Genomic DNA, 189,233 nt, shown 5'->3' with positions numbered 1-189,233 from the left:
GGGGGGCGCCTCCTGGTGGGCGCCCAGGGCCTTAACCCCACGGGGGTGGACCCCACCGGCCTGACCTCCCAGCGGCCGAGCCGGAGCACACCTCCGGCTCGGCCGCTGGGAGGTCAGGCAGCAACCGGCAACTGGGCCCCGGTCTGGCACTCCTGGAATGTGCCGGCAGTGGGGTGCCAGCCGGGCCGCTAGCCGGGCGCGCCTGATCCGGAGGGCGAGCGGATGACCGGCGCACTGCTCGAGAATCATGGACACGGCCCCCGGCTCCGCGGCCATCCTGGCCTCGCCGACGATCCGGCCCAGCAGCTGACGCGACTCGCCGTCCGACAACTCGTCCAGATCGAGGGAGCGAATGCCTTCCACCGCGGCCAGCCGGCCGCGACCGGTGATCAGCACACCGCAGCCGGAGGTGCCCGGAAGCAGCGGCCGGACCTGCTCCTCGGCGGTCGCGTTGTCGACGACGAGGAGGAGCCTGCGGTCCGCCACCCGGCTGCGGTAGAACCGGGCCAGACCTGGCTGTCCGGCATGACAGCGTTGCCAACCCTCAGCGTCTGGAGCAGGTCGCGCAGCACCTGCGCGGGTTTGGCCGCGGCCCCGCCCTGCGTCAGATCGATGTGGATCTGACCGTCCGGATACTGTCCGCGCAGCCGGTGTGCCACGTACAGCGCCAGCGCCGTCTTGCCAATCCCCGGCATGCCTTGGATCACGCACGCCGGCGGGGCTCCCTCGGACAGACCAGGGGCGGTCATCCAATCGCACAGCGCCTCGACTTCGGCCGCACGCCCCGTGAAGTCCACCGGTGGCGGGGGCAGTTCAGCCGGCCGGACGGACGGGGGCACCGAGGGGACGGCAGGCTCCGTGACGCGGGTGCCGGGTTGCGCCATCGATGTGCCGCCCGCAGCGGTACGAGCCGGTTGGGGCGCGCCCGGGTCCTCATCGCACCGCCGGGCTGCGGCAAGACGGAACTGCTCGCCCGACGCGCGGTTCACCTGCTCGGTGGGCTACAGCCCCACCAGCGCATCCTCGCGCTGACGTTCTCCAATCGCGCGAAGCAGAACCTGCGAGAGCGCCTTCTGCGCACTTTGGGAGCGCAGCGCTTTTCGCGCCACGTCCGAGTTACCAACTTCCACGGGCATGCTGCTGACATCATCCGCGCCCACGGCCGGACTCTCGGGCTTGATCCGAACACTCCAATGCCTGGTCGCTCAACCCTCGCCAACGAAATCTCCTTGTTCACCGACGGCCTAGACATCGGCCCTGCCATCAACCGCAGGAAGGCCATCGAAGCGGCCCTGGCCGCCGCAAAGCAGGGCCCATACGATGACCATGAGGTGCGCGAAGCCCTCGCCGCCAGCGGTAACACTTTCGCCCAGCAGATCGAGGCCAAGCGTCTCGCGGAAGGGATCTTCCACTACGAGGATCTGCTCCGGCACGCCCAACGGCTGCTCAGGGTTGAGGAGATCGCCCGCCTGTACCAGCTGCACTACGGTGCGGTTCTCGTCGACGAGTTCCAAGACATGTCACCGCAGCAGCTGGAGATCGCCCTCGGGAGCAGCTCGGCTAGCCGGACCTTCGTCGGCGACCCCCTTCAGGGGATCTTCAGCTGGGCCAGCGCGAGGCCCGCTGAGGTGGAACGGGAGTTGAGGGGTATCTGCGGCGAGCCACGCCGTCTCACTCTCTCCTATCGGTCCTCCCCTGCCGTGCTCGAAGTCGTGAACTATGTCGCAGCCCGGCTCGACGATGTCGCGGCTCTCCGGCCAGTCCGGCCTGATGCCTGGCCCCAGGGCGGGGCCGCAGCCACCGCGGGCTTCAACAGCGGGGCCGAGGAGGCAGGGTGGATTGTGGACCGGGCAACCGAAATCCTGTCTGCCTTTCCCAAGGCGACCATCGGCGTCATCACCCGGTCTGGATGGCGCCGCAAGTACGTGGATGCGGCGTTCTCGGACGCGGTCCACCTCCGGTGCCAGCGCTGGGACCTCGCGATCGAGGACAACATCATGGTTCAGCGGCTGGTGGCCACGGTTGCCCAGCTGCCGCGCCAAGCCGATATGGAGAGGCTGCGAAGCGCGGTGATCGGAGGCATCGACCCGAGCGATGTCGACACGATGGAACAGGCGACAAACGCCCTATCAGAGTTCGAGAGCCTGGCCATCCAGGCGGGTTCTCTCGCCGCGGCGGCAGCCCAACTCCGCATCGTGGAGGAGGGCTCGGCAATCGAGCCAGGCGTCCACTTACTCAACGCCCACACAGGAAAAGGCCAGCAGTTCGACTGGGTGTTCGTGCCCGGCTTCGAGGACTGGCACATCCCAGATGGTCGGGCCGACACCGCCGAGCAACTGGCAGAAGAGCTCCGGGTCGTCCTCGTCATGGTCTCCAGGGCACGCCATGGCATCGTCATCACCCGCGCGCGGTCCCTGATCTCCAAGGCAGGCAACCCCTACGCCACGCGCGAGAGCCAGTGGTGGCCCATGATCGTCGAGGCATGCCCAATGAACACCAACACCCTCGCCCAGCACATCTCCGAACTGATATCCCAAGCCACCCCTCGGGATGAGTCCGTGTCCGCACCGCCACAAGCGTCACCCCGGGCGCTCGGCGAAGTCCCGGCCAACGCCGGGGCAGCAAAGAGCTTGGCACGCGGGGCCGACGGAACCGGGTAACGTAATTGTCATGTTCTTCCAGACGCCGATTTACGAGTGAGAGCGTGACGGGCCCCGCTGACGTCCTTCGACGTCGCCGCCCGTCCCCCACCGATGAATCCGCAGATCACTTCACATCACCACCGGGAGAACCCGTGACCGACAGCAAGAACATCAACAACCCCGTGGGCCAGGGCGGCGGCCAGCGCAAGAGACTTTCCCGCGCCGAACGGCAGAACAACGGTCCGCACCGCAACCTCGACCGCCAGGGTGCCGCCGACCAGAAGGCGGAACTGGTGCGCAAAATGCGCGAGAAGGTACGCACAGCTGAGAGCGCCGGACAGGCGAGCGACGACACCGCACAGAGGTGACGCACCGCCGCCGCCGGGCGGCACCGCACGGGGTAGGGCCCGGACCGCGACGCGCAGTCCGGGCCCTGGTGCCGTATCGGGGCTCTGCTGCCGTACTGGCTGCCGTGCCTAGTGCCGCATCAGGCAACGTTCGCCCTGGGCGGTCTGCGACCATGGCTCCATGGACGAGGAAGTCATTCCCATTCTTCGAGTCGAGGACGCTGCGGCGGCGGTCACCTGGTACGAGCGGCTGGGCTTCGCCAAGCAGTGGGAACACCGCTTCGAACCGGGGTTTCCCGCGTTCGTCGAGGTCGCCCGGGGCGGGGTGCGGTTGTTCTTGTCGGAGCACAAGGGCGATGCCCGCCCCGACACGTTGGTCTACCTCCGCATTCGTGATGTCGAGGCCATCGCTTCCGATTTCGGTGTGCAGGCGAAAGACGCTCCGTGGGCGCGTGAGATTGAGCTGCGCGACCCTGACGGCAACCGGCTACGGATCGGCACGCCGACGGAATGAGACTCGCCAGCAGCGCGCGGCAGGGAAGCTGTGCTGGTGGCTGAGCGAGTACGCGTCCGCGAGATCGATGACGACGAGGGGAAGCGCCTGCTGCGGATCATCCGCAGAGGTAGCGGGTCGGTGGTGACCTGGCGGCGGGCCCAGATGGTGCTGCTGTCCGCGCAGGGCATGCCTGTGGCGAAGATCGCCGAAGTGACGTTCACCAGCGCGGACCGGGTCCGGGACGTGATCCACAATTGCAACGCCGATGGCTTCGGCTCGCTCTACCCGAAGTACAAGGGCGGCCGACCCAAGACCTTCACCCTCCCAGAACGCCGCGAGATCAAGAAGATCGCCAAGTCCAGGCCGGCCGAGCACGGCCTGCCGTTTTCGACCTGGAGCCTGGCCAAGCTGGCCGACTTCCTGGTTGCCGAGGGGGTGGTCGACGACATCAGCCATGAGGGCCTTCGGGTCCTGCTCCGCGAGGAGGGCGTGTCCTTTCAACGCGTAAAGACCTGGAAGACCTCCCGCGACCCGGACTATGCCGCCAAGAAGGCCCGCGTCGAGCACCTCTACGCGATCGCCGACGGCGAGGTCATACCCGAGGAAGGCGAGCCCGAAGTCGTCTTATGCCTGGACGAGTTCGGCCCGCTCGACCTCCAGCCCCATCCTGGGCGGCAGTGGGCCGATCGCAGCGGACGGCACAAGGACCCCGGCAGGAAGCCGAGGCCTCGCCGACGGGCGACCTACACCCGCCCGCATGGGGTCCGGCACCTGTTCGCCGCCTACGACCTGTCCAAGGACAAGCTCTACGGCCACATCAAACCAAGGAAGAACCGGACGAGGTTCCTGGAGTTCTGCCGCTACCTGCGCAGCCTCTACCCGCCCGAGATCCGCATCGCGATCGTGCTCGACAACTTCTCCCCGCACCTGACCACGAAGAAGGACACCCGAGTCGGCGAGTGGGCCGCAGTCAACAACGTCGAATTCGCCTTCACCCCGACCAACAGCTCCTGGCTGAACCGCATCGAGGCGCGGTTCACTGCACTGCGCTACTTCGCTCTGGACGGCACCGACCATGCCAGTCACAAGGAGCAGGGAAGCATGATCCGCCGCTACATCATCTGGAGGAACAAGCACGCCGCAGACGAACGCCTCCACGAGGTCGTGAACAGGGCGAACGTTGCCTGATGCGGCACTAGTAGTGCCGATCACTCTGCCAGAGGCAGCAGCCAGCGTCCCATGGTTCAGCTATGGGACCTCCTCGACGTGCTCTTGCCGATCGGCCCCGAAGCCCGCGCGTGCTGCAGGAACGGAACTTCCCTAGGCGTTGGAAGATGTCAAAACGAACCAGGCTCGGCGGACTTCCACTACGGCGAGATGAAGATGCGCCGGCACGGCACCGAAGCACCTCTGGGCAAGCAACTGCTCCTGAGCGGGCACTGGACAGTGTCCGGATAGGAGCTGCGGGTCGTTCGTGCCCTCACCTCCCGCAGGAGGACTCCGGCCCACCGTCACCGCAGGAAATGCCAACTGACTCCCCATCAGGACGAGCGTCAAATGAGCGTCAAGATACCGCCCGTAACGCCCGCGCCGCACATAATGCGCACCCATAAACTCGCAGGTCAGGAGCCCTTCGCGGCCGGTTCAAGGATGGCCACGCACTCCACGTGATGCGTCATCGGGAACAGGTGGACGACGCGGAAAGAAGTTTCCTCTGTGCCCGAGGTGGAGCGAACCTCAGTAACCTGCGGACCGACGGGCGACCGTGCGCACCACTCAGTTGGTACGGCCGGACTTCCCCTCTGCACTGCCACCGAAGCGGCTTACTAACCGAAGAAGCTCAACCGGACGTTACGGTCAGTGTTGTCCCTGTTCGTGTCGACCAACCTCCGTTAAGACAACCGTCAAGGTACTCGATCGCCCCTTCCACGTGATGCGTCATCGAAAGATGTCGCGCAGAGCGGGAGCGAACATAGTTGCAGGTCAGCGCAGGTATACGGCCGCGCCGTAGCAGCGAGGTCTTCCAACAGCACATCGGCCACCAGCTCCTCGACCATGGCGATGCCGTGCTCCGCCATTACTTCAGCCAGCTCGGGATCCCACGGCGCTTCGGTAATGCGCCCGGGGTGAGGGCCGCGCGCGTTGCAGGCGACCGCGGCTCGGTAGTCCCCTGCCGTCATACGCCAGGGATGCGCCCCCGCCTTGTCCAAGACGTATGCAGCGATGCGGATGCCCTCGCCATCGAAGTCACCGTGGTAACGAAGAGCGGCACCCCGGTCGACGAGTAGGCGCAGGAGCTGGATCGCGGCGCTGTTGGGCCAGCCGGACGTGCAGACGAGCGGCGGACAGTCGGGGCCGAAGCGGCGAAGGGCGAGGGCCAAGATGCTGGGGTTCTCCACCACGTGGACGACGTGTGGGGCAAGGGCGGCGGGCAAGGTGAGCTCACCCGGGTTCCGAACGTGGGCGAGGGGCAGGCTGGCTGCCTGACCTGCCTCGGTGCACAGGCGGGCCACACGGGCAAGCAGGCCGTCGCCGACGAGGCGCAGTCCGCCGACGACGACGGTGGCGGACAGCTCGTCATCTGCGACGCCCGCTTGGGTCCACAGGGCGCGCCGTTCCGCTGCGGACTGCGGTGGAGCAGCGTCGTACAGGGTCGCCAGGGCGCGCAGGACGAGCGTTGAGAGAGGTGTGCCGTCGTCGAGAGCGTGCGCGTGGCCGTTCAGAACCCGGGCGGCGAAGACGGGCAAGGGTTCGGCCTGACCGGGGAGTTCGGCGAGCACCCTGAGCGCATCGGTGAGCAGCGTACGGGTACGTTCCGCCGAGCCGCCGACCAGGCCAGCGGCCCGACAGGAAGCGGCCCAATCGGCGAACACCGGCTGCGCCCGTAGCGTGTCATGACCGGCCAGCCAGGCCCACAGCCCTGAGCGTTCGTCGTCCTGGCGGCGCCGCTCGCCGGCTCTGTCGCCGAGCGGTCCGACGAGTGCGGTGACAACCTCTGGGACGGTACGGCCGGAGAGTTCGGTGACGGCTTCCTCCAAGCGGGCCAGAGCAACGGAGGGGCGGGGGTCTGGCAGGCGGTCGAGGCCGAGGAGATCGGCGAGGGCCTCCCGCTGGGGCTCGTCCAGCGGCCCGAGGCGTACACGCGCGACGGGGCGGCCAGAGGAGAGACGGTCGTGGACCGTCTGCCAGAGGGGGCGGAGTTCGGGGCGGCGCAGGGTGGCTTCGCCTGGTGCCGGTTCTGTGGCGGTCGTGGCATCCGCGGCCGTCATTCCGCCTCCATGCCGGTGCCGTTCCAGACGAAGCGCGCGCTGGTGACGGCTTCGTCGTTGCCATCGGTGAGGAGTTGGTGGACGGCGATACCGGGCAGCTCGCGGTAGGTGCCCCACTCGTGGTCGGAGGTGATCATGAGGTCCAGGTCGAGTGCGGCGAGCAGGGCGAAGACTTGTCCTCGGTTGACGGTGTCGACGCCGACGAAGACCTCGTCGAGCAGGATCAGACGGGGCCCCAGGGGCACGTCCTCGTAGTGGGCGGCGACGGCGGCGAACAGCGGCAGGTGCAGGGCGATGGCCTTCTCCCCTCCCGAGAGAGCACCGTGCAGGCGCTTGGTCAGCGGCTGCCAGCCGTTTCCGTCCGCCCGGTCGAGACGGACGGTGAAGCTGTGCCAGGCGGTGTAGTCGAGCACCTCACCGAGGTGCTCCTCCCAGCTCGCGGCCGTGTCGCTGTTCTTGGCCTCCTCGATGCGGCCGCGGAAGAAGGCGTGCAGGGCCTCCCGGTCGGACTCGGTGACCCGGCCGGGGTCCTTCAGGAGCAGCTGGCGGGCGGTGCGGGTGCTGTCGGGGAGGTCTGGGCGGACGTCCCAGACGAGCTGGACCGCGACGTTGGAGGCGGTACGGACCCGCTCCAAGTGCCCGTTCATGTGCGCGACGAGTTCGCCGGCCCGGCGGATTCGGGCGGCGAGGTGACGACGGATGTCACCGGTAAGGATCTGGTCGAAGAGACGCCGCTCTGCGGTGCTGATGTCGCCACGGCTGCGGTCGCGTTCCTGGGTGAGCGTGGTGAGCAGGCCGGTCGCTCCGACGCGTACGCCATCCAGGGTGGCGGTGAAGAGCTGGACGTCATCGTCGGGCTCCAGAGCCAGGTCGGCACGGACACCAAGGTGTCCACGGGCCTCGTGGACGGCTTCGGAGAGGCGGGTCGCGGCGTCGCCGAGGTTCCGTAGCGCGTGCGGGAGCCCGGGCCACTGGGCCGCGGTGGCGCGGGCGGCTTCCAGAGTGGCCTTGGTGCCGTCCCCGAAGTCGAGTTCCGGTGCGATTCCGGCGTCCTCGGCCAGGCCGACGAGGCACAGGTGCCGGAACCGGTGCGCCGCGCCGTCCCGGGCCGCGACGGCCTTCTCCCGTCGCTCGGCGTCCTGGCTACTCGTGGCTTTCAGTTCTCCGATGTGCCCTTCCAGGTCCACGAGGAGACGGTTCGCCCGCCGGGCGTCGTCCCGGCAGCAGTCCCGTTCGGCGCGCGCCTCCGCGACGCGAGCGACGATCTGTCGGTAGTCCTCTCCGACGGTCGCCTCCACCGCTTGCAGGCGCGCCGTCATCCCGACAGCCTTCGCCTCGGCGACGGCCGCGTCCCCGGCACTCTCGTCCGCGATGCGGCGGGACCGGTCTGCCTGCGCGGCCGTCTGCCGAGCCCGCTCGGCGGCGGTAGCCGCTGTAAGACGGGCATCGACCCAGCTGTCGGCGAGGTCGCGGAACCTCTCGATGTCGCCCGAGAGGCTCCGCAACCGGTCGCGGTCAGTGGGCAGTCCGTGTTCTGCCGCCCGGCGGCTCAGCATGCGCAGCGCGTCCGCCACCTCTGTCTCGCGCCGGGCGAGGTGCATGGTCGCGTCGCGTACGACCTCGTCCCTGGCGGCCACCACCTCCTCGGCCCGGTCCCAGTCCCGTCGGCGCGCGTCGAGTTCTCGGCTGTCGGGCCGGGCGGCCTGGTCAGCATCCAGCCGGGCGGCTCGGGCGTCGAGCTCGTGCAGCTGGTCGTCGAGGGCAGCGAGGGCGGCGTCCGTCTCCTCGATACGCCCGGTCAGTTCGGCGATCCTGCGTTGCCGGGTCCGCTGCCGGGCGAGAGCACCGATGAAGGCGGGTTCCGGCTTGCTCCAGGTCCCGGTGGCCGGCCCCAGGCGCCAGGCTCCTCCGGCGGAAACGGCAGCCTGGTGGCCGCTGGGAAGGGTGGTGCCGTAAGCAACGCCGACAAGGATTCGGGTCACGGTGTCGGCCGGTACGGGGATGTTCGCCTCTGGCCGCAGCACGTCGAGCAGGCTGGGCCCCGGGGCGGCTGCGGCCAGGGCGGCCTCGACACGGGTGTCGTGACCCGGCAGTGTGATCCCTTCCGAAGGGCTGACCCACGCATCAAGGAGACCCGAGGCCTCCAGTGCGGCTTCTACCGCTGCCTGGACGGCGACCGGAACGCCTTCGTGGAAGGCCACCAGCCGCCACAATGGTGCTCCCGCCGCCGTTGTGCGGACGGTGGTGCGAGTGAGCGGAGCCGGCGGCGGAAGGTCGCTCTCGCCGCTGAGCCGACGCACCTCCTCGTCAAGCCTGTCCCGCTCCTCCCCCAGACCTCGGTGTGCGGCTCGTACACCGACTCGCGCCGTGGTGATCTCCTGGTCCAGCGGTCGCGCGGCGGCATCGACCAACGCGCGCACATCTGCTTCGACCGCCGCCTTGGCCGCCAGTTCGCCGGGATCGGCGATGCTCAGCTCCGTGCAGTCCGCAGCCCAGGCCAGCAGCCGTTCCGCCTGCCCGGCGACGGCGTCGTCCCAGGCTCCCGCGGTCTCGTCCCTGTGAACGATCGCCTCCCCGAGCCTGGTGCGTGCCTCGTCCAGCAGGCCCTCAGCAGTGCCCCGGTCGCGCACCGCGCGGTCGTGCTCCTCGATCGCCTCGGTGATGTGGGTGACCTGCTCGCGTCGGGCGGTGACCGCGCCCCGGAGCAGTAGGCGGGCCCGGCGGGCTGCGTCCTCTCCCGGCGTACGAGCGATGGCACCGAAATTCTCGGGTCGTCGGCCGCCTGTCCCGTTCCCCAGGCCGTCGCTGAGAGGCGCCGCCGGGTTCACGTCGAGAATCGCCTCCACTTCGTGGTGGACGGATTCCATGCCCGAGGCCCGGGCCGACCGGTGTGCTTCGTCCGCGGCTTCACGCGCGTGCTCGTCGAAGGTGCGGGCGTGCCCCGCTGTCTCGTCGGCGAGCTTCCGGTCCTCCTCCGCTCCGGTCCTGGCGGACCGAGCGGTCATATGCCGCTCCTTGGCGGCTGCGACCAGGTCTGCGGTGTCGCGGCGGAGTCGGTCGAGCTCCTCCCCCTTCTGGTACGCGTCGCTCTCACGCAGTCCCTCGACGGTCTCGTCCAGGACGTGTGCCCGCAGCTCCTGTTCGTCGCGCAGGATCTGGGTCGACTCGCGTTCCGCGAGCGCCTCGTCGAGTTCCTCATCGCTCTGGCGGGCGGCGCGGGTGAGGTCGTCCATGTCGGTCGTCGCGGAGATCAGTCCGGCCGCACCGGCGCGCAGTACCCGGCGGGCGTAGGCGCGCTGCCGGGATGCGACGGTCTCGGCCGCTGCTACTTCGGCGTCGAGCCGGTCGAGGTGGTCGCGTTGCCGGTCCAGACGCTCGAAGCCCTCGGCGAGCTCGGTGATCTCTCCCTCACCGAGCGGGGGCAGGGCGCGGGACAGCAGGGTGGACAGCAGGGAAGGGTCGAGTCGTTCGGACAGCTTGGGCTGGCGCAGCTGGAGCAGCGCGGAGAGCAGCGATTCGTACCGCTGCTCCGCCATGCCTGCGAAGAGCGCGCGCCGGACAGCGGTGCGGTAGTCGGTGGCTGAGGGGTACACCTCGCCCTGGTCGCGAAGAGCTTCGGCGAGAGCGGCCTTGGTCAGGGGCTGCCCCGCCTCGTTGACGAGTGGTACGCCGTCGGGGTGGGCGATCCGGGAGCCGGTGGTGAAGTACTCAGCGTGTGCCGTACTGGTGTGCACGCTCGCATGCAGGCGAGCACCGCAGCCGAACCACTGTTCGGCGCCGTCGTCACCGACGCGGCGGAACTCCATCCACACGTACCCCACGCGCGTCTTGCCGGAGGCTCCCGCACCCAGCATGTTCCAGTGCATGGTTCGTTCGGAACCGCCGAACGTGGACAGGCGGTTGGGACGGAGGCTGGCGTCGAAGAGGAAGGGAAGCAGCAGTTCCAGGGCTTTGGACTTGCCGGAGCCGTTCTGACCACGCAGCAGCAGACGCCCCTGGTGGAAGGTGAAGCTCTCGTCGTAGTAGCGCCAGACGTTGAGGATGCCCGCGCGGTGGGGCTGCCAGCGGCTGCGGGCGGCGTCCGGCTCTCGAGCGGGCGGCAGCTCGGTGCCCTCCTCGGGTCGCCGCTGGAGGGGAAGCTCTGTCACGTTCACTGCGTGTCTCCTTCCGCGGCGACGCCGCTGGAAGCGGTAGTGCCTTCCGGGTCGCTCTTCGGGCCCGGGCTCGTGGTCTCCGTCAGGCGGTAGCGGTATGCGGCCGGTCGTGCGACGACGCGGCCCCAAGCTCTGTCGGCCAGGCCGACGTCGAGCAGGACGCGTACGGCGTCATCGGCCAGCCGTGCCGGACCATCCTCGGACTGGTACGCCTTGGCCCAGCCCGGGTAGCGACGCAGCTGATCGGCCCCGGCCTCGGCCAGTTGCTCGGACAGCAACCCTGCGGGAGTTGCGCAGAGTGGTTCGAGGAGAAGCAATGCGGCAACACGGGCGGTGGAAGTGTCGTCGGGGAAGCGGACGTCGGTGGCGATACCGTCCGGATCGACGAGGAGGAAGCCCTCGGCCCGTTCTTCCAAGAGGAAGCCGGCTTGTTCGACCGAGCGGCGCAGGATCTGGCGGCCGGTCAGGGAGGTGACGTACGCGAGCTCGTCCTCGGCAAGGTCGGCCCGGTACAGCACGGGGTCGTCGAAGAGGCGGCGGAGCACCGAGTGGCGCAGTTTCAGGTTGCGTTGGGCGTCCGTGGTGGCGCTCTCGCCGGGCGACTCGTCGGCCGTCCCGTCGACGGCCGTGCCGCCGTAGCGGCGCTCCCGCACCAGGCCGGTGAGGAGGTCCTCGAACCGTGCGGGCACCTGGTCCGGGGGCACTGCGAGCCGGGAGGCGCCGACGGGCGCGGTCGGCAGCCGCATCAGCAGCGTGTTGTCCACCCGGTAGAGCACCTTCGCCTCCGCGGAGTCGGCGTACGCCTCGGTCGACCCGTCCACGGCGCGCAGCACGTCGTACGACTCCAGCAGCTTCAGGACGTCGACGAAAGCCATCCGCTCCGGCCGGTGCACCGGGTCGAATGCCGGGAGTGCTCGGTCGGCCGCCGTTGCCTGGACGACGCGGTCGGCGAGCATGCCGATGGTCGTCATCGGCATCGAGAGCAGCTCGGCCGCTGTGACGCAGAGCAGGACGTAGCGCCGACGGTCGAAGGGGGCCCGACCGGACCGTGCTCTGCGCGCCGGGCGGGAGCCGTCGGGATTCGCGCGGATCTTGGTGAGGCGGGCATACCCGCGACGGGGCTCCACGACCAGGCTCCATCCGCATGTGTAGTCGAACCAACGGGCCAGCGGGTCACGACGACGACGTACCAGTTCGAAACCGGTCGGGTCGGCGGCCTCGGTGAGCAGTGGACGGGCCAGGAGGAGGCGGATGGCACGGGCGACCTCCTCCCGTTCCGCGGAAGCCAGTTGGTTGGCGAGCGTGCTCATCCGGCCGTCTCCTGTCCCATGGCGGCGCGGACCGCCGGAAAAGCGGTCGCTCCGCCCGCGGTCATGATGTGGACGACGTAGTCCGGGCCCGCCAGAGTCCCCTTCGCGGTGTGCAATACGGCAGTACGCGCGTCGGGGGGCGGCGACAGCACGACCTCCACCCTGCCGTCCCCGGTCGTGGCCCGGCGCAGACCGCCCGCGTCCGACGGGGCGGCCAGGGCCCGGCCCAACAGGTCCAGCAGGTGGTCGAAGACCGCCGGGTCCAGGGCGCCGAAGGAGGAGAGCCGCACAGGTCCGTCCGTCTCCAGCGCCTGCCAGGCGCGCGCGAGTTCCACCCGCTCCGCACGAGCCCGCTCGGCACGCTCGGCCCTCACGGCCGCCACGTCCCTCACCTTGCCGGTGCGCGTGAAGCGCTCCGTCCGTCCACTGGTCCGCAGCAGCGCCGACACCTCCACCGGCGGCGCCTCGGACCAGGAACGGGACGAGGAGATCAGCTCCGGGTCGGAGTGGGCGAGGTGGGCGTGGCGCGCCGATCCAAGACCGAAGGCCGTCGACCACAGCCGGTGCAGGTCGTCCTCCTCGGGAGCCGCCGCGAACCAGCGCGCCAGCTCCCGGAAGTCCTGTACCGCGCTGGAGGAGCGGCGCCGGGACTCGTTGATCCGCTCCAGTACCTGCAGGAGGGAGACGATGGCGCGCCGGGCGATGTCGTGCAGCTGCTCGATCCGGGGGCGCGTCCCGTCGTCCGGCAGGAACCAGGCCCGCAGGCCCGACCAGCGCGCCCGCCGGCTCTCCAGCCAGCCGGCCCCCGGGTCCTCCCCCGGCACCGGTGGTAGCTCTGCCCCCCGCAGGGCCCGCTGGCGCAGCACCGCGATGCCCTGCTCCTCCACGCGGGCCACGGCTGCAGCGACCGTCTCGCCGCGCCGGTCGAGATTGACCAGGAACTCTTGGAGGTACGCGACAGTGGCGGCCTTGACCTCACGGAACACGTCCAGGTCCACGCCCTCGGCGCGCAGGAGCCGCTGCAGCTGACCGTTGAAGGCCTTGGTGTTCTCCACCAGGGCCTCCAGATGGCCCTCCAGCTCCCGAACGGTGCTGAAGATCCGGCGGTCGGCCGCGGCGGGTTCACCGGACAGCACGGTCAGCTCGTCGAGCCGATCGGCGATCGCCTCGAGCACTGCGGTCTGCAGCGCCCCCGTCGAGGCCAGCACCTCCAGGGCGTGTCGCAGCCCTGCCAGCGCGGCCTCGCCCCGGCGGGTCAGCGAGTAGTGCAGGTTGCGCCGCTCATACTCCTCGGCCGTGCGGTAGTTCTCGGCGTGGTTGTGGACCACATCGAGGAGTTCCCACCCCACCAGCCGTTTCAGCGTGTCATGCAGTTCCTCGTCCTCGAGGTCCGCGATCCAGCCCACCGCACGCAGCCGCTCGCGTACGCCGTCGAGCGCGAGCGTGGTCTCCAGGTGTTCGCCTGCCACGCCGAAGGCCTCGAGGACGGCCCCGTTCAGATCGGACTTCTCCCCCGTGGTGAACCGGAACATCTCCGGCGGGACCCTGCGCATGCTTGTACGCCCCCTTCCACTGCCGCCACCCCTGCGGCACTTCAGTCCCTACCGTAGGGGGCAGCTCCGAATCCCGGTCTCGTGTCGTTGTCGTCACTGTGAAGGCTGTCATGGCAGTCATGGCCGGGGGCTACTCCGTGCTCTCGAACGGGCAGACAAGGCTCTGCGCGCCCCGGATGCCGGAGACCAGCACGTTGCCGCTCGGCCGGTAGGGCAGGTGCTTCAGCGGCTCCAGGATGATCTGTACGGTGACCGGCGCCGTTCCCGCCTCCAGGCCGGAGACGACCACGAGGAAGAAGGCGTCGCTCTCGATCGCCCGCTGGAACTCCGCGGGAGTGAGTTGGATCGTGTCCGGCTTGGCATCGCTGTACGTCTTGAGTTCGTAGAACCGGGCCAGCTCGTCCACCGCGTCCGCGCCCGGGCCGTGCTGGGCCCTCAGGTCGCGCAGCTCGGTCTCGTCCAGCGCCAGAGCCGTACGCACGAGGTCCAGCGCCGCCTTCTCCTACTCAACGGTCGTGTAGGGACGTGCGGAGGTGCGCTGTTGAGGGGCGGCCGAGCCGGACCGGAGCTGTGGCAGGCCCGAAGTACCCTTCTTCGGGACGGTGCCGGTCGCGGGCCCGGCCTCGGACTGTGGTGCCGTGAGGTTCCCTTGAGGCCCTCGGGCCCACCGCCCCGGTGGGCCATCAACGTATCGGCATTCACACAGGTCAAAGCGCCGGTGACGCTGGTTACCAAGCGTTGCAGCATTGTTGGCCGGTGTTAAGACTTTGCCGGAGCCCTGGTGCGCGGGGTGGCGGCCGGGCAGGCTAATTTGTTCGGATGAGTCTCCTTGATGATGTGGCCGAGCGCGACGGCTGGCGGTGCTGGGTGTGTGACGAAGCAGTCGACCCCGACGAGTCGGTGAACGACCCACGGGGGCCCAGCGTCGACAGCCGGACTGCCGACCGGAAGGCCAAGGTCGCCGAGCGGCTCGCGCACCGCGGATGCAACACCCGCAAGGGCGCGGTCAAGGTGGTCATCGCCTGGCCGGACCGCCTGTACGTGGTCGAACCCGCGCCGCTGATCACCGTTGCCGGGAGGCTGGAGCGCAAGGGGGGCCGCGAGATGGTGGGCCGTTGTCCGACCAGGCGGGACGCCCAGGAGGCGGCGGATTGGCTGGTGGACCGGTTCTCCCGACTGGTACCGGGACTGCCGGTGACCGCCGACATCGAGGCGGGCGGCGGCCAGTTCCTCGTCATCCTGGCCACCGGCCGCCGCTGACCAGGGATCACCAGCGCACACTCGCGTCGAGCCGAACCGTCGGCCCACACCGACCTGCCCTGGCACGAGTTGACCCACATTGCTCGCCTGTGCCCAGCTATGGGTCGATGTCGCCGATTGCCGCAGCCATGACTGAGGCCGAACCGGAAACAGCGCGTGCTCCCCAAGGCCCTCGCCCTGTACGACAAGGGCGTCGGCATCGCCCGTATCGCCGGCCAACTTCCCGTCGGGGCGTTTGTGCAGCCAGCCGCAGTCAGCCACTTTCCTCAGCTTCCCGCGCAGCGGCTGATCCCCCTCACCGCGCTGCCTCACCCTGACTGGAGCCGCAAGAGCGTCGGGCCGGGTGCCCTCTGGGAAGTTCTGGGACTTCCGGCCGCGTCAACGAGCACGAGCGCGAAACAGCCGAAAGGCCATCTGCGCAGGTCAGCGGCGCGAATCCGTTCAGCGTCCCAGGTCACAGGGCCGCCCGGTCCCTTCCGCGACATCTACCCCCGAAGCCAGGAGCGCTGCGTTCAGCGTCACCTGCCTTCGAGGCTTCGGAATTTCCTCCGGGCAGCGATACGCAAGGATCTGAACTCGTTGTAGAGTCGGTCGGCGGCCGATTCCGCCTTCATGGCGTTGTAGCGCCGAGCGGTGTTGTTCCGAAGGGCTCCAGCGGACGCGTTGTCGATCAGCTCGCCCCATTCCCAGTCCACCGTGAACTCGCCGGGAGATCGCTCGTACCAGGCCGTGAGAACACGCAGTGTCGCCCTGAAAGCCGATGCCTCCCAAAGGCGCGCTGGGGCGCGGAAGGAGTGTGTCCTCCAGCCACACCTCGGCCAGGTCCACCGTCAGGTCTCCTGATTCACGTGGAAAGCCTCGCTGGGCGTCTTCGACGAACGCGTGGGCGCCGATGTCATCCATGATGTGTGCACGGATGGCGTGTTCGCGCCGACTGTGGAAGTGCGGCCAGAGCAATTCTCGATCTGGATCGCGAGCCGAGGTAGAGGTGCCCGGGGGTTCTCTGTTCTGGATCTCCTTCAACTCGGCCCGAAGCCCGCGCATGGCGCTGGGGTATATCCGACCGTCGCGGAGAGCCGGTTTGTCGGGGAGGTTGTGGCCAGATGCCAGGTCTTCGACGGTGACCCCCCATGTGCCGCTGTCGGCCGGCTGATCGCCGGGAGCGGACGCATCTGCTGGCAGTATTGTCTCGGGATCCCCCATCCAGGCCGAGCGTATGCCCGAGCACCTCGACCAGGCCAACGCTAGTCCGCCTGCTGGTCTCCATGTGCCGGAATCCGGGACCGGGCACACCCTTGGCAGGCCGTCACCTCACGCGCCATGGGTTGAGGAGGTGTCTGTCGATGAGTGCATCTGTCCTTACGTGGGAGCGACAGGGCCCCCAGCCCCTCAGGAGCGCCAGGTTCAGGCCGAGCCGGTCAAGCCGGGCCTCGCTCCGGCGGGCCCGCCCACCACCGTGAGCAGGTCCACGACGAAGATCAGCGTCGAGCCCGCCGGGATCAACGGAGAGGGTGACTGCCTGCCGTAACCGAGACGCGGGGGAACAATGATCTCGCGCCGGCCGCCGACCTTCATTCCCCTTACCCCCCGGTCCCAGCCCTTGATGACCTTGCCACCGCCCACCGCGAACTTGAACGGCCGGTCCCGCTCCCAGGAGGAGTCGAACTCCCTTCCGGACGCAAACGTGACCCCTACATAGTGAACCTGGACGACCCTGCCCGGCTGCGCCTCGGGTCCATCCCCAACCACGAGGTCCCGGATCGTCAACTCGGTGGGCGCGACACCCTCCGGAACCACGATTCTGGGCTTCGTCAGTTCGCTCATCACGGTCCCATCGCTCGCCACCGGAATCCCTCGCACGGGCCGACCGGACACATGGACATTCCATGCGGCAGGCGATCACGCTACGGCAATGCCCGTGCTTCAAGGTGCACCCCGGGCCCCGGAGGCAGGTCAAGGACCGATCGATGCGCGCCCCGGAGTGACCGCGTAGGCACCTGCCCGCCGGACGCAATCCGGGCGGATATCGCCCACCTGCGGCGGAGTGCAGGCGGTGTCCACTACAGGGAAGTGGCCACAGCAAGGCTGGCTCATCAGCTGACTGTCAGGAAGAACTTCCCGACCTCAAGGAGTTCCATGTCGTCAGTGGACCGCACTCCGTTCGATCTTGAGGCATATGAGACCAGGGCGCTTCTCGGGCCGTGTTTCGTCTGCGCGTTGCTCAAGGGAGACTCTGACTGCAGAAATGAGTCGGTCTACGAAAACGCTGACCACGGCACGCTTGTGCATCGGTGGCGCCGGGCTCGCTCTCGGAGGCTGTGCACCGGTCCTGCGGCTGCTGTCGTTGATCCTCGCGGACCGCTCCGGGGCCGCCGCGCACTCCACGTGGTGCGTCATCGGGAACAGGCGGACGACACGGAAGGGAGTTTCCCCTGCGCACGAGGTGGAGCGAAGCTCAGTAACCTGCGGACCGACGGGCAACCGTGCGCACCACTCAGTTGGCGCGGCCGGGCTTCCCTTCTACAGTGCCACCGAAGCGACTCGCTAGCCGAAGAAGCTCAACCGGACGTTACGGTCAGTGTTGTCCCTGTTCGTGTCGACCAGGCACACCGACTGCCACGTCCCCAGTTCCAGTCGGCCCCCGATCACCGGCAGTGTTGCGTGCGGTGCGACCAGGGCCGGGATCACGTGGTCACGGCCGTGGCCGGGACTGCCGTGGCGGTGTTGCCAGCGTTCGTCGGCGGGGAGCAGGACGTGGAGGGCGGCCAGGAGGTCGTCGTCGCTGCCTGACCCGGTTTCCAGGATGGCGATGCCGGCGGTCGCATGCGGTACGAAGATGTTGAGCAGGCCGTCCCTGGCGGCGGCCGCCCGGTCGAGGAACTCCTCGCAGTCGTGCGTCAGGTCGGTGACGGTCTCCGACGCTCCGGTGGTGATGTGCAGGACGCTGGTGGTGAAGGCATGGGGCATGCCTTGATTCTCTCGCCCGCGCTGTGAGATTGCGCGTCCACGTGCCGAGGCACCATTGACCGTCTCAGTCATGGATCGCTACGTTCAGCGCCATGTTCCGTTCAGCTCTGCTTACTTCGCGCGGTCACATCGACCTGCTGCGGGTGGCTTCGGCCGCGTGTCGCACCGGCTGCTGACGTCCTTTCAGCACATGTCCCACCGGTGACGGAGCACTCCGGTCACCCGCCCACGCCGCCGTACGTGCCTGATCACCTGCGCCCCGGCGTGCCCCGCCCCGTCGACCGCGTGTCGTAGCCCCTGTACCGCAGCACCGACAGCGGTTCGCACACGCGTGCGGCCGTGGCGGTCTCCCTTACCCCTTGTCCGTGGACTGCTCGTGGAGCCCTCATGACCATCGACCATGCTCTCGCCCCACCGGATACATCACCGAGGTCCGGTACACCTTCCGCTTCGTCCGCTCGCCGACCGCTCGACCTTGAGCCGGTGGTTCCGGCTTCCGCCCGGGGTGTGCGCCTGCGGGCGGCGCCCTGTTGGATACGGCGTACGGCCGGGCCGCTGCTGCTCCTCCTGCTGTGGCGGGTGCTCAGCGTCACCGGCGTCCTGCACCCCGAGGTGCTCGCATCGCCCGGCACCATCGCCCGCGCCGGATCGGATCTGATCGCGGACGGGACACTGCTGTCGTCGATGCGGGCGTACGCGGAGTCGATTCCCAACTCGTAGAAGCAGGCCATTCGCTGGGGCTCCGGCGATGGGGCCTGATTCGGCATGTGGTGCCGCCGGGCGCGCTGCCCGGAGCGATGACGGGGCTGCGCTACTCCCTCGCCACAAGTGGCTGGCGCTGGTCTTCGGCGAGTCCGTCAATGCCGATGCCGGAATCGGCTTCCTGATGAATCAGGCCCGGGAGTTCTTCCGTACCGACGTCATCATCGTCTGCCTCGTCGTCTGTGCCTTCCTCGGCCTCGCCGCCGATGCCATCGTCCGCGTACTCGAAAGGCTGCTGCTGCAATGGCGACCGACCTTCACGGGACAGTGAGCTCCTCCGCTCCGACCGGCCGGTCGGAGCCCGCCGTGCGGGTCGAGGGACTGACCCGTTCCTTCGACGGCAGGGCCGTCGTCGACGGGCTGGATCTCCCCCTGGACGCCGGGGAGTTCACCGTGCTGCTCGGCCGGAGCGGCTGCGGGAAGTCGGCCCTGCTGCGGGTGCTGGCCGGGCTGGACCGCGAGATCGAGGGCACCGTGCTCGTACCGAAGCGGCGGGCTGTCGCCTTTCAGGCGCCCCGGCTGATGCCCTGGAAGCGGGTCTGGCGCAATATATTGCTGGGGCTACCCGGAAAGCCCGAACGGGCAGTCGCCGAGCGTGCGTTGGAGGAGGTCGGGCTCGGAGCCCGGTCGGGGGCATGGCCCACGACGCTCTCCGGGGGCGGGGCACAACGCGCCTCGCTGGCCCGAGCACTGGTGCGTGAGCCCGATCTGCTGCTGCTCGACGAACCGTTCGGCGCGCTCGACGCGTTGACCCGGATCAGGGCTCGGCACCTGGTGGCCGAGCTCTGGCAGCGGCGCGGCTGCGCGGTGCTGCTGATCACGCACAATGTGGTCGAGGCGTTGCTGCTGGCCGACCGTGCGCTGGTGATGCGGGACGGAACGATCGCGTACGAGACACCCGTCGCCGTGGACCGGCCGCGCGCCGTCAGCGGCCCCGAATCCGCCGCGCTGCGCTCCCGGCTGCTGACCGAGTTGGGTGTCGAGAGCACTGCCGCACCCGCGAAAGCCGTGTGACCACCTCGTCGCGTGCCACCCGGCGCGGTCGGCGGTCGGGCCGTCGCGCCATCTCGCCGCCCTGCCCGCCCTCGTCGCCCTCGTCGCCCTCGTCGCCTGAGTATCCGCCCGTTGGCCGACAACCTCCGGTGATAGCAAGCCCGTTGAAAGAGAGACCGATGGGAAGCCCTACCCACCTGACCTGGGGCGAGCCGCCGACGGCCGTGAAGGAGAAGATCGACCGGATTCGCGGGCTGGCGGAGGAGCAGGGCCGTACGGTCCGCTTCGGCATCCGGCTGCACACGATTTCCCGCGACTCCTCGCGGCAGGCATGGGCGACGGCCGAGCGCCTGCTGGGCGATCTCGATGCCGAGACGGTGGCCGCCGCGCAGCAGGTGCTGGGGCGGAGCGAGTCGGTCGGGCAGCAGCGGATGCCGGCGCTGCCCGGCGGCTCCCGCGACAAGCTGGAGATCACGCCGAATCTGTGGGCGGGTGTGGGCCTGGTACGGGGCGGTTGTGCGGGCACCGCGCTGGTCGGGAGTCATGCGGAGGTCGCGGATCGGATCGGGGAGTATCACGAGCTGGGTGTGGAGCACTTCGTGTTGTCCGGATATCCGCATCTGGAGGAGGCGTACTGGTTCGGCGAGGGCATGACTCCCGAGCTGGCGGCACGTGGTCTGCTGCCGACCGTACCGGCGTCTCCGCTCCTCGGGATGCCCAGCGCGAACGGCCGGCCGGCGTCCGCGCCGGGCGGGGCTCCGCTGCTCGTCGCGGGCGGCCGCTGAGCCTCAGACAGGGCGGCAAGCGGGACAGTGGACCGGCGCGCCGGCGCGCTGATCCGCAAAGCCCGTGGACCTGCGCGCACACGCCGAGCCCCGCGGGTCCGTACGCCTGTACGCCTGTACGTCTGTACGTCTGTACGTCTGTACGTCTGTACGCCAGCATCGCGGCTGATCGCAGCGGATCGCGGGAAGATCCTCACCCTCGGAGAAGTTAGTAGAAGCGTGAACAACTTCGGGGCGGTCGCTACGGGCACAGTCGATGTCGTCGTGGTAGGCGCCGGACAGGCAGGGCTGTCCGGCGCCTACCACCTGCGACGCGCCGGTCTGGAGCCGGACCGCGACTTCGTCGTGCTCGACCATGCTCCGCACCCTGGCGGCGCCTGGCAGTTCCGATGGCCCTCGCTGACGTACGGCAAGGTGCACGGCATGCACGCGCTGCCGGGCATGGAACTCGCCGGAGCCGACGACAACCGCCCCTCCTCCGAGGTGATCGGTACGTACTTCGACACGTACGAGCGCACCTTCGACCTGCGGGTTCACCGGCCGGTCGACGTGAAGGCCGTGCGTGAGGGCGATGGCGGACGGCTGCTCGTCGAAACGTCCGAGGGCACGTATGCCACCCGTGCCCTGATCAACGCGACCGGTACGTGGGACAAGCCGTTCTGGCCGCGCTACCCGGGCCAGGAGAGCTTCCGCGGGCGGCAGTTGCACACCGCGGACTACCCGGGGCCTGCGGAGTTCACCGGGAAGCGCGTGGTGGTGGTCGGCGGCGGCGCCTCCGGCACGCAGCATCTGATGGAGATCGCCGAGGTGGCGGCCGAGACGTACTGGGTGACGCGTCGGCCGCCGGTCTTCCGGGAGGGGCCGTTCGACGCGGACCAGGGGCGGGCAGCCGTGGCGAGGGTGGAGGAACGAGTACGGCATGGACTGCCGCCGCAGAGCGTCGTGAGCGTGACCGGGCTTCCGCTCACCGACGCGGTCCGGCGTGCCCGCGCGGAGGGGGTGCTCGACCGGCTGCCGATGTTCGACCGGATCACGCCGGTCGGAGTCGCCTGGGGCGACGGCCGTACCGTCGAGGCGGACGTCATCCTCTGGGCGACCGGGTTCCGGGCGGCCATCGATCACCTCTCGCCACTGAAACTCCGCGAGCCGGGCGGTGGCATCCGGGTCGAGGGCACTCAGGCGGTGCGGGACGCGCGCATCCATCTCGTCGGGTACGGGCCGTCCGCCAGCACGATCGGCGCCAACCGGGCCGGGCGGGCCGCGGTGCGCGCGATCACCCATCTGCTGCACGAGACCGGTTCCGAAGCGGAGGCCGAATCCGAAGCGGAGGCGGCGGCGGGGGCGGAGGCTGAGGCAGAGGCAGAGGCGAGAACGGAGACAGCGACCGAGACGGTTACTGATACGGGTACAGGTGCACGTAGACGTACGGGTATGGGTACGGGTACACGGACGGCGACGGACGGGGATCTCGTGTCCGCCGCGGTGTGACGGTGCGGGCGCTCAGCCGCCCGACGCGCTGCGACGGTTGCGGTTGAACTCCTCCACGTTTCTCTGCTGTTCCGTATAGCTACTGGTGAAGCGGGTGTCTCCCGGCGCCACCGTGACGAAGTAGAGCCACGATCCGGGCGTGGGGGTGATTGCCGCCACCATCGCCTGCTCCCCCGGGTTCCCGATGGGGGTGGGTGGCAGACCCTTGCGTTCGTAGCTGTTGTAGGGACTGTCGATCTTCGTGTCGCCGGTGGTGGTGTGCAGGGTGCTGCGGTTCAGGGCGTAGTTGAGCGTGGAGTCCATCTGGAGCGGCATGCCCCGGTCGAGCCGGTTGTAGATGACTCTGGCGACTCTGCCCATGTCGCGCTCGGTGTCCGCCTCGGCCTGCACGATGCTCGCGATCGTCACCGTCTGATACACCGAGACGCCATTGCGCCGTGCACCCGCGGTGATGTGGTCCGCCCCGAATCGCTCGACCGCCGTGTCGACCATGTACCTGAGCAGGCTCTGCGGGGTGGTGTCGGAGGTGATGGGGTACGTCGCCGGGAAGAGGTAGCCCTCGGGATTGCCCTTCGCCTCGGCCGGGAGCGGCAGCTCCGCCGTGCCGACTGCCTTCTCGGTGGTGCCGGATGCGACGGCCAGGCTCTTGTCGACTGCGGCGTACACCTGGGAGGCCCGCCGGCCCTCGGGGATCACGAGCGGGCGGACCCGTTCGACCTCGGGCCCCCGCATCAGCAGTGGTACGAGGACGGCGGCTGCGACGGCGAGAACGAAAACGATGCCGATGACCAGCACCAGACGGCCGCGCCGGGGCGGGCGGAGAGTGGGGCGGGGCGGGGTGTCCGGAGGCTGGTTCACCATGCGCGCACGCTATCCCGCCGTCCGGAACCCCCACCTGGACGACAGGCCCACGCCTCACGGACAGAACACACGAACAAGGGATCGGATGTTCGCTAGAACGCGTGATCGTTGCGCTATTCGTTGCTCAGCTCCCCCGCGACAGATGATGATTACAGGGCGCAAGCGACGGGCTGCAGACCGCGACTGCGCTGTCCCGAAGATGCACCATGTACAAGGAGAAACACCGGATGAACCTCATCACCAACCTGCTCGCCGGCATCGTCCACTTCGTGGGTTGGCTCATCTGACCCTTGCTTCCCCCGGCGCCGTCGCTCCCCGTCCCACGGGAGCGGCGGCGTCGTCGTCTGTGGAACCTCGGCGGACAACACCCGGCCCCGCCGATCAGCCTGTCACCGGCGCGAGTTGGGTGTCGCGCCGGACCAGGGCGGCGTAGCGGCCGTCCTGTCGGAGGAGTTCGTCGTGGCTGCCGCGCTCTGCGGTTCGGCCACCGTCCAGAACGACGATCTGGTCGGCGTCGCGGACGGTGGAGAGCCGGTGCGCGATGGTGATCGTGGTGCGCCCCGCGGAGAGCGCGTCGATCGCTTCCTGGACGGCGAATTCCGTACGGGTGTCGAGGGCACTCGTCGCCTCGTCGAGCACCAGGACGGGCGGATCGCGCAGGATCGTACGCGCGATGGCGAGGCGCTGTTTCTCGCCTCCCGAGAAGCGGTAGCCGCGCTCGCCGACCATGGTGTCGTACCCGTCGGGGAGTGAGGCGATGTGATCGTGGATCTGCGCCGCACGGGAAGCCGCCTCGATTTCGGCGTCGGTCGCGTCCGGCTTGGCGAAGCGCAGGTTGTCGGCGACCGAGGCGTGGAAGAGGTAGGTCTCCTGGGAGACCACGCCCACGGCCCGCGCCAGGGTGTCGAAGTCCAGATCGCGTACGTCGACACCGTCGAGCGTGACCCGGCCGCCGGTGACGTCGTAGAGCCTGGGCACCAGATAGCTGAGTGTGGACTTGCCGGACCCGGTGGGGCCGACGACCGCCAGGCTGCCGCCGGCCGGCACGGTCACATCGATGCCGCTGAGGGTCGGGCCGCTCTTCTCGTCGTAGCTGAAGTCGACGCCCTCGAAGCGGATCTCACCGCGGATCTTCTCCAGCCGGACGGGATTCTCGGGCTCGGTGATGTCCACTTCGAGGTCGAGATACTCGAAGATCCGCTGGAAGAGTGCGAGGGACGTCTGCATCTGCACGCCGGTGGAGAGCAGGCTCACGGCGGGCCGGAAGAGGCCCTGCTGGAGGGAGACGAAGGCGACGAGCGTGCCGATGGAGACGGCGGGGCCGCCGGACTGCAGGGCGAGGCCCGCCGCCCAGTAGATGACGGCGGGCATGGCGGCCATGACGATGCCGATCGTCGACATCCGCCACCGCCCGGCCATGCTGGAGCGCACTTCGAGGTCGACCAGTCTCTCGGACTCCTCCGCGAAGCCCTTGGTGAGGGAGTCCGCCCGGCCCATCGTCCGGCCGAGCAGGATGCCGCTGACGGAGAGCGACTCGGTGACCGTGGCCGCCATGGCCGCCATCTGCTTCTGGCGCCGGGTGGTGATCTTCTTCCGCTCACGGCCGACCCGGCGGCTGATCCAGACGAAGACCGGCAGCAGGAGGAGCGAGACGAGGGTGAGCCTCCAGTCGAGCGCCAGCATGGCGACGACCGTGGCGATGACGGCGGTGAGATTGGAGACCAGCGACGTCGCGGTGGAGGTGACGGTCGCCTGCATGCCGCCGATGTCGTTGGCGATGCGGGACTGCACCTCGCCGGTGCGGGTCCTGGTGAAGAACGCGAGCGGCATCCGCTGCAACTGGGCGTAGACGGCGGTGCGCAGATCGTGCATGACGCGCTGGCCGACCGTGGTGGAGATGAGGGTCTGCAGGACGCCGAAGACGCTGTTCATCACGGCGGTGAGGATCATGCCGAGGGCGAGCAGCGAGAGCAGCCCCGTACGCCCCTGCGGGATGGCCGTGTCCAGGATTTCGCGCAGCAGGAACGGGGAGGCGACCGACACCAGCGACGAGGCGCCGACCAGCAGTCCGACCAGGGCGAGCCGGCCTCGGTAGGGATGGAAGAGGCGCAGGACGCGGCGCAGCTCGGCGGGCGGGCTGCTCCCGTCCCGGGGCGGGGGTGTCCAGGTGATTTCGTCGGGTTTCATGGGCTCCTTCGTCGGGCGTGCGGCGACTCGGTCTCGAATCCGGTCCGGGGACTCGAATTTTGAGAGCATAGCTCATTGTTACCTATACTCACAATGCACAAGGTCCTGATATTGTTCCGCCATGGACTCCTCCGACGCCGACGGCGTGCTCGCCGAGCAGTTGCTGCGGGTGACCCGCAGGCTCCAGCGGATTCAGAGCCGCCAGCTGGAACCGATCGGTATCACCCCCGCGCAGTTCCGGCTGCTCCGCACCGTCGCGCATTACGACGGACCGCCCCGGATGGCCGACCTCGCTCAGCGGCTGGACGTCGTCCCGCGCGCCGTGACCAGCCTGGTCGACGGTCTGGAGGCGAGCGGCCGGGTGCGCCGCGCGCCCGATCCGGACAGCCGCCGGGTGGTCCGCATCGAGATCACCGAGGAGGGTCTCGCCACCCTCCGCTCGCTGCGCGACGCGCGCCGGGCCGCCGCAGAGGAGATCCTGGCTCCGTTGACCGCCGATCAGCGCGAGGTGCTCGGCGGACTGTTGTCCGCCCTGGTCAATGGAATGCCCGAGCGTCACTGCTAAACCTGTAGGCACACACGTTCACCCGGTGGGTGCCGCGTGCGCGCCGTCTCCGTACCGAACAAGAACCAAGCACCAAGCACCAAGCACCTAGCACCAAGCGCAGACAAGTACAGAACCGCCGAGGAGAGCTCGACATGCCACTGCTGGAGCCGAAGCCGGAAGCACTCCGCCCTGGTGCGGTGCGCACCCCGTCCCTGGACCGGGTCCCCGACCGGCAGGCTCCGGGGACGCCCGAACCGCTGCGCCGCGAGCTGATCGACCTGCTGGGCCGGGAGAAGGTGCTGTGGAAAGTCTCCGACCTCGTGAAGTACGCCTCCGACGCCAGTCCTTACCGGTTCGTCCCCCAGGTCGTCGTGGTCCCGGAGGACATCGCCGACATCTCGGCGATCCTCTCGTACGCGCACGACAAAGGCCGCGAGGTCGTCTTCCGGGCGGCCGGCACCAGCCTGAACGGCCAGGCGCAGGGCGAGGACATCCTCGTCGACGTACGCCACCACTGGGCGGGCATCGAGGTCCTGGACGGGGGCGCGCGGGCCCGCATCCGGCCGGGGACGACGGTCCTGCGGGCCAACGCCGCCCTCGCCCGGCACGGCCGGCTGCTGGGGCCCGACCCGGCCAGCGCCATCGCGTGCACCATCGGCGGAGTCGTCGCCAACAACGCCTCCGGAATGACCGCGGGGACGACCCGCAATTCCTACCGCACCGTCTCCTCCCTCACCTTCGTGCTGCCGAGCGGCACGGTCGTCGACACCGGTGCCCCCACGGCGGACGAGGACCTGGCCCGTGCCGAGCCGCGGCTGTGCGAGGGGCTGCTGGCGCTGAAGGCGGAGATCGAGGCGGATGCCGGGCTCACCGCCCGGATCCGCGCCAAGTACGAGATCAAGAACACCAACGGCTACCGGCTCGACGCCTTCCTGGACGGCTCGACGCCCGTGCAGATCCTGCGCGGCCTGATGGTCGGCTCCGAGGGCACCTTCGGCTTCATCTCCGAGGTCGTCTTCGACACCCTGCCGCTGGACCGGCACATCACCACCGCCCTGCTGTTCTTCCCCTCCCTGACCGCGGCGGCGGCCGCCGTGCCCCGCTTCAACGATGCGGGGGCGATCGCCGTCGAATTGATGGACGGCAATACGCTGCGCGCGTCGGTGAGCGTCCAGGGCGTGCCCGCGGACTGGGCCGAGCTGCCCAAGGAGACCGCGGCGCTGCTGGTGGAGTTCCGGGCTCCGGACGAGGCCGGCCAGGAGGCGTACGAGCGGGTGGCGGCGTCCGTCGTCGAGGGGCTCGGCCTTGTCGCCCCCGTGGCGTCGGTGACCAATGAGTTCACCCGCGACGCCAAGGTCATCTCCGGCTACTGGAAGGCGCGCAAGGCGTTCGTCACCGCGGTCGGCGGCTCCCGGCCCTCGGGCACGACGCTGATCACCGAGGACTTCGCGGTGCCGCCCTCCCGACTGGCCGACGCCTGCGAGGCCCTGCTCGGGCTCCAGGCGGAGCACGGCTTCGACGCCGCCGTCGCCGGTCACGCGGCGCACGGCAATCTGCACTTCCTGCTCGCCTTCGACTCGGCGAAGCCGTCCGACGTCGACCGGTACGCCGCTTTCATGGACGACTTCTGCCGGCTGACGGTGGACCGCTTCGACGGCTCCTTGAAGGCGGAGCACGCCACCGGCCGCAATATCGCCCCCTTCCTGGAGCTGGAGTGGGGTCCGAAGGCGACCGAGCTGATGTGGCGCACGAAGCAGACCATCGATCCCGACGGGGTCCTGGCGCCCCGCGTCGTCCTCGACCGCGACCCGAAGGCCCATCTGCGCGGGCTGAAGACCATTCCCAAGGTCGAGCTCGTCGCCGACCCCTGCATCGAGTGCGGTTTCTGCGAACCCACCTGCCCCAGCCATGACCTGACCACCTCGCCGCGCCAACGGATCGTGCTCCGCCGGGAGATGATGCGGCAGGCCGGCGGCTCCCCGGTGGAGGCGCGGTTGCTCGACGCCTACGGCTACGACGCCGTCGACACCTGCGCGGGCGACTCGACCTGCAAGCTCGCCTGCCCGGTCGGGATCGACACCGGCGCCATGATGAAGGACTTCCGCCACCAGCGGCACTCGCCCCGCGAGGAACGGATCGCAGCGCTCACCGCGAAGAACTTCAAAGCAGTGGAGGCGGCGGCCCGGCTCGCGGTCGCCGCGGCCGACCGGATCGGCGACCGGATCGGCGACGGGCCGCTGGAGACCATCACCGGGCTCGCCCGCAAGGCCATACGCCCCGATCTGGTGCCCGAATGGCTCCCCGAGATCCCCGGCGCCGCCGCCCGCAAGCTGCCTCGCACCTCGCGTGCCGGGGCGAGCGCCGTCTACTACCCGGCGTGTGTGAACCGCATCTTCGGCGGGCCCGAGGGCCACCGCGGCCCGTCGCTGCCACAGGCGGTCGTCGCCGTCTCCGCCCGCGCCGGAAAGCCGGTATGGATCCCGGACGACGTCGCGGGCACCTGCTGCGCGACGATCTGGCACTCCAAGGGTTACGACGCGGGCAATACCGTGATGGCCAACCGCATCGTGGAGGCGGCCTGGGGCTGGACGGCGGGCGGAAAGCTGCCGCTGGTCGTCGACGCCTCGTCGTGCACCCTGGGCATCGCCCATGAGGTGGTGCCGTATCTCACCGACGAAAACCGGGAGTTGCACCGGGAGCTGACCGTTGTCGACTCCCTGGTCTGGGCGGCCGACGAACTGCTGCCCGAGCTGACGGTCCTCCGGAAGATCGGTTCGGCGGTCCTGCATCCGACGTGCTCCATGCAGCATCTGGACGATGTGGAGCAGCTGCGCGCGGTCGCGGAGGCCTGCGCGGACGAGGTCGTGATCCCCGACGACGCCGGGTGCTGCGCCTTCGCGGGTGACCGCGGCATGCTGCACAAGGAGCTGACGGCCTCCGCGACGGCGAAGGAGGCCGCCGAGGTGAACGCGCGGGAGTACGACGCACATCTCTCGGCCAACCGGATGTGCGAGATCGGAATGGACCGGGCCACGGGGCGCTCGTACTACTCGGTGCTGATGGAGCTGGAGCGGGCGACGCGGCCGGGGGCCGTCGTGCGCTGATCTCCGGGGCCGTCAGGGGGCTGGTCCGTCCTCGGCCGCCCGACGGCGCCGATCGTCCTGCCCCGGACCGTCGGCCGCTGCACTCGACCGCCGGGCGGGCTCGGAATCCGAGCCCGCCCGGCTTTTGCGTGGCCACAAAAGTCCATGGTTTCGAAGCAGGAGTCCAATCACTCCCCTTGCGCAACAACAGCACCGGCTACCAAGGTCCTTGACGAGCTTCATTCACCAGCCGCGCACGTCAGACCCCCCTTCTGGAGGATCGATGAACGACGCAGCACAGCAGAACGACGGTACGCGGGACGGCGACGAAGGATCGGTGAGCCGCCGCTCGGTCCTGTGGACGACCGCCTCGGTAGCCGGTGCCGGACTCGCGCTCGGCGGGCTCGGCAGCGGCACCGCGGCCGCCGCCCCCGCCCCGGATCCGCAGGCCACCGCCACGGAACAGATGGATCAGGCGGCCGCCCCGAAGCGTCAGGGACGCACCATGGTGGGGGTGCCGTTCGACCGGCGTTCCACCGTGCGGGTCGGCATGGTCGGCCTCGGCAACCGCGGTGGCAGCATGATCGATCTCTTCCTCGCCGTCAGCGGCGTACAGGTCGTCGCCGTCTGCGACCCGGTCAGGACCAAGGCGGAGCAGGCAGCCGCGAAGGTGACCGCCGCGGGCCAACCGTCGCCCGCCGTCTACACCAACGGCGAGGACGACTACGAGAATCTCTGCAAGCGCGGGGACATCGACTTCGTCTATGTGGCAACGCCCTGGGACTTCCACTTCGAGATGGCGAAGACCGCCCTGCTGAACGGCAAGCACGTCGGCGTGGAGTGTCCCCTCGCGCTCCGGCTCGACCAGCTCTGGGAGTTGGTCGATCTCTCCGAGCGCACCAGACGCCACTGCATGCAGCTGGAGAACTGCTGCTACGGACAGAACGAGTTGCGGGTGCTGCGCATGGCGCATGCCGGGCTGTTCGGTGATCTCCTGCACGGCGCGGGCGCGTACAACCACGATCTGCGTGGCCTGATGTTCGATCCGGGGTACTACGAAGGGCCTTGGCGCAGGCTGTGGCACACCAGGCTGCGTGGCGATCTCTACCCCAACCACGGCTTCGGCCCGGTCGCCAACTACATGGACATCAACCGCGGCGACCGTGCGGTGAGCATCACCAGTGTGGGTTCCCCGTCGCTCGGGCTCGCCGAATACCGCGAGAAGCACAGGCCGGCCGGTGATCCGAGCTGGAAGGAAACCTACGTCGAGAGCGATCGGACGATCAGTCTCGTCCAGACCGCCAAGGGACGGGTGATCCGGCTGGAGCACGATGTGTCTACGCCGCATCCGTACTCGCGCGTCAACAGCCTCGGCGGTACGAAGGGGGTCTTCGAGGACTATCCGGCCCGCATCTACATCGAGCCCGATCACACCGACGACAACTGGGGTGATTTCTCGAAGTACACGCAGTGGGACCACTGGTTGTGGAAGGAACATGCCAACCCGCCCGGCGGTCACGGCGGCATGGACTACATGCTGGTGTTCCGGCTGATGCAGTGCATGCGGCTCGGCCTCGTCCCCGACTTCGACGTGTACGACGCGGCGACCTGGACGTCGCCCGTGCCGCTCAGCCATCTGTCCATCAAGGCGAAGGGCGCGCCGCAGCAGATCCCGGACTTCACGCGCGGCGAGTGGAAGAAGGCCCGCTCCGGCATGGACTCAGAGGATCCGGAGGGGCCGGGGAAGGCCTGACCCGGCCGACGCTGCGGAGCCCTGGGCCCGGCCCCGGACAGGCTCGGTCGAGCCGGGCCGGGGCCGGGCCCCGCAGCGCTTCCCCCTCCCGCCCGCATCGCGCCCTTGGCGCGATGCGGGCCGTTCGAGGAGAAATCGTTCGAGGAGAAAATCGATTGCTCCGGCGGGCCTTCCGGGGTGAACCTTGCACGGTTTGAGGCATTCACCGAACAAACCGGCACACCGAACCATGGGACGTCATGCAGATTCGCGATCTTCCGTACCCGGATCCTGGCGATCCCGATGTCCGGTCGGGCCCACGCTTCCTGATCTGGCTCGGCCGCAATCAACTCCGCGGCCAGCTCAAGTCCATGTCCTGGGGCCTGTTGCACCAGTGCTCCCTGGCCGGGCTGCCACCCACCGTCGGCCTCGCCGTGCAGGCCGTCGTCGACCGTTCCGGCAGCCGGCTCGCCTGGTCGGGCGGGCTGATCGCGGTCCTGGGTGTGCTGATCGCGCTGGGCGACACCATGCTGCACCGGACCGCCGTCACCAACTGGATCACCGCCGCCGCGCGCGTTCAGCAGCTGCTGGCCCGCAAGACCGCGGAGCTCGGCTCGGCGCTGACCCGCCGGGTCGCCGCGGGTGAGGTCGTCGCGGTCTCCACCGGCGACGTCGAGAAGATCGGCTGGTTCGTCGAGGCACTCTCCCGCTTCGCCGCGGCCGCTGCCGCCCTGGTGCTGATCTGCGTGGGGCTCATCCTCTATCTGCCGTCGCTCGGCATCCTGGTGACACTCGCCATGCCGTTGCTGGCCCTGGCGGTGCTGCCACTGCTCCCCCGGGCCACCCGGCGGGCCGACCTCCAGCGCGAGAAGGCGGGCAAGGCCACCGAGCTGGCTTCGGACACCGTGGCCGGGCTGCGGGTACTGCGCGGGATCGGCGGCGAGGAACTGTTCCTCGACCGCTACCGGCGCGCCTCCCAGGAGGTCCGCAAGGCCGCGGTGCACAGTGCGCGGATGTGGTCGCTGATCTCGGCGATCCAGGTGCTCCTGCCGGGCGTGCTGCTCATCTCACTGGTCGTGTACGGGGCGACGCTGGCACGGGACGGCCGGATCGGGGTCGGTCAGCTGGTCACGGTGTACAGCGCGGCGACGCTGCTGCTGTTCCCGCTGCGCCACTTCGAAGAGATCGCCATGGCGTACTCCTTCTCCCGGCCCTCCGCCAAGCGCGCGGTCCGGGTGCTCTCACTGCACCGCACGGCCCAGCCCTCGACCGTCGACGCCACACCGACCGGCGATCTGTACGACCCGGTCACCGGGCTGCTGGCCCCGGCGGGCCTGTTCACCGCGGTGGTCTGCGGCGATCCGGACGAGGCGGGACGGCTGGCCGAACGGCTGGGCGGACACGCCCACGAGGAAGCGGACGCGAACGCGAACGCGGGTACGGACGAGAACGCGTCGAAGGACTCGACGGGCGGGGCGGAGAACAACGGGCGCGACTCCACGGGCGCCGTCGACGCGGAACCGGAGCTCCCGTCCGTCCTGCTCGGTGGCGTACCGCTGGACGAACTCCCGCTGGACTCCGCCCGGACGGCGGTGCTGGTCCAGGACAAGGACCCGGTCCTGCTCTCCGGCACGCTGCGGGAACTGCTCGACGTTCCGTCGTCGGGACGGGTGTCCGCCGAGGACGCGCTGTCCGCCGCTCAGTGCGGCGATGTGCTGGACTCGCTGGCGCAGGCGTCCGTCGCCACGGACGGCGACCCGATGACGACACGCATCACCGAACGCGGGCGTTCGCTCTCGGGTGGCCAGCGCCAGCGGCTCGCCCTGGCCCGCTCCCTGGTGACCGACCCGGAGGCGCTGATTCTCGACGAACCGACCTCCGCCGTCGACTCGCACACGGAGGCCCGGGTCGCCGCCGGAGTCAAGGCGCTGCGCCAGGGCCGCACCACCGTGGCGTTCGCTTCGTCGCCGCTGCTGCTCGACCTGGCCGACCGGGTGGTGCTGGTGCACCGGGGCACGGTCGTCGCCGTCGGCGCACACCGTGAACTGCTGCAATCGGACCCCCGCTACCGGGCGGTCGTGACGCGCGAGACGGACGACGAGATCACTGTCCCGGCCGCTCAGGGCGCCGTCAGGACGATCGAGGAAATCGAGGAACGGGCATGATCGGCGTCGCAGAACCGGCCTACGACCCGGCCGCACCGGAGTCGGCGACCACCCTGCCGGTCGGCACCCCCACCACCGTACGCAGCTATGTGCGGGAGCTGCTGGGGCGCCACCGCAGGCCGTTCGCCGTGCTGGTCTCGTTCAACGCCGTCGCGGTGATCGCCTCGATCGTCGGCCCGTATCTGCTGGGCGGGCTGGTCGAGGACCTCTCCGACGGCGTCTCCGACCTCCATCTGGAGCGCACCGCCGGGGTGTTCGCGCTCGCTCTGATCGTGCAGACCGTGTTCACCCGGATGATGCGTCTGCGCAGCGCGATGCTCGGCGAGGAGATGCTGGCCGATCTGCGCGAGGACTTCCTCGTACGGTCGGTGGGGCTGCCGCCGGGCGTGCTGGAGCGGGCCGGGACGGGTGATCTGCTCTCCAGGATCACCACGGACGTCGACCGGCTGGCCAACGCGATGCGCGAGGCCGTGCCGCAACTGGCGATCGGCGTGGTGTGGGCGGTGCTGTTGCTGGCCGCTCTCACCGCGACGGCCCCGCCGCTGGCGCTCTCGGTGCTGATCGCCCTGCCCATCCTGATCATCGGCTGCCGCTGGTACTTCAAACGGGCTCCGTCCGCGTACCGTTCGGAGGCCGCCGGATACGCCGCGGTCGCGGCGATGCTCGCGGAGACCGTGGACGCCGGGCGGACCGTGGAGGCGCATCGACTGGGTGCGCGCCGGGTGGCGTTGTCGGACACGCGCATCCGGCAATGGACCGCGTGGGAACGGTACACACTCTTCCTCCGCTCCGTGCTCTTCCCCGTCATCAACACCACCTACGTGACGATTCTCGGTGCGGTGCTGATGCTCGGCGGCTGGTTCGTCATCGAGGGCTGGCTGACCGTGGGGCAGTTGACGACGGGGGCGCTGCTGTCGCAGATGATGGTCGATCCGATCAACCTGATCCTGCGCTGGTACGACGAGTTGCAGGTCGCTCAGGTGTCGCTGGCCCGGCTGGTCGGCGTACGGGACATCGAACCGGACGCGGGCGACGCGGAGGTGGTGCCGGACGGCCGGGACGTACGGGCCGACGAGGTGCGCTTCGGCTACCGCGCCGGAGTGGACGTTCTGCACCGGGTGTCGTTGGACGTGGCACCGGGTACGCGCCTGGCGCTGGTCGGCCCGTCCGGGGCCGGCAAGTCCACGCTGGGCCGGCTGCTGGCCGGGATCTACGCGCCGCGCACGGGTGAAGTGACGCTCGGTGGTGCGGAGTTGTCGCAGATGAAGGCGGAGCACGTACGTATGCATGTGGCGCTGGTCAACCAGGAGCACCATGTGTTCGTGGGGTCGCTGCGGGACAACCTCCTGCTGGCCCGGTCCGGTGCCGAGGACGTGGAGCTGTGGGCGTCGCTCGCGGCGGTCGACGCGGACGGCTGGGCGAGGGCGCTGGAGGAGGGGCTGGACTCCGAGGTCGGCTCCGGCGGTCTGGCGCTGACACCGGCGCAGGCCCAGCAGATCGCACTGGCCCGGCTGGTCCTGGCCGATCCGCACACGTTGGTGCTGGACGAGGCGACGTCGCTGCTGGATCCGCGGGCCGCCCGGCACCTGGAGCGGTCGCTGGCCAGGGTGCTGGACGGCCGTACGGTCGTGGCGATCGCCCACCGGCTGCACACCGCCCACGACGCGGATGTGATCGCGGTCGTCGAGAACGGCCGGATCAGTGAGCTGGGCAGCCATGACGAGCTGGTGGCGGCCGGCGGCGCCTATGCGGCGCTGTGGCGGTCCTGGCACGGCTGAGAAGCGGTCATGTCCGCTGTGCCGTACGGCGCCCCACCGGCCGAACCGGCACCGGCGCACCGCACCGTCCCCGGTGCGCCGACCGGGCCTGCCGGCCGGCGCACCGTCGACCGGCCATGACCGCGCCGGTGCCGGTTCCGCCGCGCCCGGCGGCTCCTCAGCCGTGGCGCGAGGCCCGGACGATCCGCGCGACGATCTCCTCCGCGACGGCTTCCATGTCCGCGTCCACGACGAGGTCCACATGGCCGTCCGGGTCGGCCGTGAAGACGGTCAGCCCTTCGTCGGTGACCTCGACCGTGCCGCGTTCGGTGGTGTAGAGGTCCGGGCGCAGCAGGGAGAGCGCGGTGATCGGGTCGTGCGGGACGCTCCACGGTTCGCCGGTGAAGCCGGTCCAGGCGTCGATCTCGCGGGCGAGCGCGGCACCGTACTCACCGGCTTCGCGGATCGCTTCGATGCCGGGCTGTTCGATCCGCAGTCGCGTGGTGATGTCCAGGCCGGTGACGACGGTGCGGATGCCGGCGCCGAAGACGGCACGGGCGGCCGTGATGTCGCTGACGATGTTGTGCTCGGCCGTGGCCCCGGGCCCGAAGCTGCCGCCCATCATGTACAGGGTGCGTATGCCCGCGGCGAAACGGTCGTCGAGGCGGATCGCGCGGGCGATGTTGGCGAGCGGGGCGATCGCGATGACATCGGTCGCGCCGGGCCGGGCAAGGACGGAGTCGACGAGGAAGCGGTCGGCTGCGACGGTGTCGTGCACCGGCTCGGTCGCCAGGTCGGTGAAGGCCTTGCCCTCGTGCCCGGCCCACCAGACCTCCTTGCCGGAGAGGGTGTCGGTGGCTCCGGGGACGACGGTGAGGTCGTGTCCGGCGAGGGCGCCGAGCCGGTGCGCGAGCCGGGCCCGGAGCAGGGTGTCGCCGTAGACGGTGGTGATGCCGGTGATCCGGGCCTCGGGCGAGCCGAGCAGCACGCCGAGGGCGAGCGCGTCGTCGACGTCGCTGCCGATGTCGGTGTCCAGGAGGATGTCGGCGAGGGGGTGAGTCACGGTGTTCCTCGGGTCGTTGGGAGGGGCTTCGTCGGTCGGTGAGGTCGGTGAGGATGCCGCGCGCGGTGAGCGCCGGCACCCGGGGCTGGTCGACGGCGTACACGTCGATCGCGTCGTCCTTCGCGGAGAGCCGCAGCCGGAGGACGTCTCCGAGCCGGTCCGGCGGGACGGGGGTGGAGGCGGTCCGCAGGCCGGGATCGGCCCGCCCGAAGCCGCGGACGACCGCCCGGAACGTCCCGGGAGTCTCCGGGCCGAGGAACCGGACGGCAGAACAGCGCGGCACCGAGCACGGTTCTGCGGCTTCGAGAGCTCCTCATACGGCTCTCCTGTCTGCGATGGACATCAAAGTCTCCAAATCGTTTTGCACCACCGGTTCGGCCCAGGTGCGGCGCGATCGCAAGCACCATACAAAACGTTTTGCACATTGGATAGAGTGACCTCGAACACCAGGACAACTTCCTGGACGGCAACGGGAGGCCGATGGTGCAGGGCGGGAGCCGGGTCAAGATCACGGATGTCGCGTCCGAGGCGGGCGTCAGCGTCACCACGGTCTCCCATGTCCTGAGCGGTCGCCGGCCCGTCTCGGCCGCCACCCGCGCCCGGGTCGAGGACGTCATACAGCGCCTCGGCTACCAGGCCGACCCGTCGGCGCGCGGCCTGCGCACCCAGCGCACCCGCACCCTGGGCCTGGTCGTCCCGGACATCACCAACCCGTTCAACACCTCGATCGCCGCGGGCATGCAGGAGGTCGCCCTGGCCCATGAGTACCTGACGGTGGTCTGCGAGGCCCCCATGGACGGCCCGCACCTGCCCTCGGTGATCCGGCAGCTGGTGGCGCGCCACATCGACGGCATCGTGATCGGCCGGTACGGCGTCACCCGGCTCGATCTGGAGCGCGTCGTGGCGTCCGGATCGAAGCTGGTGCGGCTCGGCGGGCGGCTGGAGCCGGCGCTCGGCGATGTGGTCAGGGCCGCCGAGACCGAGGGAATGCACGACCTGGTCAGCCATCTGGTGGGCCGCGGCTACCGGCGGATCGCGTTCATCGGCGGTACACCGGGGGTGGAGCCGGGCGAGGAGCGGTTCGCGGGCTACCGCAAGGCCCTGGAGTCGGCGGGGCTGCCGGTCCCGGACGAGCTGGTCGTCTGGACCGGCTTCACCCGCGAGGGCGGGCGGGCCGGGGCCGCGGCCGTGCTGGGCGCGGCGGAGCGCCCGGACGCCGTGGTGTGCGCCAACGACCTGATCGCGATCGGCGCACTGGACACGGCACGGGCCGCCGGACTGCGGGTGCCGCACGACGTGGCGATCACCGGGTACGACGACATCGAGGCCGCCTCACTGGTCTCCCCCGCGCTCACCACCGTGCTCAACCCGGCCCGGGAGATCGGGCGTTCGGCCGCACAGTTGCTGGTCGGCCGGCTCGACGGGGACGGATCGGGGGCGGCCAGGGAGATCGTCCTGGCCCACCGCCTGGTACCGCGCGAGTCCGCCTGAGCGCACCGGCCGCCGGATGCGGCGGTCAGATGAAGTTCAGCGCCGCCGCCCCGCCCAGTCCCCCGAGCACCATGAAGACCGGCATCAGCACCTTCAGCTCCACCCAGCTGCCGGCCCGGAACCGCATGCCCTTCGGCGGCCCTATCGGATACCAGCGCTTGCGGCCCAGCGGGATGGGCCACAGGATCGGGCAGCCGGAGACGGTCAGCGCGTCACCGATGTCGTGCACGAGGGCGCCGAGCACGATCGGCAGGCCGAGCCACAGGTACTCCTGGCCGGGGGCGCTGAACAGCCAGTCCGAGCCGTTCCCCGGCTTGTCCAGGACGTCGGCCAGTATCCAGGCGCTGGTCGCGCCGAGCAGCCACACCAGGACGTCGCTGGACATCCGTGCGGCCCGCCACAGCAGTCCTTCGACGGCGAGCACCAGGTGGACGAAGAGGATCGCCAGGACCGCCCACCGGCCGCCGGTGATCGCCGCGGCGGAGGCCCCGCCGCCGATCAGGACCGCCCAGAGCCAGGTGTGCGTCAGGGTCCGGTGGCCGCCGTTGCGGTGCGAGTCGCCGCGCATCCTGGTCGCCTTGTAGACGGCGTGCGAGAGCTTGTCGACGATCTCGCAGAGCCCCCGGGAGACCGGCCCGAAGGCGCGCGAGATGGTCGCGGACTTGTGGTCGAGGTCCGGGGCGAGCGCGGCTCCGGCGGTGATCAGGGCGCCGACGACCAGGACGGGCCACGGCATCGCGTGGCCGGCGGCGGCCGCCGCCGCGCCCACCCCCAGCCAGGCCGCTGCCCCTGACAGAGAGTGTGCCGGTCCCATCATGATTCTTCCCGCCCCCAAAATCGTCCTGCTGCCATTGCCGCCCAGGCACGGCCGAGTTGAGTGGGAAGCGTATCGTCCGTGATCTTCATACGGTCGTCCGGTTCCCTCATCCGGGCGGAAGGCAGGCAAGATGGGGGCGTGACCCTTATCGATCAGCTGCCCCCGACCGACGACCCCGACGCCCTCTTCGAGGCTTTCTCGTCATGGACCGAGACGCAGGGCATCACCCTCTACCCCGCTCAGGAAGAGGCGCTGATCGAGGTGGTCTCCGGCGCGAATGTGATCCTCTCCACCCCGACCGGCTCCGGGAAGAGCCTGGTCGCGGCGGCTGCGCACTTCACCGCGCTGGCCCAGGACAAGGTCACCTTCTACACCGCGCCGATCAAGGCACTGGTCTCGGAGAAGTTCTTCGACCTGTGCAAGCTGTTCGGTACGGAGAACGTCGGCATGCTCACCGGCGATGCCTCCGTCAACGCCGACGCCCCGGTGATCTGCTGCACGGCCGAGGTGCTGGCCTCGATCGCGCTGCGCGACGGGAAGTACGCCGACATCGGCCAGGTCGTGATGGACGAGTTCCATTTCTACGCCGAGCCGGACCGCGGCTGGGCCTGGCAGATCCCGCTCCTGGAACTGCCGCAGGCCCAGTTCGTCCTGATGTCGGCCACACTCGGCGACGTCAGGATGTTCGAGGAGGACCTGACCCGCCGCACCGGCCGCCCCACTTCCGTGGTGCGCTCCGCGACCCGGCCGGTGCCGCTCAGCTACGAGTACCGGCTGACCCCGATCACCGAGACCCTCACCGAGCTCCTGGAGACCAGGCAGTCGCCGGTGTACATCGTGCACTTCACCCAGGCCGCGGCCGTCGAGCGGGCGCAGTCGCTGATGAGCATCAACATGTGCACCAAGGAGGAGAAGGAGAAGATCGCCGATCTGATCGGCAACTTCCGCTTCACCACCAAGTTCGGCCAGAACCTCTCCCGCTACGTGCGGCACGGCATCGGGGTGCACCACGCGGGCATGCTGCCGAAGTACCGGCGCCTGGTGGAGAAGCTCGCCCAGGCCGGTCTGCTGAAGGTCATCTGCGGTACGGACACTCTCGGCGTCGGCGTCAACGTACCCATCCGCACCGTGCTGTTCACGGCGCTCACCAAGTACGACGGCACGCGCGTGCGTACGCTGCGCGCCCGTGAGTTCCATCAGATCGCGGGCCGCGCGGGCCGGGCCGGGTTCGACACGGCGGGCTTCGTCGTGGCGCAGGCGCCCGAGCACGTCATCGAGAACGAGAAGGCCGTCAAGAAGGCGGGCGACGACCCGAAGAAGAAGCGCAAGGTGGTCCGCAAGAAGGCCCCCGAGGGCTTCGTCGCCTGGTCGGAGACAACCTTCGACAAGCTGATCCAGTCCGATCCGGAGCCGCTGACCTCCCGCTTCCGGGTCACGCACACGATGCTGCTGTCCGTGATCGCGCGTCCCGGCAACGCCTTCGAGGCGATGCGGCGGCTGCTGGAGGACAACCACGAGCCGCGCAGGGCGCAGCTGCGTCACATCCGCCGGGCCGTCGCGATCTACCGCTCGCTGCTGGACGGCGGCGTCGTGGAGCGCCTCGACCAGCCGGACGCGGAGGGCCGTATCGTCCGGCTCACCGTCGATCTCCAGCAGGACTTCGCGCTCAACCAGCCGCTGTCCACCTTCGCGTTGGCCGCGTTCGACCTGCTGGACCCCGACTCCCCGTCGTACGCGCTGGACATGGTCTCCGTCGTCGAGTCGACGCTCGACGACCCCCGGCAGATCCTCGCCGCCCAGCAGAACAAGGCGCGCGGCGAAGCGGTCGGGCAGATGAAGGCGGACGGTGTCGAGTACGAGGAGCGGATGGAGCTGCTCCAGGACGTCACGTACCCGAAGCCGCTGAGCGAGCTGCTGTGGCACGCGTACGACGTGTACCGCAGGAGCCACCCGTGGGTCGGCGACCATCCGGTCTCGCCGAAGTCGGTGATCCGTGACATGTACGAACGCGCCATGACGTTCACGGAGTTCACCTCCCACTACGAACTGGCCCGTACCGAGGGCATCGTGCTGCGGTATCTGGCGAGCGCGTACAAGGCGCTTGAGCACACCATCCCGGACGACATCAAGTCCGACGACCTGGAGGACCTGATCGCCTGGCTCGGCGAGATGGTCCGCCAGGTCGACTCCAGCCTCCTGGACGAGTGGGAGCAGCTGGCCAACCCGGAGGTGGAGACCGCCGAGGAGGCGCAGGAGCGGGCCGACGAGGTCAAGCCGGTCACGGCCAACGCCCGCGCCTTCCGGGTGCTGGTGCGCAACGCGATGTTCCGCCGGGTGGAGCTGGCCGCGCTGGACAAGGTGGGCGAGCTCGGCGGGCTGGACGGCGACGCGGGCTGGGACGAGGACGCGTGGGGCGAGGCGATGGACGCCTACTGGGACGAGTACGACGACCTGGGCACCGGTCCGGACGCCCGCGGGCCGAAGCTGCTGAAGATCGACGAGGACGCCGCGCACGGTCTGTGGCGGGTGCGGCAGACCTTCGCCGACCCGAACGGCGACCACGACTGGGGCGTCAGCGCGGAGATCGACCTGGCCGCCTCCGACGAGGAGGGCAAGGCCGTCGTCCGGGTCACCTCGGTGGGGCAGCTGTGAGGGCGTACGCCGTGGGGACGGCGTCGCTGCGAGAGTGGAGGCGAACGGCATGACGAACCCCGCCGAGCGCCTGGTCGATCTGCTCGATCTGGAGCGGATCGAGGTCAACATCTTCCGTGGGCGCAGCCCCCAGGAGTCCCTCCAGCGGGTCTTCGGCGGGCAGGTGGCCGGGCAGGCGCTGGTCGCGGCCGGCCGTACCACCGACGGGGACCGGCCGGTCCATTCGCTGCACGCCTACTTCCTGCGTCCGGGGCGTCCGGGGGTGCCGATCGTCTACGAGGTGGAGCGCGTCCGGGACGGCCGGTCGTTCACCACCCGCCGGGTCACGGCGGTCCAGCAGGGCCGGACGATCTTCAATCTGACGGCGTCGTTCCACCGGCCGGAGGAGTCGGGGTTCGAGCACCAGTTGCCGCCGGCCCGCGAGGTCCCCGACCCCGAGGAGCTGCCCACCGTCGCCGAGGAGGTGCGTGAGCACCTCGGGGCTCTTCCGGAGGCGTTGGAGCGGATGGCGCGCCGGCAGCCGTTCGACATCCGGTACGTGGACCGGCTGCGCTGGACGCGGGAGGAGGTCAAGGGCGCGGACCCGCGCAGCGCGGTCTGGATGCGCGCGGTCGGCCCGCTGGGCGACGACCCGCTGGTGCACACCTGCGCGCTGACGTACGCCAGCGACATGACGCTGCTCGACGCGGTCCGCATTCCGGTGGAGCCGCTGTGGGGGCCGCGTGGATTCGACATGGCGTCGCTGGATCACGCGATGTGGTTTCACCGTCCCTTCCGGGCGGACGAGTGGTTCCTCTACGACCAGGAGTCGCCGATCGCCACCGGCGGACGGGGGCTGGCGCGCGGCCGGATCTACGACCGCGGGGGCAATCTGCTGGTGTCCGTGGTGCAGGAGGGGCTGTTCCGCAGCCTGGGCGCGTAGCCGGGTGCCGGCTCAAATGCCGGGGAGCGGGTCCTGTTCGACCTCGTGACGGCGGGTGCGGATCTCCGGGGGTGCGGGGTGCAGTTTGGCGTCGCAGGCGGGTCCGAGGCCGGTACGGCGTGACTCCGTACCAGTGAGCGGGCGACCGCACATGCGGCAGCGCACCACCGGCCGGCGGGCGGACGGGTCGGCCGGACCGTCCTCGGGGAGGGGCTCGGCGCCGGCCCCGGGGAAGGGTCCGGGCCGGGGCTCGGGGAGGGGTTCGGCGGAGTCCACGAACCGATCTTCTCAGGGCGCCCGTCTGCTCTGCGACCTCCGAGTGGCGCACGACGGAGGAGTTCGCGGTGAGCAGCGTGCCGGCATTGAAGCCGGTCCCCCGGCCGGCGAGGGGCAAAAAGGCTGAACCGGACACCGCCCCGGGAGCGGTCGCGCCCGTCGGCCATGTCGTCGAGTTCGCCGACGGACCCGGCGGCGATTCCCGTGGTACGTGTGGTGGCTGCTGCTGCCCGTCCAGGTGGCCATCGGCGTCGGCAGCCTCCTGAGTGGCGGGGGCGACGCGGCGCGCGGGCCCCGGCGCATCGTCTGGCGGGCCGGCCAGGAGGTCCCGCTGGAGTTCCGGTCGGACGACGACGAGATCCATGTCCACGCCGCGTGGGCCGACTGGCGGCTCGCTGCCGCGCTGTCGGCGCTGATCCGCACCTCCGACAGTTGGATGGGCACTCCCTGGGACGACAAGCGCCGGTGAACCGGGCGCGGCCGGCACATGGCCCCGGGCGGGGCCCCGAGCGCGCCTTTCGACCGCTCAGGAGGCGAGGATTCTGGCCTTCTGCGCCTCGAATTCGCTGTCGCTCAGCGCTCCTCGGGCCTTGAGGTCACCGAGCTCCTTGAGCTGAGCGATCTTGTTGCTCATCTCTTCCTCCGGCGCGAGGGAGGTGGGAGCGGGAGGTGGCGGGGTGGACCGGTCCTGGGCCTGCGCTGCGTCCTGCCGGGCCCAGCGGCCCGCCTGCCGCCGGGAGACCCGGTTGGAGACCGAGGTGGCGGTTCCGGCGATCACCGCTGTACGGGCGACGCCGCGAAGAAGGCCTGGCATGGTGCATCTCCTTTGACTGGCTCTGCGGGGCCGGGGGCCGGCAGGCCCGGCGGAACTCCTCCGGGACGCCCGGCCCGGCGGTTCCGTGCCCGGTTCGGACCCGAACGGTTCAGACCCTGGACTCGGCCGCGTCGAGCGAGGCCAGGACCTCCTGGACCGGGATCCGCCCGTTGGCGACGAGGCGTCCGCCGGAACGGCGCAGGGCGGCCGCGAACGGTGCCGCCCACACGTTCTCGTAGATGAGGATTGCGGCAGCGCTGCCGGGTTCGAGGACCGCGCTCGCCTCGTCGATGTCGTCACGGCCGATCAGGCCCGAGGACACCCCTTCGAACACGGTGAGTTCACCACCGCCGTCGCCGGTCAGCTCGGAGAGTTCCACGCCCTCGACCGAACCGTCCCGGTTCTTCCTGACGAACGTCAGATCCAGGATCCGGATGATGCCCCGGTCGACCAGGCCGACCAGCAGGGGCATTCCTTCACCCGTCACCCGGCTCCCCGCCGGGAATTCGACCACCAGGTAGTCGATCGGTCCCGTCTCGTCGCTCTCGCCGCTCACGTCAGCTCCTCAGACATCTCGACTGCCCCGGTTCCGCCGGAGGCCACGGCCTCCGCCATTGCAGCAGCGGGTGGAGCGGAACGCATCTCGGCGGCGGCCCCGGGGGGACGCTGCCCCCGTTGCGCCGTTGGACTGAGGGCGGGTCACTGCCCCGGCCGAGCGGCTGCCGGCCCGACTGCCCGCAGGGACCCCTCCCGCTGCCCGCCGCCGTTCGCTGCCGTTCATCAGGCACCTTCCTCCTGCTGCGGCGCCGCGCACAGCGCCCAGAGGATGAAGACGTTGATGGCGATGAGCACGAGGGACCAGAGTGGGTAGAAGGGCAGCCACAGGAAGTTGGCGAGTGCGCCCAGGCCCGCCAGGACGATGCCGACGACACGCGCCCAGGTCGCGCCGGTGAGCAGCGCACAGCCGGCGAGGACGATGACGATGCCCAGGGCGAGATGGATCCAGCCCCAGCCCGTGAGGCTGAACCGGAACACGTAGTTGTGCGTGGCGACGAAGATGTTGCTCCTGGCGATGGCCGCGATCCCTTCGAAGATCGCCATCGCCCCGCCGAAGATCATCAGAAACGCGGCGAAGACGGTCCAGCCGTACCGGAAGGGATGATGCGAACGCGGGCCGGCGCCGGGCGCCGCACTCGGCCCGCTGGTGGCACTGGCCATGTCGGCCTCCTCGGGTAGCAGAGCAACCCCGGTGGACCCGAGTGGGCCCGCCGGGCCTCCCGAACCAGCGTGGCACGAGCACGTCCTGTCAGCACAGCAACCGTGTCCCGGCCGTCACTCCAGGCAATTTCTCTGATCAGAGATATCATCCCTGTTGTGAGAGACATCGAAGAGGCGGAGCCCGGCTCCGTCGACGCCCGGCTCGCCGTGCGGCTGGGCGAACTGCGGACCGGACGCGGCTGGTCGCTGGACGAACTGTCCCGGCGCAGCGGGGTGAGCCGCTCCACGCTGTCCCGACTGGAGCGGGGCGAGCTGAGCCCGACCGCCGCCCTGCTCGGCACGTTGTGCACGGTCTACGGCCGGACGATGTCCCGGCTGCTGATGGAGGTCGAGGCGGAGCCACCGCAACTGGTCCCCGCCGCGCGGCAGCCGGTGTGGCGGGACGAGGCGTCGGGCTTCGTACGCCGCTCGGTCTCGCCGCCCCACACCGGCCTGCGCGCGGAGGTCGTCGAGGGCACCCTCGACGCGGGAGCCGCCGTCGCGTACGAGAGCGCACCCGTGTCCGGCGTGGAGCAGCATGTCTGGGTGCTGGAGGGGACGGTCGAGATCACCGTCGACGACACCGTGCACACCGTGCGCAGCGGCGACTGCCTGCGCTTCCTGCTGCGCGGCCCCTCGCGTTTCCACTGCCCCGGGCCGGATCGGGTCCGCTACGCGCTGATGATCGTCCTGCCGTGACATCCGTGCCATTCCTGAAGGCCGCGAAAGCCGCGAGATCCCTGAGAGGACCTGCCTCATGACCGAGATCGTTCCGGTTTCCGGACCCGGACTGGTCACCTACGCCGATGAGTTGGCCGCCCTCCTGGTGGAGACCGTGGGCGGCGGATCGTCGGTGGGTTTCCTCGCGCCCCTGGACCGCGGCGCGGCGGCCGCCTGGTGGCGGGAGAGGGCCGGAGCCGTCGACGCCGGAGACCTCCGGGTCTGGATCGCCCGGGACGCGGAACGGGTGGCGGGGACCATCGGCCTGGTCCGGGCTCCGCTGCCGAACGCCCGTCACCGGGCGGAGATCGCCAAGCTGATGGTCCGTCCGTCGGCCCGCGGCCAGGGGCTCGGCCGGTCGCTGCTGGCTGCTGCCGAGCGGTCGGCCGCCGAGGAGGGGATCACACTGCTGGTGCTGGACACCGAGAGCGGCAGCCCCGCCGAACGCCTCTACCGTTCGGCGGGCTGGACGGAGTGCGGATCGATTCCGGACTACGCCGCCGACCCGGCCGGGGCCCTGCGACCGACGACGCTCTACTACAAGGCGGCCGGCGCCGCGCAGGGGTCGGCGAAACGGGCCGCGGGGCCGTCCACGGCCTCGTAGGCAGAATCGTCGGGCGCACCTACGGGTCGCCGACGGACCGTTGCCCCACACCTGGGGCAGCCGCGGCCCGGCTGCTGGATCCGAACAGCCGGGCGTTCGGGAGTTCGGGTTCACGGTGATCAACCAGTGGGCACGACAATGGCTGTGGAAGCCACCCTCACAAGGAGAGCCTCATGACGCTGTACGACATCCCCCTGCGCACGCTCACCGGCGAGCCCGCCTCCCTGGCCGACTACCGCGGCCGGGCGGTCCTGTTGGTGAACGTCGCGTCGAAGTGCGGGCTCACCCCGCAGTACGCGGGCCTGGAACGGCTTCAGAAGGCGTACGGGGACCGCGGCTTCACCGTGCTCGGTGTGCCGTGCAACCAGTTCGCCGGCCAGGAGCCGGGAAGCGCGGAGGAGATCCAGACCTTCTGCTCGACGACGTACGGTGTCAGCTTCCCGCTGCTGGAGAAGACCGACGTGAACGGCGCGGAACGCCACCCGCTCTACGCCGAGCTGACCGCCCTCGCGGACGAGGACGGCGAGGCCGGTGACGTCCAGTGGAACTTCGAGAAGTTCCTCATCTCGCCGGCGGGCGAGCCGGTCGCGCGCCTTCGCCCGCGCACGGAGCCGGAGGCACCGGAGCTCGTCGCCGCCATCGAGTCCCAGCTGCCCGCCTGAGCGGTTCCGTCCTCACCACCGGACGGCCGCTCTCCCCCTCGGTGGCCGGACGGGCCTCGATTCCGGCCCGGACGGCCACCGAGGACGGCGGGGTGGAGGGCTCAGCGAGCTTGAGCCGTGCACACCACCGCCGCGCACCCCGTCAGCGGATCGGCATGCCCGAGAGGGTGCGGGCGATCACCAGGCGCTGGATCTCGCTCGTACCCTCGAAGATCGTGTAGATCGCCGCGTCCCGGTGCATCCGCTCCACCGGGTACTCACGGGTGAAGCCGTTGCCGCCGAGGATCTGGACGGCCTGCGCGGTGACCTTCTTCGCCGTCTCGCTCGCGTACAGCTTGGACATGGAGCCCTCGGCCGAGGTGAACGGCTTGCCGGTGGTGGCCATCCAGGAGGCGCGCCAGACCAGCAGCCGGGCCGCGTCGATCTGCGTGCGCATGTCGGCGAGCTGGAAGGCGATGCCCTGGTTGTCGATGATCGGCCGGCCGAACTGGGTGCGGGTCTTCGCGTAGTCCAGCGCGACCTCGTACGCCGCACGGGCGGTACCGACCGCCATGGCCCCGACCGCGGGGCGGGATGCCTCGAAGGTCGCCATCGCCGCGTTCTTCACCCGCTCGCCACCGGACGCGGCGCGCTCGCGGGCCCGGGCCAGGCGCTGGTCGAGCTTCTCCTTGCCGCCGAGCAGGCAGTGGCCGGGGACGCGGACGTCCTCCAGGACGACCTCGGCGGTGTGCGAGGCGCGGATGCCGTGCTTCTTGAACTTCTGGCCCTGGGAGAGGCCGGGGGTGCCCGGCGGCACGATGAACGAGGCGTGCCCCTTGGAGCCGAGCTCCGGGTCGACCACGGCGACGACGACATGGACGTTGGCGATCCCGCCGTTGGTCGCCCAGGTCTTGGTGCCGTTCAGCACCCACTCGTCCTTGGCCCGGTCGTACACCGCACGGGTGCGCATCGAGGCGACGTCGGAACCCGCGTCCGGCTCGGAGGAGCAGAAGGCCGCGACCTTGACGTCGTCGGCGTCGCCGTACATCTGCGGGATCCAGGTGCCGATCTGCTCCTCGGTGCCGTTGGCGAGGACCCCCACGGCCGCCAGGCCCGTACCGACGATCGACAGGGCGATGCCCGCGTCCCCCCAGAAGAGCTCCTCCATCGCCATCGGGATGCCGAGACCCGTCGGGTCGAAGAACTGCTGGGCGTAGAAGTCGAGGGAGTAGATGCCGACCTTGGCCGCCTCCTGGATGACGGGCCAGGGCGTCTCCTCACGCTCGTCCCACTCCGAAGCCGCGGGGCGGATCACATCCGCGGCGAAGCCGTGAAGCCAGTCACGGACCTGCTTCTGGTCGTCGTTGAGTTCGAGCGTGAACTCCGCCATGTTCCCCTCCACGTACTACCCTGAAAAACCACTCGTTACTTGCGGTAACCGCAGTCTGTTACCGACAAGTAGCCTCTGTCAACCGCCCGGGTTCCCATCCGCAGGCCGCCGGGCAGGGTGTTACGTTGCGCAGGCAGGACGCAATGTGCGTGGCCAGGGGCGGGGAGAGACGACATGGAGAGCACACGACAGGCCGAGCGGCAGCGGACAGCGGCCGAGAGCCGCCGCCGCGAGCTGCTCGAAGCCGCCGACCGCGTGGTGCTCAGGGACGGACCGGGCGCCTCGATGAACGCCATCGCGGCGGAGGCCGGAATCACCAAGCCCATCCTCTACCGGCATTTCGGCGACAAGGGCGGCCTCTACCGGGCCCTCGCCAAGCGCCACACCGACGCCCTGCTGATCGCTCTGCGGGCGGCGCTGGACGCACCCGCCGAGCGCCGCCGGCGCGTGGAGTCGACGCTCGACACCTACCTGGCGGCGATCGAGGCCCGCCCGCAGGTCTACCGCTTCCTGATGCACCCGTCCGACGACTCGGCGCCCTCGACCGAGCAGGGTTTCGACGTCGGACGGCACTCCGCGCCACTGCTGCGCAGACTCGGCGAGGAACTGGCCCTGGTGATAGCCGAGCGGGTGGACCTGGGCCCCGACAACGAGGCCATGGCCCGTATCTGGGGCCACGGCATCGTCGGCATGATGCACGCCGCAGGCGACTGGTGGCTCGGTGAACGCCCTTGCTCCCGCGAGCAGTTGGTGCGCAGCCTGGCGGATCTGCTGTGGGGCAGACTGGCCGACGCGCGCGACCGGCCCGGCGGCCCGGGATTCTGAGGCGCCGTGCGGTCAGCCGCCCTTCGCCCAGGGCGCCCGGCGGGCCGCGCGCAGCGCCCTCGACCGGCGCAGCCCGGTCAGCCGGTCCGTGTAGACCGTGCCGTCGAGATGGTCGCACTCGTGCTGGAGGCAACGGGCGAAGAAGCCGGTCCCGGTGACCCGTACCGGCTCGCCCCCGACGGTTGTGCCCTCGACGACGGCACGGTCGAAGCGCGGGGTGCCGGCCTCGATCCCGGGCAGCGACAGGCAGCCCTCCGGACCGCGTACGGTGATGCCGTCCGCCTCGACCAGCTTCGGGTTGACGAGATGTCCGAGGTGCCGGACGTCGTCGTCGTCCGGGCAGTCGTAGACGAACACCCGCAGCGGAACGCCGACCTGATTGGCCGCGAGCCCGACGCCCTGGGCTGCGTACATGGTCGCGTACATGTCCTCGACGAGGCGGGCGAGCGAGGGACCGAAGTCCGTGACGGGTTCGCAGGCTCCGTGCAGCACCGGATCACCGAGCAGACTCATGGCACGAATCAGTCCGGAACTGCCGGGGATCGGGCGGTTTCGCATGGCAGCAATCGTACGTTCCACGTGACCTCCACCTCCCCGGCGGTGCCGCGGTGCGGTCGCCGCGCCGGACATCGATAGGCTGGGCATGGACCGATGCAAGGAGGATCTAGGACGATGGCAGGCAACACGGAGCCGTTGTCGCCGCGGGCCAAGCTGGCCGTGACGGCGGGTAAGGCCGCGGCGGCGGTGTCCCGCGCCGCGGGGCGCGGCAGCGGATCGGTGATCGGCGGCCGGGTGGCGCTCAAGCTCGACCCCGACCTGCTGGGGCGGCTGGCGCAGCACCTGGACGTGATCCTCGTGTCGGCGACGAACGGCAAGACGACGACGACCCGGCTGATCGCGGAGGCACTGCGGGCCGCGGGCCCGGTCGTGTCGAACGCGCTCGGCGCGAACATGCCGGCGGGCATCACCTCGGCACTGGCGGGCGGCTCGGACGCGAAGTACGGCGTCATAGAGGTCGACGAGAAGTACCTCGCCGGGGTCGCGCGCGACACGACGCCCAAGGTGATCGCGCTGCTCAATCTCTCCCGCGACCAGCTCGACCGCGCCGCGGAGACCCGGATGCTCGCGGAGAAGTGGCGTGAGGGGCTGTCCGGCTCGAAGGCCGTGATCGTCGCGAACGCCGACGACCCGCTGATCGTCTGGGCGGCGTCCTCCTCTCCCAATGTGGTGTGGGTCGCGGCCGGCCAGGCGTGGAAGGACGACGCCTGGTCCTGCCCCTCCTGCGGCGGTGTGATGCAGCGCCCCGGCGACGACTGGTTCTGCGGCGAGTGCGGATTCCGCCGCCCCGCCCCGAGCTGGGTGCTGCACGGCGACTACGTCCTGGACCCGCACGGATCGGCGTGGCCGATCCACCTCCAGCTGCCCGGCCGCGCCAACAAGGCCAATGCCACCAGCTCCGCCGCCGTGGCCGCCGTCTTCGGTGTGCCGCCGCAGGTGGCGCTGGAGCGCATGTACCAGGTGCAGGCCGTCGCGGGCCGCTACGACGTGGTCAGCTTCCTCGGCCGTGAGCTGCGCCTGCTGCTGGCGAAGAACCCGGCGGGCTGGCTCGAAACGTTCTCGCTGATCGACCCGCCGCCCACCCCGGTGATCCTCTCCGTCAACGCCCGCGGCGCGGACGGTACGGACACCTCCTGGCTGTGGGACGTGGACTACACCCAGCTCGCCGGTCACCCGATCTTCGTGCTCGGCGACCGCAAGCTGGACCTCGCGGTCCGCCTCGAAGTGGCCGGTCTCGACTTCCGGGTCTGCGAGAGCCTCGACGAGGCCGTGCAGCAGGCCCCGCCCGGCCGTATCGAGGTCATCGCCAACTACACCGCCTTCCAGGAACTGCGCCGTCGTGTCGGCAACTGACCCCGGCCGCGGCCACCTCCGGAGAGGACGAAGCATGAGCAACAACGGTCTGCGTCTGGTCTGGGTCTACCCCGACCTCCTCAGCACCTACGGTGACCAGGGCAACGCGCTCGTGGTGGAGCGCCGGGCCCGGCAGCGCGGTCTCGACGTGCAGCGCGTCGACGTCCGCAGCGACCAGCCGGTCCCGACGTCCGGTGACATCTACCTGATCGGCGGCGGCGAGGACCGTCCGCAGCGGCTGGCCGCGGAGCGGCTGCGCCGCGACGGCGGGCTCAGCCGGGCCGCGTCCAACGGCGCGATCATCTTCTCGGTCTGCGCCGGGTACCAGATCCTCGGCCATGAGTTCATCAACGACCTCGGCGAGCGCGAGGCCGGTCTCGGTCTGCTCGACGTGGTCTCCACGCGAGGCGAGGGAGCCCGGTGCGTCGGTGACGTACTGGCCGACATCGACCCGCACCTCAACCTGCCGCCGCTGACCGGTTTCGAGAACCACCAGGGCGTCACCCACCTCGGCCCGACGGCACGCCCGTTCGCCCGGGTGCAGTTCGGCCGGGGCAACGGCACCGGCGACGGCACCGAGGGCGCGTACAACGACACCGTCTTCGGTACGTACATGCACGGTCCCGTGATGGCGCGGAACCCTCTGATCGCGGATCTGCTGCTGAAGCTGGCGCTCGATGTCAACGCCCTGCCGCCGACGGACGACCGTTGGTACGAGGCGCTGCGTGCCGAGCGCATCGCGTCGGCGACCCAGCCCGCCTGATGAGGCCCATTTCGCTCAGCTGAGCGGCGTCCAGCAGGCGGACGCCCGGTTCGGCCCCGCCACCCTGCGCCGGTAGGGTGGCGGGGATCCAACCGGACGACGTGGTCCGGTCGTCGGCCCACGTTGCAAAGGTTTCCCGGGCAATGCGAATTGGTGTGCTCACCTCCGGCGGCGACTGCCCCGGCCTGAATGCCGTCATCCGCTCCGTCGTGCATCGCGCGGTGGTCGACCACGGCGACGAGGTCATCGGCTTCCACGACGGGTGGAAGGGTCTCCTCGAGTGCGACTACCGCAAGCTCGACCTCGACGCGGTCGGCGGCATTCTCGCCCGCGGCGGTACGATCCTCGGCTCCTCCCGGGTCCAGCCCGCCCATCTGCGGGGCGGCGTCGAACAGGCCAGGGGCCATGTCGCCGATCTCGGTCTCGACGCGATCATCCCGATCGGCGGCGAGGGCACGCTGAAGGCGGCCAACCTGCTCTCCGAGGCGGGCCTGCCGATCGTCGGCGTGCCGAAGACGATCGACAACGACATCGCCTCCACCGATGTCACGTTCGGCTTCGACACCGCCGTCGGTGTCGCCACCGAAGCCCTCGACCGGCTGAAGACGACCGCCGAATCGCACCAGCGGGTGCTCATCGTCGAGGTCATGGGCCGCCACACCGGCTGGATCGCCCTGCACTCGGGCATGGCCGCCGGCGCGCATGCCATCGTCGTGCCCGAGCGGCCCTTCGACATCGACGAGCTGACCGAACTGGTCGGCAAGCGCTTCTCGGCCGGCAAGAAGTTCGCGATCGTGGTCGTCGCCGAGGGCGCCAAGCCGCGCCAGGGCTCCTCCATGGAGATCGAGCGGGGCACCACGGACATCTACGGCCACGAGCGGTTCGCCGGGGTCGCGACGCAGCTCTCCACCGAGCTGGAGCAGCGCCTCGGCAAGGAGGCCCGCCCGGTGATCCTCGGCCATGTGCAGCGCGGCGGCACCCCGACCGCGTACGACCGGGTGCTCGCCACCCGTTTCGGCTGGCACGCGGTGGAGGCCGCGCACCGCGGCGAGTTCGGCATGATGACGGCGCTGCGCGGCACGGACATCGTGATGGTGCCGCTGGGCGAGGCCGTGGAGACCCTGAAGACGGTCCCGGCCGAGCGGTACGCCGAGGCGGAGTGCGTGCTCTGAGAGACACCCGGTCCCACGAACTGCCCCCGGCCGCACGTGCGGCCGGGGGCAGTTCTACTCTGGTCGGGACAACCGGCACGAAACGGGGACGTCCCCAGCGGGAGTGAACAGATGGATCACAGCGGGCACGGCATGAACATGGATCTACCGCCGTTCACGCTGGGCCGCGGGCTCCAATTCTCCGCGGACCCGTTCTTCCTCATCGGCTGCGTTCTCGCGATCGGCCTGTACGGGTACGCCGTGCTGCGGCTGCGCGGGCGCGGGGACAGCTGGCCGATCGGCCGGATCGTCTTCTTCGTCGTCGGTGTGCTGTCCATCGCCCTGGTGATGTGCACCAAGCTGAACGACTACGGCATGGTCATGTTTAGCGTGCACATGGTGCAGCACATGGTGATCAGCATGCTGTCGCCGATCCTGCTGCTGCTGGGTGCTCCGGTGACCCTGGCGCTGCGGGCGCTCCCGGTCGCGGGGCGTGGCCGCACCGGCCCGCGTGAGCTGCTGCTCATGCTGCTGCACAGCCGGTACATGAGGGTCATCACGCATCCGGTCTTCACGATTCCGCTCTTCATCGCCAGCCTGTACGCGCTGTACTTCACCCCGCTCTTCGATTTCCTGATGGGTTCGAAGACCGGACACATCGCGATGATGGTGCACTTCCTCGCGGTCGGCCTGGTGTTCTTCTGGCCGATCATGGGCGTCGACCCGGGGCCGCACCGACCCGGCTATGTGATGCGGATGCTGGAGCTGTTCGCGGGGATGCCGTTCCACGCGTTCTTCGGCATCGCGCTGATGATGGCGACGACGCCGATGGTGGACACGTACAGGCATCCGCCGGCCTCACTCGGCATCGACGCGCTGAGCGATCAGAACTGGGCGGGCGGCATCGCCTGGGCGTTCAGCGAGATCCCGTCGGTACTGGTGCTGATCGCGCTGGTCTTCCAGTGGTACCGCTCCGAGCAGCGGACGGCCAAGCGTTCCGACCGTGCGGCCGACCGCAACGGCGACCAGGAGCTTCAGGCGTACAACGCCTATCTCGCCTCGTTGCAGGCGCGCGGGCAGTAGCGGTGCGCATGCCTCCGGGGTGACGATGGCATCCACGGCCATATGGCCGATGAGGAGGGTGCGGGCATGTCCGGATCCACGAAGACCATGGGCGTGATCACCGTGGCGGCCCTGGTGGCGGTCACCGCCTACACGGTGGCGCTGGGGAGCAGTGGCTGGCTCTGGTTCGGGTGGGTGGTGCTCGGGCTGATCACGCTGGGGATGGCCGCGACGCGCGAATCCTGAGCCGGTCGGCTCGTCCGGCTCAGGACGGCCGGGCCGAACGACCGGCTTCAGAAGCGGAAGACCGGTCCGGTGGCCACGTCCAGCTCGCAGGCGTTGGGGAACGTCTTCCGCCAGGCGACGGGCCGTCCGTCCCACTTGCCGGTGGCGGTGGCCGTCACCGGGTCGTACACCTTGGTGCACAGGTGCGGGTCGCGGGGCAGGTCGTCCAGGTCGCCTGCGGCCTCGTCGATCGCCGCGCAGGCGGCGGCCGCCTCGGGGTGCCGGGCGTCCGGGGCGGGCGGACAGATCAGCTCGACGCCGCGGATCCAGGTGTTCGCGCTGCCCGAGACGGTGAGGAAGAGTCTGCGCTCCGGCAACGGGGCGCCGGACCGGGCGGCCGCGGCGGGCCCCGCGGCGGTGAGGGTGAGCAGGGCGGCGACGGCGAGAGCGGCACGCGGGCGCATCGGAGAACTCCTGTGACTCGGGGGTACTGGGGACACGGGGCTGCGGGGCGTCCCGGCAATGGACCGGGGGATCTCGGCAATGGACCGGGGGATCTCAGCAACGGACCCGGGGATTTCCCGCATGTCCAGGACGCCCGGTCTGCGGGAACCCGGCAAGATGATCTTGGAAGTCGGCACCGGGCAAGGCGCCGCGCCGCGGCCCCACCCTCCGGGGGCCGCCGCCGGGTCCGGGTGGAGTACCGGCGGACAGCGGCCCCGCAGCCCCGGATGGATGGGACCGGCAGGTCCTCCCGGGTGCCTGCCTCCTCGTAGGTCGGGCGCCCCCTGGCGTTCGGGCCGGAGGGCCGCCGCAGCGGCGGCCCGGTCGGAGGAGCTCCTGTGCGGGGGGGGGAGCCATCCGCGGACAGCTGCCGCGATCGCGACGGGACCGTTCGCCGTCACCGTCGCCGGCTGTTCGAACAGTGGCGGTACGAAGTCGACGGCGCCGGAATCCGCCGGAGCGAACACCCCGGCGGCATCGGGAGGAGCTGTGACGGCTCCACCACCCGCAGGCTGATCTTGTCCGGGAGTCCCAGGGCCAGAGCCACCCGGTCCTCGCGGCTGCGCACCTGCTGGGCATCGGCCTGATTCCCAGGATCCGCAACTGGAAGGACTTGCTGTTCTTCCGTCCCAGCGGGGCACGGTGGCGGCGGACAACCCGGTCGAGCAGGAGAAGGGCGTGAAATTCACCTCGCTGCCGGCCAACCCGGCGACCTTCCGCAACGCCCTGGACATCGCCGACGTCGTCCGCGAGCTGCAGGCCGGGGGCCAGGTCGTCGACTCGCTGGGCCTGGCCCAGATCTCCCCCTGCCTGACCGAGCACATCAAACGGTTCGGCGAGTACTCCACCCACGAGCTCGGCATCACCCCGGACGACTACGATGCCCGCCCGGACATGGACTTCAGCGTGCTCGGCGAGGACGGGGCGGCCGCCGCACGAGGGGGAAACGCCCCGTCGTTCTCAGCTGAACGTGACCCCCCGCCCGGTCGCATCAGGTGCGACGAAGGCGAGAAGTCGCTCGGCCTCGTCCAGTACTGCCTGTGTGCCCGCTTGCGACAGCGGCCGGAAGGGGGAGATGAGCAGTACGGAGCCCTTCACCGACCATGTGCCGTGGACGAAGCCGTCAACGAGGAAGGTGGGCCGCACCATGGCCTGACCCGGCATCACCAGCTTGCGGTCTGCCTCGCTGATCACTCGCGCGCGGTCCGTGTGCCCGAGGAGGAGGTTGTCGAAGGCGGGCAGAAATCGCACGGGGACGGGCAGGTCCGGGTCGGCGAGCGGCGCGTCGGGCAGGTCGAAGAGCTCAGTGCCCCGCTCGTCGTGGAAGACGCGCTAGGAGGTCGACGAGCAGCGGTGCCGGGTACGGATGACCTCGCAGACCCTGGACTGGCCGACTCAGGCACTGGGCAATGTGGGTGCGGAGTTCGAGGTGCTCGGCCCTCCCGAGTTCGTCGACTTCGTCCGGGAGTGGGCTGCCCGCTTCACCCGTGCCGCCGGCTCGTGATGTCCGGTGCCGGAGGTCTGTCGTCGCAGGCCAATCGATCAGGATCTTCGATCAACCAACCGGGCTCGACCGGTGGCCGCCACCGACGGGAAGACGTTCGACACCGGTGATACCGCGTCCGGGAAGACGGCCGCCTTCACCGCCCCGGCCGAGCCCGGCACCCACCCGTACATCTGCACCATTCATCCGTCCATGAAGGGGTCGCTCACCGTTCGGTGACGCGCACGGTCCCGCGCCGACGGACCACGCGATTCCGGCCCGGGGCGCACCGTCTGTCACCAGCGGCCGTGCGCCACGGGCTGGGCCCGCGCCGGGGTGTCAAGTCGGCGAAGCCGTAAAGCAGTTGTGATTAGAGTCTTGACAGGTGCGCATCACCACGCCACCTTGGGAGCGCTCCCACAATCAAGACTTGCACACAACGGCCGCCGTGCGCCCCCGCGGTGATCCCGCCCGGGGCATCGGGCCCGTACGCCGCCCGGACCCGTTCCGCACCACCGCGCCGCCACCGCCCCCACCCCTCCACCTCTCCCCCACGACACCCGCCACTGGAGGATTTGTGTCGATATCCCGTAGAACGTTCAGCGGTGCGCTGGGCGGCGGCCTGCTCGCCATGGGCCTGGCCCAGGGCGCCGTCGCAGCCACTCCCGCCGCACCGGCGGCCCGCGGTGCCGCCCGGGGCGCCGCGGGCGACGACCCGTACACCCAGGCGTTCCTCACCCAGTACGGCAAGATCAAGGCGGCGGCCAACGGCTACTTCAGCCCGGCGGGCCTGCCGTACCACTCCGTCGAGACCCTGATGGTCGAGGCTCCGGACCACGGTCACGAGACCACCCCGGAGGCCGTCAGCTTCTGGATGTGGCTGGAGGCGGCGTACGGGCGGGTGACCGGTGACTGGGCCCCGTTCAACCAGGCCTGGGCGGTGGCGGAGAAGACGATCGTCCCGCAACACGCCGACCAGCCGACCAGCGACGCGTACAACCCCGGGGCCCCCGCGACGTACGCCCCGGAGTGGCCGCTGCCGGACAACTACCCCTCGCCCCTGGATCCTTCGGTCCCCGTCGGCACGGACCCGCTCGCCACCGAGCTGGCCGCGTCCTACGGCACGATGGACGTATACGGCATGCACTGGCTGATGGACCTGGACAACACCTACGGCTACGGCAACAAACCGGGCACCGGCGGCGAGTCGGGCCCGGGCGCCGGTCCTTCGTTCATCAACTCCTACCAGCGCGGCTCGCAGGAGTCGGTGTGGGAGACCATCCCGCAGCCCACCACCGACCTCTTCGCGTACGGCGGCCCGAACGGCTATCTCGATCTGTTCGTCGGCGACCAGAACTACGCCAAGCAGTGGAAGTACACCAACGCCCCCGACGCCGACGCCCGCGCGGTCCAGGCCGCCTACTGGGCCTACCGCTGGGCCTCGGCGCAGGGCAAGGAGAGCGAGGTCGCGGCTTCGGTGGCGAAGGCCGCCAGAATGGGCGACTACCTCCGCTACGCCATGTTCGACAAGTACTTCAAGCGCGTCGGCGACTGCACCGACCCCGCCTCCTGCCCCGCCGCCTCCGGCCGTGACTCGCAGCACTACCTGCTGTCCTGGTACTACGCCTGGGGCGGCGCTGCGGCCGGCAGCGGCGGCGGCTGGGCCTGGCGCATCGGTGACGGCGCCTCCCACCAGGGGTACCAGAACCCGCTCTCCGCCTGGGCGCTGTCCAACGTACCCGCGCTCACTCCGAAGTCGGCCACGGCCAGGACGGACTGGGCGAAGAGCCTGACCCGGCAACTGGAGTTCCTGACCTGGCTGCAGTCCAGCGAGGGCGCGTTCGCGGGCGGGTGCACCAACAGCTGGGAGGGGCGGTACGGCACGCCGCCGGCCGGCACCCCCACCTTCTACGGCATGGCCTACGACTGGCAGCCGGTGTACCACGACCCGCCGAGCAACAACTGGTTCGGCTTCCAGGCGTGGGGCATGGAGCGGGTCGCCGCGTACTACTACGTCACCGGCAACGCGACCGCCGGGGCCGTGCTGGACAAGTGGGTCGCGTGGGCCTCCGGCGAGACGGCGGTCGGCGCGGACGGCAGCTACCGCTTCCCCTCCACGCTGAGCTGGACGGGGAAGCCGGACACCTGGAACCCGGCGTCCCCCGGGAAGAACGCTGGGCTGCACGTGTCGGTGGCCGACTACTCCAACGACGTCGGCGTGGGCGCCGCGTACGTCAAGACGCTCACCTACTACGCCGCGAAGTCGGGCGACCGGGCCGCGGGCTCACTGGCCAAGGCCCTCCTCGACGCGATGGCGCTGAACGCCGACGCCAAGGGCATCGCGGTGCCGGAGACCAGGGCCGACTACAAGCGGTTCAAGGACGAGGTGTACGTCCCGTCGGGGTGGTCGGGCACCATGCCGAACGGCGACACCGTCGAGCCGGGCGTCACCTTCACCGGCATCCGGACCTGGTACCGGGACGACCCGGACTGGCCGAAGGTCCAGGCCTATCTGGACGGCGGTGCGGCGCCCACCTTCACCTATCACCGCTTCTGGGCCCAGGCGGCGCTCGCGCTGGCCTTCGCGATCTACGCCGAGCTGCTGGTGGAAGGGGGCGGGAGCGGCGGGGACACCGAGGCGCCGACCGTGCCCGGTGGGCTCACCGTGACCGCCACGACGAGCAACAGCGTGTCGCTCGCCTGGTCGGCCGCCACCGACAACGTCGGGGTGACGGGCTACGACGTCTACCGCAACGGGGTGCTCGCGGGGAACGCGACGACGCCGGCGTTCACCGACGCGGGCCTCGCCGCGGCCACCGAGTACAGCTATGCGGTGGCCGCGCGGGACGCGGGCGGCAACACCTCGGCGCTCTCCGCCGCCGTGTCCGCGACCACGAAGGCGGGCAGCGGTGGCAGCGGCGCGGTGAAGGTCCGGTACAAGAACACCGACTCCTCGGCCACCGACAACCAGATCCGGCTCGGTCTGCAACTCCTGAACGCCGGCAACGCCCCCGTGGACCTGTCCACGGTGACCGTCCGGTACTGGTTCACCTCCGAGGGCGGCGCGAGCACGTTCAGCACCAACTGCGACTACGCGGCGCTCGGTTCGTCCAACGTCACTCACAAGGTGGCCGCCGTCGCCGCCCCGAAGGCGGGCGCCGAGCGCTGCCTGGAGGTCGGCTTCACCGCAGGCGCGGGCACGCCGGCGGCGGACGCCACCACCGGCGAGATCCGACTGCGCCTGAACAAGGCCGCCTGGTCGGCCTTCGACGAGACCGACGACTACAGCCGCACCACCGGCGCCTCGTTCACCGACGCACCGAAGGTCACCGTCCATGCCGACGGGGCCCTGGTGTGGGGCACCGCGCCCTGACCGGGCCGCCGCCCCTGCTCGACACCCCCGCGAACCCGCCTGCGGGTACCTCCGCAGGCGTATGAGAGGAGCACGGAGCCGCAATGAGAACCAGAGGCACCACCCCGCACGGAGTACGCCGAAAGCTGGCCGCGCTCTCCGCCCTGGCGATGGGCGCGGCGCTGGCGGTGGCCATACCCTCGACGGCGCAGGCCGCAGCCCGGGTCGACAACCCCTACGTGGGCGCCACCGCGTATGTGAACCCCGACTGGTCCGCCAAGGCGGCGGCAGAACCGGGCGGCGGCGCCGTCTCCGACGAACCCTCCTTCGTCTGGATGGACCGCATCGCGGCCATCGAGGGCTCGGGCGACGCGATGGGTCTGCGCGAGCACCTCGACACCGCGCTGGACCAGGGCGCGAACCTCTTCCAGGTGGTCATCTACGACCTGCCCGGACGGGACTGCGCCGCACTGGCCTCCAACGGCGAGCTCGGCCCCACCGAGATCGACCGGTACAAGACCGAGTACATCGATCCCATCGCCGCCATCCTCGCCGACCCGGCCTACGCGAGTCTGCGCATCGTCACCATCATCGAGCCGGACTCGTTGCCGAACCTGGTCACCAACGCCGGCGGCACGGACGGGTCCACCGACGCCTGCGCGACGATGAAGGCGAACGGCAACTACGAGAAGGGTGTCGGCTACGCCCTGCACACCCTCGGTGCCATGTCCAACGTCTACAACTACGTCGATGCCGCCCACCACGGCTGGCTGGGCTGGGACTCCAACTTCGTCCCGGCGGCGCAGGAGTTCAAGAAGGCCGCGACATCGGAGGGCGCCACGGTCGCCGACGTCCAGGGTTTCATCGTCAACACGGCCAACTACTCGGCCCTGAAGGAGCCGAACTTCAAGGTCACCGACACGGTGAACGGCACCACGGTCCGCCAGTCCAAGTGGGTGGACTGGAACTACTACGTCGATGAGCTGTCGTTCGCGCAGGCGCTGCGCACCGAGCTGGTCAGCCAGGGCTTCGCCTCGGACATCGGGATGCTGATCGACACGGCCCGCAACGGCTGGGGCGGTTCCGCCCGGCCCACCGCCGCGGGACCGCTGACCCATGTGGACGACTATGTCGACGGAGGCCGTGTCGACCGGCGCATCCACGCGGGCAACTGGTGCAACCAGAGCGGCGCGGGTATCGGTGAGCGGCCCACCAGCGCCCCCGAGCCCGGCATCGACGCCTACGTATGGGCAAAGCCCCCGGGCGAGTCGGACGGCAACAGCCGGCCCATCGACAACGACGAGGGCAAGGGCTTCGACCGGATGTGCGACCCCACGTACACGGGCAACGGCCGCAACGGGAACAACCTGACCGGCGCCCTGCCGAACTCCCCGCTCGCGGGCCACTGGTTCTCCGCGCAGTTCCAGGAGCTGGTACGCAACGCCTACCCGCCGCTGGGCGGCAGTGGCGGCGGCGACACCCAGGCGCCCACCGTGCCCACGGGTCTGAAGGTCACGGGGAAGACCAGTGGCAGCGTGTCGCTGTCCTGGACGGCGTCGACCGACGACACGGGGGTGACCGCGTACGACGTCTACCGCGCGGGAGCGAAGGTGGGTTCGTCCGCGTCGACGTCCTACACGGACACGGGCCTGACGGCCTCGACCGCGTACAGCTACACGGTCAGGGCGCGGGATGCGGCCGGCCATGTCTCGGCGGCCTCCGCGGCGGTCTCGGCCACGACCGACCAGGGCGGCGGCACCGGGACCGGGACGCTCAAGGTCCAGTACAAGAACACCGATTCCTCGGCCACCGACAACCAGATCCGGATGGGTCTGCACCTGGTCAACACCGGTTCCGCCGCGGTGGACCTGTCCACGGTGAAGGTGCGGTACTGGTTCACGCCGGAGGCCGGGGCGAGCACCTTCTCCACCGCGTGCGACTACGCGGTCGTCGGCTGCTCCCACGTGACCCACGGTGTGTCCTCGACGGGTGGTTCCGCCGCGGGGGCCAGCCACTACCTGGAGGTCGGGTTCGGCAGCGGCAGTCTCGCGGCGGGTGCCTCCACCGGGGAGATCCAGCTGCGGCTGAACAAGACCGACTGGTCGAACTTCGACGAGGCCGACGACTACAGCCACGCCACCAACACGGCCTACGCCGACGCCTCGAAGATCGCCGTCTACGTCGGCGGCACCCTCTCCTGGGGCACCGCTCCCTGACCGGGCTCCCCGTCGCCGTCCGCGCGGGCGGCGACGGGGCCGAGTGCCGGGCGAGGGACGCGCCCGGCGCGATCCGCCCCCTGCCGCTCTCCCGGCAGGGGGCGGCCGGTGCTTCTCAGGCGGGCTGGATCCCGGGGCGGCCCGCCTCGGTCACGAGCGAGGTGCGGGTCGAGACGGGGGCGCCGGGGGTGGTGACGTAGGGGAGGACCCGGAAGTCGGCGCGGCAGCTCTCCCGGGTGAGCGCGCAGCGTACGTAGCCGCGCTGGAAGTTGGTGAACTTGATGTGTTCGTTGGCCGCGAGGAGCCGGGCCCCGGAAGGGTCCAGGTCCGTCCCGTCCTTCGTGGTGGAGATGGACGAACCGACGAACTCGACGCCGATCGTGGGTGATTCCGGGTGGTCGAAGTCCTGCTTGAGATCGGCGGCGAGGTGACGGTGCATGTCGCCGGTGAGGACGACGGGGTTGCTGACGCCGCGGGCGGTGATCTCCTTGAACAGCCGTCGGCGCGCGTCCACGTAACCGTCCCAGAAGTCCATCACGAACGACTGGCCGGGGCCGGGGTCGGTGTCGACCTGGGCCACGGGAACCTGCTGGGAGATCATGTTCCACGTCGTGTCGGAACGTCCGAGGCCGCGGTGGAGCCACTGCTCCTGTTCCGGTCCGAGGATCGTGCGGCCGGGTGCCAGCCGCTCGTCGCAGCCGCTCCTGGTCCCGTCGCCGCAGGGCTGGTCGTCGCGGAAGAGCCTGGTGTCGAGGATATGGAAGGTGGCCATCCGGCCGTAGCGCAGGCTGCGGTACATCCGGGCCTCGAAGCCGTTCGGCTTGTTCGGCAGCCGCAGCGGCAGATGTTCGTAGTACGCCTGGAAGGCCGCCGCCGCGCGCTGCCGGAAGACGGCGGGGTCCTGATCGGGTTCGGTGTCGGCCTTGGACCTGTCGCGGGCCCAGTTGTCCTCGACCTCGTGGTCGTCCCAGACGACGGCGAAGGGGTGGACCCGGTGGGCGGCGATGAGGTCGGGGTCGAAGCGGTGGAGGGCGTGGCGGTTGCGGTACTGGACGAGGTCCATCGGCTCGGGACGCAGTTCGGCCGCGACCGGGACGTTGCGTACGCCGCCCATGGCGTCGATGGTGTTCTCGTAGATGTAGTCGCCGAGGTGCAGGACCAGGTCGACGTCCTCCTCGGCGAGGTGCCGGTAGGCGGTGTAGAAGCCTTCGAACCAGGCCTGGCAGGAGACGAAGGCGAAATCGAGTTCCTTGGGACGGCTGTGCGGCGGGGGCGCGGTGCGGGTGCGGCCGACGGGGCTGTGCACGCCCCCGGCGCGGAAGCGGTAGTAATAGTGCCGGCCCGGCTGGAGTCCGGAGACCTCGATGTGGACGGAGTGGGCGAGCTCGGGCACCGCCCGGGTCCGTCCCCGGCGTACGACGGACCGGAAGCGTTCGTCGCGGGCGACCTCCCACTGGACGTCGACGGAGTACGGCGGCATGCCGCCGGCCCCGTCCGGAGCCAGGGGGTGGGGCGCGAGACGGGTCCACAGCACGAATCCGTCCGGCCAGGGATCGCCGGAGGCGACTCCCAGCGTGAACGGGTCGTCATGGAAGGGCGCGTCGCCCCAGGCGCTGCCCGCCGACAGGCCGGCCGCGGCGAGGGCCATGCCGACCGTCCCGCCGAGCATCGCTCGCCTGCCGAACCCTCCGGTGCCGCCTGCCCCACTGTTCATTCGCATGAAGCTCGTCCCTTCGTCGGGCGGGATCCCGTGCGGTACGAGATGGGATCGGCGCGTGATTTCACGTCCGCCCATGTGGTAATCACAGGCTGAATATCACAGGGGAATCACACGCCACAAGACCACGCGCCGATGGCCGCAATACCGTTCACAAGGGGTCAGTTGGGGAGGCATCGGCGATTCTCCCGGCGGTCGGGCGCCGGGTCGGCAGCACCCTTGACACCCCCCGGGGCGGCTCATAGTCTCCACGCCACAGAATTAACGTTAGATTTCACATCGGGAAATTCGGTGCGACGGAAGGACATGCTCGTGTCCGGTTCCCCGGCAGCGGATGTGCCCGCCTCCCGTCCCGCCGAAGGAGCAGCGGCCGGCCGTCGTCCCGAGGGCCGGCCGCTGCGGCCGTACGGCCTGCGGTGCGAGCACCGCACGGCCCCGCTGGGAATCGACGAACCCGCGCCCCGGCTCTCCTGGCGGCTGGCGTCCGACCGCCGTGGGGACGACCCCGTGGCCTATCGGGTCCGCGTCGCCGAACGCCCCGAGGACCTGGACAGCTGCCGTCAACTCCTCTGGGACACGGGCCGGGTGGCGGACTCCTGTGCGACCGCCGCCGTATACGCCGGGCCCGCCCTCCGGGGCCGCACGCGCTATCACTGGCGGGTCTCCGTCTGGCCGGCCGGAACGGCGGCGCCCGCCGAGGCCACGTCCTGGTTCGAGACGGCCTTCACCGGACCCGCGGCCTGGCAGGCGTCGTGGATCACCCACGACCCGCGTCCGGTCGAGGTCATGGACGCGCCCACCGAGGGCGAGTCGGCCCTCGACCACCACGGGCTCGCCCCGTGCCCCGTACTGCGCCGCACCTTCACCGCCTCGCCGGGCGGGCGCGCCCGGCTCCATGTCAGCGCGCGCGGCCTGTACGAGGTCCGGCTCAACGGCGTACGGGTCGGTGACGCCGAACTCGCGCCCGGCTGGACCGATTACCACCACCGCGTCCAGTACCAGACGTACGACGTGGGCGACTTGCTGCGTGAGGGCGAGAACGTGCTCGCCGCGACCGTCGCCGACGGCTGGTGGAGCGGGTTCGTCGGCTTCGAACCGCGCCGGGCCGGGGCGCACTACGGCTCGTTCCCGCAGTTCCTGGCGGAACTCCACCTCACGTATCCGGACGGCCGGAGCGCCGCGATCGTCACCGACGGCGCATGGCGGACGAGCACGGGAGTCATCCGCCACGCGGATCTGCTGATGGGCGAGTGCCACGATCTGCGGCACGCCCGCGACGGCTGGGAGCTGCCCGGCTTCGACGACGGCGGCTGGTCCCCGGCCCTGGTCACGGACACCGATCGCCGTCGGCTCGTGGCGTCCGTCGACGAGCCCGTGCGGGCGACCGCCGAGCTGCGCCCGTCCTCGATCAGACGTGTCTCCCCGGACACCCATGTCGTCGACTTCGGCCAGAACCTCGCCGGGCGGGTGCGGCTGCGGATCGGTGAACTCGCCGCCGGGGCACGGGTGGTGATCCGCCACGCCGAGGTGCTGGACGCGTCGCACCGGCTGTACACGGCCAATTTACGGACCGCCGCCGCGACCGATGTGCTCATCGGGGACGGGCGGCGGCACTTCGTGTTCGAGCCGCGCTTCACGTACCACGGGTTCCGGTACGCGGAGATCAGCGGGATCCCGGAGCTGTCCGAGTCCGATGCCGTCGCCGTGGTGCTGCACAGCGACACCCCGTGGGCCGGCGAGTTCGACTGCTCGGACGCCGAGCTCCGCCGGCTCCACGACTGTGTCGTATGGGGGCAGCGCTCGAACTTCGTCAGTGTTCCCACGGACTGTCCGCAGCGCGACGAGCGGCTCGGCTGGCTGGCCGACGCGCAGGTCTTCCTGCCCACGGCCGCGCTCAACGCGGATGTCGCCGCGTTCTTCACCAAGTGGCTGCGCGACATCGACGACGCCCGCAGCCCCGACGGCGGCTTCAGCAACGTCGCCCCGCGTCTCGTGGGCGTCTGCGACGAAGGCGCGCCGGGCTGGGGCGACGCGGGTGTGATCATCCCGTGGCACCTCTACCGCACCTACGACGATCCGCGCTTCCTCGGCCGGGCGCTGGAGGGCATGCGCGCCTGGGTCGATCTGATCCACCGTCACAATCCGGATCTGGTCTGGCGCAGACGGGTGGGTCCGCACTTCTCCGACTGGCTCGCCCCCGGTACCCCCACCCCGCGCGACGTCGTCGCCACGGCCTGTTTCGCGCACAGTGCCCGGCTCACGGCGAAGGCGGCCGACGTCCTGGGCCACACGGACGTCGGGGACCACTACCACCGGCTGGCCGACGGCATCCGCCGCGCGTTCGCCGCGCGCTTCGTCACCGTCGAGCGCGCCGCCGCCGGGCCCGACGCCGTACGCATCACAGGGGACACCCAGACCGGCTACCTCCTCGCGCTGGCCCATGAGTTGCTGCCCGACGGCCTCGTCGGAGGCGCCGCACACCGTCTCGCCGAACTCGTCGAGTCGGCCGGGCCCGCCCTCGCGACCGGCTTCCTCGGGGTGGCGCTCGCGGCCCCCGTCCTCGACGCCCACGGGCGGGCCGACCTCGCTCACGCACTGCTGGCCCGCGACGAAGTGCCGTCGTGGCGGTTTCCGCTGCGGCACGGCGCCACCACGATCTGGGAACGCTGGGACGGATGGACCCCCGAAACGGGGTTCCGCGCACCCGCGATGAACTCCTTCAACCACTACGCGCTCGGCTCGATCGGCGAATGGCTCTACCGCGGTGTCGCCGGGCTCGACCAGGCTCCGGACTCCACCGGATACCGGCATCTGCGGATACGGCCCCGCCCCGGTGCCCTGCGCCGCGCGAGCGCCCGTCACGAATCGGTCCGCGGCACCGTCGAGGTGAGCTGGGAGAGGCGCGGCGGCCGGCTCGCCCTGTGCGTACGGGTGCCGCCCGGCGCCACGGCCGATGTGTACGTGCCCACCACGGACCCGCGCTCGGTCCGCGAATCGGGTGTGGTCCCGGGAGTCGGCGACCGTCACATCACACTGCTCGCGACCGCCTCCGACCATGTTCTCCACCGCGTGTCCTCGGGCACCTACCGCTTCACCTCGGCCTGTCCGCCGGCCGTTGGCGGCGCCGGCACGCCTCCGGCGGCCCGGCCGTCGCCCACCTCGGGCCGCCGCATGCCGGGACCGGCGGCGAAACCATCGTCCGCACGTTCGCACGAGGAGGACACACCATGACGACGGGTTCTCACAGCCGGCCGGGCCGGGGCGCGATCGGCCGCCGGGGGTTTCTCCGTATCGGCGGCGGCGCCGCGGCGCTCGCCGCCCTTCCGCCCGCCCTGACGGCCTGCTCGGATTCGGGTGGCGGCTCCGGCAGGCTGCGCGTCGTCGGTGTCGCCGACCAGCAGAAGCCGGTCGAGGAGCTCGTCGCGCTGTACCGCGAGTCCCACCCGGACGACGAGTTCGCCACCTCCTTCGCACCCACGGACCAGGTGCAGACGGTGGTGCGTACCCAGCTCGCGGGGGGCAACGCCCCCGATGTCCATGTGCTGTATCCCGGCAGCGGCAGTGCCATGTCCATGGTCGAGCTCGCCAAGGCCGGTCTGCTCGCCGACCTCAGCGGCCAGGCATGGACGAAGGAGGTCCCGGCGAGTTTCCACCCGGCGTACCGCTACGAGGGCAAGACGTATCTGTATGCGGCGGGAAGCAGCGTCATCGGCGCCATCTACAACAAGAACGCCTTCGCGAGGGCCGGAGTCGAGCCGCCCGGGACATGGAGCGAACTGCTCGACGTCTGTGCCGCGTTGAAGGCCAGGGGCGTGATTCCGATCGCGCTCGGCGCCCAGACCCCCTGGGTCACCCAACTGATCACGTACGCGCTGGTCCCCAACGCCGTCTACGCGAAGAATCCCGGCTTCGACGCCGAGATGGCCGCCGGAAAGGCACACTTCCGCGGCTCCGGGTGGGCCGACGCGATGGGCAGGTACCAGGAGTTGCAGCGCCGGGGCTTCTTCAACGACAACCCCAACGGAACGACGTACGAACAGCAGACCTCGTTGGTCGCGAGCGGCAAGGCCGCGATGGCCGTCCAGGTCTCCGCCGTACTCGCCAACTTCCGCCAGGCCACGGGGAAACCGGACGATCTCGGCATGTTCCCGTTCCCCGGCGGTGACGACGCGGCGGACCTGTGGATTCCGGCGGGCGTCGTCGTCGGCCTCGGGGTCTCCGCACGGTCCTCCGAGGGAGCCGCGGCGAAGGGGTTCATCGAATTCCTCGGCAGGCAGGAGAACGTGGACCGCTGGGCGCGGTCCGTCGCCGCGATCCCGTTCAGGCGCGGCCCGTCCACCGCGATCGATCCCGTCCTCAAGGGCTTCCTGCCCCTCATCGACGACAACCGCGCCGTTCCGTTCATGGACCAGAGCTGGCCCAACGCCGAGGTGCAGCCGGCCCATTTCGCCGCCGTACAGAACCTGCTGGCCGGCAGGACGGACGTCGACGGCGCCCTGGGACAGATGGACGAGGCCTACGGGAAGAAATCGTGACGAGCACCTCCGAGAAGGCCGTCCCGGGCACCGTCGGCAAGGCCGGGGACGGGCCGCGGACCGGCTCCGGCCGCCCGGTCCGCCGCCGCGACCACACCGCCCCGCCGTGGATCTTCGTGGTCCCGGCGCTCGGCGTGTACGCCCTCGTCGTCCTGTACCCGAGCCTTGCGGGGGTGATGTACGCCTTCACCGACTGGTCCGGCATCGGCGGCTTCTCCTTCACCGGCCTGGACAACTTCCGCACCCTGCTCGACGACAGCCGGGCCCTGGAGTCCGTCGGCAACACACTGCTGCTCACCTCGGCCGTGGTCGTCGTCCAGAACGGTGCCGGTCTGCTGCTCGCGCTCGGCGTCCACACCGAGATCAAGTCCCGTGCGCTGCTGCGGCTGATCTTCTTCGCGCCCGCCGTCGTCAGCCCGGTCATGGTCGCGATCCTGTGGAAGTACGTCTACAACCCCGACAACGGCGCCGGACTCAACGGCGTCCTCGGCGCGATCGGGCTCGGCGGTCTGCGGCAGGACTGGCTGGGCGATCCCTCGCTCGCCCTGTGGTCGGTGGCGGCGATGGTCGTGTGGCAGTACGCCGGCTACTCGATGGTCGTCTTCCTCGCCGGCCTCCAGGGGGTGCCCGCCGAACTCCACGAGGCCGCGAAGATCGACGGCGCGGGCTCCTGGCAGCGATTCCGCCATGTCACCTGGCCGCTGCTGGCCCCGGCCCTGACGATCAACCTCCTGCTGTCGACCATCGGCGGTCTCAAACTCTTCGACCAGGTCTACGCCGCCACCAACGGCGGCCCCGGCACCTCCAGCGAGACGCTGTCGACCGTGCTGTACAAGGAAGCGTTCGTCTACGGGAAGTTCGGCTACAGCACCGCTGTCGCCCTCGTACTCGCGCTGTTCGTCGCCGCGGTCTCCCTGGTCCAGCTCCACTGCCTGCGCGCGAGGGAGGTCCCCGCGTGAGCACCGCAACGACTCGCGGGCCCGCACGGCGGAAACCCGGACGCGGGGCGCGCAGGGGCCGCAGACCGCGGTACGGGCGGTACGTCCTCGAACTGGTCCTGATCGCGGTCGCCGTCGTGTTCCTCTTCCCGGTGTACGCCCTGGTCACCCTGGCGCTGAAGGACCCCCGGCAGATCTCCGACTCGCCCCTCTCACCGCCCTCCCCGCCCACCTTCGCCAATTTCGGCGATGCCTGGTCCTCCGCATCGCTGGGGCCCGCCCTGCTCAACAGCACCGTCATCACCGCGGCGAGTCTGCTGCTCCTCGTCGTGCTGGGCTCCACGGGGGCCTACTGCCTCGCGCGCCGCGCCCGCGGCCTCGGCCACGGGCTGTACATCCTGTTCCTGCTGGGCATCGTGCTGCCGTTCCAGCTCGGCATGATCCCGCTGTACAAACTCGTCGACGACCTGGGCTGGCTGGGCACGTACCAGGGCATGGTGCTCTTCCACACGGGCATCCAACTGCCGTTCACCGTCTTCCTCTACACCGGATTCATCCGGGCCCTTCCGCAGGACTACGCACAGGCCGCGCTCATCGACGGCTGCGACCACCGGCAGGCGTTCACCCGGATCGTCTTCCCCCTGCTGCGTCCCATCACCGGCACCGTGATCATCCTGAACGCCGTGTTCGTCTGGAACGACTTCTTCACCCCGCTGCTGTACCTGGGCGGGTCCGGCAAGGAGACCGTGCCCGTCGGCGTCTTCGCCTTCGTCGGCCAGTACGTCTCCGACTACGGGCTCGTCTTCGCCGGACTGGTGCTGGCCGCACTGCCGGTCCTGGCGGTGTTCGTGCTCCTCCAGCGCTATGTGATCAAGGGCTTCGCGGGCGGACTCAAGGGCTGAGGACATCTCATGGCACACCCGGTACCCCCACCGCTCCCCCCGGGCATCGCGGCGGTCCTCGCGCAGCCGCCGCGCGCCTTCTCCCCCGCCGCCATCTGGTGGTGGAGCGGGGAACGGCTCGACCGCGCACGGCTGCGGGCACAGCTGGAACGGTTCACGGAGGGCGGTGTGCACAACCTCGTCCTCCTCAACCTGGCACCCTCGGGCCCTCTGTTCGGCTCCGACGCCGACGACCCTCCCTTTCTGTCCGCCGCGTGGTGGGCCCTGCTCGACGGCGTGTGCGAAGACGCCGTCGAACTCGGTGCGAGCCTGTGGTTCTACGACCAGCTCGGCTTCTCCGGTGCCGACCTCCAGGCACGCCTCGTCGACGAACGGCCCGCGCACGCGGGGCGCCGGCTCGACCGCCTGCGCGGCGTCGTCGACTCCACGGCCCCGCGGACCGGAGAGCTGCGGTGTCCCCCGGACGGCAGGCCGCTCGCGGGCCGCGCCGAACCGGTGGACGCCGCCGGCCGGACGGTCGGCCCGGCGGTCCCGGTGGCGGTGGACGACGGAGTCGTGCGGGCGCCGGGTCCGGGCCGGTGGCTTCTGACGCTCCATCACCACGTGCCACTGGGCTTCGACTACCTCGGTGCGGAGGCGTGCGCGGCGCTGCTGGACCGGGTGCACGGAGAGTTCGAGCGCCGGCTCGGCGACCGGCTCGGGACTGTGGTCGTCGGCTCGTTCCAGGACGAACTCCCGTCCCTGCCCACCTGGTCCACCGGATTCGCCGACGCCTTCGCGCGCCTTCGCGGGTACGACATCACGGCACGGCTCGACGCCCTGTACGACGACAGTACGGATCCGGACACCCACCGGATCCGCCGCGACTACCAGGTGACCCGCGCCGAGCTGGCCGAGGAGGCGTTCTTCCGGCCGCTGGCCGCCTGGCACGACCGGCACGGTCTGCGCATCGGCTGCGACCAGCAGGACCCCGCCCGCGCCGGACACCCCCTGGCGGGCGTGGAGTTGTACGCCGACTACGCCCGCACCCACCGCTGGTTCTCGGCACCGGGCTCGGACCATCACGGGGACGCCCGTATCCACTCCTCGCTCGCCCATCTCTACGGCCACCCCCGCACCTGGATCGAGGCCTTCCACTCCACCGGCTGGGGCGGCACGCTGGAGGAGACGTTCGACTGGCTGCTGCCGTGGCTGCGCGCCGGTGCGACCCTCTACAACCCGCACGCGGTCTACTACACGACGAAGGGCGGCTGGTGGGAGTGGGCGCCGCCCGCGACCGACTGGCGTCAGCCGTACTGGCGCCACCACCGCGTCTTCGCCGACGCCGTGACCCGGCTGTGCGCGATCCTGAGCCTCGGCCGCCATCTGTGCGACGTCGCGATCCTGCTGCCCACCACGACGGCCCAGGCCGGCACCGCCCTGGACGGGGTCACGGAAGCGGCGGCGCGAGCCCAGTCGACGTATCTCCGGCTCGTCGGCGACATGGCCTGGTTCCGTACCCGGCCGGGTGTCATCGACCGGCTCGGTCTCGACGCCGACGTCATCGACGACGCGTCCGTCGTGCGCGCCCGCGTCGCGGCGTCCGACGACGGAGTGCGGCTGCGGGTCGCGGACGAGGCGTACGCCGCGCTCGTGCTGCCCGCGTGCACGGTCCTCGAACACGGCACGGCGCGGCGGCTCGTCGAATTCGCGTCTGCCGGGGGGACGCTGATCGCGCTCGGCGCCCTCCCCGAGCACGTCGTCGGCCCCGGAGCGGCCGGTGTGCAGGCCGGGCTGCGCGCGTGCTTCGCGGACGGGCGGGCCGTTTTCGTCCCCGGGACGGACGATCCCGCCGACGCGCTCGCCGCTGCGCTCGCGGGGGTGCACCCGGTGGTCCGGGCACCGGTTCCCGCACTCGCACGGCGTGCGGACGGCGCGACGGTGGTGTTCCTGACCGCGGCCGCCCCGCGGGCGACCCGGGCCGCCGTCGCGGCCCCCGACGAGCGGGGTGCCGCGCTGGGCTGGCTGGACGCCCGGTACGACTTCGACCCGGACCGCTACGCGCGCGCCGTACGGGTGCGGGTGCGGGACGCGGCGGGGCCGGCCGTCCTGGTGGACCCGTTCGGCGCCGCGCCCCGCACACTGCCGGTGCGTCCCGCCGGTGACGACGCACGGGCCGTCGAGGTCGATGTCCCCTTCGACACGGGTCCCGCGGCGGTGCTGGTCCTTCCGGCCCGGGACCCCGAAGCGGCCACGGCCGAAGCGCCCGCGGCACCGGATGCCGTGCCGGTCGTCACCACCGTCGAGATCCCTCCGGACGCGGATTGGGACATGGCGCTCGTGCCGACCCTGGACAACACCTGGGGCGACTTCGCCCGCCCCGCGACCGGTCCGCCCGCCGGCCCGCCCGTCACCGAGTGCCGGACCTTCCGGCACCGGGTGGAGGCGCCCGGCGAGGACGGGGTACGGGACGGATGGGCCATGGGGCCGGAGCGCCCCGGCGCCCCGGCCGGGGACAGGGTCCACGCGACGTTCGGCCCGCACGCGGTCGTGCTCCGTGAGGGCCGGGGCGACCGGGGCGCGCGGTCGGTCCTGGAGTGGTCCGACACCCTGGGCGTGTACAAGGACCCGGTCCACCGCGCCGTTCTGGGGCCCAAGGGCCATGTGCCGGAGGAGTTCGTGCTCATCGGTCCCACGCCCGCCGGAGAGGTGGCGCGGCTGCGCGTGGAGCTGCTCCTCGACGCGGCCTTCGACGGGCACCTCGCGGTCGGGGCGGCGGCGGCGAAGCGGGCCCGGCTCGACGGCGTCCCCGTCTGCCTGGAGGACGGAGGCCACCTCGCGTTGGGCCCGGTGCGGGTGGCGGCGGGCCGCCGTCTGCTCGAACTTGACCTGACGCCTGATCAGGACTGTGATCTGCGGGCGCATGTCGCGCTCGTCCGCGATCCGGGGCGATACCGGCGCCCGGAGTGGATTCTCGCCTCCGGGACGGCGGGCACGACGGTGCGTCTCCCGGCGCCTCCCGTCCGGGCCGTCGTCCAAGTGGCCGCGCGCGTGCCCTGCGTACTGCGCGTCAACGGACGGCTGATGGGCAGACAGGGCGGATTCGACCCCTACGCCGAGCACGCGGTCCCGCGGGTACGGCGGCACGACGTGGCGGCGGCCCTGCGCACCGGCGACAACGACATCACGGTCGAGACGTCCGGCGGCGGCGACGGGGCGGTCCTCGTGGACGCGGTCTTCGAGGACGGCGACGGCAACCGTGTCGCGGCCCTGCACAGTGACGCCCGGTGGTGGGCCGGGAGCGCACGGGGGCGTGTGGCGGCCGCGGTGCGCCGCGAGCCGGTGGGCGACCCGGCCGCCCTGCATCTGCGCCGCCGCCCCCACCCGCTGCCGGGCGCCGCCTGGCTGGATCCGGGCACGGACGACGGCACGGTGGTGCCGGTCCGGTTCGCCGTCCCGGGGCACCTGGGCGCGGTGGAGTGGCTGTGGTGTCAACTGCCGCCCGGGACCGTCCGGTTGACGGCTCGCGTGCACGGCGGGGCGACTGTCTTCGTGGACGGCCGCGAGTGCACCGCGTCCGTCGATGCCGTCGACGCCGGGGGCGTTCGGACCGTGGCGGTCGATCTTCCGGCGAGCCGCCCCTCCGGTCCACGGACCGCGGCCCTGCGCGTCCGGACCCGCCCCGGGTACGAGGGGGGCGCCGCGCTGGCCGGTCCGGTGCGCTGCGAGGTCGGTCCCGGACGGATCCGCGCCGGCGACTGGGAGGCGCACGGCCTGGCCGAGTACAGCGGCGGTGTGCGGTACCGCCGCGAGGTGACCCTGCCCGCCGGGGCCACCACCGGGCGCGTGTCGCTCGACCTCGGACGGGTTCGCGGGACGGCGGAGGTGCGGGTCGACGGCACTGCCGCGGGGGTGCGGGTGTGTTCCCCGTACGTGTTCGATCTGACGGGTCTGGCAGGCCCGGGGGCCCACACCCTCGACATCACCGTGTTCGGGACGCTGGCACCCCATATGGACGCGACGAGCCCGACCCACTTCGTCTTCCCGGGCCAGCGGGTCAGCGGCCTGCTGGGTCCGGTGCGGCTGCGGGTCGGTGGTTCCTGACCCGCCCGGCACCGACGTCCTGGCCGCCCCGCCAGGAAGACGCGAGGGAACCGGCGTTCGGCGCCGGGAGGGCGCCTCGGGCGGCCGCCGCCGGCCGGCGGCGGGAACGCCCTGAGCGGACCCGGCCGGGGCGCCCCGCGCGGCGAACGGCCTTCGCCCGCCTCCTACCTGTCTCTCGTCAGCATCGGCAGCAGCAGCGCCGCGGACCAGCTGAAGTTGGGCGCGTTGAGCGGTGCCCCGGTGGTCGGGTCGTAGTTCTCCATGATCGGCCCGTTGCCCGCGAGGCCCGACGCGTGGGTGAGGAGCCGGTCGGTCAGGGCGTCCGCGTCCGTGCCGTAGCCGTAGCGGCGCAGGCCGCCGAGGGCGAAGTATGCCTGGTCGAGCCAGACGGGGCCGCGCCAGTACGCGGTCGGCGAGAAGTAGGGGGAGCTCTTGGCCACGGTCGGGAAGGGCACGGTGGTGGCGAACTCCGCCGGATCCGTCAGCTTGTCGCGCACGGAGCGGGCCTGTCCGGCGGACGCCGTGCCGGTCCACAGCGGGACGGCACCCTCGATGCCGCGGCCCCGGGACGTGAGCGGTGCGCCGGTGCCGAGCGCGGTGTCGTGGAACCAGCCGTCCGTGGCGTCGTACATCGTCGTGCGGACGGCGGTGGCGGTGGCGTCGGAGCGCTGCTGCCAGTGCCGGGCGTCGGCGCCGCGGCCGAGCGCGCCCGCGATCCGCGCCAAGTAGCCCTGGTCGGCGGCGAGATAGGAGTTCAGATCGACGGACTCCTGGTCGAGGGAGTAGCCGAGGAGCGTTCCGCCGGCGGCCCTGTTGGCGACGATGCCGGTGCCGAGAGTGGCGTCGAAGCGGGGCGCGTTGTCCATGCCGCTCTCCCAGGCGGCGGCGAGGCGCCGCTCCTCGGGGGAGTCGTTGGCCGGGTCGGCGGTGGCTCCGTACTCCGCGAGACCGTTGTGGTCGTGGTCCCGGTTGCGGTACCACCACGCCTGGTAGGCGGCGAGCTTCGGGTACATCTCACGCAGGAAGGCCCTGTCCCCGGTCCTCGCGTACACCTCCCACACCGCCCAGGCCGCCAGCGGGGGCTTGGAGTTGCGCTCGTTCCAGTTGCCGCCACCGTGTGCGGGGTCGTTGTAGAAGATGACGTCGGGGATCATCCCGGCGTCCTGGGGGCGGGTCGTGGAGTCGGGCCGGATCTGCCAGTCGAACATGGAGCGGATCTGCGACTCGGCCAGCTCGGGCGCGAAGCGTGCGGTGCCCACGGCCTGCTTCCAGGTGTCCCAGGCCCAGATGCCGCCGGTGAACCACTTGTAGGAGATCGACGGCGTGATCCCGTCGTGCTTGATCTGCCCCGCCGCGCCGCGCCAGTTGGTGACGAGGGTCTCCAGGGACTTCACGGCCGTACGCCGCCGGTCCGCCGGCACGCCCTCGGTCACCCCGGCGACATAGCCCCGCCAGCGCGCGTCGGACGCGGACACGACGGGTGCCGGGCGGGCCAGCACCTCGCGGACCTTCGCCTGCTCCTTCCTGCGCTCGGCGGTGGTGAAGGTGTAGGACTCGGTCCAGTCGAAGCTGTGCGAGCGGCCGGGAGCGAGGGTCACCGGGTCCGCCGCCTCGGTGCGGTAGCTGTCGCCGTCCACCGTCGTGCGGACGCGGTCCCTGTGGGTGACCTCGAAGCGCTCCGTGCCGCCGGTGAGGTAGTCCCAGGTCTCACGGACCTTCGCGAAGCCGACGCCGACACCGGAGCCGGTGGCGGTCAGCGACGGCGCGTCGCGCATCGGCTTGTCGGCGGGCCGCAGCAGGCTGCCCGTCCAGTCGGCGTCCAGCGTGCGGGGCGCCGGGCCGGTGTTGCGGACCTCGGCCCTGACCAGGGCGCTGCGCGCGGTGGCGAAGCGGAGGTCGAGGGTGAGGCGCAGGCCGCGGCCGAGGTCGTACGACTGGAGGAGCCGGCCCGGGAGCGAGGTGAAACGTGGCGCGCCTCCCCCGGCCAGGTCCAGGGTGCGGCCGTGTTCGGTGAGGCGGATGCGGCTGAAGGACTTGCTGAGCCACCAGGGATACTCCTGGGCGATGTAGAGGGGCCCGGAGAAGCCGCCGTAGGCGTCGCTGTCGCCGCCCTCGGGCAGGGCGTAGGCGTGCCAGGCTCCCCGGTCGGCGAAGACGTCGACGGGGTTGTTGTCCTCGTCGTCGCCGGGCTGGGCGGCGGTGGGCGTGCCGTGCAGGTCGAGGACGTCGGCGTACGAGGGGGGTGGTGGCTTCGGGTGCGGGTGGGCGGAGGCCGTCTGCGGTACGGCGAGGGCACCGCCGGTGAGGAGGAGCGCGGCCAGGGCGCTCAGGAGCCGGTGTCCGGTCACTTGTGGGTCTCTCCAGGGGAGTCGGTGGCGATGCGCAGGACGGCGGCGCCGAGCGGGCCGAGGTCGATGTGGTCGCGGACGGCGGCTCCGGTGAGCAGGTCGGTGCCGCCGGCCGCGTAGGGGCCGGTGAGTCGTGTCCGCGTGTCGTGGTCGCCGTGGTTGAGGACGAAGAGGTACGTGCCCTGCGTGCCGGAGCGTACGGTCGCCTCGACCCCCTCGGGGACTTCGAGCACGGGGCGCACGCCCGCTGCCCGCAGCACGTCGTCGAGCACGGCCGCGATGCCGTCGCCGAGGTGGGCGCTCACGTACCACGCGGTGCCGGCGCCGTAGGGACGGCGGGTGACGGCGGGGCGGCCGGTCAGTTCTCCGGACGCGTACGAGTCGACGACCTCGGTGTCCGGGGCGTCGGGTTCGATCCACTCGCTCCACCGGGTGGCTTCGGCGCCGGAGTCGAGCCGTACCGCCTCGGCGTCCGGGATCGGCCACCACTCGTCGACGGACACGCCGAGTACGTCCCGCAGCGGTCCCGGTGCGCCGCCGTCGTGGATGTGGTCGTGGCCGTCGACGACGCCGCTGAAGGGGCCGCACACGAGGTGGCCGCCGCCGTGCACGTAGGCGGCGATGCGTGCGGCGTTCTCGGGCCGCACGAGGTGGAGGTTGGGCGCGAGCACCGCCCGGTAGCCGTCGAGGCCCGCGTGCGGGGGCACGAAGTCGGCGGTGACGGCGCGGGCGTGGAGCGCCGCGTACCAGGGGCGCAGGAGATCGGGCCAGCGCATGCGGGAGGAGGGGTGGTCGTCGGCCTCCAGGGCCCACCAGGAGTCCCAGTCGAGGACGATCGCCACGTCGGCCCGGGAGGTGGCGCCGGTGACTTCGCCGAGCCGGGCGAGTTCGGCGCCGAAGCGCACGGTCTCGCGCCAGCCGCGGGAGGCGGTGCCGCGGTGCGGGAGCAGGGCGCTGTGGTACTTCTCGGCGCCGGCGCGGGAGGCGCGCCACTGGAAGTACATGATGCCGTCGGCGCCGCGGGCCAGGGCCTGGAGGGACCAGAGGCGTTGCAGACCCGGCTTCTTGGGGACGTTGACCGGCCGCCAGCTGACGGCGGAGGGCGCCTGTTCGAGGAGCAGCCAGGGCCGGCCGCCCTTGAGGGAGCGCATCAGGTCGTAGGTGAGGGAGGCGTTGACGTGGGCGCGGGGGTCGGCGGGATCGGGGTAGGCGTCGTCGGAGACGAGGTCCTCGTGCTCGGCCCACTTCCAGTAGTCGAGTGCCTTGAACATCGACATGAAGTTGGTGGTGGCCGGGGTGTCCGGGCTGAGTTCCCCGAGTGCCTCGCGCTCAGCGCGGTGGCAGGCGAGCAGGGCGTCGGAGCAGAAGCGCCGCCAGTCCAACAGCTGCGTCGGGTTGACCGGCCCCGGGGCGGTGCGGGGCGGTTCGATCTCGTCGTACGTGCCGTAGCGCTGCGACCAGAAAGCTGTGCCCCAGGCGTGGTTGAGGCCGTCGATCGTGCCGTACCGGTCGGTGAGCCAGGCGCGGAAGTGGTCGGCGGAGCGGGGGCAGAAGCACTCGGTGACATGGTCGCCGTACTCGTTGTGGATGTGCCAGAGAGCGAGGGCCGGATGGTGTGCGTAGCGTTCGGCGAGGGCTCGGGTGAGGCGGAGGGCGGCGGCGCGGTACTCGGGCGAGGACGGGCAGTAGTGCTGGCGCGAGCCGAATTCGAGGCGTACGCCGTCGGCCGTGACCGGCAGGATCCCGGGATGGGCGCGCACCAGCCACGCGGGCGGTGACGCGGTCGCGGTGGCCAGGTCGACGGCGATGCCGTGGGCGTGCAGCAGGTCGAGGAGCCGGTCGAACCAGGCGAAGTCCCAGGAATCCGGGCCGGGTTGGAGCCGTGCCCAGGAGAAGACACCGACGGTCACCATCGTGACGCCTGCCTCGCGCATCAGCTCGGCGTCCTCGGCCCAGACGTCCTCGGGCCACTGTTCGGGGTTGTAGTCACCGCCGTAGAGGATGCCCGGGACACGGGTCAGGCGGCTCATCCCTTCACCGCCCCGCCGAGGAGTCCGGCCACGAACTGCCGCTGGAAGAGGAGGAAGAGCGCCATCAGCGGCAGGGTGGCGAGGAGCGAGCCGAGCATCAGTCCCGAGTAGTCGACGTGGGAGAGCCCCGTGAGGGTGTTGAGCGCGACGGGCACGGTGTATTTCTCCTCGGAGTTGAGCATGAGCAGCGGCCAGATGAAGCTGTTCCACTGCGCCATGAACGTGAAGATGACCAGGGCGCCGAGCTGCGGGCGCACGCACGGCAGCACGACCTGGTAGAAGGTGCGCAGCTCGCCGGAGCCGTCGATACGGGCAGATTCGAGGAGTTCGTCGGGGAAGTCGACGAAGCCCTGCCGCATCAGCAGGATGCCGAAGGAGTTCGCCAGGAAGGGAAGGACGACCGCTTGGTAGGAGTCGATCCAGCCGACGCTCGCCATCATCTGGAACAGCGGCACGAGCAGCACCTGGAACGGGATCATCATCGTGGCGAGCACGGCGCCGAGCAGCAGCCCCCGGCCGCGGAAGCGGTACTTGGCGAGCCCGTAGCCGCACATGGCGGAGATCAGCGAGCTGAGCACGGTGTGCACGACGGCGACGCCGACGCTGTTGAGGAGGACCCTCCCGAAGCCGATGGTGTCCTGGAGCCGCGCGAGGTTGTCGAGGAGGCGTCCGCCGGGCAGGAACGGCGGCGGCGAGCGGAACAGGTCCGACGTGGAGTGCGTCGCGGCGATCGCCATCCAGAGGAACGGCACCAGGCTGACGACGGCGCCGGCCGCGAGGAGGAGGCGCAGGGCGCAGCGGCCGGCGCGCCGGGCCGGGTGGACGCGTGCGGGGGCCTGCGGGAGGACGGTCACCGGCGGCGCTCCCTTCCGAAGGCGGCGTACTGGAGGGCGGAGATCGCGGCGATGAGGGCCACGACGACCCAGGCGATGGCGGCGGCGTAGCCGAAGTCGAGCTGCTGGAAGCCGACCTTGTAGAGGTAGACGACCGGGGTGAGGGTCGCGTCGTCGGGGCCACCGCGGGTGAGGACGTAGTTCTCGTCGAAGAGCTGGAGTGTCCCGATGGTGGAGGTGATCACGCAGAACAGGGCGACCGGGCGCAACTGCGGCAGGATCACGCGGGTGTACGTGGCGAAGGTGGCGGCGCCGTCGATGGCGGCGGCCTCGTACTGCTCCTTGCCGATGGCCTGGAGTCCGGCGAGCAGGATGACGGCGTTGTATCCGGTCCAGCGCCAGGTCAGGGAGGCGATCAGGGAGACGCGGGCCCAGGTGGGGTTGTTGAGCCAGTCGACCTGGCCGATGCCGACGGCGCCGAGTATCTGGTTGACGAGGCCGCCGTCGGTCTTGAGGAGGACCTGGAAGACGACGGCGTACGCGACGAGTGTGGTGACGGCGGGCAGGAAGTAGACCGCTCGCCAGGTGCCGCGGAAGCGCAACCAGGACTGGTTGAGCAGGACGGCGAGGACGAGTGCCAGGCCGATCATCACGGGGACCTGCACGACGAGGATGATCCCGGTGTTGAAGAGGGACTCCAGGAACGCGGGGTCGTGGATCATGCGCCGGTACTGGTCGAGCCCGACCCAGTGGACGGCGCCGGCGTCCTCGGTGGTGAAGCTCTGCAGGAGGCTCGCGCCCAGCGGGTAGGCGAAGAAGAGCGCGAAGAGGGCGGCCGCGGGTCCGGCGAAGATCCAGGCGGTGGGGCGCCGGCGCCTGCGGCGTGCCGGCGCCGGGGCACGGGCAGGGGCGACCGGCCGGTCGTAGGTGGTGTGGAGGGCCATCGGGCTACTTCACCCTTTCGCGGCCGGTGGCCGCGGCGAGCTGCCGCGCGGCCGAGTCGAGGGCGGCGCGCGGGTCCTTGCCGCGCAGCATCACGCCGGTGACGGCGGAGACCATGATGTCGGTGGCCTTCGCGTCGTCCTTGTTGTACTCGACCGGCGGGATGTTGCGGGCGAGCCGGGCGAACACGTCGAGGGCCGCCTGCCCGCCGAAGTACTCCTGCTTCTCGCTCAGGTACGGGTCGTCGAGCGCGGGCAGATAGGCGGGGAAGAGGCCCTCGCGCTTGAGCATGGAGACCTGGTTGGCCTTTCCGGTGAGCAGGAACTCGATGAACGCCCAGGCCAGTTGGGGGTTCCGGCTCTGCCCCGGGACGCAGAGCGTGGAGCCGCCGATGTTCGAGGTGCGGATGCCGTCGGCGGTGAATCCGGGCAGTGGTACCACCCCGAACTTTCCCGTCAGCTCGGGCGTCTCCTCGGTGAGCGTGCCCGTCCACCAGGCGGCGGTGGGCGTGGTGGCGGCCTTGCCCTCCTTGGTGCCGGTGACAAGTCCGTCCCAGCCCTTCTCGTAGTCGACGAGCCCCTGGTCGTGCAGGGTCTTCATCAGAGTGAGGGCCCGCACGGCCTCCGGGGTGTCGACCGCGACCCGGCCACCCTTGAAGTAGTACTGGCCCTGCTGCTGGAGCAGCATCGGCAGGATCCCGGCGTCCGTGGAATCCATGATGAGCAGCTTGCGGCCGGTGGCCCTCTTGATGCGGACGCCCGCCGCCACGTAGTCGTCCCAGGTCACCAGCGACTTGGGGTCGACTCCGGCGGCGCGGAAATGGTCCGTGCGGTAGTAGAGCGCGCAGGGGCCGATGTCCCAGGGCAGGGCGAAGACCGCGCTGTTCCTGCCGGTGACGGTGCGCCAGGCGGCGCGGTCGAAGTCGCCTCCGTAGCGGCCGCCGAGGCTCGTCAGGTCGTAGAAGCCGCTGGGGAAGTTGCCCATGTAGCGCGGCATGTGGCTGCCTTCGACCGTGAGGACGTCCGCGAGGCCCGAGCCGCCGCGCAGGCCCACGGTGATCTTGTCGTAGGCGTTGTCGTAGCCGATGTCGACGATGTCGACGGTGGTACCGGGGTGGCGTTCCTCGAAGATGCGGGCGAAGCGCTTCATGGCCTTGGCGGCCACGTCCCACGACCAGACGGTGATCCTGCCGCCGACCTTGCCCCCGCCGTCCTCGCCGCCGCCGATGCCGCGGGCGACCCCGCCGCCCGCGCCGCCCATGGCACATCCGCTGACCAGTGACGATGCCGCGGTCGCGAGACCCGTGGCCAGAACTACCCGTCGGGTGGGCCTTGTTGACACTCTTGCCTCCTGGAGCCTGAATGCCTAATGCTGTATTCAGAACACTGAATGACGGAGCCCGCCGTCAAGAGGTGTACACCCAAAGACTTTTGCTGCTGTGGTTCATGACTGACCTGACCGAGTCGGCTCACGCGAAAGGCGCGGCATGACGTCACCCCAGGACTCCGTCCACCCCTGCACCCATCCCTACATCCCGAACGCGGTCCCGGCCGTGCGGCAGGCGATGCTCGACGAGATCGGCGCGTCGAGCGTCGAGGACTTCTACGCCGACATCCCGGACGGCATCCGGCTGCACCGCCCCCTCGACCTGCCGGCCCCACTGCACTCGGAGGCCGAACTCACCCGCCACATGGAGGAGTTCCTCGGCCGCAACACCTCGACGCGGCAGGCGCTCAGCTTTCTCGGCTCCGGCTGCTACCAGCACCACGTCCCGGCGGTCGTGGACGAGGTGGTCAACCGCAGCGAGTTCCTCACGGCGTACGCGGGCGAGCCCTACGAGGACCACGGCCGCTTCCAGGCGCTGTGGGAGTACCAGTCGATGATGGCCGAACTGCTCGACGTCGAGATCGTCAACGTCCCGGTGTACGACGGCTTCCAGGCCTCGGGTACCGCCCTGCGCATGGCCGGCCGGATCACGGGCCGCCACCGCGTGCTCGTCGCCACCGCGATCGACAACGACAAACTCTCCCGCATCCGCGACTACGTGCGGCCCGATCACGACGTGACGGTGGTCCCGGTCGACCCGGACACCGGCTGCGCCGACCTCGACGCGGTGCGTGAAGCACTCGCCGCCGGCGACACGGCGGCGGTGTACGCGGACACGCCCTCCGCACTCGGCATCGTCGACGAGGCACTGCCCCGACTCGCCGAACTGGCCCATGAAGCGGGGGCGTTGTACGTCGTGGGCTGCAATCCGCTGACGCTCGGCGTGCTCGCACCACCCTCCGCGTACGGCGCCGACATCGCGTGCGGCGACATCCAGCCGCTCGGCCTCCACCAGAGCTTCGGCGGCGGCAACGCGGGCTTCATCGCCACGCGCGACGAGGAGGAGCTGGTCGCCGAGTACCCGTCACGCCTGTTCGGCCTGGTGCCGACGACCGTCGAGGGCGAGTACGGCTTCGGCGACGTCGCCTACGAGCGGACATCGTTCGCACTGCGCGAGGAGGGCAAGGAGTGGGTCGGCACCGCCGCCGCACTGCACGGCATCGGTGCCGGGGTCTATCTCGCGCTGATGGGACCGCAGGGCATGCGGGAGATCGGCGACACGATCCTCGCGCTCACCGCGTATGCCCGCCGGCGCCTCGCCGAAGTACCCGGCATCGAGGTCCCGTACGGCGGCGCCCTGCACTTCGCCGACTTCACCGTCCGCTACACGGGCGGCCGGACCTCCGCCGAGATCCGCGCCGGCCTGAAGGAGCGGGGCATCTTCGGCGGCGTCCCGACCGGCGAGCACGAGGCCGCGTACTGCGTCACCGAAGTCCACACCAAGGCCGACATCGACCGGCTCGCCGCGACCCTGGAGGAGATCGTCAAGTGACCGCCCCGCACACACCCGTGTCCGTCTCCCCCGAGGAGGCGCGTATCGCCGGCAAGCCGCGCCTGCGCCGGTTCCAGCAGGCGTCCTGGGACGAGAAGCTGATCTTCGAGCTCGGTTCACCGGGCGAGCGGGGCGTCCTCGTACCGGTCGCCGACCCGTCCGTCGGGAAGGCCGAGATTCCCGCCGCCCTGCGCCGCGCAGAACCGCCCGCACTGCCGGAGCTGTCCCAACAGCAGGTCCTGCGCCACTACTTGCGCCTCTCGCAGGAGAATCTGGGCGCCGATCTCAACATCGACGTCGGCCAGGGCACCTGCACCATGAAGTACAGCCCCAAGGTCAACGACCAGTTCGTCCGCGACCCGCGCATCGCGGCGCTGCACCCGCTCCAGGACGAGGACACGGTCCAGGGCGTCCTCGGGATCATCCACGGCCTGGAGCAGCTCCTGAAGGAGATCTCCGGCATGGACCGGGTCTCGCTCCAGCCGGGCGCCGGATCCGCCGCGATCTACACGAACGTGGCGATGATCCGCGCCTACTTCGCCGCGCGCGGCGAGCTGGAGGAGCGCGACGAGGTCATCACGACGATCTTCTCCCACCCGTCGAACGCGGCCTGCGCGAAGACGGCCGGCTTCAAGGTCATCACGCTCCACCCGGACGCGGACGGCTACCCGGACATCGAGGCCCTCAAGGCGGCGGTCGGCCCCCGCACAGCGGCGCTCCTCATCACGAACCCCGAGGACACGGGCATCTACAACCCGCGCATCGAGGAGTTCGTCCGGATCGTGCACGAGGCGGGCGGCCTGTGCTCGTACGACCAGGCCAACGCGAACGGCATCCTCGGCATCACGCGCGCCCGGGACGCGGGCTTCGACCTGTGCCACTTCAATCTGCACAAGACGTTCTCGACGCCGCACGCCTGCGGCGGCCCGGCGGCCGGCGCGTGCGCGGTCTCCGAGGACCTCGCCCCCTATCTTCCGCGCCCCACCGTCGAGTTCGACGGTTCGACCTACCGCCTGGACGACGACCGGCCCGAGTCGGTCGGCAAGATGCGGCCGTTCTACGGCGTCGTGCCGAACCTGGTCCGCGCCTACGCCTGGATCATGTCGCTGGGCGCACAGGGCCTGCGCGCCGCCGCCGAGACGGCCGTCCTCAACAACAACTACCTGCTCCACAAGGTCCGGCAGATCCCGGGCGTCTCCATTCCCTACGCGGCGGGGCGCCCGCGCGTCGAACAGGTCCGCTACAGCTGGGAGAAGCTGCACGAGGACACCGGCCTGCACTCGGAGGACATCGGACTGCGCGCCGCGGACTTCGGTACGCACTACTGGACCAGCCACCACCCGTACATCGTGCCGGAACCCATGACACTGGAGCCGACCGAGTCCTACACGCGCGCCGACCTCGACGAGTACGCGGCGATCCTCGCGGAGATCGCCCGTGAGGCGTACGAGGACCCGGAGACCGTGCGCACGGCGCCGCACCGCTCGACCGTCCACCGGGTCCGCCCGGAAGCCCTGGACTCCCCAGCGACCTGGGCGGTCTCCTGGCGCGCCTACCGCCGCAAGGTGCTCGGTGAGGCCGGCCGGTGAGGAGGATCGGCCTGGTGGTCAACCCGGTCGCCGGTCTCGGCGGCCGGGTGGGCCTGGGCGGCACCGACGGCCCGGACCGGCCCCGCAGGGCACTCGCGCTGGGCGCACATCCCTCGGCGGGAGTGCGCGCCGCTACGGCTCTGGGTGAACTGGCGACTCGTGCGGGGCAGTCGGCGGAGAACGGGTGTCCTGCGTGGGGCGGTCGGGGCGGCGGGTCCCACGCGGCGGCGCACCCCGCGCCCGGTCGGCGCGCACAGGCGGCCGGCGCTTCGACGGCCTCCGCGCCGGACGGGCGTCCCGAGGCGTCGAAGGGCACGGCGCACGTCCCCGCAGCCGCGCGGGGGCGCCCGCCGCACGCCGCGCCCGGCCGCCGGGCCGACGCCACCGGGGATCCCGCGCCGAACGGGTTCAGCGGTACGCGGGCCGCGGCGGCGGCCGAGGCCCCGGCCGGTCACCCGCCGGGCTCCGGGCTCCTCGTCGTCACCGCCGCCGGTCCCCTGGGCGCCGACTCCGTCGCCGCCGCGGGGCTTGCGGGGCGGGTCGTGTACACCGCGGAAGCCGGGCGGGACACCTCGGCCGCGGACACGGCCGCCGCGGTGCGGGCCGTCGTCGCCGAGGGCGTCGACCTCCTGCTCTTCGCCGGCGGCGACGGCACCGCGCGCGATGTGCTCGGCGCCCTGGGCGACGCGCCCTGCCCGGTCCTCGGCGTACCGACCGGTGTGAAGATGCACTCGGCGGTCTTCGCCGTCGGTCCGCGCGCCGCGGGTGAGGTCGCGGCTGCGTGGCTGGCCCGCAGGAGCACCGTCCGGCTGCGGGACGCCGAGGTGATGGACCGGGACGAGGACGCCCTGAGCGGGGGCCGCGTCGCCTCCCGGCTCTTCGGTTGGCTGCCTGTCCCCGACGTGCCGGTCCGCGTGCAGCAGCGCAAGACCGGCAGCACCGCCGCCGCGCCCGAGGCGGTCGGCGGCATCGCGGCCGACGTCGCCGAGCGCGTCGGGGACGGGCTGCTCGTGCTCGGGCCGGGCAGCACCACCCGGGCGGTCGCGGCGGCGCTCGGCGCGGACGTCTCCCTCACGGGGGTCGACGTGCTCCGCTTGCGGCCCGGCCATCTGCCGCGCATCGTGGCCCGCGACGCGGGCGAGGACGCCCTCCTCTCCATCGGCCCGGCCTGGATCGCCCTCTCCCCCATCGGCGGCCAGGGCTTCCTCCTCGGCCGCGGCAACCAGCAGATCTCGCCGCGCGTCCTGCGCGCGGCGGGCGGCCGCGAGCGCCTGCTCGTGCTGTGCACCGAACAGAAACTGGCCGCGCTCGGCGGCCGCCCTCTTCTCCTCGACACCGGGGACGAAGCGCTCGACGCGGAGCTGTCCGGCCACCTCCCCGTCATCACCGGCAGGCGGCGCACATCGCTGTACCGCCTGGCCGGATGACCCCTCATACCTCCCCCTACCCCCAGAAGGAGCCCCAGATGATCTCCCTTGACGGCAAGCGCGCCATCGTGACCGGAGGCGGAGCCGGAATCGGCCGCGCCACCGCCCAGCTCCTCGCGGAGCTCGGCGCCCGCGTGGTGATCGCCGACATCGACACGGACGGCGGCGAACGCACCGCGAAGGACACCGGAGGGGCCTTCGTCCGCTGCGACGTGTCACGGCGCGAGGACTGCGAGGCCGTCGTGCGCACGGCGCAGGAGCAGTTCGGCGGCGTGGACGTCCTCTTCAACAACGCGGGCATCATCCGCCGCTCCACGGTCTGCGAGATCACCGAGGACGACTGGGATCTGGTGATGGCCGTGAACATCCGCTCGGTGATGCTGATGAGCCGCCTCGTGATCCCGGGGATGGCTGCCGGGGGCGGCGGCTCCGTCATCAACACCGGCTCCGGATGGGGCATCCGCGGCGGCGGGCGGGCCGTCTCGTACTGCGCGTCGAAGGGCGCCGTCGTCAACATGACCCGCGCCATGGCCATCGACCACGGCCCCGACCGCATCCGCGTCAACTGTGTCTGCCCCGGTGACACGGCGACCGGGATGCTCGCCGAGGAGGCCCGCCAACTCGGCGAGAGCTCCGACGCGTTCTACGCCGACGCCGCCGACCGGCCGCTCGGCCGGATCGGGCAGCCCCGCGACATCGCCCAGACCGTGGCGTTCCTCGCCTCCGACGCCTCGGCATTCCTGAGCGGGGCGATCATCCCGGTCGACGGCGCCGGTACCGCGTGACCCGCCGGTAGCGGATAATCGACCGGACCGAAGGGGAGGGCAGCCTCAGATGCCAATCGAAAACCGCCCGCTGCGCGAACAGGTCAAGGAGGAACTGATCAAGCGCCTCGGGCGCGGCACGATCGCGACCAGCGAGCCGATCAACGAGGGGCAGCTCGCCACCGAACTCGGTGTCAGCCGTACGCCGCTGCGCGAGGCACTGATCACGCTGGAGCGCGAGGGTGTCATCACCAGCGAGCGCGGCAAGGGCTTCCGCTTCGCACCGCTCAGTGCGCAGGAGTTCCGTGACCTGTCCGCGATCGTCGCGACGCTGGAGGCGCTCGCCCTGGAGTCCAGCGACCCCGAGCACCTGGCGGCGACGGCCCCCCGCCTCCTTGAGGAGGCGCGCGCGTTCTCGGCCCCGCAGGCCCCGCACGACGTCATAGAGCGTTACGACGACGCGTGGCACGACCTGCTCCTGTCCGGCTGCACGAACAACCGCCTGATGAAGCTGATCACCTCCCTGAAGGTGACGATGCACCGCTACGAGCGGGTGGCCCTGGGCGACCAGGACATCCTGGAGCGTTCGGCGGTGGAGCACGAGCGGATCGCCGAGTGCCTGCAGCGCGGCGACCTCGACGCGGCCGTCGCGGCACTCAGGGAGAACTGGAACAGCGGGATGCACCGGATCCTGGAGCATCTGAAGGACTGACCACGGGCGGCGGGACCCCGACGGGGACGGCGGAGTGGCGTGGGTCGAGATGCCCGGCCGTGCCCCGCACGGCCGCGGGCGGTGAGAGAGCCGAGGCGGGCGCGCTCGAAGGGGGATCCGCCGCACTCGGGCAGGCGCCGGCGACGGACGTCCCTGCCGCGGCAGGCGCCCGGGGACCCGCCGCCTCCGGGGCCGGCGAAGTCGCTCCGTACCGCTCCCGGTCGCTCTCGGCCCGCACCCGCGAGGTGATCGCGCCGGAGCCGACCGGGGGTGACGGTCCCGGTGGCCGTCGCGCCCGTCGACGGCGCCGCGGGCCGACTCCGGCGGCGAGCTCACCGAGCGGTGCCCTTCGGCCCCCGTCGGGATCGCGGGAGCGCTCGACGCCCACGCGATGCCGGGGCCCACAACGTCGTCAAGACGTCCGCATCGACCCGCCCGAAGACGGTTACACAGGACGACGGCGGCGCATAGGCTGCCCTCCCGCGAGTTGTGTGCTGACCTCGCAGAACGCAGCACTGGAACCGATCCGACAGGGCTAGGAGCCGCCCCGTGTTCTATTACGTGCTCAAATACGTCGTTCTCGGGCCGCTTCTCCGGCTGTTCTTCCGCCCCAGGATCGAGGGTCTGGAGCACGTCCCGGAGGACGGCGCGGCCATCGTCGCCGGCAACCATCTGTCGTTCTCCGACCATTTCCTGATGCCCGCGATCCTCAGACGGCGCATCACGTTTCTCGCCAAGGCGGAGTACTTCACCGGATCGGGCGTAAAGGGGCGGTTGACAGCGGCCTTCTTCCGCAGCATCGGGCAGATTCCGGTGGACCGGTCCGGCAAGGACGCGGGACAGGCGGCGATCCGCGAAGGGCTCGGGGTGCTGGGCAGGGGCGAGCTGCTGGGGATCTATCCGGAGGGCACCCGTTCGCACGACGGCCGGCTCTACAAGGGCAAGGTCGGCGTGGCCGTCATGGCGATCACGGCTCGGGTACCGGTGGTGCCGTGCGCGATGGTCGGCACCTTCGAGATCCAGCCCCCGGGACAGGCCGTGCCGCGCATCAAACGGGTCACCATCCGCTTCGGTGAGCCGCTGGACTTCTCCCGCTACGCCGGCCTGGAGAACCAGAGGGCGGCGATCCGGGCCGTCACCGACGAGATCATGTACGCGATCCTCACCCTCTCCGGGCAGGAGTACGTCGACGAGTACGCGGCCAAGGTGAAGGCGGCGCAGGCGGAACAGGCCGGGCAGTCGCGGAAGTTCCCGAAACTGCGACGCTGAGGGCTGATCCGCGCAGGGTGAACTCCGCTGTTCCCGGCCGCGGTCCCGGCTCTAGCGTGCCTGTCATGACCAAGGGAAACGCATGGGTTCTGGGAGCGACGGGACAGATCGGGCGAGCGGCCGTGCGGGCGCTCGTCGAGGACGGCTGGGAGGTGACGGCCGCCTCCCGCGGCGGCGGCCGGGACGTCCGGTGGGACGGTGCGGTGCGCACGACGGCTCTCGACCGGGACGAGGACGGGGCGCTCGCCGCCGCACTGGGCGACGGTTGTGACGTACTCGTCGACATGGTGGCGTACGGCGCCGACCACGCCCGGCAGTTGACCGGCCTGGCGGACCGGATCGGTTCGGCGGTGGTCGTCTCCAGCGGTGCGGTGTACGAGGACGATCAGGGGCACAGCTTCGACACGCAGGGCGAGCCCGGCGGAGCTCCGCGCTACCCCGTGCCGATCCCGGAGACGCAGCGCACCGTTTCGGCGGGCGATGCCACGTACGGGACGCGGAAGATACAGCTGGAGCGGGATCTGCTGGCGGCGGGGGACGCGCTGCCGGTGACGCTGCTGCGCGCGGGGGCGATTCACGGCACGTACTGCCGCTCTCCCCGCGAGCTGTGGTTCGTGAAGCGGCTCCTGGACGGCCGGGGGCGACGGGTGCTTTCGTACGGCGGTGCGTCCCGATTCCATCCTGTTCACTCCTCCAACCTGGCCGAGTTGATCCGGCTCGCCGCCGGGCGGCCCGGTTCACGGGTGCTCAACGCCGGGGATCCGCAGGCACCGACGGTCGCGGAGATCGGCGAGGCCGTCGACGCGGTGCTCGGCCGGAGCACCGAGACCGTGCTGATGGCGGGCGCGCCCGGGGAGGACGGTGTCGGCTCGACGCCGTGGAGCGCCCCCCACTCCATCGTGTACGACATGACGGCAGCCGAGCGGGAGCTCGGCTACCGGCCGGTGACGGGCTACGCGGAGTCGCTTGCGAAGACGGTCGAGTGGATCGGGGCGCAGCTGAAGGGCAGGGACTGGAGGGAGGCGTTCCCCGTCATGCTGCGGGCGTACGGGGAGAAGCTCTTCGACTACGCGGCGGAGGACGCCTGGCTGGAGGCGTACGACCGCCGGGCGTGAGACACAGGCCCGTACGCGAGAACGGGCGGCCGGTGGCGCGAAGCCGCCGGCCGCCCGTGCCCGTGGAGTGCGACCGCTACGGCTTCGGTGTGGCGTGCGGAGCGCACGTCACGTCGCTGCGGTCGGTCCTGCCCGTGAGCAGGTAGGTGTCCACCCGCTCGTTGATGCAGGGGTTGACCAGACCGGTGACACCGTGCGAACCGGCGTCCCGCTCCGTGATGAGGCGCGAGCCCTTGAAACGCTTGTGCAGTTCGACGGCGCCCTTGTACGGGGTGGCCGCGTCACGCGTGGACTGCACGATCAGCACCGGCGGCAGGCCCTTGCCGGTCTTGACGTTCAGCGGGGTCTGCTGCTTGGTGGACCAGGTCGCGCAGGGCAGGTTCATCCAGGCGTTCGCCCATGTCATGAACGGGTGGTCCCTGTGCAGCCGGGTGTTGTCGCGGTCCCACTTCTGCCAGCTGGTGGGCCACTTGGCGTCCGCGCACTCGACCGCGGTGTACACGGCGTTGCCGTTCTCCGAGGAGATGTTCCCCGCGGTGTCGGACATGTCCGGGCCCGCCGCGTCGACCAGGGCCTGGGTGTCGCCGCCCCGGTAGTCGCTCCAGGTCTGGGCGACGAGCGCCCAGGTGGAGTCGTAGTACGGCGCGTTCTGGAAGAAGCCGATGAGCTCGGCGGGGCCGACGACGCCACCGATCGGGTTCTTCTTGGCGGCGGCGCGCAGTGTCAGCCACGCCTGCTCGACCTTCTCCGGGGTGTCGCCGATGTGGAAGGCGGAGTCGTTCTTGGCGACCCATGCCTTCCAGTCGTCCCAGCGCCCCTGGAAGGCGATGTCCTGGTTGAGGTTGCTCTGGTACCAGATGTTGTCCTTCGACGGGTCGACGACGCTGTCGACGACCATGCGGCGGACGTGGTCCGGGAAGAGCGTGCCGTAGACCGCGCCGAGATAGGTGCCGTAGGAGACGCCCAGGTAGTTGAGCTTCTCCTCGCCGAGGGCGGCGCGGATGACATCCAGGTCGCGTGCGGTGTTGGGCGTGGTCATGTGCGGCAGCATGTCGCCGCTGCGCTCGGCGCAGCCGTCCGCGTACGCGGCGGCGAGCTTGCGCTGGGCCCGCTTGTCGGCCTCGGAGTCGGGCACGGGGTCGGCCTTCGGGGCCTTGACGTACTCCTGGGGGTCGACGCAGGAGATCGGCGCGGAGTGGCCGACGCCCCGCGGGTCGAAGCCCACGAAGTCGTAGGCCTTCGCCGCGTTCGCCCAGACCACGTTCTTGTTGATGATGCGCTTCGGGAACGCCATGCCCGAACCGCCGGGGCCGCCCGGGTTGTAGAGCAGCGCGCCCTGTCGCTCGCCCTTCGTGCCGGTGCTGACGTGCCGGTCGACGGCGAGCTTGATCTGCTTGCCGTCGGGCCTGGCGTAGTCGAGCGGCACGGTCACCCAGCCGCACTGGATCGGCTTGGCTATGGCCCAGTCGGCCGGACAGTCCTTCCAGTCGATGCCGGACCTGGCCGCCCGTGCCGCGGCGACCTGAACGCCGCGCGCCTCGGAACCGTGGTGGTGACGGCTTTCGGCAGTGGCCGCCGGTGCGGTTACCGCGCCCGCTATGAGCGTGCCCGCGATCAGAGCGCCGGCCGAGCCGAGCACTGCTGTGCGTCTCAAGTGGAACCTCCCCCAATATCTGAAGCGCCACCGGTGGTGGCGCGATTCATTCGGGACCTCTTGCGGATCCTGTCGTCTGTGAGGTTCCTGAGAACAGGCCACGCACCCACTTCTTTACCGAATCGATAACCGGACATCCGTGTCCCGCTGAGCGGTGTTCAGCCCGTCCGGGTGTCGAGTACGTCGTTCAGCGCCTCGTCCAGGACCCTGCGCAGCAGGCGCGCGTCGGGGGCGACCGCTGTCACCAGCACGGCCGGGCCGGCGAGCGGAGTGAGGACGGCGGTCGGTCCCAGCAGCCGCGCTTCGGGACATTTCCCGGCGAACGACGGGTCGACGACGAGGAGTTGGCCGACGGCCCGGTGGCCGCCCAGGACGGCAGCGCCGTCCCAGCCGCCGGGTGCTCCCGGCCCGTACGCCACCTGCTGGTCGATGAGCGGACGGCCGGCGCGATGCACCGTGAGGCGGCTGCCGAGCGTGCCGGTGCTCTCGCCGTGGCGGCCGAGGATCTGCTCCTCGCGCAGCACCAGCCGTGCGGTGGGGGCGAGTTCGACCCGTGTGGTCATGCGCAGGGCGCTGCCGTGCGCCGAGACGAGCTGCTCCGGCAGCCAGCGGAGCTCGGCCCCCTCCCCCGCGCTCAACTCGATGTCGTACGTGGCGGGTCCGGCGGCCGGCCCCGGTCCCGGCAGGGCGACGGTCGCGGCCGCCGAGTCGACGGTGAGCCGGGCGCCGTCGCCGGCCCGCACCTCGATGGCGAGCCGGTCGCCGCCGAGCGGTGCGCTCATGGCGCCGACGACGGTGACACGGGCGTACGGGCCGTTCACGGCCCGGGTCCGGCGCAGTGCGAGCGGTCCGTCGCTCTCCAGCACGGGAAGCGCGGTGACGCCCCGGCTGTCGAGGACCGCGGTGATCCGGGCGGTGGCCTGGACGCTCATGCGGTCCAGGCGGCGAGCTGCCCCCGCACCCAGTCGGCGACCGGCCCGACGCCTTCCTCGGAGGTGAGCGAGGTGAAGGCGACGGGGAGCGGGCCGCGCTGCCGTGCGGCGTCGTGGGCCATCCGTCCGAGGTCGGAGCCGACGTAGGGGGCGAGGTCGGTCTTGTTGATGACGAGCAGGTCGGAGGTGGTGACGCCGGGCCCTCCCTTGCGCGGGATGTCGTCGCCGCCCGCCACGTCGATGACGAAGATCTGGGCGTCGACCAGCCCCTTGGAGAAGGTGGCGGTGAGGTTGTCACCACCGGATTCGATCAGGATCAGATCGAGCGGCCCGACGGTGTCCTCCAGGTCCTCCACGGCTTCGAGGTTGGCGGAGATGTCGTCCCGGATCGCGGTGTGGGGGCAGGCGCCGGTCTCCACGGCCTGGATGCGCTCGGGCGGCAGGACGGCGTGGCGCAGCAGGAAGGCGGCGTCCTCCCGGGTGTAGATGTCGTTGGTGACCACGGCGAGGGAGAGCTGGTCGCGCAGGACCCGGCAGAGGGCGGCGACGGTCGCGGTCTTGCCGGAGCCGACCGGCCCGCCGAGCCCGATGCGCAGGGCGCGGCGGGTGCCGTCGGGGCGGGCGGCGTCGGCGCTCACGGCGGCGGCGCCGTGCTGGCCGTGGTCGAGGTGCATGGGATTCGACTCCTGGTTCTTGCGGGTTTACGAGGCGAACAGGCGAACCGGCCAGGCCGCGTGTGCCTCTGCGGTGATGTCGAGGAGAGGGGCGGAGGCGGCGGGCAGCGCGTCGATGGTGCCGTGCGCGGCGACGGCGGCCTGTTCGGCGACCCGGTCGAGTTCGGATGCGAGGCGGGCGAGGACGGCGGTGGCCTCGAAGGGGTCGAGCGAGAGCAGCCGGACGACTGCGGTGGCCGGTCCGCTGACGGTTTCGTACGCGACGCAGTGCGCGGCGTCCACGGGCCCGAGTCCCGCCGCGCGGGCGGTGAGGCCGAGGACGACGGGCTGGTGCGCGCCGCGCGGCCGGGCTCGGGCCAGCGCGGCCAGTTCCGGGCTGGGCCAGGTGGCACGGGCGGCCCGCATCAGCTGCCGGCCGAGCCTGCGCGCGACGGCCCGCAGGGCCGGTGACGGGGTACGGGCGTCGGCCGCCTCGTCGAGCGCGAGCGGGTCGTGTCCGTGGGCGGCCGCCGCGGCAAGCGCAGCGGCCGTGAGTCCGGTGGTGTGCAGACGGCCCCGGCAGAATGCGGCGAGGTCCTCGGCATTGCGGATGCGCCCTTCCTTCACGGCCGGTTCGGCGCCGCCGGAGTGTGCGTGGCCACCAGCGGGGAACCGGCCGTCGGCGAGGACGAGCAGAGCCGCGCGGCTCATCGCCGGGTCCGCATCAGAAGAGGAAGTAACGTTGGGCCATGGGGAGTTCGACGGCCGGTGCCGGTTCGACCGGTTCGCCGTCGATCGTCACGGCGAAGCTGTCCGGGTCGACATGGACCTGCGGCAGTGCGTCGTTCTCCCGCATGTCGGCCTTGGTGACCCCGCGCGTGCTGGTGATCGGCACGAACGGCTTCCCGAGGCCGAGGCGTTCGGGCAGCCCGTCCTGGATGGCCGCGCTCGCCACGAAGTTGAGCGAGTTGGCCGCGGGGGAACGTCCGACCGCGCCGAACATCGGGCGGGGCAGGATCGGTTGCGGGGTCGGTATGGAGGCGTTGGCATCGCCCATCTGCGCGTACGCGATCTGGCCGCCCTTGATGACGGTCTGCGGCTTGACTCCGAAGAATGCCGGTTCCCACAGCACCAGATCGGCGAGTTTGCCTCGCTCCACCGAACCGATCTCCCGGTCGAGCCCTTGGGCGACCGCCGGATTGATCGTGTATTTGGCGACGTAGCGACGCACTCGGTGGTTGTCGGCCCGCCCGTCTCCGGGCAGTGCGCCGCGGCGCTTCTTCATCACATGGGCGGTCTGCCAGGTGCGCAGGACGACCTCGCCGATGCGGCCCATCGCCTGGGAGTCGGACGAGATGATCGAGATGGCGCCGAGGTCGTGGAGGATGTCCTCGGCCGCGATGGTGGACGGCCGGATCCGCGACTCGGCGAAGGCGAGATCCTCCGGCACGGCGGGGTTGAGATGGTGGCAGACCATCAGCATGTCGAGGTGTTCCTCGATGGTGTTGACGGTGTGCGGTCGCGTCGGATTGGTCGAACTCGGCAACACGTAAGGCTCCGAGACGACGCCGATGATGTCCGGGGCGTGCCCGCCACCCGCGCCCTCGGTGTGGTACGCGTGGAGGGAGCGCCCGGCGATGGCGGCCAGGGTGTCGGCGACGAATCCGGCCTCGTTGAGGGTGTCGGTGTGGATGGCCAGTTGGGCGCCCGTCTCCTCGCAGACGCTCAGGCAGGCGTCGATGACGGCGGGGGTGGCACCCCAGTCCTCATGGATCTTGAACCCGAGCGCACCGGCGCGGAGTTGGGAGTGCATGGCCTCGCGCGACATCGTGTTGCCCTTGCCGAGCAGGCCGATGTTGACGGGATACGCCTCCAGCGCCTCGAACATCCGGGCAAGGTGCCACGGCCCCGGGGTGATGGTGGTGGCCTTGGTGCCCTCGGCCGGTCCGGTGCCGCCGCCGACCAGGGTGGTGATCCCGGAGGAGAGCGCCTGGTCGATCAGGGTCGGCGAGATGAAGTGGACATGGGCGTCGATGGCGCCCGCGGTGAGGAACTTGCCGTTGCCCGCGATGATCTCGGTCTCGGGGCCGACGACCAGATCGGGGTGGACGCCGTCCATGGTGTCCGGGTTTCCGGCCTTGCCGATCCCGGTGATCCGGCCGTCACGGATGCCGATGTCCGCCTTGACTATGCCCCAGTGGTCGATGATCACGGCGCCGGTGACGACGGTGTCCGGGGCGCCCTCGGCGCGCGTGGTGCGGGCCTGGCCCATCGATTCGCGGAGGACCTTGCCACCGCCGAACACCGCCTCGTCGCCTGCGAGTCCGGGGCCGCCCGAGCGGTCCTCCTCGATCTCGACGAGCAGATCCGTGTCGGCGAGCCGGATACGGTCGCCGGTCGTGGGGCCGAACAGATCGGCGTGGACGGCGCGGTCGAGTTCAGCCATCGAGGGCACCTCCGGTCTCGCCGCGCAGGCCGGGGACGATGCGCCGTCCGGCGAGGGGGACGAGTTCGACGTCGACGGGTATGCCGGGTTCGAAGCGGACGGCGGTCCCGGCGGCGATGTTCAACCGCAGGCCGTGGGCGGCCGAACGGTCGAATTCCAGACCGGGGTTGGCCTCGGCGAAGTGGTAGTGCGAACCGACCTGAACGGGCCGGTCGGCGGCGTTGAGAACGGTGAGGCGGGTGACGGGCCGGCCCTCGTTGAACGGCACGGGCCCGTCCGCGTAGAGGATCTCTCCGGGAATCATCGGTGACGCCTCCCGTCGGACGATCGGCTCATGGACGGTGACGAGCTTGGTGCCGTCCGGGAAGGTGGCCTCGACCTGGACGTCGTGGATCATCTCCGACACCCCGTCCATGACGTCGTCACGGGAGAGCACCTTGCGGCCCGATGCCATCAGTTCGGAGACCGTACGGCCGTCACGGGCACCCTCCAGCAGATGCGCGGTGATCAGGGCGACCGCCTCGGGGTGGTTGAGCCGCAGTCCGCGTGCCCGGCGCTTCTGGGCCACATCGGCAGCAACATGGATGAGCAAACGTTCCTGCTCATGCGGGGTCAGTTGCATGCTTCCACCTCACAGTCGCGTGCCCAGTACCGGTCCTGGACGCAGCGAGACATTAGCCCTCCTCAACAGACTGTTGAACTCCGAACCGGTGCCCCGCGGCAAGGTATTGCACGTTGGAGCCGAAGTTTTTCCGGCGCGTTAACTGACCTTTTGCAGATTCGTGGACATCGGGCGGGCCGAGGCGGGGGCGCTCGGGCTCACCACGCCGGCCGGCGGCGGCACAGCGGCAGGGCTCGCCGCACCGATCGGGCCGCTCGGTGCCGGCTTCGGCGCCCTGGCGCTGCCCGGAAACCCGTTCTCCGGCGTCACCGGCGCGCCCGAACCGCCGATCGGCACGATCGGGCAGCCGATGCCGCCGGGCGCAGGCGGCTCACCACTGCGATCACCACTGCGGTCACCACTGTGGCCGGTCGCCTTCTGGGACGGCGACGGCAGCGGGGTGCTCGGCGCGCTGCCCACGCTCACGCCGCGGGGCGCCCGGACCGTCGGCGGTTCTCATCGGCGGCCGACGCCGGGCCCGCCCTCCGGCCGCACCCGCGCCCGGCACACCGGAGCCGCCCCCGGTGGCCCGGCGGCCGGGGCACTTCGTACACGCAGGCCGTGCCCCCGTCCGCGGCGGACGCGGGGCACGGCATTTCCGCGTTGCGGACCGTCGGGGGCGCTCAGCTGCCCGGCTCGCGATGCCCGCGGTGTTCCGCCGCGATGCCGAAGCGCCGCCGTTCGCCGGGAGCGGACACCGAGGAGCCGATCGAGGAGACCGAGCTGATCACCTGCTCCTCGGCAGCCGCGTCGTCGTTTTCGAGTCGCTCCAGGTCAGCGGCCGAAACGAGCGCCACGAGCGGCTTGCCGTGCCGCGTCACGACCACGCGCTCGCCGCCGTAGACGACACGGTTGATCAGTTCGGCGAGCTCAGCTCGGGCTTGCGTCACCGGAATCTCGTAGGCCATGCTCCCTAGCCTATGTAATGTCCGCCCGGTCTGCCGTGGTCCGTGGCGACAGCGATCATCCAGGTCAGAGGCGATCGCGTGCTCCCGTGCGCTCTCGTTTGCGAGAGATGTGGTCTCCGATCGAGACACGACCCTCACCGCGGCTGGAACTTCGAACCCCGCAACTACCTGGCCTTCTCGGCCTCGCCGCCACCCTCTGCTGCTACAACCGACTCACTCGCCTCACCACACAGGACACGGTCTTGATCAACGCTCGCTGTTCGTGGGTGGAGGCGGCCTGTCACTGAAAGCAGGGCTGCCCTCAGCTGCGCGAGGTGGCACGCAGGCGCAGGCCGACAGGTGCGAGACCTTCCAAGGTGGTGACCCGGTAGCCGGGTTCCGATCCGGGCGGCTCGCTCAAGTGGTAGCAGCGGGCGGTCTGCGCGGTCAGGAGCGTCAGCATCGCCATGGCCAGAGCGGCTCCCTCGCAGCCGTGCGGGCCGGTACCGAAGGAGAGGAATGCCCCGGGTTTCGTCGGCGAGCCCGAATCATCGAGCCAGCGCTCGGGCTGGAACCGGTCCGGATCGGAGTGTTCCCGTGCGTCGCGGTGGGCGGTGTAGGGGCAGATGAGCACGGTGGACCCGGCGTCGATGGTGAAGTCGGCGAGCTGAGTCTGTCGCCCGACGCGCCGGGTCAGTAGCCAGCTCGGGGGGTACAGGCGGAGCACCTCGCGTACCAGTGCCTGGGTGTATTGCAGGCTGTCGAGGTGGGTGCTGGTCGTCGCGGCCGGGTCCGCGGGCAGCAAGGCGGCTTCGGCCGCGACGCGGCCCGCTGCCTGGGGGTATCGGGCCAGGTGGAGCAGAATCCATCCGGCTGCCCGGGAGGGTGTCTCGAAGGTGGCGACGGTGATTCCGGGGAGAGGGTCGAGTATGGCCTCTTCCGGCAGCAGGCCATAGCGGGAGGACGGCCGGAGCATCTGTCCCAGCACGTCGTCACCGAGCCGGCCCGATGAACGGCGCCGGCGGACGATGGGCCGCAAAGCGTCGACGAAGGCGACTTGCTGCCGTGTGCGGAACCGCCGTGCCGGTGTGGGGACCCAGCGCGGCCATACCCAGCGCGAGGGACATACGAGCACCTCCCGGGCCAGGAAGAGCTGTGCGGCAAAGGGCAGCAGGGTGGGAGCGTCTTCGGAGAAGAGGTAGCGCACACCGATCTCTGCCAGGGCGTGCCGGACCGGGGGCAGAATCTCGACGTCCCGGCCCGTGGGCCACTGGTCAGCAAATTGAGCGGTCCTGGGCGCCATCTCACCGATACGGGCTGCAACCGCCTGCGGGCGTAGTCCGCGCATGCGGGCGGCGTGAGTGCGCGCACGCTCCTCAGGCGTCGGTGCTCGCCGATTCAGCGGCGGGAAGAGCGGCGAGGGCGGCTTGGGGAAGTCCTGCGCGCGGTGCAGAACTGCTTCACACGGCCCGGCCGTAGCGGCTACATAGACACCCGGCTCCAATTGCCAGACGTCCCCGCACTCGGCAGCGCCACGGCGCGCCAGTGCCAGCCGGTCGCGGCTCCAGGCCGCGAAGCTGCCTCCATGCAACCGCGGCGGCTCATTCATTCGGCCCATGGGATCGCCCCTGCCTCTCGTACCTGTCCAGGCCGAAATCGTCGGCAGCACAGCCAGGAGCCGACGGGCGCTTGGGGGCTCCCGCCGGCAATGCGGTCAGACCCGGACGTCACCGCCTTACGCACCCCAGTCGTGTTCCCCGTACGCACCGTAGTGGCGGGTGAAGGACAGCTTGCCGAGCAGCTTGACGATCATGACGCACTCCTCTCACCTGTCTTCAGCATCAAACTCCATGCATTCCATTTTGCCATATATGCCATATTCAGAGCATCAGTTGTATGCATTGACATAGGTCCTGTTTCCGCATAACTACGGCCACGTGGCGAGTAGCCCTGTGCAACGTTGCGGGCTGCGGTCTCGGCGGCCCATCCGCGCCGAGCGTCGAAGCCCGCCGCGGTCTCGCCTACGTCCTGCGCGGGGGCGGCGTCGCCGTATGCCTAGCTTCCGAATACTTGCTGGTCACCAGCTTCCGGGACGCCGTTACGGTCGGAGAGGTCGCCCGTTTTGGCGAGTGGGCGATGCCGTGGCCGTCGTCGGTGACGGTGACGGTGAGCACGGCGTCGGTGCCGTCGGCACGTAGTTCCACGGTGACGGTCGAGGTGGTGTGGCGTTGGGCGTTGTCGACGAGGTTGCCCAGGACTCGAGCCAACTGGCCGCGGCTTCCCTGAACTTCGACCGGATGGTCGGGGGCGCGTACGTTCAGGATGATGCCGACACCTGCGAACCGAGGCGGAGCGCCGACTTGCCCGCCGAGCCGCCGGGACGTACCCGCTCGTGTTCGGGAAGTGCGGCTCACGCGCCGAATTGCCTCCCGCCTCGGTCGGGACGGCTTCAGTGAGGACATCCGCGGCTGGATCGCTGCCGGCCGTCGTGCGCGAACATCGCGCGCACCGACCACCACGCCGCCGGACTCCATGCACACGCCGAGACGCTGGAGAAAGCAGTCCGCCTCCGAGACGCTGCCCGGGCCGCTCGCCGACCGACCGCCCGGGACACGGCAGGGTCTGCTGCATGGTGCCTATGAGCGCGTTGGACACGCAGCACCGCGACGCTGCCGGGAGGCAGCCGGATCACAGAGAACCAACTGGGCTCTCGCACCCGGTCAAGCCGTCGGCCGCTTTTACATGGAATTGCGTGACGTCGGCTTGTCATTCCCAGCATTGTTCCTTCCCCAGCCGCTATCGACCCTGGAACGGGGGATGGTGCGTGGTACCGGCAGATGCAAGGAGGAGCGGCCGCCTCCGGTGCGGAGCAGCAGGTGCTGCATGGCTGGCTGGACCAGGCGCGGCCCGCCTGCGGTCGGCCCCGGATGCGCGGGGGCTGGACCTTTCCGAGGCGTGCCGGGTCTGTGTAAAGTGGGCGGCTGCGAAGGGGAGTAGCCCCGCAAACCGGTCGTCGACATGCTGGAGTCCTTGTGGCTCCCGGTGACCGGGCCCGTGCAGAATCTGTCGGGTGGGCGAGACCTTCGGCTCTTTGTCGACGATGTACGTACGTCGCGGGGCCGAGGTCGTACGCCGGGACTCCTACCGCGTACCCCCGATCCCGCAGTGCGGGAAAGCCGGGCGGTCAGTGTGATCCATTTCGTTTTGCTCATCGTGTGTGCGGTGGCGATCTATCTCTCGTGCGAGTGGTTCGTCAACGCGGTCGAGTGGCTGGGCCAGCGCCTCAATGTGGGGAAGATGGCGGTCGGCACGATCCTGGCCGCGTTCGGCACGGCGCTGCCCGAGTCGGTGGTGACGCTGGTCGCGGTCACCACGGGCGCCACCGAAGAGGCCAAGAACATCGGCGTCGGTGCGGCGATGGGCGGTCCGCTGGCGCTGGCCACGGTCGCTTACGGCGTGACCGGCGTGATGCTGCTCCTCAAGCGTCGCAAGGAACGCAGCCTGGTCCTGGCCACCACTGGCATGCCGGCCAGCTGCCCCGACGGGGCCGAGGCGCTGGGTGATGAGAAGGACATGAAACGGCTCGCGAAGGACCAGAAGTGGTTCCTGCCGATCTTCATCGTCAAGGTCGCACTCGGCCTGGTCGCCTTCGCCTTCAAGCCCGCCCTCGGCCTGTTGTTCTTCGGCGCCTACGCCGTCTACTTCTGGCGTGAAATCCGCAGCGGTGACGACGGCGAGGAGGACGAGGAACTGGAGCCGCTGAAGCTCCAGCCCAAGGCCGCCACCCCCGCCACCTGGGCGGTCGTGGTACAGACCCTGGCCACGTTGGCCGTGATCTTCTTCGCGTCCCAGCTGTTCGTGAAGCAGCTCGACGCGATCGGCCCGATGCTCGGCCTCTCGGCCGCGGTCACCGCGCTGCTCCTTTCACCGATCGCGACGGAGCTGCCCGAGATCATGAACGCGATCATCTGGGTCCGTCAGGGCAAGACCAAGCTCGCCCTGGCAAACATCTCCGGCGCCATGATGATCCAGGCGACCGTCCCCAGTGGACTGGGGCTGCTGTTCACCAGCTGGAAGTTCGACGGATCCCTGCTCTGGGCCGGGCTGATCACCATGGCCGCGATCGTCTACCTCCTGGTCACGATGCGCGCCCACAAACTCACCCCCGGACGGCTGGCCGTGGCGGCCCTCTTCTACGTCGTCTTCGGCCTGGGGCTCATTCCGATCCTGGCCTGACGGCCTGCCTCCATCTTTTGCCGTGGCGGCCCGGGAGGGCCGCTACGGCGTTTCCCGGACTTCGCGTCCCCATGCGTCACCCGCGCCCCCGCACACGGCGGGGGCTTCCCCCGCGCCCGGAGCCTGGCGCCCGGACGAATGCGTGATCACGACCGCCGAGCACCAGATACACAACGCCCCCGCCCAGCGACCACCTGCTCCAGAGCGCACATCAACGTCCCCGCAGGGCCGGGGTGGACGTCGTAAGCGCCCGGCGGAGCCGTCCGGTGCACGCCGTCGGCGCAGGCCCCGCACCGCAAGAAGCTGTTCCTGGCCGCCACGGCAACGGTCGTCGTGCCAGCCATCACGGCAGGGGGCGCCGTATACCTGCGGCTGTCCGGGAACATCAACACCTTCGACGGCAAGGGGCTCAGCCATCACCGCCCGCAGAAGACCCCGGGCGACGCGCAGAACATCCTGCTCATCGGATCCGACAGCAGGTCCGGCGACAACACGAAACTCGACGGCGGCAAGGATCCGGTGGGCCGCTCCGACACCACGATCCTGTTGCACGTCTACACCGACCACCGCCACGCGGTCGGCCTGTCCATCCCCCGCGACTCCCTGGTCGTCATACCGCCCTGCCTGCTCCCCGGCGGCACCTGGTCACAGACACGCACCAACGCCATGTTCAACTCCGCCTTCACCCTCGGCAGCACAACGGCCGGCAACCCCGCCTGCACCCAGAACACCGTCGAAGCACTCACCGGCCTGCGCGTCGACCACACCGTCGTCGTCAACTTCGCCGGCTTCGCCGTCATGACCGAAGCAGTCGGCGGCGTCCCCGTCTGCCTGCCCAAGGACATCCACCAGAAAGACCTCAACCCCAACCGCCCGTCATCTCGCTAACAGCCATCTTGGTGGGTGCTGGTGAGGGTTTGGAGTCTGGGCAGGTTGAGTGCCGTCGAGGGCGGTGATGGTCAGCCGGTCATAGCGTGGACCCGTTGGCGACGAACGGAGCTCTGGTGGCCTCGATACGGTGCATCTTCTGTGCGGACCCGATCACGTCGGCCGAACGGTATGCAGTGGTCACCCCGCAAGGGCACCGCGCACACCCGCGTTGTGCTGGCACCGAGCACACCATCATTACCCCACCGCCCGCGCCTGTCCGGCCTACGCCGCTCCCCAACATCGACCGCGAGTTCTGCGTCCTCTGCGAAGAGCGGATCTCGCCCCATCTGCTCACTCGGTCGGACCTCGGCCACCCGCTGCATACCCGGTGTCACCGCGCCTGGAAGGGGTATACACGCGACCCGGAGAAGGCAGCCGAGCACAGGCGAAAGATCGCCGAGGGGAAGCGGCAGCATCGAAAGTGAGTCGCTTACCTGTGCTCAGTTGGCCAGTTGAGCGGGAAGCTCATCCATCCCGGCCCGTCAGTGGCGCTCCACGCCTCCGCGGAAATGCCCCCAACGACCGCAGTGGAGGCATTGTCACTTTCAATACCTTGGCTGCTGGGCGTAGTCAGCCGACGCCGGGGAAGAGAGCTGCCCCTCTCTTACGGGCGCGAGCTTGCCAGTACGCGGATCAGCAACGTAGCCCCGCTGTTCTGTGGAGAGTGGCACCACTCGGCTGTTCGGGCTTACGAACCCCAGAGGGACGTAGCGCCCTGTCTTGGGGTCCGCCTCATACGCCAGCGGCCAGCCGGCCGCTGCGGCCTCAGTTGCAGTGTGCTCAGTATCCGCCGGGGTTGAGGCAACGACGGGAACGGCGCCTGCTGCCGTCGCTAAGACAGCGGTTGTAGCCACTATGTGATGCAGAAACTTCATGAGGACCTCGCGTCAGCGCTGGGAAGTACCCCTAAGCATAGGGGTGAAAAACCAGTGGCTTCACAGTGACCGGAGGAAGCCGCCGCACCCAATATCGGCCGAAAGCAATGATGCGATCACCTTACGTGTGGCAAGTGCCGCAGGTAAGTTCAATCGGCTTGACGACCGTGAGGGACACGGTCCGAAAGGTGGGGAATCTCCAGTGACGTTACGTGGAACGGCAGTTGCAATAAGCGCCTTCGTCGTCGGGGGTCTCCTCTCGGGTACCGCGCAGGCGTCGGCAGCGGACACGCCTGCTGCCGCGAAGCCCTTGACCTGGGTTGGGAAGCCAGTGTCCAGTGAGTCCGCGCCGGCGGGGAAGATGGCTCACTGCCAGGCCGACCCGCGGTGATGTCGAGAGTGAGCCGGACACCGCCGAGCGGGGCGCTCATCGCACTGATGATTCCCACCATGGCGGCCCGTCCACCGGTGCGCAGGCGTCGTAGGTGGAACGGGCCGTCGCTGCGCAGTTGCGGGAGTGTGGTGGCACGTCCGTTGTAGATGGCGCGGATGCCGGCGGTGGCACACACGCCGTGCGGGTGTCCGGGGGGGCCTCGGCACCGGCCGCCTGCGCGTCTGTTTCGTACAGGGCGTCAGTCCGGGTGAGTTGGGTGCCGGTGCTCATGCGGCACCCTGCGTGCGCCACCGGGTGAGGTGGCCGGTCCCCCAGTCGGCGACTTCGCGGATGCTGTCGTTCGAGATGAGGCTGGTGAAGATGACGGGCAGGTCGCCGCGTTGCTGTTTGGCATCGGCGGCCATGGTGGCGAGGTCTGCGCCGACGCGGGGGCAAGGTCGGTTGTGTTGATGACGAGGAGGTCGGAAGTGGTGATGCCGGGGCCTTCCTTACGGGGGATGGTGTCGAGTTCTTCATCCGTGACCGGGACGACCTCGTCCTTCGTGAGCTCATAGCCCTTGCCGATCCCCTCCTGTGGCACGACCTCGCCCTCGATCGAGCAGACCTTGCGCGTGCGGACCCGGCCCATGTCCTGCAGGTGGACCTGGTGGAAGCGGATGGCATGGTCTTCGGTCGCGCTGACGACCTCGATCGGGATCGTCATCTGATCTCGTGCCTGTCTTCGCAGGTCGGACGAGCGTGACTTGCCAAGGGACGTAAGGTCAGTCTCGTCAACGCAGGTCGTCGACCGAGCACCGGCTGCGGGAGCCTAGGAGCGGGCTGCGGGGTAGCAGCCGACCGCCGAGCAGTACGGCGCAGGCCACGACGGTCAGCAGCCCGCCGGCGAGGAAGGTGCCTCGCACCCCGGCAAGCTGCAGGACCAGTGCCCCGAGTGCGGCGCCAGCCGCAATGCCGGCGTTGTAGGCGCCGGAGTTGGCCGCGAGGGCGATGTCCGTGCGGCCCGGCGCGCAGTGCAGCATCTCGTTCTGGGCGACCATGAACACCGGCCCGAGCGCGCCGCCCATCAGGACCAAGAACATCACCGCCGCCACCGGATGAGTACCGACCGAGTACAGGCCGAGCATGCCCACCGTCTGCGTAGCCACGGCTGTGGGCAGCGCAAACTGCGGGAATCTGTCCAGCAACGCCCCTGTGATGCTCACCCCGACCAGACAGGCGACACCGAAAACCACGAGCAGGGCGCTGACCGTGCTCGGCGAGAACCCGCTCACGTCGCCCAGGAACTTCACGATGTACGTGTATCCCGCGAACGCCCCGCTGGCGGCCAGGGCCCCGGCCACCAGCACCGTCGCGAACCGCCGCACGTCGGGACGGGTCGCGTAGGCAGCAGGTTCTTCTTCCGGACGCGAGGTCGGAAGCAGAACGGCGATCGTCACCAGCGAGACGAGCCCCAGAGCCGCCAACATGCAGACGGGCACCTGCCAGTCGCTCTGCCGGCCCAGCCAGGTCCCGGCAGGAACACCGAGTACGAGGGCGAGCGAACCGGCGATGGACAGCGCCCCGACCACACGCCCGCGGACCTCGGGTGCGAACAGGCCCACCGCGACCGGCCCCATCACGGCCCAGAACAGCGCCTGGGCGAGCGCGGTCAACAGCCGAGCCGCAAGGAGCAGCCAGTAGGAGGTGGCCAGGGCCGCAACGACACTGGACAGGACCAGCGCGGTCAGTAGTCCTGTGAGCACATGACGTCGGGGCACGGTCCGCGTGACGTGGGCGAGTGGCAGAGAAGCCAGGGCCACCGTCACGCCATAGCCGGTGACCAGGAGGCCGACCGCTGACACTGACACCCGAAGGCTTCCAGAGATGAGCTCCAGCAGGCCGACCGGCAGGTTCTCCGCCGTGTTGAAGGTGAAGGCGGCCAGCATCAGGGCCAAGAGCACCGCTGGCCTGTGCCATGGAGACAGCTGCCGAGTGAGCCTATGGACCCTGCCTGTCGTCGCTCGTTGCTCCTGCTCCGCAGCCCCGTCCATGGAGCTACCTCACCAGGGACGCCGTTCCCGCCGCAACCGAATTCATCTGCAACAGTGGCGCTCAAATGATCAAGCATGGCCTTCAGGACCGTTCGGCCCGGTTTCGAGAGCACGCTCCGGGATCATCTGTCGCAGGCTCGTGCGGGTCGCCGCCAGGTCTCGCTCAAGCTGCGATCCGTGCCCACCGTCTACGCCCAGCAGCGGGTCCGGGCGGTGAAGTTCGCGCGCCCTGGCTGCCGCCGCTGGCCGCGCTCCGCTCCCGGCGAATATGCGGCACTTGGAGAAGGGTGAGGGCATCGCAGCAACCGGGCCTCTCGGGGCGGGCGGAGGCGGTGGTGGACGGGCGCGCCGACGGGGCTTCCGGACCGGGCCCGATGCGCGGTGCGCGGTGCGCGGTGAGAGGACCGCCGGGCGACTGAGCAGGAGCTACTCCACAGCAGACGCAGAGATCGGATTCGGCGGTGCTGTCGGTGAACTGCCCTTGGCGGCGGCTCCTGTCCCGATCCGGGGAGCCTCGCGCCGGCGCAGAGCACAAGGCAGCCGGCCTGCGCGGTCGCTGGACCGGCCACTGATCGAATCGGCTTCCTCGGGGAACGATGATCTTTCGGCAGGCTGACGAGAGGCGGAAACCTCGCCAGGTGCCGCCCCGGGTAAGGCAGGGCGGGTGTTTGGGGCTTTCACCCGGGCGCCCGTTTACGGACGCCCGGAACTGGTCCGGCTGTCCTGCCTGAACAGCGCCCACCTGTACTGGGCGGAGCACGGCTGGAGCACGGCATGCCGAGTCAACTGTCCGTCCCGGGCAGCCCAGAGCGGGCCAGCCGGAGTACGAGAGCTGAGTCGTGCACTGGACAAGCGAGAAGCTCGTCGTCACCGAGCCCGTAGCACGGCCGTCATTGGCGGGCCTGAAGCCCTCCCGGAGAGCTGGTGGGCACTGCCGGTGCACCCGGGCCGGCGTCTTCGTGATGCGATCACACCCACCCCACGTGAGGATCCAAGCACGGGCGGCGGTCCTGCCGCGTCCTCTGTCCCTGCGTGGAGACAGTGCCCTTCCAGGCGCTCCGGTCCGCAGCCCGTCCTTATAAGTTCTCGTGGTTCGCGGCACGGCCTGCATGCTGACCAGGAGATTTGCCGTTGTCTCAGGTTGACGTCCAGCTCACCAGTTTCACAGCTGTGGCATTTCCTCGCGACCTCGGTAGCGAGCCCGCACGTCGCATCCAGTTCGAGCGGCGTTGGGGTGGCCGGGGCAGCAGGCGGTGCCGGACCATACCGGCTCAGACCGCAGTGCCGTGGGACACGCTCGCTGACGCGGTGTCATCCGACACTGACGCCGCTTTTCCGGCAGATGAGTCTGCTTCCTACCGGACCCGTGATCGCAGAGGCAAGGACCGCAACGAAGCCGGAACCACGGCGCTGTGTCTCAGACATGGCCGCCGGCACGGCGCCGTTCAGCACAGCCGCCCCCGCACCAGAGAACTGAGCGTGGGCAGTGAAATCGGTTGTTCAGTGAGGGAGTTCGCCATCACAGTCTGACGGTGAATGCACTGCCGCGCGCCATCAGACGCACCCGGGGTCACACTGAGGCATGGGGTGCGCCTTGCTCGTGGCCGGGGCAGGTCGAGCGGGTGGTGTTACCGGCGAGCAGAGCGGCACGCGCGATCCTCAACTCCAGCCCATATCCGCACGGTTCTCGCCAACTGGGCGGGAACGCCCGGGGCACTGACCAGAGCGTTCTCGCTCCGACGCCACATGTCGGTCGATATGGCTTCGTCGCTGAGAATATGGCCCGGATCTTGAGGTCGTCCGCTACCTCAGGCCTCACCAGATGAGACGCCGCCACCGTGGTCGTCCGCGGGGGTGACCGAAGACCTTTCGCAACGTGGACGCGATACGCCGTGCCGACACCTGCGTCAATCTGTCCTTCCGAGACGTCCATTGCTGCGAGCGTCGGAGATGCGTCGGGACGCGGGTGGAGCGAGCATCGATTGGAGGATGAACCTACCGCGTGGCCACGCGGACTCGCGCGGGATGTACCGGACCTGAACCGGGATGAGAGGCATGGGCACAAACCAGCGTGATCCGGTGCTCCCACAGCATCGGGGCACGCTCTCCGTCGCGTTGATCGGCTCTCTCGCAGGGCAGTGTCCGCTGCCGGATCCCGCTGCGGCCCAGGAGACGGATCCCTACGAAGACGATCTCCAGTTGGCACTGTACGTCTCGTACGAGTTGCACTACCGGGGTTCGCCGGGGTGAAGCCCTCGTAGGAGTGGGACCCCTCACTGCTGACCTTGCCTGCTGCGCTGGAGAACCGCTTCCTGACCGTGCTGCGTCGAGACGCACCCGCTCGGCTCCCCGTGGACGATGTCCTGGTCGAACTGGCGGCGTACCGGAGTTCCTTGGGGTGCAGGGCACGTTGCTGCATCTGCGCGAGTACGCGATGCAGCCCCGTCCCCGTCACCCGCCTCGAACACCGCAGAGCACATATCAGGAGCCGCTGGTACCACCCGCTGAACATCGCCTGCCGGCACGGCAACCACCAGCACCGCGTCCCCGTCGCCGTCACCACCACCGCGCAGGACCGGGCGATGCGCGACAGCAACACGGGCAAACAGCTCAAGAGCGACCCCGAACGCGGCTTCCATCGCGCCGAACACCTCCAGCAGATCCCCGAACCCACCCTCGCCCACCAACTCGTCTACCCCTGGCACGCCGACTCCGAATCCGTCCACAACCAGTTCGGCCAAATCCTGTGGAACCGCCGCGTGATCGCCTACGGCCTCGACTGCCAGAAGATTTTCGTCCTCGCCTACAAGACCACCAGCCACCAGATCTTCCAGAACGACAGCAACCGCTGACGCGCTCCGCCCGACTTCCGGTCGGCACCCACCCCGGCCGGCCTCGGAGGCTGGGAGCGCACCCGATGCGGTGCATATCCACGTCATCCGCACCGGGCCCGGTCTCCGCGGTGGCGGCGGACTTTCCGGCCTGGACCAACGGACGGTTGGGACTCACCACACGGAGACCGTGGACTGGGCCGCCTCCCGCCTCTCGCCACCAGCCACCGGCCACCGGCCAAATTCCGCTACCACCAACAGGAGTTCGGCAGAGCTGGGCATCTCGACTTCACGCTCTCCGGCATCGGCGCGGCGCCGGAATCGACCTGCCCGACAGCGTTCACCGTCGACCACCCGGAAGCGCCGCAGGGCCGAAGGGCCCGGTGCCAGGATGCGCGTTCCGCCCAGCGCCCACGTTCTCTCGGCGTTGGAGGTCGGCCGGCGCGTGACGGTTGCGACCTCGGCAGGGCGGATGAGGCTCTCGGCGGGACCAACTGCACCCCGCCGTTCGCCGACGCTGTCGCCCCCACGCACACCTGACCGGCCATGCAGCCAGTGGGCCTAACTTCCGTAGAAGAAAGCGACGTGCAGGCGTGTCCATCCGGCTCGGGACACCTCACGGTGGACCATAGCCTCGGAACCAGATTGGTTCGAATTCGCACGACATGTAGCGGTTCAAAGCGCCGACACGGGCACCCGCTTAGCGAACGCCCTGATCAGAGGCGTACGGGCGCCGGGTGGGCACACCGCCGCCGGACTCGCTGCTGCCGTGACAGCGGCTGAGGACATGCCGGAACAACATCGGAAGTGAGGTCCACCAGGCATGGGATGGAAGAAGGACTACCCGGAATCCGAGTGGCCGAAGTGGAAGAAGGACGGCCCCGACCTGCAGGCGGGCGCGAAGTGCACCTGCGACGGTGGTGCGTGGCAGACGGCGTTCTGGACATCCGGCAAGACGAGGCCGGGCGAGGGGGATCCGAACAACAACGGCTGGCGGCTCGTCGACGAGATCTACGACGACCCGGACAACAAGTCCGCCCTCCCGCCGTTCACCGGTGCGTCAAACGTGGTGGCGTACCTTCCGACCTGGCGCGAAGCGGAGTACCTGAAGAACACCGAGCAGTTCAAGTACATGACGCACGGTGTGATCAGCTTCGTCGAGGTCGGCGAGAAGAAGGACGGCACCCTGAAGGCCGAGTCCGTCAAGGCCGTGGAGACGACGCTGGCAGCGTTCGACAAGCCGGCGCGGAATCTGGGCGTGAAATTGATGTTCGCGCTCGGTGGCGCCAACGATCTCGCGTTCAACCAGCTGATGGGGATCGGTGGGAAGGACCCCAAGAACCCGGCGTTCCTCAAGCTCGCTGAGGAGGTCGTGACGTTCTGCAAGGACAAGAAGTTCGACGGCATCGATCTCGACCTCGAATGCTGGTGGGCGATGGACGGGAAGGGGGACCAGGGTGGGCGGAAGCACGAGGACGGTCCGGATCCGGCTGGAAAGGGGTTGGTGGAGTTCGCGAGGAAGCTCCGCGAACTCGGCGGCAAGGACCTGGTGCTTTCGGCGGCGGTGATGGCGACCTCGTGGTACGGCAGCGACTACGACGGCGCCGGTCTGGCCCAGTACTGCGACTGGATCGGGGTCATGACCTACGACTTCACGGGGTCGTGGGACACGTCCCCCGCGGGGCCGCACACGCTCACCTACCGGTGTCCGCCCGACAAGGCGGCGGAGCTGTACAAGGACGATCAGCAGGGCAAGTGGCCGAACCCGAGGAGTGCGGCGGACCCGGCCGCCGACAACCCGATCCTGAGCGTGGAGGACTCCCTCTGGTACTGGACGTTCAAGCCGTACTCCAACTGGCAGGGCAAGGGGCAGGGAGCGCCGCGGGCGAAGTTCGGCGTCGGGGTGCCCGTCTACGGCTACGACTTCTCCTACGCGAAGGACAAGGATCCAAAGACAGGAGACGTGCCCCCCGGGTACAAGGTCCTCCGATGGTCCGAGATCCTGAAGGACTTCCCGGAAGCCGCGTCGAAGAACCCGCCGAACATCAAGGTGGACGGGGCGACTGCGCGTCCGAAGTTCGTCCACGAGTCGGGCGAGTACCCGTACAAGCACAACATCTGGTACGAGACCCCGGCGACGGCAACGGAAAAGGTCAAGTTCGCGCGGGAACTCGGCCTCGTCACGATCATCGCGTGGGAAGCCTCCAACGACGTACGGGACAAGAACTCGATCCTGAAGGCGGTGTATGCGGCGTCGGGGAACCCGCCGAAGGACAAGACCGGCGCGAAGTCGCCGGTCGGGCACGCGTAGCGCCCTGAACACGCCGAACCTGGAATTGGCCTGACCCCGGCGGCTGTGGTCCGTCCCGCACGGACCACAGCCGCCGCCGTGATCCGATGGGAAGCCGACGATGAACGATGCTTCGCCCGACCGCGCGGGCATGCCGGAAGGATGCAGTGAACTGGGGCGGATCCTCGGGCTGGACGGTCCGGTGCCCGAAGGCGCATGGACGGCCGCCCTGGCGGACGAGGACTACGCCCGCGCCCTGTTGACCTGCCGCGACCCCACTCAACTGCAGCATCTCCTCAGGTGTCCCCCACCCACCCCGGGCGGCGACCTGTCGTCGGCGGCGCTGATCGCGCACAGCGCGAAGGCTCTGGCCCGCTGGAGCCGCACCGGGTTCGTGGAGGTGGACAAGGAGACCCGACGCCGACGCCTCACCGCCTGCGGGCACTGCCCCTATCTGCGGCCCGGCCCCCAGGGCAAGGGCACCGCCTTGCTCCAGACGGTGGCCGGCATCGGGGTCCGGGACAAGTCCGTGTGCGGTCTGTGCGGCTGCCTTCTGGCACGCAAGGCACGCCTCCCCTCGGAGAGCTGCCCCGCCCCGCACCCGACCGAGCCCGGTCTCACCCGCTGGGGGGAACCGACTCCCGTCGTCGCTCAGGCTTCCCCGCAGACCGTCGAGCCAGCGAGGAAGCAGGGCAAGGACAAGAGCAAGCCCGATTCTTGACGGGCCGCAGGGCGGGATTCTCAACGCTCCTGCCGGGCTGTGCCGGTGAGGTGGGTGATGGCCTGACGCCAGGTGCCGGCGTGCACGGGCAACGCGCCCAGCGACGCCGCCAGCATGTCCACCGAGCCGGCGGTGGTCGGGCGGGCGATCCAGTTCGTGACCTGGGCCAGGAGCCGGGATCTGGACAGCGGACCCGGCCGTTCGAGCGCCTGCGTCAGGACGCCGGCCACCGGGGACTCCACGGACGCGCCGTCAGGGGAACGGGACGACAGCACCAGCCCGCCGCCGGAGTCGCGGCGCACGGTACTGAACGGCTCCAGACACACCCGCCAACCGCTGCGCCCCAGCCGGGTTCCGTGAGTGACCAGGTCCGTCACCCAGTTGCGGGGGAACAGGACGGCCTCGCCGCCCTCGTGGACCGCAGCTCCGGCCAGCAGCCTCAGCCCGGTCGGCCCGGACGGCGCGTAGCCCGCCAGGACGACCCCCAGGGACGTACGCAGGGCCTCCGAGCTGCGGGCCCGCGCAAGGAGCTCGCCGCCGCGGAAGAGCAGGAACATCGAACCGGGCCGCTCCACCGTCAACGTCACCGGCGTGTACCCCGGCTCGTTCCCGCCGCCTGTCACGGGCTGGACCGCCTCCAGCGCCTCGGTGCCGCGAACGGCGATCCCCACCCTGCGTCCACCGACCCGCGCGGTCACCAGCGTGTCCACCGGCTGCGCGGCGACGTTCACCGAGCAGGTGGTGGGCGCCTCCATCACCGTCACGTCCGGATCGGCTCCGCTGAGTTCGGTGAACGCGGCACTGACCTCAAGGAATCCCAGCCGGCTCCGTGCCGGGCGGCCCGGGGTGCGCAGCAGTGCCGACGGCGTGCCGGCCTTCGCCCCTGCCGCACGGCCCATTTCGCCCAGCCACGCCCGCATCCGGTGGTCCGGTGGGATGCCCAAGATGGTCTCGCGCTCGTCCTCGACCAGTAGGACGCTCGCATCCAGATCGCGCAGTACCGCGGCGTTCGCCGCCAGGTCGGCGGACAGCTGGGTACAGAACCCGCAGGACTTCCCCATAGCCACCGTCAGAACCGGGCGCTGAGCGTTCTCCTCGTCCGCGCGGACCCGCAGGTCTTCGAGGCCAGTCCCCGCTGCAGCCGCACCGTTGTCATCTGCGACGAGCCCGGCCGCCCGCCAGTCGTCGAGACACCGGGCGTACTGCTCCCTGTGTTCGACGGTCGGCGGGCGGCCGGCAAGGTACTTCAGGGCGGCGGGGCTGACGAACGCTGCGATGGGCCGTGCCGTGTCCAGCAGGACCCCGCCCTCGCCCAGATTGGCCACCACCACCCCGTGGGGGTGCGTCACTTCACGCACGTGTTCTTCTCGAGGTCGCAGTGGAGACCCGCACAACACTGGTTGTCGCGGTCGCACGGTTCATTGATGCCATGACAGGCCGTCGGGGCGATGTGCAGTTCGGTGAAGATCTTCTCGATCTCCGCAACGGTGTCGCTGTCCATGGGACGAACGCCCGTAACTTCGGTGTTATGTGTCCATATGCCCAAGCTAGGACCGTCGGGCAGGGACCGCAAACGCACCGCCCGTCTGCGGGGTCGACCACGGAGAGTGCCCCTGACCAGCAAGAACGCCGGTTGCGACCGTCCATGACAGCCCCGGTAAGAGGCCGCCTTTTCGGATGGGGATCGAGGCGCGCTCGAGTGACCCGGGCGCCCTTCACACAAGCATCTCTGCATCCGCACCGGCGGTGGCACGACCAGCGGCGGAGGTATCGGCCCGCCGTTGATCGTCGGACAGATCGCGCCCTCGCAGCGGATCCAGTTCCCGCCGGGGACCCGTTCGAAGACCCGTTCTTCGGAGTGAAGTGCCGGGCGTGGTTCTGGCCTGGCACAACCGGTACGGCACCCTGCAGCTGGCGGTGTGCCGGGTCTGCTTCGGGCAGGACTGCCGGGGTGCGAGCCGGTGGGCCGGCCGCCTCGGGAGCCTCGGTTCTGCCGGTGTTTTTGCTGGTCGAGGTGTTCGGGGATGGTGTGCCGGATGCCGCATCGTCGCGCCGCATCCGGGCGACGTCGCGTGGGGATCGCGCCTTGTGGTTGCATCTCGGTGGAAAGCCGCTTACTTCGTCACAGCGTTCAACGCGTTCACGATCCCCACACCGTAGAACCCGTTGTGGTTCTTCAACCCCTTGCACACGGCGTCGATCTTGCCGTCGGAGTCGATGTCGTACGGGTCCGTGCACGGCGTGGCGTCGGCCTGGGAGTACAGCAGGGCCTTCACCTGGCCGGCGGTGGCGTGCGGGTGCGTCGACTTGATGAGGGCGGCCACCCCCGCGACGTGCGGGGACGCCATCGACGTGCCCGCCTTGTAGGCCCACGTGCCGCCGGGCAGCGTGCCGAGGATCCGACCATCGGTGGCCGGCGGTGCCGGGGGCTGGTAGGGGGAAGAGTCGCCACCGGGCGCGGCGACGTCGATGACGTTCAGACCGTAGTTGGAGAACGACGACTTGATGCCCTTCGCACCGGTCGCGGAAACGGTCACCACACCGGGCAGCTGGGCCGGTATGTCCAAGCACTTGTGCGGGTCGATTACCCGGTCGACCGGCGTGCCGTCGTTCGGGGAGGCGGGGTCGGTGATGGAGTCCGCGTCCAGGTCGTGACTCTCGTTGCCCGCGGCCGCGACGTTGACCGTGCCCTCGCGCTCCGCGTACTGCGAGGCCCGGGTGGCGGCGTCGACGAGCGCCTGCTGGTCGGCGTCGTCAAGGCAGTCGAAGTTCCAGGGGTCGGTGTAGTAGCTGCTGTTGGTGACGTCCACATGGTGCTCGGCCGCCCAGACGAAGCCGCAGACCACGGCCTCGGTGTAGACGTAGTCCTCCGGGTCGGACACCTTGATGCCGGCAACCTGCACGCCGGGTGCGACGCCGGTCATGCCGATGCCGTTCTTGGCGGCCGCGATCTCACCCGCGACATGCGTGCCGTGAGCGCTCCCCGACGACGCGCCCGGCCGCCAGGCCCCGTCGGCGGTGTTCGGCTTGCCCGACACGCAGTTGACGGACGCCTCGCGGTTGAAGTTCGGCGCGAGGTCGGGGTGGGTGTCGTCCACGCCGGTGTCGATGACGGCGACCGTGACGTCGTGGCTGCCGAGGGTCTTCTTGTGTGCCTTGTCCGCCTTGATGGCACGCATGTCCCACTGCAACGACTCCAGCGGGTCCTGGCCTTCGGCGGCCTGGGAGTTCGTGACCTCCTTGGCACTGAGCACCTTCGTCGTACCGATGTCGGTCGTCGACTGCGCGACAAGGGGCGCGGTGCGGGTGGCTCCGGCCGACTGCACTCCAGGAACCTTACGGATGGTCCGGGCGAAGTCGGGGTTCGAGGAGTGGACGACGATCACGCCGACCTGGTCGTACGCGATGAGGATCGTGCCGCCCGCGTCGGCGATGGCCTTCTTCACCATCGTGGACGGGCCTCGTCCGGTGGCGACGTTGACGATGTAGCTGAGGGAGGTCGCGTCGGCCGACGTGGCCGACGTGGCCGCCTCGGCCGCCGACGCCGTGACGTTGGGCAGGAAGGCGAGGGCGGTCGCCATGACCATCCCCAGCGGGGATGTGACAAGACGACGGGAGCGTGTGCGCGGCGCTGCCATAGAGATCTCCAGTTGGTTCGCGGTACGGGTGGTATGACGCGTGCGGAGGCTCAACAGGTTGACCGACGGGGTCACTTGACCGCCCAGGCGGCGTTGACGGTGCCGAAGCCGTATAGCCCGTTCACGCGCTTGCCGCCCGTGCAGGTCGCGTCCACGACCCCGTCACCGTTGGAGCCGTAGGGGTTCTTCGGCCTCGGGGAACATCGGTACAGCGGTTAACCTCCGCTGTTCAGCGGAATTCACTGCTCTGACGCCCCGATAGCAGAAAGGCCACCCGTGACCTGCAAGGATGCGATTGCTTAGCCTCGATCCACCGGGTGATGGTTCGTCCAGTTCCTGGACATGAAAGTGGAGATGCACTCTGACCTTGGAAAATGGGAGTTCTCCAAGGGCTGTCCCGTAATCCCTGGTGGATCAGCGTGCGGCGTCAGATGCGGTGCATCGCAAGGCGGAGGGGGACGCCCTCATACTGGATGTATTCGGGCGTTCCGACAACGCGGCGAGGTGCCGTAGCTGTCGTCGCACGCCCGCCAGGGATTACGGGACAGCCCTGAGGCTTCTGCTCGACCAATTCGGAGGTGCATCTCCGGAATGCATTCCTCCACGCAGCAACGTGCGGTGTCCGCTGTGTTCGATGACCCGAACCTGGTCGCGCATGCCGGACTCGTCCCGGTGATTCGGCTGGCCGAACGGCACCCCGCTTCCACGCCGCACAGGTTGAAGATCAAGTCAGCGAATCTGATCGGTGGGTGCCAGTCCTGACTCCCAGGCCCAGGCGGCGATGCCGACCCGGTTACGGACATCCAACTTGCGTTGGAGGCTGGCCACATGGGACTTGACGGTGGCGAGCGAGATGAACAGTTCCTCGCCGATGTCGGTGTTGGACAGACCTCCGGCCACCAGCGTCGCGACCTCCTCCTCGCGCGGCGTCAGCGGCTCGGGGGGCGGTCTCCCCTCCCCGAGGACCGGTGGGACGAGCCGGTGCAGCATGCGCGCGGTGATCTGGGGGCTGATGAGGGCGTCACCGGACATCGCCGCACGCACCGCTTCGACCAGCAGCGTTGGTCCGGAGCGTTTCAGCAGGAAACCCGAGGCTCCGGCGCGGAGTGCGGTGTGTACGTACGCGTCGAGGTCGAAGGTGGTGACCACGATGACCCGGAGGGGCGGGTCCGTGCCGGGTCCGGCGAGCCGCCGAGTCAGTTCCAGGCCGTCGAGACCCGGCATCCGGATGTCCGCGAGGATCACGTCAGGACGGAGCCTCAGGGCAGCGTCCAGCGCGGTGACACCGTCTGCCGCCTCGCCGATCACGGTCATGTCGGGTTGGGCGTCCAGGACGAGGCGGAATCCGGCGCGGATGGTCTCCTGATCGTCCGCCAGCAGAACCCGGATGGTGCCAGTGCCGCTCATGCGACGGTCTCCTCGGGTGCCGTGTGCCGGGCGGCGGCCGTACGCTCGTGCCGGCCGCTGGTCGGTGCCGCGTTGCCGGGCAGCGGGAGCATAGCCGCGACCTGCCAGCCCGCGGTCCCGTGCTGCCCCGCAGTCAGCGTGCCGCCGAGAGCCTCGGCACGGTCGGTGAGGCCCGCCAGTCCGAGGCCGCCCCGCGAGCGCTCCGGAAGCGGGGAGGCCCGATCGGCAGCCCGGGCTCCGGCCCCGGCCTCAGCCGTATCGGTGACAGTGAGATGGAGGGCCGTACCGCCGCCGTACGGAACCCGCCGGGCGGCGATGCGGACGGTGACGGCAGCGGGAGCGTGGCGGCGTACGTTGGTGAGGGATTCCACCACGATGCGGTATCCGGTCGCGCTGACCTGTGCGGGCAAGCCTTCCAGTACACCGGCGGGCACATCGAGCTGGGCCGGAACGGTGCCGGTGCGGGTGAACCGGGCTGCCAGGGCGGGCAGTTCACCGAGGTCTCGCTGACGGTCGTGGGTACGCGCGGCGCACTCCGCGCGGGGCGGCCGTCCGGACGGCTCGGCGGAGGTGTCGCCCGAACCGGCAGCATCCCCTTCACGGTCCCGGTCCTCCTGCGCGTTGAGCGTCCAGACCGTGCGGTCCATCGCGGCCAGCGCCTGCATACCCGCTTCCTCTATCTGCGGCAGCAACCCCACGGCCCGTTCGGGGTCCTCGCGTGCCAGGAGCTGAGCGGCCTGGACGAGGACCACCACGCCCATGACGTCGTGCGACGCGAAGTCGTGCAGATCACGGGCCACTTCGAGAAGCTGCTCACGACGCTGGTCCGCGAGCGCCTGGAGCCTCCTTGAGTCCTGGCCGCGCAAATACCCGCCCAGCGCCGCGGCGCCCGCCGCCAGCAGGGACCAGAACAGGCACAGCACGCCGATCTCCGCCGCTGCCGCGGGCGGCGTCAGATGCAGGCCGATCCGCAGCGGCAGCACCACGACCGCCGCGCCGTGCACCATGGCGCATGCGATCTCCCCGGCCCGCCCGTTCATCCGGCGCACCGTCGGCACCAGAAGAGCGAGCAGCGCGCAGGTCTCCGCGGCCCACCACCAGCCCGTGGCGTTGACAACCGGCCCTTGGAAGCAGGCCGTCAACACCAGGGAGGCAGCGGCAGCGAGCCACGGCCGCCGCCGGGCCGCGGGAGGCAGCGGCAGGCGGGCCGCCGTCGCCACTGCCGCGCCGGCCGTCACCAGACCCACGGCGACGATCGCGACGCCCGCGGTGGACGCGGTCGCGCACGCGGCGGTGGCCAGGCCCAGCAGCAGGAGTCCGCCGAAGACGCGCAGGATGGGCAGGTGTCGATCGTTCATGAGCATCGACTCTATGAGACACGGCGGTTCGCCCGGATGGCGCCCCGGGACCGGGATCAGTCCCGCTCGGTCCACCACGGCCGGGTTCCGGACAGGCTTCGCAGCGCGTTGGTCGCGCAGTGCACCTCTCCGCCGACGGTGCCGAGGTGGTGCGAGTAGGCCCAGTCCTCCACCCAGTGAATCCGGGTGCCCGTGCCGCTCAGGGCCTTCTCGGCCGCCCGCTCGAAGACGTCCTGGCCGTCGGCGTCCGGGGCGTGCTGGCGTGGCGCCAGGTAGACCCCGGTGCCGGTGCTCACGCCGTTGGCCGCGCCGGGCAGGTAGTTGGCAACCACGTCCCGGCGCGGATACCCGGCGGGCACGTCGAGCCGGTTGAAGAGAGCGGGCACACGGACGACATGGCGTTCCGTCAGCCCCGCCTGCTCGCGAAGGGTGCGCAGAGCGGAGTCGATGCCCTTTCGGGCGATCTCCGTGCCCCGGGTCAGTGAGGGCTTGCGCAACGCGTCGGCGACCGTGAGACCGGGATCCTCGGTGTCCTGCGGAGCAATCCCGCGGACCAGCGGCTCCCCGCCCCGACCGCGCTCCACGAGATCTTCCAGCAGTTTCCGTCCCAGTTCGGGGTCGGCGACAACGGCCACCCAGCCCTGGTCGTTCCTGGCCGGGACGAAGGACAGGAACTCGTCGATGTGACCGACCCCCAGCCAGCTGCTGTCCACCACGATCGGCCGCTGGTAGCCCTGCGCGTCGAGCATCCGGACGAAGGAGGCGTCCGGGGATTCCTTGCCTCCCGTACCACCGTAGATGACCCGGCCCACCGGGTAACGGTGGCCTCGCCAGGTGTACGGCGGGATGGTTCCGAAGTTCCCGGTGGAGCTGAACGAACCGTAGTACAAGCTGTCGTCGCTGCCGACGCGCCGGGGATCGTACTGCTGAATCACTCCCGTGCCGGGACCGCGGAGCAGCGGGAACACGCTCCGCGAGGCGTCCCTGAGCGGGAAGTCGCGTGTGGCCGTGCCGGGCATCACGTCTGCGGACCGCATGATGACGGTGACGCGGTGTTCCCGGCCGCCCGGCGCGGGGATGGACGCGTAGGCGGTCTTGAACAGGTCCTGCATCCAGACATCGCCGCCGGTGGGGTAATTGTACAGCGGGGCGGGCAACCCGGCCCGGTCGAGACCGCGTCGCAGATCGCGGCGGAACGCGGCTTCCCCCGGTTTCACGGGCCGTGGCTGCACGGCGGGGTCGTAGTGCTTGCCGCGCTCCACCTCGGCCGGCTCGGTGCTGTGATCAGCCGTCATCATGTGCTGTATCGGCATCAGGTCGTGCTGGAACACGAGCGGCGCGACCCGTAGTCGTACCCGGTCCTCGGTCATGGCGCCCTCGCGTCCCACCTTGAGAACGATGTCGGTGAAGCCCGCCCACTTCTGGGGGTCGCGTACGAAATCCGTGGCCTCCACGCCCAGCCGGATGCCGTGGCGCAGTTCGTCGGTGGTCAGCCGGTCGTCGGGCCTCAGCAGGACCATGCGGCCACGGCGCTCGGCGAAGATCCGGACATGCTTCCGGGAGGCCGGGTCGGCAGCGACGGTGGCGGTGGTGCCGGCCATGGCGCGCGAGGCGGCGGTGATGTGCACCGGCGCGAGGTCCGCGAGGTCGGCAGGGCCGTTGACCACGGTGTCCGTGGCATCGTTGCAGTCCGCCAGGCGCTTGTCGGGCAACCGCGCCTCTCCGGGGCCCTCGGTGGGGCAACGCCGCCGGTCGTCGTCCACGTTGGGCAGCATCAGCGCACCGCGGTGGCGGGTCCAGGTGTCCTTGCCGGAGTCGTCGTCCGGAGTGATCAGGCCGTCCCTGTTCGTATCCGCTCGGATCACCGGCCCGGGAGGCGCGGCGTGCGCCGGTTGTACCGGGAACGTCCCGGTCACGACCGTGAGGAGAGCAGTTCCCAGTGCACCCACGCTCACGGGCAAAAGGCGGCAGCGCCGGTGGCGCGGGCGCCCGGCAGCGCGGGATCCGGAGGCGGTGGCCGAGAGGGCCAACAGTGTTTCGTCGTCCATGGCCCCACCCTCGGCCACGGACCGTGGACGGGGCATCCACCCGATGGCTGGTTCCCGTGCGGGAGGCGACGGCCGTCTCATCCTTTCGGCGGATCGGCCGACCGGGACGTGCGCGGACCCGGCGGTGCTTCCGGGCCTCGAATGACGAGCGCGGCCCGGATTACTACCAGGACCTCTGCTTCGACGCCTGATACCGGCACATCACCCCGTCCACGGCCTCACTCGCCGCACTGACCGCCATCCGTGCCCAGGAACTGCCAAAGAGGGCAGAGCCCTTGGACGAACCCGCCTGATCGCCCTGTCCGTCGCGGAGATCTGCCGCCTGATCGGACTGCTCCTCCGCTTGCAGCTGTGCCGTAGCCCAACACACTTGGAGGTCGCTTTCTCCCAGTGTTTTATTCCGGTATCTGCTGTTTGGTCTGTGGTGTCGGGCCGCACCAGGAGACGGTGGCTCCGCCGGTGAGACGACGGGCCGTGAGGCCGGTCACGGCGAGGTGGATCACGGCTTCGGAGCGGGCGGGCAGGGTTTCGTAGTCGCGGGCGAGGCGGCGGTGGAGCATGTGCCAGCCGTAGGTCCGCTCGACCGCCCATCGCTTTGGTATGGGGGTGAAGCCCCTGGTTCCGGGGGTGCGGGCGGTGATCTCCATGTCGATACCGAGGGTGGCTGTGTGCTCGACGAGGTGTCGGCGGTAACCGCCGTCGACCCAGACCTCGCGGATGTCGGGGTGTTCGGCGGCGACCTGGTCGAGGAGCTGGGTACCGGCCACGGAGTCCTGCACGCTTGCCGCAGTGACGAGCACCGCGAGCAGGAGGCCGAGCGTGTCGGTGACGATGCTCCGCTTCCGGGCCACGATCTTCTTCCCGGCGTCGATGCCCTGGCCGGAGGTGGGGACGCTGGTGGAGGTCTTGACGCTCTGCGCGTCGATCACGCAGGCCGACGGTTCGGCGTCCCGCCCTTCCTTCTGCCGCAAGAGCTGCCTGAGCGCGCCGTTGAGCTGGGCGAACACGCCTTCCTTCGTCCACTTCGCGAAGCAGCGGCATACGGTCGCGATACCGATGCCGAACCCCGCGGCGAGCTGGGCGTACGTGTCACCGCATCGCAAATGGGCCAGGACGAGGAGAGCCTGACGACCGGCGGTCAGACGCCGCCACCGGTCCCGATCTCCCCACGCCGCACAGCGAGCCGTTCGGTCAGGCACCGCAGCGTGCGACTGGACAGGTCGATCGACGACGGGCAGACAAGCGCACGAAGCTCCTGGTAGCTGCGGGCGATCCCGGCCGAGAACCTGGCTACCAGGAGCTTCGCCGTTCCGCAGAACCGTCCAACACGCGGCCATCAGCGTCAGGTTGGAAAAGGCTCAGTGCTCTGGCCCAGGGCGTAGCCGTGTCTCCACCGGTGGCGGGGTCTGGCCCGGCACCCTGTTCCCATGACCGACGTCTTCGAGCACACCCCGCAGGTCTGGAAAGCCGCGCCGCTTCGCGACGCGCTCAGCGACCTGCCCAATGACGCGCCCATCCGCATCGGTGTGGCAGGCGACCCCGGCGACTTCGATGGATACCGGGACTTCGTCGCCGCATCCGAGAAGGCCTACGAGGACTCCAGTGCCAGTGCCATGGGTACGCCGACACTGGAACTCAGCGGCGTGGAACTGCCAGAGTTCGAGAGGGGCTACCTCGCCCACTACACCGGGTACCCCGCTTGGACACGCAAGGCCTTGATACCTCCCGGTCTGCTCCCCAGCACCTGGCAGCAGACTTGATACATCGTGTCCGCTCCACACAACCTGAGCCAGAACCGCAACCCGTATACATAGCCCCGCCACCGACAGACACGGCGGGCCGCGCGGTGGCCGTGGTCCTCTGGCCCCGCGCAGCCCGGTCAGGCCGCCCCGGGATGCTTCTCGCCCGGGATGCGGCTCTGTGCCGCTGATCCCTAGGAGAGCGAGGTTGGTTTGCGTGGCGGCGGGACGGCGCGCAGCAGTTCCCACAGTGGGCGGGAGCCGGCAGCCCATACGGCGAGGGTGTGGCGGTCGACGACGTGGAGGCGCTGCTGCTCGGCGAAGTTCACCGCCGGCCCTGTGACGCGGCCGTTCGTGACGATGACCGCGACGTCGGCGTCGTGGACCTGGCGGGCGGTGCCGTTGAGGACCTGGAGGTCCGGGGTCCCCACCGCAGAGCCGGCGAGACCCTTGCGCCGGTGCTTGCACTGGATCACCCAGTGCCGCCCGTAGGGGTCGGTGGCCTTCACGTCCGCGCCCAGATCCCCGCCTCCCCCGACTCGGACGGCGTCCCGGCAGCCGTCCCGGCGCATCAGGTCCCGCACCGCGTCCTCGAACTGGGAATGGTGCAGGGCATCCAGCTGGGGTAGCCCGTAGCGCAGGCCCTGCGCGCGGACTGCTTCCCACCGCGCCTGCTGCTGCTTGTGGTAGAGCCAGCCGCAGCCGGCCAGCACGGCGAGCACACCGATGGCGATCAGGATCCACCAGTGGGCCAGCAGCCAGTTGACGACGGCCACCACCAAGGCGACGGCCAGGGCCGCGAGCACGAGGAAACCGATGAGCCGGTCGTCCGCTCGCTGTCGGCGCCTGCCCGGCCTGCGGGTCCGCCGCCGCACTGGCGGGCGCCTGCTCGCCGCCACCCGGTTCTTGCGTGCGCGGGGGCTCACCGGCCGGCCTGAGTGACGCCACTGGCGAGCTGGCCGAGGAAGTCCATAAACCCCTGGCCCACCGGTGTCGGTGCGATGAGCACCCCCAGCGCCAGAACGATGACGACGGTGAACTTCTCATCCAGCCGACTCCGAGAATGCGTACGCCGACGCAACCGGATGACGACGATGACCGCGAGCAGCACGGCCACGTTGATGGTCAGCACTGTGTTCAGACCCCCCAACGATCGGCCATCACCACGCGGGGGCGGCAAAGCGCACCCCGACGTCCTTGTGTAGCCGGGCCTCAGCGATGTTGGAGGCGGGTTACCGGCGAATGGCACAAAGCCATCGGACCTGGCCGAATACCGCGTGCGGCTGTGCTTGGCCCTCTGCCGGGGCGTCAGGCCAGAAGAGGTCACCCGCCTCCCCGCCGGTTCTACCGGGCCAGCCCAGTCCTCTGAGTCGCGGTCGCTGCCCGGGACTCGCTCCGGGGGAATCCGGATCCGGTGGGCTGTTTCTACGGAAACCTCGCCGGTTCCTTGGCAGGACTTGCAGCCCTCCGCACCGAGCGCACCGGAAGCGGAAGCGCAGGCCGGGCAGGGGTGCCGGTCGGCGAGGAGAAGCCGTGTGACTGCCCCGAAGGCCGCGATGCGAGAGCTCACCGTGGACCGGACATATCTGTCCGCCCCGCGAGTGGGCAATTCCTCGTCGAAGTACCGCCGGTCGATTTCACGGAGGGCCGGCACGACCTCGAAGGCACCGGCCGGGCGGTCATCGGGATTCTTGGCCAGGAGCCGGGTGACGAGAGCCCACCAGCTCCGACGGGGTGGCGAGCCGAAATTTGAGCAAGGGAGCCGGCTGCTCGTTGAGGTGCTGGTTGATCAGGTGCGAGGAAGTCCCGGTGAAAGTCAGTTGCCGGTGATCATCTCGTAGATCACGCATCCGAGGGAGTACAGGTCGGAGCGGTGGTCGAGGGCGCCACTGGAGCACTCGGGCGCCCTGTGGGCCGGGATGCCGATCAGGACGCCGGTGGTGATGTCGTGCCGGGCGTCGCTGCTCTTGGTGATGCCCAAGTCGACGGCCTTCGCCTTGCTGTTGGAGCGAACGATGACGTCGGACGGCTTGATGTCCCGGTGGGTCGGGCCCGCCTCGTGCGCGCTCCCCGGGGCGTCAGCGACACAGGCCGCCGTGCGCACGACCTCGGGCAGGGGCAGCCGCCCGCTTTCCAGCACCAGGTTGAGAGGCTTTCCGCGAAGCAGCTCAGGCATACGGCCGCCCGTCGTACATCGCGGAGCCGAAGTCGTGCACGGTGACGATGTGCGGGTGGGACAGGACGAGGACATCGCCCGGCTCTCGCCGCTCAAGCACCGCAACCTGAATCTGCTCGGCCGCTACAGCTTCACCGCCTCCACCCCGGCCGCCGGCGCCCTGCGCCCACTGCGCGACCCGGACGCGCAGGAGCTGGACGAAGACGGCGACGGGGATGAATGAGGCGGTCCACCACTGGGGCCCAGGCCGGAACCCTTGCGCCGGTCAGCGCCGCTGGGCGGAAAGAGCCATCCCGACGGCGAGCTGCGCCGCGGCAGTGACAAGCAGCGCCGCCACCGGCAGGGTCCAGCCGCCGGAAGCACTGCGCAGCAGGCCGACGGCGAACGGGCCGAGGGCAGCGACCAGGTAGCCGAGGGACTGGGAGAGGCTGGAGAGCGCGGTGGTCTCGGCGGGGCCGCTGCCGCTGTTGCCGATCACCGCCAGTACCAGGGGGAAGGAGCACAGCCCGAACCCGACCAGGACGGCCCAGGCGACGGGCAGGGCCACCGGGGCCAGGAGGAGCCCGGTGAATCCGGCGAGCATCGCCGCCGAGATCGCCATGAAGGCGAGCCGCAGCCGGCCCGGTGCGCGGGCGAAGGCGAGCACCATGAAGGTGGCCGGGACCCCGACGGCCTGGGACACCGCGAGGATGCCGCCCGCACCGCCACCCGACATGCCCTGCTCGGACAGCATCGTGGGCAGCCAGCCGATGATCGCGTAGCAGTTCAGCGCCTGGAGCGCGAAGTACGCGGTCACCAGCGCCCCGAGCCGGGTACGCGCCATCGCCCACGGAGACACATACATCCCGCAACCCTCCGAAGAGGACGCGGGGCGGGCCACGGGTGCCCGAACGAACGCCCACACCAGCGTGGCCAGCAGCGCGGGCATCGCCCACACGGCCAGCCCCAGAGAGGGTGAGCCTGCCCAGGCAGAGAGCGGTACGGCGACGGCCGCGCCCAGAGTCGAGCCGAGTGCCATCACGGTCGTGTACACGCCGGTGAGCAGCGCGATCCGGGCCGGGAAGTGGGCGCGGAGCAGGGGCGGCAGCAGGACGTTGCACAGGGCGAGGCCGGACATGGCCAGGACGGTTCCGCCGAGCAGCGCCCAGGTGGCGGGGATGCCGCGGAGGGCGAGCCCGGCCGTGAGTGCCGCGAGCGCGAGCAGCACGGTCCGCTCGGCCCCGAGGCGGCCGGCGATGCGGCCGGTGAAGAAGCCGGCGGCGGCGAAGCTCAGCGTCGGCAGAGCGGGGAGTGCGGCGGCAGCCGCCGAACCGAATCCGAGGTCGGTCCGCAGGGCGTCGAGGAGGGCGGAGGCGCTGCTGATGCCGAGGCGGAGGTTGAGCGCGATGAGCACCACGCCGGCTCCGGCGAGCCAGGCGGCGCGGGTGTGGCCGAGGGGCCTGCCGGTGGTGAAGGTGGTCGTCGTCATGCGTAAAACGTAAGACGTTTGATGTTTATCAGTCAAATCATCGGATGTATGATGGCTGTATGAGCCTGGACCCGGTACGCCGCCCCTCACTGTCCACCGAGGTGCTCGACACGCTCCGCCGGCAGATCACGAGCGGCGAGTGGCCCGTGGGCACCCGGATCCCGCCGGAACCGGAGCTGATGCGCCAGCTCGGGGTCGCCCGCGGCACCGTCCGCGAGGCCGTCCGCGCCCTCGCCCACGCCGGCCTCTTGGAGGTCCGCCAGGGCGACGGCACCTACGTGCGGGCGGCCAGCGAGCTCTCCGGCGCTGTCCAGCGCCTCTACGCCGACCGGGCCTCCGCCGAGCTCCTCGACGTACGCGCCGCCCTCGAAGGCAAGGCCGCCCACCTCGCCGCCACCCACGTCACCGACGACGACCTCGCCGCCCTGGCCGCCGCACTGGAGCGCCGCGCGGAAGCCTGGGCGGCCCGGGACTTCGAAGGCTGGGTCAGCGCCGACTGGGAGTTCCACACCCGCGTCGTCGACGCCTCGGGCAACGCGCTGCTCGCCGAGCTGTACCGCAACCTCACCGAACCGCTGCGCGCGTCGATGTCCGGCCTCTGGGAGCGGCCCGGGTTCAACGGCGCCGATCCCGCAGGACACGAAGACCTCCTGGCCGCCCTGCGCGGCCAGGACCCCGCCGAAGCCGCCCGCCAGGCCGACATCAACATCAGCGCCACCGCCGAATGGCACCGCTCCACGAGGTGATGCGCCCCCACCCGGCCCCGACGCCGCCCACCTTCGCGGGCTACCGGTCGGCAACGATGGCGAGCTCAAGCGGTCAGCGCATCGCCGCTGTTCAGGAGGCCGGCGTAGACCTCTGCCGGAGTGCGACAGCCATGGGTCTCGCGCGGACGTTGGTTGAGCTCTCATGCCTGCGGCGGAAATCGTCTGGCGTCTGGTCGAGGAGTATGAGGCCACGGTGGCGGGCCTCCCCGCCGTACGGCATTGAGCAGGCGTATCTGCAGGTTTCTCCGCGGGGCCCTTTCGCGCCGTCAGGACGACAGGACAGCGGCGGCCCAAGCCATACTGAGGCGACCCAACAGCCACGCTCACGCGGCACAACCGATGTGCCGGCACGGGCAGGTACGCGGTGGCGGCCGCGCAACATCGGCGCCGAGATCACGGGCCGCAACAAGTGGGCGACGGCGAAGTCCACGTCGGCACCATGCACCGCTTCAAGGGCCTCGAATACCAGCGCCTCGCCATTGTCGGCGCCAGTGACGGCATCATCCCCCGCACCAACGCCATCGAGCGCTTCCGCACCGAAGACCCTCCCCGCCACGAGCGCGAACAGCGCAAGGCGCGCTCCCTGCTGTTCGTGGCGACCACCCGGGCCCGCGACGCGCTGAACATCAGCTGGCACCACAAGCCCAGCCCCTACCTTCCGATCTGACCCCGGCGCCGCCCTCCCCACCCATGGGAGGGCGGCGTTGGCCGGTTCTCGGTTCGCTCTCAAGCGCGTGAGAGGGAACTCGCCTCATAGCGCGGCTGATAGGCATGGGCGCCCCGAAGATGGCCCGCGGTCGGCGGCCGGAGATCAACTGGAAGAACAGGTTCGCTGCTTCATGACAGCCATCCCTCTCTCACGGCAGCCACCCCCGCCGCGCCGCCTGCCACACCAACTGCGTCCGCGTCGCGGCGCCGGCGCGCTGCATCAGCACCTGGATCCGGCGCTGCACCGTGCGCTGGCTGACTCGTAGCTGCGAGGCGATCGCTTTGTCCGCGACCCCGGCGACGACCAGGGACAGCAGATACCGCTCGTCGTCGGCGACGTTCGCACCGGGCCGCGGACTGCCGCCGAAGTCGGCCAGCTCACCGGAGTCCGTGACGTGCAGCGGCGACGCCGCCGCCCACTGGCTCTCGAACAGCGCGATCAGCGCGTCGAGCAGGCTGCTGCCGTGTACCACCGCGGCCGTCGGCTCCCCCAGCGAACCACCCGAACCGCCGTGCATCAGCGGGCAGATGGCGATCGAACCGTCCGCGATCACCATCCGCACCGGCAGCGTCCCGGTAGCCCGCGCCTGCTCACCCGCGCGGATGCTCCGGGCAACGTTGTCGACCATGCCGGGCTCCTCCAGCAGCGCGCGCTCATAGATGGCCTCGTACCGCACCCCGCGGGCGAGCAGCTCCCACTCCTCGTCGTTCTCCGCCGCAGGCATGGCCACATGGCCGGCCTTGCAAAGCCACCGCATCTCACTGGCCCCGTACGCCATATGACGCAGCCGCTGCCGGATCACACTCGCCCCCGTGATCACCTCGACAAGCTGCCCTGCGTCATACCGCCGCCCCCCGGCCCGGTACTCCTCGGTGAGCTGCTCCACCCCCCGCCGCGCCGACTCCAGCGCCTCATGCCCACGCAGCAGCAGCGGACGCAGCGCGGCATCGGGCGCCACCGGCACATAGCGCACCGCGCCCCCCGCCGGCGAAACGGCCACCCGCCCCACCAGCCCCTTGTCGTGGAGCGAGGCCAACAGCCTGTGTGTCTGCGCCACGTCGAGCCCCAGCTGCTCGGCGATCACCGCGGCATCAGCCTCACGCACCCCGACGAGGAAGCGGTACACCCGCTCCTCCCCCGCCCCGATCCCCGCGGCCTCCAGCATGTGTCCGCCTCCCACGACGCCCCCACCCACCCCAACCGATGTACCACCCAACGGACACAGCGTGATCTAACCACACCCGCACACCGGAACGTTGTCCGCTTTATCACGCACGACGACCATCCGACTTCGATATGCGCGAAGTGTCGGCGAGCGGACATGTCACTTCTTCGACAGGCGCGACCGTAGCGTCGGTGCCCCTTCCTGCCGAGGCTTGACCCGCCGGTCGCGGAACCCTCCCTGCCGGCGGAAGGAGAACGTTCAGCATGCGTTTCAGGCGAAGAGCCGCACTGCTCAGCTTCACCTTGGCGACCACCCTGGCCACCACCTTGGCCGGCGGTGGCCTGGTGTACGGTGCCACCCCCGCACCGAAGTCCGGGGAGGACGCGGTAACCACCCCGTCCCAGGCAGAAGTCCGCACCGCGAAGGTCACCCTCGTCACCGGAGACCAGGTGACGGTGGCCACGAGGGCGAGCAAGACCCTCGCCGTCAACATCACCCCGTACCACCGCAGTGCGGCCGAGCTGCGGACGTACACCGTCGGCACCGATGTGTACGTGATCCCGCGCGACGTCGAAGCGCTGGTGCACAACGGCCAGGTGGACAGCCGGCTGTTCAACGTCACCCAGCTCATCGCCCAGGGGTACGACGATGCCCACCACGCGTCGACCCCGATGATCGTGCGCTACGCGTCCGGCGCCAAGGACACCGCACCCGGCGGAGCCCGCCTCACACGGAAACTCCCCGGCGTACGCGGAGCCGCCGTCAGCGCCGACAAACGCAAGGGCGACGCGTTCTGGGAGGCCGTCGACGACGACAGCGCCCGTGCGGGTACCCCCAAGGCCCGCCTTTCGGGCGGCGTCCAGCGCCTCTGGCTGGACGGGCAGGTCAAGGCGCTCCTAGACAAAAGCGTCCCGCAGATCGGCGCCCCGGAGGCGTGGAAGGACGGTTTCGACGGCACCGGCGTGAAGGTCGCGGTGCTGGACACCGGTGTCGACGCCACCCACCCCGACCTCGCCGACCGCATCGTGGAAAGCCGCAGCTTCGTCCCCGGCGAGACGGTGCGCGACGGGCACGGCCACGGCACCCACGTCGCCTCCACCATCGTGGGAAGCGGAGCCGCCTCCGGCGGGAAGTACCGGGGCGTGGCACCGGGCGCCGGACTGGTCGTGGGCAAGGTGCTCGACGACGGCGGCACCGGTTCGGAATCCTCGATCATCGAAGGGATGGACTGGGCCGCGCACTCGGGGGCGAAGGTCATCTCCATGAGCCTGGGCGGCGGGGAAGGCGCCGACGGCACCGACCCCATGGCGCTGGCGGTCAACGAACTGACGGCGCAGACCGGCGTGCTGTTCACCATCGCGGCGGGCAACAGCGGCCCCGCGGCGACGTCCGTCGGCTCACCCGGAGCCGCCGACGCGGCCCTGACGGTCGGCGCCGTGGACTCCACCGACGCAGTCGCCGACTTCTCCAGCCGGGGCCCGCGAGGCGGTAACGGCGGGCTCAAGCCGGAGATCACCGCGCCGGGCTCGCGGATCGTTGCCGCCCGCGCCGCCGGCACGACGATGGGCACACCGGTGGACGGCTCGTACACCACCGCGAGTGGCACCTCCATGGCCACGCCGCACGTGGCCGGCGCCGCCGCGATCCTTGTGCAGCGCCACCCCGACTGGACGCCGGCCCGATTGAAGAGCCAGCTGATCAGTACGGCCAAGACCACCGCTGCCACCTCCGTCTACGCCCAGGGCGCCGGCCGCGTGGACGTGGCACGCGCACTCCGGCAGCCCGTATCGGCCAGCGGCACGGCCGACTTCGGACTGCGGGACTGGGACGCCACCGCCCCGGTCGGGAAGAAGATCGAGTACGTCAACGACGGCGACCAGCCGGTCACCCTCGCCCTGAAGGTCGAGAACGCGGGCGAGGAACTGCCGGCCGGAGTGCTCAGCCTGGGAGCCGACTCGGTGACCGTGCCGGCGCACGGCACCGCCGAGGTCGGCCTCACCCTCAACACCGTCGGCGTGACGACCGGATCCCACGGCGCGCACGTCACCGCGGTCTCCGCCGACGGGCGGACGGCGGCAGTGACCGCGGTCGGCTTCGGCCGGGACGTACAGCGCTTCGACGTTACGCTGAAGGTGCTCGACCGCGACGGCAAGCCGACGAGCGGCATCGCCGCGGTCACCGCCTGGCGGCTGGACCGCTCCGAACTACCCGAGACGTACCCGGTCGCAGCGGACGGGACCGTCGTGGTGCGGGTACCGCGCGGCGAGCACGCCTTCATCTCGGAGATCTTCCACTACAACTCCGACTGGAGCCGGCTTGAGGAGTACACCTACGCCGCCCAGCCGGGCACGGTGATCGACTCCGATCGGACCTTCACTCTGGACGGTGCCAAGGCCGGCCCGGTCACCATGACCACCTCCCGGCCGACGGAGACCAACCGAGCCCGCGTCGGTCTGAACTTCCAGGCCGTGGACGGTGGCCTCATCCACGACCGCGAGACGTGGCTGGACGGCGAGACGGCCGTGTACTCCATCCCGTCGCAGACCGCGAACGAGCGCTTCGAATCGCGCGTCGGCTGGTCGCTCGGCGCACCCGCACTCGACGCCCGCCTCGTCGGGCACGGCAACCGGACCCTGGACGCGGCCTACTTCGAGGGCTGGACGGGCTCCGCACGTATCGACGGCACCCGCGTCCTGCGCGTGGCGAAGGCCGGAGAGAACGTCCGGGGCAAGCTCGCCCTGGTGAAGCGGAGCGCCGAGCGCACGGCGGGAGAGCAGGTCGACGACGCCGCGAGCGCCGGTGCGCTCGCCATCCTCATCTACAACGACATCCCCGAGAACTGGCTCACCGGCAACTGGGGCCCAACGGCCACCAAGATCCCGGCGATGACCCTCTCCGGCACCCAGGGCGAGAAGCTGGCGGCCCTGGACAACGCCATGATCAGGATCTCCGGTACGGCGGTGAGCCCGTACTCCTACGAGCTGCTGAAGTACCGCAAGGGTGGCATCCCCGCCGACCAGCGCTACCGGGTACGCAACGAGGAACTGGCCACCGTGGACTCCTCGTTCCACGCCTCGACGCCGGCCACCGAAGGCGGATACGCCCGGCTGACGCGCTCGCCGATGCAGCCGACGGCGTACTTCGGCTTCGATCGGGTGGTCCTGCCGCGCTCCCGGACCGAGTACGTCTCCGCGGACGTGCCCACCTGGGAAGCGGTGAAGGCAGGTCCCGTGTGGACGTCTGACGGCTCCTGGAAGATGACGAACGCCTCGACGCTCAAGGCCGGACAGCGCGTGCACCGCGACTGGAACAAGGCCGTGGTACGCACCGCGCTGCCGGACGCACAGTCCAATGCGGCCGTTCGGCAGGGCGATGTCGGTGTGGTGGCGTCGGGCGGTCTGCTCGACACCGCGCCGGACCAGTCCTTCTCCGCCGAAGCCGGCAGCGACAAGGCGCTGTCCACCGTCTACCGGGACGGCCAACTCCTCGGCAGCATCGGTTCGGCGCCCGTCGCCTTCCCGATGACGGCACAGCGCGCTGAATACCGCGTGGTCACCGACGTGCAGCGGGACGCCCCCGGCTGGACGACCTCCACCAAGGTGCGCACCGACTGGCGATTCCACTCCGAGCGGAAGGAAGGACTGACCCTGCTCCCCGTCCTGTCGGTCGACTACCGACTCGACGTCGACCAGGCCAACAGCGCCCGGCCGCATTCCACCACCCGCATCGGACTGGGCGTGCGCTACCCCAAGGGCCTGAATGGTCTGAAGCTCGCCGGGGCGAAGCTGTGGGCCTCATACGACGACGGCGCCAACTGGCGGCAGGTCCGCCTCGACGGCGGCCTCAACGGCACGATCGGCAACCCCGTGAACGCGGGCTTCGTGTCGCTGCGCGTGCAGGCCACCGATGCCGATGGCAACACCATCGAGCAGACGGTGACCCGCGCCTACCAGATCCGCCGCTGACCGATGCCGGGGCGCCTGCACCGTAGGCGCCCCGGCGTGCGCGCCCAGCAGTGATGCCCTGCCACTGGTGGTTCCGTCGGCGTTGACCACGGTGAGCCCGGACATTCCTTCCCGACCGACGCGGCGACGTCGGCCTTGCTCGGTGACCTGTCGTCAATCACCAGGGAAGGTGCGTCCTCCCGGCCGATCCACAGGTTCTGAGCATTGCTCCCGTGTGAGTCTGGAGCGAATCTGCTGGTCGGTGCGCTTGGCCGTGCTGGCGGGGTGACCGAGCGCAAGCCGTACCCGAGCGACTTGTCCGTCGGTGCCTGGGGTTCGGAATCGTTCCGCCCAGCGGGGGCTGTACCAGCCGGTGCTGTGCGGGCTGGTTGCCGCTGCCTTGTACCTCCAGTCCTCCGCCGCTTCGAACGTCGTGGTGAACGCTGCGACTCGGGAGCCGGTGCCATCCACGAGATCCGCCCGCTGCCGGCTGTCCGCGGTTTCGCCGTCCCCGACCGGCCCGGCATCCCCCTGCGCACCCCGGCAGCTGTGGTCCGGGGCCGACCGGCCCGGCAGATTGCACGACCAGACCACGATGCGCATCGAAGGCATCGTCGAACAGCTGTGTCTGCATCCGCAGGTCAAGGCGAAGGTCGACGAGGGATACCGGGGCCTGGCCAACGACTTCCCCAACCAGGTCCAGGCACCGCCACGCAAGCCGAAGGACAAAGTGCCGCTGGGCGAGAACTGCGCCTGGCGCGAAGCGCGCCGACGGCGGTCCTCCGCGCGGATCTGCGTGGAGCACACCATCGGCGAGGAGAAGAAGGGGCGGCCGCTCCAGCGATACCCCGGCCGACGCGAGTCCCACGCCGCCATCGCCGGACTGGTCTCCGACCGCGCGGCCCGCAGGCCCACCCGGCGGCACACGAGCACCGAACCCGTGCTCGCCCGGAAGGCCGCCTGCTGATCATCCACCGGCCGACCCGCCAGGCCGGCGCGCCCAGACTTCAATCGCGTACCGAGTCGTAAGCGGGTGTACGTCCACCCGAGCCCCGAGGACCTCCGCGTCGCCTCGGACCACCTCACCTCTCTACTCGGTTTCAGTGAGGGCGAAGCAGCCTGATGATCAAGACGTCTAGAGAGATTACGAGATTTCCGCCCTCGGCGAACAGCCAAAACGGCCTCTGACCTGGGACTTTTAGTGGATCACCAGGATCATGCTCCATCATAACCTTCTGTACGTCCTGTACATTTTTTACAGAGGCTTGCGCAGACCCCGCTTGCGCAAAAGCCGTACAGATCCCGGAGGAAAGGCACCGTCCATGCTGTTCCACCCCGCCGCCCGCTACGTGCTGCCCGAGTTCACCGAGCGCACGAGCAACGGGACCCGCACCCTCGACCCGTACTCCAAGCTGCTCGCCGAACGGATCGTCTTCCTCGGTACGCCGGTCGACGACACCGCGGCCAACGATCTGATCGCCCAGTTCATGTATCTGGAACACGCCGCCCCGGACCGGCCCATCGCCCTCTACATCAACTCCCCCGGCGGCTCGTTCGGGGCCATGTCCGCGATCTACGACACGATGGAGTACCTCACCTGCGAGGTGGAGACCTACTGCCTCGGCCAGGCGGGTTCCTGCGCGTCGGTGCTGCTCGCGGCGGGCGCTCCCGGCAGGCGGCACGCACTGCCCAGCGCCCGGGTCATCGTGCAGCAGCCCGCACTCACCGAGCCGGTGCAGGGCCAGCCGTCCGATCTGGCGATCGAGGCCCGGGAATGGGAACGGGTCCGCGAGATGCTCATCACACTGCTGACCCGTCATACCGGCCGCGACGCCGAGCAAATCGCCACCGACATCGAGCGCGATCTCATCCTCGATGCCCCGGGCGCCAAGGCCTACGGCCTGGTGGACCACATCACGGAGAACCGGAAGTCGTCGCTCCCGCCGCACGGCACGCGGTGAACGCCCGATGCAGCCGCCAGAGTTGCCGCCGCTCCCCGCACTGACACGCGCCGAGGGGGAGTTCATCGACCGCTATCTCGAAGTCCTCGACCAACTGGGCCGCATCAACCCGGCCCACGGCAGCGACACCTACAGCGCCCTGCGGGCCGCACAGGCACTGGCCTCACGGGCCGGCGCACTGCGGGACGCCCTCGTGTTGATGCACGAGCGCGGCGAGGCGCGGATCCACGCCGCCACCCTGGCGCGGGCGCTGCGGGTACTGGACGGGGAACGGCGGGCCGGACGCGTCACCGTACCCCCCGCACCGGCAAGTTGATCAGCCGGTTCTTCACCGGGCCCCGGCACCGCCCGCCCAACTCCCCCCACCCCGCCCGAGGGGTCAGCCAACTCCCCTTCGCGACACGCCCGGTGGCCACGTCGGAATTCCTCGCTCTTTCGGCGTAGAGAGTCCCCCTCACGAGCGATATCTCAACTTGCGTTTTTCGGATGAGCAGTGGACGGAATCCTTGATTCCGCCCTGGTGCGGGACCGGTCCGAGTGACCGCCAGGGCTCCCCGAAAGCGTCGGCTCCACCCGAACGGATCAGTCGTGAGGAGCCTCACAAATCGCTGTTTCCCCTCGGAAATCCGGCAGTCGGTGAGTCAAGATCCCTGGGACGACAAGCCCCCGCCACCGCGGCGGGGCGGTCCGGGCGGACGCCGAGTCCTGCCGCCGCCCGGATGACTGGTCGACAGAAGTGGATCGGCAGGAGTGGAGGACCCGAGCACAACGGGTCGACCGGATCAACGGTCGGCCCTCGGGGTGAAGCCGCCGAGCGCGGCCGGGCAACTTCGCCAGCCCGAACCCGACAGGTCATCCTTCACAGGCGGCTGACGAAGGGTTGCGCATGACTGCGCAGGTTCATGTCCCGTCTCTGCTCGCCCGGGCCGGCACGGCCTCGGTTCTGACTCTGGCCGCCGTCGGCGGCACCATGCTCGCCCCCGGCGCCGCTCCGGAAGCCCAGGCAGCGACTCTCTCGGTGAAGGCGCTCAAGGTCGCCGCTTCCAAAAAGGGTTCGCCGTACGGCTGGGGGGCCACCGGCCCCAACCGCTTCGACTGCTCGGGCCTGACGTCCTATGCGTTCAAGAAGGCGGGCAAGAAGCTCCCCCGCACGGCCCAGCAGCAGTACAACAGGACCCGCCACATCTCGGCCTCGCACAGGCAACGCGGCGATCTGGTCTTCTTCCACTCCGGCCGCAGCGTCTACCACGTCGGGATCTACGCCGGTCACAACAAGATCTGGCACTCGCCGAGGACCGGCGCGGTGGTCCGGCTGGAGAAGATCTGGACGAAGCGCGTCTACTACGGGCGGGTCCGCCGGACGAGCCCGGCCTCCGGCGCCGGTCCGCCCTTCTCGGCGCAGCGGAACCTCGGCACGGAGGGGCCTCAGTGCACCAGGGGACCCGACACCAGCACCAGCCCCAACGCGGTGAGCGCCGCGCCGCTGCCGCCCTCGATGGCGCGGGCGGCACGCGGCCGGCGCAGCCACCGGCCCATCCGGTCCACCAGAAGCGCCACGGCGGGGAACCAGACCAGGGCGAGCAGCACGACGATCACCGCGAGCAGCAAGGTCCTCGGGAGCGGCGGCTGCCCGTCGGGAACGAACTGGGGCAACAGGCTCAGGAAGAGCACCGGCGCCTTGGGATTGAGGGCATTGGTGAGGAACCCCTGACGCAGCGCGCGTAGGGATCCCCGGCCGGCCGGTTCGTCCGCGGTCCCCTCCGTGTCCGTGGTGGTGCGGCGCCGTATCGCGTACAGGGCGCTGATGCCCAGGTAGAGGACATAGGCCCCGCCGAGCAGCTGGACGGTGCGGAACAGGACGGGCACCGCCACGAGCACCGCGGCGAGCCCGGCGACGGCAAGCGCGGTGTGCACGAGGAGTCCCCCGGCAACGCCCAGCGCGGTCGCCACCCCCGCCGACCGGGAGGCGAGCGCGTTGCGTACGACGACGGTGAAGTCCGCGCCCGGCAGCGCGACCATGCCCGCGGCGACCCCGGTGAAGGCGATCAGTTGTGCGTCCATGGGTCCACCCTGGACCAACGGAGCCTTTAGCGTGTACTTGCAATCTTCTGGGTCTGCCAAAAGGAACGCTTCATGTACGACCCGACAAGGCTCGCGGCGCTGGTGGCGGTCGCCGAGGCCGGATCGATCACCCGGGCCGCCGCCCGCCTCGGCTACACCGCGCCCGCCCTCTCCCAGCAGCTCGCCAAGCTGGAGCGGGAGGCGGGCGCCGCGCTGCTGGTGCGCCACCACCGGGGGGCGCGCCTCACCGCGGCGGGAGAGCTGCTGGCCGGGCGCGCCCGGCGGATCCTCGACGAGATGGACCGGGCCCGTCACGAGCTGGCCCGGCTGTCCGGGCTCTCCGGCGGGCGCCTCCGGGTCGGTACCTTCACCACCGCGGGCATCCATCTGCTGCCGCCGGTCCTGAGCGCCTTCCGCCGCGCCCACCCGGACGTGGAACTGGCGGTCACCGAGTACGAGCCACCGGACGGCGTCGCCGCGGTGGCCGCCGGCGAGGTCGACCTCGCGCTGACCCACGTGTACGAGCCGGCACCCCCGGCCGCCTGGCCCTCCGGCGTCTTCGCCGAGCCGCTGCTGGTCGAGGAACTGGTCCTGATCACGGAGGTGGGGCAGATGCTGGCCGAAGGCACCGGTCGGCTGCCGGTGACGGAGCTCGCGGGACGGCCGCTGATCAGCAGTGCGCCGACACATCCGCCGCGTCGCGGGGTGGAACAGGCGCTGGCCCGGGCGGGGGCGACACCCGCCGTGGTCTGCGAGTCGCCCGGCTACGCGCTGGTCTGCGCGCTGGTCAGCGCGGGCATCGGGATGGCGGTCGTCCCGGAGATGGTCGCCGCAATGTCGCCGACGCCACTGTCCGTACGACGGCTCGAACCCGCCTCGTTCCGGCGGACGATCTCGGTGGTGCACCGCGGTGACCGGGCGAGCGCCGCCGCGGCGACGCTTCAGGCGCTGTTGCGCAGTGGGTTCGGACGGGCGGCGTCGGCCCGGCGACCGGGCGGCGAGGGCGGATGATCACGCGGTCGGGGACGTGCGGCATCCCACCGCCCCGTCCGGCGGCCGGCGCCCCGCCGGGCCGTCGCCCGCGGGCCCGACTCCGCTCGGGCCGTTCGGCCGTCGCCGCGCGGTGGTGGGCGGGATCCTCGCGGGGGCGGATCGCCGCCCGGGGCCCGATCGGCGTCGGCCCCGAGACCGGCCGGTCGCGGGCACCGGACCCGGTTCACCGCGAGCGGAGGAACGTCAGTGTGCGGTCGAGCATCAGCGCGGCAGCCTCGGCGTCGTGGGCCGACAGCGAGCTGTCCACGAACAGGTGCCGGTCACCGGGGTAGAGGAACAATGCGGCATCGGGAGCCTCGTCGACGAGTGCGCGGGCGGCGTCCGCGTCGCCCTCGGTGGTGAAGAGACGGTCCTCCTCCATGGCGTGGATGCGGACCGGGACCTGCGACGGCCACGTTCCGAAGCAGGAACTCGGCACGCACGAGTGGGCGAATACGGCACCGCGGGCGCCGGGCCGCGTCTGGGCCAGCTTCTGCGCCGGCAGCACGCCGAGGGAGAACCCGATGTAGACCAGCTCGGCCGGTGAGTCGGCCACCGCCAGCACGCCGCGAGCGAGTATTTCGTCGACGCCGATCTGTTCCAGATGCGCCAGTCCCGCGTCCAGGGTGTCGAAGGTGCGGCCTTCGTACAGGTCGGGCGTATGCACGGTATGGCCTTCGGTGCGCAATGCGTCGGCAAAGGCCGTCACGCCCGGGGTAAGGCCCTGAGCATGGTGAAACAGCACAACTTCGGTCACTGCGGAACTCCAACAGCCGTCGGGCAGGGATCGATCCGCAAATCTAGCGCGCTGCCCGGGGAGTGCGCTCGGCGAACCTGCCGCAGCCGTCGGCCGACCGCGGAGAACACCGCGGACAAAAGCCGGTCAGTTCTGTACGGGGAGGTTCCACGGGAGCTCGATCCAGACCGTCTTGCCGCCGTCGGCGGTGGGGGTGACGGCGAGTCGGCCGCCGCGTTCCTTGGCCAGACAGCGGACGATCACCAAACCTCGCCCGTTGTCCTGCTGAACGGCGGCAGGCAGTCGCCGCGGCCGGCGCGGGTGACTGTCCGTCACCCCGATCCGCAACTCCTCCTCCCGCTCCAGTTTCAGGTCCACGGTGAAGGTGGGCGACTGCCCGAAGGTGTGCTGGACGGCGTTGGTCACGAGCTCCGAGACGATGAGCCGGATGCTGTCGGCGAACTCGGTACCGGCGGCCAGGCCCCATTCGGTGAGCACCCGGTCCACATATCTGCGGGCCGCCGCGACCGAGACCGGCTCGCTCGGCAGGGTGACGCTTGCTTCTTGGTGGTCTGCCATGGCGAGCCGCCCCTTTCCCACCCGGACCGACCCACGTTCGGTCCGGGTTGCGCTTCGCGCCAGATTGCCACTGATGCTGCCCCCTGTGACGGCGATCCACCAAGATATGCATATATCTGTCGCTCAATGCGGTGAACCTGCCGCACAAGGCCGCATGCGGACGCCACACTGTCCGCTCGGCAGAAGAGGGAGGGAGGCCGCAGATGCACCATGGCCCTGCGGTACGGCGCCGCAAGCTCGGGGAGGAGCTCCGGAGTCTGCGCCATGCGTCGGGACTGACCAGTCGGGACGCCGCGCGGATACTCGGCTGGCACCAGTCGAAGGTCAGCCGGATCGAGACGGGTGTCAGTGGAGTGCGGCCGGCCGATGTGGCACGGCTGCTGGACGTATACGGCGTGGACGATCCGCAACTGCGCACGCTCCTGGAGGCGCTGGCGGGTTCGGCGGGTGGTGGCGGCACCGGATGGTGGCATGCCTATCGCGGTCTGATTCCGCCCCAGTACCGCGACTTCATCAGCCTGGAGTCCCAGGCCCGTACCGCGCGGACCCTGGAGACCTCGGTGGTCCCCGGGCTCCTGCAGACGGCGGACTACGCCCGTGCGGTGACCCGGGCGTCACTCGACGGGCTGCCCGCCCGTCAGCTGGACTCCCTGGTGGAGGTACGGCTCGCCCGGCAGGGGGTGCTGCGGACCGATCCGCCGCTGCGGCTGAGCGCGGTGCTCGACGAAGCGGTGCTGCGACGTCAGGTCGGCGGGTGCCGGGTGATGCACAACCAGCTGCGCCATCTGACTCGGGTGGCTCAACTGCCCCACGTGCAGCTTCAGTTGCTGCCGTTCTCGGTCGGCGGATACACCGGCCTCACCGGCCCTTTCGTTATCTTCTCATTTCCGAACACTTCTGATCTGGACGTGGTAGTTCTCGACCATTTGACGAGTAGCCTCTACCTGGAGCGGAAAGAAGACCTTGAGGCGTACAGCTCGGCCTTCCGCACGATGCAGTCACACGCGCTGTCGCCCCAGCACTCGTTGGAGCTCATCGCCGCGATCGACCGCGACGGTCAGTGACCCCGGACTGCCCGAGAGGGGCGTCATGTCGGATTGCCTCGCACAGCACGAGTTACGGTGGCGGCGCAGCAGCCGCAGCACGGGTATGAACAACTGCGTGGAGGCCGCGCCGTTCGGTGGCGGACGGCTGGCCGTGCGGGACTCCAAGGATGTGTCCAGGCCACCGCTGCGGTTCTCCGTGGCGGCCTGGACATCGTTCGTCTCCGGCCTTCACCGGGGTCCGGTCAGCTGACGGGAGCGGTCCGCCGCACGGTCGCCACCGCGTCGGCGATCTGTTCCTCGGTCAGATCGGCTCGCGCGGTCAGCCGGAGCCTGGAGACGCCGTCCGGCACCGACGGCGGCCGGAAGCACCCCACCGCGACTCCCGCCATACGGCAGTCGGCCGCCCAGCGCACCGCCGCGTCCGCCGAAGGCGCCCGCACCGAGACCACGGCCGCGTCGGGGCGTACGGCGGTCAGACCGGCCGCGGTCAGCCGCTCGTACAGCGCGGTGGCGACCGCGCGGGCCCGGTCGGCGCGTTCCGGCTCACGGCCGAGCAGCCGCAGGCTGCCCAGCGCGGCGCCCGCGGCGGCCGGCGCGAGGCCCGTGTCGAAGATGAACGTACGGGCCGTGTTGACCAGGTGCTCGACGACCCGGGCCGGACCGAGTACCGCTCCGCCCTGGCTGCCCAGGGACTTGGAGAGGGTGAGCGTGGTGACGATGCCGTCGCCGCCCGCGAGACCGGCGGCCGCGAGCGCGCCCCGGCCGCCCTTCCCCAGCACGCCCAGGCCGTGCGCGTCGTCGACGAGCAGCGCGGCGCCCTCCGTCCGGCAGACGTCGGCCAGTTCGGGCAGCGGGGCGGCGTCGCCGTCCACCGAGAAGACCGAGTCGGTGACCGCCAGCGCGCGGCCCTCGTGCGTCCGCAGGGCCTTGCGTACGGCGTCGGGATCGGCATGCGGTACCACGGCGGTCTCGGCCCGGGAGAGCCGGCAGCCGTCCACGATCGAGGCGTGGTTGCCGGCGTCGGAGACGATCAGCGAGCCGCGGCCGGTCAGCGCGGTGAGGGCGGCGAGGTTGGCCGCGTAGCCCGACGACAGGACCAGGGCCGCTTCGAACCCGCAGAAATCGGCCAGCTCGTGTTCGAGTTCGGCGTGCAGTGCGGTGGAGCCGGTGACGAGCCGCGACCCGGTCGCGCCCGCGCCCCACCGGTGCGCGGCCCCGGCGGCGGCGGCGATGACCTCGGGGTGCCGGGTCAGACCCAGATAGTCGTTGCTCGCGAGGTCCAGGAGTGCGGATTCGGCGGGCCGGGGGCGCAGTGCACGGACGAGTCCGGCGTCCGCGCGGCGGCGCGCCTCGTCGTCGATCCAGTCGAACGGGGCGAAGGGCATGAGCGGTCCCTTTTGTAGGCAGCTCACAGACCCTAGCCGGGGGCGCAGCAGGTCATGGTGTGGCAATGCACACACCCCAGACGGGCTCTGTTGTCCGGTTCCTCCTTGGCTACGGGCCGTGCCGTAGGCCAGGATCAACGCCATGGACCTCCTGAACACGCTGGTGGACAAGGGGCTGCGGCGCGAGCTGCCGACCCGTGAAGAAGCACTCGCCGTACTGGCGACCTCGGACGACGATCTGCTCGACGTGGTGGCCGCGGCCGGGAAGGTGCGCCGTCAGTGGTTCGGGCGGCGCGTGAAACTGAACTACCTGGTCAATCTCAAGTCCGGGCTCTGCCCCGAGGACTGCTCGTACTGCTCGCAGCGGCTCGGCTCGAAGGCCGGGATCCTCAAGTACACCTGGCTGAAACCGGATGAGGCGTCGAAGGCCGCCGCGGCCGGGGTGGCGGGTGGCGCCAAGCGGGTGTGCCTGGTGGCGAGCGGTCGCGGTCCGACGGACCGCGATGTCGACCGGGTGTCGGAGACCATCGAGGCGATCAAGGAGCGACACGAAGGCGTGGAGGTGTGCGCCTGTCTGGGTCTGCTCTCCGACGGACAGGCCGACCGGCTGCGTTCGGCGGGCGCCGACGCGTACAACCACAACCTCAACACGTCCGAGGGGACGTACGGGGACATCACCACCACCCACACCTACGCGGACCGAGTGGAGACCGTGCAGCAGGCGCAGGCCGCCGGGCTCTCGGCGTGCTCCGGGCTGATCGCCGGGATGGGCGAGAGCGACGCCGATCTGGTCGATGTCGTCTTCTCGCTGCGGGAGCTGGACCCCGACTCGGTGCCGGTGAACTTCCTGATCCCGTTCGAGGGAACCCCGCTGGCCAAGGAGTGGAACCTCACCCCGCAGCGGTGCCTGCGCATTCTGGCCATGGTCCGGTTCGTCTGCCCGGATGTGGAGGTCCGGCTCGCGGGCGGACGCGAGGTGCATCTGCGCTCCATGCAGCCGCTCGCCCTGCACCTGGTCAATTCGATCTTCCTGGGCGACTACCTGACCAGTGAGGGACAGGCGGGGCAGGCTGATCTGGACATGATCGCGGACGCCGGTTTCGAGGTGGAGGGAGCGGGGACGACGACGCTGCCCGCGCACCGTGCGGCGGCGGGTGGCGGCTGCGGTTCGCACGACGGCGGGTGCGCGCCGTGCGGCGACGCGCCCAGGGACGCCGTGGCCGAACCCGGCGAGGTCCCGGCAGCACGCACGGATCTGGTCGCGGTGCGCCGTCGCGGCGCGGGCACGGATCTCGCCCCCAATGCCTGAGGCCCTCGCCCCGGCCGAGCTGCGGGCCCTGGACCGGGCCCACGTCTGGCATCCCTACGGCCCGATGCCTGGGCGTCAGGAGCCGCTGGTCGTGGAGTCCGCGTCCGGGGTGCGGCTCCGGCTCGCCGAACCGGCCCACGGACACCACGAGCTGGTCGACGGCATGTCGTCGTGGTGGTCGGCGGTGCACGGCTACAACCACCCGGTGCTCAACGAGGCGGCACGCGGCCAGCTGGACCGGATGAGTCATGTGATGTTCGGCGGGCTCACCCATGAGCCCGCCGTGCGGCTGGCCGCCCGGCTGGTCGAGATCACCCCGGAGCCGCTGCGGCACGTCTTCCTCGCCGACTCGGGTTCGGTGTCGGTCGAGGTCGCGGTGAAGATGTGCCTGCAGTACTGGCGCTCGGCCGGGCGGCCGGCCAAGCAGCGGCTGCTGACCTGGCGCGGCGGCTACCACGGGGACACCTGGCAGCCCATGTCGGTGTGCGACCCCGAGGGCGGCATGCACGAGCTGTGGTCGGGCGTACTGCCCCAACAGATCTTCGCGGACGAGCCACCGGCCGGTTTCGACGCGGAGCCGGACGCCGCGTACGCACGCCACCTGCGGGAACTGATCGCGGAGCACGCCGAGCGGCTGGCCGCGGTGATCGTGGAGCCGGTGGTGCAGGGTGCGGGCGGGATGCGGTTCCACTCCCCCGCCTATCTGCGGGTGCTGCGCGAGGCGTGCGACGCGCACGACGTGCTGCTGGTGTTCGACGAGATCGCCACGGGGTTCGGCCGTACGGGGAAGCTGTTCGCCGCCGGGCACACGGGGGTCTCGCCCGATGTCATGTGCGTGGGCAAGGCGCTGACCGGCGGCTATCTGACGATGGCGGCGACGCTGTGCACGTCGCGGGTGGCGGAGGGCATCTCGCGCGGCGAGGTGCCGGTGCTGGCACACGGACCGACGTTCATGGGCAATCCGCTCGCCTCCGCCGTGGCCTGCGCCTCCATCGACCTGCTGCTCGGGCAGGACTGGGAGCAGGAGGTCCGGCGCATCGGTACGGGGCTGCGGAAGGGCCTCGCCCCGGCGACGGAGCTGCCCGGGGTGCGGGATGTGCGGGTGCTGGGCGCGATCGGCGTCGTACAGCTCGATCACGAGGTGGACATGACGGCCGCGACCCAGGCGGCGGTACGGGAAGGCGTGTGGCTGCGGCCGTTCCGCGATCTCGTCTACACGATGCCGCCCTATGTGACCGATGACGACGATGTGGCGCGGATCTGCCGCGCCGTCTGCGCGGCAGCGCGGGAGGGCTGAGATGACGGTTCTGATGGTGTCGGGCACGGGCACGGAGATCGGCAAGACGGTGGTGACCGCGGCCGTGGCGGCGGCGTACCGGGATCGCCGCGTCGCGGTGCTCAAGCCCGCGCAGACAGGGCTGGCCCCCGGCGAGCACGGGGATGCCGCCGAGGTCGTACGGCTGGCGGGCGGCCATGTGACCGCGGTCGAACTGGCCCGGTTCCCCGAGCCGTTGGCTCCGGCCACGGCCGCCCGCAGGGCCGGTCTTCCGCCGGTACGCCCGTACGAGATCGCCGAGGCGGCCGAGAAGCTGGCAGCCGAACACGATCTGGTGCTGGTCGAGGGTGCGGGCGGACTGCTCGTGCGGTTCGACGACGAGGGCGCGACCCTCGCCGACGCGGCCCGGCTGCTGGCCGCACCGGTTCTGGTCGTGACGCAGGCGGGACTGGGCACGCTCAATGTCACCGCGCTGACCTCGGAGGCCCTGCGGGCCCGGGGGCTGGAGTGCCTCGGTGTGGTGGTGGGCAGCATGCCCGCCGAGCCGGACCTCGCGGCGCGGTGCAATCTGTCGGACCTTCCGGTGGCGGCGGGTGCCCCGCTGCTGGGTGCGGTGCCGGCCGGCGCGGGGGCGCTCGGGCCGGCCGACTTCCGCGCGCGGGCCGGGAGTTGGCTGGCGGCGGAACTGGGCGGGAACCGGCCCCCGGACAAGCGGCCGAGCCGTGCGTGACGGGGGAGAATCGAAAGTGCCGTACCTTGCGGGTCGAGCACCGTGTCGAGGAGGTCCGCCATGCGTCTTCGCAGCACGAGAATCCCGGAGGACACGGTGCACCACCCGGTCTTCGCCAGGTTCTATGCCCGGATGAGCGTGGCCGCGGAGACCGGGGCGGGACTGGCCGCGGTGCGCGCGGAGCTGTTGTCCGGGCTGTCCGGCCGGATCATCGACATCGGCGCCGGCAACGGCCTGAACTTCGCGCACTACCCGCCCGAGGTATCGGAGGTGGTGGCGATCGAACCCGAGCGCACCCTGCGGCAGTTGGCGGTGCGGTCGGCGCTGCGGGCCGGAATTCCGGTGGATGTGGTGCCGGGCACGGCGGAGGCCCTGCCGGTGAAGAGCGAGGCGTTCGACGGGGCGGTCACCTCGCTGGTGCTGTGCACCGTACGGAGCGCGGAGCGATCACTCACGGAGATCATGCGCGTGTTGCGGCCGGGCGGTGAGCTGCGGTTCTTCGAGCATGTGCGGGCCGACGACCGGGCCATGGCAACCACCCAGCGGGTACTGGACCGTACGGTCTGGCCGCTGCTGGCGGGCGGGTGCCACACGGCGCGCGACACCCTGGCCGCCATCGAGAGGGCCGGGTTGACGGTCGAGGCCTATCGCCGGGTCAGGATGCCGGACCGGGGCGTACGGCTGCCCACGTCCGACTGTGTGCTGGGCGTGGCGCGGCGGCCGACCGCGGTGGGCTGACGCGTCGGCCCACCACCGCGCACCGGAGGCGCTCCCGTGCCGAAGGCGTCCCGCGCTCCAGGGGCCTCGGAGACGCCCTCGGGACCGCGGGCGTCCCGCGCACCGAGGACCGGGGAGACGTCGCCCGAACCGAAGACATCCCGCGCACCGAGGGCGTCGGAGATGTCCCATACATCGGAGGCGTCCCGCGCACCCGGAGACGTCACAGGCTCCACTGGCGCAGTTCGTCGGCGACGGCCCGGACGTCCGCCTTGCCCTCCTTCACCAGCCGGGCGAGGTCGCGCACCTGCTCGGGCGAGGTGATGACCTTCAGCCCTGAGGCGACGAGATAGCCGTAGGCGACAGCGGAGGAGAACATCGCGTTGGAGTGTTCGAGCGCGGGGACATGGAGCAGCAGTTGCAGGAGGGCCGCGGCCCTGGAATGCGGGTCGCTGTAGACAGGGCTGCCGAAGATCTCGGCCTCATGACGGGCCACCGCGGCCACGAGCGCACCCCAGTCGACGACCTGCGGATCGCCGGGGGTCTTGTGCTCGGCCACCATGAGCAGCCAGGAAAGGTCGATCTGGAGGTTCAACGCGTGCCTTTGCGCTCCGGGCCGAACTCCTCGGCGAACACCGACTCGTACTGCTTCATGAAGTCGGCCGCAGCTTCGACAAAGGTATGTCCGACCTCTCCCGCATCCTGCTTCACGAGTTCCTCTATGTAGCGGTTCACGCTCATCCCCCTCTGCAGCGCGCGCTGTCGCGCGGCCTCGGCGGTAGCCTCGTCCACTCTCACGTTCAGCTGAGTCTTGGGCACACCAACACGCTAGCGCGGGTGTGCTAGCACCGGCAAGAGGGGGCTCGTGGCGCCCCGTACACCGGTCGGTCCGCGCCTTACCGGCCGCCGGTGACCACATGGCGGAATCCGTTCGACGCTCCCGAGGTCCCGGTGGTGGGATCCCCCGCATGAACGATCTCGATGCGGACATGTCCGGCCTCGTCGTACGGACCGCGGCACCGGCCGACCTCGACGCCGTCCTCGCCTTCTGGAAGGTGGCGGCCGAGGGAACCAGCATCAGCGACGACCGGGACGGGGTCGAGCGGCTCGTCGCCCGTGATCCGCAGGCACTGCTCCTCGCCGAGTCCGACGGCGTACTCGCCGGAACGGTGATCGCCGGTTTCGACGGCTGGCGGTGCCACCTGTACCGGCTCGCGGTCCATCCCGACCGGCGGCGCCGAGGCGTCGGCAGCGCACTCCTCGCCGCCGCGGAGGAACGATTCGTGCGGCTGGGCGGGCGACGGGGCGACGCGATGGTGCTCGACCGCAATCACGCGGCGCAGCACACCTGGCGCGCCGCGGGCTATGGGCCCGAGCCGCAGTGGAGCCGTTGGGTGAAACCCCTCGCGGAGTGAGTGCGAGACCGGCCGGAAGAGCAGACGTCTTTGCCGATCCTTTACGATGGTTAACTCCTGACCGATCCTTCCGAAAGGTGTGAGCGTCCGCCCATGGGCGAGCCTCCCAGTAGTCAACAGCTCCGACATCGAGCGATCCTCCCGTCCCTGCCCGATCATGGGACGGAGGTGAACCGATGACCGAAGTGCTTCTGCTGCTCGTGGCAGTGCTGCTCTCGCTCGCCTGCGGGGCCTTCGTCGCGGCCGAATTCTCTCTGACGACCGTCGAGCGCGGGCAGCTCGAACGGGCCGTGGAGCGGGGTGAGCGCGGCGCGGCGAGCGCCATGAAGGCCGTACGCAGCCTCACCTTCCAGCTCTCCGGCGCACAGCTCGGCATCACCGTCACCAACCTGGTGGTCGGCATGCTCTCCGAACCGTCCATCGCGAAGCTGATCCGCGGTCCGGTGGAGGCCGTGGGCCTGTCACCGAGCGTGGCGTCCTCGGTGGCCCTGGTCCTGGGAACCGCCCTGTCCACCGTGTTCCTGATGGTCGTCGGCGAGCTCGTCCCGAAGAACTGGGCCATCTCGTCCCCGCTCGCCATGGCGAAGGTAGTGGCGACCCCGCAGCGGGCCTTCACCGCCGTGTTCCGGCCGTTCATCAGCCACCTCAACAACACCGCGAACCGGATCGTGCGCCGTTTCGGCCTGGAGCCCGCCGAGGAGCTGGCCTCCGCGCGCAGCCCGCAGGAGCTGGTGGCGCTGGCCCGGCACTCGGCGAAGGCGGGTGCGCTGGAGGCGGACACCGCGGAACTGTTCGTCCGCACGCTCAACCTGGCGGAACTCACGGCGGAGAACGTCATGACACCGCGGGTGCAGGTCACCGCGCTGGAGGTGCAGGCGACCGCCGAGGACGTGGCGAACGCCACCCGGGCGACCGGCCTGTCCCGCTTCCCCGTCTACCGGGGCAGCCTCGACACCGTCGTCGGTGTAGCGCACATCAAGGACGTGCTGGCCGTCCCGGCCGAGCAGCGGCCCCGTACACGCGTCTCGGAGATGCTGCGCGAGCCCCTGCTCGTACCGGAGACCCTCACCGTGGACCGGCTCCTGGACCGGCTGTCCGGGAAGCTCGCCATGGCCGTCGTCATCGACGAGTACGGCGGCACGGCCGGGGTTGTGACTCTGGAGGACATCGTCGAGGAGGTGGTCGGCGAGGTGCGCGACGAGCACGACCCGCACGAGACGACGGATCTGGCGCCGGCCGGCGAGGACGCCGACGGGCGGACCCTGTGGTCGGCCGACGGCGCCGCCCGCATCGACCAGCTGAAGAGGATCGGACTGCGGGTGCCGGACGGACCGTACGAGACGCTCGCCGGACTCGTCGCCACCGAGGTCGGCCGCATACCCGCCGTGGGTGATTCGTTCGAGCTGGCCGGCTGGCGGGTCGATGTGGTGGACGCCTCCGGGCGCCGTGCCGCGCGGGCCCTGCTGCATGCGCCGCTGCACGACGACTGCGACGAGCTGACGGAGGACGCACGATGATCGCCGTCCAGCTCTTCATCGGAGCGATGACCCTGGTCGTCAACGCCTTCTTCGTCGGCGCGGAGTTCGCGTTGATCTCCGTACGCCGCAGCCAGATCGAGCCCGAGGCCGAGGCCGGGAACCGGCGGGCGCGGAGCGTCGTCTGGGGCCTCGAACACGTATCGGCGCTGCTCGCGGCGGCGCAGCTGGGCATCACCCTCTGCACCCTGGTCCTCGGCATCGTCGCCGAACCGGCCATCGCGCACCTGCTGGAGCCCGCCTTCGACGCGGTGGGGGTGCCGCAGGGACTGATCCACCCGATCTCGTTCGTGATCGCGCTGTCCCTGGCGACGTACCTGCACATGCTGCTGGGCGAAATGGTGCCCAAGAACATCGCCCTCGCCGAGCCGGTACGGGCGGCTCTGCTGCTCGGGCCGCCGCTGGTGACCCTCGCCAGGACGTTGCGCCCGGTGATCTTCACGATCAACACCTTCGCCAACACGCTGCTGAAACTCCTGCGGGTCGAGACGAAGGACGAGGTGTCCGCCACGTTCTCCGACGACGAACTGGCCCGGCTGGTGAAGGACGCCGGGGACGCGGGGCTGGTCGACGGCCGCGCCGCCCAGCGGCTGCACCACGCCCTTGAGCTGGGCCGACGCCCGGTGCGGGATGTGGTGATGCCGGTGGAGCGGGTGGTGTACGCCAGGATCGGAACGACGCCGGAGCAATTGGAACAGCTCTCCTACGAGACCGGTTTCTCGCGCTTTCCGGTGATGGACAGCGAAGAGCGGATCCTCGGCTATCTCCATGTGAAGGACGCCCTGGACGCCGCACCGCGCGATGTGCCGTTCCCCGTCACGGCGATGCGGCCGATCGCCCGGGTGCGGGCCGCCACGCCGCTCGACGACGTACTGACCGCACTGCGGCGCAGCCGTACGCACCTGGCGGCGGTGCTGGACGAGGACGACCGACTGGCCGGCATGGTCACGATGGAGGACGTGCTGCGGGAACTGGTGGGCCGGCCGCAGCCGCGCTGATCGATGAGCGGGGCCGCCGGGGGCGCGGCGGACGGTGACGGTCCAGCCGCAGGCTTGCCTGACAGGCTTCGGGGGCGCGGCGCGGCGACCGGCCGCGCCCCCTTTCACGAAAGGACCCCCTCCTGCGAGGGGTCCGCCGCTCCCGGACTTCACCGGAAGGGGGCGGCCCCCACCGCGATACGATCGCATCGCCATGGAAATGAATGCCTCCTACACCAGCCTTGTCGCGGTCGGCGACTCGTTCACCGAGGGCATGTCGGACCTCCTGTCCGACGGCTCGTACCGGGGCTGGGCCGATGTCCTCGCCGGACGGCTCGCGGTCCGTACGCCGGGGTTCCGCTACGCGAATCTCGCTGTACGGGGCAAGCTGATCGGCCAGATCGTCGACGAACAGGTCGACGTGGCGGCCGCCATGCGGCCGGATGTCATCACGCTCGTCGGCGGTCTCAACGACACGCTGCGGCCCAAGTGCGACATGGGCATGGTCCGGGGACGGCTCGAAGAGGCCGTGGAGCGTCTCGCTCCGTCGTGCAGACAGCTTGTGCTCATGCGCAGCCCCGGCCGCAACGGCCCGGTGATGGAACGCTTCCGCCCGCGGATGGAGGAGTTGTTCTCCCTGGTCGACGAGTTGGCTGCCCGCCACGGTGCGCTGGTCGTCGATCTTTACGGAGCGCCGGCCCTGGGCGATCCCCGGCTGTGGGACGTCGACCGGCTCCATCTGACGGCCGACGGGCACCACAGGGTTGCCGAGGCGGTCTGGCAGACGCTGGGGCTGCCGCAGGAGAGCGACTGGCGCACGCCGCTCCCGACCGCCGTGCCCCCGAGGTGGGCGATACGACGTGTCGACGACCTCCGCTTCGCCCGCCGCCATCTGATGCCGTGGATCGGCCGCCGTCTGACCGGCCGCTCGTCCGGAGACGGGCGGACGGGCGCCCAGTACAGCGCGGAACTGAGAAGGGCGTTCTGGGTCACCCCCGAGGATGCCCGCGACCCCGGCCCGGTGGCCACGTGGCGCCGGGTGGACGCGCCTCCACTCTCGTAGCGACCCGCAGACCGGACCACGGCGCCGGCCTGCACAGACCGCCGGCAGGGTCTCGACACTGTTCTGCACGCGTCTGCACAAGACACGCGTCTGCACAACAACGGATAGACCCGGGTCAGAGCGCTTCCAGTAGATCAACTACTGATCATCTCTCACAGATTCCCGCCACCGGTCGGCCCGGCCCCGTGGGGGGCGTCCCACGCAGCCGCGGCCGCCCGCAGGTGTCGACTTCCGCGTGGACGTACCTGGCCCTCGTGAAGGCCGCGTTCGGGTGCCCCGCCCCAGTGGCGACGCCCAGGTGGCGAGGACGACGTCCCGCACACCGTTCACGGCGAGGCCGCGCCGCGCCCGAGCCGAGCGGGCTGACCGCTGACCGGCTGACCGGCTGACCGGCGATGCCGTGTCCGTGTTTCGTCGGTCGGCCGGACCGGCCCGGTCCGGCTAGGGAAGGGGACAGGTGAACGGCAGGACGCGTTCGGTCAGCTGCCCAATGAGGTGGGTGTCGGTGACGGCGGTTTCGGCGAGCCAGTCCGCTGTGATCAGCTGGTCGACCAGGTGCTGCAGCTCGCCAGGACCCACCGGGCACCAGGCGGCGAGCGAATCCAGGGGGACGCCCCTTCCGCCGGGGCCGAGCCGTCCAGGGGCGCTGGTCTGGGTGGCCAGCGTCAGGGCGAGCAGCCGGGTACCTGCGGCGGCCTTGGTCTTGCGGAGCTTCTTGTCCGAGACGACTCTCTGGGCCCACCCGCTGAGCTTGGGCCGCATCTTCTTGCCGAACGGGAACGGGCCCGTCCCGTCCTCCCGGGCCACCAGGGACGGGACGGTGACCGGGGTGGGGTTCTCGGGACGGGAGGCGAGCAGGTCACCGACGGTGCCGGGGATGCACAGCCAGCCGCAGCCGGTCAGTTTCTCGACCAGGCCCTCCGGATCAACCAGACCCAGCGCGGTGACGTCCTGCCCGACGAGGTTGCCGGCGCCGGTGTGCGCGGTACGCAGGGTCAGCATCACCACCAGCAGCCGTGCTTCCAGGCCGGGCAGCGGACTGTGGTCGGCCACGTGAGCGAGGACGGAGCGTGCGTGTTCCCATTGCGTCGGCATGGTCAGCAGCCGGGGCACCGCCGGCCCATCGCCGTCCGTACTGCAACCGGTGCGCTGCTGGTGCTGAAAGCGGGCGGCGGTGGCGGCCTGCTCGGCGCGCCGGGCCTCAAGCCGCAGATTGACGTCGCCGTTGACATTGGCCCAGGTGGTGAAAGCGCGTGCCTTTCGTTCCTGGAGATCGGCGAGCAGCGCCAAGTCGGGTTCGGTGCGCTGCTGGTACGAGCGGAAGAGCTCACCGAGTTCGACGAGTTCGTCCCGCAGGACAACGGGCTGCAGATCGTGGGGGACGACCCGCTGCGCGATCTTCCCGTGCGGATGGCGGCGCCGCGTCGGCGCGGAGCGGGGGGCCGGTACTTCCCGCGGGTCGGCCGCGGGCGGGGGACGGTCGGAGAACTGGGGCACACCGGCAGGAGCGGTCGACGGGCGGTCGGCGGTATCCGGGGTACGGGTCGCCGAGCCGGAGGCGGCCTCAGCAGTAGCGACAACCTGTGCACCGGGCGCGGCGGCCGCACAGCGTGAACAGCACTCCAGGGCCTGCCACCAGCGTCCTTCCCGGTCGGTGACCACGGCCAGGACGACCGCCCCGCCGCACCGCCAGGGCTGGGCATGCATCTGCCGGTCGGCGGGACGGATGTGCATGCGGCAGCTTTCGGCCCGGCACGCGCAGTACACCTCGGCCCGAGGCTCGGGAGCGGCCCGCAGGTGGGCCTTGAGGTGGGCGACTGCGGCCGCACGGCCGGCGGACGCGGACGGCAGACGCTGCTCGGCGCAGGAGGGACGGCTGCACGAGACGCGCACCGCCGCACTGCCACGACCAGCAGCGTCCAGGCGCACGGTCCACCTGCGCCCCAGCACCCGCTCGTTCAGCTCGCTCGCAGTGGCCTCCGTCATGCCGTTCTTCCTCCCATGCCGTAGCTGTCCCGATGACCCGCACCCGTCCTCACCACGGCGGACGGGGCGCGGGGGCGGGCCCACCGTACGCGGACAGGCGGCCCGATGCCCGGTGAACTCGCACTGTTCACCGGGACCAGCGCATGCCGTACGAGGGCCGGGCTGCACGAGGAAGACGGTGGTGGGCGCTCCCGATGCTGCGTGCGCCGGGTCAGGGGGCGGGGGCCGGCTCGGGCCGGGCTGAGGCCGCGTTGCGCGGCCGGGTGATCGCGTCGGGGGGCTCGGCCGCGCCCGGCGTGGCCTGGTCTGCGTCCATGACGAATCACCCTACGCGTCTGCCCTGATCGGCATCCCTACCGCGACGCCGACGCCGACGCCGTCTCCAACGTGACCGGCGCCGACCCTCAACCCGCTCATCGATCACGGCCAGACCCTCACCCCATGCCACCAGGCCGACATTGACCGCCGGCACGTCGAACACGACGAGCGCAACCGGAACACCGCCCCACCCTTCCTGCGGTGGTGCCCAACCACCGGACCTGCGGTGGTGTCCGACCACCACACTCACCCGGCGCTTCCGGCTGCCGCCCCTGCAGGCCCGCCGGACAGCCCCGCTCTCCCAACAAACGAGTGAAGCCGCTACGCCGCGGAGATCACCAACGGTCACCAGCCGGCTGGGTTCCACGAGGAGCCGGTGACAGTTGAGTACGGGAGCCGGCCAGGAGCATCAAGGCCCGCCTTGCTCCGGCGGCCTGCTCGGCGCGGTCGTTCAGCGGGCCGTTGCGACGAGGCGTCGCAGCGTGGCGTGGGCGGGTGGGCCCCAGGTGGGCTTGCCGCCGGGGCGGCCGTGGACGCCTGCATCTCCAACGAGGATGCAGGCGAGGGCGCGCAGCACCGCCCAGCCGCGGGCGCGACGCAAGGTCGCGTCGTCCGGGGTCGGCTGGTAGGCCCCATGGAAGCGGTCGGCGGCGCCGTCCGGCAGCAGTACCCAGGGGGCGGCGAGGTCGCAGGCCGGATCGCCTGCGAAGAGGTCACCGAAGTCGATCACGCCGCAGAAGGTGCCGTCCGTGGTGAGAACGTTGGCCGGATGCAGGTCGCCATGGAGCCACAGTGCCGGGCCCGTCCAGTCGGGCGCGGCGGCGGCGTCTTCCCAGACCGCGCGGACGGCGTCCGGGTCGGGGATCAGCCCCAGCTCGGTGACCGAGGCGAGCTGCTTGGCGAACCCCTCGGCATGGTCGGCCAGTGGCCCCCCGCGGCCTCGGCCGACGGGCGCCCCATCGGGGGCGGGGCGGTGAAGAGCCGTCAGGAAGGCGGCCAAGGTGTCGGCCGCCTCCGCGGCGCGTGTGACGGGGGCGCGGTCTGCGGGCTCGCCCGGGACCCAGGTGGTGACGATCCATGGCCGCGGAAACCGCTCGGAGGGCTCACCGAGGCGCTGCGGGACAGGGACCGGCAGCGGAAGGTGCGGGGCGAGGGCGGGCAGCCAGGCGTGCTCCTTGCGGAGCAGCGCGTCCGCAGACTGCGTCGCCCAGGGCAGCCGGACGGCGAGGTCGTCGCCGAGCCGCCACAGCTGGTTGTCCCAACCACGCGCGCCGAGCTTCACGGGGTGATCGGCCAGGTCGGGGTGCTGGTCACGCAGCAGGTCCCGGACCAACTCCGCTGTGATCTCGATCTCGGTGTGGGTCATGCGGACCAACGATAGCGTCGCCGGCCGTCCCCTGGTGGAGCGGCTGTGGCCGATGTTCCCGACCCCGGCGGTACCCGATCCCGTGCAGCGTTGCCGAGAAGATCAACAGCTGAGGGCCGAGAGCGGCCAAGCCGCCGAGCGGGGCTCGGCGGCACCGGCCGCAACAGGCTCGGGACAGGTCCACCCTCGCTCGCCGCCTGGAGAAGCAGGGGTTGCTCATCAGCGAGTGGAACACCGACGAGTCCGGACCGCGCAAGTTCTACCGGGTCAGCCCGGAGGGTGCCCGGGTCCGCACCGGACTGCTGCGCGAATGGCAGAACCTCGGCGCCTCGATATCGCGACCGACCGAGGGGGACCGTTGAGCACGTTGCATGCGTCCGGCACCGGCACGCTGACCGACCGATACGCGGTGGAGGTCGTCCGGCGCATCCCGACCGACCAGCGCGGCGACGTGGCCGACGAGCTGCGCGCCACGATCGCCGACACCGTCGAGGCCCGCGGCCCGGCCGACCCGGCGACCGCCGAGGGCGAGGTGCTCACCGGGATGGGCGACCCGATCCGGCTCGCAGCCCGGTACGCGGACCGGCCGCTCGCACTGATCGGGCCCGAGCTCTGCCCGACGTACGTACGGCTCCTCACGGTCCTGCTCTCCACCGTGCTGCCGGTGGTCACCGCCGTGAGCGCGGTGCTCGACGTCCTGGACGGCCAAGGGGTCGGCGAGGTGATCGGCGGAGCCGTCGGGGCGGTGCTCACCGTCGGCGCCCAGGTGATTGCCTGGCTCACTGTGGTGTTCGCCCTGATCGAGCGGTCCGGCAAGCGGCCCGGCACGGTCGGCGGAGCCCGGACGCCCGACGACCTGCCCGACCGCGACGTGCCGCAGAAGCGTGGCGCGGCGGCCTACGCCCGGGTGGTGTGGCACGCGCTTCTGATCGCCCTGATCGTCTGGCAGCACACCGTGCAGCCGTACCGGACCGACGGCGGCACACGCCTCGACGTACTCGACCAGAGCCTGTGGTCTGGTGGATCTGGCCGATCCTGGCCGGGCTCGTCGGCCTCGTGACACTCGACACGATCCGGGCGGTGCGGGTGTGGACGCGTTCGCTGGCGGCGTGGAGCATCGCCGCCGAGCAGGCCTTCGCGCTGTCGCTGGCGTGGGTCCTGCATCGGCAGGAGCTGTTCGACCCGGCCTTTCTGTCCGACGCCAACGGTGGCTGGCAGGCCCCGCAGTTCTCCTACACCCTGGCGGCGATGAAGGTCCTGGCGGCGAGCGCGGGCGAGGTGGTGAAGCGGTTCCGCGAGGCGCGGGACTGAGTCCGCGGCGGCTGCCGGAGTCCGACGCACAGGACGTTGATGCGAGGGGGTGGCCCTGTGGGTTCGTGGCGAAAGGTCGGCACCGCTACGGTGCCCGGCACGCTCATCGGCCTATCTGCTCCTTCCCCGCAGCACCCCGGTCGCAGTACGCAGAGGAGGGGTGCCCGGCATGACGGACCCGCAGGCCGTCCGCAGACCGACCGGAGTCGTTGCCCTTGCTGGACCCGCTGCGGGGCGACCCGAGCGTGTACGACGCGGTCGGAATGCGGGCGGATGTCCTCTTGTGGCCGGCGCGGGCATGGCCAGTGCTTCGAGGGCAGCCGCGAGGGGGCCGCCCAGCTCGACGCTCAGGCTACGGTCTTGCATGGGGTCCGCTCCCTTGCTCGATCGGAAGGGTTTCGTCTCAAGGCCCCGGCGGCGCTGGGATCACCGGTCCGGGGCCGTTTCGTCTCACGCGTGTCTCACGCTGTGTGTGAGACGGTGGTCCAGGAGCCTCTGACCTGGACCTTGTGGACTTTGTGGCCGCTCACGACCGCTGAAGACGACAGGTAAGCTCTGGACACGTGACTGCTGTGTCTGCGAAGCCTCGCATCCCCAATGTCCTGGCCGGCCGCTACGCCTCCACGGAGCTGGCCGTCCTCTGGTCCCCCGAGCAGAAGGTGAAACTGGAGCGCCGGCTGTGGCTGGCGGTGCTGCGCGCTCAGAAGGACCTCGGGATCGAGGTGCCGGACGCCGCCCTCGCCGACTACGAACGTGTCATCGACCAGGTCGACCTGGCCTCGATCGCCGAGCGCGAAAAGGTGACCCGCCACGACGTCAAGGCCCGGATCGAGGAGTTCAACGCCCTTGCCGGCCACGAGCAGGTCCACAAGGGAATGACCTCCCGGGACCTCACCGAGAACGTCGAACAGCTTCAGATCCGGCTCTCCCTGGAGCTGATGCGCGACCGCACGGTCGCGGTCCTGGCCCGGCTCGGCAAGCTGGCGGGCGAGTACCGCGAGCTGGTCATGGCCGGCCGCTCCCACAACGTCGCCGCCCAGGCGACCACGCTCGGCAAGCGTTTCGCGACCGCGGCGGACGAGCTCCTGGTGGCCTACGGGCGGCTGGAGGACCTGCTGGACCGCTATCCGCTACGGGGCATCAAGGGCCCCGTGGGCACGGCCCAGGACATGCTCGACCTGCTGGGCGGCGACGCCGGGAAGCTCGCGGACCTCGAACAGCGCATCGCCGCGCACCTCGGTTTCGCCCATGCCTTCACATCGGTGGGCCAGGTCTACCCCCGCTCGCTCGACTACGACGTGGTGACCGCGCTCGTACAACTGGCGGCGGCGCCCTCGTCGGTCGCGAAGACGATCCGTCTGATGGCCGGGCACGAGCTGGTGACCGAGGGCTTCAAACCGGGCCAGGTCGGCTCGTCCGCGATGCCTCACAAGATGAACACCCGCTCCTGCGAGCGCGTCAACGGCCTGATGGTGATCCTGCGCGGCTACGCGTCGATGACCGGCGAACTGGCGGGCGACCAGTGGAACGAGGGCGACGTGTCCTGCTCCGTGGTCCGCCGCGTGGCGCTCCCGGACGCGTTCTTCGCATTCGACGGCCTGCTGGAGACCTTCCTGACGGTGCTCGACGAGTTCGGGGCATTCCCGGCTGTTGTGGCCCGTGAGCTCGACCGCTATCTGCCCTTCCTTGCCACGACCAAGGTCTTGATGGGCGCGGTGCGCGCCGGTGTCGGTCGTGAGGTCGCCCATGAGGCGATCAAGGAGAACGCGGTCGCGTCGGCCCTGGCCATGCGCGAACAGGGCGCCGAGCGCAACGAACTGCTCGACAAGCTGGCCGCCGACGACCGCATCCCGCTGGACCGCGCACAGCTGGACGCGCTGATGGCCGACAAGCTCTCCTTCACAGGGGCGGCGGGCGACCAGGTCACCGCGCTGGTCTCGCGCATCGAGGACATCACCAAGCAGCACCCCGAGGCCGCCGGATACACGCCGGGCTCCATCCTCTGACGGCCACCACCACAGCCGTATGACACCCGAAGAGCTCAGGGCCGCCCGCGACCGCACCGTTCCCGATGTGGTCGCGGGCGGCCTGCGCGTGCTGTTCTGCGGGATCAACCCGAGCCTGATGACGGGGGCAACGGGCCACCACTTCGCCCACCCCGGCAATCGCTTCTGGCCGGTGCTCCATCGGTCGGGCTTCACCCCTCGGCAGCTGAAGCCGGCGGAGCAGACCGAACTGCTGCGATACGGCCTCGGCATCACCAATGTGGTGGCCCGGGCCACCGCACGGGCGGACGAGCTGTCCACCGAGGAGTTCCGGGAAGGCGGACAGCTCCTCGCAGCCAAGGTCGAGCAACTGCGACCCCAGTGGCTGGCTGTCGTGGGGGTCACCGCTTACCGCACGGCGTTCGGTAGACGAACTGCCCGGATCGGCCCACAGGACCACACGATAGGCGGCGCCCATGTCTGGGCCCTGCCCAACCCCAGTGGCCTGAACGCCCACTGGACGGCTCAGACGATGGCGGAGGAATACGGGCGCCTCCGCGCCTACGCCGAGCACGACTCGCTCGCCACCGAAGAAGCCTGACGGCTTCGACACGTCCTCACAGCTCGATACCGATGCCACTTGGCCGTGGCTGCGGCTGCGGCTGCGGCTGCGGCTGCGGCAGTGGCGTCGCACCCGGCGCGACGATCAGCTCGTAGCCGGGTGCCCCTCTTCCGTGCAGAGCCCGATGGCACCCCACCCGCACGCGGTCATGAACATCGACGTCAACATGGCGTGTGGTGTGTGGCGTCTGGGGTGTGACAGCCGATTACGCGTCTCTGCGTCGGACCGCCCACCAGCCTGCCACCAGCGCGGCCGCGACCCACGCAGTGGTCACCGCGAGTCCGCTCCACGGTCCCAGGCTGCCCGTGGGGTTCTGGTGGAGCACCAGCTGCCCCGCCTGGTCCGGCAGGTACTGCGCCGCCCCGCCTGCGACGTCTCCGACCACGAAGGAGACGATGAGAACGAACGGAATGAGGAGGCTGAGCACGGCCACAGCGCTGCGCAGCAGTACCGTCAATCCGGCCGCGAACAGAGCCATCAGGGCGAGATAGATCCCGCCACCGAAGGCTGCCCGCAGAGCGCCCGGCTCCCCCAGGCCGATCGCGTACTTGCCCATGAACGTCTGCCCCACCAGAAAGGCGCTGAAGCTGCTGACAAGACCGACGGCAAGAGCCGGCGCTCCGACGAGGGCCATCTTGGCCGCGTAGAAGACGCTGCGGCGCGGCACCGCGGCCAGCGATATCCGCAGGGCGCCGTTGAGATACTCGGTCGAGATCGCGGTTGCCCCGAAGCTGATCGCCGCGATCTGGCCGAAGTTCAATGCGTAGAAGGCACCGAAGAGCCGCTCTGTGTCGGCGTTGGCGGCCTCGGCCTGGTCGACGGTGGCGAATGCGAGCACTGTGACGGCAAGCGTCACGAGAAGGACCGCTGCCAGGGATCCGATGACGGACCGCACCGATCTGATCTTGATCCACTCGGACCGCAACACTGCTGTAGTGGACATGGTCAGGCTTCCTTCTGCTGGTTGGTGGACGAGGCCGCCGCGGACGCGAAATCCATCGCGCCGGCGGTGAGGTCGAGGTATGCCTGTTCCAACGTGGCCTGTTCGTCCATGAGTTCAAGGACGGCAATGCCTTCGGCGGCGGCCATCGCACCGATCTCCCCGGCCTTGGCACCCTCTACGACCCAACGCCCGTCGTCACTCCGCGCAGGCGCATACCCCTTGCGGGTCAGGACATCGTGCATCCGGGTGGGTTCGGTCGTGCGCACCCGCACCCGGGGCCGGCTGCGGGAGTCCAGGAAGTCCTGCATCGGCAGGTCCGCAAGGAGCCGCCCCTGGCCCAGCACCACCAGGTGGTCGGCGAACGAGGATGTCTCGTTCATGAGATGGCTGGAGACCAGGACCGTGCGGCCCTCTCGGGCGAGCCGTTTCATCAGTTCACGGATCCAGATGATGCCTTCAGGATCCAGTCCGTTCGACGGTTCGTCGAGCATCACGATCTCCGGGTCTCCGAGCAGCGCGGCCGCTATGCCCAGCCGCTGCCGCATGCCGAGCGAGAACGTCTTGATGCGCGCTCCGCCGACCTGACCGAGTCCTGCCTCCTCCAGGACTTCGTCCACTCTCCGAGGCCCCATGCCGTTGCTGACCGCGAGAGCCAGCAGGTGATTCCGCGCGGTACGCGAACCGTGCGCGGCCTGGGCGTCGAGCAGGGCGCCCACCCGGTGCAGCGGATCTGCGAGTGTGGCGTAGGGCTGCCCGCCGATCGTGGCCGTGCCGCCGGTGGGCCGGTCCAGGCCGAGAACGAGACGCATGGTGGTGGACTTACCGGCACCGTTGGGGCCGAGAAAGCCGGTGACGCGGCCGGGGCGCACGCTGAACGTGAGGCTGTCCACGGCGCGGGTCGTGCCGTATTCCTTTGTGAGCTCATGGACGTCGATGCTGGTCATGTCCTCAGACTGGCTGCCCCCGAGGGTGCCTGGCCTCCCCCGGGGGTGGGGATCATCTCCCTCGCTCGGGGGAGCCGCCGGGCTCGTGCGGGCTGACACGATGGCAGCATGTTCCGTCTTCTCCGCCCGCTGGCCACCTCTGCCACCTACTCCCGGTGGTTGCATCTCCTCATCCCGGGGGCCGTCTGCAGCGTGTGGTTCTTCATTTCCACGGACGCGCCGTGGGCTCCCATGGTCTTCGCCGTGCCCGTGGGGTTGTTGCCCGGCATGCGGCTGGCCGAGGGCGTCCAGGCACAACTCCTGCTCACGCCTGCGGAGCGGGGCAGACCCGAGGCCGCGATCTCCGCAACCGCTGCGGCCACCTGGGCTGATCGCTGGCGCACAGTGCTGTGGCTGGAGATACGGCTACTGCTCGCCGCCGCCATGGGGTTCGCAACGGTATGGCTGCTGGCGACCACGGTCGACCTCGTCCTCAGCTCAGCGGGCGCAGGGCCGAGCGGCGAATGGCTGGTCCACGGAGTGGCGCCGCACTGGTGGTACGTCCTGCTCGCGCCTCTGCCCGTCCTGGTGCTGCTGGCCATGGCCGTGGCAAGCGGCGAGCTGATCACCGCCATCGCGCGCCGGCTCCTCGGTCCTTCGCCGGTGCAACGGCTGACCGCTCTGGAGGAGCGCACCGAGCAGTTGCTGGAGCGCAACCGCATCGCACGGGAGCTGCATGACTCCATCGGGCACGCGTTGACAGTCGCGGTCGTGCAGGCGGGGGCGGCACGGGCTGCTCGGGACCCGGAGTTCACGGAGCGGGCGCTTGCCGCGATCGAGGAGACCGGCAGGGAGGCGCTCGACGATCTGGAGCGGGTTCTGCGGGTGCTGCGCGAGTCGGGGACTCCGGTGGGACAGCAGCCGACGCTCGCGGAAGCAGACCGGCTTCTGGACTCCGCTCGTGGTTCGGGGGCGAGGATCGATGCGGACCTCTCCGGTCCGCTGGAGCAGGTTCCGGGGGCGGTCTCCCGCGAGGGGTACCGCATCCTTCAGGAATCCCTCACCAATGTGCTCCGCCACTCCGGCGCGGTTCCCGTCCGGGTGCGGATCAGCGTCACGAACGGCCGGCTGGAGATGGAGGTGACCAATCCGCTCTCTGATTCCGTGGGTACGCCGGGCGGTGGGAGCGGGCTGCGGGGCATCCGCGAGCGGGCCGCGCTGCTGGGCGGAAAGGCCAAGACCGGTCCGCACGACGGCGAATGGAGAGTGCATGCAAGTCTTCCGTTGAACGGCCTAGGCTGACCTGATGCCGGTTACCGTTCTTCTGGTCGATGACGAACCCCTCGTCCGCGCGGGGCTGCGTGCGGTCCTTGAGGCCCAGCCCGATATCGAGGTGGTGGGCGAGGCCGGTGACGGCGCCGCAGTCATCCCGCTGCTGCATCAGCTGCGTCCCGACGTGGTGGCCATGGACGTCAGGATGCCTCTGATGGACGGCATCGAGGCGACGCGGGTGGTGCTGCGGACCGTGCCGGAGCCACCGAAGATCCTGGTGGTCACCACATTCGAGAACGACGAGTACGTGTACGAGGCGCTGCGCGCCGGAGCGGACGGTTTCCTCCTCAAGCGTGCCCGGCCCGCCGAGATCGTGCATGCGGTACGCCTGGTCGCAGAGGGCGAGTCGTTGCTGTTCCCTGCGGCGGTCCGGCAACTCGCCGCCGAGTACGGCACGAACAAGGCGCGGGCGGCCATGGACCGGGCAGCGCTGACCGAGCGTGAGTCTGCGGTCCTCCGCCTGATGTCCCGTGGTCTGTCGAACGCGGAGATCGCCGCCAAGCTCGTGGTCGGTGTCGAGACGGTGAAGACCCATGTCAGCGCCGTACTGGCCAAGTTGGGTGCGAGGGATCGCACCCAAGCGGTGATCGCGGCGTACGAGTCCGGGTTCGTCGCTCCGAGCTGAGGGCCGCCGCCTCCGGATATCCGTTCCGGCCCACGGTCGCCCTGCACCCGAGCAGCGAGTACGATCCGCCTGACATGCGCACGAGCTGGGAGGACACACCGTGGGCCGGCTGACCGGTGGGGATCCGTCGCTGCTGCGACGGATCAATTCCGCAGTGGTCCTGCACGCCCTCCGAGGCGCCGACTCCCCCACCCTCACGGATCTGACCCGGATCACGGGTCTGTCCCGGCCCACCGTCGAGGGCGTCGTGGAAGGGCTCTTCGAGGCCGGGCTGGTCGTCGAGTCGGTGCCCGACGGCGCCGGGGCCCGACGGCAGGGGCGGCCTGCGCGCCGGTTCCGGTTCCGCGCCGAGGCCGGGCATCTGCTCGGCATCGAGATCGGACCGCATCGGATCTCCGCTCTGCTGTCGGGACTCGACGGGCGGATCATCGGGGCGGGCTCACGCGAGGTGTCGGAGGCGGCCTGCGCGGACGACCGGCTCGACAAGGTCAGGACCGTGGTCGCCGATGTTCTGCGGCGGACCGGGGTGGCCCGGAGCAGTCTGCGTGCGGTCGGCGTCGGCAGCCCGGGCATCGTGGAGGCCGATGGAACCGTTCGGTTGGGCACCGCACTGCCGGACTGGACGGGTCTGGCGCTGGGCGAGCGGCTGAGACGCTCCTTCCGCTGCCCCGTCCTCGTGGAGAACGATGCCAATGCCGCGGCGGTCGCGGAGCACTGGAAGGGCGCCGCCACCGAGACGGACGACATCGTGTTCGTGCTGGCCGGGCTGAGCCCGGGCGCCGGCTCGCTGATCGGCGGAAGGCTGCACCGCGGTTTCGGCGGTGCGGCGGGAGAGATCGGCGCGCTCCATCTCCTCGGTCGCGAGGCGACGCCCGAGAAGCTTCTGTCGACGACGGACACGCCGTTGGACCCGTTGGACGAGCCTGCGGTCGCCGCCGTGTTCGCAGAGGCACGGCACGGCGATGTCCGCGCCCAGGCTGCCGTCGAGCGGTTCATTCAGCGTCTGGTGCACGATGTCGCGGCGCTGGTGCTGGCCCTGGACCCGGAGCTGGTGGTGATCGGTGGTTGGGCCGCGGGGCTGGACGGTGTGCTGGACCCGCTCCGCCGTGAGCTGGCCCGCTACTGCCTTCGACCGCCGCGGGTCACGCTGTCGCTGCTCGGCGAGGCGGCGGTGGCCACGGGCGCGCTGCGGCTCGCCCTCGACCATGTCGAGGAGCAGCTCTTCGCCGTGGAGGCAACGGTGACGGCCCGCCGCTGAGTGCGGCGGGCCGTATGTGTACGTCTTGAGCGGATGAGGCCGGTCGCGCTCAGGAGGCCTGACGCTCCTGGCCGTGGTGGCTTATCTCCAGGTCACCCGAGTCACCGAAGGTGAGCCGGCAGGTGTCGGCCCGATACGTGGCGACGGAGAGCGCAGCGGTGCCTCCCGCCACGAGGTAGCGGGTGGTGACGACGAGAACGGGGGCGCCGGGAAGCCGGTCCAGTTCCTTGGCGTCGTCCACACGCGCCGAGCCGAGCTCCACGGAACGGTCCTGACCGTCGAGGCCGAGGCGGTGCAGTTCGCGCAGGACACCGCGGGCCCGGGCAGGGCCGGACGGGGCATCGATCGCGGAGAGTTCGGGCACCGACGACGACGGGACGTACAGGAGTTCTGCCGCGACCGCCTGTCCGTGGGTGACCCGGATCCGGCGGACGATGTGCACCGGTTCGTCGCTCTCCACGTCGAGCGTGGCCGCCACTGACGCCGGTGCGGCCGCTGTCGTGCAGTTCACGGGCTGCCAGGCCTCGCCCGCACCGCCGCCGGCCCAGTCACGCTGTGCCGAGGAGACGGCGACCCCGACGCGCGGCGGGGCGACGGTGGTCCCGACGCCACGGCGGCGCTGCAGCCTGCCTTCGAGTTCGAGCTGTTCCAGAGCCTGCCGGAGCGTCGCCCTGGCGACTCCGAACCGGGCGGCGAGTTCGCGCTCGTTGGGCAGGATCTCGCCCACCGCAAAGTCCGAGTCGAGTGCCTCACTGAGCACGGTCTTGAGGTGCCAGTACTTCGGCTCCTGCACCGTTTCCAGCTGCGTGGTCCCCACCCTGTCCTCCGCAATCGCCCAGCGGCTTTTCCGCGACGTTATTTATTAAAGGTTCCTGTCTTAACGTTGAGACCATAGGACGGGACACCCCCTTGGTCAAGACCAATCCTCCTTGGTCACACAGGGAAACGGGGCTCTGCCGCAGAGCGTTCACAGGACGTTCGTGGTGCCGTGGGCCGCCCGCAGCACAAGACCCCGCGACAGTGCCCAGAAACCGCCGGTCGGACCGCGGGGCTTCGAGCAGGGGTCCCGGGGCGGCCGGAAGTGCCTGCGCCGCATGAGAGCGTGCCGAGTCGCCCGCGGCGCGGTCAGCCTGTCGGCAAACTGGCGAGCTTGTCCGGATTGCGCACGATATATACGCAATGAATGAGCCCGTCCTTGACGTCCAACTGAAAGACGGAGTCGGGCCGGCCGCCCGAGAGCACCAGCAGGCCCGGCCCGCCGTTGAGCTCCAGGAAGCGGATGTCGAGGTCCGGGACCTGATCGTGGGTGACGGCCAAGAGGAAACGGCCGACCTTGCCGGCGCTCTCGATGACCCTCAGCGGCGCCTTGGACTTTCCACCGCTGTCACCGACGAGCCGCACATCGGGCGCGAGGAGGGCCAGCAGTTCGTCGATGTCGCCGCCCGCCGCCGCGGCGAGGAACCGCTCCGTGAGATCACGGCGGTGGACCGGATCGACGTCGTAACGCGGTTTGCGCTCCTCGACATGGCGCCGCGCGCGCCCCGCGAGCTGGCGCACCGCGGCCTCGGACCGGTCCAGGGCGGTGGCGATCTCCGCATACGGGAAACCGAAGGCCTCGCGCAGGACGAAGACGGCCCGCTCCAGAGGGGACAGCGATTCGAGGACGACAAGCACGGCGACCGACACCGATTCGGCGAGAACGGCCTGCTCGGCGGTGTCGGGCGCGGTCGGCCCGAAGTCGGTGACCAGCGGCTCCGGCAGCCAGGGCCCGACGTACGCCTCGCGCCTCGACTGCGCCTGCCGCAGTCGGTCGATGGCGAGACGGGTGGTGATCCTCACGAGAAAGGCGCGCGCCTCTCTCACGTCCTCACGCGATGCCGACGACCAGCGCAGCCATGCCTCCTGCACGACATCCTCGGCGTCGGCGATCCTGCCCAGCATGCGATAGGCCACGCCGGTGAGCACGGGGCGGTGTTCCTCGAAGACGTCGGTCGCGGTGTCGGCTGCCACCCCCTCATCCCAGCCGACTTGCCGCACCCTGTCCACCGCGAATCGCGCGGCCCTCTTGAACTGCAAGCTACCGAACGGTAATTGTTATTGACGAGACGTCTAAATCACCTTCAGGCATGGTCCGTTCATGTCGGATCACCCCGGGGGTATCACCATGGCAACCACGGTCCCGTTCGGCGTCAACTCACCGCGAGGCCTCCGGACCGTGTCCATGGCGTATGAACGGACCGGCCGCGGCGAACCGCTGCTCCTGCTCCACGGCATCGGCCACCACCGCCAGGCCTGGGATCCGGTGCTGTCCTTCCTCGCCCTGGAACGGGACGTGGTCGCCGTGGACCTTCCCGGCTTCGGTAACTCCCCGGCGCTGCCCGAGGGGGTTCCGTACGACCTGGCGAGCGTGGTCCCGGTGCTCGGCGCGTTCTGCGAGAAGCTCGGCCTGGACCGTCCGCACGTGGGGGGCAATTCCCTTGGCGGCCTCCTGGCTCTGGAGCTGGGCCGGGCCAAGCTCGTGCGATCGGTGACGGCGCTGTCGCCCGCCGGTTTCTGGACGGAGGGCGAGCGTCGCTATGCGTTCGGGACACTGCGTGCGATGCGACGGGGTGCGCTGTCGTTGCCGATGCCGGTGATCGAACGGCTTGCGCGCAGCGCGGCCGGGCGTGCGGCCCTGACCAGCACCATCTACGCCCGGCCCGGCCGCCGTTCACCCGATGCCGTTGTCGCGGAGACCGTCGCCCTGCGCGAGGCGACCGGTTTCCACCCGACGCTTGCCGTCGGGCGGAGTGTCGCGTTCACCGACGATGTGCCGGGGATGCCGGTGACCGTCGCGTGGGGCAGCCGCGACCGGCTGCTGCTGCGCCGTCAGGGAATCAGGGCCAAATACGCCATTCCCGGGGCCCGGTTGGTGCGGCTGCCCGGTTGCGGTCATGTTCCGATGAACGACGATCCCGCCCTCGTGGCGCGCGTCATTCTCGACACCAGCCGCTGAACCGGCGCCCGGCTCCGCTCCTCGCCGGGGCAGGACGCCGGAACCGAGCGCCACGCCCAGCCCGACCAGCAGGCTGCCGCCGGCCTGCGGGATCCCGTACGAACCCGTGCCGACGAGCGGCGCGGTGAGTGCGGCGGAGACCGGAATCAGGCCGGAGAAGAGTGTGGCGCGTTCGGCGCCGATGCGCTGCATGCCCGTGTACCAGCAGACGAAACCGACGACGGTGACCACGGCCGCCTGCCAGAGCAGTGCGATGGCCTCGCCGGGGGTCGGCGTCCGCAGTGCGTCCCCGCCGTCGAGCAGCACACCGAGCAGCACGGACTCCGCGGCGGCGATGCCGCAGACCGTGGCGGACAGCAGCTTCGGTCCCAGCGGGCGCAGTACCGGTACGGCGAGAACGGCGAAGCCGACCTCGCCCGCCAGCGCGCCGGCCGAGCAGAGGATGCCCGCCGGGTCCGTACGGCCCCACCCCTGGACGGTGAAGGCCCCGGCGGCGACGAGACCGGCCGCGCACAGGACCGCGGGCGCCGGGCGGCGGCCGTCCAGCAGCGGCACGAGAACGGCGACGAGGATGGGGGCGCAGCCGACGAACACTCCCGGAACAGCAGGTTCCGCGGAGCGTTCCGCGCCGAGGACGGCCAGATTGAAGCCGACCATGCCGACGGCGGCCAGCAGCGCGAGCCGTCCCCACTCACGCCGGGTGAGGGCGCGCAGCCTGGTGGTGGGGCGGGGCTGTCCGTCGCGGGCCAGGAACGGCAGGAGCAACAACGCCGCCAGGCTGTAGCGCAGCGCCTGGCCGCCCGCGTACGGATAGTGGCCGAGGACGCTGTTGGCGGTGAAGGAGGCGCCCACGAGGACGCAGGCGAAGGCCGCGAGGAGCGCCCCGCGCAGAGAAGTGACGTTCATGGAGCCGACGCTAGGCAGCCGTGCGGTCCGGTTTAAGGTCCACTTTCATGACGTCTTCGGGGACCAATCCGCCATCGGGCCGCGCGGAGAACGGAGAATTCGATTCCGCTGCCTGGGAGTTGCTGCTTCCGGCTGCCGCCGCTCCGGCGCGCAGGCGCGGTCGCGCACTCCGGTCGGCGCTGCGGGAGGCCGTACGCTCCGGCCGTCTCGCCCCGGCTACGAGGCTGCCGTCCAGCCGTGCGCTCGCCGCCGATCTGCGGGTGTCCCGGGGGCTGGTCACCGAGGCGTACGAACAGCTCACCGCCGAGGGGTATCTGCGCAGCGGACGGGGTGCGGGCACATGGGTGAGCGGGGCGGTTCGGGCCGCCGCCCCAAGGGCGCTCGATCTCGCTCCTCGCACACCCGGCGCATGGGTGGACTTCCGTCCCGGGACACCCGACCTGTCAATGTTTCCCCGCAGCGCGTGGACCGCCACATACCGTTCGGTGCTCGGCCGGCTGCCGCACAGCGCACTCGGCTATCCCGATCCACGGGGGCTGCCGGAACTTCGGGAAGCCCTGGCCGCCCTGCTGACCAGACGCCGGGGCGTGGTCGCCGATCCGGAGCGCCTGGTGGTGTGCTCCGGCGTGGCACAGGCGACGACCCTGCTCGGCTTCGTGCTGCACGGTCGGGGGATGCGGACGGTCGGCGTCGAGGATCCCGGCAGCCCCGAACACGCCGCGCTGTTCGCATCGGCCGGAATCGCCACCATCGGGCTGCCGCTCGACGGCCATGGTCTGGATGTGGGGCTGCTCGGACACTCGGGTGTCCGTGCCGTCGTGACCACTCCGGCGCACCAGTTCCCCACCGGAATCGCCTACACCGCCGCCCGCCGCAGCAGGCTCCTGGGCTGGGCGCGCGCCACAAACGGGCTGATCGTGGAGGACGACTACGACGGCGACTTCCGCTACGACCGCGCGCCCGTAGGCTCGCTGCAGGGCCTCGATCCCGAACATGTCGCATACACCGGTTCGGTGAGCAAGTCGCTGGCCCCGGGACTACGGCTGGGCTGGCTGCTCGCACCGGCGACCCTGACCGACGAGATCATCGCTCGCAAACGCACGATGGACCTGGGCAATCCGGCCGTCGATCAGGCGGTCCTCGCCGATTTCGTCGTCCGTGGCGGCTACGACCGGCAGCTGCGCCGCTGCCAGCGCGCCTATCGTGAGCGCCGTGACACGCTGACCACGGCGTTGGCGGAGCACTTCCCCGGTACCGAGGTGAGCGGGATCGCCGCCGGTCTGCACATCATCGCCCGGCTGCCCGGAAGGTACGGTCCCGAGCCGGTGTTCATGGCGCGCGCGGCCGAGGCCGGAGTGGCTCTGCGGCCACTGAGCGACTTCGGAACCGCGCCCTCCGCCGACCGGACGGTGAGCCTGGTGCTCGGCTACGCGCACCTGCCTTCCTCGGACATCGTGGAGGGTGTGCGGTTGCTGGCGGCGGTTCAACGGGACGCGAAGGGGCCGGACACCGGACATCGGTGAGGGCCGGGGCCGGGTGTTCACCTGAGGTTGGTGTGCGCGCCGCCGACGGCCACAAGGGTGGGGAGCGGCCGTGCCGGCCGTTCGTCCGCTGCCCCACTGCCCCGGAGGCGTCCCGATGTCGTACCGTCCGCGTTTTCCGTCCCTCGATCGCCGTGGTGTGCTGCGCGGCTCGCTCGCCGCATCGGCCGCGCTCACGCTTCCCGTGGTGGGCGCCGCGGCCCCCGCCTTCGCCCTGTCCGGCCGGCCGCGCGCCGCGTGGGGCGTGCAGGTGGGCGATGTCACCGCGTCGTCGGCGCTGGTCTGGGTCCGTTCGGACCGTCCGGCCCGGATGGTCGTGGAGACATCGGCGACGGAGTCCTTCCGGCGGGCCCGCACATGGCACGGACCGCTGGTCGGTCCCGGAACGGACTTCACCGGGACCACACCGCTCTACGGTCTGCCGCCGGGTGAGCAGGTGCACTACCGGGTCGCACTCGCCGACCCCGCGGACCCCCGTCGCACCGGCGAGCCGGTGTACGGCACCTTCCGGACCGCGCCCGCACGGCGCCGAGACGGGGTGCGTTTCCTGTGGTCCGGCGACATCGCGGGCCAGGGCTGGGGCATCAACCCGGACATCGGCGGTTACGCGGTGTACGAGGAGATGCGCCGTCTGGACCCGGACTTCTTTCTCTGCAGCGGCGACAACATCTACGCGGACGGGGTGATCGAGCCGAGCGTGAACCTGCCCGACGGACGTGTCTGGCGCAACATCACCACCGAGGAGAAGTCGAAGGTCGCCGAGACCCTTGCCGAGTACCGCGGGAACTTCCGCTACAACCTCCTCGACGAGAACGTCCGGCGGTTCAACGCCCAGGTGCCTTCGATCGTTCAGTGGGACGACCACGAGGTACGCAACAACTGGTATCCCGGGCAGATCCTCGACGACCCCCGCTACACCGAGAAGAACGTCGATGTGCTGGCAGCCCGTTCGACGCGGGCGTTCCGCGAGTACTTCCCGGTGTCCACCCTGCATGCCTCCTCCGGCGAGGGCCGGATGCACCGCGTAGTGCGGCACGGCCCGCTGCTCGATGTGTTCGTCCTGGACATGCGGTCCTTCCGCAACGCCAACTCCCCGGGCCGGCAGCCCGACGACACCACCGGCATCCTGGGCGCCGAGCAACTCGGCTGGCTCAAGCACGAGCTGTCGCGGTCCCGCGCGGTGTGGAAGGTGATTGCCGCGGACATGCCGCTCGGACTGGTGGTCACGGACGGTGCGACAGACTTCGAGGCGGTCGCACAGGGCGATCCCGGAGCGCCGCTCGGCCGGGAGCTCCAGATCGCGGAGCTGCTCCGGTACATCAAGCACCGGCGAATCACCGGCACCGTCTGGCTGACCGCCGATGTGCACTACACATCGGCACAGCACTACGAGCCCGAACGTGCCGCGTTCAAGGATTTCGCACCGTTCTGGGAGTTCGTCTCGGGACCGCTGGCCGCCGGTCAGTTCCCGGCCAACACACTTGACGCGACGTTCGGTCCCGACCGGGTCTTCGTGCGGGCGCCCGAGCGCGCGAACGTGTCGCCGATGGAGACTCCGCAGTTCTTCGGCGAGGTCGACATCGACGGCCACAGCGGCGAGTTGACCGTGCGGCTGCGGGCGCAGGGCGGCTCGGTGCTGTTCAGCAAGGTGTTGCAGCCGGGGCGCGTAGGACAGTGAACCGGCCGGCCGTGCCGAGGCCCCGGGCGGTGGTCCGGGGCCGATTGTCAGTGCTGGGTCCTACGGTTCTTGCATGACCCGATCCGTTCAGGCATTGGCCTACTCACGCCCGTCCGCCCTGGAGGCCTCCCGGGCCGGTCAGCTCCTCGGCCTGGAGACTTCCGGCGGCCTCACGCCCCGGGGCACCGAGCCCCATCCGCGGTTCTTCTCCGGTTTCCTCACATCGCCGAGGACCGCCGCCCGCGGCCTGCTGGCCGTGGCGGACGTGGCTTCCGCGCGCTACTACCAGCGCACCCTGCCCGCCTCGCTCGACCCGGTGGTGACGGGCAACGGAGACCGGTTGCGTTTCGAGTCGTTCTCCGGATGCTGCGGTGTGTACGCGCGTCTCGATGTGCTGCGGGACGGCCTGGACGGCGCGGAGACGGGTCACGGCACGACAAATGTGGATGTCAACAATCCGCTGCGGGAGGCACTTTCGCGGATAGCGGGGGACGATCCTCTGCACCTGCGGGTGGGTCCGGACGAGATGGCCGTCACCACGCTGGACGGGCCGGTCGTGGAGAAGAAGGTGCCCTTGCCCGACCGGTGGCTCCGCGGTTTCGCCGAGGCGCAGGTGGTGTCCGCCGGATTCGACCTGCGGGCCGAGCTGCCGGCCCCGGAGGCCGTGCGGTTCCTGCGTTCGCTGCCCCGCTCGTCGGGGAACGCCTCGCGGGGCGCGCGGTGGGTGGTCCCCGCCGGAAAGACGCTGCGGCCGACGACACGGCCGGTGGCGGGTGCGGTGTGTCTGCCGGGTCCCGAGCGGCTTGTGGCACTGCAGCGGGTGCTGCGTCATGCGACGTCCCTGCGGGTGTACGGGCCGGTGGCCGACGGAGCGGCGACCGCGAGCGCCTGGGAGGTGGTGCTGCCGGGCATGCGGCTCACCCTGACGCTGTCGCCCGATGCCTCGCGCGGGTTCTCCGGCGAGGGCGGGGTGCTCGAAGCCCTGGCCACCGACGATGCCGCGGCCGACGCCGAGCTGGTGTCCGTGCTGCTGGCCTGGGAGCCGCGGATCGAACCCGCCGATCTCGCCGAGCAGTCGGGGCTGCCGGTGGAGCGGGTACGAGCGGCCCTCACCCGGCTGGGGACGGCGGGCCGGGTCGGCTACGACCTCGCGGACGCCGCCTACTTCCACCGCGAGCTGCCGTACGACGCCGACCGGGCCGAGCGGCACAATCCGCGTCTGGTCGCGGCCCGCCGGCTGGCCGGCTCGGGTGCCGTCTCACTGGACGGGGACACCGCGACCGTGGCCTCCGGAGAGCGTCGCTACCAGGTGCGGGAGAAGGACGGAGCGCTGAGCTGCACCTGCCCATGGTGGATCGACTACCGCGGGCGCCGGGGCCCGTGCAAACACGCGCTGGCCGTCCGGATGGTCCGTCGTGGCGCGCCGGTTGCCGGGGGTGTGCGATGACGGAGCTGCTCACCGCCGTACGGGCGGGGCGCGAGCGGGACGTGCCCGCCCTGCTCGCCCGGCTGGATCGGTCCCAGCGCCGGTCGGCGCTGGTGGATCTGAAGGCACTCCGCAAGGAGGCACGGGACTGGCACTGGCACAAGCAGGACAGGATCCGCAAGGCCCTGCTGATCGCCGGGGCGGGCTGTCACACGGGCGCCGCGGGCTGTGCCGCCTGGATCGGCGGCCGGGATCTGCTGGGCTGGACACGGTCCCCGTACCCGCTGCTCCTCGAAGCGCTGGCGGACCGTCCCCCCGCCTGGCTCGGTGACGTCGCGCACCGGCTGGCGGCCCGGCCCGCCACGGCGGAGATCACCTACGAGGTCGTCTCCGGGCTGGTGGAGATCGCTCAGTGCCCCGTACCCACCACGGAGGGCTTCGTGCGGGGTTGGGCGGAGACGTCCCAGTGGCAGCGGAAGAATCCGGCACCGTTGATCGACATCCTCCGTGCCGACCGCCACCTGGGGGTTCTGGTGCCGCGGCTCTTCGAGCTGACGGAGCTGCCGTCGTCCGTGGCCTGGTGCGGTGAACCGGACGATCCCGATCACTGGCCGAGTGCGCTGGCCGTCCTCGCGGCGGAGGGCCTGGTGGAGCGGCCGGTGCTCCTCGACAGTTGTGTGACCCGGCTGCTGCGCGGCGGGAAGCCCGCCGACCTCCGGTTCTTCCTGGCCGTGTTGCGCCGGCTCGCGCCGACCGCGCAGGAGGAGGCCGATCGGCTCGCCGACTGGATGGGAATGGCCGCGGACGGAATCTCCACCGTCGCCGGCCACGCCCAGGAGGTGCTCGGCCGGCTGGACGAGCGCGGCGAGCTGACCGCACGGGCCCTGGCGGATGTCTCGGGGTCGGTGCTGTTCCGCACGGAGAAGAAGCTGGTCCGGGCGCAACTCGTGCTGATCGGCAAGGCCCTGCGCCGCGAGCGGTCGACGGCCGGCGAGCTGCTGCCCGCCGTCGCGGAGGCCTTCGGCCACGAGGACATCGGCATTCAGGAGCGGGCGCTCAAGCTGGCGGCCCGGTATCTGCCCGCCGCCGGTGATCCGGTGCGGGAGGAACTCGCCCTGTCCGCAGCACTGTTGAGTCCGGTGCACCGTACGGCGGCGACCGAGGTGTTCGGCGATCTGCTGGACGAGCAGTCGGTGGTGGAGCCGTACGGGGAACTGCTGCCGCCCGCCCCGGAGCCGCGGCGCCTGGACCCGGCACCTCGGACGCTGTCGGAGCTCGTCGAGGAGGTGGTGGTCCTGGCGAGGTCCGCACCGCAGGAGATCAACACCTTCGAGCGGGCGTTGGACGGGCTGGTCCGCCATGCTCGCACCGACCGGTCGGCGTTGGCCGAAGCGCTGCGTGAGGCGCTGGCGGGCCAGTGGTGGCTCGACGACGGCCAACTGTCCCGGGTCGAGCGGCGGCTCGCCTCGGACGCGGGCATCGAGCTCGTCGTGGCCGTCCTGCTCGGGCGGATTCCGGTCCAGGCCGTGCGGGAGGGGCGCGCCGCCCGGACCGGCACCGGGACCTGCGTCCATGCCGCGCTCGCCGGGGTGATGAGGGCCCGGTTGTGGGAGGCCGCCGACGCCGTGCTGAGCGGCGGCCCGCCGTTCCTGTTGGCCGTCCCGACCTGGCACACCGGCTCGCTCGACCCTGCCGTGCTCGTCGATCGGCTGCGTACGTACCAGCGGCTCGGGATCCGGCCCGGAGAAGCCGATTTCGCCCAGGCCCTGCTGCGCGTACGCCGCGAGGGTCAGCACGAGGCAGCCGCGGCGGCCGACCTGCTCGGCACCCCGGAGGGTGACCGGCTGGCCGCCTGGCTGCGGACCGACGAGCCGCTCGCGCCCGTGTACCGGTTCGATCTGGACAAGGAACGGTCCTCGTCCGATGGCTGGTCGCCGCAACCGACCGCATGGACACGGCGGGTCCTGATGGCCACCGGGGAACGCCCCCTCATCGAGCAGGAGTTTCCTCGTTCCTTCCACTGGCTGGGCCGTCCGCACGTCCCGCGCCGGATCTGCTACCACTGCGGCGAGAGCCCATGGCCCTGGCTCGCCACGCTGCCCCAGGACGGCGAGACGCTCGCGGCATGGCTGCTGCCAAATCTCGCGAGCTGCACGGTCGATGAGATCCGGGGCACGGCCGAGCCGCTGACCGCGCTCGTCGAACTCGGCGGGCCGGCCGCCGAAGCCACCCACTTGGCCGTGGCGTATGCGATGGGAGCCCGGTATCCGGAGGACCGGCTGTCGGCGGTGGACGCGCTGCTGGCGCTCGCGGCCCAGCGCCGGTTGGACGCGGCGTTGCTGGGCGAGGAGTTGGCGGTCCTCCTCGAACACAGCCTGGTGAAGCCCAGTCGGCTCGCGGACTCCGCCCGCACGGCTGCCGCCACCGGCGCGTACCGGACGGTGCTCTCCGTGCTGATGGGGGTTCTGCCCGGGCTACTGGCCCGCGAGAAGGGGCCTCACGGGCTGATTGATCTGCTCTCCGTGGCCGCCGAGTGCGTGGAGCGCTGTGGTCCGATGGGTGCCGAGCCGATACCCGGGCTCGCCGAAACCGCCGCGCGCGGCGGCTCCTCGCAGCTGGCCCGTCAAGCGGTGCGCCTGAAGACGGCCTGGGAGCAGGTTCCGGGGCCTCGGTGAGGACCGAGGGCATCGCGATGCGACCCGCGGCGGCTCTCCCGGACCGACGGTTGCCACCGGGCAGGGCAGGCAGGACCGGCCGGGCAGGGCAGGCACCGGCCGGAGCGTGCACCCGCGCCAACCGGCCGAAGCGTGCACCCGCGCCAACCGGCCGGAGCGTGCACCCGCGCTCCCGGCCCGGCCCTGAGCCGTCCAGCTGCCGCCTCGATTCCGGACCGGAAGGAGACTGCTCTACTCGTGCGCACCGCAATTGATCAAGGCGGTAATCCGCCAAAACAGATGATAGGGGGCTAGATCCACACTTAACCCATCAGTCACAGGGCGTTCGCGATCAGGCAACACCACTCGGTCACAGTGAAGACATGACTGATGCGACATCCGCCAAGACTGCCCGCCGCTCCCACCACTGGCGTCGTGACGTGATCGAACTGGCCGCGCTGTTCACCGCCGTCGCGGTGGCCGACGCGATCGCCAACCTGATCGGGCACCAGCCGGACGGACCGTATCTCCTGATCGCCTCGGCCGCGGCGCTGGCCGTGACAGCCGCGTTCCACACCTGGTGGGCGCGGCGGCACAGCCACGCACCGCCGCCGACCGGCTCCGTCCCGGTCTCCGATACCGGCAGCACCGACAGCACGGCCCCGTTCGACAACACCCACAGCGGCCACACCGCCGCGCCCCCGCTCACGACCGCGCTCACGACCGCGCCCATCGCCGCGGGCGCGACCCTGTCCCCCGAGGACACGGTGCTGTGGCGGATGCGTACCACCGTCCGGGACACCCCGGGCAGTCTGGCCGCGCTGTGCGGTGCGCTCGCCCGGCACCGGGTCGACATCCTGACCCTGCAGACGCACCCGCTGGCACAGGGCACGGTCGACGAGTTCCTGCTGCGCGCACCCGCCCCGCTCCAGGCTCAGCAGCTGAGCCGGGCGGTCGCCGCAGCGGGGGGTGGCTCGACCTGGATCGAACGGGCCGACGCGCACGACCTGGTGGACACCCCGACCCGTGTCCTGGGCCTGGCCACGCGCACGGCCCTGAATGCGGCCGAACTCCCCCTCGCCCTGCGCCAGCTGCTCGGCCGCTGCACCATCCACTCGCTGCCCGCCGTCTCGATCACCGGCCGCTCAACCGGTGAGACCGCCCCGGTCGAGGGCGTGCTGGAGGAGACGGTGATGCGGTTGCGCGACCCGTCGGGGGGCGCCCTCACCATCGAGCGGCCCTGCCTTCCGTTCACGCCGACCGAGTTCGCCCGTGCCCGCGCCCTGGTCGAGCTCGACGCCCGGCTCGGCCCCCGCGTCCCGCGCAGCGAGCAGGTACTCACGCTCCCCGAGGGCAACGAGATCACCGTGCGCCGCGCGGACCGCAGCGACCTCGAAGCGGCCCGCGCCATGCACGACCGCTGCTCCGAGCAGACGTTGCGGCTGCGGTACCACGGCCCGGTCCAGGACGCCGACCGCTACCTGGACCATCTGCTGAGTCCCCGCTTCGGCCGCACTCTGGCGGTGCAGACGGCCTCCGGCCGGGTGGTCGCCCTCGGCCACCTCCTCTGGGACGGCGACGAGACGGAGGTCGCCCTCCTCGTCGAGGACGAGTGGCAGCGCCGCGGGATCGGCTCCGAACTCCTCGGCCGTCTGGTGGCGCTCGCCGTCGAGGCAGGCTGCGAGAACGTCTACGCCGTCACCCAGGCATCGAACACCGGCATGGTCACGGCCATGCGCGCGCTGTCCCTGCCGCTGGACTACCAGATCGAGGAGGGCACGCTGGTCATCACCGCCCGGCTGGATGCGACGCCGGTCCGTTCACTGCCGCCGTACGAGCAGGCCGACCGCTGACCTGCCGATGAACGACGCCGTGCGGATCGGCTTCCGTGCGGTCGCCGGCCTCCTGTGAGCTCAACGCCTGGCACAGATCGGCCCACAGGTCCTCGACGTCCTCCAGACCGACCGACATCCGCAGCAGCCGGTCCCCCACGCCGGACGCCTGCCGGTCGCCCTCGTCCACAATGCGGTGGCTGATGGAGGCCGGGTGCTGGATCAGGGTGTCCACACTGCCGAGACTGACCGCGGGCGTGATGAGCCGTACGGCCGAAATCACCCGGTGCGGATCCCCGTACACCTCGAACGAGACCATCGCCCCGCCCAGCTTCGGGTAGTGGACGCGGGCGACACGCGGATCGGCCGTCAGCCTGCGGGAGAGTTCGGCGGCGCTCGCGGAGGCCGCCCGGACCCGGACCGGGAGCGTGGCGAGCCCGCGCAGCAGCAGGTATCCGGCCATCGGGTGCAGCACCCCGCCGGTGGCGAAGCGCACCTGCCGCAGGCCGGCCGCGAACTCCTCGTCGCAGGCGACGACTCCGCCCATCACATCGCCGTGTCCGCCGAGGTACTTGGTGGCGCTGTGCAGCACGATCCGCGCGCCGTGTTCGAGGGGACGCTGGAGGACGGGTGTGGCGAACGTGTTGTCGACGAGCAGCGGCACGGAACCGCAGGAGTGCGCGATCGCGCGGATGTCGGCCTCGGCGAGCGTCGGGTTGGCGGGCGTCTCCACCATCACCAGACCCGTGTCCGGGCGGATCGCCTCCGCGATGCCCGCCGGGTCGGTCCACGTCACCTCGGTGCCGAGCAGACCGGTGCCGAGAAGGTGATCGCTACAGCCGTAGAGCGGACGGACGGCGACCACATGGCGCAGTCCCATGCTCGCCCGGACCAGCAGGACAGCGGTGAGCGCCGCCATTCCGCTGGCGAACGACACCGCGCTCTCCGCCCCTTCGAGCCGGGCGAGAGCGGTCTCGAAGCGGGCCGTCGTCGGATTGTCCAGACGTGCGTAGACGGGAGGTCCGTCGAGCTTGGCGCCGGTGGCGGCGAAGGTGTCGATCCGCTCGGCCTCGCCCCTGGAGTCGTACGAGGGGTATGTGGTGGACAGATCGATCGGCGGGGCGTGCAGGCCGAGCGCCGCGAGATCGTCGCGGCCCGCGTGCACGGCTTCGGTGGCCAGTGCCCTGGTCCGGGTTGTCGTCGAGGTCGCCATCGGGGATTCGGTGTCCATGACAGCACTCTGAACAAACACCTGGTTGTTGCGGCCATCTCCCGTGCTACGTTCGGCAGATGCCCGATTCAGTCGTTCTCGACCCGGTAGATCTGCACATTCTGCGACTGCTACAGAACGATGCCCGGACCACCTACCGCGAACTGGCCGCCGAGGTCGGTGTCGCACCGTCGACCTGCCTGGACCGGGTGACCAGGCTGCGCCGCTCCGGCGTCATCCTCGGCCAGCAGTTGCGTCTGGACCCGGCAAAGCTCGGTCGCGGCCTGGAGGCGCTGCTCTCCGTACAGGTCCGGCCGCACCGCAGGGAACTCATCGGCCCGTTCGTCGAGCGCATCAGGACACTCCCCGAATCCCGCGCGCTCTTCCATCTGACCGGGCCCGACGACTACCTGGTCCATGTCGCGGTCACCGGTACCGCGGATCTGCAACGCCTGGTACTGGACGAATTCACCTCGCGCCGTGAAGTGGCCCGGGTCGAGACCCGGCTGATATTCCAGCAGTGGGAGTGCGGCCCCCTGCTGCCGCCGAACGCCGGACCGGCCGGGGCGGACCACTGAGACCGAAGGTCCGGCGGGGCACCGAAAGCCCCATGGTGGTGACGCGGAGGCCTCCGCCGTACGAGGATGTCCGCATGTCAGACATTCCCAGCAGCGCGCTGCCCCGCCAGGTCGCCGACGCCTACGTCGACGCATTCATCGAGCTCGACCCGATCTCGGGCACCTACCTGGGTGTCGCGGAGAGCTCGCGCCGCCTTCCCGACTTCTCTCCGGCAGGGCAGGAAGCCCTCGCCGAACTCGCCCGCACCACCCTGGCGAAGCTCGATGCCTCCGAACAGCTGCCCGGCGCGGACAGCGATGCCGAGCGCCGTTGCGGCCGCCTACTGCGCGAGCGTCTCACCGCGGAACTCGCCGTCCATGAGGCCGACGAGGGGCTGCGCACGGTCTCCAACCTCTCCTCGCCGGCGCACAGCATCCGTGAGGTGTTCACGGTGACGCCGACCGAGACCGACGAGGACTGGGCGGCGGTCGTGGACCGGCTGCGCGCGGTTCCCGCCGCACTGGAGGGCTACCGCGAGTCGCTCGCGCTCGGCCTGGAGCGCAAGCTGTACGGCGGCCCGCGCGCCACCGCGACCTTCATCGGCCAGCTCGACGAGTGGGCCGGCGATGGCGAGACCGGTTTCTTCCCGGCCTTCGCGGCCGACGGCCCGGCGTCTTTGCGTACCGAGCTGGACGAGGGCGCACGCCGGGCCACGGAGTCGGTCGTGGCGCTGCGCGACTGGATGCGCGAGGTGTACGCCCCTGCGGTCGAGGGCGCGCCGGACACGGTCGGCCGTGAGCGGTACGCGCGCTGGTCACGCTACTTCAACGGCACCGATCTCGACCTCGACGAGGCGTACGCGTACGGCTGGTCCGAGTACCACCGGCTGCTCGCCGAGATGAGGACCGAGGCCGAGAAGGTCCTGCCCGGCGCCGGTCCCTGGGAGGCGCTCGCCCATCTCGATGTGCACGGCAAGCACATCGAGGGGGTCGACGAGGTCCGGGCCTGGCTGCAGAGCCTGATGGACGAGGCGATCGAGGCGCTCGACGGTACCCACTTCGAACTGGCCGAACGGGTACGGAAGGTGGAGTCCCGCATCGCCCCGCCCGGCGGCGCCGCCGCCCCGTACTACACGGGCCCGTCCGAGGACTTCTCCCGCCCCGGCCGCACCTGGCTGCCCACCATGGGCGAGACCCGCTTCCCGGTGTACGACCTGGTCTCCACCTGGTACCACGAGGGCGTGCCCGGCCACCATCTGCAGATCGCCCAGTGGACGCATGTCGCCGACAGCCTCTCCCGCTACCAGGCGTCGATCGGCGGTGTCAGCGCCAATGCCGAGGGCTGGGCGCTGTACGCGGAGCGGCTCATGGACGAGCTGGGCTTCCTGCCGGACGCCGAGCGCCGCCTCGGCTATCTGGACGCGCAGATGATGCGGGCCTGCCGGGTGATCGTGGACATCGGCATGCACGCGGAGATGGAGATTCCGGCGGACTCCCCGTTCCACCCCGGCGAGCGGTGGACCCCCGACCTGGCCCAGGAGTTCTTCGGCAACCACAGCGGCCGTCCGGCCGATTTCGTGGAGAGCGAACTCACCCGCTATCTCTCGATGCCGGGACAGGCGATCGGATACAAGCTGGGCGAACGCGCCTGGCTGCTCGGCCGGGAGAACGCCCGCAGGGCGCACGGCGACGCGTTCGACGCCAAGGCCTGGCACATGGCCGCACTGTCGCAGGGGCCGCTCGGTCTCGACGACCTCGTGGACGAACTGTCCAGGCTCTGACCCGTCCCCCCGCCCCCGCTCCGTTCCTCTCGCTTCCCCGCCTGCTTTCGCACTCCCGGGGAACGCGTCGGCGGCAGCGGCCGGGGGCGGGGCACTCGTCCGGCGCGGCCGGTCAGCAGTCGCAGTCGTCGGAGCCGACCGGTGCGGTGAGCGGATCGGCGTCGCCCCGGTCGCGCCCTTTCCGGGTCTCGCACGCGAAACCCTCACGCACCCAGTACTCGAAACCGCCGAGCATCTCCTTTACCCGGTAGCCGGGTTCGGCGAGGGCGGGCACGGCACGCGCTCCGCCGTTGCAGCCGGGTCCCCCGGCGCGCCATCAGCCGCTGGCCGCGCCCTCGGTGCGGTGCCGTACCGCCGATCCGTGCCGCTCCTTCACCACTTCCAGCTGTACCGGGACACGGCGGCGCAGGTCGGCGACATGGCTGACGATGCCGACGCTGCGGTCCCGTTCGCGCAGCGAGTCCAGCACGTCGAGCACCTCGTCGAGGGTCTGGTCGTCCAGGCTGCCGAAGCCCTCGTCGATGAAGAGGGTGTCCAGCCGTACGCCGCCGGCCTCGTCGGTGACGACATCGGCGAGGCCGAGCGCGAGGGCGAGCGAGGCGAAGAACGTCTCGCCGCCCGAGAGTGTCGCCGTATCGCGTTCGCGGCCGGTCCAGGCGTCGACGACATGCAGGCCGAGACCTGCTCTGCGGCCTCCGGTGCGGGCATCGGAATGGACCAGCGTGTAACGGCCGGACGACATGCGCTGCAGCCGCGCGGTGGCCGCGGCGGCGACCTGTTCGAGCCGGGCGGCGAGCACATAGGCCTCCAGCCGCATCTTGCGTTCGTTGTCCGCGGAGGTGCCCGCGGTGAGCCCGGCCAGCCGTGCCACCCGGTCGTACTCCTCGCGCAGCGGCCCGAGCCCGCGTACCTCGTCCGTGGCGCCGCGGGACAGCCGGCCGAGCTCGGCACAACGCTCGCGTGCGGCGGCCAGAGCCGCGGAGGCGTCCCGCAGCAGTCGTTCGGCGGTGTCGTACGCGGCCTGCGCGGCGTCCACCGCGGCCGGCGGGCCGTCGGCGGCAGCTCGGGTCGCGGTCTCGGCGAGACGGTCGGCGACGGCGGCCGCCTCGGACTGCCAGGTGTCGATCAGGCGCTGGAGACCGCGCTGTTCGGCGTCGGTGAGAAGGGTCGCCGCCGCGGCCCGCGGAGTGTCGAACCCGGCCCGGAACGCGGCGTCCGCGAGTCGGCCGTCGGCGTCCTTGCGGCGCTGTGCGGCCATCTCCTCCTCGCGCACCGCCTCGGCGGCCGCGGCGAGCAGACCGACCCGGCGCTCCAGCAGCTCGGCGCGCCCGGCAACGCTCGCGGACCCTCCTCGTGCGGTCGCCAACTCGGCTTCCAGCACAGCTTGTTCACGGTCCAGCCCTTCCCGCAGGGAGGTACGGGCCGCGGCCCGGCGCTCGGCCAGCTGCCGGCCCTCCAGGCGCTCGGCCTGTTCCCGCTCGGAGGCCGCAAGTGCCTCGCGCGCCGCGTGCGTACCCGCAGCCGCCCGGTGCGCCTCGGCGTGCTCGCGCGTCAGCCTCTCGGCGAGCGCGGCGAGTTCGGCGACGGTCGGATCGGCCGCGGGCTCGGCGACGGAACCGGAACGGGACCGCACGGCGCGGGCCGCATCGGTGGCGATCGCCTCGGACCCGGCACCCGGCCCGGACGGCCCGGTCGCGGCACCCCCGCCGACCGGCGCGGGCACGGCCGGTCCGGCGCCGGCGTCGCCGCCCGCGGAGGCCGGCGCGAGCGACGCGGCGCCGAGGCCTCCGGCCACGCGCCCGGACACGGCCGGTACAGCGGCACCGGCGCCGTCCCTCTGCTGCGGCACCGCCGGCTGTGCGGCGGCGCGGGCCGCCAGGTGTTTCTCCCGTACAACCCCGAGCTCCCGGTCCGCCTCGTTGCGCGCCGCCTCGGCCCGCCGGTAGGCGTCGAGAGCCCGCTCCTCGGTGGCCCGGTCGACATGGCCGTCGCCCGCGCGGGCGGGCCTGGGGTGGTCGGCGGAGCCGCACACCTTGCAGTCCTCGCCCTCGACCAGCTCGGCGGCCAGCTCGGCGGCGATGTCGCGCAGCCGCCGTTCGCGCAGCTCCAGCCACGACTCGTGGGCGCCCGAGGCCTGTTCACGGGCCGCGGCCAGCCGCTCGGCGGCGGCCGACACCCGGAGGGCGAGCGCGTCGCGGCGGCGGGCCGCTTCCAGCCGTGCGCGGGCCGGCTCCAGTCGGCCGGCGAGCTGTTCGGCGCGGGTCGCGGCCTCCTGGGCCTCCTCGATGCGCAGCCGGAGTTCGTGCCGGGTGGCTTCCCACCCGGCCAGCCAGCCCTTCGCTTCGTGGATCAGCTCGTCGTCGGCCCGCGCCTGACGCTCCAGCCCGGCCCGCTCGGCGTCGATCTGCGCACTGCGCCGCTCCGCGCGCTTCGCCGCGTCGAGACCGCCCAGCTCCTGCCGGAGCCTTCGCTCCCGTTCCGCCAGTTGTCCGGCACCGGCGTCGGCCAGGGTGTCGGGCAGCAGCGCACGGGCGCTGTCGCGGGCCTCACGGGCCGCGTGGTATGCGCGCTCGGCCTCGTCGCGCAGCTCCAGTGCCGGAGCGACGAGGTCCGCCTTGCGGGCCCGCGCAAGCCGTTCACGGTGCCGGTCGTGGTCGGGGCGGCCGACTTCGAGTGCGGCGGCACGGCGCTGCGTCTCCTCGTACCGCTGCTGGAGCGCGGCACGTTCGCGTTCGCCGTCGAGGGCCCGTCGGGCGGCCGACTGCCGGCCTTCGGCCATGGACAGTACGGACGCGGCGATGTCGAGCCGTTCCCAGGCACTGCTGCGGGCCGCCGCGGCCCACTCCAGCACGCCGTCGGCGAGTCCCGGTTCGCCGGGCTGGATGTCCGGCAGCGGTGATTCGCGCGCGGCCGGCCCGGCGGCCTGGGCGATCCGCTGAGCGATCGCGAGGGTCCGTTCGTCCCCGGCCCTGACCTCTGCTTCGGCGGTACGGCGCAGCTCGGCGAGGCGCTCCTCGACGGCGGCGAAACGCCGGGTGTCGAAGAGCCTGCCGAGCAGTTTGCCGCGCGCCTCGGCGTCCGCGCGCAGGAAGCGGGCGAAGTCGCCCTGCGGCAGGAGGACCACCTGGCAGAACTGGTCCCGGCTCATGCCGATGAGCTGGGTGATCTCCTCGCCGATCTCCTGGTGCGAGCGGCTCAGCGGCCGCCAGCCGTCGTCGGGGTCGTACTCCCGCAGCCAGCTCTGGGCCTTCTCCGTCGTGAAGCCGCTGCCCTTCTTCTTGGGGCGGGGCTGCGCGGGGCGCCGGGTGATTTCGAGCCGTCGGCCGCCGACGGTCAGTTCCAGCTTGACCTCGGTGGGAAGGGCGGCCGGGGCGTGGTCGCTGCGCAGCGACGTGCCGGGGCTCTGGCGGGCGCCGGGCACCGCGCCGTACAGGCCGTAGCAGACGGCGTCCAGGACCGAGGTCTTCCCCGCGCCGGTCGGCCCGTGCAGCAGGAAGAGCCCCGCCGAGGAGAGCGCGTCGAAGTCGATCTCCTGGGTGGCGCCGAACGGTCCGAAGGCGGTGAGGGCGAGTCTGTGGAGTCTCAACGGTTCACCTCACGCGCACCGTCGTCCACCCGCACGTGGTCGAAGGCGCCGCGCAGCACCGTGCGCTCCAGTTCGTCCGCCGGGGACCCGCCCCGCACATGTGCCACGAAGTCCTCCGCGATCTGCTGGTCGTCGCGTCCCTTGAGGCGCTGTGCGTAGGACGCGAGCGGGTCGTCGGGGGCCCGGTCGGGTTCGAACACGAGACGGAGTGTGTGCGGGAACCGCTCGACGAGGCGGGCCATCGGCTCCGCCGGGCGCACCGGGTCGGTGAGCGTGGCCTCCACCCAGGACTCCCGGTGCCGCTCCAGCGCGGGATCGTCGACGAGGCTGTCGAGGCGGCCACGGAGTCTGGCGAGCGGACGGGGCACCGGGCAGTCGGTCCGCTCGGCGTGGATCGCGCCCGAGGCGTCGAGGTCGATCAGCCACATCGTCTTGCGGTGGGCGGCCTCGGAGAAGGAGTACGCGAGCGGCGAGCCCGAGTAGCGGACCCGATCGGCGACGGTCTGGCAGCCGTGCAGATGCCCGAGCGCCACGTAGTCGACGCCGTCGAAGACTCCGGCGGGGACCGCGGCCACCCCGCCGACGGTGATGTCGCGCTCGCTGTCGCTGGGCTCGCCGCCCGCGACGAAGGCATGGGCGAGCACCACGGACCGGGTGGTGTCCGGTCGGTCCGCGAGGTCGGCGCGGATCCGGTCCATGGCCGCGCCCAGCACCGCCTCGTGCCCGGCCCGCTCCGCCTTGAAGACGTCCTTCACCAGAGCGGGTTCCAGGTAGGGCAGCCCGTAGAACGCCACATCGCCGTGTGCGTCGCGCAGGACGACGGGGGTGGCGCAGTGGGCGGGGTCGGTGCGCAGATGGATTCCGGCCCGCTCGATCAGACCTGCGCCGACGCCCAGTCTGCGTGCCGAGTCGTGGTTTCCGGAGATCATCACGGTGGGGACACCGGCGGCGGCGAGCCGGTGCAGCGCGTCGTCGAAGAGCTCGACGGCGGAGAGCGGCGGAACGGCCCTGTCGTACACGTCACCCGCGACGAGGACCACGTCCACCTCGTGCGCGCGCACCGTGGCCACCAGGTGATCCAGGTAGGCGGCCTGGGCTTCGCGCAGGGAGACCCGGTGGAACGACCGCCCCAGGTGCCAGTCCGATGTGTGCAGAATCCTCACTGTACCGCTCCGACCTGCACGTTTCCCCTCACTCCGCTCCCGGAACCAGCACCGGACCAGCACCAGCCCCATCCCCGTCGCCACCTACGCTAGCGCCGGTCGGCACCTGATCCGTCACGGACCTCAGTCTGCCATCGGCGCCGGGGTGGGTGGGATGGCCGTGGAGGTCGGTCGGCGGCGGAGCCGCGACCACCGGGACCCGCGTACGGGAATCCCTGTCAGTGGCGAACTGGATGTCCGTGGCGAACTGGACCAGCGAGTGGCCCCACCGGCGTGGCATCTCCAGGAGTGGAACTCCGGGCAAGTCCGGCCGAGGGCCTGTTCTGCCATGTGGAGGGTGTACTCAAGGTCGAATCCGCGCAGGAAGGACCGCCGACGCAGGTCGGCGTCGGCAGCGGTGCCGGCGGCTCCCGCGGGCGGCGCAGAACGGCAGACCGGTCCGCTCACGGCCGTGGTGCTGGTCGGGTGCCTCTTTGGCGACGCCGGGGAGCGTTCAGGGGCGGACCAGATCCAGCGCCTTCTTCAGGTTGTGCTCGGCGACGCCCGCCATGAACGCCCGGCCGGGGAAGTCCCCGTCGAGCAGCCGCAGTGGACCGGCCGTGAGCGAGAGCCGCTGTGCCAGCATGTAGAGCGCGAGCCGGTCCTCGTCCAGTCCGTCCACTCCCAGCGGCCGATAGGCGTCGTGCAGGCGGATCCGCAGGAAAACGTGCTCCCACTCGACGTCGAAGTACATCAAGCCCTCGATGTCGATCACCACGGGGTTCCCGCCCGCGTCCACCACCACATGGTCGGGGCCCAGTTCGCCATGCACGACCGCATACTCCGCGCGCGGCCGCACCGCCGCCGCCAGACCCAGCAGTCGCCCCTCCAGCCGGTCGCGGGCTTTCGCGATCCGCGGATCACGCACCGCCGCCTCGTCGAGGTCCCGCAGCGCACGGTCCAGGACGACCCCCTCGCACGACGTCCCGCGCGACGTTCCCCCTCCGTCGACCACGGCCACCTTGCCGTACGCGGACGCCCGATGACCCCGCATCGCCGCCAGCGCCTCCCCGAGCCGGGCCATGACCGGGGCAGCCGCGTGCGGGTCGCGCGCGAGCAGTTCCTCCAGGTTCTCGCCCGGGAGGTCCTCGACGATCGCGAGGTCGCCGGGGCAATGGGCTCCGTCGCGGTCGACGAGACGGATCGCCGGAACGCGGACGCCGAGCGCGTCCAGCCGCGCGTGTGCGGCCTCGAACAGGTCGAGCCGGAGACCGGGCGAGAACGGGTCGGCGAGGTCGTCGTCGCCCTCGGCCGCCGGCCAGTAGTTCTCGGTGTCGTCCCACAGGTAGGCGATCGCCGTCGTCGCGTCGTCCATCACCAGGCGGTACACGCCTTTCTTGCTACCGCCCGCAACCCGCTCGACCGCCTCCAGCCGCCGCCCACCACCCAGCGCGGCCCGCGCCGCGCCCGCCAACTGCTCCCGCACCATTGCCCTGGACACCACGCTCCGAACCACCTCCACGTTCCGAACCGCCTCTCCGCCACGGCAGATCTGCGCACCAGTATCCCTTGCGTAACTCGCGGCCGGCACACAGCTGCTGGCGGGCGGAGCCGGGATCCGAACGGCGGGAATACCGATGGGGCACGGGAGGTTGGCCCGCACACGCCGAACGAGGAGGGGGTACGCGTATGAGGGTCGGGGACATCGAGGTGCTTCCCGTTGTGGACGGGATGGGCATGGAGGTGGCGGCGGACATCCTGACACGCCCCGGCGTGGACGATCCGTGGGCTTGTCACAGCGAGCACCTCGGCGCGGACCGGACACTGCAACTGCCGTTGGGCGGCTTCTGCGTGCGCACGGGCGATCGGACGGTTCTGGTGGATGCGGGGGTCGGCGACTTCGACGACGGCAAGTACTCCGGGGGAGGCCTGATCGCCTCGCTCTCCGCGCACGGAATCGAACCCCGTGACGTCACGGACGTGGTCTTCACACACCTGCACTTCGACCATGTCGGCTGGGCCACGCACGACGGCGCCACCGTGTTCCCCAACGCCACGTACCGGGCCCACCAGGCCGACTGGGAACACTTCGTCGCCGGCCCGGCCGCAGACTCTCGGGCCGTCGGCAAACTCAGCCCGCTCGAACCGCAGTTGGAATTGTTCGACGCGGACTTCACCGTCGCTCCGGGGCTCGACGCCCGCCACGCCCCCGGTCACACTCCGGGTTCGACCATCTACGTCGTTTCCTCCGGCGAGCAGCGCGCCCTGCTGCTCGGGGACGTGGTGCACTCGGTCGTCGAGCTCGGCGAGCGGGACTGGCAGGTGATCTGGGACGTCGATCCGGCCGCCGCCTCAGCGGTGCGCAACCGCATCGCCGACCAGGTGGCCGACACCGAAGACCTCGTCGTTGCCTCTCACTTCCCGGCCATGCGGTTCGGCCGGATCATCACCACCGGCGGCCCGCGCCGGTTCGTCGCCACCTGAGAGACCGCTCCATCCGGTGGGTCGGCGGTGGCAGACGAGGGAAGGGCCGCGGCCATGCCGGCGAAGGCGAGGAAGTGCTCAGCCCTGCGCTCGAAGCGACGGGGGACGCGGTCGGCACGACCGTCGATGCCGACATCACCCGGTGAGGCCAGTTGCGCAGTGAGGCCAGTTGCACGGCGGGCGGCGGGCGAAGTCTCATCCGGGCTCGCGGAGGTACGCCTCCAACTCGGCGGCCCCGGTCAGCATCGCCCGACCGCGGGCGGACAGCCGGCCGTGCCAGTCGCCCAGTGCGGCCTCCAGCGGCTCCAGCCCGCCGGCCGTGTGCACCTGGGCGATCAGCGGGGCGATCTGCTCCAGCAAGTAGCCGCCCCGCCTGAGCTGGTGGGCCAGCCGTGCGTCCCGTACGTCGGCCTCGCCGTAGACGCGGTACCCGGTCAGCGGGTCGCGGCGCGGGCGCACCAGCCCGGCACGCTCCCATGTGCGCAGCGTCGCGGGATGGATTCCGAGCGCCTCGGCCAGCGGCCCGATGAACGTGCCGCCGGGCCCGGACACCGCAGCGTCGGGTTCGGACACCGTGGTGGGCGCCAAGTCACGGAGGGCGTTCTCCACGGCCTCGAGTGTCCGCCGGTCGTCGAGCAGCTGGGCATGGCTCTCGTCGATGAGGCGGAACGCCTCGTCGACCGCGCCCTGGTTCACGGCCCGCATGATCGACGTCGCCGTCGGATGACCGTGGCCGGGCACCAGGGCGAGGAACGCGCCCAGGGCCCGCGCGTGCAGGGGGGTGTAAGTGCGGTAGCCGTGGGGTGTGCGCCCGGCGGCCGGAAGGATGCCGGCCTCCTCGTAGTTCCTGACCGCCTGCGTGGACAGACCGTGCCCGCGCGCCAGGTCGATCGGCCTGAGATGCCCGCCGTTTTGAAGGTTTTTCCCCATGAGCCTGACGGTACCGCGGGAAAGTTTCAACCGAAGGTTCAACGATACCGTTGAAGGCATGGCTACTGACATCAAGGGAACCGTCCATGCCGTCGAGGCCGCCGCCGTCATGAGTCTGCTCCCGGCCCGGCCGCGTCTGCTCGCCCTGGGCGAGCCCACTCACGGCGAGGACACCCTGCTCGACCTGCGCAACGAACTCTTCGGACAGCTCGTCGAGCAGGAGGGCTACCGGACGATCGCGATCGAGAGCGACTGCATGGCGGGCCTGGCCGTGGACGACTACGTCTCCACGGGCACGGGCACCCTCGACGAGGTCATGGAACACGGATTCAGCCACGGCTGGGGCTCCTTCGCGGGCAACCGCGAACTCGTGCGCCGGATGCGCGCCTACAACGACGGCCGGCCGGCCTCCGAGCGGCTCCGCTTCGCCGGTTTCGACGGCCCGCTGGAGATCACCGGCGCCGCGAGCCCCCGGCAGTCCCTCACCGCGCTCCACGACTACCTCTCGACCCGGGTGGACGCGGGCCTGCTCCCCTGCACCGGGAAGACGCTCGACCGCCTGCTCGGTGCCGACGACCGCTGGACCGATCCCGCCGCGATGATGGACCCGGCCCGGTCCGTGGGGCAGTCGGCCGAGGCCGGTCGGCTGCGGCTGCTCGCCGACGATCTGGTGGCGCTGCTCGACACGCAGACGCCGCGCCTGATCACGGAGGCGCCGCGGGACGACTGGGACCGGGCGCGCCTGTACGGGCGCACCGCGACCGGGCTGCTGCGCTACCACCACTGGATGGCCGACACCTCACCGGCCCGCATGACCCGACTGGTGAGCGTGCGGGGTCAGATGATGGCCCACAACCTCCTCGCCGTCGCCGCTCGGGGCCCGGCGCTCGTCCACGCCCACAACTCCCATCTCCAGCGGGAGAAGAGCACGATGCAGACGTGGGAGGGGTCGGTGGAGTGGTGGAGCGCCGGTGCGCTGGTGAGCGCCCGGCTCGGCGAGGAGTACGCCTTCGTGTCCACGGCCCTCGGGACGATCCGGCACCAGGGAGTGGACACGCCGCCGCCGGACACCGTCGAAGGGCTCCTGTACGCGCTCCCGGAGGACCGCTGCGTCATCGACGCCGCGCGGCTGGCCACCGCCCTCGGCGACACGCGGCCCACGCCCCGCGTGTCCCCCTGGTTCGGCTACGCCCCGCTTGACCCGGCCCACTTGGCGGACAGCGACGGCATCGTGTTCGTCAAGGACGTCCCGCAGAGCTAGGCAGTGTCTTCAAAAGCTCTTGCTTAGTGGATCATGGTCGGGTGAAACGGCGCCATGAACTGTCCGACGTCAAGTGGGAGTTCGTCCGGCCGCTACTGCCCGCGTCGCTGCGGGGGCGGAAGCGGTTGGATGACCGCACCGTGCTCAACGGCATAGTGTGGAAGTTCCGCACCGGGGTGGGATGGCGGGACGTTCCTGAGCGGTACGGCCCGTGGGCCACGCTGCACACCCGATTTCGCCGGTGGGCCCTGGACGGCACTTTCGACCGGATGCTCCGGGCCGCCCAGGCGAAGGCGGACGCGGCCGGGGGCATCGACTGGCTTGTCTCGGTCGACTCCACGGCCGTCCGGGCTCACCAGCACGCCGCCGGGGCCCGAAAAGGGGGCAGTTCCGCACTCGGACGCTCCCGGGGCGGACTGACCAGCAAGATCCACCTGGCCTGCGATGCCCTGGGACGTCCGCTCGCTTTCACTGTCACTGGCGGGAACACCAACGACTGCACCCAGTTCACTGCCGTGATGGAAGCGATACGGGTGCCCCGCCTCGGACCGGGACGGCCACGGATTCGGCCCGACCACGTCCTGGGCGACAAGGGCTACAGCTCCAAAGCCATCCGGGTCTGGCTCAGACAGCGAGGTGTCGGGCACACCATCCCGGAACGGGCCGACCAGATCCGAAACCGGCTCCGCCGAGGATGCCGCGGCGGGCGCCCGCCGGCCTTCGATAAGCAGCTCTACAAACAGCGCAACGTCGTCGAACGCTGCTTCAACCGCTTGAAACAATGGCGCGGCATTGCCACGCGCTACGACAAGACCGCCGAGTCCTACCAGGCAGCAGTCGCTCTCGCATCGCTCCTGATGTGGGTTCGATGCTAAGCGACAGATGGTAGAGGACCCCTGACACTATGTCATGTGATAGATGGCGGGAGATGCCCGCACGGCTCGCGTACCGAGTTCCACCGGGCTCGGGCAAGGCCAAGAGCCGTGCGACTCCTTGCTGTCGGAGTCACCAGCCGGCGTGCCCGTCGCCGTGGTGGCCGGTGCCGCCTGCGCCGCCCTCGGACCAACCGCCGGAGTCCAAGCCGTGGCCAAGACCGTGGCCGCCGGTGGTGAAGTCGGCGTAGAGGTCACTGAGCTCGCCGAGGAGTTGGCGGGTGAGGACGTCGGCGCCGGTGGTCAGTGCCACAGCGAGTTCCTCGTCGGCGACCGGGACCGCTCCGGCGGTTGAGGGGGTGAGACGGTGCGTTGCGGCGAGGGCGGCCATACGGCGGCGGTCGGTGATGCCGCGCACTCCAGGGTAGGCGGCAGGGGCGAGGCCTGCGGCCTGGGCAAGCACGGCGAGGGTGAGGTTGCGGTCAGCGGTGGACCTTGCGGAGCCGGAGCGGACCACGCTGTCGAGGCGGGTCAGTAGCGCCTGGCGGCGCGGCATGTCCACGGAAAGAATGTCGTTGCGGGTACGGCCACTGGAATCGCGCCACCGACGGACACGGACCGCCTTCTGGTCCTCCAGTCGGGAGAGGTACTCGACGGTCAGGGAGCGCGGTGTCCGGCGCAGCCAGTCCTTGAGGTCGGGCGGGGGAGTAGCTGCGCCGAGACCTTGCAGGACATTGCTCAGGCGACGGTCTTCGACAGGCTGGGGGTCCAACACCTCGATCCGTCGGCGCCCGACGGCGATCCGTCCTGCCAGGCACAGATCCGCCAACTCCGAGGTCCGCAGGGCGTACCGAAGCCAATTGTCGCTGCGTATACGTATGCGCTGCCTGCCTGGGGCTATCGCGAGCAGGAGTAGTTCATCCCCCGTAGTCATGCCTGCCAGGGTAGGCGCGGCGGTCCGCGGAAGGGAGAGCTCCGCAGGATGCTCAGCGTGCCGCCTGTACCGGAGTGCCTGCCCCCGGGAGGCCAAGCCCGGACGCACAGGCATTTCTGTCAGGACCGGGGCGCGCCTTCACGGCCTGCGGACATGGCGGAACTATTCCTGGCGTCGAATTGCCGTCTGCCGCGCAGCGTCTGGCGCACTGGCGGCGTTGCCGAAACGCCCTGGCACTCCATTGCGAGACCATTCCAGCGCCTTGTGGTCACACGCAGCGTAGCCGCCCTCCGGGCGACGACGGCAGTTTGACGACAGGGCCTAGTAGGGCTTTGTTAGGTGGTGTCGTAGGTCTGCCATGGGGTGGGTTGTCGGCAGGTGGGGCAGGTCCCGGTCCAGGTGGCTAACAGGTGTT

General features: G+C 70.6%; 147 protein-coding genes, 13 pseudogenes and 1 riboswitch. Of the genes and pseudogenes, 91 read left to right on the top strand and 69 right to left on the bottom strand.

Features of this window, described 5'->3' with window-relative positions; translation table 11 throughout:
• Positions 1 to 486 (bottom strand): annotated as a pseudogene (locus ACFVT1_RS26960) (hypothetical protein); the annotation flags it as partial.
• 428 nt (positions 487 to 914) lie between these two features.
• On the opposite strand from ACFVT1_RS26960, the gene ACFVT1_RS26955 reads away from it, so the two are divergent.
• The 4 genes from ACFVT1_RS26955 to ACFVT1_RS26940 all read left to right on the top strand — a co-directional run bounded on the left by ACFVT1_RS26955 (position 915) and on the right by ACFVT1_RS26940 (position 4,673).
• Positions 915 to 2,660, top strand: a complete 1,746-nt coding sequence (locus tag ACFVT1_RS26955) for a UvrD-helicase domain-containing protein (RefSeq protein ID WP_389799989.1) — start codon at positions 915 to 917, stop codon at positions 2,658 to 2,660.
• A gap of 134 nt (positions 2,661 to 2,794) precedes the next feature.
• On the top strand, positions 2,795 to 3,010 hold the full coding sequence (locus tag ACFVT1_RS26950; RefSeq protein WP_266489963.1) for a DUF6243 family protein: 216 nt from the start codon (positions 2,795 to 2,797) through the stop codon (positions 3,008 to 3,010).
• A 160-nt stretch (positions 3,011 to 3,170) separates the two neighbouring features.
• Positions 3,171 to 3,503 (top strand): glyoxalase superfamily protein, encoded by a 333-nt coding sequence (locus ACFVT1_RS26945; protein ID WP_389799987.1) that lies wholly within the window; start codon positions 3,171 to 3,173, stop codon positions 3,501 to 3,503.
• Positions 3,504 to 3,539: 36 nt separating this feature from the next.
• On the top strand, positions 3,540 to 4,673 hold the full coding sequence (locus ACFVT1_RS26940) for an IS630 family transposase (protein WP_389799985.1): 1,134 nt from the start codon (positions 3,540 to 3,542) through the stop codon (positions 4,671 to 4,673).
• Positions 4,674 to 5,389: 716 nt separating this feature from the next.
• On the opposite strand, the gene ACFVT1_RS26935 is transcribed toward ACFVT1_RS26940, so the two are convergent.
• The 5 genes from ACFVT1_RS26935 to ACFVT1_RS26915 form a co-directional block, all read right to left on the bottom strand.
• Positions 5,390 to 6,754, bottom strand: a complete 1,365-nt coding sequence (locus ACFVT1_RS26935; RefSeq protein WP_389799984.1) for a TIGR02679 family protein — start codon at positions 6,752 to 6,754, stop codon at positions 5,390 to 5,392.
• Complete coding sequence (locus ACFVT1_RS26930) at positions 6,751 to 10,908, bottom strand: TIGR02680 family protein (RefSeq protein WP_389799983.1); 4,158 nt, start codon at positions 10,906 to 10,908, stop codon at positions 6,751 to 6,753. The genes ACFVT1_RS26935 and ACFVT1_RS26930 overlap by 4 nt, the downstream gene beginning before the upstream one ends.
• Positions 10,905 to 12,218: a TIGR02678 family protein gene (locus tag ACFVT1_RS26925; RefSeq protein ID WP_329452314.1), complete on the bottom strand. Its 1,314-nt coding sequence runs from the start codon at positions 12,216 to 12,218 to the stop codon at positions 10,905 to 10,907. The genes ACFVT1_RS26930 and ACFVT1_RS26925 overlap by 4 nt, the downstream gene beginning before the upstream one ends.
• Positions 12,215 to 13,771, bottom strand: a complete 1,557-nt coding sequence (locus tag ACFVT1_RS26920; protein WP_389799981.1) for a TIGR02677 family protein — start codon at positions 13,769 to 13,771, stop codon at positions 12,215 to 12,217. The genes ACFVT1_RS26925 and ACFVT1_RS26920 overlap by 4 nt, the downstream gene beginning before the upstream one ends.
• Positions 13,772 to 13,901: 130 nt before the next feature.
• Positions 13,902 to 14,252 (bottom strand): hypothetical protein, encoded by a 351-nt coding sequence (locus ACFVT1_RS26915; protein ID WP_389799979.1) that lies wholly within the window; start codon positions 14,250 to 14,252, stop codon positions 13,902 to 13,904.
• A 338-nt stretch (positions 14,253 to 14,590) separates the two neighbouring features.
• Here ACFVT1_RS26915 and ACFVT1_RS26910 point away from each other — a divergent pair, with 338 nt between their 5' ends.
• Entirely contained in the window at positions 14,591 to 15,031 is a 441-nt protein-coding gene (locus ACFVT1_RS26910; RefSeq protein WP_033283580.1) for a hypothetical protein, read from the top strand.
• Positions 15,032 to 16,435: 1,404 nt separating this feature from the next.
• Here ACFVT1_RS26910 and ACFVT1_RS26905 read toward each other — a convergent pair.
• On the bottom strand, positions 16,436 to 16,855 hold the full coding sequence (locus tag ACFVT1_RS26905; protein ID WP_389799977.1) for an FKBP-type peptidyl-prolyl cis-trans isomerase: 420 nt from the start codon (positions 16,853 to 16,855) through the stop codon (positions 16,436 to 16,438).
• Between the two features lie 720 nt (positions 16,856 to 17,575).
• Positions 17,576 to 17,998: a secondary thiamine-phosphate synthase enzyme YjbQ gene (locus tag ACFVT1_RS26900; RefSeq protein ID WP_389799975.1), complete on the bottom strand. Its 423-nt coding sequence runs from the start codon at positions 17,996 to 17,998 to the stop codon at positions 17,576 to 17,578.
• A 92-nt stretch (positions 17,999 to 18,090) separates the two neighbouring features.
• Between ACFVT1_RS26900 and ACFVT1_RS26895 the strand changes: the two genes are divergently transcribed.
• From ACFVT1_RS26895 to ACFVT1_RS26875, 5 genes and pseudogenes are all read left to right on the top strand, one after another.
• Positions 18,091 to 18,174: a putative leader peptide gene (locus tag ACFVT1_RS26895; RefSeq protein ID WP_362206238.1), complete on the top strand. Its 84-nt coding sequence runs from the start codon at positions 18,091 to 18,093 to the stop codon at positions 18,172 to 18,174.
• Between the two features lie 211 nt (positions 18,175 to 18,385).
• Positions 18,386 to 19,031, top strand: a pseudogene (locus tag ACFVT1_RS26890) (ABC transporter permease).
• A complete protein-coding gene (locus ACFVT1_RS26885) occupies positions 19,004 to 19,774 on the top strand; it encodes an ABC transporter ATP-binding protein (protein ID WP_389799973.1) in 771 nt (256 codons plus the stop codon). The pseudogene ACFVT1_RS26890 and the gene ACFVT1_RS26885 overlap by 28 nt, the downstream one beginning before the upstream one ends.
• A 173-nt stretch (positions 19,775 to 19,947) precedes the next feature.
• Positions 19,948 to 20,538 (top strand): annotated as a pseudogene (locus ACFVT1_RS26880) (LLM class flavin-dependent oxidoreductase); the annotation flags it as partial.
• A gap of 219 nt (positions 20,539 to 20,757) precedes the next feature.
• On the top strand, positions 20,758 to 22,026 hold the full coding sequence (locus ACFVT1_RS26875) for an NAD(P)-binding domain-containing protein (RefSeq protein WP_389799971.1): 1,269 nt from the start codon (positions 20,758 to 20,760) through the stop codon (positions 22,024 to 22,026).
• 12 nt (positions 22,027 to 22,038) lie between these two features.
• On the opposite strand, the gene mltG is transcribed toward ACFVT1_RS26875, so the two are convergent.
• Complete coding sequence (mltG, locus tag ACFVT1_RS26870) at positions 22,039 to 22,887, bottom strand: endolytic transglycosylase MltG (protein ID WP_389799969.1); 849 nt, start codon at positions 22,885 to 22,887, stop codon at positions 22,039 to 22,041.
• A gap of 381 nt (positions 22,888 to 23,268) precedes the next feature.
• Positions 23,269 to 25,074 (bottom strand): ABC transporter ATP-binding protein, encoded by a 1,806-nt coding sequence (locus tag ACFVT1_RS26865; RefSeq protein WP_362206162.1) that lies wholly within the window; start codon positions 25,072 to 25,074, stop codon positions 23,269 to 23,271.
• Between the two features lie 121 nt (positions 25,075 to 25,195).
• Between ACFVT1_RS26865 and ACFVT1_RS26860 the strand changes: the two genes are divergently transcribed.
• From ACFVT1_RS26860 to ACFVT1_RS26840, 5 genes are all read left to right on the top strand, one after another.
• Positions 25,196 to 25,639: a MarR family transcriptional regulator gene (locus tag ACFVT1_RS26860; protein WP_362206163.1), complete on the top strand. Its 444-nt coding sequence runs from the start codon at positions 25,196 to 25,198 to the stop codon at positions 25,637 to 25,639.
• A 134-nt stretch (positions 25,640 to 25,773) separates the two neighbouring features.
• Positions 25,774 to 28,725 carry an FAD-binding and (Fe-S)-binding domain-containing protein gene (locus ACFVT1_RS26855; protein WP_389799967.1) on the top strand — a complete coding sequence of 984 codons (2,952 nt, stop codon included), beginning with the start codon at positions 25,774 to 25,776 and terminating at the stop codon, positions 28,723 to 28,725.
• 262 nt (positions 28,726 to 28,987) lie between these two features.
• Positions 28,988 to 30,457, top strand: a complete 1,470-nt coding sequence (locus ACFVT1_RS26850) for a Gfo/Idh/MocA family protein (RefSeq protein WP_389799965.1) — start codon at positions 28,988 to 28,990, stop codon at positions 30,455 to 30,457.
• 239 nt (positions 30,458 to 30,696) lie between these two features.
• Positions 30,697 to 32,601, top strand: coding sequence for an ABC transporter transmembrane domain-containing protein (locus tag ACFVT1_RS26845; protein ID WP_389799963.1), 1,905 nt, complete (start codon positions 30,697 to 30,699; stop codon positions 32,599 to 32,601).
• Positions 32,598 to 34,379, top strand: a complete 1,782-nt coding sequence (locus ACFVT1_RS26840; RefSeq protein WP_389799961.1) for an ABC transporter ATP-binding protein — start codon at positions 32,598 to 32,600, stop codon at positions 34,377 to 34,379. The genes ACFVT1_RS26845 and ACFVT1_RS26840 overlap by 4 nt, the downstream gene beginning before the upstream one ends.
• Before the next feature lie 157 nt (positions 34,380 to 34,536).
• Here the strand turns inward: ACFVT1_RS26840 and ACFVT1_RS26835 are convergent, their stop codons facing one another.
• Positions 34,537 to 35,421 (bottom strand): nucleoside hydrolase, encoded by an 885-nt coding sequence (locus ACFVT1_RS26835; RefSeq protein ID WP_389799960.1) that lies wholly within the window; start codon positions 35,419 to 35,421, stop codon positions 34,537 to 34,539.
• A gap of 480 nt (positions 35,422 to 35,901) precedes the next feature.
• On the opposite strand from ACFVT1_RS26835, the gene ACFVT1_RS26830 reads away from it, so the two are divergent.
• Positions 35,902 to 36,912: a LacI family DNA-binding transcriptional regulator gene (locus tag ACFVT1_RS26830; RefSeq protein WP_389799958.1), complete on the top strand. Its 1,011-nt coding sequence runs from the start codon at positions 35,902 to 35,904 to the stop codon at positions 36,910 to 36,912.
• Between the two features lie 25 nt (positions 36,913 to 36,937).
• On the opposite strand, the gene ACFVT1_RS26825 is transcribed toward ACFVT1_RS26830, so the two are convergent.
• Positions 36,938 to 37,729, bottom strand: a complete 792-nt coding sequence (locus tag ACFVT1_RS26825) for a metal-dependent hydrolase (RefSeq protein ID WP_389799956.1) — start codon at positions 37,727 to 37,729, stop codon at positions 36,938 to 36,940.
• A 138-nt stretch (positions 37,730 to 37,867) separates the two neighbouring features.
• Between ACFVT1_RS26825 and ACFVT1_RS26820 the strand changes: the two genes are divergently transcribed.
• Both ACFVT1_RS26820 and ACFVT1_RS26815 read left to right on the top strand, forming a co-directional pair.
• Entirely contained in the window at positions 37,868 to 40,381 is a 2,514-nt protein-coding gene (locus ACFVT1_RS26820; protein ID WP_389799954.1) for a DEAD/DEAH box helicase, read from the top strand.
• 49 nt (positions 40,382 to 40,430) lie between these two features.
• Positions 40,431 to 41,303 carry an acyl-CoA thioesterase gene (locus ACFVT1_RS26815; protein ID WP_389799952.1) on the top strand — a complete coding sequence of 291 codons (873 nt, stop codon included), beginning with the start codon at positions 40,431 to 40,433 and terminating at the stop codon, positions 41,301 to 41,303.
• Between the two features lie 12 nt (positions 41,304 to 41,315).
• Here the strand turns inward: ACFVT1_RS26815 and ACFVT1_RS26810 are convergent, their stop codons facing one another.
• Positions 41,316 to 41,579 carry a DUF6011 domain-containing protein gene (locus ACFVT1_RS26810; RefSeq protein ID WP_389799950.1) on the bottom strand — a complete coding sequence of 88 codons (264 nt, stop codon included), beginning with the start codon at positions 41,577 to 41,579 and terminating at the stop codon, positions 41,316 to 41,318.
• Positions 41,580 to 41,790: 211 nt separating this feature from the next.
• Here ACFVT1_RS26810 and ACFVT1_RS26805 point away from each other — a divergent pair, with 211 nt between their 5' ends.
• A complete protein-coding gene (locus ACFVT1_RS26805; protein WP_389799948.1) occupies positions 41,791 to 42,048 on the top strand; it encodes a hypothetical protein in 258 nt (85 codons plus the stop codon).
• Between the two features lie 57 nt (positions 42,049 to 42,105).
• Here ACFVT1_RS26805 and ACFVT1_RS26800 read toward each other — a convergent pair whose 3' ends face one another.
• The 3 genes from ACFVT1_RS26800 to ACFVT1_RS26790 all read right to left on the bottom strand — a co-directional run bounded on the left by ACFVT1_RS26800 (position 42,106) and on the right by ACFVT1_RS26790 (position 43,611).
• On the bottom strand, positions 42,106 to 42,393 hold the full coding sequence (locus ACFVT1_RS26800; protein WP_389799946.1) for an SHOCT domain-containing protein: 288 nt from the start codon (positions 42,391 to 42,393) through the stop codon (positions 42,106 to 42,108).
• 109 nt (positions 42,394 to 42,502) lie between these two features.
• Positions 42,503 to 42,949 (bottom strand): DUF6325 family protein, encoded by a 447-nt coding sequence (locus ACFVT1_RS26795; RefSeq protein WP_389799944.1) that lies wholly within the window; start codon positions 42,947 to 42,949, stop codon positions 42,503 to 42,505.
• A gap of 224 nt (positions 42,950 to 43,173) precedes the next feature.
• Positions 43,174 to 43,611, bottom strand: a complete 438-nt coding sequence (locus tag ACFVT1_RS26790) for a hypothetical protein (RefSeq protein ID WP_389799942.1) — start codon at positions 43,609 to 43,611, stop codon at positions 43,174 to 43,176.
• 156 nt (positions 43,612 to 43,767) lie between these two features.
• On the opposite strand from ACFVT1_RS26790, the gene ACFVT1_RS26785 reads away from it, so the two are divergent.
• The 3 genes from ACFVT1_RS26785 to ACFVT1_RS26775 all read left to right on the top strand — a co-directional run bounded on the left by ACFVT1_RS26785 (position 43,768) and on the right by ACFVT1_RS26775 (position 45,636).
• Positions 43,768 to 44,349 (top strand): helix-turn-helix domain-containing protein, encoded by a 582-nt coding sequence (locus tag ACFVT1_RS26785; protein WP_389799940.1) that lies wholly within the window; start codon positions 43,768 to 43,770, stop codon positions 44,347 to 44,349.
• A gap of 58 nt (positions 44,350 to 44,407) precedes the next feature.
• Positions 44,408 to 44,974: a GNAT family N-acetyltransferase gene (locus ACFVT1_RS26780; protein WP_389799938.1), complete on the top strand. Its 567-nt coding sequence runs from the start codon at positions 44,408 to 44,410 to the stop codon at positions 44,972 to 44,974.
• A gap of 173 nt (positions 44,975 to 45,147) precedes the next feature.
• A complete protein-coding gene (locus ACFVT1_RS26775) occupies positions 45,148 to 45,636 on the top strand; it encodes a glutathione peroxidase (protein WP_389799936.1) in 489 nt (162 codons plus the stop codon).
• A gap of 142 nt (positions 45,637 to 45,778) precedes the next feature.
• On the opposite strand, the gene ACFVT1_RS26770 is transcribed toward ACFVT1_RS26775, so the two are convergent.
• Positions 45,779 to 47,005, bottom strand: a complete 1,227-nt coding sequence (locus tag ACFVT1_RS26770; RefSeq protein ID WP_389799934.1) for an acyl-CoA dehydrogenase family protein — start codon at positions 47,003 to 47,005, stop codon at positions 45,779 to 45,781.
• A gap of 174 nt (positions 47,006 to 47,179) precedes the next feature.
• Between ACFVT1_RS26770 and ACFVT1_RS26765 the strand changes: the two genes are divergently transcribed.
• Positions 47,180 to 47,830, top strand: a complete 651-nt coding sequence (locus tag ACFVT1_RS26765) for a TetR family transcriptional regulator (protein ID WP_362206183.1) — start codon at positions 47,180 to 47,182, stop codon at positions 47,828 to 47,830.
• Between the two features lie 12 nt (positions 47,831 to 47,842).
• Here the strand turns inward: ACFVT1_RS26765 and def are convergent, their stop codons facing one another.
• Positions 47,843 to 48,388, bottom strand: coding sequence for a peptide deformylase (gene def / locus ACFVT1_RS26760; RefSeq protein ID WP_389799933.1), 546 nt, complete (start codon positions 48,386 to 48,388; stop codon positions 47,843 to 47,845).
• Positions 48,389 to 48,502: 114 nt separating this feature from the next.
• Between def and ACFVT1_RS26755 the strand changes: the two genes are divergently transcribed.
• The 5 genes from ACFVT1_RS26755 (at position 48,503) to ACFVT1_RS26735 (ending at position 52,963) form a co-directional block, all read left to right on the top strand.
• Entirely contained in the window at positions 48,503 to 49,741 is a 1,239-nt protein-coding gene (locus tag ACFVT1_RS26755) for a MurT ligase domain-containing protein (protein ID WP_389799931.1), read from the top strand.
• 34 nt (positions 49,742 to 49,775) lie between these two features.
• Positions 49,776 to 50,504: a glutamine amidotransferase gene (locus tag ACFVT1_RS26750; RefSeq protein ID WP_362206185.1), complete on the top strand. Its 729-nt coding sequence runs from the start codon at positions 49,776 to 49,778 to the stop codon at positions 50,502 to 50,504.
• A gap of 143 nt (positions 50,505 to 50,647) precedes the next feature.
• Entirely contained in the window at positions 50,648 to 51,676 is a 1,029-nt protein-coding gene (locus ACFVT1_RS26745; protein WP_362206186.1) for a 6-phosphofructokinase, read from the top strand.
• 111 nt (positions 51,677 to 51,787) lie between these two features.
• Entirely contained in the window at positions 51,788 to 52,738 is a 951-nt protein-coding gene (locus tag ACFVT1_RS26740) for a cytochrome c oxidase assembly protein (protein WP_389799929.1), read from the top strand.
• Positions 52,739 to 52,804: 66 nt separating this feature from the next.
• Positions 52,805 to 52,963, top strand: a complete 159-nt coding sequence (locus ACFVT1_RS26735) for a hypothetical protein (RefSeq protein ID WP_389799927.1) — start codon at positions 52,805 to 52,807, stop codon at positions 52,961 to 52,963.
• Between the two features lie 47 nt (positions 52,964 to 53,010).
• Here ACFVT1_RS26735 and ACFVT1_RS26730 read toward each other — a convergent pair whose 3' ends face one another.
• Positions 53,011 to 53,406 (bottom strand): SSI family serine proteinase inhibitor, encoded by a 396-nt coding sequence (locus tag ACFVT1_RS26730; RefSeq protein WP_389799925.1) that lies wholly within the window; start codon positions 53,404 to 53,406, stop codon positions 53,011 to 53,013.
• Between the two features lie 581 nt (positions 53,407 to 53,987).
• Here ACFVT1_RS26730 and ACFVT1_RS26725 point away from each other — a divergent pair.
• Together ACFVT1_RS26725 and ACFVT1_RS26720 are read left to right on the top strand one after the other, a co-directional pair.
• A pseudogene (locus tag ACFVT1_RS26725) lies at positions 53,988 to 54,128 on the top strand (hypothetical protein); the annotation flags it as partial.
• Positions 54,089 to 54,277: pseudogene (locus tag ACFVT1_RS26720) on the top strand (Tn3 family transposase); the annotation flags it as partial. The pseudogenes ACFVT1_RS26725 and ACFVT1_RS26720, both read left to right, overlap by 40 nt.
• Before the next feature lie 129 nt (positions 54,278 to 54,406).
• Here the strand turns inward: ACFVT1_RS26720 and ACFVT1_RS26715 are convergent.
• Positions 54,407 to 54,763 (bottom strand): annotated as a pseudogene (locus tag ACFVT1_RS26715) (DNA glycosylase AlkZ-like family protein); the annotation flags it as partial.
• A gap of 37 nt (positions 54,764 to 54,800) precedes the next feature.
• On the opposite strand from ACFVT1_RS26715, the pseudogene ACFVT1_RS26710 reads away from it, so the two are divergent.
• The 4 genes and pseudogenes from ACFVT1_RS26710 to ACFVT1_RS26695 all read left to right on the top strand — a co-directional run.
• Positions 54,801 to 54,950: pseudogene (locus ACFVT1_RS26710) on the top strand (transcriptional regulator); the annotation flags it as partial.
• Between the two features lie 72 nt (positions 54,951 to 55,022).
• Positions 55,023 to 55,169, top strand: coding sequence for a hypothetical protein (locus ACFVT1_RS26705; protein ID WP_389800187.1), 147 nt, complete (start codon positions 55,023 to 55,025; stop codon positions 55,167 to 55,169).
• A gap of 382 nt (positions 55,170 to 55,551) precedes the next feature.
• The gene (locus ACFVT1_RS26700) at positions 55,552 to 58,302 is read left to right on the top strand and encodes a glycoside hydrolase family 48 protein (RefSeq protein WP_389800171.1); all 2,751 of its coding nucleotides are present in this window, start codon (positions 55,552 to 55,554) and stop codon (positions 58,300 to 58,302) included.
• 83 nt (positions 58,303 to 58,385) lie between these two features.
• A complete protein-coding gene (locus ACFVT1_RS26695; RefSeq protein ID WP_389799923.1) occupies positions 58,386 to 60,497 on the top strand; it encodes a glycoside hydrolase family 6 protein in 2,112 nt (703 codons plus the stop codon).
• A gap of 115 nt (positions 60,498 to 60,612) precedes the next feature.
• Here ACFVT1_RS26695 and ACFVT1_RS26690 read toward each other — a convergent pair whose 3' ends face one another.
• Positions 60,613 to 62,217, bottom strand: a complete 1,605-nt coding sequence (locus ACFVT1_RS26690) for an alkaline phosphatase D family protein (protein WP_389799921.1) — start codon at positions 62,215 to 62,217, stop codon at positions 60,613 to 60,615.
• Positions 62,218 to 62,526: 309 nt separating this feature from the next.
• Between ACFVT1_RS26690 and ACFVT1_RS26685 the strand changes: the two genes are divergently transcribed.
• Genes ACFVT1_RS26685 through ACFVT1_RS26665 form a run of 5 tightly spaced genes read left to right on the top strand, consistent with a single transcriptional unit; the run spans position 62,527 to position 72,672 of the window.
• Positions 62,527 to 65,445 carry a family 78 glycoside hydrolase catalytic domain gene (locus tag ACFVT1_RS26685; RefSeq protein WP_389799920.1) on the top strand — a complete coding sequence of 973 codons (2,919 nt, stop codon included), beginning with the start codon at positions 62,527 to 62,529 and terminating at the stop codon, positions 65,443 to 65,445.
• The gene (locus ACFVT1_RS26680) at positions 65,442 to 66,749 is read left to right on the top strand and encodes an ABC transporter substrate-binding protein (protein WP_389799918.1); all 1,308 of its coding nucleotides are present in this window, start codon (positions 65,442 to 65,444) and stop codon (positions 66,747 to 66,749) included. Before ACFVT1_RS26685 ends, ACFVT1_RS26680 begins: the two co-directional genes overlap by 4 nt.
• Positions 66,746 to 67,708, top strand: coding sequence for a carbohydrate ABC transporter permease (locus ACFVT1_RS26675; RefSeq protein ID WP_389799916.1), 963 nt, complete (start codon positions 66,746 to 66,748; stop codon positions 67,706 to 67,708). Before ACFVT1_RS26680 ends, ACFVT1_RS26675 begins: the two co-directional genes overlap by 4 nt.
• Positions 67,705 to 68,589, top strand: coding sequence for a carbohydrate ABC transporter permease (locus ACFVT1_RS26670; RefSeq protein WP_389799914.1), 885 nt, complete (start codon positions 67,705 to 67,707; stop codon positions 68,587 to 68,589). Before ACFVT1_RS26675 ends, ACFVT1_RS26670 begins: the two co-directional genes overlap by 4 nt.
• 9 nt (positions 68,590 to 68,598) lie before the next feature.
• On the top strand, positions 68,599 to 72,672 hold the full coding sequence (locus ACFVT1_RS26665) for a hypothetical protein (protein ID WP_389799913.1): 4,074 nt from the start codon (positions 68,599 to 68,601) through the stop codon (positions 72,670 to 72,672).
• 164 nt (positions 72,673 to 72,836) lie between these two features.
• Here the strand turns inward: ACFVT1_RS26665 and ACFVT1_RS26660 are convergent, their stop codons facing one another.
• Genes ACFVT1_RS26660 through ACFVT1_RS26640 form a run of 5 tightly spaced genes read right to left on the bottom strand, consistent with a single transcriptional unit; the run spans position 72,837 to position 80,085 of the window.
• Positions 72,837 to 75,020, bottom strand: coding sequence for a trehalase family glycosidase (locus ACFVT1_RS26660; RefSeq protein ID WP_389799911.1), 2,184 nt, complete (start codon positions 75,018 to 75,020; stop codon positions 72,837 to 72,839).
• Positions 75,017 to 77,050 carry a beta-galactosidase gene (locus ACFVT1_RS26655; RefSeq protein WP_389799909.1) on the bottom strand — a complete coding sequence of 678 codons (2,034 nt, stop codon included), beginning with the start codon at positions 77,048 to 77,050 and terminating at the stop codon, positions 75,017 to 75,019. The genes ACFVT1_RS26660 and ACFVT1_RS26655 overlap by 4 nt, the downstream gene beginning before the upstream one ends.
• A complete protein-coding gene (locus ACFVT1_RS26650; RefSeq protein WP_389799907.1) occupies positions 77,047 to 77,904 on the bottom strand; it encodes a carbohydrate ABC transporter permease in 858 nt (285 codons plus the stop codon). The genes ACFVT1_RS26655 and ACFVT1_RS26650 overlap by 4 nt, the downstream gene beginning before the upstream one ends.
• Positions 77,901 to 78,827 carry a carbohydrate ABC transporter permease gene (locus tag ACFVT1_RS26645; RefSeq protein WP_389799905.1) on the bottom strand — a complete coding sequence of 309 codons (927 nt, stop codon included), beginning with the start codon at positions 78,825 to 78,827 and terminating at the stop codon, positions 77,901 to 77,903. Before ACFVT1_RS26645 ends, ACFVT1_RS26650 begins: the two co-directional genes overlap by 4 nt.
• Positions 78,828 to 78,831: 4 nt before the next feature.
• Positions 78,832 to 80,085: an ABC transporter substrate-binding protein gene (locus ACFVT1_RS26640; RefSeq protein ID WP_389799903.1), complete on the bottom strand. Its 1,254-nt coding sequence runs from the start codon at positions 80,083 to 80,085 to the stop codon at positions 78,832 to 78,834.
• 226 nt (positions 80,086 to 80,311) lie between these two features.
• Between ACFVT1_RS26640 and gcvPA the strand changes: the two genes are divergently transcribed.
• The 7 genes from gcvPA (at position 80,312) to ACFVT1_RS26605 (ending at position 88,579) form a co-directional block, all read left to right on the top strand.
• Positions 80,312 to 81,703 carry an aminomethyl-transferring glycine dehydrogenase subunit GcvPA gene (gcvPA, locus tag ACFVT1_RS26635; RefSeq protein ID WP_389799901.1) on the top strand — a complete coding sequence of 464 codons (1,392 nt, stop codon included), beginning with the start codon at positions 80,312 to 80,314 and terminating at the stop codon, positions 81,701 to 81,703.
• Positions 81,700 to 83,292: an aminomethyl-transferring glycine dehydrogenase subunit GcvPB gene (gene gcvPB / locus ACFVT1_RS26630; protein ID WP_389799900.1), complete on the top strand. Its 1,593-nt coding sequence runs from the start codon at positions 81,700 to 81,702 to the stop codon at positions 83,290 to 83,292. Before gcvPA ends, gcvPB begins: the two co-directional genes overlap by 4 nt.
• Positions 83,289 to 84,719 (top strand): ATP-NAD kinase family protein, encoded by a 1,431-nt coding sequence (locus ACFVT1_RS26625; RefSeq protein ID WP_389799898.1) that lies wholly within the window; start codon positions 83,289 to 83,291, stop codon positions 84,717 to 84,719. The genes gcvPB and ACFVT1_RS26625 overlap by 4 nt, the downstream gene beginning before the upstream one ends.
• 38 nt (positions 84,720 to 84,757) lie before the next feature.
• Positions 84,758 to 85,504 (top strand): SDR family NAD(P)-dependent oxidoreductase, encoded by a 747-nt coding sequence (locus ACFVT1_RS26620; RefSeq protein WP_389799897.1) that lies wholly within the window; start codon positions 84,758 to 84,760, stop codon positions 85,502 to 85,504.
• A 49-nt stretch (positions 85,505 to 85,553) separates the two neighbouring features.
• On the top strand, positions 85,554 to 86,195 hold the full coding sequence (locus tag ACFVT1_RS26615; protein ID WP_389799895.1) for a GntR family transcriptional regulator: 642 nt from the start codon (positions 85,554 to 85,556) through the stop codon (positions 86,193 to 86,195).
• A 549-nt stretch (positions 86,196 to 86,744) separates the two neighbouring features.
• Complete coding sequence (locus ACFVT1_RS26610) at positions 86,745 to 87,464, top strand: lysophospholipid acyltransferase family protein (RefSeq protein WP_389799893.1); 720 nt, start codon at positions 86,745 to 86,747, stop codon at positions 87,462 to 87,464.
• A gap of 65 nt (positions 87,465 to 87,529) precedes the next feature.
• Complete coding sequence (locus ACFVT1_RS26605; RefSeq protein WP_389799891.1) at positions 87,530 to 88,579, top strand: NAD-dependent epimerase/dehydratase family protein; 1,050 nt, start codon at positions 87,530 to 87,532, stop codon at positions 88,577 to 88,579.
• A 76-nt stretch (positions 88,580 to 88,655) separates the two neighbouring features.
• On the opposite strand, the gene ACFVT1_RS26600 is transcribed toward ACFVT1_RS26605, so the two are convergent.
• The 9 genes from ACFVT1_RS26600 to ACFVT1_RS26560 form a co-directional block, all read right to left on the bottom strand.
• Positions 88,656 to 90,233, bottom strand: coding sequence for an alpha/beta hydrolase (locus tag ACFVT1_RS26600; RefSeq protein ID WP_389799889.1), 1,578 nt, complete (start codon positions 90,231 to 90,233; stop codon positions 88,656 to 88,658).
• Between the two features lie 158 nt (positions 90,234 to 90,391).
• Positions 90,392 to 91,165, bottom strand: coding sequence for an urease accessory protein UreD (locus tag ACFVT1_RS26595; protein WP_389799887.1), 774 nt, complete (start codon positions 91,163 to 91,165; stop codon positions 90,392 to 90,394).
• Entirely contained in the window at positions 91,162 to 91,839 is a 678-nt protein-coding gene (gene ureG / locus ACFVT1_RS26590; protein WP_389799885.1) for an urease accessory protein UreG, read from the bottom strand. Before ureG ends, ACFVT1_RS26595 begins: the two co-directional genes overlap by 4 nt.
• Positions 91,840 to 91,866: 27 nt before the next feature.
• Positions 91,867 to 92,529: an urease accessory protein UreF gene (locus tag ACFVT1_RS26585; protein WP_389799882.1), complete on the bottom strand. Its 663-nt coding sequence runs from the start codon at positions 92,527 to 92,529 to the stop codon at positions 91,867 to 91,869.
• Positions 92,530 to 92,542: 13 nt separating this feature from the next.
• Positions 92,543 to 94,264 carry an urease subunit alpha gene (locus ACFVT1_RS26580; protein WP_389799880.1) on the bottom strand — a complete coding sequence of 574 codons (1,722 nt, stop codon included), beginning with the start codon at positions 94,262 to 94,264 and terminating at the stop codon, positions 92,543 to 92,545.
• Positions 94,257 to 94,886 carry an urease subunit gamma gene (locus ACFVT1_RS26575; protein WP_389799877.1) on the bottom strand — a complete coding sequence of 210 codons (630 nt, stop codon included), beginning with the start codon at positions 94,884 to 94,886 and terminating at the stop codon, positions 94,257 to 94,259. The genes ACFVT1_RS26580 and ACFVT1_RS26575 overlap by 8 nt, the downstream gene beginning before the upstream one ends.
• 662 nt (positions 94,887 to 95,548) lie before the next feature.
• The gene (locus ACFVT1_RS26570) at positions 95,549 to 95,833 is read right to left on the bottom strand and encodes a type II toxin-antitoxin system Phd/YefM family antitoxin (RefSeq protein ID WP_389799875.1); all 285 of its coding nucleotides are present in this window, start codon (positions 95,831 to 95,833) and stop codon (positions 95,549 to 95,551) included.
• Between the two features lie 301 nt (positions 95,834 to 96,134).
• Positions 96,135 to 97,160, bottom strand: a complete 1,026-nt coding sequence (locus ACFVT1_RS26565) for a cytochrome P450 (protein ID WP_389799873.1) — start codon at positions 97,158 to 97,160, stop codon at positions 96,135 to 96,137.
• 673 nt (positions 97,161 to 97,833) lie between these two features.
• Positions 97,834 to 98,226, bottom strand: coding sequence for a sensor histidine kinase (locus ACFVT1_RS26560; protein WP_389799871.1), 393 nt, complete (start codon positions 98,224 to 98,226; stop codon positions 97,834 to 97,836).
• Between the two features lie 775 nt (positions 98,227 to 99,001).
• Between ACFVT1_RS26560 and ACFVT1_RS26555 the strand changes: the two genes are divergently transcribed.
• Positions 99,002 to 100,048, top strand: coding sequence for a sodium:calcium antiporter (locus ACFVT1_RS26555; protein ID WP_389799868.1), 1,047 nt, complete (start codon positions 99,002 to 99,004; stop codon positions 100,046 to 100,048).
• A gap of 333 nt (positions 100,049 to 100,381) precedes the next feature.
• Positions 100,382 to 100,936, top strand: coding sequence for an LCP family protein (locus tag ACFVT1_RS26550; protein ID WP_389799866.1), 555 nt, complete (start codon positions 100,382 to 100,384; stop codon positions 100,934 to 100,936).
• Between the two features lie 1,804 nt (positions 100,937 to 102,740).
• Here ACFVT1_RS26550 and ACFVT1_RS26545 read toward each other — a convergent pair.
• Together ACFVT1_RS26545 and ACFVT1_RS26540 are read right to left on the bottom strand one after the other, a co-directional pair.
• Positions 102,741 to 102,950, bottom strand: a pseudogene (locus tag ACFVT1_RS26545) (Ku protein); the annotation flags it as partial.
• A gap of 67 nt (positions 102,951 to 103,017) precedes the next feature.
• Positions 103,018 to 104,172, bottom strand: a complete 1,155-nt coding sequence (locus ACFVT1_RS26540) for an MFS transporter (protein WP_389800169.1) — start codon at positions 104,170 to 104,172, stop codon at positions 103,018 to 103,020.
• Between the two features lie 2,160 nt (positions 104,173 to 106,332).
• On the opposite strand from ACFVT1_RS26540, the gene ACFVT1_RS26535 reads away from it, so the two are divergent.
• The 4 genes from ACFVT1_RS26535 to ACFVT1_RS26520 all read left to right on the top strand — a co-directional run bounded on the left by ACFVT1_RS26535 (position 106,333) and on the right by ACFVT1_RS26520 (position 110,119).
• Positions 106,333 to 106,527 (top strand): hypothetical protein, encoded by a 195-nt coding sequence (locus tag ACFVT1_RS26535; RefSeq protein WP_389799864.1) that lies wholly within the window; start codon positions 106,333 to 106,335, stop codon positions 106,525 to 106,527.
• 35 nt (positions 106,528 to 106,562) lie between these two features.
• Positions 106,563 to 107,129: a hypothetical protein gene (locus ACFVT1_RS26530; protein WP_389799862.1), complete on the top strand. Its 567-nt coding sequence runs from the start codon at positions 106,563 to 106,565 to the stop codon at positions 107,127 to 107,129.
• 802 nt (positions 107,130 to 107,931) lie between these two features.
• Positions 107,932 to 109,419 carry a glycoside hydrolase family 18 protein gene (locus ACFVT1_RS26525; protein ID WP_389799860.1) on the top strand — a complete coding sequence of 496 codons (1,488 nt, stop codon included), beginning with the start codon at positions 107,932 to 107,934 and terminating at the stop codon, positions 109,417 to 109,419.
• 100 nt (positions 109,420 to 109,519) lie between these two features.
• Positions 109,520 to 110,119 (top strand): hypothetical protein, encoded by a 600-nt coding sequence (locus tag ACFVT1_RS26520; protein WP_389799857.1) that lies wholly within the window; start codon positions 109,520 to 109,522, stop codon positions 110,117 to 110,119.
• A 20-nt stretch (positions 110,120 to 110,139) separates the two neighbouring features.
• Here the strand turns inward: ACFVT1_RS26520 and ACFVT1_RS26515 are convergent, their stop codons facing one another.
• From ACFVT1_RS26515 to ACFVT1_RS26485, 7 genes and pseudogenes are all read right to left on the bottom strand, one after another.
• A complete protein-coding gene (locus ACFVT1_RS26515) occupies positions 110,140 to 111,477 on the bottom strand; it encodes a hypothetical protein (RefSeq protein WP_389799855.1) in 1,338 nt (445 codons plus the stop codon).
• Positions 111,465 to 111,620, bottom strand: coding sequence for a hypothetical protein (locus tag ACFVT1_RS26510; protein WP_389799852.1), 156 nt, complete (start codon positions 111,618 to 111,620; stop codon positions 111,465 to 111,467). Before ACFVT1_RS26510 ends, ACFVT1_RS26515 begins: the two co-directional genes overlap by 13 nt.
• Before the next feature lie 613 nt (positions 111,621 to 112,233).
• Positions 112,234 to 113,757: a S8 family serine peptidase gene (locus tag ACFVT1_RS26505; RefSeq protein ID WP_389799850.1), complete on the bottom strand. Its 1,524-nt coding sequence runs from the start codon at positions 113,755 to 113,757 to the stop codon at positions 112,234 to 112,236.
• Between the two features lie 729 nt (positions 113,758 to 114,486).
• Complete coding sequence (locus ACFVT1_RS26500; RefSeq protein ID WP_389799848.1) at positions 114,487 to 115,164, bottom strand: response regulator; 678 nt, start codon at positions 115,162 to 115,164, stop codon at positions 114,487 to 114,489.
• The gene (locus ACFVT1_RS26495; protein WP_389799846.1) at positions 115,161 to 116,522 is read right to left on the bottom strand and encodes a sensor histidine kinase; all 1,362 of its coding nucleotides are present in this window, start codon (positions 116,520 to 116,522) and stop codon (positions 115,161 to 115,163) included. Before ACFVT1_RS26495 ends, ACFVT1_RS26500 begins: the two co-directional genes overlap by 4 nt.
• A 56-nt stretch (positions 116,523 to 116,578) precedes the next feature.
• Positions 116,579 to 118,438: a protein-arginine deiminase family protein gene (locus ACFVT1_RS26490; protein WP_389799845.1), complete on the bottom strand. Its 1,860-nt coding sequence runs from the start codon at positions 118,436 to 118,438 to the stop codon at positions 116,579 to 116,581.
• A 527-nt stretch (positions 118,439 to 118,965) separates the two neighbouring features.
• A pseudogene (locus ACFVT1_RS26485) lies at positions 118,966 to 119,843 on the bottom strand (IS5 family transposase).
• A 154-nt stretch (positions 119,844 to 119,997) separates the two neighbouring features.
• On the opposite strand from ACFVT1_RS26485, the gene ACFVT1_RS26480 reads away from it, so the two are divergent.
• Positions 119,998 to 120,330 carry a DUF6225 family protein gene (locus ACFVT1_RS26480; RefSeq protein ID WP_389799843.1) on the top strand — a complete coding sequence of 111 codons (333 nt, stop codon included), beginning with the start codon at positions 119,998 to 120,000 and terminating at the stop codon, positions 120,328 to 120,330.
• Positions 120,331 to 120,503: 173 nt separating this feature from the next.
• On the opposite strand, the gene ACFVT1_RS26475 is transcribed toward ACFVT1_RS26480, so the two are convergent.
• From ACFVT1_RS26475 to ACFVT1_RS26465, 3 genes are all read right to left on the bottom strand, one after another.
• Positions 120,504 to 121,235 carry a restriction endonuclease gene (locus ACFVT1_RS26475; protein ID WP_389799840.1) on the bottom strand — a complete coding sequence of 244 codons (732 nt, stop codon included), beginning with the start codon at positions 121,233 to 121,235 and terminating at the stop codon, positions 120,504 to 120,506.
• Entirely contained in the window at positions 121,232 to 121,441 is a 210-nt protein-coding gene (locus ACFVT1_RS26470; protein ID WP_389799838.1) for a hypothetical protein, read from the bottom strand. The genes ACFVT1_RS26475 and ACFVT1_RS26470 overlap by 4 nt, the downstream gene beginning before the upstream one ends.
• Positions 121,442 to 122,125: 684 nt before the next feature.
• The gene (locus ACFVT1_RS26465) at positions 122,126 to 122,485 is read right to left on the bottom strand and encodes a protein kinase (protein WP_389799836.1); all 360 of its coding nucleotides are present in this window, start codon (positions 122,483 to 122,485) and stop codon (positions 122,126 to 122,128) included.
• A 34-nt stretch (positions 122,486 to 122,519) separates the two neighbouring features.
• Between ACFVT1_RS26465 and ACFVT1_RS26460 the strand changes: the two genes are divergently transcribed.
• Positions 122,520 to 122,708: a hypothetical protein gene (locus ACFVT1_RS26460; protein ID WP_389800185.1), complete on the top strand. Its 189-nt coding sequence runs from the start codon at positions 122,520 to 122,522 to the stop codon at positions 122,706 to 122,708.
• A gap of 42 nt (positions 122,709 to 122,750) precedes the next feature.
• On the opposite strand, the gene ACFVT1_RS26455 is transcribed toward ACFVT1_RS26460, so the two are convergent.
• Positions 122,751 to 123,953, bottom strand: a complete 1,203-nt coding sequence (locus tag ACFVT1_RS26455) for an MFS transporter (protein WP_389799833.1) — start codon at positions 123,951 to 123,953, stop codon at positions 122,751 to 122,753.
• A 59-nt stretch (positions 123,954 to 124,012) separates the two neighbouring features.
• On the opposite strand from ACFVT1_RS26455, the gene ACFVT1_RS26450 reads away from it, so the two are divergent.
• Both ACFVT1_RS26450 and ACFVT1_RS26445 read left to right on the top strand, forming a co-directional pair.
• Positions 124,013 to 124,699, top strand: coding sequence for a FadR/GntR family transcriptional regulator (locus ACFVT1_RS26450; RefSeq protein ID WP_389799831.1), 687 nt, complete (start codon positions 124,013 to 124,015; stop codon positions 124,697 to 124,699).
• 418 nt (positions 124,700 to 125,117) lie between these two features.
• Positions 125,118 to 125,387, top strand: a pseudogene (locus ACFVT1_RS26445) (3'-5' exonuclease); the annotation flags it as partial.
• Between the two features lie 190 nt (positions 125,388 to 125,577).
• On the opposite strand, the gene ACFVT1_RS26440 reads toward ACFVT1_RS26445, so the two are convergent.
• Positions 125,578 to 126,594, bottom strand: a complete 1,017-nt coding sequence (locus ACFVT1_RS26440; RefSeq protein WP_362201832.1) for a helix-turn-helix domain-containing protein — start codon at positions 126,592 to 126,594, stop codon at positions 125,578 to 125,580.
• Positions 126,595 to 126,857: 263 nt separating this feature from the next.
• On the opposite strand from ACFVT1_RS26440, the gene ACFVT1_RS26435 reads away from it, so the two are divergent.
• From ACFVT1_RS26435 to ACFVT1_RS26415, 5 genes and pseudogenes are all read left to right on the top strand, one after another.
• Positions 126,858 to 130,559: a S8 family serine peptidase gene (locus tag ACFVT1_RS26435; protein WP_389799828.1), complete on the top strand. Its 3,702-nt coding sequence runs from the start codon at positions 126,858 to 126,860 to the stop codon at positions 130,557 to 130,559.
• A 574-nt stretch (positions 130,560 to 131,133) separates the two neighbouring features.
• Positions 131,134 to 131,505, top strand: coding sequence for a hypothetical protein (locus tag ACFVT1_RS26430; RefSeq protein WP_389799826.1), 372 nt, complete (start codon positions 131,134 to 131,136; stop codon positions 131,503 to 131,505).
• Between the two features lie 358 nt (positions 131,506 to 131,863).
• Complete coding sequence (locus ACFVT1_RS26425) at positions 131,864 to 132,499, top strand: ATP-dependent Clp protease proteolytic subunit (protein ID WP_389800167.1); 636 nt, start codon at positions 131,864 to 131,866, stop codon at positions 132,497 to 132,499.
• 7 nt (positions 132,500 to 132,506) lie between these two features.
• Complete coding sequence (locus ACFVT1_RS26420; protein WP_362210025.1) at positions 132,507 to 132,815, top strand: hypothetical protein; 309 nt, start codon at positions 132,507 to 132,509, stop codon at positions 132,813 to 132,815.
• A gap of 380 nt (positions 132,816 to 133,195) precedes the next feature.
• A riboswitch (cyclic di-AMP (ydaO/yuaA leader) is annotated at positions 133,196 to 133,382 on the top strand.
• 3 nt (positions 133,383 to 133,385) lie between these two features.
• Positions 133,386 to 133,856, top strand: a pseudogene (locus ACFVT1_RS26415) (C40 family peptidase); the annotation flags it as partial.
• 68 nt (positions 133,857 to 133,924) lie between these two features.
• On the opposite strand, the gene ACFVT1_RS26410 reads toward ACFVT1_RS26415, so the two are convergent.
• Positions 133,925 to 134,560 carry a LysE family translocator gene (locus ACFVT1_RS26410; RefSeq protein WP_389799824.1) on the bottom strand — a complete coding sequence of 212 codons (636 nt, stop codon included), beginning with the start codon at positions 134,558 to 134,560 and terminating at the stop codon, positions 133,925 to 133,927.
• A 72-nt stretch (positions 134,561 to 134,632) separates the two neighbouring features.
• On the opposite strand from ACFVT1_RS26410, the gene ACFVT1_RS26405 reads away from it, so the two are divergent.
• Entirely contained in the window at positions 134,633 to 135,571 is a 939-nt protein-coding gene (locus ACFVT1_RS26405) for a LysR family transcriptional regulator (RefSeq protein WP_362210016.1), read from the top strand.
• Positions 135,572 to 135,776: 205 nt separating this feature from the next.
• Here the strand turns inward: ACFVT1_RS26405 and ACFVT1_RS26400 are convergent, their stop codons facing one another.
• Together ACFVT1_RS26400 and ACFVT1_RS26395 are read right to left on the bottom strand one after the other, a co-directional pair.
• Positions 135,777 to 136,349 (bottom strand): dienelactone hydrolase family protein, encoded by a 573-nt coding sequence (locus ACFVT1_RS26400; protein WP_389799823.1) that lies wholly within the window; start codon positions 136,347 to 136,349, stop codon positions 135,777 to 135,779.
• 126 nt (positions 136,350 to 136,475) lie between these two features.
• Positions 136,476 to 136,907, bottom strand: coding sequence for an ATP-binding protein (locus ACFVT1_RS26395; RefSeq protein WP_389799821.1), 432 nt, complete (start codon positions 136,905 to 136,907; stop codon positions 136,476 to 136,478).
• A 203-nt stretch (positions 136,908 to 137,110) separates the two neighbouring features.
• Between ACFVT1_RS26395 and ACFVT1_RS26390 the strand changes: the two genes are divergently transcribed.
• Positions 137,111 to 137,971 carry a helix-turn-helix domain-containing protein gene (locus ACFVT1_RS26390; protein WP_389799818.1) on the top strand — a complete coding sequence of 287 codons (861 nt, stop codon included), beginning with the start codon at positions 137,111 to 137,113 and terminating at the stop codon, positions 137,969 to 137,971.
• 25 nt (positions 137,972 to 137,996) lie between these two features.
• Entirely contained in the window at positions 137,997 to 138,203 is a 207-nt protein-coding gene (locus ACFVT1_RS26385) for a DUF397 domain-containing protein (RefSeq protein ID WP_389799815.1), read from the top strand.
• Here the strand turns inward: ACFVT1_RS26385 and ACFVT1_RS26380 are convergent.
• Positions 138,196 to 139,338 (bottom strand): 8-amino-7-oxononanoate synthase, encoded by a 1,143-nt coding sequence (locus ACFVT1_RS26380; RefSeq protein ID WP_389799814.1) that lies wholly within the window; start codon positions 139,336 to 139,338, stop codon positions 138,196 to 138,198. The two genes, ACFVT1_RS26385 and ACFVT1_RS26380, sit on opposite strands and share 8 nt — an antisense overlap.
• A 142-nt stretch (positions 139,339 to 139,480) precedes the next feature.
• On the opposite strand from ACFVT1_RS26380, the gene bioB reads away from it, so the two are divergent.
• The 4 genes from bioB to ACFVT1_RS26360 are packed head-to-tail and all read left to right on the top strand — an operon-like array spanning position 139,481 to position 143,391.
• Positions 139,481 to 140,647, top strand: a complete 1,167-nt coding sequence (gene bioB, locus ACFVT1_RS26375; protein WP_389799812.1) for a biotin synthase BioB — start codon at positions 139,481 to 139,483, stop codon at positions 140,645 to 140,647.
• Entirely contained in the window at positions 140,640 to 141,944 is a 1,305-nt protein-coding gene (locus tag ACFVT1_RS26370; RefSeq protein ID WP_389799810.1) for an adenosylmethionine--8-amino-7-oxononanoate transaminase, read from the top strand. Before bioB ends, ACFVT1_RS26370 begins: the two co-directional genes overlap by 8 nt.
• A gap of 1 nt (position 141,945) precedes the next feature.
• Positions 141,946 to 142,653 carry a dethiobiotin synthase gene (gene bioD / locus ACFVT1_RS26365; RefSeq protein ID WP_389799807.1) on the top strand — a complete coding sequence of 236 codons (708 nt, stop codon included), beginning with the start codon at positions 141,946 to 141,948 and terminating at the stop codon, positions 142,651 to 142,653.
• A 60-nt stretch (positions 142,654 to 142,713) separates the two neighbouring features.
• Positions 142,714 to 143,391 carry a class I SAM-dependent methyltransferase gene (locus ACFVT1_RS26360; protein WP_389799805.1) on the top strand — a complete coding sequence of 226 codons (678 nt, stop codon included), beginning with the start codon at positions 142,714 to 142,716 and terminating at the stop codon, positions 143,389 to 143,391.
• A 202-nt stretch (positions 143,392 to 143,593) separates the two neighbouring features.
• Here the strand turns inward: ACFVT1_RS26360 and ACFVT1_RS26355 are convergent, their stop codons facing one another.
• Both ACFVT1_RS26355 and ACFVT1_RS26350 read right to left on the bottom strand, forming a co-directional pair.
• Positions 143,594 to 143,965 (bottom strand): fic family toxin-antitoxin system, toxin component, encoded by a 372-nt coding sequence (locus tag ACFVT1_RS26355; protein ID WP_389799803.1) that lies wholly within the window; start codon positions 143,963 to 143,965, stop codon positions 143,594 to 143,596.
• Complete coding sequence (locus ACFVT1_RS26350; RefSeq protein ID WP_030921856.1) at positions 143,962 to 144,189, bottom strand: hypothetical protein; 228 nt, start codon at positions 144,187 to 144,189, stop codon at positions 143,962 to 143,964. Before ACFVT1_RS26350 ends, ACFVT1_RS26355 begins: the two co-directional genes overlap by 4 nt.
• 170 nt (positions 144,190 to 144,359) lie before the next feature.
• On the opposite strand from ACFVT1_RS26350, the gene ACFVT1_RS26345 reads away from it, so the two are divergent.
• The 4 genes from ACFVT1_RS26345 (at position 144,360) to ACFVT1_RS26330 (ending at position 148,360) form a co-directional block, all read left to right on the top strand.
• Entirely contained in the window at positions 144,360 to 144,785 is a 426-nt protein-coding gene (locus tag ACFVT1_RS26345) for a GNAT family N-acetyltransferase (protein ID WP_389800165.1), read from the top strand.
• A 176-nt stretch (positions 144,786 to 144,961) separates the two neighbouring features.
• Positions 144,962 to 146,302, top strand: a complete 1,341-nt coding sequence (locus ACFVT1_RS26340) for a hemolysin family protein (RefSeq protein ID WP_389799801.1) — start codon at positions 144,962 to 144,964, stop codon at positions 146,300 to 146,302.
• Positions 146,299 to 147,318, top strand: coding sequence for a hemolysin family protein (locus ACFVT1_RS26335; RefSeq protein WP_389799799.1), 1,020 nt, complete (start codon positions 146,299 to 146,301; stop codon positions 147,316 to 147,318). The genes ACFVT1_RS26340 and ACFVT1_RS26335 overlap by 4 nt, the downstream gene beginning before the upstream one ends.
• Positions 147,319 to 147,511: 193 nt before the next feature.
• Positions 147,512 to 148,360: an SGNH/GDSL hydrolase family protein gene (locus ACFVT1_RS26330; protein ID WP_389799797.1), complete on the top strand. Its 849-nt coding sequence runs from the start codon at positions 147,512 to 147,514 to the stop codon at positions 148,358 to 148,360.
• Positions 148,361 to 148,801: 441 nt separating this feature from the next.
• On the opposite strand, the gene ACFVT1_RS26325 is transcribed toward ACFVT1_RS26330, so the two are convergent.
• A complete protein-coding gene (locus ACFVT1_RS26325; RefSeq protein ID WP_389799795.1) occupies positions 148,802 to 150,346 on the bottom strand; it encodes a hypothetical protein in 1,545 nt (514 codons plus the stop codon).
• Between the two features lie 769 nt (positions 150,347 to 151,115).
• Positions 151,116 to 152,030, bottom strand: a complete 915-nt coding sequence (locus tag ACFVT1_RS26320; RefSeq protein ID WP_389799793.1) for an aminoglycoside phosphotransferase family protein — start codon at positions 152,028 to 152,030, stop codon at positions 151,116 to 151,118.
• 212 nt (positions 152,031 to 152,242) lie between these two features.
• Here ACFVT1_RS26320 and ACFVT1_RS26315 point away from each other — a divergent pair, with 212 nt between their 5' ends.
• From ACFVT1_RS26315 to mug, 5 genes are all read left to right on the top strand, one after another.
• Positions 152,243 to 152,392, top strand: coding sequence for a hypothetical protein (locus ACFVT1_RS26315; RefSeq protein WP_389799791.1), 150 nt, complete (start codon positions 152,243 to 152,245; stop codon positions 152,390 to 152,392).
• Entirely contained in the window at positions 152,389 to 153,090 is a 702-nt protein-coding gene (locus ACFVT1_RS26310) for a hypothetical protein (protein WP_389799789.1), read from the top strand. Before ACFVT1_RS26315 ends, ACFVT1_RS26310 begins: the two co-directional genes overlap by 4 nt.
• A complete protein-coding gene (locus ACFVT1_RS26305) occupies positions 153,087 to 153,341 on the top strand; it encodes a hypothetical protein (protein ID WP_389799786.1) in 255 nt (84 codons plus the stop codon). Before ACFVT1_RS26310 ends, ACFVT1_RS26305 begins: the two co-directional genes overlap by 4 nt.
• A gap of 563 nt (positions 153,342 to 153,904) precedes the next feature.
• Positions 153,905 to 155,347, top strand: coding sequence for an adenylosuccinate lyase (purB, locus tag ACFVT1_RS26300; RefSeq protein WP_389799784.1), 1,443 nt, complete (start codon positions 153,905 to 153,907; stop codon positions 155,345 to 155,347).
• Positions 155,348 to 155,366: 19 nt separating this feature from the next.
• Entirely contained in the window at positions 155,367 to 155,927 is a 561-nt protein-coding gene (gene mug / locus ACFVT1_RS26295) for a G/U mismatch-specific DNA glycosylase (RefSeq protein ID WP_389799782.1), read from the top strand.
• Between the two features lie 226 nt (positions 155,928 to 156,153).
• On the opposite strand, the gene ACFVT1_RS26290 is transcribed toward mug, so the two are convergent.
• The gene (locus ACFVT1_RS26290; protein WP_389799779.1) at positions 156,154 to 156,891 is read right to left on the bottom strand and encodes an ABC transporter permease; all 738 of its coding nucleotides are present in this window, start codon (positions 156,889 to 156,891) and stop codon (positions 156,154 to 156,156) included.
• 2 nt (positions 156,892 to 156,893) lie between these two features.
• A complete protein-coding gene (locus ACFVT1_RS26285; RefSeq protein ID WP_389799776.1) occupies positions 156,894 to 157,835 on the bottom strand; it encodes an ABC transporter ATP-binding protein in 942 nt (313 codons plus the stop codon).
• A 108-nt stretch (positions 157,836 to 157,943) separates the two neighbouring features.
• Between ACFVT1_RS26285 and ACFVT1_RS26280 the strand changes: the two genes are divergently transcribed.
• The 3 genes from ACFVT1_RS26280 (at position 157,944) to ACFVT1_RS26270 (ending at position 161,029) form a co-directional block, all read left to right on the top strand.
• Positions 157,944 to 159,116 carry a sensor histidine kinase gene (locus ACFVT1_RS26280; protein ID WP_389799774.1) on the top strand — a complete coding sequence of 391 codons (1,173 nt, stop codon included), beginning with the start codon at positions 157,944 to 157,946 and terminating at the stop codon, positions 159,114 to 159,116.
• A gap of 4 nt (positions 159,117 to 159,120) precedes the next feature.
• Positions 159,121 to 159,771 carry a response regulator gene (locus ACFVT1_RS26275; protein ID WP_389799772.1) on the top strand — a complete coding sequence of 217 codons (651 nt, stop codon included), beginning with the start codon at positions 159,121 to 159,123 and terminating at the stop codon, positions 159,769 to 159,771.
• A gap of 100 nt (positions 159,772 to 159,871) precedes the next feature.
• Positions 159,872 to 161,029: an ROK family transcriptional regulator gene (locus ACFVT1_RS26270; RefSeq protein WP_389799769.1), complete on the top strand. Its 1,158-nt coding sequence runs from the start codon at positions 159,872 to 159,874 to the stop codon at positions 161,027 to 161,029.
• A 49-nt stretch (positions 161,030 to 161,078) separates the two neighbouring features.
• Here the strand turns inward: ACFVT1_RS26270 and ACFVT1_RS26265 are convergent, their stop codons facing one another.
• A complete protein-coding gene (locus ACFVT1_RS26265) occupies positions 161,079 to 161,846 on the bottom strand; it encodes a GntR family transcriptional regulator (protein WP_389799767.1) in 768 nt (255 codons plus the stop codon).
• 308 nt (positions 161,847 to 162,154) lie between these two features.
• Positions 162,155 to 163,039, bottom strand: a complete 885-nt coding sequence (locus tag ACFVT1_RS26260) for an RNA polymerase sigma-70 factor (protein ID WP_389799765.1) — start codon at positions 163,037 to 163,039, stop codon at positions 162,155 to 162,157.
• 154 nt (positions 163,040 to 163,193) lie between these two features.
• On the opposite strand from ACFVT1_RS26260, the gene ACFVT1_RS26255 reads away from it, so the two are divergent.
• Positions 163,194 to 164,024 (top strand): alpha/beta fold hydrolase, encoded by an 831-nt coding sequence (locus ACFVT1_RS26255; protein ID WP_389800163.1) that lies wholly within the window; start codon positions 163,194 to 163,196, stop codon positions 164,022 to 164,024.
• 57 nt (positions 164,025 to 164,081) lie between these two features.
• Here ACFVT1_RS26255 and ACFVT1_RS26250 read toward each other — a convergent pair.
• A pseudogene (locus tag ACFVT1_RS26250) lies at positions 164,082 to 164,930 on the bottom strand (DMT family transporter); the annotation flags it as partial.
• A gap of 47 nt (positions 164,931 to 164,977) precedes the next feature.
• On the opposite strand from ACFVT1_RS26250, the gene ACFVT1_RS26245 reads away from it, so the two are divergent.
• From ACFVT1_RS26245 to ACFVT1_RS26225, 5 genes are all read left to right on the top strand, one after another.
• Entirely contained in the window at positions 164,978 to 166,453 is a 1,476-nt protein-coding gene (locus tag ACFVT1_RS26245) for a PLP-dependent aminotransferase family protein (RefSeq protein ID WP_389799763.1), read from the top strand.
• A 115-nt stretch (positions 166,454 to 166,568) separates the two neighbouring features.
• A complete protein-coding gene (locus tag ACFVT1_RS26240; protein WP_389799760.1) occupies positions 166,569 to 168,149 on the top strand; it encodes an alkaline phosphatase D family protein in 1,581 nt (526 codons plus the stop codon).
• A gap of 73 nt (positions 168,150 to 168,222) precedes the next feature.
• Positions 168,223 to 169,596 carry an SWIM zinc finger family protein gene (locus ACFVT1_RS26235; protein ID WP_389799758.1) on the top strand — a complete coding sequence of 458 codons (1,374 nt, stop codon included), beginning with the start codon at positions 168,223 to 168,225 and terminating at the stop codon, positions 169,594 to 169,596.
• The gene (locus ACFVT1_RS26230; RefSeq protein WP_389799756.1) at positions 169,593 to 172,250 is read left to right on the top strand and encodes a DUF6493 family protein; all 2,658 of its coding nucleotides are present in this window, start codon (positions 169,593 to 169,595) and stop codon (positions 172,248 to 172,250) included. The genes ACFVT1_RS26235 and ACFVT1_RS26230 overlap by 4 nt, the downstream gene beginning before the upstream one ends.
• Before the next feature lie 362 nt (positions 172,251 to 172,612).
• Complete coding sequence (locus ACFVT1_RS26225; protein WP_389799754.1) at positions 172,613 to 174,082, top strand: GNAT family N-acetyltransferase; 1,470 nt, start codon at positions 172,613 to 172,615, stop codon at positions 174,080 to 174,082.
• On the opposite strand, the gene ACFVT1_RS26220 is transcribed toward ACFVT1_RS26225, so the two are convergent.
• Positions 174,018 to 175,292 (bottom strand): trans-sulfuration enzyme family protein, encoded by a 1,275-nt coding sequence (locus ACFVT1_RS26220; RefSeq protein ID WP_389799751.1) that lies wholly within the window; start codon positions 175,290 to 175,292, stop codon positions 174,018 to 174,020. The two genes, ACFVT1_RS26225 and ACFVT1_RS26220, sit on opposite strands and share 65 nt — an antisense overlap.
• 59 nt (positions 175,293 to 175,351) lie before the next feature.
• On the opposite strand from ACFVT1_RS26220, the gene ACFVT1_RS26215 reads away from it, so the two are divergent.
• Entirely contained in the window at positions 175,352 to 175,849 is a 498-nt protein-coding gene (locus ACFVT1_RS26215; RefSeq protein WP_389799748.1) for an Lrp/AsnC family transcriptional regulator, read from the top strand.
• 74 nt (positions 175,850 to 175,923) lie between these two features.
• Positions 175,924 to 177,609, top strand: a complete 1,686-nt coding sequence (locus ACFVT1_RS26210; protein ID WP_389799745.1) for a DUF885 domain-containing protein — start codon at positions 175,924 to 175,926, stop codon at positions 177,607 to 177,609.
• A gap of 112 nt (positions 177,610 to 177,721) precedes the next feature.
• Here the strand turns inward: ACFVT1_RS26210 and ACFVT1_RS26205 are convergent.
• The 4 genes and pseudogenes from ACFVT1_RS26205 to ACFVT1_RS26190 form a co-directional block, all read right to left on the bottom strand.
• Positions 177,722 to 177,913 (bottom strand): annotated as a pseudogene (locus ACFVT1_RS26205) (rhodanese-like domain-containing protein); the annotation flags it as partial.
• Between the two features lie 12 nt (positions 177,914 to 177,925).
• Positions 177,926 to 181,195 carry an AAA family ATPase gene (locus ACFVT1_RS26200; protein WP_389799743.1) on the bottom strand — a complete coding sequence of 1,090 codons (3,270 nt, stop codon included), beginning with the start codon at positions 181,193 to 181,195 and terminating at the stop codon, positions 177,926 to 177,928.
• Entirely contained in the window at positions 181,192 to 182,358 is a 1,167-nt protein-coding gene (locus ACFVT1_RS26195; RefSeq protein ID WP_389799741.1) for an exonuclease SbcCD subunit D, read from the bottom strand. The genes ACFVT1_RS26200 and ACFVT1_RS26195 overlap by 4 nt, the downstream gene beginning before the upstream one ends.
• A 493-nt stretch (positions 182,359 to 182,851) precedes the next feature.
• Positions 182,852 to 183,826, bottom strand: coding sequence for a phosphotransferase family protein (locus tag ACFVT1_RS26190; protein WP_389800161.1), 975 nt, complete (start codon positions 183,824 to 183,826; stop codon positions 182,852 to 182,854).
• Positions 183,827 to 184,026: 200 nt separating this feature from the next.
• Between ACFVT1_RS26190 and ACFVT1_RS26185 the strand changes: the two genes are divergently transcribed.
• Positions 184,027 to 184,821, top strand: coding sequence for an MBL fold metallo-hydrolase (locus ACFVT1_RS26185; RefSeq protein ID WP_389799738.1), 795 nt, complete (start codon positions 184,027 to 184,029; stop codon positions 184,819 to 184,821).
• Between the two features lie 195 nt (positions 184,822 to 185,016).
• On the opposite strand, the gene ACFVT1_RS26180 is transcribed toward ACFVT1_RS26185, so the two are convergent.
• Entirely contained in the window at positions 185,017 to 185,751 is a 735-nt protein-coding gene (locus ACFVT1_RS26180) for a TioE family transcriptional regulator (protein ID WP_389799736.1), read from the bottom strand.
• A 58-nt stretch (positions 185,752 to 185,809) separates the two neighbouring features.
• Between ACFVT1_RS26180 and ACFVT1_RS26175 the strand changes: the two genes are divergently transcribed.
• Together ACFVT1_RS26175 and ACFVT1_RS26170 are read left to right on the top strand one after the other, a co-directional pair.
• Complete coding sequence (locus ACFVT1_RS26175; protein ID WP_389799733.1) at positions 185,810 to 187,012, top strand: erythromycin esterase family protein; 1,203 nt, start codon at positions 185,810 to 185,812, stop codon at positions 187,010 to 187,012.
• Between the two features lie 41 nt (positions 187,013 to 187,053).
• Positions 187,054 to 187,887 (top strand): IS5 family transposase, encoded by an 834-nt coding sequence (locus ACFVT1_RS26170; RefSeq protein ID WP_389799730.1) that lies wholly within the window; start codon positions 187,054 to 187,056, stop codon positions 187,885 to 187,887.
• Positions 187,888 to 188,017: 130 nt separating this feature from the next.
• Here the strand turns inward: ACFVT1_RS26170 and ACFVT1_RS26165 are convergent, their stop codons facing one another.
• Positions 188,018 to 188,818: a GPP34 family phosphoprotein gene (locus tag ACFVT1_RS26165; RefSeq protein ID WP_389799727.1), complete on the bottom strand. Its 801-nt coding sequence runs from the start codon at positions 188,816 to 188,818 to the stop codon at positions 188,018 to 188,020.
• Positions 188,819 to 189,233: the final 415 nt, after the last annotated feature.

It is taken from the genome of Streptomyces sp. NPDC057963, from assembly GCF_042887155.1.
GTDB lineage: Bacteria > Actinomycetota > Actinomycetes > Streptomycetales > Streptomycetaceae > Streptomyces.
This window is presented reverse-complemented; position numbering and strand designations above follow the sequence as displayed.

Bases quoted from the DNA above. Each gene is read 5' to 3' on its own strand.
- ACFVT1_RS26925 (WP_329452314.1), bottom strand. From the start codon at position 12,218: ATGAGCACGCTCGCCAACCAACTGGCTTCCGCGGAACGGGAGGAGGTC.
- ACFVT1_RS26480 (WP_389799843.1), top strand. From the start codon at position 119,998: ATGACCGACGTCTTCGAGCACACCCCGCAGGTCTGGAAAGCCGCGCCG.
- ACFVT1_RS26770 (WP_389799934.1), bottom strand. From the start codon at position 47,005: ATGGCGGAGTTCACGCTCGAACTCAACGACGACCAGAAGCAGGTCCGT.
- ACFVT1_RS26275 (WP_389799772.1), top strand. From the start codon at position 159,121: ATGCCGGTTACCGTTCTTCTGGTCGATGACGAACCCCTCGTCCGCGCG.
- ACFVT1_RS26320 (WP_389799793.1), bottom strand. From the start codon at position 152,030: ATGACCCACACCGAGATCGAGATCACAGCGGAGTTGGTCCGGGACCTG.
- ACFVT1_RS26815 (WP_389799952.1), top strand. From the start codon at position 40,431: ATGACGAACCCCGCCGAGCGCCTGGTCGATCTGCTCGATCTGGAGCGG.
- ACFVT1_RS26370 (WP_389799810.1), top strand. From the start codon at position 140,640: ATGCCTGAGGCCCTCGCCCCGGCCGAGCTGCGGGCCCTGGACCGGGCC.
- ACFVT1_RS26395 (WP_389799821.1), bottom strand. From the start codon at position 136,907: ATGGCAGACCACCAAGAAGCAAGCGTCACCCTGCCGAGCGAGCCGGTC.
- ACFVT1_RS26450 (WP_389799831.1), top strand. From the start codon at position 124,013: ATGAGCCTGGACCCGGTACGCCGCCCCTCACTGTCCACCGAGGTGCTC.
- ACFVT1_RS26865 (WP_362206162.1), bottom strand. From the start codon at position 25,074: ATGAAACCCGACGAAATCACCTGGACACCCCCGCCCCGGGACGGGAGC.
- ACFVT1_RS26325 (WP_389799795.1), bottom strand. From the start codon at position 150,346: ATGACGGAGGCCACTGCGAGCGAGCTGAACGAGCGGGTGCTGGGGCGC.
- ACFVT1_RS26500 (WP_389799848.1), bottom strand. From the start codon at position 115,164: ATGAGCGGCACTGGCACCATCCGGGTTCTGCTGGCGGACGATCAGGAG.
- ACFVT1_RS26520 (WP_389799857.1), top strand. From the start codon at position 109,520: ATGAACGATGCTTCGCCCGACCGCGCGGGCATGCCGGAAGGATGCAGT.
- ACFVT1_RS26920 (WP_389799981.1), bottom strand. From the start codon at position 13,771: ATGCGCAGGGTCCCGCCGGAGATGTTCCGGTTCACCACGGGGGAGAAG.
- ACFVT1_RS26525 (WP_389799860.1), top strand. From the start codon at position 107,932: ATGGGATGGAAGAAGGACTACCCGGAATCCGAGTGGCCGAAGTGGAAG.
- ACFVT1_RS26235 (WP_389799758.1), top strand. From the start codon at position 168,223: ATGACCCGATCCGTTCAGGCATTGGCCTACTCACGCCCGTCCGCCCTG.
- ACFVT1_RS26440 (WP_362201832.1), bottom strand. From the start codon at position 126,594: ATGCTGGAGGCCGCGGGGATCGGGGCGGGGGAGGAGCGGGTGTACCGC.
- ACFVT1_RS26165 (WP_389799727.1), bottom strand. From the start codon at position 188,818: ATGACTACGGGGGATGAACTACTCCTGCTCGCGATAGCCCCAGGCAGG.
- ACFVT1_RS26860 (WP_362206163.1), top strand. From the start codon at position 25,196: ATGGACTCCTCCGACGCCGACGGCGTGCTCGCCGAGCAGTTGCTGCGG.
- ACFVT1_RS26840 (WP_389799961.1), top strand. From the start codon at position 32,598: ATGATCGGCGTCGCAGAACCGGCCTACGACCCGGCCGCACCGGAGTCG.
- ACFVT1_RS26535 (WP_389799864.1), top strand. From the start codon at position 106,333: ATGGGCACAAACCAGCGTGATCCGGTGCTCCCACAGCATCGGGGCACG.
- mug (WP_389799782.1), top strand. From the start codon at position 155,367: ATGACACCCGAAGAGCTCAGGGCCGCCCGCGACCGCACCGTTCCCGAT.
- ACFVT1_RS26825 (WP_389799956.1), bottom strand. From the start codon at position 37,729: ATGATGGGACCGGCACACTCTCTGTCAGGGGCAGCGGCCTGGCTGGGG.
- ACFVT1_RS26430 (WP_389799826.1), top strand. From the start codon at position 131,134: ATGCGCATCGAAGGCATCGTCGAACAGCTGTGTCTGCATCCGCAGGTC.
- ACFVT1_RS26595 (WP_389799887.1), bottom strand. From the start codon at position 91,165: ATGAGCGTCCAGGCCACCGCCCGGATCACCGCGGTCCTCGACAGCCGG.
- ACFVT1_RS26605 (WP_389799891.1), top strand. From the start codon at position 87,530: ATGACCAAGGGAAACGCATGGGTTCTGGGAGCGACGGGACAGATCGGG.
- ACFVT1_RS26850 (WP_389799965.1), top strand. From the start codon at position 28,988: ATGAACGACGCAGCACAGCAGAACGACGGTACGCGGGACGGCGACGAA.
- bioB (WP_389799812.1), top strand. From the start codon at position 139,481: ATGGACCTCCTGAACACGCTGGTGGACAAGGGGCTGCGGCGCGAGCTG.
- ACFVT1_RS26910 (WP_033283580.1), top strand. From the start codon at position 14,591: ATGAGTCTCCTTGATGATGTGGCCGAGCGCGACGGCTGGCGGTGCTGG.
- ACFVT1_RS26575 (WP_389799877.1), bottom strand. From the start codon at position 94,886: ATGCAACTGACCCCGCATGAGCAGGAACGTTTGCTCATCCATGTTGCT.
- ACFVT1_RS26380 (WP_389799814.1), bottom strand. From the start codon at position 139,338: ATGCCCTTCGCCCCGTTCGACTGGATCGACGACGAGGCGCGCCGCCGC.
- ACFVT1_RS26945 (WP_389799987.1), top strand. From the start codon at position 3,171: ATGGACGAGGAAGTCATTCCCATTCTTCGAGTCGAGGACGCTGCGGCG.
- ACFVT1_RS26855 (WP_389799967.1), top strand. From the start codon at position 25,774: ATGCCACTGCTGGAGCCGAAGCCGGAAGCACTCCGCCCTGGTGCGGTG.
- ACFVT1_RS26935 (WP_389799984.1), bottom strand. From the start codon at position 6,754: ATGACGGCCGCGGATGCCACGACCGCCACAGAACCGGCACCAGGCGAA.
- ACFVT1_RS26360 (WP_389799805.1), top strand. From the start codon at position 142,714: ATGCGTCTTCGCAGCACGAGAATCCCGGAGGACACGGTGCACCACCCG.
- ureG (WP_389799885.1), bottom strand. From the start codon at position 91,839: ATGCACCTCGACCACGGCCAGCACGGCGCCGCCGCCGTGAGCGCCGAC.
- ACFVT1_RS26620 (WP_389799897.1), top strand. From the start codon at position 84,758: ATGATCTCCCTTGACGGCAAGCGCGCCATCGTGACCGGAGGCGGAGCC.
- ACFVT1_RS26340 (WP_389799801.1), top strand. From the start codon at position 144,962: ATGACCGAAGTGCTTCTGCTGCTCGTGGCAGTGCTGCTCTCGCTCGCC.
- ACFVT1_RS26210 (WP_389799745.1), top strand. From the start codon at position 175,924: ATGTCAGACATTCCCAGCAGCGCGCTGCCCCGCCAGGTCGCCGACGCC.
- ACFVT1_RS26775 (WP_389799936.1), top strand. From the start codon at position 45,148: ATGACGCTGTACGACATCCCCCTGCGCACGCTCACCGGCGAGCCCGCC.
- ACFVT1_RS26245 (WP_389799763.1), top strand. From the start codon at position 164,978: ATGACGTCTTCGGGGACCAATCCGCCATCGGGCCGCGCGGAGAACGGA.
- ACFVT1_RS26465 (WP_389799836.1), bottom strand. From the start codon at position 122,485: ATGCCTGAGCTGCTTCGCGGAAAGCCTCTCAACCTGGTGCTGGAAAGC.
- ACFVT1_RS26780 (WP_389799938.1), top strand. From the start codon at position 44,408: ATGACCGAGATCGTTCCGGTTTCCGGACCCGGACTGGTCACCTACGCC.
- ACFVT1_RS26495 (WP_389799846.1), bottom strand. From the start codon at position 116,522: ATGAACGATCGACACCTGCCCATCCTGCGCGTCTTCGGCGGACTCCTG.
- ACFVT1_RS26905 (WP_389799977.1), bottom strand. From the start codon at position 16,855: ATGAGCGAACTGACGAAGCCCAGAATCGTGGTTCCGGAGGGTGTCGCG.
- ACFVT1_RS26385 (WP_389799815.1), top strand. From the start codon at position 137,997: ATGTCGGATTGCCTCGCACAGCACGAGTTACGGTGGCGGCGCAGCAGC.
- ACFVT1_RS26750 (WP_362206185.1), top strand. From the start codon at position 49,776: ATGAGCAACAACGGTCTGCGTCTGGTCTGGGTCTACCCCGACCTCCTC.
- ACFVT1_RS26645 (WP_389799905.1), bottom strand. From the start codon at position 78,827: ATGGCCCTCCACACCACCTACGACCGGCCGGTCGCCCCTGCCCGTGCC.
- ACFVT1_RS26290 (WP_389799779.1), bottom strand. From the start codon at position 156,891: ATGTCCACTACAGCAGTGTTGCGGTCCGAGTGGATCAAGATCAGATCG.
- ACFVT1_RS26510 (WP_389799852.1), bottom strand. From the start codon at position 111,620: ATGGACAGCGACACCGTTGCGGAGATCGAGAAGATCTTCACCGAACTG.
- ACFVT1_RS26420 (WP_362210025.1), top strand. From the start codon at position 132,507: ATGCAGCCGCCAGAGTTGCCGCCGCTCCCCGCACTGACACGCGCCGAG.
- ACFVT1_RS26280 (WP_389799774.1), top strand. From the start codon at position 157,944: ATGTTCCGTCTTCTCCGCCCGCTGGCCACCTCTGCCACCTACTCCCGG.
- ACFVT1_RS26335 (WP_389799799.1), top strand. From the start codon at position 146,299: ATGATCGCCGTCCAGCTCTTCATCGGAGCGATGACCCTGGTCGTCAAC.
- ACFVT1_RS26745 (WP_362206186.1), top strand. From the start codon at position 50,648: ATGCGAATTGGTGTGCTCACCTCCGGCGGCGACTGCCCCGGCCTGAAT.
- gcvPA (WP_389799901.1), top strand. From the start codon at position 80,312: ATGACGTCACCCCAGGACTCCGTCCACCCCTGCACCCATCCCTACATC.
- ACFVT1_RS26330 (WP_389799797.1), top strand. From the start codon at position 147,512: ATGGAAATGAATGCCTCCTACACCAGCCTTGTCGCGGTCGGCGACTCG.
- ACFVT1_RS26640 (WP_389799903.1), bottom strand. From the start codon at position 80,085: ATGGGCGGCGCGGGCGGCGGGGTCGCCCGCGGCATCGGCGGCGGCGAG.
- ACFVT1_RS26255 (WP_389800163.1), top strand. From the start codon at position 163,194: ATGGCAACCACGGTCCCGTTCGGCGTCAACTCACCGCGAGGCCTCCGG.
- ACFVT1_RS26565 (WP_389799873.1), bottom strand. From the start codon at position 97,160: ATGCGCGGACTACGCCCGCAGGCGGTTGCAGCCCGTATCGGTGAGATG.
- ACFVT1_RS26175 (WP_389799733.1), top strand. From the start codon at position 185,810: ATGGCTACTGACATCAAGGGAACCGTCCATGCCGTCGAGGCCGCCGCC.
- ACFVT1_RS26830 (WP_389799958.1), top strand. From the start codon at position 35,902: ATGGTGCAGGGCGGGAGCCGGGTCAAGATCACGGATGTCGCGTCCGAG.
- ACFVT1_RS26765 (WP_362206183.1), top strand. From the start codon at position 47,180: ATGGAGAGCACACGACAGGCCGAGCGGCAGCGGACAGCGGCCGAGAGC.
- ACFVT1_RS26285 (WP_389799776.1), bottom strand. From the start codon at position 157,835: ATGACCAGCATCGACGTCCATGAGCTCACAAAGGAATACGGCACGACC.
- ACFVT1_RS26680 (WP_389799918.1), top strand. From the start codon at position 65,442: ATGACGACGGGTTCTCACAGCCGGCCGGGCCGGGGCGCGATCGGCCGC.
- ACFVT1_RS26345 (WP_389800165.1), top strand. From the start codon at position 144,360: ATGTCCGGCCTCGTCGTACGGACCGCGGCACCGGCCGACCTCGACGCC.
- def (WP_389799933.1), bottom strand. From the start codon at position 48,388: ATGCGAAACCGCCCGATCCCCGGCAGTTCCGGACTGATTCGTGCCATG.
- ACFVT1_RS26215 (WP_389799748.1), top strand. From the start codon at position 175,352: ATGCCCGATTCAGTCGTTCTCGACCCGGTAGATCTGCACATTCTGCGA.
- ACFVT1_RS26585 (WP_389799882.1), bottom strand. From the start codon at position 92,529: ATGAGCCGCGCGGCTCTGCTCGTCCTCGCCGACGGCCGGTTCCCCGCT.
- ACFVT1_RS26185 (WP_389799738.1), top strand. From the start codon at position 184,027: ATGAGGGTCGGGGACATCGAGGTGCTTCCCGTTGTGGACGGGATGGGC.
- ACFVT1_RS26885 (WP_389799973.1), top strand. From the start codon at position 19,004: ATGGCGACCGACCTTCACGGGACAGTGAGCTCCTCCGCTCCGACCGGC.
- ACFVT1_RS26230 (WP_389799756.1), top strand. From the start codon at position 169,593: ATGACGGAGCTGCTCACCGCCGTACGGGCGGGGCGCGAGCGGGACGTG.
- ACFVT1_RS26790 (WP_389799942.1), bottom strand. From the start codon at position 43,611: ATGGCCAGTGCCACCAGCGGGCCGAGTGCGGCGCCCGGCGCCGGCCCG.
- ACFVT1_RS26405 (WP_362210016.1), top strand. From the start codon at position 134,633: ATGTACGACCCGACAAGGCTCGCGGCGCTGGTGGCGGTCGCCGAGGCC.
- ACFVT1_RS26240 (WP_389799760.1), top strand. From the start codon at position 166,569: ATGTCGTACCGTCCGCGTTTTCCGTCCCTCGATCGCCGTGGTGTGCTG.
- ACFVT1_RS26580 (WP_389799880.1), bottom strand. From the start codon at position 94,264: ATGGCTGAACTCGACCGCGCCGTCCACGCCGATCTGTTCGGCCCCACG.
- ACFVT1_RS26895 (WP_362206238.1), top strand. From the start codon at position 18,091: ATGTTCCGTTCAGCTCTGCTTACTTCGCGCGGTCACATCGACCTGCTG.
- ACFVT1_RS26180 (WP_389799736.1), bottom strand. From the start codon at position 185,751: ATGGGGAAAAACCTTCAAAACGGCGGGCATCTCAGGCCGATCGACCTG.
- ACFVT1_RS26410 (WP_389799824.1), bottom strand. From the start codon at position 134,560: ATGGACGCACAACTGATCGCCTTCACCGGGGTCGCCGCGGGCATGGTC.
- ACFVT1_RS26655 (WP_389799909.1), bottom strand. From the start codon at position 77,050: ATGAGCCGCCTGACCCGTGTCCCGGGCATCCTCTACGGCGGTGACTAC.
- ACFVT1_RS26615 (WP_389799895.1), top strand. From the start codon at position 85,554: ATGCCAATCGAAAACCGCCCGCTGCGCGAACAGGTCAAGGAGGAACTG.
- ACFVT1_RS26800 (WP_389799946.1), bottom strand. From the start codon at position 42,393: ATGCCAGGCCTTCTTCGCGGCGTCGCCCGTACAGCGGTGATCGCCGGA.
- ACFVT1_RS26390 (WP_389799818.1), top strand. From the start codon at position 137,111: ATGCACCATGGCCCTGCGGTACGGCGCCGCAAGCTCGGGGAGGAGCTC.
- ACFVT1_RS26690 (WP_389799921.1), bottom strand. From the start codon at position 62,217: ATGCGAATGAACAGTGGGGCAGGCGGCACCGGAGGGTTCGGCAGGCGA.
- ACFVT1_RS26730 (WP_389799925.1), bottom strand. From the start codon at position 53,406: ATGCGCCCGCGTGCCGCTCTCGCCGTCGCCGCCCTGCTCACCCTCACC.
- bioD (WP_389799807.1), top strand. From the start codon at position 141,946: ATGACGGTTCTGATGGTGTCGGGCACGGGCACGGAGATCGGCAAGACG.
- ACFVT1_RS26695 (WP_389799923.1), top strand. From the start codon at position 58,386: ATGAGAACCAGAGGCACCACCCCGCACGGAGTACGCCGAAAGCTGGCC.
- ACFVT1_RS26845 (WP_389799963.1), top strand. From the start codon at position 30,697: ATGCAGATTCGCGATCTTCCGTACCCGGATCCTGGCGATCCCGATGTC.
- ACFVT1_RS26665 (WP_389799913.1), top strand. From the start codon at position 68,599: ATGGCACACCCGGTACCCCCACCGCTCCCCCCGGGCATCGCGGCGGTC.
- ACFVT1_RS26505 (WP_389799850.1), bottom strand. From the start codon at position 113,757: ATGGCAGCGCCGCGCACACGCTCCCGTCGTCTTGTCACATCCCCGCTG.
- ACFVT1_RS26540 (WP_389800169.1), bottom strand. From the start codon at position 104,172: ATGCTGGCCGCCTTCACCTTCAACACGGCGGAGAACCTGCCGGTCGGC.
- ACFVT1_RS26220 (WP_389799751.1), bottom strand. From the start codon at position 175,292: ATGGACACCGAATCCCCGATGGCGACCTCGACGACAACCCGGACCAGG.
- ACFVT1_RS26740 (WP_389799929.1), top strand. From the start codon at position 51,788: ATGGATCACAGCGGGCACGGCATGAACATGGATCTACCGCCGTTCACG.
- ACFVT1_RS26755 (WP_389799931.1), top strand. From the start codon at position 48,503: ATGGCAGGCAACACGGAGCCGTTGTCGCCGCGGGCCAAGCTGGCCGTG.
- ACFVT1_RS26225 (WP_389799754.1), top strand. From the start codon at position 172,613: ATGACTGATGCGACATCCGCCAAGACTGCCCGCCGCTCCCACCACTGG.
- ACFVT1_RS26570 (WP_389799875.1), bottom strand. From the start codon at position 95,833: ATGGCCTACGAGATTCCGGTGACGCAAGCCCGAGCTGAGCTCGCCGAA.
- ACFVT1_RS26900 (WP_389799975.1), bottom strand. From the start codon at position 17,998: ATGCCCCATGCCTTCACCACCAGCGTCCTGCACATCACCACCGGAGCG.
- ACFVT1_RS26190 (WP_389800161.1), bottom strand. From the start codon at position 183,826: ATGGTGCGGGAGCAGTTGGCGGGCGCGGCGCGGGCCGCGCTGGGTGGT.
- mltG (WP_389799969.1), bottom strand. From the start codon at position 22,887: ATGGTGAACCAGCCTCCGGACACCCCGCCCCGCCCCACTCTCCGCCCG.
- ACFVT1_RS26735 (WP_389799927.1), top strand. From the start codon at position 52,805: ATGTCCGGATCCACGAAGACCATGGGCGTGATCACCGTGGCGGCCCTG.
- ACFVT1_RS26455 (WP_389799833.1), bottom strand. From the start codon at position 123,953: ATGACGACGACCACCTTCACCACCGGCAGGCCCCTCGGCCACACCCGC.
- ACFVT1_RS26435 (WP_389799828.1), top strand. From the start codon at position 126,858: ATGCGTTTCAGGCGAAGAGCCGCACTGCTCAGCTTCACCTTGGCGACC.